The organism is uncultured Pontibacter sp. (genome assembly GCF_947499215.1).
Lineage (GTDB): Bacteria > Bacteroidota > Bacteroidia > Cytophagales > Hymenobacteraceae > Pontibacter.
The window spans coordinates 57,522-288,207 of sequence record NZ_CANMNI010000003.1; the positions used below are offsets into that span (position 1 = coordinate 57,522).

At 49.2% G+C, this 230,686-nt stretch carries 206 protein-coding genes and 3 tRNA genes (2 of these 209 only partly in view); 110 read left to right on the forward strand and 99 right to left on the reverse strand.

The genetic code is table 11. The annotated features are described in order from the left end of the window. Positions 1–896, reverse strand: the beginning of a protein-coding gene (locus tag Q1A04_RS14110) for a DUF2807 domain-containing protein (protein ID WP_299707182.1). It extends 1,624 nt beyond the left edge of the window; the window shows 896 of its 2,520 coding nt (coding positions 1–896); its start codon is at positions 894–896; its stop codon lies off the left edge, out of view. A 2-nt stretch (positions 897–898) separates the two neighbouring features. After that, the gene (locus Q1A04_RS14115; protein ID WP_299707184.1) at positions 899–1,237 is read right to left on the reverse strand and encodes a PadR family transcriptional regulator; all 339 of its coding nucleotides are present in this window, start codon (positions 1,235–1,237) and stop codon (positions 899–901) included. Between the two features lie 285 nt (positions 1,238–1,522). Here Q1A04_RS14115 and Q1A04_RS14120 point away from each other — a divergent pair, with 285 nt between their 5' ends. Together Q1A04_RS14120 and Q1A04_RS14125 are read left to right on the forward strand one after the other, a co-directional pair. Next, a complete protein-coding gene (locus Q1A04_RS14120; protein WP_299707187.1) occupies positions 1,523–2,617 on the forward strand; it encodes a PorV/PorQ family protein in 1,095 nt (364 codons plus the stop codon). A gap of 28 nt (positions 2,618–2,645) precedes the next feature. Beyond that, positions 2,646–7,742 (forward strand): C25 family cysteine peptidase, encoded by a 5,097-nt coding sequence (locus Q1A04_RS14125; RefSeq protein WP_299707190.1) that lies wholly within the window; start codon positions 2,646–2,648, stop codon positions 7,740–7,742. Positions 7,743–7,818: 76 nt separating this feature from the next. On the opposite strand, the gene Q1A04_RS14130 is transcribed toward Q1A04_RS14125, so the two are convergent. From Q1A04_RS14130 to Q1A04_RS14140, 3 genes are read right to left on the reverse strand one after another with little or no spacing between them, the layout of a single operon-like run. Beyond that, on the reverse strand, positions 7,819–8,307 hold the full coding sequence (locus Q1A04_RS14130; RefSeq protein WP_299707192.1) for a dihydrofolate reductase: 489 nt from the start codon (positions 8,305–8,307) through the stop codon (positions 7,819–7,821). Continuing rightward, positions 8,304–9,239 (reverse strand): methionyl-tRNA formyltransferase, encoded by a 936-nt coding sequence (gene fmt / locus Q1A04_RS14135; RefSeq protein ID WP_299707195.1) that lies wholly within the window; start codon positions 9,237–9,239, stop codon positions 8,304–8,306. The genes Q1A04_RS14130 and fmt overlap by 4 nt, the downstream gene beginning before the upstream one ends. A 4-nt stretch (positions 9,240–9,243) precedes the next feature. Beyond that, a complete protein-coding gene (locus tag Q1A04_RS14140; RefSeq protein ID WP_299707197.1) occupies positions 9,244–10,473 on the reverse strand; it encodes a DUF1343 domain-containing protein in 1,230 nt (409 codons plus the stop codon). A gap of 111 nt (positions 10,474–10,584) precedes the next feature. On the opposite strand from Q1A04_RS14140, the gene Q1A04_RS14145 reads away from it, so the two are divergent. Together Q1A04_RS14145 and Q1A04_RS14150 are read left to right on the forward strand one after the other, a co-directional pair. Next, positions 10,585–11,799 carry an FtsX-like permease family protein gene (locus Q1A04_RS14145; protein ID WP_299707199.1) on the forward strand — a complete coding sequence of 405 codons (1,215 nt, stop codon included), beginning with the start codon at positions 10,585–10,587 and terminating at the stop codon, positions 11,797–11,799. Positions 11,800–11,828: 29 nt separating this feature from the next. After that, entirely contained in the window at positions 11,829–12,212 is a 384-nt protein-coding gene (locus Q1A04_RS14150) for a carboxypeptidase-like regulatory domain-containing protein (protein ID WP_299707202.1), read from the forward strand. 538 nt (positions 12,213–12,750) lie between these two features. On the opposite strand, the gene Q1A04_RS14155 is transcribed toward Q1A04_RS14150, so the two are convergent. The 3 genes from Q1A04_RS14155 to Q1A04_RS14165 form a co-directional block, all read right to left on the reverse strand. After that, on the reverse strand, positions 12,751–13,611 hold the full coding sequence (locus tag Q1A04_RS14155; RefSeq protein WP_299707204.1) for a mechanosensitive ion channel domain-containing protein: 861 nt from the start codon (positions 13,609–13,611) through the stop codon (positions 12,751–12,753). Positions 13,612–13,701: 90 nt separating this feature from the next. Continuing rightward, positions 13,702–14,403: a peptidoglycan DD-metalloendopeptidase family protein gene (locus tag Q1A04_RS14160; protein WP_299707207.1), complete on the reverse strand. Its 702-nt coding sequence runs from the start codon at positions 14,401–14,403 to the stop codon at positions 13,702–13,704. A gap of 45 nt (positions 14,404–14,448) precedes the next feature. Then, positions 14,449–15,003 (reverse strand): HNH endonuclease, encoded by a 555-nt coding sequence (locus Q1A04_RS14165; protein WP_299707209.1) that lies wholly within the window; start codon positions 15,001–15,003, stop codon positions 14,449–14,451. A gap of 259 nt (positions 15,004–15,262) precedes the next feature. Between Q1A04_RS14165 and Q1A04_RS14170 the strand changes: the two genes are divergently transcribed. The 3 genes from Q1A04_RS14170 to Q1A04_RS14180 all read left to right on the forward strand — a co-directional run bounded on the left by Q1A04_RS14170 (position 15,263) and on the right by Q1A04_RS14180 (position 19,532). Further along, on the forward strand, positions 15,263–16,351 hold the full coding sequence (locus Q1A04_RS14170; protein ID WP_299707211.1) for a ferredoxin--NADP reductase: 1,089 nt from the start codon (positions 15,263–15,265) through the stop codon (positions 16,349–16,351). A gap of 115 nt (positions 16,352–16,466) precedes the next feature. Further along, on the forward strand, positions 16,467–18,197 hold the full coding sequence (locus tag Q1A04_RS14175) for a M3 family oligoendopeptidase (RefSeq protein ID WP_299707212.1): 1,731 nt from the start codon (positions 16,467–16,469) through the stop codon (positions 18,195–18,197). A gap of 210 nt (positions 18,198–18,407) precedes the next feature. Next, complete coding sequence (locus Q1A04_RS14180) at positions 18,408–19,532, forward strand: copper resistance protein NlpE N-terminal domain-containing protein (RefSeq protein WP_299707215.1); 1,125 nt, start codon at positions 18,408–18,410, stop codon at positions 19,530–19,532. 321 nt (positions 19,533–19,853) lie between these two features. On the opposite strand, the gene paaD is transcribed toward Q1A04_RS14180, so the two are convergent. The 5 genes from paaD to Q1A04_RS14205 all read right to left on the reverse strand — a co-directional run bounded on the left by paaD (position 19,854) and on the right by Q1A04_RS14205 (position 23,432). Further along, a complete protein-coding gene (paaD, locus tag Q1A04_RS14185; protein WP_299707218.1) occupies positions 19,854–20,339 on the reverse strand; it encodes a 1,2-phenylacetyl-CoA epoxidase subunit PaaD in 486 nt (161 codons plus the stop codon). A gap of 7 nt (positions 20,340–20,346) precedes the next feature. Next, positions 20,347–21,102 (reverse strand): 1,2-phenylacetyl-CoA epoxidase subunit PaaC, encoded by a 756-nt coding sequence (gene paaC, locus Q1A04_RS14190; protein ID WP_299707221.1) that lies wholly within the window; start codon positions 21,100–21,102, stop codon positions 20,347–20,349. Continuing rightward, a complete protein-coding gene (locus Q1A04_RS14195) occupies positions 21,102–21,740 on the reverse strand; it encodes a phenylacetic acid degradation b (RefSeq protein WP_299707224.1) in 639 nt (212 codons plus the stop codon). The genes paaC and Q1A04_RS14195 overlap by 1 nt, the downstream gene beginning before the upstream one ends. Before the next feature lie 20 nt (positions 21,741–21,760). Beyond that, a complete protein-coding gene (gene paaA, locus Q1A04_RS14200; protein WP_299707226.1) occupies positions 21,761–22,747 on the reverse strand; it encodes a 1,2-phenylacetyl-CoA epoxidase subunit PaaA in 987 nt (328 codons plus the stop codon). A gap of 112 nt (positions 22,748–22,859) precedes the next feature. Then, positions 22,860–23,432 (reverse strand): TetR/AcrR family transcriptional regulator, encoded by a 573-nt coding sequence (locus Q1A04_RS14205; protein WP_299707228.1) that lies wholly within the window; start codon positions 23,430–23,432, stop codon positions 22,860–22,862. A gap of 387 nt (positions 23,433–23,819) precedes the next feature. On the opposite strand from Q1A04_RS14205, the gene Q1A04_RS14210 reads away from it, so the two are divergent. The 10 genes from Q1A04_RS14210 (at position 23,820) to Q1A04_RS14255 (ending at position 31,991) form a co-directional block, all read left to right on the forward strand. Then, positions 23,820–24,593, forward strand: coding sequence for an enoyl-CoA hydratase-related protein (locus Q1A04_RS14210; RefSeq protein WP_299708825.1), 774 nt, complete (start codon positions 23,820–23,822; stop codon positions 24,591–24,593). 44 nt (positions 24,594–24,637) lie between these two features. Beyond that, positions 24,638–25,147 (forward strand): fatty acid hydroxylase, encoded by a 510-nt coding sequence (locus tag Q1A04_RS14215; RefSeq protein WP_299707231.1) that lies wholly within the window; start codon positions 24,638–24,640, stop codon positions 25,145–25,147. Continuing rightward, positions 25,120–26,007, forward strand: a complete 888-nt coding sequence (locus tag Q1A04_RS14220) for a MerR family transcriptional regulator (RefSeq protein WP_299707233.1) — start codon at positions 25,120–25,122, stop codon at positions 26,005–26,007. Before Q1A04_RS14215 ends, Q1A04_RS14220 begins: the two co-directional genes overlap by 28 nt. A 210-nt stretch (positions 26,008–26,217) precedes the next feature. Then, positions 26,218–26,727, forward strand: coding sequence for a sigma-70 family RNA polymerase sigma factor (locus tag Q1A04_RS14225; RefSeq protein ID WP_299707236.1), 510 nt, complete (start codon positions 26,218–26,220; stop codon positions 26,725–26,727). A 36-nt stretch (positions 26,728–26,763) separates the two neighbouring features. After that, positions 26,764–28,272: an NAD(P)/FAD-dependent oxidoreductase gene (gene crtI / locus Q1A04_RS14230; RefSeq protein ID WP_299707238.1), complete on the forward strand. Its 1,509-nt coding sequence runs from the start codon at positions 26,764–26,766 to the stop codon at positions 28,270–28,272. Positions 28,273–28,285: 13 nt separating this feature from the next. Then, positions 28,286–29,119, forward strand: coding sequence for a phytoene/squalene synthase family protein (locus tag Q1A04_RS14235; RefSeq protein ID WP_299707241.1), 834 nt, complete (start codon positions 28,286–28,288; stop codon positions 29,117–29,119). 4 nt (positions 29,120–29,123) lie between these two features. Continuing rightward, positions 29,124–29,660, forward strand: coding sequence for a hypothetical protein (locus Q1A04_RS14240; RefSeq protein WP_299707243.1), 537 nt, complete (start codon positions 29,124–29,126; stop codon positions 29,658–29,660). A gap of 6 nt (positions 29,661–29,666) precedes the next feature. After that, positions 29,667–30,365 (forward strand): lycopene cyclase domain-containing protein, encoded by a 699-nt coding sequence (locus tag Q1A04_RS14245; RefSeq protein WP_299707245.1) that lies wholly within the window; start codon positions 29,667–29,669, stop codon positions 30,363–30,365. 6 nt (positions 30,366–30,371) lie between these two features. Further along, positions 30,372–31,223 carry a 4-hydroxy-3-methylbut-2-enyl diphosphate reductase gene (locus Q1A04_RS14250; RefSeq protein ID WP_299707248.1) on the forward strand — a complete coding sequence of 284 codons (852 nt, stop codon included), beginning with the start codon at positions 30,372–30,374 and terminating at the stop codon, positions 31,221–31,223. A gap of 78 nt (positions 31,224–31,301) precedes the next feature. Then, positions 31,302–31,991: a fatty acid desaturase gene (locus Q1A04_RS14255; RefSeq protein WP_299707250.1), complete on the forward strand. Its 690-nt coding sequence runs from the start codon at positions 31,302–31,304 to the stop codon at positions 31,989–31,991. A gap of 47 nt (positions 31,992–32,038) precedes the next feature. On the opposite strand, the gene Q1A04_RS14260 is transcribed toward Q1A04_RS14255, so the two are convergent. The 3 genes from Q1A04_RS14260 to Q1A04_RS14270 all read right to left on the reverse strand — a co-directional run bounded on the left by Q1A04_RS14260 (position 32,039) and on the right by Q1A04_RS14270 (position 35,154). Beyond that, positions 32,039–32,389, reverse strand: coding sequence for a heavy-metal-associated domain-containing protein (locus tag Q1A04_RS14260; protein ID WP_299707254.1), 351 nt, complete (start codon positions 32,387–32,389; stop codon positions 32,039–32,041). Between the two features lie 87 nt (positions 32,390–32,476). After that, the gene (locus Q1A04_RS14265; protein WP_299707257.1) at positions 32,477–34,699 is read right to left on the reverse strand and encodes a TonB-dependent receptor; all 2,223 of its coding nucleotides are present in this window, start codon (positions 34,697–34,699) and stop codon (positions 32,477–32,479) included. An 80-nt stretch (positions 34,700–34,779) separates the two neighbouring features. Beyond that, a complete protein-coding gene (locus Q1A04_RS14270; protein ID WP_299707260.1) occupies positions 34,780–35,154 on the reverse strand; it encodes a hypothetical protein in 375 nt (124 codons plus the stop codon). A gap of 424 nt (positions 35,155–35,578) precedes the next feature. On the opposite strand from Q1A04_RS14270, the gene mraZ reads away from it, so the two are divergent. From mraZ to ftsZ, 13 genes are all read left to right on the forward strand, one after another. Continuing rightward, complete coding sequence (mraZ, locus tag Q1A04_RS14275; RefSeq protein WP_299707263.1) at positions 35,579–36,046, forward strand: division/cell wall cluster transcriptional repressor MraZ; 468 nt, start codon at positions 35,579–35,581, stop codon at positions 36,044–36,046. After that, positions 36,046–36,948, forward strand: coding sequence for a 16S rRNA (cytosine(1402)-N(4))-methyltransferase RsmH (rsmH, locus tag Q1A04_RS14280; RefSeq protein ID WP_299707266.1), 903 nt, complete (start codon positions 36,046–36,048; stop codon positions 36,946–36,948). The genes mraZ and rsmH overlap by 1 nt, the downstream gene beginning before the upstream one ends. 63 nt (positions 36,949–37,011) lie before the next feature. Continuing rightward, the gene (locus tag Q1A04_RS14285; protein WP_299707270.1) at positions 37,012–37,434 is read left to right on the forward strand and encodes an FtsL-like putative cell division protein; all 423 of its coding nucleotides are present in this window, start codon (positions 37,012–37,014) and stop codon (positions 37,432–37,434) included. Continuing rightward, positions 37,424–39,523, forward strand: a complete 2,100-nt coding sequence (locus Q1A04_RS14290) for a penicillin-binding protein (protein WP_299707273.1) — start codon at positions 37,424–37,426, stop codon at positions 39,521–39,523. Before Q1A04_RS14285 ends, Q1A04_RS14290 begins: the two co-directional genes overlap by 11 nt. After that, positions 39,523–40,989 carry a UDP-N-acetylmuramoyl-L-alanyl-D-glutamate--2,6-diaminopimelate ligase gene (locus Q1A04_RS14295; protein WP_299707276.1) on the forward strand — a complete coding sequence of 489 codons (1,467 nt, stop codon included), beginning with the start codon at positions 39,523–39,525 and terminating at the stop codon, positions 40,987–40,989. Before Q1A04_RS14290 ends, Q1A04_RS14295 begins: the two co-directional genes overlap by 1 nt. Positions 40,990–41,029: 40 nt before the next feature. Further along, positions 41,030–42,250, forward strand: a complete 1,221-nt coding sequence (gene mraY / locus Q1A04_RS14300; protein WP_299707279.1) for a phospho-N-acetylmuramoyl-pentapeptide-transferase — start codon at positions 41,030–41,032, stop codon at positions 42,248–42,250. Between the two features lie 5 nt (positions 42,251–42,255). After that, positions 42,256–43,599: a UDP-N-acetylmuramoyl-L-alanine--D-glutamate ligase gene (murD, locus tag Q1A04_RS14305; RefSeq protein ID WP_299707282.1), complete on the forward strand. Its 1,344-nt coding sequence runs from the start codon at positions 42,256–42,258 to the stop codon at positions 43,597–43,599. 26 nt (positions 43,600–43,625) lie between these two features. Then, positions 43,626–44,774 (forward strand): FtsW/RodA/SpoVE family cell cycle protein, encoded by a 1,149-nt coding sequence (locus Q1A04_RS14310; RefSeq protein WP_299707285.1) that lies wholly within the window; start codon positions 43,626–43,628, stop codon positions 44,772–44,774. Continuing rightward, complete coding sequence (gene murG, locus Q1A04_RS14315) at positions 44,767–45,879, forward strand: undecaprenyldiphospho-muramoylpentapeptide beta-N-acetylglucosaminyltransferase (RefSeq protein ID WP_299707289.1); 1,113 nt, start codon at positions 44,767–44,769, stop codon at positions 45,877–45,879. The genes Q1A04_RS14310 and murG overlap by 8 nt, the downstream gene beginning before the upstream one ends. After that, on the forward strand, positions 45,876–47,270 hold the full coding sequence (gene murC / locus Q1A04_RS14320) for a UDP-N-acetylmuramate--L-alanine ligase (RefSeq protein ID WP_299707292.1): 1,395 nt from the start codon (positions 45,876–45,878) through the stop codon (positions 47,268–47,270). The genes murG and murC overlap by 4 nt, the downstream gene beginning before the upstream one ends. 115 nt (positions 47,271–47,385) lie before the next feature. Next, positions 47,386–48,033 (forward strand): hypothetical protein, encoded by a 648-nt coding sequence (locus Q1A04_RS14325; protein WP_299707295.1) that lies wholly within the window; start codon positions 47,386–47,388, stop codon positions 48,031–48,033. A gap of 12 nt (positions 48,034–48,045) precedes the next feature. Then, complete coding sequence (gene ftsA, locus Q1A04_RS14330; RefSeq protein WP_299707298.1) at positions 48,046–49,338, forward strand: cell division protein FtsA; 1,293 nt, start codon at positions 48,046–48,048, stop codon at positions 49,336–49,338. 46 nt (positions 49,339–49,384) lie between these two features. Then, complete coding sequence (gene ftsZ, locus Q1A04_RS14335) at positions 49,385–50,974, forward strand: cell division protein FtsZ (RefSeq protein WP_299707301.1); 1,590 nt, start codon at positions 49,385–49,387, stop codon at positions 50,972–50,974. Between the two features lie 369 nt (positions 50,975–51,343). On the opposite strand, the gene Q1A04_RS14340 is transcribed toward ftsZ, so the two are convergent. The 4 genes from Q1A04_RS14340 to Q1A04_RS14355 all read right to left on the reverse strand — a co-directional run bounded on the left by Q1A04_RS14340 (position 51,344) and on the right by Q1A04_RS14355 (position 55,545). Continuing rightward, complete coding sequence (locus Q1A04_RS14340) at positions 51,344–51,868, reverse strand: NAD(P)H-dependent oxidoreductase (protein ID WP_299707304.1); 525 nt, start codon at positions 51,866–51,868, stop codon at positions 51,344–51,346. Positions 51,869–52,014: 146 nt separating this feature from the next. After that, complete coding sequence (locus tag Q1A04_RS14345) at positions 52,015–52,767, reverse strand: succinate dehydrogenase/fumarate reductase iron-sulfur subunit (protein ID WP_299707306.1); 753 nt, start codon at positions 52,765–52,767, stop codon at positions 52,015–52,017. 123 nt (positions 52,768–52,890) lie between these two features. Further along, a complete protein-coding gene (locus Q1A04_RS14350) occupies positions 52,891–54,825 on the reverse strand; it encodes a fumarate reductase/succinate dehydrogenase flavoprotein subunit (protein ID WP_299707309.1) in 1,935 nt (644 codons plus the stop codon). Positions 54,826–54,846: 21 nt separating this feature from the next. Next, positions 54,847–55,545, reverse strand: a complete 699-nt coding sequence (locus Q1A04_RS14355) for a succinate dehydrogenase cytochrome b subunit (protein ID WP_299707312.1) — start codon at positions 55,543–55,545, stop codon at positions 54,847–54,849. A 229-nt stretch (positions 55,546–55,774) separates the two neighbouring features. Between Q1A04_RS14355 and Q1A04_RS14360 the strand changes: the two genes are divergently transcribed. The 3 genes from Q1A04_RS14360 (at position 55,775) to fabD (ending at position 60,105) form a co-directional block, all read left to right on the forward strand. Then, on the forward strand, positions 55,775–58,537 hold the full coding sequence (locus Q1A04_RS14360; RefSeq protein ID WP_299707315.1) for a gliding motility-associated C-terminal domain-containing protein: 2,763 nt from the start codon (positions 55,775–55,777) through the stop codon (positions 58,535–58,537). Continuing rightward, a complete protein-coding gene (locus Q1A04_RS14365) occupies positions 58,537–58,965 on the forward strand; it encodes a thiol-disulfide oxidoreductase DCC family protein (protein WP_299707317.1) in 429 nt (142 codons plus the stop codon). Before Q1A04_RS14360 ends, Q1A04_RS14365 begins: the two co-directional genes overlap by 1 nt. A gap of 258 nt (positions 58,966–59,223) precedes the next feature. Next, complete coding sequence (fabD, locus tag Q1A04_RS14370) at positions 59,224–60,105, forward strand: ACP S-malonyltransferase (RefSeq protein ID WP_299707320.1); 882 nt, start codon at positions 59,224–59,226, stop codon at positions 60,103–60,105. Between the two features lie 86 nt (positions 60,106–60,191). Here the strand turns inward: fabD and Q1A04_RS14375 are convergent, their stop codons facing one another. The 3 genes from Q1A04_RS14375 to Q1A04_RS14385 all read right to left on the reverse strand — a co-directional run bounded on the left by Q1A04_RS14375 (position 60,192) and on the right by Q1A04_RS14385 (position 62,369). Continuing rightward, positions 60,192–60,821: a hypothetical protein gene (locus Q1A04_RS14375; RefSeq protein WP_299707323.1), complete on the reverse strand. Its 630-nt coding sequence runs from the start codon at positions 60,819–60,821 to the stop codon at positions 60,192–60,194. A gap of 209 nt (positions 60,822–61,030) precedes the next feature. Then, positions 61,031–61,519 carry a 2-amino-4-hydroxy-6-hydroxymethyldihydropteridine diphosphokinase gene (gene folK / locus Q1A04_RS14380; RefSeq protein WP_299707326.1) on the reverse strand — a complete coding sequence of 163 codons (489 nt, stop codon included), beginning with the start codon at positions 61,517–61,519 and terminating at the stop codon, positions 61,031–61,033. Continuing rightward, a complete protein-coding gene (locus Q1A04_RS14385; protein WP_299707329.1) occupies positions 61,512–62,369 on the reverse strand; it encodes an alpha/beta fold hydrolase in 858 nt (285 codons plus the stop codon). The genes folK and Q1A04_RS14385 overlap by 8 nt, the downstream gene beginning before the upstream one ends. Before the next feature lie 176 nt (positions 62,370–62,545). Here Q1A04_RS14385 and Q1A04_RS14390 point away from each other — a divergent pair, with 176 nt between their 5' ends. Together Q1A04_RS14390 and Q1A04_RS14395 are read left to right on the forward strand one after the other, a co-directional pair. Next, positions 62,546–63,526 carry a polyprenyl synthetase family protein gene (locus Q1A04_RS14390; protein WP_299707332.1) on the forward strand — a complete coding sequence of 327 codons (981 nt, stop codon included), beginning with the start codon at positions 62,546–62,548 and terminating at the stop codon, positions 63,524–63,526. 331 nt (positions 63,527–63,857) lie between these two features. Continuing rightward, complete coding sequence (locus Q1A04_RS14395) at positions 63,858–64,481, forward strand: methyltransferase domain-containing protein (RefSeq protein WP_299707335.1); 624 nt, start codon at positions 63,858–63,860, stop codon at positions 64,479–64,481. Positions 64,482–64,567: 86 nt separating this feature from the next. On the opposite strand, the gene Q1A04_RS14400 is transcribed toward Q1A04_RS14395, so the two are convergent. Continuing rightward, positions 64,568–65,665, reverse strand: a complete 1,098-nt coding sequence (locus tag Q1A04_RS14400) for a peroxiredoxin (protein ID WP_299707338.1) — start codon at positions 65,663–65,665, stop codon at positions 64,568–64,570. A gap of 337 nt (positions 65,666–66,002) precedes the next feature. Between Q1A04_RS14400 and Q1A04_RS14405 the strand changes: the two genes are divergently transcribed. Beyond that, positions 66,003–68,282, forward strand: coding sequence for an aconitate hydratase (locus Q1A04_RS14405; RefSeq protein ID WP_299707341.1), 2,280 nt, complete (start codon positions 66,003–66,005; stop codon positions 68,280–68,282). A gap of 79 nt (positions 68,283–68,361) precedes the next feature. On the opposite strand, the gene Q1A04_RS14410 is transcribed toward Q1A04_RS14405, so the two are convergent. Then, on the reverse strand, positions 68,362–71,649 hold the full coding sequence (locus tag Q1A04_RS14410; RefSeq protein WP_299707344.1) for a S8 family serine peptidase: 3,288 nt from the start codon (positions 71,647–71,649) through the stop codon (positions 68,362–68,364). 193 nt (positions 71,650–71,842) lie between these two features. Between Q1A04_RS14410 and paaN the strand changes: the two genes are divergently transcribed. Next, on the forward strand, positions 71,843–73,516 hold the full coding sequence (paaN, locus tag Q1A04_RS14415) for a phenylacetic acid degradation protein PaaN (RefSeq protein WP_299707347.1): 1,674 nt from the start codon (positions 71,843–71,845) through the stop codon (positions 73,514–73,516). Between the two features lie 62 nt (positions 73,517–73,578). Here paaN and Q1A04_RS14420 read toward each other — a convergent pair whose 3' ends face one another. Continuing rightward, positions 73,579–73,932 carry a hypothetical protein gene (locus Q1A04_RS14420; protein ID WP_299707350.1) on the reverse strand — a complete coding sequence of 118 codons (354 nt, stop codon included), beginning with the start codon at positions 73,930–73,932 and terminating at the stop codon, positions 73,579–73,581. 161 nt (positions 73,933–74,093) lie between these two features. On the opposite strand from Q1A04_RS14420, the gene Q1A04_RS14425 reads away from it, so the two are divergent. From Q1A04_RS14425 to Q1A04_RS14435, 3 genes are all read left to right on the forward strand, one after another. Continuing rightward, the gene (locus Q1A04_RS14425) at positions 74,094–76,424 is read left to right on the forward strand and encodes a TonB-dependent receptor (protein WP_299707353.1); all 2,331 of its coding nucleotides are present in this window, start codon (positions 74,094–74,096) and stop codon (positions 76,422–76,424) included. A 79-nt stretch (positions 76,425–76,503) separates the two neighbouring features. Next, positions 76,504–77,634 carry a PepSY domain-containing protein gene (locus tag Q1A04_RS14430; protein ID WP_299707356.1) on the forward strand — a complete coding sequence of 377 codons (1,131 nt, stop codon included), beginning with the start codon at positions 76,504–76,506 and terminating at the stop codon, positions 77,632–77,634. A gap of 259 nt (positions 77,635–77,893) precedes the next feature. Continuing rightward, a complete protein-coding gene (locus Q1A04_RS14435; protein ID WP_299707359.1) occupies positions 77,894–78,334 on the forward strand; it encodes a response regulator in 441 nt (146 codons plus the stop codon). A gap of 61 nt (positions 78,335–78,395) precedes the next feature. Here Q1A04_RS14435 and Q1A04_RS14440 read toward each other — a convergent pair whose 3' ends face one another. The 6 genes from Q1A04_RS14440 to Q1A04_RS14465 form a co-directional block, all read right to left on the reverse strand. After that, positions 78,396–79,766, reverse strand: coding sequence for a sensor histidine kinase (locus tag Q1A04_RS14440; RefSeq protein ID WP_299707362.1), 1,371 nt, complete (start codon positions 79,764–79,766; stop codon positions 78,396–78,398). Between the two features lie 4 nt (positions 79,767–79,770). After that, complete coding sequence (locus Q1A04_RS14445; protein WP_299707364.1) at positions 79,771–80,802, reverse strand: stage II sporulation protein E; 1,032 nt, start codon at positions 80,800–80,802, stop codon at positions 79,771–79,773. Then, positions 80,792–81,196, reverse strand: coding sequence for an anti-sigma regulatory factor (locus Q1A04_RS14450; protein ID WP_299707367.1), 405 nt, complete (start codon positions 81,194–81,196; stop codon positions 80,792–80,794). The genes Q1A04_RS14445 and Q1A04_RS14450 overlap by 11 nt, the downstream gene beginning before the upstream one ends. Further along, on the reverse strand, positions 81,189–81,599 hold the full coding sequence (locus Q1A04_RS14455; RefSeq protein ID WP_299707370.1) for an STAS domain-containing protein: 411 nt from the start codon (positions 81,597–81,599) through the stop codon (positions 81,189–81,191). The genes Q1A04_RS14450 and Q1A04_RS14455 overlap by 8 nt, the downstream gene beginning before the upstream one ends. A gap of 4 nt (positions 81,600–81,603) precedes the next feature. Continuing rightward, positions 81,604–82,476 carry an STAS domain-containing protein gene (locus Q1A04_RS14460; protein WP_299707373.1) on the reverse strand — a complete coding sequence of 291 codons (873 nt, stop codon included), beginning with the start codon at positions 82,474–82,476 and terminating at the stop codon, positions 81,604–81,606. Between the two features lie 200 nt (positions 82,477–82,676). Beyond that, positions 82,677–82,750 (reverse strand) — tRNA-Pro (locus tag Q1A04_RS14465). Between the two features lie 154 nt (positions 82,751–82,904). Here Q1A04_RS14465 and dcm point away from each other — a divergent pair. Then, the gene (dcm, locus tag Q1A04_RS14470) at positions 82,905–84,152 is read left to right on the forward strand and encodes a DNA (cytosine-5-)-methyltransferase (RefSeq protein WP_299707376.1); all 1,248 of its coding nucleotides are present in this window, start codon (positions 82,905–82,907) and stop codon (positions 84,150–84,152) included. 4 nt (positions 84,153–84,156) lie between these two features. Here dcm and Q1A04_RS14475 read toward each other — a convergent pair whose 3' ends face one another. Further along, the gene (locus Q1A04_RS14475; RefSeq protein WP_299707379.1) at positions 84,157–85,152 is read right to left on the reverse strand and encodes a hypothetical protein; all 996 of its coding nucleotides are present in this window, start codon (positions 85,150–85,152) and stop codon (positions 84,157–84,159) included. A gap of 135 nt (positions 85,153–85,287) precedes the next feature. Then, positions 85,288–85,566, reverse strand: coding sequence for a helix-turn-helix transcriptional regulator (locus Q1A04_RS14480; protein WP_299707381.1), 279 nt, complete (start codon positions 85,564–85,566; stop codon positions 85,288–85,290). A 100-nt stretch (positions 85,567–85,666) separates the two neighbouring features. On the opposite strand from Q1A04_RS14480, the gene Q1A04_RS14485 reads away from it, so the two are divergent. After that, positions 85,667–85,897, forward strand: coding sequence for a Blp family class II bacteriocin (locus Q1A04_RS14485; protein WP_299707384.1), 231 nt, complete (start codon positions 85,667–85,669; stop codon positions 85,895–85,897). A 67-nt stretch (positions 85,898–85,964) separates the two neighbouring features. Here the strand turns inward: Q1A04_RS14485 and Q1A04_RS19050 are convergent, their stop codons facing one another. Further along, positions 85,965–86,603, reverse strand: a complete 639-nt coding sequence (locus Q1A04_RS19050) for a rhomboid family intramembrane serine protease (protein ID WP_366943899.1) — start codon at positions 86,601–86,603, stop codon at positions 85,965–85,967. 215 nt (positions 86,604–86,818) lie between these two features. Here Q1A04_RS19050 and Q1A04_RS14490 point away from each other — a divergent pair, with 215 nt between their 5' ends. From Q1A04_RS14490 to Q1A04_RS14510, 5 genes are all read left to right on the forward strand, one after another. Beyond that, positions 86,819–87,499, forward strand: a complete 681-nt coding sequence (locus Q1A04_RS14490; protein ID WP_299707387.1) for a hypothetical protein — start codon at positions 86,819–86,821, stop codon at positions 87,497–87,499. Positions 87,500–88,014: 515 nt separating this feature from the next. Further along, the gene (locus Q1A04_RS14495) at positions 88,015–88,764 is read left to right on the forward strand and encodes an ABC transporter ATP-binding protein (RefSeq protein ID WP_299707390.1); all 750 of its coding nucleotides are present in this window, start codon (positions 88,015–88,017) and stop codon (positions 88,762–88,764) included. After that, complete coding sequence (locus tag Q1A04_RS14500) at positions 88,755–90,083, forward strand: hypothetical protein (protein ID WP_299707392.1); 1,329 nt, start codon at positions 88,755–88,757, stop codon at positions 90,081–90,083. Before Q1A04_RS14495 ends, Q1A04_RS14500 begins: the two co-directional genes overlap by 10 nt. A 15-nt stretch (positions 90,084–90,098) precedes the next feature. After that, the gene (locus tag Q1A04_RS14505; protein ID WP_299707394.1) at positions 90,099–90,656 is read left to right on the forward strand and encodes a peroxiredoxin; all 558 of its coding nucleotides are present in this window, start codon (positions 90,099–90,101) and stop codon (positions 90,654–90,656) included. Positions 90,657–90,715: 59 nt separating this feature from the next. Next, complete coding sequence (locus Q1A04_RS14510) at positions 90,716–92,899, forward strand: peptidase domain-containing ABC transporter (protein WP_299707396.1); 2,184 nt, start codon at positions 90,716–90,718, stop codon at positions 92,897–92,899. Positions 92,900–93,145: 246 nt separating this feature from the next. Here Q1A04_RS14510 and Q1A04_RS14515 read toward each other — a convergent pair. After that, positions 93,146–93,219: transfer RNA gene (locus Q1A04_RS14515), tRNA-Arg, on the reverse strand. Between the two features lie 192 nt (positions 93,220–93,411). Between Q1A04_RS14515 and Q1A04_RS14520 the strand changes: the two genes are divergently transcribed. After that, positions 93,412–93,828, forward strand: coding sequence for an organic hydroperoxide resistance protein (locus tag Q1A04_RS14520; RefSeq protein ID WP_299707398.1), 417 nt, complete (start codon positions 93,412–93,414; stop codon positions 93,826–93,828). 55 nt (positions 93,829–93,883) lie between these two features. On the opposite strand, the gene sucC is transcribed toward Q1A04_RS14520, so the two are convergent. Continuing rightward, positions 93,884–95,086 carry an ADP-forming succinate--CoA ligase subunit beta gene (gene sucC / locus Q1A04_RS14525; RefSeq protein ID WP_299707400.1) on the reverse strand — a complete coding sequence of 401 codons (1,203 nt, stop codon included), beginning with the start codon at positions 95,084–95,086 and terminating at the stop codon, positions 93,884–93,886. A 190-nt stretch (positions 95,087–95,276) separates the two neighbouring features. Between sucC and Q1A04_RS14530 the strand changes: the two genes are divergently transcribed. The 8 genes from Q1A04_RS14530 to Q1A04_RS14565 all read left to right on the forward strand — a co-directional run bounded on the left by Q1A04_RS14530 (position 95,277) and on the right by Q1A04_RS14565 (position 105,153). Continuing rightward, on the forward strand, positions 95,277–96,377 hold the full coding sequence (locus tag Q1A04_RS14530; protein WP_299707402.1) for an AI-2E family transporter: 1,101 nt from the start codon (positions 95,277–95,279) through the stop codon (positions 96,375–96,377). A gap of 100 nt (positions 96,378–96,477) precedes the next feature. Then, positions 96,478–97,143 carry an ABC transporter ATP-binding protein gene (locus Q1A04_RS14535; protein ID WP_299707404.1) on the forward strand — a complete coding sequence of 222 codons (666 nt, stop codon included), beginning with the start codon at positions 96,478–96,480 and terminating at the stop codon, positions 97,141–97,143. 323 nt (positions 97,144–97,466) lie between these two features. Further along, on the forward strand, positions 97,467–98,255 hold the full coding sequence (locus Q1A04_RS14540) for a hypothetical protein (RefSeq protein WP_299707406.1): 789 nt from the start codon (positions 97,467–97,469) through the stop codon (positions 98,253–98,255). A gap of 95 nt (positions 98,256–98,350) precedes the next feature. Beyond that, positions 98,351–100,261, forward strand: coding sequence for an ATP-dependent DNA helicase RecQ (locus Q1A04_RS14545; protein WP_299707408.1), 1,911 nt, complete (start codon positions 98,351–98,353; stop codon positions 100,259–100,261). 62 nt (positions 100,262–100,323) lie between these two features. Then, positions 100,324–101,316, forward strand: a complete 993-nt coding sequence (locus Q1A04_RS14550; RefSeq protein ID WP_299707410.1) for a 2-hydroxyacid dehydrogenase — start codon at positions 100,324–100,326, stop codon at positions 101,314–101,316. A gap of 29 nt (positions 101,317–101,345) precedes the next feature. Then, the gene (locus Q1A04_RS14555) at positions 101,346–102,797 is read left to right on the forward strand and encodes an L-lactate permease (RefSeq protein WP_299707412.1); all 1,452 of its coding nucleotides are present in this window, start codon (positions 101,346–101,348) and stop codon (positions 102,795–102,797) included. Positions 102,798–103,079: 282 nt separating this feature from the next. Further along, positions 103,080–103,988: a helix-turn-helix domain-containing protein gene (locus Q1A04_RS14560; RefSeq protein ID WP_299707414.1), complete on the forward strand. Its 909-nt coding sequence runs from the start codon at positions 103,080–103,082 to the stop codon at positions 103,986–103,988. 100 nt (positions 103,989–104,088) lie between these two features. After that, the gene (locus Q1A04_RS14565; RefSeq protein WP_299707415.1) at positions 104,089–105,153 is read left to right on the forward strand and encodes a class I SAM-dependent methyltransferase; all 1,065 of its coding nucleotides are present in this window, start codon (positions 104,089–104,091) and stop codon (positions 105,151–105,153) included. Between the two features lie 64 nt (positions 105,154–105,217). Here Q1A04_RS14565 and Q1A04_RS14570 read toward each other — a convergent pair whose 3' ends face one another. From Q1A04_RS14570 to Q1A04_RS14580, 3 genes are read right to left on the reverse strand one after another with little or no spacing between them, the layout of a single operon-like run. Then, a complete protein-coding gene (locus tag Q1A04_RS14570; protein ID WP_299707418.1) occupies positions 105,218–105,712 on the reverse strand; it encodes a GNAT family N-acetyltransferase in 495 nt (164 codons plus the stop codon). A gap of 9 nt (positions 105,713–105,721) precedes the next feature. Beyond that, positions 105,722–106,351 carry an HAD family hydrolase gene (locus Q1A04_RS14575; protein ID WP_299707419.1) on the reverse strand — a complete coding sequence of 210 codons (630 nt, stop codon included), beginning with the start codon at positions 106,349–106,351 and terminating at the stop codon, positions 105,722–105,724. A gap of 36 nt (positions 106,352–106,387) precedes the next feature. Further along, positions 106,388–106,810 (reverse strand): nuclear transport factor 2 family protein, encoded by a 423-nt coding sequence (locus Q1A04_RS14580; protein ID WP_299707421.1) that lies wholly within the window; start codon positions 106,808–106,810, stop codon positions 106,388–106,390. Positions 106,811–106,874: 64 nt separating this feature from the next. On the opposite strand from Q1A04_RS14580, the gene Q1A04_RS14585 reads away from it, so the two are divergent. Next, positions 106,875–107,507, forward strand: coding sequence for a YdcF family protein (locus Q1A04_RS14585; protein WP_299707423.1), 633 nt, complete (start codon positions 106,875–106,877; stop codon positions 107,505–107,507). A gap of 56 nt (positions 107,508–107,563) precedes the next feature. Here the strand turns inward: Q1A04_RS14585 and Q1A04_RS14590 are convergent, their stop codons facing one another. After that, complete coding sequence (locus tag Q1A04_RS14590) at positions 107,564–108,187, reverse strand: DUF3365 domain-containing protein (protein ID WP_299707425.1); 624 nt, start codon at positions 108,185–108,187, stop codon at positions 107,564–107,566. A gap of 250 nt (positions 108,188–108,437) precedes the next feature. Continuing rightward, entirely contained in the window at positions 108,438–108,731 is a 294-nt protein-coding gene (locus Q1A04_RS14595; RefSeq protein WP_299707427.1) for a DUF1330 domain-containing protein, read from the reverse strand. A 172-nt stretch (positions 108,732–108,903) separates the two neighbouring features. Between Q1A04_RS14595 and Q1A04_RS14600 the strand changes: the two genes are divergently transcribed. Beyond that, on the forward strand, positions 108,904–109,446 hold the full coding sequence (locus Q1A04_RS14600) for a DinB family protein (RefSeq protein WP_299707429.1): 543 nt from the start codon (positions 108,904–108,906) through the stop codon (positions 109,444–109,446). A 28-nt stretch (positions 109,447–109,474) separates the two neighbouring features. On the opposite strand, the gene Q1A04_RS14605 is transcribed toward Q1A04_RS14600, so the two are convergent. From Q1A04_RS14605 to Q1A04_RS14630, 6 genes are all read right to left on the reverse strand, one after another. Next, a complete protein-coding gene (locus Q1A04_RS14605) occupies positions 109,475–110,458 on the reverse strand; it encodes an ABC transporter ATP-binding protein (protein WP_299707431.1) in 984 nt (327 codons plus the stop codon). Positions 110,459–110,497: 39 nt separating this feature from the next. Further along, entirely contained in the window at positions 110,498–110,953 is a 456-nt protein-coding gene (locus Q1A04_RS14610) for a hypothetical protein (protein WP_299707433.1), read from the reverse strand. Positions 110,954–110,982: 29 nt separating this feature from the next. Next, positions 110,983–111,369, reverse strand: a complete 387-nt coding sequence (locus tag Q1A04_RS14615) for an SRPBCC domain-containing protein (protein WP_299707435.1) — start codon at positions 111,367–111,369, stop codon at positions 110,983–110,985. 21 nt (positions 111,370–111,390) lie between these two features. Continuing rightward, complete coding sequence (locus Q1A04_RS14620) at positions 111,391–111,612, reverse strand: VF530 family protein (RefSeq protein WP_299707437.1); 222 nt, start codon at positions 111,610–111,612, stop codon at positions 111,391–111,393. 84 nt (positions 111,613–111,696) lie between these two features. Further along, positions 111,697–112,905 carry a porin gene (locus Q1A04_RS14625; RefSeq protein ID WP_299707439.1) on the reverse strand — a complete coding sequence of 403 codons (1,209 nt, stop codon included), beginning with the start codon at positions 112,903–112,905 and terminating at the stop codon, positions 111,697–111,699. A gap of 317 nt (positions 112,906–113,222) precedes the next feature. After that, positions 113,223–114,422 carry a phosphoglycerate kinase gene (locus Q1A04_RS14630; RefSeq protein ID WP_299707441.1) on the reverse strand — a complete coding sequence of 400 codons (1,200 nt, stop codon included), beginning with the start codon at positions 114,420–114,422 and terminating at the stop codon, positions 113,223–113,225. 760 nt (positions 114,423–115,182) lie between these two features. Between Q1A04_RS14630 and Q1A04_RS14635 the strand changes: the two genes are divergently transcribed. From Q1A04_RS14635 to Q1A04_RS14650, 4 genes are all read left to right on the forward strand, one after another. Beyond that, entirely contained in the window at positions 115,183–117,909 is a 2,727-nt protein-coding gene (locus Q1A04_RS14635; protein ID WP_299707443.1) for a D-alanine--D-alanine ligase, read from the forward strand. A 380-nt stretch (positions 117,910–118,289) separates the two neighbouring features. Continuing rightward, positions 118,290–119,066, forward strand: a complete 777-nt coding sequence (locus Q1A04_RS14640) for a PASTA domain-containing protein (protein WP_299707446.1) — start codon at positions 118,290–118,292, stop codon at positions 119,064–119,066. Positions 119,067–119,118: 52 nt separating this feature from the next. Beyond that, on the forward strand, positions 119,119–120,939 hold the full coding sequence (locus Q1A04_RS14645; RefSeq protein ID WP_299707448.1) for a T9SS type A sorting domain-containing protein: 1,821 nt from the start codon (positions 119,119–119,121) through the stop codon (positions 120,937–120,939). Further along, entirely contained in the window at positions 120,936–121,238 is a 303-nt protein-coding gene (locus tag Q1A04_RS14650; protein ID WP_299707450.1) for a rhodanese-like domain-containing protein, read from the forward strand. The genes Q1A04_RS14645 and Q1A04_RS14650 overlap by 4 nt, the downstream gene beginning before the upstream one ends. A 482-nt stretch (positions 121,239–121,720) precedes the next feature. On the opposite strand, the gene Q1A04_RS14655 is transcribed toward Q1A04_RS14650, so the two are convergent. Then, complete coding sequence (locus Q1A04_RS14655) at positions 121,721–123,004, reverse strand: site-2 protease family protein (RefSeq protein ID WP_299707452.1); 1,284 nt, start codon at positions 123,002–123,004, stop codon at positions 121,721–121,723. After that, the gene (locus Q1A04_RS14660) at positions 122,991–123,644 is read right to left on the reverse strand and encodes an HAD family phosphatase (RefSeq protein WP_299707454.1); all 654 of its coding nucleotides are present in this window, start codon (positions 123,642–123,644) and stop codon (positions 122,991–122,993) included. Before Q1A04_RS14660 ends, Q1A04_RS14655 begins: the two co-directional genes overlap by 14 nt. 70 nt (positions 123,645–123,714) lie before the next feature. Here Q1A04_RS14660 and Q1A04_RS14665 point away from each other — a divergent pair. The 4 genes from Q1A04_RS14665 (at position 123,715) to Q1A04_RS14680 (ending at position 125,210) form a co-directional block, all read left to right on the forward strand. Next, a tRNA-Ile gene (locus tag Q1A04_RS14665) sits at positions 123,715–123,788 on the forward strand. 124 nt (positions 123,789–123,912) lie between these two features. Then, the gene (locus tag Q1A04_RS14670) at positions 123,913–124,104 is read left to right on the forward strand and encodes a hypothetical protein (RefSeq protein WP_299707457.1); all 192 of its coding nucleotides are present in this window, start codon (positions 123,913–123,915) and stop codon (positions 124,102–124,104) included. A 57-nt stretch (positions 124,105–124,161) separates the two neighbouring features. Beyond that, positions 124,162–124,407: a hypothetical protein gene (locus Q1A04_RS14675; RefSeq protein WP_299707459.1), complete on the forward strand. Its 246-nt coding sequence runs from the start codon at positions 124,162–124,164 to the stop codon at positions 124,405–124,407. A 29-nt stretch (positions 124,408–124,436) separates the two neighbouring features. After that, positions 124,437–125,210 carry a sulfite exporter TauE/SafE family protein gene (locus tag Q1A04_RS14680; protein ID WP_299707461.1) on the forward strand — a complete coding sequence of 258 codons (774 nt, stop codon included), beginning with the start codon at positions 124,437–124,439 and terminating at the stop codon, positions 125,208–125,210. A gap of 303 nt (positions 125,211–125,513) precedes the next feature. On the opposite strand, the gene Q1A04_RS14685 is transcribed toward Q1A04_RS14680, so the two are convergent. From Q1A04_RS14685 to Q1A04_RS14720, 8 genes are all read right to left on the reverse strand, one after another. After that, positions 125,514–125,816, reverse strand: coding sequence for a hypothetical protein (locus Q1A04_RS14685; protein ID WP_299707464.1), 303 nt, complete (start codon positions 125,814–125,816; stop codon positions 125,514–125,516). Positions 125,817–125,938: 122 nt separating this feature from the next. After that, on the reverse strand, positions 125,939–127,444 hold the full coding sequence (locus tag Q1A04_RS14690; RefSeq protein ID WP_299707467.1) for a hypothetical protein: 1,506 nt from the start codon (positions 127,442–127,444) through the stop codon (positions 125,939–125,941). Then, positions 127,434–129,557 carry an AAA family ATPase gene (locus Q1A04_RS14695; protein ID WP_299707470.1) on the reverse strand — a complete coding sequence of 708 codons (2,124 nt, stop codon included), beginning with the start codon at positions 129,555–129,557 and terminating at the stop codon, positions 127,434–127,436. Before Q1A04_RS14695 ends, Q1A04_RS14690 begins: the two co-directional genes overlap by 11 nt. Positions 129,558–129,682: 125 nt before the next feature. Beyond that, positions 129,683–130,753 carry a response regulator gene (locus Q1A04_RS14700; RefSeq protein ID WP_299707473.1) on the reverse strand — a complete coding sequence of 357 codons (1,071 nt, stop codon included), beginning with the start codon at positions 130,751–130,753 and terminating at the stop codon, positions 129,683–129,685. Next, positions 130,750–131,478, reverse strand: a complete 729-nt coding sequence (locus Q1A04_RS14705; protein WP_299707475.1) for a hypothetical protein — start codon at positions 131,476–131,478, stop codon at positions 130,750–130,752. The genes Q1A04_RS14700 and Q1A04_RS14705 overlap by 4 nt, the downstream gene beginning before the upstream one ends. Then, complete coding sequence (locus Q1A04_RS14710) at positions 131,471–132,115, reverse strand: hypothetical protein (RefSeq protein WP_299707477.1); 645 nt, start codon at positions 132,113–132,115, stop codon at positions 131,471–131,473. The genes Q1A04_RS14705 and Q1A04_RS14710 overlap by 8 nt, the downstream gene beginning before the upstream one ends. Further along, positions 132,112–133,335 (reverse strand): hypothetical protein, encoded by a 1,224-nt coding sequence (locus tag Q1A04_RS14715; RefSeq protein WP_299707479.1) that lies wholly within the window; start codon positions 133,333–133,335, stop codon positions 132,112–132,114. Before Q1A04_RS14715 ends, Q1A04_RS14710 begins: the two co-directional genes overlap by 4 nt. 45 nt (positions 133,336–133,380) lie before the next feature. After that, complete coding sequence (locus tag Q1A04_RS14720; protein WP_299707482.1) at positions 133,381–134,835, reverse strand: reverse transcriptase domain-containing protein; 1,455 nt, start codon at positions 134,833–134,835, stop codon at positions 133,381–133,383. A gap of 243 nt (positions 134,836–135,078) precedes the next feature. Here Q1A04_RS14720 and Q1A04_RS14725 point away from each other — a divergent pair, with 243 nt between their 5' ends. Next, a complete protein-coding gene (locus Q1A04_RS14725) occupies positions 135,079–136,116 on the forward strand; it encodes a WYL domain-containing protein (RefSeq protein ID WP_299707485.1) in 1,038 nt (345 codons plus the stop codon). Positions 136,117–136,119: 3 nt separating this feature from the next. On the opposite strand, the gene Q1A04_RS14730 is transcribed toward Q1A04_RS14725, so the two are convergent. The 10 genes from Q1A04_RS14730 to Q1A04_RS14775 form a co-directional block, all read right to left on the reverse strand. Further along, positions 136,120–136,806: a SprT family zinc-dependent metalloprotease gene (locus tag Q1A04_RS14730; protein WP_299707488.1), complete on the reverse strand. Its 687-nt coding sequence runs from the start codon at positions 136,804–136,806 to the stop codon at positions 136,120–136,122. Further along, on the reverse strand, positions 136,769–140,044 hold the full coding sequence (locus Q1A04_RS14735) for an HsdR family type I site-specific deoxyribonuclease (protein ID WP_299707491.1): 3,276 nt from the start codon (positions 140,042–140,044) through the stop codon (positions 136,769–136,771). Before Q1A04_RS14735 ends, Q1A04_RS14730 begins: the two co-directional genes overlap by 38 nt. A gap of 40 nt (positions 140,045–140,084) precedes the next feature. Further along, entirely contained in the window at positions 140,085–141,041 is a 957-nt protein-coding gene (locus Q1A04_RS14740; protein WP_299707494.1) for a phage exclusion protein Lit family protein, read from the reverse strand. 56 nt (positions 141,042–141,097) lie between these two features. Further along, positions 141,098–142,363, reverse strand: coding sequence for a restriction endonuclease subunit S (locus Q1A04_RS14745; protein WP_299707497.1), 1,266 nt, complete (start codon positions 142,361–142,363; stop codon positions 141,098–141,100). After that, entirely contained in the window at positions 142,356–144,749 is a 2,394-nt protein-coding gene (locus Q1A04_RS14750; protein WP_299707500.1) for an N-6 DNA methylase, read from the reverse strand. The genes Q1A04_RS14745 and Q1A04_RS14750 overlap by 8 nt, the downstream gene beginning before the upstream one ends. A 133-nt stretch (positions 144,750–144,882) precedes the next feature. Then, a complete protein-coding gene (locus Q1A04_RS14755) occupies positions 144,883–145,692 on the reverse strand; it encodes a hypothetical protein (RefSeq protein ID WP_299707503.1) in 810 nt (269 codons plus the stop codon). Between the two features lie 123 nt (positions 145,693–145,815). Beyond that, positions 145,816–149,496 (reverse strand): ATP-dependent RecD-like DNA helicase, encoded by a 3,681-nt coding sequence (locus Q1A04_RS14760; RefSeq protein WP_299707505.1) that lies wholly within the window; start codon positions 149,494–149,496, stop codon positions 145,816–145,818. A gap of 360 nt (positions 149,497–149,856) precedes the next feature. Continuing rightward, complete coding sequence (locus tag Q1A04_RS14765) at positions 149,857–150,630, reverse strand: M15 family metallopeptidase (protein WP_299707508.1); 774 nt, start codon at positions 150,628–150,630, stop codon at positions 149,857–149,859. A 199-nt stretch (positions 150,631–150,829) separates the two neighbouring features. Further along, positions 150,830–151,021: a CsbD family protein gene (locus Q1A04_RS14770; RefSeq protein WP_299707511.1), complete on the reverse strand. Its 192-nt coding sequence runs from the start codon at positions 151,019–151,021 to the stop codon at positions 150,830–150,832. Between the two features lie 59 nt (positions 151,022–151,080). Further along, the gene (locus Q1A04_RS14775; RefSeq protein WP_299707514.1) at positions 151,081–152,778 is read right to left on the reverse strand and encodes a response regulator; all 1,698 of its coding nucleotides are present in this window, start codon (positions 152,776–152,778) and stop codon (positions 151,081–151,083) included. A 620-nt stretch (positions 152,779–153,398) separates the two neighbouring features. Here Q1A04_RS14775 and Q1A04_RS14780 point away from each other — a divergent pair. Continuing rightward, positions 153,399–153,797: a hypothetical protein gene (locus tag Q1A04_RS14780; RefSeq protein WP_299707517.1), complete on the forward strand. Its 399-nt coding sequence runs from the start codon at positions 153,399–153,401 to the stop codon at positions 153,795–153,797. A gap of 57 nt (positions 153,798–153,854) precedes the next feature. On the opposite strand, the gene Q1A04_RS14785 is transcribed toward Q1A04_RS14780, so the two are convergent. The 3 genes from Q1A04_RS14785 to Q1A04_RS14795 all read right to left on the reverse strand — a co-directional run bounded on the left by Q1A04_RS14785 (position 153,855) and on the right by Q1A04_RS14795 (position 157,974). Beyond that, complete coding sequence (locus tag Q1A04_RS14785; RefSeq protein WP_299707520.1) at positions 153,855–156,407, reverse strand: TonB-dependent receptor; 2,553 nt, start codon at positions 156,405–156,407, stop codon at positions 153,855–153,857. Between the two features lie 363 nt (positions 156,408–156,770). Next, positions 156,771–157,190 carry an OsmC family protein gene (locus tag Q1A04_RS14790; RefSeq protein WP_299708828.1) on the reverse strand — a complete coding sequence of 140 codons (420 nt, stop codon included), beginning with the start codon at positions 157,188–157,190 and terminating at the stop codon, positions 156,771–156,773. A 64-nt stretch (positions 157,191–157,254) separates the two neighbouring features. Then, a complete protein-coding gene (locus tag Q1A04_RS14795; protein ID WP_299707523.1) occupies positions 157,255–157,974 on the reverse strand; it encodes a hypothetical protein in 720 nt (239 codons plus the stop codon). 172 nt (positions 157,975–158,146) lie between these two features. Here Q1A04_RS14795 and raiA point away from each other — a divergent pair, with 172 nt between their 5' ends. The 4 genes from raiA (at position 158,147) to Q1A04_RS14815 (ending at position 160,575) form a co-directional block, all read left to right on the forward strand. Then, the gene (raiA, locus tag Q1A04_RS14800) at positions 158,147–158,452 is read left to right on the forward strand and encodes a ribosome-associated translation inhibitor RaiA (RefSeq protein ID WP_299707525.1); all 306 of its coding nucleotides are present in this window, start codon (positions 158,147–158,149) and stop codon (positions 158,450–158,452) included. A 128-nt stretch (positions 158,453–158,580) separates the two neighbouring features. Then, on the forward strand, positions 158,581–159,357 hold the full coding sequence (locus Q1A04_RS14805; RefSeq protein ID WP_299707527.1) for a glucose 1-dehydrogenase: 777 nt from the start codon (positions 158,581–158,583) through the stop codon (positions 159,355–159,357). Positions 159,358–159,460: 103 nt separating this feature from the next. Then, positions 159,461–160,051, forward strand: coding sequence for a DsbA family protein (locus tag Q1A04_RS14810; RefSeq protein ID WP_299707529.1), 591 nt, complete (start codon positions 159,461–159,463; stop codon positions 160,049–160,051). Positions 160,052–160,215: 164 nt separating this feature from the next. Then, entirely contained in the window at positions 160,216–160,575 is a 360-nt protein-coding gene (locus Q1A04_RS14815; RefSeq protein WP_299707532.1) for a DUF1801 domain-containing protein, read from the forward strand. Here the strand turns inward: Q1A04_RS14815 and Q1A04_RS14820 are convergent. Further along, the gene (locus tag Q1A04_RS14820; RefSeq protein ID WP_299707535.1) at positions 160,572–161,492 is read right to left on the reverse strand and encodes a cation diffusion facilitator family transporter; all 921 of its coding nucleotides are present in this window, start codon (positions 161,490–161,492) and stop codon (positions 160,572–160,574) included. The two genes, Q1A04_RS14815 and Q1A04_RS14820, sit on opposite strands and share 4 nt — an antisense overlap. A 117-nt stretch (positions 161,493–161,609) precedes the next feature. Here Q1A04_RS14820 and Q1A04_RS14825 point away from each other — a divergent pair, with 117 nt between their 5' ends. The 4 genes from Q1A04_RS14825 (at position 161,610) to Q1A04_RS14840 (ending at position 166,085) form a co-directional block, all read left to right on the forward strand. Next, the gene (locus Q1A04_RS14825) at positions 161,610–162,290 is read left to right on the forward strand and encodes a response regulator transcription factor (RefSeq protein WP_299707538.1); all 681 of its coding nucleotides are present in this window, start codon (positions 161,610–161,612) and stop codon (positions 162,288–162,290) included. Further along, positions 162,287–163,684, forward strand: a complete 1,398-nt coding sequence (locus Q1A04_RS14830; RefSeq protein ID WP_299707541.1) for an ATP-binding protein — start codon at positions 162,287–162,289, stop codon at positions 163,682–163,684. The genes Q1A04_RS14825 and Q1A04_RS14830 overlap by 4 nt, the downstream gene beginning before the upstream one ends. 172 nt (positions 163,685–163,856) lie before the next feature. Continuing rightward, positions 163,857–165,428: a SulP family inorganic anion transporter gene (locus Q1A04_RS14835; protein ID WP_299707544.1), complete on the forward strand. Its 1,572-nt coding sequence runs from the start codon at positions 163,857–163,859 to the stop codon at positions 165,426–165,428. 24 nt (positions 165,429–165,452) lie between these two features. Continuing rightward, on the forward strand, positions 165,453–166,085 hold the full coding sequence (locus tag Q1A04_RS14840) for a carbonic anhydrase (RefSeq protein ID WP_299707547.1): 633 nt from the start codon (positions 165,453–165,455) through the stop codon (positions 166,083–166,085). Positions 166,086–166,196: 111 nt separating this feature from the next. Here Q1A04_RS14840 and Q1A04_RS14845 read toward each other — a convergent pair whose 3' ends face one another. After that, positions 166,197–166,817, reverse strand: a complete 621-nt coding sequence (locus tag Q1A04_RS14845) for a porin family protein (protein WP_299707550.1) — start codon at positions 166,815–166,817, stop codon at positions 166,197–166,199. Between the two features lie 192 nt (positions 166,818–167,009). Further along, the gene (locus tag Q1A04_RS14850; protein ID WP_299707553.1) at positions 167,010–167,987 is read right to left on the reverse strand and encodes an SWFGD domain-containing protein; all 978 of its coding nucleotides are present in this window, start codon (positions 167,985–167,987) and stop codon (positions 167,010–167,012) included. 433 nt (positions 167,988–168,420) lie between these two features. Between Q1A04_RS14850 and Q1A04_RS14855 the strand changes: the two genes are divergently transcribed. Next, the gene (locus tag Q1A04_RS14855) at positions 168,421–168,837 is read left to right on the forward strand and encodes a hypothetical protein (RefSeq protein ID WP_299707556.1); all 417 of its coding nucleotides are present in this window, start codon (positions 168,421–168,423) and stop codon (positions 168,835–168,837) included. 20 nt (positions 168,838–168,857) lie between these two features. On the opposite strand, the gene Q1A04_RS14860 is transcribed toward Q1A04_RS14855, so the two are convergent. Then, positions 168,858–171,299, reverse strand: a complete 2,442-nt coding sequence (locus tag Q1A04_RS14860) for a type IA DNA topoisomerase (RefSeq protein WP_299707559.1) — start codon at positions 171,297–171,299, stop codon at positions 168,858–168,860. 132 nt (positions 171,300–171,431) lie between these two features. Here Q1A04_RS14860 and Q1A04_RS14865 point away from each other — a divergent pair, with 132 nt between their 5' ends. The 3 genes from Q1A04_RS14865 to Q1A04_RS14875 all read left to right on the forward strand — a co-directional run bounded on the left by Q1A04_RS14865 (position 171,432) and on the right by Q1A04_RS14875 (position 173,376). Next, a complete protein-coding gene (locus Q1A04_RS14865; protein WP_299707561.1) occupies positions 171,432–172,304 on the forward strand; it encodes a glycosyltransferase family 2 protein in 873 nt (290 codons plus the stop codon). A 17-nt stretch (positions 172,305–172,321) separates the two neighbouring features. Beyond that, on the forward strand, positions 172,322–172,543 hold the full coding sequence (locus tag Q1A04_RS14870; RefSeq protein WP_299707564.1) for a DUF2905 domain-containing protein: 222 nt from the start codon (positions 172,322–172,324) through the stop codon (positions 172,541–172,543). A gap of 68 nt (positions 172,544–172,611) precedes the next feature. Next, positions 172,612–173,376: a YdcF family protein gene (locus Q1A04_RS14875; protein ID WP_299707567.1), complete on the forward strand. Its 765-nt coding sequence runs from the start codon at positions 172,612–172,614 to the stop codon at positions 173,374–173,376. On the opposite strand, the gene Q1A04_RS14880 is transcribed toward Q1A04_RS14875, so the two are convergent. Continuing rightward, on the reverse strand, positions 173,373–174,737 hold the full coding sequence (locus Q1A04_RS14880; protein ID WP_299707569.1) for an NAD-dependent succinate-semialdehyde dehydrogenase: 1,365 nt from the start codon (positions 174,735–174,737) through the stop codon (positions 173,373–173,375). The two genes, Q1A04_RS14875 and Q1A04_RS14880, sit on opposite strands and share 4 nt — an antisense overlap. A gap of 265 nt (positions 174,738–175,002) precedes the next feature. On the opposite strand from Q1A04_RS14880, the gene Q1A04_RS14885 reads away from it, so the two are divergent. The 5 genes from Q1A04_RS14885 (at position 175,003) to Q1A04_RS14905 (ending at position 178,242) form a co-directional block, all read left to right on the forward strand. Then, on the forward strand, positions 175,003–175,653 hold the full coding sequence (locus tag Q1A04_RS14885) for a DUF2064 domain-containing protein (RefSeq protein WP_299707572.1): 651 nt from the start codon (positions 175,003–175,005) through the stop codon (positions 175,651–175,653). Between the two features lie 62 nt (positions 175,654–175,715). Next, positions 175,716–176,051, forward strand: coding sequence for an arsenosugar biosynthesis-associated peroxidase-like protein (locus Q1A04_RS14890; protein ID WP_299707575.1), 336 nt, complete (start codon positions 175,716–175,718; stop codon positions 176,049–176,051). A gap of 3 nt (positions 176,052–176,054) precedes the next feature. After that, positions 176,055–177,119, forward strand: coding sequence for an arsenosugar biosynthesis radical SAM (seleno)protein ArsS (arsS, locus tag Q1A04_RS14895; RefSeq protein ID WP_299707578.1), 1,065 nt, complete (start codon positions 176,055–176,057; stop codon positions 177,117–177,119). Positions 177,120–177,140: 21 nt separating this feature from the next. Then, a complete protein-coding gene (locus Q1A04_RS14900) occupies positions 177,141–177,653 on the forward strand; it encodes a rhodanese-like domain-containing protein (RefSeq protein WP_299707581.1) in 513 nt (170 codons plus the stop codon). Further along, on the forward strand, positions 177,646–178,242 hold the full coding sequence (locus tag Q1A04_RS14905; protein ID WP_299707583.1) for a TIGR04282 family arsenosugar biosynthesis glycosyltransferase: 597 nt from the start codon (positions 177,646–177,648) through the stop codon (positions 178,240–178,242). Before Q1A04_RS14900 ends, Q1A04_RS14905 begins: the two co-directional genes overlap by 8 nt. Position 178,243: 1 nt before the next feature. Here Q1A04_RS14905 and Q1A04_RS14910 read toward each other — a convergent pair whose 3' ends face one another. Continuing rightward, the gene (locus Q1A04_RS14910; RefSeq protein ID WP_299707586.1) at positions 178,244–179,410 is read right to left on the reverse strand and encodes a L,D-transpeptidase family protein; all 1,167 of its coding nucleotides are present in this window, start codon (positions 179,408–179,410) and stop codon (positions 178,244–178,246) included. A 208-nt stretch (positions 179,411–179,618) separates the two neighbouring features. Here Q1A04_RS14910 and Q1A04_RS14915 point away from each other — a divergent pair, with 208 nt between their 5' ends. Beyond that, positions 179,619–180,302: a DUF2461 domain-containing protein gene (locus Q1A04_RS14915; RefSeq protein WP_299707588.1), complete on the forward strand. Its 684-nt coding sequence runs from the start codon at positions 179,619–179,621 to the stop codon at positions 180,300–180,302. A gap of 86 nt (positions 180,303–180,388) precedes the next feature. On the opposite strand, the gene Q1A04_RS14920 is transcribed toward Q1A04_RS14915, so the two are convergent. The 4 genes from Q1A04_RS14920 to Q1A04_RS14935 are packed head-to-tail and all read right to left on the reverse strand — an operon-like array spanning position 180,389 to position 184,780. After that, positions 180,389–181,213, reverse strand: coding sequence for a CPBP family intramembrane glutamic endopeptidase (locus Q1A04_RS14920; protein ID WP_299707591.1), 825 nt, complete (start codon positions 181,211–181,213; stop codon positions 180,389–180,391). Between the two features lie 38 nt (positions 181,214–181,251). Beyond that, positions 181,252–182,601 (reverse strand): hypothetical protein, encoded by a 1,350-nt coding sequence (locus tag Q1A04_RS14925; protein ID WP_299707596.1) that lies wholly within the window; start codon positions 182,599–182,601, stop codon positions 181,252–181,254. Then, positions 182,598–184,076, reverse strand: coding sequence for a cellulose synthase family protein (locus Q1A04_RS14930; RefSeq protein ID WP_299707599.1), 1,479 nt, complete (start codon positions 184,074–184,076; stop codon positions 182,598–182,600). Before Q1A04_RS14930 ends, Q1A04_RS14925 begins: the two co-directional genes overlap by 4 nt. Before the next feature lie 11 nt (positions 184,077–184,087). Then, positions 184,088–184,780 (reverse strand): glycosyltransferase family 2 protein, encoded by a 693-nt coding sequence (locus tag Q1A04_RS14935; RefSeq protein WP_299707601.1) that lies wholly within the window; start codon positions 184,778–184,780, stop codon positions 184,088–184,090. A gap of 133 nt (positions 184,781–184,913) precedes the next feature. On the opposite strand from Q1A04_RS14935, the gene Q1A04_RS14940 reads away from it, so the two are divergent. After that, a complete protein-coding gene (locus Q1A04_RS14940) occupies positions 184,914–185,402 on the forward strand; it encodes a peroxiredoxin (RefSeq protein WP_299707604.1) in 489 nt (162 codons plus the stop codon). A gap of 76 nt (positions 185,403–185,478) precedes the next feature. Here Q1A04_RS14940 and Q1A04_RS14945 read toward each other — a convergent pair whose 3' ends face one another. The 5 genes from Q1A04_RS14945 to Q1A04_RS14965 all read right to left on the reverse strand — a co-directional run bounded on the left by Q1A04_RS14945 (position 185,479) and on the right by Q1A04_RS14965 (position 192,915). Next, complete coding sequence (locus Q1A04_RS14945) at positions 185,479–186,045, reverse strand: hypothetical protein (RefSeq protein WP_299707607.1); 567 nt, start codon at positions 186,043–186,045, stop codon at positions 185,479–185,481. A 134-nt stretch (positions 186,046–186,179) separates the two neighbouring features. Beyond that, positions 186,180–186,761: a hypothetical protein gene (locus Q1A04_RS14950; RefSeq protein ID WP_299707610.1), complete on the reverse strand. Its 582-nt coding sequence runs from the start codon at positions 186,759–186,761 to the stop codon at positions 186,180–186,182. 147 nt (positions 186,762–186,908) lie between these two features. Continuing rightward, positions 186,909–187,151, reverse strand: a complete 243-nt coding sequence (locus Q1A04_RS14955) for a hypothetical protein (RefSeq protein WP_299707613.1) — start codon at positions 187,149–187,151, stop codon at positions 186,909–186,911. 213 nt (positions 187,152–187,364) lie between these two features. Further along, a complete protein-coding gene (locus Q1A04_RS14960) occupies positions 187,365–190,991 on the reverse strand; it encodes a T9SS-dependent M36 family metallopeptidase (RefSeq protein WP_299707616.1) in 3,627 nt (1,208 codons plus the stop codon). Positions 190,992–191,562: 571 nt separating this feature from the next. Further along, entirely contained in the window at positions 191,563–192,915 is a 1,353-nt protein-coding gene (locus tag Q1A04_RS14965; RefSeq protein WP_299707619.1) for a neutral/alkaline non-lysosomal ceramidase N-terminal domain-containing protein, read from the reverse strand. Between the two features lie 236 nt (positions 192,916–193,151). On the opposite strand from Q1A04_RS14965, the gene Q1A04_RS14970 reads away from it, so the two are divergent. The 11 genes from Q1A04_RS14970 (at position 193,152) to Q1A04_RS15020 (ending at position 203,715) form a co-directional block, all read left to right on the forward strand. Beyond that, on the forward strand, positions 193,152–195,404 hold the full coding sequence (locus tag Q1A04_RS14970) for a Tex family protein (RefSeq protein WP_299707622.1): 2,253 nt from the start codon (positions 193,152–193,154) through the stop codon (positions 195,402–195,404). Positions 195,405–195,574: 170 nt separating this feature from the next. Then, complete coding sequence (locus Q1A04_RS14975) at positions 195,575–196,324, forward strand: YgaP-like transmembrane domain (RefSeq protein WP_299707625.1); 750 nt, start codon at positions 195,575–195,577, stop codon at positions 196,322–196,324. 150 nt (positions 196,325–196,474) lie between these two features. Further along, positions 196,475–197,083 carry a hypothetical protein gene (locus Q1A04_RS14980; protein WP_299707628.1) on the forward strand — a complete coding sequence of 203 codons (609 nt, stop codon included), beginning with the start codon at positions 196,475–196,477 and terminating at the stop codon, positions 197,081–197,083. Positions 197,084–197,211: 128 nt separating this feature from the next. Further along, the gene (locus Q1A04_RS14985) at positions 197,212–198,129 is read left to right on the forward strand and encodes a membrane-binding protein (protein WP_299707630.1); all 918 of its coding nucleotides are present in this window, start codon (positions 197,212–197,214) and stop codon (positions 198,127–198,129) included. 103 nt (positions 198,130–198,232) lie between these two features. Next, positions 198,233–198,955 carry a head GIN domain-containing protein gene (locus tag Q1A04_RS14990; RefSeq protein ID WP_299707633.1) on the forward strand — a complete coding sequence of 241 codons (723 nt, stop codon included), beginning with the start codon at positions 198,233–198,235 and terminating at the stop codon, positions 198,953–198,955. Positions 198,956–198,971: 16 nt separating this feature from the next. Further along, a complete protein-coding gene (locus Q1A04_RS14995; RefSeq protein ID WP_299707636.1) occupies positions 198,972–199,562 on the forward strand; it encodes a hypothetical protein in 591 nt (196 codons plus the stop codon). A gap of 213 nt (positions 199,563–199,775) precedes the next feature. After that, complete coding sequence (locus tag Q1A04_RS15000; protein ID WP_299707639.1) at positions 199,776–199,985, forward strand: hypothetical protein; 210 nt, start codon at positions 199,776–199,778, stop codon at positions 199,983–199,985. A gap of 52 nt (positions 199,986–200,037) precedes the next feature. Next, complete coding sequence (locus Q1A04_RS15005; RefSeq protein ID WP_299707642.1) at positions 200,038–200,949, forward strand: M28 family peptidase; 912 nt, start codon at positions 200,038–200,040, stop codon at positions 200,947–200,949. A gap of 217 nt (positions 200,950–201,166) precedes the next feature. Further along, entirely contained in the window at positions 201,167–201,943 is a 777-nt protein-coding gene (locus Q1A04_RS15010; RefSeq protein ID WP_299707645.1) for an outer membrane beta-barrel protein, read from the forward strand. A gap of 173 nt (positions 201,944–202,116) precedes the next feature. Further along, on the forward strand, positions 202,117–203,136 hold the full coding sequence (locus Q1A04_RS15015) for an SDR family oxidoreductase (RefSeq protein WP_299707647.1): 1,020 nt from the start codon (positions 202,117–202,119) through the stop codon (positions 203,134–203,136). Between the two features lie 66 nt (positions 203,137–203,202). Then, on the forward strand, positions 203,203–203,715 hold the full coding sequence (locus Q1A04_RS15020; RefSeq protein WP_299707650.1) for an NUDIX hydrolase: 513 nt from the start codon (positions 203,203–203,205) through the stop codon (positions 203,713–203,715). Positions 203,716–203,788: 73 nt separating this feature from the next. Here Q1A04_RS15020 and msrA read toward each other — a convergent pair whose 3' ends face one another. The 3 genes from msrA to Q1A04_RS15035 all read right to left on the reverse strand — a co-directional run bounded on the left by msrA (position 203,789) and on the right by Q1A04_RS15035 (position 207,094). Continuing rightward, the gene (gene msrA / locus Q1A04_RS15025; protein ID WP_299707653.1) at positions 203,789–204,331 is read right to left on the reverse strand and encodes a peptide-methionine (S)-S-oxide reductase MsrA; all 543 of its coding nucleotides are present in this window, start codon (positions 204,329–204,331) and stop codon (positions 203,789–203,791) included. 119 nt (positions 204,332–204,450) lie between these two features. Continuing rightward, a complete protein-coding gene (locus tag Q1A04_RS15030) occupies positions 204,451–205,134 on the reverse strand; it encodes a hypothetical protein (protein ID WP_299707656.1) in 684 nt (227 codons plus the stop codon). A 94-nt stretch (positions 205,135–205,228) separates the two neighbouring features. Further along, the gene (locus Q1A04_RS15035; protein WP_299707658.1) at positions 205,229–207,094 is read right to left on the reverse strand and encodes a glycoside hydrolase family 3 N-terminal domain-containing protein; all 1,866 of its coding nucleotides are present in this window, start codon (positions 207,092–207,094) and stop codon (positions 205,229–205,231) included. 298 nt (positions 207,095–207,392) lie between these two features. Between Q1A04_RS15035 and Q1A04_RS15040 the strand changes: the two genes are divergently transcribed. From Q1A04_RS15040 to Q1A04_RS15055, 4 genes are all read left to right on the forward strand, one after another. Continuing rightward, positions 207,393–208,205, forward strand: coding sequence for a rhomboid family intramembrane serine protease (locus tag Q1A04_RS15040; RefSeq protein ID WP_299707661.1), 813 nt, complete (start codon positions 207,393–207,395; stop codon positions 208,203–208,205). 9 nt (positions 208,206–208,214) lie between these two features. After that, positions 208,215–208,937, forward strand: a complete 723-nt coding sequence (locus Q1A04_RS15045) for a TVP38/TMEM64 family protein (RefSeq protein WP_299707664.1) — start codon at positions 208,215–208,217, stop codon at positions 208,935–208,937. Between the two features lie 366 nt (positions 208,938–209,303). Continuing rightward, entirely contained in the window at positions 209,304–209,876 is a 573-nt protein-coding gene (locus Q1A04_RS15050; protein WP_299707667.1) for a hypothetical protein, read from the forward strand. Positions 209,877–209,945: 69 nt separating this feature from the next. Then, positions 209,946–210,509 (forward strand): HD domain-containing protein, encoded by a 564-nt coding sequence (locus Q1A04_RS15055; protein WP_299707670.1) that lies wholly within the window; start codon positions 209,946–209,948, stop codon positions 210,507–210,509. Between the two features lie 63 nt (positions 210,510–210,572). Here Q1A04_RS15055 and Q1A04_RS15060 read toward each other — a convergent pair whose 3' ends face one another. After that, entirely contained in the window at positions 210,573–210,764 is a 192-nt protein-coding gene (locus Q1A04_RS15060; RefSeq protein WP_299707673.1) for a hypothetical protein, read from the reverse strand. Positions 210,765–210,958: 194 nt separating this feature from the next. Between Q1A04_RS15060 and Q1A04_RS15065 the strand changes: the two genes are divergently transcribed. Then, a complete protein-coding gene (locus tag Q1A04_RS15065; protein WP_299707675.1) occupies positions 210,959–211,960 on the forward strand; it encodes a sterol desaturase family protein in 1,002 nt (333 codons plus the stop codon). 57 nt (positions 211,961–212,017) lie between these two features. Here the strand turns inward: Q1A04_RS15065 and Q1A04_RS15070 are convergent, their stop codons facing one another. Next, on the reverse strand, positions 212,018–212,452 hold the full coding sequence (locus Q1A04_RS15070) for a hypothetical protein (protein ID WP_299707677.1): 435 nt from the start codon (positions 212,450–212,452) through the stop codon (positions 212,018–212,020). Positions 212,453–212,581: 129 nt separating this feature from the next. Further along, complete coding sequence (locus tag Q1A04_RS15075; RefSeq protein ID WP_299707679.1) at positions 212,582–213,631, reverse strand: nucleoid-associated protein; 1,050 nt, start codon at positions 213,629–213,631, stop codon at positions 212,582–212,584. A gap of 285 nt (positions 213,632–213,916) precedes the next feature. Between Q1A04_RS15075 and Q1A04_RS15080 the strand changes: the two genes are divergently transcribed. After that, a complete protein-coding gene (locus Q1A04_RS15080; RefSeq protein ID WP_299707681.1) occupies positions 213,917–214,597 on the forward strand; it encodes a porin family protein in 681 nt (226 codons plus the stop codon). Positions 214,598–214,790: 193 nt separating this feature from the next. Here Q1A04_RS15080 and Q1A04_RS15085 read toward each other — a convergent pair whose 3' ends face one another. From Q1A04_RS15085 to Q1A04_RS15095, 3 genes are all read right to left on the reverse strand, one after another. After that, complete coding sequence (locus Q1A04_RS15085) at positions 214,791–215,426, reverse strand: hypothetical protein (protein ID WP_299707683.1); 636 nt, start codon at positions 215,424–215,426, stop codon at positions 214,791–214,793. A gap of 216 nt (positions 215,427–215,642) precedes the next feature. After that, positions 215,643–216,359, reverse strand: coding sequence for a response regulator transcription factor (locus tag Q1A04_RS15090; RefSeq protein ID WP_299707685.1), 717 nt, complete (start codon positions 216,357–216,359; stop codon positions 215,643–215,645). A 75-nt stretch (positions 216,360–216,434) separates the two neighbouring features. Beyond that, positions 216,435–218,621, reverse strand: coding sequence for a HAMP domain-containing sensor histidine kinase (locus Q1A04_RS15095; RefSeq protein ID WP_299707687.1), 2,187 nt, complete (start codon positions 218,619–218,621; stop codon positions 216,435–216,437). A gap of 142 nt (positions 218,622–218,763) precedes the next feature. Between Q1A04_RS15095 and Q1A04_RS15100 the strand changes: the two genes are divergently transcribed. Continuing rightward, a complete protein-coding gene (locus Q1A04_RS15100; protein ID WP_299707689.1) occupies positions 218,764–219,867 on the forward strand; it encodes a T9SS type A sorting domain-containing protein in 1,104 nt (367 codons plus the stop codon). Between the two features lie 115 nt (positions 219,868–219,982). After that, positions 219,983–220,984 (forward strand): alpha/beta hydrolase, encoded by a 1,002-nt coding sequence (locus tag Q1A04_RS15105; RefSeq protein WP_299707691.1) that lies wholly within the window; start codon positions 219,983–219,985, stop codon positions 220,982–220,984. A 26-nt stretch (positions 220,985–221,010) separates the two neighbouring features. Here the strand turns inward: Q1A04_RS15105 and Q1A04_RS15110 are convergent, their stop codons facing one another. Beyond that, positions 221,011–221,232, reverse strand: a complete 222-nt coding sequence (locus Q1A04_RS15110; RefSeq protein ID WP_299707693.1) for a hypothetical protein — start codon at positions 221,230–221,232, stop codon at positions 221,011–221,013. 204 nt (positions 221,233–221,436) lie between these two features. Between Q1A04_RS15110 and Q1A04_RS15115 the strand changes: the two genes are divergently transcribed. Next, positions 221,437–221,808 (forward strand): hypothetical protein, encoded by a 372-nt coding sequence (locus Q1A04_RS15115; RefSeq protein ID WP_299707695.1) that lies wholly within the window; start codon positions 221,437–221,439, stop codon positions 221,806–221,808. A gap of 82 nt (positions 221,809–221,890) precedes the next feature. Here Q1A04_RS15115 and Q1A04_RS15120 read toward each other — a convergent pair whose 3' ends face one another. After that, complete coding sequence (locus Q1A04_RS15120; protein WP_299707696.1) at positions 221,891–223,309, reverse strand: DEAD/DEAH box helicase; 1,419 nt, start codon at positions 223,307–223,309, stop codon at positions 221,891–221,893. A gap of 309 nt (positions 223,310–223,618) precedes the next feature. Here Q1A04_RS15120 and Q1A04_RS15125 point away from each other — a divergent pair, with 309 nt between their 5' ends. Both Q1A04_RS15125 and Q1A04_RS15130 read left to right on the forward strand, forming a co-directional pair. Beyond that, a complete protein-coding gene (locus Q1A04_RS15125) occupies positions 223,619–224,197 on the forward strand; it encodes a helix-turn-helix domain-containing protein (protein WP_299707697.1) in 579 nt (192 codons plus the stop codon). 13 nt (positions 224,198–224,210) lie between these two features. Beyond that, on the forward strand, positions 224,211–224,660 hold the full coding sequence (locus tag Q1A04_RS15130) for a DUF305 domain-containing protein (RefSeq protein WP_299707699.1): 450 nt from the start codon (positions 224,211–224,213) through the stop codon (positions 224,658–224,660). 82 nt (positions 224,661–224,742) lie between these two features. Here the strand turns inward: Q1A04_RS15130 and Q1A04_RS15135 are convergent, their stop codons facing one another. Both Q1A04_RS15135 and Q1A04_RS15140 read right to left on the reverse strand, forming a co-directional pair. Continuing rightward, positions 224,743–225,156: a response regulator gene (locus tag Q1A04_RS15135; protein ID WP_299707701.1), complete on the reverse strand. Its 414-nt coding sequence runs from the start codon at positions 225,154–225,156 to the stop codon at positions 224,743–224,745. Positions 225,157–225,158: 2 nt separating this feature from the next. After that, positions 225,159–228,506 carry a PAS domain S-box protein gene (locus Q1A04_RS15140; protein ID WP_299707703.1) on the reverse strand — a complete coding sequence of 1,116 codons (3,348 nt, stop codon included), beginning with the start codon at positions 228,504–228,506 and terminating at the stop codon, positions 225,159–225,161. A gap of 263 nt (positions 228,507–228,769) precedes the next feature. Between Q1A04_RS15140 and Q1A04_RS15145 the strand changes: the two genes are divergently transcribed. Further along, positions 228,770–230,686, forward strand: partial view of a heavy metal translocating P-type ATPase gene (locus Q1A04_RS15145; RefSeq protein ID WP_366943906.1) — the 5' portion only. It continues 366 nt past the right edge of the window; the window shows 1,917 of its 2,283 coding nt (coding positions 1–1,917); the start codon lies at positions 228,770–228,772; its stop codon lies beyond the right edge, outside the window.

Consider the following 230,686-nt stretch of genomic DNA (forward strand, 5'->3'; position numbering starts at 1 on the left):
TTTGCCGCAGTGCTTTCCTCTCCATCATGGTCCTTTATGTTCAGATTCTCTTTCAGCGTGTGTTCAATGCTGGCCAGTGTAACCGGGTTTCCCTGCATCTGCATACGCTCGGTGAGGGTGGCTGCCTCTGGGACAGCTACCCAGAGGATGATATAAGCCAGCAATCCGAATCCGCCCGCGAAGATAAGGGCAAGGAACAGGATGCGGATAACGGCCACATCTACGCCGAAATACTTGGCGATGCCGCTCGCCACGCCTGCCAGCTTCTTGTCTGCCGGGTCGCGGAACAGCTTTTTCACCGTGATTTCAGGCAAGGAGTAGTTCACAGGCAGCGCGATCCAGAGGATGATGTAGAGAATCAGACCAAAAGAACCCGATATGCCGTCGGTGATAGGCGTGCCGATAACCAAGAACACGAAGATCAGACGGATCCAAACAGGGTCTACGTTCAGGTAGTTGGCTATACCTGCCGACACACCGCTTACTACCTTGCGGCTCATGTCGCGGTACAAGCGTCTTGGCCCAGCTGCAGTAGCAGCAGCGGCTGCGCCTCCTGCATCAGCGAACTCTGGCCTAGGAGCGCCGGCGGTGTATGCCTGTCTGGCATGCGGCATTTCTTCTTCCATAGGCTCGAGTATCTCGAAGTCGGTCACGTCACCCATCTGTGCGATCAGGGACTGTACGTCCTCCATCGTGATGACCTGTTTGCCCGGAGAAAGGCGCGTTGAAAAGATCTCCGCGATACGTGCCTCGATATCGGCCACGATCTCCTCGTGCCCTTCATAGCTCGAGAAGTAGTGACGAATAGAGGTAAGATAGCGGCTCAGTTGCTCATACCCATCCTCCTCAATGTGGAAGATGATGCCTTGCAGGTTGATATTTATGTTCTTTTTCATGATTACTGCGCTTTCTTGTTTTGAATGATGAACTCGGTGGAAGCTACCAGTTCGCCCCATGTTTCCCGGAGTTGTTCCAGAAATGTGCGTCCGGTCTCGGTCAGTGTGTAATACTTGCGGGGTGGCCCAGAGGTAGATTCGACCCAACTGTAGTCGAGAAGCCCCGCGTTCTTGAGGCGAGTAAGGAGAGGGTAAAGAGTCCCCTCCACTACTATCATCTTGGCAGCTGTCAGCTCCTCCAACATATCGGACGCATATACCTCACCACGAGAGATAATCTCCAGTATGCAGAACTCCAGAATTCCCTTCCGCATCTGCACTTGTGTGTTTTCTACTTTCATGATGATTCCGTTTAATGTTGAAGCAAAGATATTAAAAGGTACTATGTAAAACAAGGTACTGTTTAAAAATAATTACGAAACTTTTTTCAAAGGGTTTAAGCGGCAGCTATTTGTGGATAAAAATGATTATTTTTGGGTGAGAAAAAATGTCGCTCAAATTCAACTAATTCGTTTATTATAGTGTTAGGAGGCAGATTGCCAGACCTTGAACGGTGTTTCTCACCTCAGAAAATGAGGGAATTATTTTTTTTGGAAGAGCTTTGCTGATACCGTATTCCTGTGCCTATGAACAGATTTACCCTTCTTTTCTTTTTGTGCATCCTGTTTCTATGGGCCGGTAATGCCGACGCGCAGGTATCCACGCCTAAATACAGCAATGAGTTCCTGAACATTGGGGTAGGAGCCCGTGCTCTTGGAATGGGCAACGTGCAGGTTGCTGTTGCAGATGACGCCACGGCTGGGTTCTGGAATCCGGCAGGTTTACTGCAGCTGCGCAATAAGTATAACATCGCCTTAATGCACTCCGAGTTGTTTGCAGGTATAGCTAAGAACGACTTCGGCAGTTTTGCCATGCCTATTGATTCGAATAGTACACTGGCCGTTTCGGTTATCAGACTGGGGGTGGATGATATTGTGGATACCCGCAGGCTGCAGAACGAGTATGGCTACATCCAGTATGATAGCATTCGTTTCTTCTCCGTGGCTGATTATGCCATGTTACTTTCCTATGCCCGCAAAAGCAACCTTATACAAGGCTTAACACTGGGCGTGAACGCTAAGATTATCTACCGTAACGTAGGTGAGTTTGCCAACGCTTGGGGCTTCGGTTTCGATGCAGGTGCCCAATTACGCCGCGGTACGTGGCAATTCGGTGTCATGGCCAAGGATGTAACGACCACCTTCACGGCTTGGACCCACAATGTAGAGGCACTTGAGGCGACTTACCAGCAAACCGGTAACGATTTGCCAGAGAGTACGGCTGAGCTTACCTTACCGCGATTGGTATTGGGAGCCGCCAAAAACTTCACTTTTTCCGACAAAATAACTGGTATACTGGCCACCGACGTAGACTTTACTTTTGACGGCAAGCGCAATGTGCTGCTCAAGTCTGACTTTGCCTCTGTGGATCCGCATGTAGGGATGGAATTAGCCTATGCCCAAACTGTTTTTGTGCGCGGAGGTCTGAACAACTATCAGCAATTCCGGAATTTTGACGGGGGCACGTCTTCCAAGGTACAGCCAAACTTTGGGGTTGGCTTCGAGAACAACGGACTTAATATCGATTTAGCCATGTCGCGCATCAACGGACGTGACGGCAACACGGCCAATGCGGGCGGACTCTATTCGATCATCATTTCGCTGGGATATTCTTTCAATTAAACATATACGGTTCTAAGTTTTACAGCCGATGAAAATAAACAGACTCTTACAACAGTTTTTACTCGTTAGCGTGCTGGCATTCGGTATGCAGGCAACGGCACAAGCCCAGTCGCCGACACCCTATGGCAACGAGTGGATCGACTACAACAAAACCTACTATAAACTCAAAGTTGTAAACACAGGCCTCCACCGCCTTAGCCACGGTTTTCTGGACAGTTTAGGATTGGCCGGCACCAACCCGCAGCACTTTCAGCTTTTCAGAAGAGGCAAGGAAGTCGCCATCCACGTAGCTGGTGAGGCCGACGGTCGATTGGATACGCAAGATTTCATTGAGTTCTACGGCGAGCGTAATGATGGACGACTGGATCAGGATCTTTATAAGAATCCGGCGCATCAGCCGCATCAGTTGTATAGTTTATACACAGATACGGCTGCCTATTTTTTGACTGTTAATCCTACCGGTGGTAAGCGGATGCAACAAGTGAATCCTTCTCCGGCGGGTAAAACGCCAGAGCCGTATGTCTTGCAGAAGGTGACGCAGTTTTTTACTCAAACATACAATAGCGGTAAATTTCATGGAGATGCCTTATTATCATGGATGGATGAGGGGGAGGGTTATATCTCAACACCAAGGAATGTGTCAGCTAATTATGATATAAATTCTATTGTAAATGTAGTGGAGACTGGTCCAAAACCACAGCTGGAATTTACAATAAATAGTGTGAGTAGTGCTTCTCCAATTACGCACAAAGGTGTAATCAATCTTGTAACACCTTCGGGAACATCCAAAACTTTATCTGAATATAGTTTAACAGGGGCTCGATACAAAAAGGAACAGTTCATACTTGAGTTCTCCGAGATATTTTCTCAAGGTAAAATAACACTTCAAGCAGTGCCAGAATCTCGTCCGCCTCATCCAACTACTGGACTAGCTGATGAAAGAAATAGGATTGCATTTTCTTATGCTACGGTAATTTTTCCGCAGAAAGCTATTTATAGTGGTAGTCCAATGTTTTATTACACGGATTCATCTCGAGTTGATAATCCGTACTTTGTATTCTTGAATTCAAATAGCTCGATCGTCTCGTATGATGTTACAAATCCTTATGAAGTAATAAAAGTTGAAGGCCATAGCAATGGACAGTCTAAAGGATTTGTGATAAATACGCAAGGTAGAACTCGTCAAATACTCCTTACTAACTCTTCAACTCCTTTAAAACCGAGAGGGAAAGCTGAGAAGGTTACTTTTAGGCAAATAAGCTCTGATGCACATAATTACATAATACTAACTAATAAGAGGTTAATGAAACCTATATCGGGCTCATCGAAATCAGGGCCTATTGAGTATGCAGCCTACAGAGCATCTGCTCAAGGTGGGGGGTATGACACGTTACTAGTCCACATGGATCAAATCGTGGATCAGTTCCATTATGGAGAGTATTCTTCAAATGCCATACGTAAATTTATGGCTTACATGATGACTTCTAACCGTCAAAAGCATCTTTTTATTATCGGTAAGGGGATGAAATATGCAGCATCAGACTTTAGAAGTGTTGATAATAATAACAGCAGAGTCAGTCTGTATCATGTCGGCTTAAGATATAGTAAAGCTTATGAAGTTGATCTGGTGCCGACAGGTATGTTTCCATCCTCAGATGTATTCTTTACAGCAGACTTTAGAAACAATAGGTATGAACCTCGGGTTCCTACGGGGCGCCTGCCAGTAACCCAACCTGAGGCAATTATTGATTATCTTAATAAAGTTAAAGAATATGAGATGCTTCCTGAAGGACTAGCTTGGCGTAAGAATATTTTACACCTTGGTGGTGGAAGTACTGATACTCAGATAAAAGATATAAAAAGCTGGTTGGATATTTATAAAAATATTGCTGAGGGTCCCTATCTAGGAGCCAATGTGGTGGGTAAATACAGACAAGGGGTTAGTGCCTATCCTGATCTAATAAATGTATCAACAGAAGTGAATGCTGGTTTATCTATGATTACATTTTTTGGACATAGCTCAGCTTCAACTAGTGATCTTGAAATTGGCTTTGTGTCGCAAAATGTATATGGTTATCGAAATAAGGGAAAATATCCCGTTATTTTGATGAATGGTTGTGGGACCGGAGACGCATTTATTTATAATTATAAGTCTTTTGGTGAAGATTGGTTACTGACCCCTGATAGAGGTGCGATTTCATTTATTGCTCATGCTCATACAGGAGGAGACCACCCCTTGAACCATTACTCCCTAAATTACCACCAAGTAGCTTTTAAGGATGAAAAATTTTATGGAAGTACAATTGGTGAAATTCAAAAAGAAGCTGTTAGGCGTTCAGCTGACAAAGCTAATGATCAACAATATGTTGCCACTATGACCCAAATGGTGCTTCAAAGTGATCCAGTCATTAGGCCTTATGCACCCAGTAAGCCCGATTATGCTTTCAATAATTCAAGTTATTCAATAAAGGATAAAAATGGTGATATAGCTATTTCTTTATCAGATCCATTAGTGTTAAGTGTAAATGCTGTAAACCACGGGAAGGCTATCCAAGATTCGATAAATGTATCTGTTAAGCGTATCCTGCCTAATGGTTCAGTGCTAAATCCTTATATTATCAAAGTAAAGCCTATTTATTTTAGTGATCAATTAGAATTGGCCTTACCCAATACTGATACTACAGCATCAGGGATGAATAGGTTTGAAATCAAATTAGATGCTACAGATCAAATTGCAGAGCTTAGTGAAACTAATAATGTGCTTCAATTACAACACTTTCTTCCTAAATCAGGAATCTCAGTATTAGCACCTATAAATTACTCCATCGTGAATAGCAGTAATGTGAATCTAATGGTGCAATCAACTCAAATGGGTTCTGAGCCTAAAGGAGTGTACTTCGAACTTGATACAACAACAACATTTTCCTCTGCTCTTAAGCGCTCTCATACAGCTGTTGCTAGTATTATGCCTTCATGGGAAGTTAATTTACCTATTCAGCAAAATGCGGGAGATAGCACGGTCTTTTATTGGCGGGCTCGATTTGAAAATTACGCTCAAGGTGAAGATACAGTTTGGGTACAAAGCTCATTTAGGTATATACCTAATAACGATGGAGGATGGTCACAAAGTCATAAAGATCAATTCAAGGAGTCTGAAGTTGATGGTGTTAGGATTAGGAATGGGGCAAATAACTGGGAGTTTGATCCATTATATGCTAACATTGAAATTCGGACAATAGGAGGTGATGTAAGGTACGGACAACCTCCTTATGGTATATTCATAAATGGCACAGTAGCTTCACATAATGCATGCGGCAATTTTCAGGCATCGTCAGCCCCACGTATGTATTTTTTTATGCTTGATAAAGAAACATTGGAAAGAAGTGTAGTGCCGGGATTTGCGGGCTGTAAATGGATACCAGATATGTATCAATTTGGAGATCTAAATAATCCTACAGTAAGGGCTAACATGCAGCGGTTTTTAGAAGGTATCCCTGAAGGAAATTATGTGTTAGCAATAAGTATGAATAAAGTACCTTTCGAAATTTTTTCACCTGAATTGAGAGCTGCTTTTAAAAGTATAGGATCAGATCTAATACCTAATGGTATAGTTAGTGGTAAACTGAAAAATGGTTATCCCTATGCTATAATTGGTCAAAAAGGAGCTACTAGTGCCATAGAAGAAAGTACGGCTAACTTAGATGATTCAACTTCGCCTACTAGTCAGGATATTTTGATTAGGACTACATTGCAGTCTAAAGTACAAAAAGGCTCTATCACTTCTACTCTTATAGGTCCTGCCTTGAGTTGGGGTAGCCTACATTATAACATCGAACGGTATAAGACGGGTAATGATAGCTACAAGCTGAGTCTATTTGGCATTGATGCTGAAGGAAATCGCGCGTTGTTGAATGATGAAGTAACATCGAAGACACTTGACTTGAGCCAAGTAAATGCAACTCAGTACCCCCATTTGCAGCTGCAGGCTCAGCTAACTGATACAGAAAACCGAACAGCGCCACAGTTGAAACAATGGATGGTTTATTATCAAGCAGCTCCAGAAGGGGTGATAAGGCCTGACTTGGTAGAAGTGAGTGAGAAAATTTTAACGAGACAAGCTGAGCGGGGTCGGATCGAAATGCCCATGGCTTTCCAGAATGTGACGCCTTATGCGTTCCGCGACTCTATTACGGTAGAAGTGACTTTAACAGGCGAAGGAATGGAACCGCGGGTGTCACGGTTCAAAATTGAGGCCCTCGGAGGTAATAAAACAGCCATGTTCAGGTATACAATGTCTGCGCTCGAACTAGATGGCAACTATAAGCTGACCATGTACGTGAACCCGCAATTGCAGCCAGAACAACAATACCAGAATAACATTTATGAAGTGAATTTTGCTGTGAAATCGAAATTACACCCAATAATGGATGTGGCTTTTGATGGGGTACATATCATGGATGGAGAACTAGTCTCGCCAAGCCCGCTGATTAGCATTACGATTAAAGATGAAAATAAGCATGTATTCTTAGAAAATGCAGATGCAATGCAGGTCACGCTTGATGGACCAAACATGCTCGATTATGACGTAATAAAATCTGCTAAGTCAACTGAACTAAGCATAAGCCCGGCCGATGAAAAGAATGACTTCCGGTTCGAATACAAACCAGAACGCTTAGAAAATGGCATTTATACCCTAGAGGTAAAAGGAAAAGATGTTACAGGAAAAGATTCGGGTGTTTCTCCTTATAAAATCAGCTTCGAAGTAGAAAACGAGTCTAAGATTACTAACTTCTATCCATACCCAAACCCATTCTCTACGAAGACACAATTCATCTTCACCTTAACAGGCGGTGTGATTCCAGACCAATTCAAAATCCAAATTATGACCGTGACAGGTAAAGTCGTGAAGGAAATCATGCGGGAGGAAATAGGGCCGATTCGTATTGGTAACAACAAAACGGAGTATGCCTGGGATGGCACCGATATGTATGGCGACAAACTAGCGAACGGTGTATACCTGTACCGTGTCGTGATGCCGAAAGAAGCTGAGGAAATGAAGCATATCTGGAAGAAAGGTGATAAAGGCTTTGTGAACGGCTACGGCAAGATTTACATTCTGCGTTAAGGAAAATTAGCAGTACTTTCTCAATATAAAAAAGGAGCACTATTAGGTGCTCTTTTTTATTAAAGCTTTACTTGGATTACTTTCTTCGCAGTTCCTTAAAAGTATACCTATACTTATTTTTCTCATCTGGTTCGTGGCCTTCTGCACTTACTTCCTGCCATTCCTCTTCCTGTAACTCCGGAAAAAAAGTATCGCCATCAAAGCTATGATGCACCTTGGTCAGGTATAGCGTGTCCACAAAGGGGAGGGCTTGCTTGTAAATTTCAGCGCCGCCGACAATGCTCACTTGCTCACTATCCAGCTCTTTACCTTTTGCAATCGCTTCTTCCACCGAATTCACTACGATGCAACCTTCCGCCTGATAGTTTTCCTGACGGGTGACAATGATAGTCGTGCGGCCGGGGAGGGGCTTGCCGATGGACTCGAACGTCTTGCGGCCCATAATCATGGGGTGGCCCATGGTCTTTTGCTTGAAATGGCGCAGGTCGGCGGGGAGGTGCCAGATCAGCTGGTTATCCTTTCCGATGACGTTGTTCTCGGCTATGGCGACGACGATGGCGATCATACTTGCTCTGTTTTAAAGGTATACCCCCGCAACAAATCCTGTACCGGCATGCGCTTTTTACCTTCCATCTGGAGGTCCAGAATCGAGAGGGCGCCTGCAGCAGTCTGCACGTGCAGGTAGGACTTGTTGTCAGTTTTAATTTGACCCGGTGCTAGGGTATAAGCAGTATTCTCCAACACTTCCGTTTTGAAAATCTTAAACGTCTTACCATCGAATCGGGTCCATGCTGCCGGGTAGGGGGAGAGGCCGCGGATGAAGTTGCGCACCTGATGGGCAGGCTGGTTCCAGTTTATCTCGCAGGTCTCCTTGAAGATTTTTGGCGCATGCTTTGTTTCGGCAGAAGTTAGCTGGGGCTGTGGTTGCACTTCGCCGCGCTCAATGGCCTGCACCGTGCGTACCGCCAGCTCGGCCCCTTTGTGCGTTAGTTTTTCATACATGCTGCCGAAATCATCCTCTTCCAGAATCGGCACACGGTCTTGGAAAATCAGGTCGCCCGTGTCGATTTCGTGCTTGAGGAAAAAGGAGGTGACGCCTGTTTCTTTCTCGCCGTTGATGATGGCCCAGTTGATAGGCGCGGCGCCGCGGTATTGTGGAAGCAAGGACCCGTGTATGTTGAAAGAACCCAGCTCTGGCATAGCCCACACCACTTCGGGAAGCATGCGAAACGCCACGATAATCTGTAGGTTGGCCTTGTAGCTGCCCAATTCTTCCAGAAAAGTCTCTGACTTCAGGTTGGTCGGTTGCAGTACAGGTATACCTTGCGACACGGCGTACTCCTTCACAGGCGATTGCTGTATCTTCTGGCCACGTCCCGCTGGTTTGTCGGGTGCCGTGATAACAGCTACTACATTATAATTATGTTCAACGAGTGCTTGCAGGGTAGGCACCGCAAAGTCAGGCGTACCCATGAACACGATTCGCAGTTCAGGCATGGTTCTATTCAAAATCAGGGTATAGCAAATAGTTTTTGCGGAGCACTTTGTAGTCCGACAGCTCCGGCTCCCAGCTGGCTCTTATTTCAGTTTCGGTTCTGCCGGCAATCACTTGCTTGCGCAGCTCCGAAGTGCCCGCTAGTTTCTCGAAGAAGTTGTTGAAGAACTTGTCCTTGTTCGATGAGTTGTTATACATCTCCAACAGGTATTTCAGCGTGAACGGCTGTGCATGCGACACGTCCGTCAAATCCATGCCGTAGCATTTCACGCCTTTATGCGGAGGATCAGTGGCTCCCGGTGTACTAACTGGTGTAAACGAGAAGTCTTTCTTCTGGTAAAACGGCGAGCCAATCACCTGAAACGGCGTTGGCGTACCACGGCCAACGCTCACGTTTGTTCCCTCAAAGAAACAGATAGACGGGTATAGCGCGATGGACTGTGGATTTGGCAGGTTCGGAGAAGGACGGACCGGCAGCTCGTAGGCCATCGTGTGGTCGTAGTTCTCCATTTTGATGACGGTCAGGTCGCAGCTTCTTTCGCCCTCCAGCCATTTCTCGCCGTTAATCATATCAGCCAGTTCGCCCACCGTAAGGCCGTGCACAATCGGAATCGGGTGCATGCCCACAAAGGACTTGTGCTCCATCTCCAAAACAGGGCCGTCTACGTAGTGACCGTTCGGGTTCGGGCGGTCGAGCACGAGCATGGACTTACCGTTTTCGGCACAGGCTTCCATGGCATAGTGCATGGTGCTGATGTAAGTATAGAAGCGCGTGCCCACGTCCTGAATGTCGAATACGAGCACGTCGAGGTTCTGCATTTGCGCTTTAGAAGGCTTTTTGTTGCTGCCGTAGAGCGAGATAATCGGCAGGCCCGTTTTGGTATCCTTCGCGTCTTTTATGTGCGCACCTGCGTCGGCCTCACCACGGAAACCGTGCTCTGGCGCAAAAATCGTGGTCACTTCCACGCCACGGCTAATCAGGGTGTCCACAAGGTGAGCGTTGCCAACCATCGAAGTCTGGTTCACGACCATGCCTACCCGCTTGCCCTCCAAGTGCTTCAAATAGCGGTCGAGTTGCTCGGCACCTAAGGCCAATGGTTTCATGGCAGGAACTTGGGTGGTTTCTTCGGTAGCTGGTGCGTTTTGCTCAGCGGCGGTGGCAGGCGCCTGTTTCGGTGCGCAGCCATTAAAGCTGAGCATAAGGGCGCTGCAAAGTATAGCAAGTGGTTGTATCATCGGTGTTGATTTTTCAGGGCCGCGTTTGGAGATTCGCTCACAAAAACGAAACTTTAACAGGCTCTAAGTCAAAATTCATACCTATCTTTAAGGCAGTTTAGACGCAAGCGAGTGAACGTATCCAAATTCATATCTGATAAGATTTCCGAAGTGCAGGCTGGTTCTTTCACCACGTCTGTGACAAAAATAGCAATTATAAGCATAGCTGCAGGCATTGCCATCATGATTGTGTCGTTTGCGATTCTGGAAGGCTTCCGCGACGAGATACGGAACAAGATTTTCAGCTTCGGCGCGCACTTGCAAATCAGCAAGTACGACACCAACAATTCGTTTGAGGGTGCACCTATCAGCACGGCTACAGGTATAAACAGCACCGAAGAAATAGCGGGAATCTACCACATCCAAGGATTCGCCCGCAAAACCGCTATCATTAAAACCGAAGATGAAGTGCTGGGCGTGGTGATGAAAGGCGTGGACAAAGACTACGACCTGAGCGCCATGCAGGCCAATTTAGACGAAGGCGGTGTGGTGAGTTTTACTGATACAGCTTCTTCCAAAGACGTCATGCTTAGTCGGAAAATTGCCAATAAGCTCCGCCTGAAAGTGGGGGACGAGGCGATTTTCTACTTCATTCAGAACCCGCCTCGAGCCAGAAAACTGAAGGTAGCCGGTGTGTTCAACACAGGACTGGAGGAGTTTGACGAGGTGTTTGTCATCGGCGACCTGCAACTGATTCGCGAGCTCAACAACTGGCCCGATACCTTGGTGGGCGGTGTGGAGATTTTGCTGAAGGATTTCGAACAGATTGACATGGTGGCCGACCAAGTGTTTGACCAGATGAACTACGACCTCCAGCTCGAGAAAATCACCGACCGCCATGCCCAGCTTTTCGATTGGCTGCAACTGTTGCGCAAGAACGTGGTCATCTTTTTGGTGCTGATTATTTTCGTGGCAACCTTCAACATGGTGTCCACGGTGTTTATCATGATTATCGAGCGCATCAGCATGATTGGCGTGCTCAAAGCCATCGGCGCCACCGATGCCCAGATACGGCAGATTTTCTATTTCCGCGGCCTGAGCCTGACGCTCAAAGGTATGCTGTGGGGCAACATCATCGGCTTGGGCTTCTGCGTCATCCAGTACTACTTCCAGGTCATCCCGCTCGACCCCGAAAACTACTACATGGACACCGTTCCCATCAGCTGGAACTTCGGTATCATCATCGCTCTGAACGTGATTACCCTCGTGATGACCATGCTCGCCATTCTTATACCCGCCGCCATGGTCGCTCGCATTAAGCCTGTGAGAGCGATTAAGTTTGACTAGAGGGAGGTTATACCCTGATTAGGCGGCATATGAAAATCTTCCTCTTAGTTTCTATTATCGGTTTTATAGCTTTTGGATGTAGTAAAAATATTACTCGTTCAAAGATTGGTAAATCTATTTTAGTAATAAGAAGAGTAGGAGCAATGGATACTTTAACAGTCAATGTATCCGGCAAAGTATTTTCACTTCTTTCGAAGTCAAGTATATCAGAGGCTGACGTAAGATTGACTAATAAAGAATATTCATTTTCTAGAACTTCTAATAAAGATGGTGAATTTGAATTTTCAAATATTCCATCGGGGAGATATCAAATTACAAGTAAATTTATTGGACACTACAGATTGACTGATTCAGTAGAGTTTAAAACAGGAGAAATAGTTGATATAGAAATTAAGCTGTGGGCCGGCTACTAAAGATACTCCGCTCAAAACTCTGTGAACTCTAGCTTCGGCAGTTTGCCTTGCTACAATTGGTGTCTACCTTAAACAACTGTTAGGATGTCTACAAAGCGAGAAGAGATAGATGACTTGTTTAGCGTGCAAATACTTTGAATTCTTAGACACAAGTAAAAACCTGATTCAACGGGAAACTATAGATAAGTTTACTTCAAACCCTAAGGTTATAGAAGCTCTCGGTCTTGACATTCAGAGGTTTGAATTTACTCCTCCAAATAAGTATCTCTTCTATTGCAATGGCTATGACAAAGTCGGAGGTGGTGAACTTGCTATAACAGCGGATAGGTTTCAACTATTTGATAAACATAGTTATGAGATTACTTTGGATAATATGAAAATCTGGAGTGAGGAATGGTGGTCGAAGATATTTGATAAGGAGTAAGATATTAATCACATTAAAAAGAACTTAGAACAAACCTAGATAAAGCATACCCACAAAAAACGGCGGCCCATCCCTGAGCCGCCGTTTCCATTTCCAATAATATATTACTACAAGCTATACCTGCGGCACCGCTTTCGGAGCCTGCCCATTACTTGAGTTTCCACCCACCATCTCTCTTCGTGGCACTGGCATTTGGATACCTTGCTCTTCGAAAGCGGACTTGGAGCGTTCGTTCATGTCCCAGAAGAAGGACCAGAAATTCTCTTTGTTCACCCATGTGCGCACACTCAACGTGAGAGAGTGCTCGGCAAAATCGGTTACGACAATTACTGGTGCCGGATCAGGCAATACTCTTTCATCAGCGTTGATGAGATCCTGCAGGATTTGGCGCACTTTGCCGATGTCGTTGTTCACCGATACGGCAAACTTCAGCTCTACGCGGCGGGTCTTTTCAATGGTAAAGTTCACCACCACACTGTTGGCTAGCGGACCGTTGGGTATAAAAATCGTTTTGTTGTCAGGCGTTTTCAATACTGTGTTGAAGATGTTAATCATGTCCACGGTACCTCCCTGTCCCTGCGCTTCGATGTAGTCGCCTACGCGGAAAGGCTTGATGGTAAGAATCAGTACGCCACCTGCAAAGTTGGAAAGGCTGCCTTGCAAGGCCAGACCAATGGCCAGACCCGCTGAACCAAGTATTGCGATAAACGAAGTCATCTCGACACCTAGCTGCGCAATCACCAGAATAATCAAGAGTACGCGCATCACAACGGCCAGCACACTCTTCAGGAACGGACGCAGCGATACGTCCACGTCTTTCTTCACCATCAGGTTAAACACCATGCGGTTTATCCAATTGATGACCCAAAGGCCGACTAAAAGGGTGATGATAGCGGCTACCAGACGCATGCCGTAGAGCATGACAAAATTGGTGACGGTGGCGCTGTAAGCTTCGAAATTAAAGAGTTCAGACATAAGGGTTGTCGTGGGTAAAACAAAAAACTCTGGCACCTATGCGAGGGTACCAGAGTTCAAATTTGGTCAATTTTTAGGGCAAAGGCAAAACTAAGCCAAGTGCCTACAGTTCAGAATCAGGTTCGGGTTGGGGCAAAGTTCTTCATACATAGCCTGTTCCGACAGGCGGGCTACACCCGGATAATCACCCTGTTTTTCGTCCATGGAGCATATCACCTGAAAGTGCAGGTGCGGAGGCCAGTCACCGTTCTCGGGGTATGGACCTACTTCTGCAATTTTGTCGCCTTTTCGGAATTCCTTGCCAACCGACAGTCCCTCCAGACAAGCCACATTCAGGTGACCGTACAAGGTATAGAACGTCACTCCTTCCAGCTCGTGTTCCAGAATGATGGTGGGACCATAGTCGCCAAAGTTGGCGTTGTCGGCGAAGCTGTGTACTCGGCCATCAAGCGGGGCAAAAACGGCCGTGCCGGCGGGTAGCCACACGTCTATACCCAAGTGCAGGTCGCGACTTTCTTCCGCCACATCAAAGTGCTGACTGCGACGGTAAATTAATCGGTTCTCCATGTAGCCGCCCACGCCGATGGTAGCGTTTTGCTCTTGCAACATCTGGTTCACGGCTTCATTAAAGACGGAGGTGTTACGCAGGTCGGTTTGCTGCAACAACTGGTTGGCTGCCGTAAAATCAAGACGGCACACGTGCTCGCCATTCAGGTCCGCATCGAGTACGGGCCCAAAGGCAACAGTGTGCCGTCTTAGAATATCGCTAAGTTTCTTTTCAGTATTCAGCATGTATAAGATAGGCGGGGATGTGCCGCCATGCAAGTATAAGAAGAATTATGCTACTTCTTCTACATACTTGGAGAGTGTCTTCAGGCTTTTGGTTTTGCCAAAAAGCTCTTCGGACTTCTTGCTGTAAGCCTGCGCAGCTTCCTGCAGTGTGTCGAACGTGCCTAGGTTGATGCGTTGCTTGTTATGGTGAATGATGGCGCGGTACTTCTGTGCTTCTTTGTGCACACCGCGTACGCCCAGCTTGTTCTCCGTTTTAGATGTGTTACGCACGATCTTGCAGAGTGGAGCCCACTCCAGATTCTCGCGGCGGCAGTCCAGCTTGTTGCCATTCTTGAAGTGCACATAAAGCTTGATGTTGCTTTCTGGCTTCTCGATCAGCTGTTCGCCAATCATCTTGTGCAGATAAATGGTTTCGTTGCGGTACTTGCCGTTTTTCAGTGGCCAGTTCTTCTGGAAGAAGGCGTAGCCGTTGGAGTGTATGCGCAGGTGCTTCAGGAATTCGATCTGTTGCAGGTAGGCATTGTTTTGAATATACTCGTAGGTGCGGTCATCCACCACTACGGTTTTTTCACAGTTTTTGAGAGTTAATTTGTAGAGCATTGGTGTTTTCAGTAATTGTATGGTAAAGAACGGAATGCGGGGGTTGGTTATTACCCGACTACAGCACAAGTGCGTACTATGTTACAAATGTGCAGCTTTTTTTTCATTCACCGTTCATTCTGTTAATGATTTGGTTATAATACGTGATTCGCGATTTCGGTTTTAAAAATTCACCGAAATTTTCACTGAACAGCTCAGATTGTCGTAACTTTCAGTGCGAAACGGAGTTTCCTTCTTATTAAAAGATAAAAAAAGCGATATGAGTAGCCCTTATTTCATGCTGAAGGTCGTGGAGATAACCCGCGAAACTTCAGATGCGATTACGATACATTTAGAACATCCCGATAAAAAAACGATTCCATATAAGGCAGGGCAATTCCTGACACTTATCATTCCGATTGAAGGAAAGAAAGTCCGTCGTTCCTATTCGCTTTGCAGTGCCCCAACAGAAGGTGCACGTCTTTCTGTTACAGTTAAACGTGTAGAGGGTGGTCTGGTTTCCAATTATTTGATTGATAATCTGAAAGTTGGACAGGAAATCGAGGTAATGGAGCCGATCGGAAATTTCAATCTGGTGCCAGACGCGAATACGAACCGTCAAGTAGTGCTTTTCGGGGCGGGTAGTGGCATCACGCCGCTCATGTCGATGCTCAAAACGGCGCTGCAGGAAGAACCTAACACCAAGGTTGCTTTGCTTTACGGAAACCGAAATGAGGACTCTGTAATCTTTAAGCAACAGCTGGAAGAACTGGAGGCCGCTCACCCGGACCGTCTGCATGTAGAGTACATCTACAGCCAGCCGCAGCATGACTGTGAGCACCGCGGTCGCATGAACCAGAGCATGATCCTAAAAATACTGCAGCGTCTGCAACTCACCAAGCCAGCCGAAGCACTTTATTACATGTGCGGACCCGATGGCATGATGGACGAGGCGCGCAAAGCCCTGAACCTGCTGCACGTACCAACCGATCGTGTTTTCCGCGAGAGCTTTGTGAGCAACAAGCTGATCGAGCAACAAGAGCAACAGGCCCAGCACGGCGATGTCTCTTCATCGGATGACGACGGCGAGATCAAAACCCAGACGGTGACCATCATTTACGAGGGCGCCGAATACAGTGTGGAGGTACAACCAGACCAAACCATATTAGAGGCTGCCCTTGATCAGGACGTGGACCTACCATACTCCTGCCAAGCTGGTCTGTGTACCGCCTGCCGAGGTAAGTGCCTGAGCGGAAAAGTGCATTTGGACGAACGAGAGGGACTTTCTGATGCAGAACTTGACGAAGGGTACGTGCTCAACTGCGTGGGGCATCCGCTAACTGACAATGTAGTAATTGAAATAGGATAAAAGATACCTGTTGTAACTTCAATTAAGCTGCACTATATTTTACATATATAGTGCAGCTTTTTTTTGCACTTTCAGGAGAAGTGTATATATTACCTTTTCTTATACAGAACTATCTATGAGTAAATCAGAAGCTATGATACAAGTGCCCACTCGAAAGAAACGGGTATACCTGTCGGAAGACTTTAAGATTGATACGTGGGAGACCATTCAGCCATACTTTGAAGAACTAAAAAGCCGTACCATTGAATCAGTGGAGGAGTTGGAAAAGTGGATGAAGGACCGCAGTGAACTCGAAAGCCTACTCTCCGAAGACCTCGGCTGGCGCTACATTCGCATGACCTGCGACACGCAGAACGAGGACATCACGAAGGCTTTCCAGTACTTCGTGTCAGAGATAGAGCCACAGATCGCTCCCTATGACCACGAGCTCAACTTAAAGCTCATGCATTCGCCCTACGTGAACGGGCTCGACAAGGACCAATACCGCATCTACTTGCGCGGCGTGGAGCGTGCGCTGGAAATCTTCCGCGAAGAGAACATCCCGCTCAACACCGAGATCAGCACCAAACAGCAACAGTATGCCGCCATAACAGGGGCTATGACCGTGACGCTGGACGGGGAGGAGATGACGCTGCAACGTGCCGCCGATCGCCTGAAGCGCAACGAGCGCGAAGTGCGCGAAGAAGCATGGCGCGCCATACAGGAACGCCGCACACAGGACCGCCAGAAACTCGACGACCTGTTTGACGAGCTCCTGAAGCTCCGCACGCAAGTGGCCCACAATGCCGACTTCGATAACTTCCGCGACTACATGTTCGCCGCCATGGGCCGCTTCGACTATACCCCGCAGGATTGCTTTGATTTCCACCAGTCCATACAGGAAACCATCGTGCCTTTGCTGACAGGTATAGACCGCGAGCGTAAACAGAAACTGGGTCTGGACGAACTGCGCCCTTGGGACTTGGACGTGGACCCAAGCGGAAGATCCCCGCTGGAGCCTTTCAAGTCCGGAGACGAATTGCTGGAGAAAACCATACAGATTTTCTACAAACTCGACACCTACCTCGGCGACTGTCTGGCCACTATGCGCGAGATGGGCCACTTGGATCTGGAGTCAAGAAAAGGCAAGGCGCCGGGCGGCTATAACTATCCGCTGGACGATATCGGCGTGCCGTTCATTTTTATGAACGCCACCTCGAGTCTGCGCGACGTGATCACTATGCTGCACGAAGGTGGCCACGCCGTACATTCCTTCCTGACCCGTGACCTGACATTGGGCGCTTTCAAACACCCGCCTTCAGAAGTGGCCGAGCTGGCATCTATGTCGATGGAGCTCATCTCGATGGATTACTGGGATACTTTCTTCACTGACGAAGACGAGTTGCGTCGTGCCAAACGCACGCATCTGGAGAGTGTGCTCGAGACCTTCCCGTGGGTAGCTACTGTGGACAAGTTTCAGCATTGGTTGTATGAGCACCCAGAGCACAAACAGGAAGAACGCCATCAGGAGTGGCTCCATACTTTCGAGCGCTTTAACCACTTGGAGGTGAACTGGAGCGGACTAGAGAAGTATAAGCCCTTCATCTGGCAGAAACAGCTGCACATCTACGAAGTGCCGTTCTACTATGTGGAGTATGCCATGGCCCAACTTGGTGCCATTGCCGTTTGGAAGAACTACAAAGAGAATCCTGCCGAAGGACTCGCCGCCTACAAGCGTGCCTTGAGTCTGGGTTATACTGTTTCGATAGGCGAGGTATATGAAGCGGCTGGCATCAAGTTTGACTTCAGCACCGATTACATCAAGAGTCTGGTAGACTTTGTGAAAGGTGAAATGGAGAAAATATAAGGTATAGCCATATCTTTCCGAAAGCCCCGCCGTTACCAAATTAGGTAGCGGCGGGGCTTTGTGTTTTGTAGACCCACATGTTGGGTTTGCCTGTTTTGTATCAAGGTTTTTAAGCCCTGTGCGGATCTTTTATAAGAGACATTTCTGATATTATACTGATGTGACTAAGCGCTTTAGTTATGTGAATTTTCAGATTTAAGCTTTGAGATAATGTACCCATTAAAACTGTTGATTCCCATCGGAATTTTGGTGCTGTGTATGGTCGCAGCCTGTTCTTCTCCGCAAGTGGTGTCCTCGCAGGGAGGAGAAGGCACGTCGAACGCACGGGTGGCACAAGTAGCGGTTGGTACTTGGGTTGGCACCATTCCCTGCGCCGACTGTCCGGGTATAGACTATACTTTGACCCTCAACCCAGATAGCACCTATCGGGAGCGGTTGGTATACCAAGGCCGCAGCGCAATACCTTTTGTGCAGTCGGGCACTTGGGGCGTGCGCGATGGGAGAGTGAATCTGAACAAACAGGGTACGGGTAATAACCAATTCGCTTTTGATGGCGAAGCGCTGGTTATGCTCGATGGAGAAGGCAACCAGATTGAATCGACCCATGCCGAAGCCTACCGCTTGCGCCGGCAGAACCCAGATGAACCGGAGGACAACCCACGGTTGTGGCGTGAGAAGTATGAACGCGGGATAGACTTTGCCGCTATAGGCAACGAACCGTTCTGGTCACTGGAGATTGACTTGGAAAAGATGATCGAATTCAGGGCATTGGACGAAGAAAACGGCAGCGTGCTCACGCCTGTGCCCGTCGCTGAAAAGCCTGAAACTGGGGAGGGTATCGTGTATAAAGTACAGACCGTATCGGGTAATCTGGAAATTAGGCTGATGAAAGAAATGTGTGTCAACACTATGTCTGGTCGCGAGTTTCCTTATACCGTAACGGTGCTGAAAGATGACATGGAATACAAAGGCTGCGGTATGTATCTCCGCGACTCCCGCTTGAATGGTACTTGGAATCTGGTGGAGCTACAAGGGAAAATCATTAACCAAAAAGATTTCGAGCGTAACCAGCCATCTCTGATAATTGATCTGGCTGAGGGCAGGGTGTCGGGAAGTGCGGGGTGCAACAGAATAACAGGTACGCTAGAGCCAATTGGCGATAGGATTAATTTCGGCCCCATCGCCGCAACGAAAATGGCTTGCCCGCAAATGGAGGTGGAGAATCAGTTTTTGAAAGTGTTGAGTGATGGAGAGTTAAGGTATAGGGTGAGTGAAGAGCGGTTGGAGTTGATGTTAGGTGGTAAGGGGGTTGCTGTTTTTGAGAGAGGGGAGTAGATGTTTCGATAGCTATACTTGACCTAAATAGCTATACTTGAGCTAAGTAAAGGGTGGATATTGTAACTGAGAGACATTTAAACAATTGTGCATAAGCGGTCAAAGGTTGCCGAAAAACTCACATCCCGAAAGCGTTCGGGGCGAGGGCAGCTAGTAGTTAATCTCTGTAGGGACAGGTCGCGACCTGTCCGAATCGTGCACGAAAATCCTATCAATCTTTAATTCCTAAAAACCCTTGAGGTAGAGGCCCTATATGGAGATTCAGACAAAAAAATCGCCTGTCGTTTACAACAGGCGATTTCTACTTTATTATTAAAGTCTTTATAGTGGCTTGAATTGCTCAAACATCTGCCGGCAGTCGTTGCAATAGTGCATGGAGCGGCAAAGGGTTGGGCCAAATGGCGTACGCATATCTGTATTTTCGCTATCGCAGTAAGGGCACTTCACGTGTTCCAGTATATCTAAGTCCAGTATCAGGTTATACTTAGGAGGTGGCGCCAGACCAAACTCTTTCAAATGCTGACGACCTTTTTCAGAGATCTTATTACTGTCCCAAGGCTTATCGAAAGACATTATGACGGTATGGTCAGGAATGCCATACTTATCCAAGGTGCGCTCCACATCCTTCTTCATGTAGTCCATGGCAGGGCAACCGGCAAAGGTCGGAGTCATGTTCACCGTCACGTGGCCTTCGTCAGAAATCTCCACGCCTGTGATCACTCCCAAATCAACCAGCGATAACACCGGTATCTCAGGGTCTTTCACCTCCTCCAATAGGGTCAATATGTTCTCTTTCGTCAACTCCATTATATTATTACCACTCCGCTGTCGGGTCTATCTTGAACACTTCGGCCATTTCATCCAGAAGCGGCTGCAGGTGCTCGGTGTGCTCGCCGTAGCGACCTCCCAGTTTTGGTTCGATCGTATTTAGGTCAGGCAATTTTAGGTCTGTCTTTTCGATCACCGCCTGAATACGCTTCAGCCACTCAGCTTTCACAGCTTCTTCGCCAGCATATACGCCTGCCTCAATCAGTTCCTGCTCATACTTCGACGGCTCGAACATACCCAATGCGTAAGGTATAGCTTCGTTCAGGGAAGTCTGCAGACGCAGGATAGCTTCTTCTGTCGATGAACCCAAGTTCTTGATCCACGTGTTGGCGTGTAGCACATGGTACTTCACTTCGCCTTTCAGCTTGGTGGCTACCTTGGCGATTGGCTCGTAACTCGACTGGCTCAGCATCTCAAAGCGGATGATCTCGGCGTTGTCGTACAGGAAATGGCGGATCAAGCTGAAATCGTACTCGCCGTTCGGCAACTCTATTAACTGGCTGTTGTGGAACTGGTTGGCGTTGCGTGTAAAGGCAACTGTGTCGGGCTCGGCTTCGCCAAGTTCTTGCAGCAAGGTATAGAAAGCCAGACTGTGGCCAATCTTGTCCTGCGCCATCGACGAGAAAGCAATGTCTTCTTCGAGGATCGGGCCGAAACCGGTCCACTCGGAGTTGCGGTGGCCCAATATCAATTGGTCATCGGCCAGTTTGTATAACAGGTCTTTTATCGCTAGCTCGTTCATTATAGGGCAGTCGTTTTGTGTTCTTCTTTATACTTCGTGATTTTGTCCATTACTTTGTAAGCGATGGCTTCGCGGTACTTCTTTTCAGGTATAGTAGTCCACATGTCCTTGTCCTCTTCAGCTGACTGCAGCACATGCTTCGACTTTACTACCCACACGTTCACAATCGGGCCTTTCTCGCCAAACTGATTGCGTGCCTCTTGTAAGGCTTCTTGGTAAGAAGTCGCCATTACACGGCCGGCATGGGTATGCGCTTTCCCGCGTTTCTTTAAATGGAAAATCTCGTACGCTTCCGCCTCTTCGCTGCGTTCGGTGGGTTCTTCCACCACACGCATCATCTCGTACACGTTCTCACCATCACCTACATAAGGCGTTACCTGAATGTGTTCGGTGCGCGCGATCCAAAGGCCTACGCAGGCAAAACGGCGGCTATACTGCTCTTTGGCGAACAGGAAAGCCACGTCTTCGTTTGGTGCGTGCACAGGGCCTACATAGGTATGGGCAGCGCCTTCTTTCTTCTGGTGGAAGGCCTCGTATGTTTCAAACTGGTCCAGCTCTGGCTTCGGCTCAATGGCTGGTGTCTCACCTTCCGGCAGGTTCAGTCGGGTTACTCTTGGGTCAAGTGATTTTAAGCTCATCTTTCTTAATTTGTCACAGGCTATGCCAACGGCTTCACATACTTTGCTTTCGGGTTGAGGAGGGCTCTGCGAACCCATGCGCCGCGTTCTTCCGCGGTACGGCGAACGGCAAGGCGCTCGGCATTGCACGGGCCATCGCCGTTGATCACGCGCTTAAACTCATCCCAATCCGGCTCGGTGAATTCCCACTGGCCGGTTTCCATGTTCTTCTTCAGGTTCGGATCCGGCACAGTCAGGCCAAGTTCCCAGATCTTCGGCACGTACATGTCGAGGAACTGCTGACGGCACTCGTCGTTAGAGGCCATCTTCACTTTCCAGCGCATTAGCGTTTCAGTGTGCGTACTCATCTTGTCGGACGGTCCGAAGAAGGTCATGATCGGCGGCCACCAGCGGTTAAGCGCAGCCTGAATCATTTCGCGCTGCTTAGGTGTGCCTGTTGCCATATGCACCACGGCATCATGTCCATACTTAAGGTGGAAAGCCTCCTCAGCGCAGATACGCTCCAGCGCACGGGAGTAAGGGCCGTAAGAGCCTTTAGCGTTGGCCATCTGGTTCACGATAGCACCCGCATCAATGAGCCACGAAATGATGTTGGAATCTGCCCATGTAAAGGCCGGGTAGTTAAACACGTTGGAGTACTTGCTCTTGCCATTAATCAGGTCAGTCAGCATTTGCTCCCGTGTTTTGCCCAGTGTCTCGGCAGCACTATATAATAACTGTGCGTGTCCTACTTCGTCCTGTACCTTGGCCATTTGGGCCATTTTACGTCGGAAGCCCGGGGCACGGGTAATCCATGTACCTTCCGGCAAAGCACCAATAATCTCAGAGTGCGCATGCTGCTCAATCATACGAATCAGCTGCTTGCGGTATAACTGCGGCATCCAGTCGTTTGGCTCTATCTTCTCGCCACGAGCGATGCGCGCTTCAAATTCGGCCAGCTTTGCAGGATCTTCCGTCTGCAGGTCGTCGAATTTGGTAGCTTCAAAAACGTTTCCTCCTCCGTACATAATATCTTTAGTTTTAAGGTTCAGTAATAATTGCCGAACTGTTAAGGTGGGCAGTCCGGCAAAGGTTAGGATTAGTTAGCGTGTACTAGGTAAAGGTTAGGTATAGATCAGTTTAATTAAGGTTCGTCTTTAGTCCGTTCAGCAACATCGCCGACAGGTTCTCCGCAATCTCGGCTGGCTTCATTTTCCCTTCGGGCTTATACCATGTATGAATCCAGTTCAAGCCAGACAGGATGGTTAGCACAGCAAACTTCTCATCCGGCACCTGAAACTCTCCGCTGGCTATACCTTTTCGGATGATCTCGCGGAAGTAATTTTCATACCGGTCGCGCAGTGCCAAAAACTCCGTATGGTACGGCTCGCTCAGGTGGCGCCACTCCTGCAGGAAAACCGCCGATGCCTCCGTGTTGCGGGTGAGCACCTGCACATGGGCCGAAATGGCGCGTTTCAGTTGCTCGGTAGCGCTGGCGTTTTCGTCTTTCACCGCCTCGATCGCCCCAAAAAACTCCTCTGCCATCCGGAAGCATACCCGCTGCAGAATCTCTTCTTTGGAACGGATGTGCGAGTAAATGCTGGCAGCCTCTATGCCCAAGGCATTGGCCAAGTCGCGCATGGACGTAGCCGAAAATCCTCTGGTCTTAAATAAGGCCGTTGCCGTTTGCTCTATCTGTTCTTTTCTGCTCAATGTATACTCCTTATATAGATAACAACAAATGTAAGCAACCTAACGTTCGTTAGCAAATAAATTTTACGTGAATCTTATCTTGCAAGTTGTTGGTTTACTGCATGCTGAAAAGACATGGGTGAGTTGGTATCGCTGCCTATAACAACTTTGTTATGATGTATTTAAATTGGATACAAGCTGCCCTTGCAACCTTGGATCATTTTTTGTGATCTGTTTACTAGAAGAAATCGCATTAAAAACTTTAAAATAGCGGACGTTTCCTTATATTAATGGAGCATTACCGAATTGCTCGCGTATACTTGAAACCGGCTTGCCGGTATGTGCAACCAAAATTTAGAAGACAACACTACCATGACTGACACGACACAACCACCTATCACGCAAACCATGGATTTCGTGCACTACGAAGTGAAGGAGCGTGTTGGGTATATCACCCTAGCCCGATCTGAGAAGCGCAATGCTCTGAACGCCGAGGTGGTAACAGAGCTGAAGCGTGCCTTTGCCGCTGCCGAAGACGACGAGACTTGCAAAGTAATTGTGCTGCGCGCCGAGGGTAAGGTGTTTTGCGCTGGTGCCGACCTAGAGTACCTGCAGCGCCTGCAGCAATACGACTACCACGACAACCTTGCCGACTCCACCCACCTGATGGAGCTTTTCCGGCAAATCTATACCTTAAAGAAAGTGGTGATCGCCCAAGTACATGGCCACGCCATAGCCGGTGGCTGCGGTCTTGCCGCCATCTGCGACTTCGCCTTCACGGTGCCGGATGCCAAGTTCGGGTATACTGAAGTGAAGATTGGCTTTATACCTGCTATCGTAAAGGTGTTCCTGTTGCGCAAAATAGGGGAGGCCCGCGCCAAACAACTCTTGCTTACCGGCGACCTGATCTCCGCTGAGGAGGCACAGGGCTATGGCTTGGTGAACTACGTGGTACCTACCGAAGAACTGGAAGGCAAGGTGTTTGATTTTGCCCAGAAGCTTTGCAAAGAGAACTCACGCCAGAGCATGGAGGTGACCAAAGAAATGATTGCCCGGGTGCAGGAGATGTCTCTGGAAGATGGACTTCAGTATGCGGCTGAGATGAACGCTGTGGCACGCGGTAGCGAAGATTGCCAGCGCGGGATAGACGCCTTTTTAAATAAACAGGCGCTGACTTGGTAGATTTCTGTTAAACTTTCAAAACCATTTGTTAAACTTGTTGTTTGATGAGTATGCTGATGGGCCTTGGAATCATGTTGATTACGTTTGTAGCGATGGAGGGCGTGGCTTGGGCCATGCACAAATACGTGCTGCATGGGTTTCTCTGGTTCCTGCACAAGTCCCATCATACGCATCATAAGCACGCCTTTGAGTGGAATGACCTGTTTTTTGCCTATTATGGAACGCTTGCGATGCTGTTCTTTATTTTTGGCAGCGAGCCTATCGACTATAGGTTCTGGATAGGCGCAGGCATTACACTGTATGGGGTGGCTTATTTCCTGATACACGATGTGTTTATCCACAGGCGCATCAGGCTTTTCGGTAAAACGTCTAACGTTTACCTGAAAGCCTTAAACATGGCGCACAAAGTACACCACAAGCACACGGGCCGCGACGGCTCTGAATCTTATGGTATGCTGTGGGTGGCACCAAGGTACTTCAGGGCGGCATACTCAATTTTACAGAAACGACAACAAGGGGAACAGACGTGGCGCAATACACCATTAAAGAGCTAGAGCACCTTTCCGGTATCAAAGCTCACACCATCCGCATCTGGGAACAGCGCTACAACGTGCTTTGTCCCCAGCGCACCGACACTAACATCCGCTATTACAGCGACGCTGACCTAAAGACCCTGCTTAACATTTCACTTCTCAATGAGCAAGGGTATAAGATCTCTAAAATAGCCAAGATGAGCCCCGACCAGCTAAAACTGACGGTGCAGGAACTGGCTGAACATGATCAGTCTACGCTCTCGCATCATATCAACAGCATGGTCACGGCTATGGTCGACATGGATGAAGAGCGATTCGATAAGTCTTTCTCCACGGTTACGTTGCAGTTGGGATTTCAAGATGCGATGATGCAGGTGGTGTATCCTTTTCTACACAAGATTGGGATACTCTGGCAGACAAATAACATCAGTCCTGCGCACGAGCATTTTGTAAGTAATCTGGTGCGGCAGAAACTGATCGTGGCCATTGACGGGCAGGTCGTGAGGCGCAAGGAGGGTACGCCGTCTTATTTGCTGTACCTACCGGAAGGGGAACTGCATGAGATCGCCTTGCTCTACATGAACTATCTGATCCGGGCGCACCATCAACAGGTTATCTATCTTGGGCAGAACCTGCCTTTTGAGGACCTCAAGCGGACCTACGATTTGCTGAAACCAGAAATTATCTGTACTGTGCTGACCATTGTGCCCGAGCGAGAGCATGTGCAGGAGTATGTCGATAGACTGGCCGGCACTTTTCCGGCGGCTCAGGTTTATCTATATGGTTATCAGGCGCAGTACGACTTTCTGAAATTCCCGAAAAATATACATCGCACCAGTTGCATTGCAGATTTTATAGCAGTGTTAACACAAACTAACTAATAAATTATTCAAAACTATATAGCCGCTATTGTTCAACAAAATGGGCCAAATCCGAAAGGGTTTGGCCCATTTTTATTTTAAAGTTCAATTTAGAGAAGATATAGGGTGGATTATATGTTTAATTATTTAAAAAAAACATTAAACAGAATTTGACCTTTAATTTTAACTGTCGTATAATTGTTTAGTGATTCATTTAAAAGATTAAACATTATGACTGCATTAGAATTCTCCAACCATATTCAGTTAGCTGCAGGTTCGTTGAAGCCAGTGGCCATGAATCTTACCCGTAACGCGGACGATGCCAAAGACCTAGTGCAGGAAACACTATTGAAGGCATTATCAAACCGCGAGAAGTTTAACGCCGGCACCAATCTCAAGGCTTGGCTTTACACCATCATGCGCAACACGTTTATCAATAACTACAACAAGATTACGAAGCGCAGTAGCAATATTGACAGCTCGGAGTATCTGCAGTACCTCAATACAGACGACAGTTTCGTGACGGTGAATAAAGGCACGGCCGCTTTTGTGATGAGTGATATCAAAGCGGCTATTGCAAAACTAAATGAAGAGCACCGCACACCTTTTATGATGTATTACATCGGATTTAAATACTTAGAAATTGCTGAAAAACTGAATATTCCGATCGGAACAGTGAAGAACCGCATTCACATTGCCCGCAAGGAGCTGAAGAAGTTGCTACAAGTTTATGGTGACTAGCTACAACTTAAACCAGAAAAATTAGTAAATTTCTAGATGATGCATAAAAAGGTAATAGTAATCGGTGCAGGTTTCTCGGGGCTATCGGCTGCCACCAGTCTGGCCGACCAAGGGTATGAGGTGACGGTGCTCGAGAAAAATGCCACACCCGGTGGTCGCGCCCGCAGCTTTGAGGCCGATGGCTATACCTTCGACATGGGACCGAGCTGGTACTGGATGCCCGATGTGTTTGAGTCTTACTTTAACAAGTTCAACAAAAGCGTTTCCGATTACTATAACCTTGTTCGCCTTGACCCATCTTATACCGTGGTGTTCGGCGAAGATGACTTTGTGGATTTGCCCGCGTCATTAGATGAACTAAAGGCGCTGTTTGAAAACTGGGAGCCGGGAAGTGCCGCCCGCCTTGACAAGTTTTTGGAACAGGCCGCTTATAAGTATGAAGTAGGTATAAACCAGCTGGTGTACAAGCCCGGCCGCTCCGTGAGTGAGTTCATGAGTTTGCGCTTGCTCTTGGATGTGCTTCGCATGGATGTATTCCAATCGATACACACGCATATCCGCCGCTTCTTTTCCCATGAGAAAATTATCAAGCTGATGGAGTTTCCGGTGCTGTTTCTCGGAGCGCTGCCGCAAAACACCCCGGCACTCTATAGTTTGATGAACTACGCCGATATTAGTCTCGGGACGTGGTACCCGATGGGTGGCATGTACAAGATCATCGAAGGCATGGTGCAGTTGGCCGAGGAGAAAGGCGTGGCTTTTCTGTATAACCAAGATGTGCAGGAAATAGAGGTAGAGCAAGGCATAGCCCGTCGCGTGCGCACCGCTACGGGCACTTTCGAAGCCGATGTGGTGGTGGCTAGCGCCGATTACCATCACGTGGAGAAGAATCTGTTGGCTCCGGCCTATCAAACCTACACCGATAAATATTGGGAAAAACGTGTGATGGCACCTTCCTGCCTGATCTTCTATCTGGGTATAGATAAGAAGCTGGATAACCTGCGCCACCACAACCTGTTCTTCGACGAAGACTTCGGTCCGCATGCGCACGAAATTTATACAGACCCGAAATGGCCAGCCAAGCCGCTGTTCTATGTGTCGGCTCCGTCGGTAACGGACGAGAGTGTAGCCCCAGAAGGTTGCGAGAACCTGTTTGTACTGATGCCAGTGGCTCCGGGACTGGAAGATACGGAAGCACTGCGCGAGCAATACTTCAACATCATCATGGATCGGTTGGAGTACCTGACCAAACAGGATGTGCGCAGCGCCGTGGTGTACAAACGCAGCTATGCCCACCGCGATTTTATAGCCGATTACAATGCCTTTAAAGGCAATGCCTATGGTCTGGCGAACACGCTGTTGCAAACAGCTCTGTTAAAGCCCAGCCTGAAAAGTAAAAAAGTGAAGAACCTGTACTATACCGGTCAGCTGACTGTGCCGGGGCCGGGGGTGCCACCATCCCTTATCTCGGGGCAGGTGGTGGCAAAGGAAGTGGCGAAGGATTATGCGTTGGCTCCGGGTCAGCGATTACCAGTTAGTAATTAACTCCCCTGAATCTATGGAGCTTTTCAAAGACACCTGCCTGAAGTGCAGCAAACTGATCACCGAGGCGTACAGCACCTCTTTTACACTCGGCATCAAGACGCTGAACCGCAAATTCCACGCGCCCATCTATGCCATATATGGCTTTGTGCGTTGCGCCGACGAGATTGTAGACACCTTCCACGATTACGACAAGCGCAAGCTACTCGACGAATTCAGCCGACAGACTTATGAGGCCATTGAGCAAGGTATAAGCCTGAACCCGGTGCTTCATGCTTTCCAGTGCGTGGTGAACGAGTATAACATCGACCGTGAATATATCGAGGCGTTCCTGAAAAGCATGGCCATGGATCTGGACGACCATGTGTACGACCCGGCCTTGTACAAAGAGTACATCTATGGTTCGGCCGAAGTGGTGGGGCTAATGTGCCTGAAAGTGTTCTGTGAGGGTGATGAAGAACAGTTTGAAAGACTCAAAAAACCGGCTTGTAGTCTGGGGGCGGCCTTCCAGAAAGTAAACTTTCTGCGCGACATGAAGAGTGATTTTAAGGACCGTGGCAGGGTTTATTTTCCGGCCGTGGATATCCGCACGTTTAACAATGCCAGCAAAGAGGAAATCGAGGCTGACATCGCCAAAGACTTTGAGGATGCCTACGCCGGTATACTGGCTTTGCCGCGTTCTGCACGCATGGGTGTATACCTTGCCTACGTCTATTACCTCAAGCTTTTCCGGAAAATCAAACACTTGCCGGCAACCCATATATTGAATGAGCGCGTAAGAGTACCTGATAACACAAAGTTTGCCTTACTTTTGGGCTCCTATGTCAGGTACCAACTAAACGCCATTTAATATCGTGAAGAATAGCTTAGCCATACTTTCCGCATTACTCTTTTTTTGTTTTACGGCACTAGCCGATAATTCCAAAGCTTACAAGTTACCCGATCTGCGCGTGCAGTTCCTAGAAGCCAGCAAAGACAGCAAGGCCGGCAAGGAATTTCATGAGCTGATGAGCAATTACGAAGACAGCAATCCTGTGGTAATTGCTTATAAAGCCGTGTCAGAAGCCATTATGGCCAAGCATGTCTGGAATCCATACTTCAAAATGAAGCATTTGCAGGCCTCTTCCGAAATTTTTGAAGAGGCGGTGAAGCTGGATCCGGCCAATCCTGAAATCAGGTTTCTGCGCTTTACAGTGGAGCATTACGTGCCTCGTTATTTGAACATGAGCAAGAATCTGCAGGATGACAAGGCTAAGATCATCTCTGGCTTGCAGCGTCACCCTAATTCGGGGTTGTCGACAGATATGGCCCGCAACATGCGCGATTTCTTACTGACGAAGGACCACTGTACCGAACAGGAAAAACAAAAACTCAAAAGTATACCGATATAAACCCCAATGCCGCTATACCTGTACCTGAACATATTCACCATTCTGTTTCCCCTGTTGCTTTCATTCGACAGGAAAGTGGCTTTCTATAAAAACTGGCCATACCTGTGGCCAGCTATTATCATCAATGCGGTGCTGTTTATCATCTGGGACGAGCTTTTCACGCAAGCAGGTATATGGGGCTTTAATCCGGAGTATCTGGTAGGTATATACATCTTTAACCTGCCGCTCGAGGAAGTGCTCTTCTTTATCACGGTGCCTTACGCATGCGTCTTTATCTATGAGTGCCTGAACGCCTACATCACCAAAGATTTGTTGCAGCCTTATGCCAAGGGAATAACCTTTGTGCTTATACCGGTGCTCTTACTCTTGGCAGTCCTTAATCTCGAAAAGCTCTATACTTCTATCACCTTTACCTTGCTGGCCGCCATGTTGGGCGCGCATTACTACTTTTTCAATACCCAGAAGTTAGGGCGTTTCTATCTGGCTTATATTGTGCACCTTGTGCCGTTTTTGCTGGTAAACGGTGTGCTAACCTATCTGCCGATTGTGTGGTATAACAATAGTCATAACCTGAGTCTGCGCATTGTATCTATACCTGTGGAAGACACAATGTACTCCATGCTCATGCTTTTGTTGACAATTTCGATTTACGAGGGCTTAAAACAGCGCTTCGCCGTTAAACAATATCAACGCTTGGCTGTATAAAGGTATATGCGGAACCTTCAAGTCACCATCGATTCTAACTCAGGCTTTTGCTTCGGCGTGGTCTATGCCATCCAGATGGCAGAAGACATTCTCGATGAGCAAGGGTATCTCTATTGTCTGGGTGATATCGTGCACAATGACGTGGAGGTAGAGCGCCTGCAAAAACGCGGCCTGCGCATTATCGACCATGATCAACTGCGAGAGCTGCGAGACGAGGCCGTGCTGATTCGCGCCCACGGCGAGCCGCCTTCCACCTATCACATTGCCCTGCAGAATAATTTAACGCTCATTGACGCTTCCTGCCCGGTGGTGCTCAAGTTGCAAAACCGGATCAAGACGTCCTATGACAAAGACGAGCGGATTTTCATTTATGGCAAGCACGGGCATGCGGAAGTGATGGGACTTTTAGGGCAGACGAGCAACAAAGGGGTGGTGTTTGAGAACGTGGAAGAGTTGATGCAGCACGATCTGCCGCCAAAAATCACGCTCTACAGCCAGACCACCAAAAGCACCAACAGCTTTTACAATATCAAAAACACGCTCGAACAAAAAGGCTACGAAGTAGACGCCAACGACACCATTTGTCGGCAGGTATCGAACCGCGACAAAGACCTGCGAAAGTTTGCCGCGCAGTTTGACAAGATCATCTTCGTGTCAGGTACGAAGTCGAGCAACGGCAAAGTGCTCTATCAGGTATGCAAAGACACGAACCCGGCTACTTACTTTGTTTCGAAAGTGGAGGAGATACAACCTGAGTGGTTTGCCGATGGCGACAAAGTGGGCATTTGTGGCGCGACCTCTACACCGATGTGGCTGATGGAGGAGGTGAGGAATATTTTGCTGGGGGAAAAGGTATAGTCAGGTTTAGCTCAAGATGGGCAGTAGAATCCGCCATGTACAGTAAGGAAATTTTTTCCGTCCTTTGTCAATAAAACGATGGCAAAAACAATCAAGCGAGATAACAGGGGTATAACCATTGCAGCCATCATCGTGGCATGCTGGTTCGGCTTACTCGTATATTTGTTGCGCTTCCCCATTGATTTCGCTTCGCCGCTGCCATACCTGTTTTTGTTATTGCAGACGCACCTGTATACCGGGCTTTTCATAACCGCTCACGACGCCATGCACGGTGTCGTTGCGCCCGGGAGACCCAAGTTGAACCATTTAATTGGTACTGTCACCGCTTTTCTCTTCGCCTATAACTGGTACCCGCGTCTTCTGCCCAAACATCATCAGCACCACAAGCATGTGGCCACAGAAGAAGACCCTGATTACCATCATGGGTCGTTCTGGCCTTGGTACTACAGTTTTCTGAAGAACTACATCACGTGGTGGCAGATCGTGCTGATGGCCATTACTTACAACGTGCTGCAACTGATCTTTCCGATTGAGAATGTGGTTATGTTCTGGATGGTGCCAGCTATACTGGCTACGTTTCAGTTGTTTTACTTCGGAACCTACCTGCCGCACCGGGGCGAGCATGCGCCGGATAATAGGCACAAGTCGGGTACGCAGTCAAAAAACCACCTGTGGGCCTTTGTGAGCTGCTATTTCTTCGGTTACCACTACGAGCATCACGACAAGCCATACTTGCCGTGGTGGCAGCTGTATAAAGCAAAAGGGTAGCCAATAATGTATCAGCTACCCTTTTCTATTTTAAAGGTTTAAGCGGCTTAGTGCGCGCCAGCTTCCTTGCGGCAGCAATCGTCTAGTTTGTTGTAAGCACGTGGTGTGGCTGGCTTGTCGTCAGCATCGTAACCGGTTTCATTCACCGCCTTGCGGATCTTGTCTTCGTTGGTCTTCTTGCTGTCGTAGGTTACGGTTAGCATTTTGGAATCCACGTCCAGTGTCGAGGCTTTCACACCCTTTTCGTAAGCCATCGATTTTTCAATACTCTTCTTGCACATGCCGCACACAGCCGAGGTTTTAATTTGAACCGTTTTCTCGTTGCCATTCTGGGCTTGAGCGCTAAATGTAGCAAAGAACATAATAAGTGCTAATCCGAGGTTTCTGAAGATTTTCATAATGTGAATTATTATTGATGAATGTTAGATGTATGATAATGATTTGATTTCATTTAGTGCCGAAGGAGCAATACAAATGATGTGCCTTTATTCTATTTTAAAGCGCATGCCTGCATAAATTACCCGGCCGGTAATCGGCCCCCAGACCATACTGGCATCGAAGTTGGCGCCGAAGGGATTGTCTGCTCCTCTGATCGCATCCGGCTGTCGGAAGTTCAACAGGTTCTCTCCGCCAAGGTATAGTTCCCAACGCTTGAAGGCCCGTGATACTTGTCCGTTCAAGGTATAGAAGGCATCGGACTGGCGCACGTTGGCTGCTCCGCCATGGCCTTCCATGTAGGCCAGCGGCATCTGCCCAAAGTACTGCGTGGTCAGGTCAGCGCGCCACTTGTCGAATGGTGTGGCAAAGCCTAGGTTCACGAAGAAGCGGTGCTGTGGTATCATAGGGCGCTGTTGCAACGTGCCGTTATAGGTGGTCTGTACATCGTAGTACTTATATGCCGTCTTCACATCAAAGCCTTTCAGGACTTCATACTGCAGCTCCGCTTGAAAACTGCGGGAGAAGGAGCGCCCCTGCAGGTTGTAAAAGGCTATCTGATTAGCGCTACTGTACATATCGGCAACCACTTGGTTCTGGAACGTGGTATAGTAGTAGTCGGTGATGAAAGCACCCGGACGACCGCCTAACTCAAAATACTGAGTGAAAGACCCGCCCAGATTCCATGCCTTCTCCGGCTCCAGCTCTTCCCGGAAAGTAAAGGCGCGGTTGCTGACCAGAGCCGCCGTGTTCTCCGCAATCGGGTTGGCCACCCGGAAACCCTTGCCTGCCGCCACCCTGAAAATTGTGTTCTTCGTGAGATCGTACTTCACGTTCAGGCGCGGGGTGAACACCGTGCCGTACAGGTTGTGGAAATCAGTGCGGGCACCTGCCACTACGGTCAGGTTCTCGGCATTGTTGAAGATGTACTCGGCGAAAATGCCCGGCACTTGCTCTGTGCGGGCCAGTCTGGTTTGCTCCAGTCGCTCGGTATAGTCATCATAAAGGAAGCTGGCGCCCACCTTGTAGGTATGGCCCGTATGTCCAATGATGGACTGGAAAATAAAGCGTAGGTCGCCAGTGTTCTGTTCTCCGTTGTACTGGCGACGGCCATAGAGGGAGTTGAACTTGTGGTGCACACCAGAGGAGATGAAGCCTATGCTCTGGTATGGTCTGCCCGGAAAGGTATAGGAGGTCTTGTTGTAAAAAGACGAACGGTCCGTCTCCGACTCAGTGCCATAGCGCTGGTCAGGACCAACTGGCTCTCCTTTCGTGTAATCCATTTGCCCGCCCAGTTTGGTCTCTCGAAGCGCGTTGATGCCAAACTCCGACACCCATGTGTCGCCGTGCGTGTACTTCCACTTATTATACACGTTGTGATGTGTGCCCAGCGCCAAGTCCATAAAGCCGTCTTTGTTGCGGTCTACACGGTTGCCCAAGTGGTCGGAGTGCAGCATCAGGAGGGTGCTCCATTTCGGACTCACCTGCGCCGATACATTCAGGTTGGCGTCGAACTTGGCCAGACTGTTACCATACAGGTTTAGATATAGCCGCTCGCTCTTCTCCGGATCTTTCAGCTTCACGTTCACCTGCCCCGAAATCGATTCGTAGCCGTTCAGAACCGAGCCCATTCCCTTAATAATGTCTATCGACTCGATGTAAGTGCCCGAGAGATAGTTGAGGCGATAGGGGGTCGACAAGCCGCGCAGGGCCGGCACGTTGTCGGTGGTGAGCAAGGTATAGGAGCCGTCCAGTCCCAGCATTTGAATTTGCTTAGCACCTGAAACCGCGTCGGTGGTGGTTACTTCTACTGAGGCATTGGTCTCAAAGCTTTCGGCCAGATTGCAGCAAGCTGACTTCTCTAAGTCGCGGGTCGTGATAATCTGTGAATTGGTCGGGGTGAGGGCAGAATAGCGCGTCTGCTGTCCTTCCACAACTACTTCTTTGAGGGATCCGGTGGAGGTCAGCCCGACAGTAATAGAGGTTTGGCCACTCACGTCGATCGTGTCCTGCTTATACCCTAAGTAAGAGACAATAATCTCGGGCGTAATGGCGTCAGCAAGTTGTAGTGAAAAGCCGCCTGTTGCATCGGTGGAAGTGCCTTTATTAGTGCCTTTCCAAACAGCATTGGCACCGATAAGTGGGGAATTGGTGGTTTTATCTACCACTTTACCCGTGAGTTGCTGGGCGGCGGCAGGTATAAGTATGGTAATGAAAAGTGCGAGTGTGCCGATCATTCGGCTAAAATAGCGCACAGGTATGCTATAATTCATGGATGCTTATCTTTTAAAATTTTGAATGCAGAAAAGTGCACAAGCCTATGGCTGGTGCAGAGATGGAGCAAACTAAAATTCTAGACGATGAGAATGTGCAAACGATGCAGTAGATTGATGCCGTACAGCGGGGGAGAACTGTCGGAGTAGGTAAGAATCCGCTGGTCAACAGCGATGGCTGGTGCCCAAGTGGTAAAAAGTGGCGTGAAGGCAACAGCAAAGAACACCGGCACCTCAAGCGACAAGCTCTTAAGTGAAGAGACAGGCTCCAGTTTTTCAAAGGACAGTGCTGTCGTGCAGCAATCATCTGTCTCAGCTTCCTGAGGGTCAGTCTCTTGACAGCAACCATCCATTTCTTCTAGTACGGCCGACGATTTCAAGCCAGTCATCAGACAAAGCTGCTCACTTAAGGCCACGCCAAAGGAGCCCAGCAAAATGCTTAGGGTCAGCAGCAATGTAACCGTATGGCGGATGGTCTGATTCACAGCACAAATATACGAACAAACTCCCCACTTTCACTACAAACTTTATCCACTCCCGGGATATCGCCCCACTTTATACCACATTCTCCACTTTGTCCCACTTTTGCTGAAAACACACCGTAGCCGGTGTTAGGTATACCTGTTTTAAGGGTTAAATAATTGATTTATAGCCATTTAAAATATATGCCCTCTCGTATATTAGTAAACAGGCATATTTTATGCAAATAAACTTATCCGCAAAATGAAGGTCCGAAATGTGGATAATGTGGATAAGTGGGGTGGATAACCGTAATTTATCCACAAAGTGGTAAAAAGTGGGAGATTGTGGTTGCGGTGTTTTGGTGAATCGTTACATTTGTATACTCCGAAAACTATACGGATATAACTGTCACAATCCATGAACTTCCTGTCTGGCGAATACGAATGCAAGATTGATCCGAAGGGAAGGTTGGTTTTACCTGCAAAGATAAAAACCAACTTGCCGGAGGCGTCTGGCAATCATGTCGTTCTGACGAGAGGCTTCGAACCTTGCCTCGTGCTCTACCCGAAATCGGAGTGGAAGACGATCTACGACAAGGTGGCGGGTCTGAACGAGTTTAACGAGGAGTATCGCCAGTTTCAGCGCAACTTCTTTCGTGGCAACACGGAGATCGAGCTGGATGGCACCGGCCGCTTCATTGTGCCCCGCACCATGGCCCGCTTCGCCGATCTGGAGAAGGAGGCGATTGTGGTAGGCTTAGGAAACCGTGTCGAGATCTGGAATCCGGACAAATACGAGGACTTCCTGATCAAGGACCAGCAGAGTTTCTCGCAACTGGCCGAGAAGTTTTTAGGAGATAAACCGGCGGAAGCGCCTTTAATTTAATGGAGTACCACAGACCGGTCATGCTGCAGGAATGCATAGACGCACTGGCGATTAAGCCGGATGGCGTGTATGTGGATGTGACGTTTGGAGGCGGTGGTCACTCTAAGGTAATCGCCAGCAAGTTGACAACCGGTCAGCTTTACTCGTTTGACCAAGACCGCGACGCAGAGGAACAATCGAAGAAGATTGACAACCCGGCTTTCACCTTTGTGCGCGCCAACTTTAGGGATTTGAAAAAGTACCTGCGCCTATATCGTGTGAAAGAAGTGGACGGCATACTTGCTGATTTAGGCGTGTCGTCTCACCAGTTCAATGAAGCTGAACGCGGTTTCTCGACCCGCTTCGACGGACCGCTGGACATGCGCATGGACTCGGATTCGGGTATACCGGCGAGCGAGGTGGTAAACACCTACAGTCAGGAACAGTTGCACAAGATCTTCGGCATTTACGGCGAAGTGAAAAACGCCAAGACGCTGGCCGGCGTGATCGTGTCACAACGGGCACTCAACCCGATCGAAACGATCGGAGAGTTTAAGCAAGCAATCAGCTCCTGCACCCCGCGAGGGAAGGAGAACAAATATCTGGCGCAGGTTTTTCAGGCGCTGCGCATAGAGGTAAACGACGAGCTGAAGGCGCTCGAGGAAATGCTGGAGCAAGCGGCCGAGGTACTCAAGCCCGGCGGACGATTGGTAGTGATGTCTTACCACTCACTTGAAGACCGGCTGGTGAAGAACTTTATCGCCAAGGGCAAGTTTTTCGGGGAAGTGGAAAAGGACCTTTTCGGGAACGAGAAAAAACCGCTCGACGCCGTTAACCGCAAGCCGATCGTGCCCTCCGAACAAGAGTTGCTCGAGAACAGTCGCTCACGCAGCGCCAAACTAAGAATCGCAGAGAAGAGATAGCGAATGCAGAAATAGAATAAACAACAGTGTAGTAACCTAAACTTAACTATGGCTCCTAACCTTATGACTAAGACAGCTGCCGCGCCCAAAGGCAACACGCTGCGCGTGAAGCCAGAGGAAGAGGCAAAGCCGGAGGTAAAGGCTAAAAAGAAAGGGTTCAGCCTGTTCAAGTGGCTGGATAAATACACCAACGTTGATTTTCTGTTTCAGGAAGGGGTGCCAACCCGTTTTCTGCCGCACGTACTTTTCATGACAGGGATTACCCTGTTTTACATCGGCAACACGCACTACGCCGAGAAGACCATTCGCAAAATTGCTAAGATCAAAGTAGAGACAGAAGACCTCCGGGCGGATTATACCACCCTGAAGTCGGATTATATGGGCGCCAGCAAGCAGTCTGAAGTGGCACGCAACGTGGCACCGCTGGGCCTAGTTGAAAGTTCATCTCCACCTTATCAAGTTGAAGTTGCGGAAGATGAATATTAAGAAGGAAATCGTACTGCGTGTGCGGATCGTGTTTTTGCTCGTCTGCCTCTTTGCGTGTGCTATCGTGTACAAGATCGTGCAGATACAGGTGCTGGACGGAACCAAGTGGAAGCAGATCTCGAAAGAGCGCCGCATTCGCTATCAGCCGGTGCCGGCTACCCGTGGCAGTATCTACTCCGACAACGAGAGTATTCTAGCCACGTCACTGCCGTTTTACCGTGTGGCCTTTGACCCGACCATCGCGCAGGCGGAAGCTTTTAACGGAGGTATAGATTCGCTGGCCATGTTGCTGTCTCGCTTTTACAAAGACCAGTCACCGGAGCATTATCGTCGCAAGATCAAGAATGCGCGGCACGCCGGCAGAAGGTATATCCGACTGAACAGCCGCCAGATCAACTATCAGGAGAAGAAGCTGATGGCGAGTTGGCCGATCTTCCGATCTGGTAAGAATAAAGGCGGCGTGATCTTCGAGAAAGTGGAGAAGCGCTTTAAGCCTTTCGGTATGCTGGCTGAGCGTACCATCGGTTTTATCAACGAAGACAAGAACGGTGCTGGTTTGGAGTACAGCTTCAACGGCGATTTGGCGGGCACCGATGGGGAGGCCCTTTTTGAGCGTATAGCGGGCGGTAACAAACCGATTTACGACGGCACGGAAGTGGCCCCGCAGAACGGCTACGACATCAAAACCACCATCGACATCAACCTGCAGGACGTGGCGGAGAACGCGCTCTACAAAGCTTTGGTGGAGAAGAACGCTGACTACGGTTGCGTGATCCTGATGGAGGTGAAGACAGGTGAGATCAAGGCGATGGCCAACTTGGGTAGAACCAAGGGAGGTTACATCGAAGACTATAACTATGCGGTTGGTAACCAAGGACGTACAGAGCCGGGCTCTACTTTCAAACTAGCTTCCATGCTGGCTTTGTTTGAGCATACAGGCCTTGATTTGACCGATTCAATAGATACTGGTAACGGTACCTATCGCATTAAGAATACGACCATGACTGACGTAAAAATCGGCGGTTACGGCAAGATTACCACGCAGGAGGTATTCGAGAAATCGTCTAACATCGGGGTGGCGAAACTGATACAGGAGAACTTTGGTGACAATCAGCAGGCTTTTGTGGACTATCTGCACAAGTTCGGTTTGAGCAGCACGCTAGGATTTCAGATGGATGGCGAAGCAAGGCCTTATATTAAGAACACAAGCGATAAAACTTGGTATGGCACCACACTTACCTCCATGTCGATTGGCTACGAGATGAAGTTGGCCCCGCTGCAGACATTGGCGCTTTACAATGCCGTGGCGAACAATGGCGTGAAGGTGCAGCCGATCATCGTGAAGGAGATCCGTCGCGCCGATCAGGTAATCCAGACCTTCCAAACGCGGGTGCTAAACGAGCGAATCGCTTCGGAAGAAACTATTAAGAAGGTACGTGCCATGCTGGAAGGCGTGGTGCAAAACGGTACCGCCAAGAACATCAAGAGTGCCGACTATAAAGTGGCTGGCAAAACCGGAACAGCCCGCAAGGTAAAGGACGGTAAGTACGTGAAGCTTTACTCGACTTCGTTTGCAGGCTATTTCCCGGCAGACAACCCGAAGTATAGCTGCATTGTCATCATCGACAGCCCGAGAGGGGTGAATGTGTATGGTGGCGATGTGGCCGCGCCGGTGTTTAAGGAAGTAGCTGACAAGGCTTATGCCCGCGACTTGGCGATGCACCAGCCGTTGCGTGCCCGCGTGGTACCGAACAAAGACAGCCTGCCACAGGTGAAAGCTGGCAGCTTCGATGACCTGAGCCTGATTCTGAATAAGATCGGTGTCAGCAATCACTCTACGGCGACCAATGACGACGAGTGGGTGCGCGTGACGCCGCAAATGCGCTCGCTGAAGTTTGAGCCAAACCCGGTAAGAGGCGGTCAGGTACCTGACGTGACCGGTATGACATTGCGCGACGCACTGTTCATTCTGGGCAATCAGCACCTGAAAGTGAGTGTGGAAGGCATGGGCAAGCGTGTACAGAAACAGTCTGTGCAGCCGGGAACTGAAATTAATAAAGAAACTAAAATTACGATTGTACTGAGCTAATGCAGCTATTGCAGGACATATTGAAAGACGTTACCGTGCTGGAAAGCCACGGCCCGCTGGATGTGCAGGTTGAGTCGATTACGTTCGACTCACGTCAGGTACAGCAAGGGGTGCTGTTCGTGGCCATGCGCGGCGTGCAGGTGGACGGACACGACTTCATGGCGAAAGCCGCGGAGGCGAAGGCCGTTGCCATTGTTTGCGAAGAATTACCAGCAGAACTGGCCGAAGGTGTTACTTATATCAAAGTAAAAAACAGCGGTCAGGCCTTGGGCTTGATGGCTTCTGCGTTTTACGGCCATCCGTCCCGCAAACTGAAGTTGGTGGGCGTGACGGGTACCAACGGCAAAACCACTTCGGTGACCTTGCTGCACAAGCTGTTCCGTGAACTGGGCTACCACGTGGGCATGATTTCCACGGTGCAAAATCAGATCGACGAGGAGGTGATCCCGTCGACGCATACCACGCCTGATGCCGTGTCGCTGAATGCGCTGTTGGATAAGATGGTGAAGGCGGGTTGCGCCTATGCTTTTATGGAAGTGAGTTCACATGCCATGGTGCAGCAGCGTGTGGCAGGTATAAACTTTGCAGGCGGCGTGTTCACCAACATCACCCACGACCACCTCGACTACCACGGAACCTTCGACGAGTACATCAAAGCCAAGAAATCTTTCTTCGACATGTTACCGGCTGGTGCCTTCGCTTTGATTAACGCCGATGACAAACGCGGTCCGGTAATGGTGCAGAATACCAAAGCGGACGTGCGCTATTTCTCGCTGCGCAAAGTAACTGACTTTAAGGCCCGCCTGATCGAAAACACGCTGCAGGGTTTGCATCTGGAGATAGACGGTCACGAGATCTGGGCGAAATTGATCGGAGCATTCAACGCTTACAACCTGTTGGGTGCGTATGGGGTGGCGGTGTTGCTGGAAGAAGATCCAATGGAAGCGCTGACAGTGCTTTCGAGTCTGGATACAGCAGCGGGTCGCTTCGACTACATCGTGTCAGAGACCGAGCAAATTACAGGTATAGTGGACTACGCCCACACGCCGGACGCTTTGGAAAATGTATTGAACACGATTCAGCAAATTCGCACGCCGCTGCAGAAGGTGATAACAGTAGTTGGCTGTGGTGGCAACCGCGATGCGACTAAGCGCCCGGTAATGGCCGACATCGCCTGCCGCCTGAGCGACAAGGTGATTTTGACGTCGGACAATCCGCGTTTCGAAGAACCGCAGGCGATACTGGAGGATATGCAGAAAGGCGTAAAGCCGCTCGACTTCAAAAAGACACTGAGTGTGTTGGATAGGAGAGAGGCGATTCGCACGGCCTGTATGCTGGCCGGCAAGGACGATATCATTTTAGTGGCGGGCAAAGGCCATGAAACTTATCAGGAGATAAAGGGAATAAAGTACCCTTTCGACGATAAACAAGTGCTGCAGGAAGCCCTGCAACAGCTTGGTAAATAAGCTATAAAACAAAGAAAAACAGGAACAGACGATAGATTAAATGCTCTACCATCTCTTTACATACCTTGACCGTGAATACGACCTTTTGGGGGCGGGTGTATTCCAGTACATCTCGTTCAGGGCGGGTATGGCAACGCTGACATCCTTGCTGATCGCAATGATGTTTGGCGGACGACTGATTAAAATACTGCAGCGCAAACAAGTAGGCGAAAGCATTCGCGACCTTGGCCTGGAAGGCCAGATGGAGAAGAAAGGCACGCCAACTATGGGCGGTCTGATTATCCTGTTGGCTATACTTGTTCCTACCTTGCTGTTCGCCCGTCTGGACAACATTTACATTCTGTTAATGATCGTTTCGACGGTATGGCTGGGGCTGATTGGTTTTCTGGATGACTACATCAAAGTGTTCAAAAAGAACAAGGAGGGTCTGGCCGGAAAATTTAAGGTACTGGGTCAGATTGGCTTAGGAATTATTGTGGGTTTGACCCTATACTTTAGTGACGATGTTGTCGTAAGACAGTACATTTTCACCGATGGTTCTACTTCTGCCGTGAACGCCACGAGCAAATGGGTGGACATCAAATCCATGATTACAACCATTCCTTTCCGCAAAAATAACGAGCTCGATTACTGCAATCTGTTCTCTTTCGCGGGTCCGCTTTTCGCAGACTGGTCGTGCTACCTGTACATCCCGTTCGTGATTCTGGTGATCACGGCCGTGTCCAACGGCGCCAACATCACCGACGGCATCGACGGTTTGGCGGCAGGTACTTCGGCTATTATCGGCCTGACACTGGCGATCTTTGCGTGGGTATCGGGTAACACCATTTTCGCGGACTATCTCGATATCATGTTTATCCCGAACTCGGGAGAGCTGACCATTTTTGCCTTGGCCTTTGTAGGAGCCTGTGTAGGTTTCCTGTGGTATAACTCTTATCCGGCCCAAGTGTTTATGGGTGATACAGGTAGTTTGGCGATAGGCGGTATTATAGCAGTAATGGCCCTTATTGTGCGCAAAGAATTGCTGATACCTATCCTGTGCGGCATTTTCCTGATCGAGAACCTGTCGGTCATGCTGCAGGTGAGTTACTTCAAGTATACGAGAAAGAAATACGGGGAAGGCCGACGCATCTTCAAGATGTCGCCGCTGCACCACCACTACCAAAAGAACGGCTACCACGAGTCCAAGATCGTTTCGCGCTTCTGGATTGTGGGTATCATGCTGGCGATTTTGACATTGGCAACCCTGAAACTACGATAACGAGCATGAAACTAGCGATACTCGGAGCGGGAGAAAGTGGCGTAGGGGCAGCATTGCTGGCCAAGGCGAAGGGGCTTGATGTGTTCGTGTCCGACATGGGGCAGATCAAGGAGGTATACAAAGCCAAGCTGGCAACAGCGGCTATACCTTACGAAGAGGGCACCCATACCTTTGAGCGCATACTGGAGGCCAACGAGATCATCAAAAGCCCGGGTATACCGGACAAGGCGGCCATCATTCAGGAGGCGATCAAAAAAGGAATACCGGTAATATCGGAGATTGAGTTTGCCGGCAGGTATACCGACGCGAAGTTCATCTGCATCACGGGCACCAACGGCAAGACCACGACGACTTTGCTGACTTACCACTTGCTAAAGAGCGCAGGTATAAACGTGGGGCTGGCGGGTAACATCGGTGAGAGCTTGGCCGAGAAAGTGATTGACAACAAGCACGAGTACTATGTGGTGGAGCTGAGTAGTTTTCAGCTCGACAACATGTACCAGTTCAAAGCACATATTGGAGTACTGTTAAATATTACGCCAGACCACCTAGACCGGTATGGCTATGACATGAACAAGTACGCCGCCTCAAAGTTGCGCATCGCGCAGAACATGAGCGGCGCGGACTATTTTATCTTAAACAACGATGATGATATTATCCGTAATGCGTTCGATTCTGCGTCTTTTGGCGGAACCACAGTCCCATTCTCGCTCCAAGCAACGGAAGGTGCGAAAGTACTATGTGAAGGAACACATGTTAAAATAAACATTAAGTTCTTCGAGGGCGACATCGACGCGTCGCGCTCTGCCCTGATCGGTAAACACAACCAGTACAACACGATGGCCGCAGTGGCGGTCGCCAAGCTGATGGGCGTGGAAGACAGCCAGATTGAAAAGGGGCTGGAGACTTTCGAGAATGCTGAGCACCGTTTGCAGGTGATCACGGTGTCAAGGGAAGTCACCTACATCAACGACTCGAAAGCGACCAACGTGGAAGCGGTGTACTATGCCTTAGAAGGTATAAAGCAGCCGATCATCTGGATTGCGGGCGGCGTGGACAAGGGCAACGACTACAGCGTGCTGACCGAGCTGGCCAAGGAGAAAGTAAAAGTGCTGGTTTGTCTGGGTAAGGACAACGACAAGCTGAAAGAGGCCTTCGGGCGTATTGTGCCGGTAGTGGTGGAAACTACTTCCATGGAGTACGCGGTGCGCATGGGCAAATTGCTTTCCACGCCGGGCGATGTGGTGCTGTTGTCACCGGCCTGCGCGAGTTTCGATTTGTTCAACAATTACGAGCACCGGGGGCAGCGTTTCAGAGAGGCCGTGGAGAAGATAGTTTTAAGAAAGTAAGTTTTTAATTTTTAGCCAAGGGTAATATGATCAAGCAGTGGTTGCAGCGGAACCTGAAAGGGGACGCGGTGCTTTGGGGCATCGTGCTGATGTTCTCGCTTATCAGCATGGCAGTCGTGTATTCGGCTACCGGTACCTTGGCGTACAAGCAAAAGGACGGCAACACGGAGTACTTCCTGTTCAAGCACTCTTCGCTGATTTTCATTGGTCTGGCCTTTATGTGGCTGGCCCACAAGATCGATTACCGTTACTATTCCCGACTGTCGCTGGTGGCGCTAATTCTGTCAGTGCCCCTATTGCTCTATACCTTCTTCTTCGGTTCGAACATCAACGAAGCGTCCCGCTGGATTACCATCCCAGTGATTAACCAGACCTTCCAGCCTTCGGATTTGGCGAAACTGGCGCTGATATCCTACTTGGCCAGTATGCTTTCGAAGAAACAGAACCTCTTCGATGACTGGAAGCGCAACTTGCTACCGATCTTCGCCTGGACAGGTTTCATCTGCGCCTTGATCGCTTTGACGAACACCTCCACAGCGGTGTTGCTTTTCCTGACAAGCCTGTTGCTGATGTTCATCGGACGTGTGCCGATGAAATCGCTGGCCGTTTTTGTGATAGCAGGTGCCATGCTAGGTGGAGTTGGTCTGGGAGCCGGTCAGCGTCTGGGTACGGCGATCAGCAGGGTAGAGGCATTCTTTGACGAATCCGAAACCGCTTTCCAGCTCGAGCAGTCCTACATCGCGATCGCTACTGGCGGCGTGGTGGGTAAAGGTCCGGGCAACAGTGACCAGCGCGATATTCTGCCGCACCCTTACTCAGACTTTATTTATGCGATCATACTGGAGGAATACGGTTTACTGGGCGGCGCCTTGGTGCTGTTCCTATACCTTGCCTTGCTCTACCGTGGACTGGTCACGGTCACAAAGAGCAACGGAGCCTTCGGAGGCTTGCTGGCAGCCGGTCTTAGTTTCAGTTTGGTGCTGCAGGGCATGATTAATATGGGCGTAGCCGTAGGGCTTGGTCCGATTACGGGTCTGCCGTTGCCGCTCTTGAGTATGGGGGGAACCTCCCTGATCTTTACTGGTATTTCCATCGGGATTATTCTGAGTGTGAGCCGTACCGTGAAGGCTGAGGAAACATTGGGTGCAACCGCTAAAGTGACTGCCAATGCCTAAGCCGCAACGTCCATATCGTTTCATCATCAGCGGTGGCGGCACCGGCGGGCACATATATCCGGCCATTGCCATTGCCAACCAGATCAAGATGGTGCACCCTGACGCGGAGATCCTGTTTGTGGGGGCGATCGGGCGCATGGAAATGACACGGGTGCCGGAAGCGGGGTATAAGATCGTTGGTCTCTGGATCAGCGGACTGCAGCGCCGCCTCACACTGGACAACCTCTCTTTCCCTTGGAAAGTGATCTCCAGTATCCGGATGTCGAACAAGATTATACGCGATTTCAAGCCGGATGCCGTGGTGGGTGTGGGCGGCTATGCCAGCGGTCCGCTATTGTATGCTGCGACATCCAAAGGTATACCGGCACTGATACAGGAGCAAAATTCCTATGCCGGCATCACCAACAAGCTGTTGGCAAAGCGGGTGCAGAAGATCTGTGTGGCTTACAACAACATGGACGCCTTCTTTCCGGCCGAAAAGCTGGTGATGACGGGCAACCCGGTTCGCAAGGACATCATGGAGCTTGAGGGCAAACGCCGCGAGGCCTTGCTGCACTTTGGATTGACCTCCGAAAAGAAAACGATACTGGTGATAGGCGGAAGCCTAGGTGCCAGAACCATCAACCAAAGTATAGCCGCTGGACTGCAGCAGATCGCAGACGCTGGCTATCAACTGATCTGGCAGACGGGCAGGGCATATTACCCGCAGGCGCAGGAACTGGAGAAACCGTTTGCCGACGCAGGTATACGCGCCTTCGATTTCATCCGACAGATGGATCTGGCCTACGCCGCCGCCGATGTGGTGGTATCCAGAGCCGGAGCGCTCTCGATTTCGGAGCTGTGTCTGGCCGGTAAGCCAAGCATACTGGTGCCTTCGCCGAACGTGGCCGAAGACCACCAGACCAAAAACGCCATGTCGCTGGTGCAGGAGCAGGCCGCCCTGTTGGTGCGCGATGCTGAAGCGCAGCAACAGCTTATACCTGCCGCCTTGGAGCTGGCCGGTAACGAGGCAGAGCAGCAGCGTCTGACGCAAAACATACTGAAACTGGCGCGGCCAAATGCCGCTGTCGATATTGTAAACGAACTGTTTAAGTTGATCAAGTGAGACTGGAAGACTATAGCTATATCTATTTCCTAGGCATCGGCGGCATCGGCATGAGTGCCATCGCCCGCTGGTTCAATGCCCGGGGGCTTCCGGTATGGGGCTACGACAAAACGCGCACCCCACTCACCGAGGCACTGGAGCAGGAGGGCATCCGGGTGCATTATGAAGATGATGTAAACCAGCTGCCAAAAGAAGTACTAGAAAACAAGACGGCTACTTTGGTGGTGCTCACGCCGGCTATACCTGCTGAGCATACCGAATGGGCCTACCTGAAAGAGCAGGGCTATACTATCAAGAAGCGTTCGGAGGTGTTGGGCATTATCACAGGTTCAGCCTATACCGTGGCTGTGGCCGGTACACACGGCAAGACAACGACTTCCTCCATCGTGACGCATTTGCTGCACGAAGGCGGCGTGGACTGCTCTGCCTTTTTGGGAGGTATAGCGACCAACCTGAACTCGAACCTTTTGATCGGTAGCGGAACGGCTGAGCAGGAGACGATTGTGGTGGAAGCCGACGAGTACGACCGTTCTTTCCTGACGCTCTACCCGGACATCGCCATCGTGACTTCGGCTGATCCCGATCACTTGGATATTTATGGCGACAAAGAGGAACTGATCAGGACCTTTCAGAAGTTCATCAGTCAAGTGAAACCCGGCGGCTATCTGATTTTGCACAGCGCCATTGATCCGCGGTTACTTGAAAAAGTGCAGGACGGTGTTAAGGTGATTCGCTACAGCTTGAACGAAGGTGGCGGTCATGTACAACAGCTTGAAATACAGGGGTACAGCTTCTGTTTTGATGCCGAAACACCCTTCGGTAACATAGGTCGTTTGGTGCTCGCTTTACCCGGATATCACAATGTAGAGAATGCGCTGGCTGCCCTGATAGCGGGTCAGATCATGGGGGTGTCAGAAGATAAACTGCGTGAGGCACTGGCAACTTACAGAGGCGTGAAGCGCCGCTTTGAAATCGTGTATGAGGGGCAGGGCAAGATATACATTGATGACTATGCGCATCACCCGAAAGAGATCGACGCGTTCATGACATCTTTGCGTGCCATTTACCCGGACAAAAAGCTGACTGTGGTGTTTCAGCCTCATTTATTTAGCCGCACGCGTGACTTTGCAACCGAGTTTGCACAGAGTTTGAGCGCTGCGGATGAACTTATACTACTGGACATTTACCCAGCACGGGAAAAGCCAATTGAAGGTGTAACTTCAGAAATGATTTTGGGTTTGGTAGAAGGTCCAAAAAAACAACTTTTGCACAAAGAGGACGTGGCGGCTTATTTAGCTGAAAACGCTGATTTTGAGGTGCTGGCGACTGTAGGAGCCGGAGATATCGATACATTAGTGAAGCCTATAAAAAATATTTTAGAAAATAACTGAAATGGGCTTGAATAGTAAAATAAAATCTTTAATTTTTGCATGTTGTAGCGTGGTTACGATCGCTGCCCTTGCAGGATTTGCCTCTTCTCGCCAAAATGAAAAAAAGTGTGAGAAAGTGTCAATAACAATTGATAATGAGTACAATAATTACTTTATTGGGGATGAAGAAGTCAGAGACCTTCTGACCCGTGAAGGTGAGCGAAAATTGGAAGGCTTGCCCAACCAGCAGATCGATCTGAAAAACCTTGAAAAGCGCATCGAAGCGCATAGCTTTGTAAAAGAGGCGGAGGTGTTCAGAGGGCTCGACGGTAACATCCAAGTAAGCATAAAACAAAACAGGCCTATAGCTAGAATTATACGACCAGATCAGGATGTCTACATAGATGCAGAGGGAAACATGCTGCCCCTCTCCGAAAGATACACCGCTCGTGTTATACCTATTACGAAAACCCAGTCCGGCAGACCGTTCGGCAGGGATTTCTTTCAGGACTCTACAGGCCAAGCCTATCTTTCCTTACTGCGGTTCATTGAAACCGATCAGTTTTGGAAAGCCCAATTAGCCCAGATGCATATCGATGAGAAGGGCAGCGTATCTTTCCTGCCGCAGGTAGGGGAGCACACCATTGAGTTTGGAAAACCGGACGAAGCGGAACAGAAATTTAAAAAGTTGATGGTCTTTTATAAAGAGGTGCTGCCCGTGATGGGCTGGGACAAATATAAGAGAGTCAATGTGGAGTACGAAGATCAGATTATTTGTGAATAACATATACAGCATATGCAGAACGACAAAATAGTAGTAGGCTTGGACATCGGCACAACCAAAGTTTGCGCACTTGTTGGTCGGAAGAATGAGTATGGAAAGCTGGAGATCCTTGGAATGGGGAAGGCTGTTTCGGAAGGGGTGGTACGCGGTATTGTCAGCAACATCGACAAAACCGTAGAGGCGATCAGGAAAGCCGTTCAGCAGGCCGAGGATCAGGCGAGCATCAACATCAAGGTGGTCAACGTGGGCATTGCCGGGCAGCACATCAAGAGCCTGCAGCACAATGGCAGCATCACCCGTCAGGTAACTGACGACGAGATAACCGTTGATGATGTGAACCGTCTGACAAACGACATGTACCGTTTGGTGACGCCTCCGGGAAGTGAAATCATTCATGTGATGCCGCAGGAGTACAAGGTGGACTACGAAGAAGGAATCACCGATCCGGTAGGTATGTCTGGTGTGCGTTTGGAGGGTAACTTCCATATCATCACGGCGCAGTCAAATGCCATCAGTAACATCAACAAATGTATCGCCCGTGCCGGACTGGAGATTGACAATCTGATACTGGAACCACTGGCTTCGAGCATGTCAGTACTGAGCGACGAGGAGAAAGAAGCAGGGGTGGCTCTTGTGGACATTGGCGGCGGTACGACGGACCTTGCCATTTTCAAAGACAATATTATCCGACATACGGCAGTTCTTCCTTTCGGGGGCAATATCATCACGTCCGATATTAAGCAGGGCTGCATGGTAATGCAGAACCAAGCAGAGCAGCTGAAAGTGAAGTTCGGAAAGGCGATTGCCGACGAAGCCTCTGAGAATGAGATCGTTTCGATTCCGGGACTACGCGACCGTACACCGAAAGAGATTTCTCTGAAAAACCTTGCTTATATTATAGAAGCGAGAATGGAGGAGATTGTTGAACTGATCTATGCAGAGATTGTTAGGTCAGGATACAGTAACAGCCTTGCCGCAGGTATAGTAATTACGGGCGGAGGCGCGCAATTGCAGAACTTGGTGCAGCTGGTAGAGTACATCACCGGAATGGATACCCGCATTGGCTATCCGAATGAGCACTTGGGCAAATCGAAGATCGATGCCGTGAAGAGCCCAATGCACGCAACAGGCGTAGGTCTTGTGCTGGCAGGCTATCAGTCACTTGACCAGCGCGAGGAAAAACACGTGGAAGTGCAGCAGCATGAAGAGTACAACAGAGTAGTAACTAAAACCGCAAGCAAAGAAAGCAGCGGCAAAGGTTTTCTCGACAGAATCAAAGGTCTTTTGTCGGACGACATAGACTAAATAGAAGCAAAATTATTAGAAACCCATAATAGCAGGAGATTTTAGCATGACTTCAATGTACAGTTTTGACCTGCCGGCAAACGGTAAGTCCATCATCAAGGTGATTGGCGTCGGGGGCGGGGGCAGCAACGCGGTAAACCACATGTATAGCCAAGGCATCAAGGACGTAGAGTTCGTGATTTGCAATACGGATATGCAGGCCTTGAAAAGCAGTAGCGTACCGAACAAACTTCAAATAGGCTTGAACCTGACCGAAGGTCTGGGTGCTGGAGCCAACCCTGAGAAAGGAAAGCACGCAGCCCTTGAGAGCAAGGAAGAGATACGCGAGTTGCTCAGCAATGATACCAAAATGGTGTTTATCACGGCCGGTATGGGCGGTGGAACTGGTACCGGTGCAGCTCCTGTAATTGCTAAAGTTGCCAAAGAGTTAGGCATCCTGACAGTGGGTATTGTGACTGCGCCTTTTGTGTTTGAAGGCAAGAAAAAGAAGACGGCCGCTGAGAACGGTATCAAGGAGCTGAGCGAAAACTGTGACACGATCCTTGTTATCCTGAATGACAAGCTGCGCGAGATGTTCGGTAACCTGACCATCCGTGAAGCTTTTGCAAAGGCTGACAACGTGTTGACCACAGCTGCTAAATCAATTGCTGAAATTATTACTGTTACAGCCGAAGTCAACGTCGATTTTGAAGACGTTAAAACGGTAATGAAAGATTCTGGAGCTGCAGTGATGGGTTCTGCAACGACAGAAGGCGAAGGCCGCGCCCTTCGTGCCGCAGAAGAGGCGCTTTCTTCTCCATTGTTGAACAACACCGATATCCACGGTGCGCAGAAAATATTGCTTTCCATTATGTCTGGTGAGCAGGCCGAACTGGAAATGGACGAACTGACTGAAATCACGGAGTACATCCAAGACAAAGCCGGTCAGGAAGCAGAAGTAATCTTTGGTCACGGTATCGATTCTTCACTGGGCCAGAGCATTCGTGTGACGGTTATCGCCACTGGTTTTGCCAGTGACGCGGAATCCATCATCGAGCCAAAAAAAACGATCTTCGACCTTAACAGCCAGAAGCCAATAGAGGTGGCTGAGCCGGTAAAGCCTGAGCAGCCTAAAATGGTGAACTTTGTGCCGGAGCCTGTGGTAGCCCCTGTTGTGACTGCGCCACAGCAGCCTGTACAGCAGCAGTTCGAGATGCGTCGCCCGGTAGTAGAGCAGCCACAGCCTGCCCCACAACAGCCGCAAGCTCCGCAGCAACAGCAGACACCTCAGCCGCAACAGCCACAGCGTCGTGTGTTCAACCTAGAGGGTTCAACCACACAAGAGTATGGCAATAACTTCGGTTCTGCCCCACAGCAGGAAGACTATGCCGCCCTCGAAGAAAAACGCCGTACTGAACAGCGTGAGCTGATGGACCGCAAAGCGCAGGAGCGACGTGAAATGCTAAAGAGACTTAGCGCTGACATGACTACCAGTGAGGCTATTAAAGAGAAGCTGGATGTTCCGGCCTACCTGCGTCGCAACGTGGCGCTAGACTCTGTTGCACACTCTTCTGAGCGCAACATCTCTCGTTTCAATCTCAATGACGACAACGAGATCTTGGGAGACAACCGTTTCCTGCATGATAATGTAGACTAATTATTCCTGTTTTCTAATAATGCAAATAGCCCGCACTCACTTGCGGGCTATTTTGTTTTATACCTATACCTGAAACTTCTATTTAGAATAGGGCTGAAAGAAAAATAGCAGGTATAAAAAGTAAAAGCAGTAGTAAGACAGTATCCTTGTAAATTGTAGCCTCTGGCTTGTGCATTTTCTTTAATATGGTCCAAACTGTTAGGTTGATCAGTAATAAGACTGGGTAAACAAGCATAAACAAAATCGGAGCCTTATCATTGCCAGTCCACACCTTATATACCAATAAAGCTACAATCGAAAGGTTAATCAATATAGCGAGTATAGCGTGTTTGCGCATGGGTATCCGCACAGGAGTTGAAGCGCTTGCTTTTAAAAATGGATGAACTGATCTATCTGCTGATTTAAAAGCTCAAGGTATAGCTCATTGGTGATGGCAGTACCGTCAAAGTGCTTCTCGATTTGGGCAAGGCGGGGCTTTAGTGCCAGTACGTGCATGCCTAAGTAATTAAAGATATCGGTCAGATGGCTCATGGCGAGCCCACTGCCTTGCACGCCTGAAGATATACCTACCAAAGCCGCTTTCTTGTTGCGGAAAGTATTTGGATAAGCTAGCCCGTCTATAAAGGCCTTGAGCACACCCGGAAAGGAGCCGTTGTACTCCGGCACCACGAAAACGAATTTATCAGAGCTCCCGATCAAACTGCTTAGCTGGTTAAAGGCCTCATTCGTTCCAATATTGTCGTACAGCGCTGAGCTGGTGAAATCTGCAGGCAGGTCAGCCAAGTCCAGAATCTGGTGAGGCTGTTTGTGCTGCTCTAATAGGCGCGCGTAGAGGTTGGCTACCGCTCTTGAATTAGATGCTGGTCTGTTGGTGCCGGTAATGATGGTAATCATAGAGTGTATCTGGTGTTTCTCTTTAAACAGGGAGTATGCTTCACTGTTTAGGATGGTAAAGGTATTCCTAAGATTTCGCTATCACAAAAAGCAAAAGGCGAGAACAGTTTCCTGCCTCGCCTTCCGAGCTAATAGAATCAGGCTAACTAAACGTTCTCTGAGCTTGCTTTTGCTCCAAGATACTCACGGTTCATCATGGCGATGTTGTCGAGTGAAATGCCCACTGGGCACTCAGCGGCACAAGCACCAATGTTAGAGCAGGCACCGAAGCCTTCCACGTCCATCTGGGCCACCATGTTTTCCACGCGTGTTTTGCGCTCTACCTTACCTTGTGGCAGCATAGCCAGCTGAGACACCTTCGCGCTCACGAAGAGCATAGCAGAGGCATTCTTACAAGCTGCTACGCAGGCACCACATCCGATACAGGTAGCGGCATCAAACGCTTTGTCAGCAATTGTCTTAGGTATAGCAATCTCGTTTGCGTCAGGTACACCACCCGTGTTCACAGATACGTAACCGCCGGCTTGCTGAATACGATCGAAGGCAGAGCGGTCTACGATCAAGTCTTTGTGCACCGGGAAAGCGGCTGCTCTCCAAGGCTCGATCGTGATGGTGTCGCCGTGGTTGAAGTGACGCATGTGCAACTGGCAAGTGGTTGTTCCGCGCTCTGGACCGTGTGCACGGCCGTTGATGAACAAGCTGCACATACCGCAGATACCTTCGCGGCAGTCATGGTCAAAGGCAACAGGCTCTTCGCCTTTCACCAGCAGTTCTTCGTTAAGCACGTCCAGCATTTCCAAGAAAGACATATCCGGAGATATACCGTTCAGTGGATAGGTTACCAGCTGACCTGCCGAGTTTTTATCTTTTTGGCGCCAAATCTTCAATGTGAGGTCCATTGGTTTAGCATTTGGATTACTTCCAGCCATTTCTTTATTAATTACGAATTAAGAATTATGAATTAAGAATTTCTAATTGCCTGCTGCCAAGCCCATTACTCATTCCTAATTATTAATTAATCATTACTTATAGCTACGCTGCGTTAGCTTCACGTTTTCGAACTTCAGTTCCTCTTTGTGCAGGATCGGGTTACCGTCGTTGTTGGTATACTCCCAAGCAGCCACATAGGCAAAGTTCTCGTCGTCACGCAGAGCTTCGTTCTCAGGCGTCTGGTACTCCTCACGGAAGTGGCCGCCACAAGACTCGTTTCTGTGCAGAGCGTCGTCTACCATCAGTTCGCCGAGTTCCAAGAAGTCAGCAACGCGATGTGCCTTCTCCAGAGTCTGGTTCAGCTCTTCGTTTACGCCGGTTACTTTCACGTTCTGCCAGAACTCATCGCGCAACTTGCGGATCTCCTGTTTGGCAAACTGAAGACCTTCGGCGTTACGGGCCATACCGCAGTAATCCCACATGATCAAACCAAGTGCCTTGTGGAAATCATCCACTGTGCGGTTTCCTTTGATAGAAAGGAGACGGTCAGTAGTGGCTTTCACGTTTTGCTCCGCTTCTTTAAAGGCAGGGTGGTCTACGCTTACTTTATCATAAGGAGTTTGCGCTAGGTAGTCACCGATGGTGTAAGGAATCACGAAGTAACCATCAGCCAGACCCTGCATAAGGGCAGAAGCACCGAGGCGGTTAGCACCGTGGTCAGAGAAGTTACACTCTCCAGTCGCGTACAGACCCGGTATGTTGGTCATCAGGTTGTAATCCACCCAAAGGCCACCCATGGTGTAGTGCACGGCAGGGTAGATACGCATTGGTTTTTCGTATGGGTTCTCGTCCGTGATCTTGGCGTACATCTCAAACAGGTTACCATACTTGGCAGCGATAGCCGGCTGGCCTTCACGCTTGATGGCATCCGCAAAATCAAGGTATACGGCTAGACCGGAAGCACCCACGCCACGTCCCTCGTCACACATCAGTTTCGCGTTGCGTGATGCCACGTCGCGCGGTACGAGGTTACCGAAGGCTGGGTATTTGCGCTCCAGATAGTAGTCGCGGTCTTCTTCTTTAATATCGTTAACGGTAATCTCGCCTTTGCGCAGGCGCTGGGCAATCTCAACTGTCTTAGGAACCCAAACACGGCCGTCGTTACGCAGGGACTCTGACATCAGCGTCAGTTTAGACTGGTATTCTCCGGAAACAGGTATACAGGTTGGGTGAATCTGTGTGAAGCAAGGGTTAGCGAACAAAGCGCCTTTCTTGTGAGCTCTCCAAGCCGCTGTGGCGTTTGAGCCCATTGCGTTGGTAGAAAGGAAGAACACGTTGCCGTAGCCACCGGTTGCCAGCACCACCGCATGCGCGCTGTGCGATTCTACTTTACCAGTGATCAGGTTTCGCACCACAATACCGCGGGCTTTGCCGTCCACCATCACAAGGTCAAGCATCTCGGTGCGAGGGAACATCTTCACTTTGCCGTAAGCGATCTGACGGTTCAGGGCAGAGTAAGCGCCTAATAGCAGCTGCTGTCCCGTTTGGCCACGTGCATAGAACGTACGCGATACCTGAGCACCACCGAACGAACGGTTGGCTAGCAAACCTCCGTACTCACGGGCGAAAGGCACACCTTGCGCCACACACTGGTCAATAATGTCAACTGACACCTGCGCCAGACGGTATACGTTAGCCTCACGAGCGCGGTAGTCACCACCTTTGATGGTGTCGTAGAACAGACGGAAGATCGAGTCACCGTCGTTCTGGTAGTTTTTAGCGGCGTTGATACCACCCTGTGCGGCGATAGAGTGCGCACGGCGAGGGGAATCCTGGAAGCAGAACGCTTTCACGTTATAGCCCAGTTCGCCAAGAGTAGCAGCAGCAGAAGCACCGGCAAGACCAGTACCCACTACAATGATGTCGTATTTACGTTTGTTGGCTGGGTTTACCAGCTTCACATTGAATTTATGTTTATCCCATTTCTCTGCTAAAGAGCCTTCCGGGATTTTCGAATCTAATATCATAGCAACTTTTGAAAGTTAATGTTATGCCGCGAAAAAGAAGTATATCGGAATGATGGCAAAGCCAAAGCATACCAAAACAGAAAAAATAACACCGAAAGTCTTAATGAACGGTGTGTATTTCTTGTGCGTCAGGCCAAGCGTCTGGAATGCGCTCTGGAAACCATGGATCAAGTGGTAAGCCAAGGCCACCATGGCGATCACGTAAATCACCACATACCACCAGATCTGGAAAGATTGCACGACCTTCAGGTATAGGTTGTCATAGTCTACATTGTCGATCACAACACCTTCAAGACCCTCAAGACCCGCTACACCGCCAAAGCGGGCAGGTACGAAGAAATTCCAAAGGTGGATGATCAGGAAAACAAGAATAACTGTGCCGAGCAGGCCCATGTTGCGGGAAGACCAGTTAGAGTTCTCCTGTGGGTGGTTTTCCGAATAGCCAACAGGGCGAGCCGTCTTATTGCGACGTGTCAGCACCAGGGCATCATAAATGTGGAAAACGAAGCCTAACACCAGAACAATCTCCATCGTGCGGATGATAGGGTTATTCGCCATGAAGTGTGAATATAAGTTAAATGTCACACCGTCATCACCTTTGAATAGCGTCAAGTTACCTATTAGGTGCACTACCAAGAAAGAACACAGGAAAAGACCTGTGATAGACATGATGATCTTGCGGCCGATTGTACTGGAAAACGTTTTAGTAAACCAATTCATCTGTATTTGTTAGAAGGTTAAGTAATGAATGCTTTTTAATGCCCAAAGGTACATGCAGAGCCCGTATAAAACAATTTAAATAGTATATTTTGAATCAATCTAAATTGCTATGCGTAGGACTGAAAACCATATAGTATAAACCCACTTTTCTTGCTTTTGTTGATAATAAAAAGGTAAAATATCAGTTTTCATTTTACCTTTGTTCAGCGCCAAACCTAATCCTACGCTTATGCCAAATAGTTTACGCTTGAGGTATTGCTTGCCTGGCCGCATTGCGCTGTTGGTGTTGATCTTGTTGTTGGGGTATGCATTCGAGGCACAGGCAACTCACATCAGAGCGGGTGACATCACTGCTCGGGCCGACAGCGGTCCAAATCCGAATCCTCGGAAATTCTTCTTCACCATGGTTATCTTTAATAAGATAAGCTCTCCGGCCGAAGACCCTTTTGTAAACATCTCGATGGGCGACGGTAATACCGTACGGGTAGACCGCATTGGCCCAACTGTTGTAAAGCCCGATGTAAACCGGGCGGTGTATGAATGGGAATATACCTATGCCAACGCAGGTACCTATACGGTAACATGGGTTGGCGAAAACCGAAACGGGGGCATCCTGAACCTCGCTGCCCCTACGGACCAGCTTACGTTCGCTATCTCTACGACTATCTCCATCAATCCTTTGCGAGGTCTGAACAGTACGCCAGTTCTGACCGTGGCGCCTATTGACGAAGCTACAGCAGGGGAGCGTTGGGTACATAACCCTGGCGCCGTTGATGCTGACGGCGACAGCTTGGCTTTTAAACTGGTTCAGCCCCAGTATCGCAATACGGCGGGTGTTATCACCAATGCCCCGGGTTATCGAGACCCAAATCTGGTCGGGAGTTGCCGTAACTCAAACAACACAGGTCCCGCTACTTTCACACTGGACCCTCTAACCGGTCAGCTGACATGGGATGCCCCCTGCCAACTGGGCGAGTATAACGTAGCCTTTGTGGTGGAGGAATGGCGCGTCACCCCCGGGGGAGGCGCCGTTTTGATTAGCCGTGTGGTCCGTGACATGCAGATCTTGGTAGTGGACGCCCGAAACCAGCCTCCTGTGCTGACGCCGCGCGACACCTGTATTGTAGCGGGCACGACCCTAAGCACGACCATCACAGCCACTGACCCTGATGGCCACCGCATCGTATTGACGGCGGCTGGTACTGGCGGTATCATACCACCGGCTACTTTCAACCAGACTGTAAACCAAGACGGACGCGCAGCCGGACGCTTGGTTTGGAGCACCACCTGCGAGGACGTGCGGGCGCAGCCATACCAGCTTGTGTTCCGTGCCGAGGATAATCCGCCGCCCCCTTCGAGGCAGCTGGCTGACCTGCAACCCTACCGTATTACGGTGGTGGGGCCGCCTCCGCAGAACCTAGTGGCAACTGCCCAAGACCGTACCGTCCGATTGACGTGGGATCAGTATACCTGTCAGAATGCTTCTACCATCCGCATCTACAGGCGGGAAGGGCCTTCTGGTTGGCGTCCGGGGCCTTGCGAAACAGGGGTGCCGGCAAGTACGGGCTATGTGTTGATAGGTGAAGTAGGCAAAGAACGCACAGAGTTTCTAGACGATAATGATGGGCAAGGGCTCCAAGCTGGTGCCGAGTACTGCTATGTGATTTACGCTGAGTTCCCTGCACCGGGCGGAGGCAAAAGTATTGCCTCTATAGAGGCCTGCGTGGCGCTCGATCGAGACATACCTTACATCACCAATGTAACGGTGGACCGCACGGATGTCAGCAATGGCCAGATCACGGTGCGTTGGACCCAGCCTGGCGCAGGCGTTGACCGATTGAACGCCCCGTTTGAATACAGACTATACCGCAAAGTAGGGCAGGAGCAGGGCGGCGGCTACCAGCGGGTATTCACCTCACGACGACTTACTGATACCGTGTTTGTAAACAGCGGTCTGAATACCGAGGAAAACGCATACCGTTATAAGCTGGAGTTCTATAGCACACGCACGGCGGGTGGCCCTACACCGGACTTGCTTCGCGACAGCACATCAGCCTCAAGCGTACGGTTGGCCGCAGAGCCAACCAGTACGCAGAATGACTTGGCTATCACCCTCAACTGGACCTACAATGTGCCATGGCGAAACGAGGCGCTGGAGCATCAGGTGTACCGTGTGGTCGGCAACGACCTAGTGGAAATCGGCAGTGTAACCGCTACCGCTACGGGTGGTACATTCACAGATCGCGGTTCCAGCTCGGCGCCACTCGAGCGGGGTCAGACCTATTGCTATGTGGTGCGCACACAGGGGACCTATCAAATTGAAGGCCTGCCGGAACCGCTTCGCAATTTTAGTCAGCAGGTTTGCGTGGAACTGCCGCTTATCATCTGTCCGCCGGAGCTAACCCTCGATATACTCGACTGCGAGGCCTTTTTTGCGAACCCAACCCAGCCACCGTATCAGAATGTGTTGAACTGGGTGCCACAGACAACAGGCGACTGCACCGACGAAATTGACTTTTATACCGTGTACTTCAGAGGGCCGGGTGAAACCGAATACCGCCAACTGGCGACAACCGAGGAGATGACCTATACCCATACCGGACTGGAGTCATTTGCTGGTTGCTACTATGTGACAGCGACGAGCTCGGCAGGTGAAGAGAGCGCTCCGAGTAACGAGGAGTGTAAAGACAATTGCTTCTTCTTCCTGCTGCCAAACATTATTACGCCTAACAGCGATGGTAAAAATGACGTGTTCCGGCCAGATCCGCGGGCGCTCTTTATTCGCTCGACTAATTTCTCGGTGTTCAACCGGTGGGGGGTGAAGGTATACGAAAGCAGTGACGACGCGTATATAAACTGGCCGGGTACCGATAGCGATGGCAATCGACTGAACGACGGTGTTTATTACTATGAAGCTGAAGTAGAATTTATAACCATTGACCCAGCTAGAGCGCGTAGCAAGTACAAAGGCTGGGTAGAGATCGTACGCTAATGACAAAAGAGGAAATGGAACGGCTGCAAGGTTTGCCCATCGTGTTTTACGATGGCACCTGCGGCTTTTGCCAGGCCAGCATCCAGCTTGCACTCCGTTACAACAAGCGTCAGAATCTGCATTTCGCAGCCCTGCAGTCAGGTTTGGTAGAGCAAATTGTGCCTCAAGAGCAAATACCTACTCCGCTGCCTGATTCCATTCTTTTTTATGAAAACGGCCGGCTCTACACCGAGTCCGAAGCCGCCCTCCGCATCGCCCGCCACCTCAATTTTCCGTGGGCAGTACTTTACTATTTCAGGTTTATTCCCTTATCTTTCCGCGATTTTGTGTACCGCTTCATAGCGAAGCACCGCTACCGCATCGCCGGCCGTGACGAAGCCTGCCTGCTGCCAAGCCCCGAAGAACGGGCGAGGTTTGTGGCGTTTTAAATTGAATCGTTTAATTGTTGATGGTTAAATTGTTGCCTAGCTTTTGCTTGGGGCAAGTTTTGGCTGCATTTGTGGGGTTTGTGCCTCAGAGCCAAGTATAAGTGGGATAGGTATGAACGACAGTGAGCATGGGCTATACCTGTATAATCATTCAGGATAGGTATAAACCAGACCCCCAAAGACTACACTCAGCCATTTAACAATTTAACCAATCAACAATCATCAACTGGCAATCAAATATTAACAATAAACATTAGCATGAAAAAGGCATACGTTTTCCCAGGACAGGGGTCACAATTTGTAGGTATGGGCAAGGACCTGTATGAGCAGCACGAAGCCGCTCGCCAGCTGTTCGATCAGGCAAACGAGATACTTGGTTTCAATATCACCGAGATCATGTTCAACGGCACCGATGAGGAGCTGAAACAGACCAAAGTAACGCAGCCGGCTATTTTCCTGCACTCCGTGGCGCAGGCAGCCGTTGCCACAGATTTTCATCCGGATATGGTGGCAGGTCACTCGCTGGGTGAGTTTTCGGCACTGGTGGCCAGCAAGGTGCTGAGCTTTGAAGACGGTCTTCGCTTGGTGTACAAGAGAGCAATGGCTATGCAGGCGGCCTGTGAGGCCAATCCATCTACCATGGCGGCTATACTTGGCTTGGAAGATGCGAAGGTAGAGGAGGTATGCGCCTCCATAGAGGGTGAAGTTGTGGTAGCGGCAAACTATAACTGCCCGGGCCAGTTGGTGATTTCGGGTTCTAACAAAGGTATAGAAGTGGCCTGCGAAAAAATGAAAGAGGCCGGTGCCAAGCGTGCCCTGCCACTACCGGTAGGAGGAGCCTTTCACTCGCCGCTTATGAAACCAGCCGAGGAAGAGCTGGCCAAGGCAATCAATGAGACGACGTTCAGCCAAGGTATCTGCCCCATCTATCAGAACGTAGACGCGATGCCACACACAAACCCAGAGGAAATTAAGCAAAACCTGATCAGCCAGTTGACAGCTCCAGTGCGCTGGACGCAGTCGGTTCAGCAGATGGTGGCCGACGGTGCCACGCACTTTGTGGAATGCGGACCGGGTAAAGTGTTGCAGGGACTGGTGAAAAAAATTGAGCGTACGGCAGAAGTAAGCTCTGTGGAGTAACCGGACGTAATTTATAACAAAAAGTCCCTTTTTGACTGATTTGTCGGAAAGGGACTTTTTCGTTTAGCTGATTGAGTGGTTCAGACTTAATTGATGGATAGGCTGATGTCGTTAACCTCTAAGGGCGTAACGCCTGCACTGGCCAGTTCGCCTGCAAGCCGGTTTATTTCAGTTAGAAGCAGGTCGCTTTGCTGTAGATTCTCCTCCGATAAGGAGAGCACTTTAGAAAGATAGAGCTCCTCGCGCAGATCCAGTTCCTGTATTAGCTTTTGAAGCAAGTCTGTGTCTTGGCCAATATACACCAAAGGGGATATCTCGATTTTAACCAGTTTGCGGCTGGTGTCTGCAATGTTGACCCGAAAGAAGTAGTCGCCGGCTTTGCCGATCAGATAAGTGGACAGTTCCTTGATGATAGAGTTGTATCCCTCTACGGCGCCATTAAAGTGCAGGGCAGTAAAAGCTGGAAGATCATACAGCCGCTTTTTTTGCAAAAGCTTTTCATAGTTGTTGAGCAGCGCTACGATAATCAGGCCCAACGCAAAAATTGCCGCATACAACATCGCATCCGGAAGAGACTGGCTGATGGTCTGAGCCGAGAATCCCTGTCTGGCTATGAAAGGAATAAAAGAAAAAGGAAGCACCAGCATAAACACAACTATAAAGCCACGGAGGAGGCTACTTCGTTCTGTATTAATAATGGTGAGTAGATCTTTCATGTGGATAGCGGCTGTGCCCGGGTGTTAGGTTTCCGACTTGCGGCAGTCTGTAGCTGCCGGTAGCAATTGGAGCAAGGTATAGATTTGCACGGATTAATCCGTTTCTACAAAGCTATAAATATACAGAATTTTTTAACACTTGTGTAGAAGCATGTTACTAAGTGGGTAGACCTGTGGGATTTTAGGCCAATGATGTGAGTCGCTGCTTTTTAAGGCTGCTCCAATAGCCGTACCTCCAAAGGATCCGGGCAGTTTTTAAGCAGATCGTCTATGCTTATACCTAAAACAGGGTGTGTCAGGCTAGGGGCAACTTCTGCGAGGGGCAGCAGCGTGAAGCGGCGCAAATGCAGTTGCGGATGGGGGATGGTGAGGCGCTGGGTCTGCAACACTAAGTTGTCGTAGAAGAGGATGTCGATGTCGATCACGCGTGCGCCCCAGTGCTCTTGGCGCACCCGGCCCAGTTCGTGCTCAATCTGGTTTATTCCCTGCAGCACCTGCTCGGGTGTTAGCGCAGTCTGTAGCTCGAGCACTTGATTCAAAAAAGCGGGTTGGTCTGTTTTTCCCCATGCAGCTGTTTCATACAACCCGGAGCTCTTTGTAATGGGGCCGATTTGGGAGGCAAGCAGCTCTCGTGCTTGGGTAAGATAGCCGATGCGATCACCGAGGTTACCGCCCAGCAGCAGGTATAGCTTAGGCATGCCGCTGGAAAAAAGTGATGCTCAAATCAGCTGCGGCACGGGCCGCTAGGGGGAGTTCCTCCTGCTCATAAGGGTGTTGGCCGCCGAAGGAGTGGTCGGCGCCGGGGAGCAAATGCAGCTCTGCGTCGGGCTTCCAAGCATGCAGGTCATGGGCCATTTGTACGGGCAGGGTCTCATCCTCCTCGCCATGCAGAATAAGCAGTGGCTGCTGCATTTTTTTGATTACTTTCGGTATCTCAAGCCGCTCCACGTTAGCTAGGTAGTCCTCCACAATTTGGTAATAGAGCGGCATTCGTATACCTGTGCGGGCATTGGTCACCCACTGCACGCCCTCCTTTTTCCAAGACTCCTTCTCCAGTTCGTCCCAGCGCTGGTCAAAGTTATTGACAGCCGCCCAAGTTGCCACGGCGCGCACGCGTGTGTCTTCGGCTGCTTTGAGAATGACAGAGCCGCCTCCTCGACTGTGTCCGATCAGGTAGATGCGATCCAAGTCCATTTCTTTCTGTGGCAGCGGACCCTCTTCATCATGCACCAAGTTGATGAGCGACTTCAGGTCTTCCAACTCTATGCTGAAGTTGTTGCGCCCGAAGGCTTCCATGTCGTGCAGGTCAGAAAAGTTGTCGATGGAGGTGCCGTTGTGGGAGAAGTTGAATTTGATAAACACAAAACCACGTTCGCTGAAATACTTGGCGAGCAGGTTAAAATGGCCCCAGTCCTTGAAGCCCTTAAAGCCGTGGGTGTAGATGACCACCGGCTTTTTGTTTCCGTCTTGGGTGTAGGTGGCGTCAGCGGTAAAAGGCCGCTCATGCTCCGGGTATACAACGAAGTCTACTTTGAGTGTATCTGCCATGGTGTTTTTGAGTTATCAGAGGGCAATATAGTTATTTTAGACGTGCGGCAAACCTGCGACTGACTGGCTTGTTTAGTAGGGGTGCGGCACCTGTTCTATATTCATATATTTAAACGCTGAATTAGAGCACTTGTTTGGATACCACACCTGCACATAGTAATATTGCGGAATAACACATGAGCATTAGCCTAAAGGAAATACAAGCGCCCATTGCGCAGGAAATGGAGCTGTTCGAGAGAAAGTTCAGGACTTCGATGAAGTCCAAGGTGCTGCTACTCGACAAGATCATGAGCTACATCGTGAAGCGCAAAGGCAAGCAGATGCGGCCGATGTTCGTGTTCTTTATGGCCAAGCTCTTCCGCGGCGACGCCATCGGCGATGCCACCTACCGCGGGGCGGCCCTGATCGAGCTGCTGCACACGGCTACGCTCGTGCACGACGACGTGGTGGACGACGCCAACTACCGTCGCGGTTTCTTCTCCGTAAACGCCCTCTGGAAAAACAAGATCGCCGTGCTGGTAGGCGATTACCTGCTCTCCAAAGGCCTGCTGCTTTCGCTACAGAACGATGACTACGAACTGCTCAAGATTGTGTCGAATGCCGTGAAGGAAATGAGTGAAGGGGAGCTGCTGCAAATCGAAAAAGCCCGACGTCTGGATATAGACGAGTCGGTGTATTTCGATATCATTCGCCAGAAAACAGCATCTCTCATTGCCTCCTGTTGTGCCGTAGGTGCTGCCTCTGCAGGAGCTTCGGTAGAAGACATAGAGAAAGCCCGTTTGTTCGGCGAAAAGGTAGGCATTGCCTTCCAGATAAAAGATGACTTGTTCGATTACGGTACCGCTGAGATTGGCAAGCCGGTAGGTATAGACATCAAGGAAAAGAAGATGACCCTGCCGTTGATCCATGCCCTCCGCGAAGCTGACTGGATGACCCGCCGCCGTGTGATCTACAACGTGAAGAACAACAACGGCGACAACAAGCGTGTGCAGCAGGTGATCGATTATGTGAAAGCCTCCGGCGGTATACAGTACACCATCGAGGCCATGAACCAGTATCACGCCGAGGCACTCGCCATTCTCCATACTTTCCCCGCCTCCCCGTCCCGCACCTCGCTGGAGCAACTCATCGCTTATACTATTGAGAGGGAGAAGTAAACTGAAGTGTTAAATTGTTGTGTGTTAAATTGTTTTAAGACGGTTTGACCTCAATATTCTTGCCCTCGCTCGCGTCCCGCGAGTGTGAGCTATTCGCAGGACTCTGGCCGCTTTTTCTATACCGCTTTTTTAAAATTCTCACGTGCTGTCTAGATATAGCCAACCACCTGCTGCGCTCCATCTTAAAGAATAGGCGAATTATCAGGCACGCATAGGGCTAGAAGATGCTATGAGGTCAGGATTCAATATTTATAAACTTCCTTTCAAAATCTGTAAGTCTTGTGCAGGAGTACGTAGGTAATTTTAAGCATGCAAAATAACCTATGAAAAAATGAGTCTCAACACCAACACTTGGAACCGGCTGCGCTATACGGTATACCTGCCCATTTACGACCTTGTCGCGGACCGTATCTTCCGCAAGTACCGAAAGCGCTCCATCGAACTGCTGCAGGCCCAACCTGATGACGCTATACTTATTGTTGGTGCTGGCACAGGGCTTGACCTCCCATACCTGCAGGGGTATACCCACATCACCGCTAACGACATCACACCCGGCATGATAGCTAAGCTAAAAGCAAGGGCCGCCAGCTTGGGTATACCTGTCGATGCTCACGTAATGGATGGCCAGCGACTAAGTTATGCCGATAGCAGTTTCGACACCGTGTTTCTGCACCTGATTATTGCGGTTATACCTGATCCAATAGCCTGCATACGAGAAGTGGAGCGGGTGCTGAAGCCGGGCGGCACCATTATGGTATTCGATAAGTTTTTGCCGGACGGCCAGAAGCCATCGCTGCTCCGCCGTCTCTTTAACCAAGTCTCCAGCACGCTCTTTTCAGATGTCAACCGCAGCATAGGGAGTATCGTCAGCCATACCTCGTTGCAGGTGGAGCTGAATGAGCCGGCTGCTTTCGGGGGCACTTTTAGGATTGTACGGTTGCGGAAACCTCTGTAAATCACAAAGGCCGCTACTTCACCAGTAGCGGCCTCTGCTATACCTGCCGATCCAACAATCAGTAATCAACAATCAACAATCGAAATTTAAATCTTCTCCGCGAGCAAATCGTCCATGGTCTTGTTAAAGTCCGCTACCCACTCTTCGTAGTATTGGCCGGTGCCGGGACCCGAGAAGCCGGTGTGGATTTTGCGCACTTTGCCTTGGCGGTCGATGAAGATGGTGGTCGGGAAGGAGAGGACGTGGTTAAGTGCCGGAAGAGCTTTGGCGGCCACTTCTTTGTCAGCTATACCTCCATAAAGCAGATCATACTCAATATTGAAACGAGCCTGCATACGCTTCAGCCTTGGCACGGCCTGCTCATAACCTTTGGTTCGCTCAAATCCCAGACCGATAATCTCCAATCCGCGGTCTTTGTTTTTCGCATAGTATGGGGCCAGAAACTGGGTTTCGTCCATACAGTTCGGGCACCAAGAACCCAGCAACTGCACCAGCACCACCTTGCCTTTGTATTTTTCATCTGATAGCGACACCTGCTTTCCATTTACATCCGGGAAAGTGAATTCCAGCGACTCATAGCCCGGCTTGAGGTAGGTTAGCTCATTGGCATTAGTTAGTTCAGCATTTTCGTTGCGCTTTGCTGTCCACGTTTCATAGTCGTAGAGACCAGCAAAATACTCGCCCTTCAGCGTTTCCTCATTTGTTGGCTGAGCCGTGAAAAGGTAATCATGGTTGCCGTCAAAAGTAGAGAGTTTGAGCTCATTGCCTTCTACCTGTCCTTCGAGGTAACGGTAGTCGCCTGTCTGCGTGATGAATGTGCCGGTTATGTAATTGTCCTTTTGCTCAAATACGCCAATGGCCGGGTAGGTCTTGCCATCTTTTTTCGTGAAAGTCACTTCCCATTTGCCATTGTAGTCGTAAGTTGCGGCTGCCGGATTTTCCTTGAAGCGGTTCGTCTGGCCATGTTCCGCCGTGAAAGGAACAGAATAGCGCTTGGCTAAATCGTTGCGAGTGAAGCGTCCGGCCATTTTATCCCCGTCTACTTTCGCGATCAGGTCCGCATCGAAAATATGGAGTCTGATTTTGAGAGAGTCGCCTTCCTGCTTGATGTCATCAACGAGTATGCGCTCTTCTCCATTTATCAGGTACAGCACCGTGTCACCGTCTTTTTCCGCTGCTTCCATAATAAAAGGAATATCTTGTCCCTGCGCCTGAAGCGCCACACGCCAAGGGCCGGTTCGGAGGGTGTTATCAGTAGATGTGGTAGAGCCACAGGAGCTTAAGAGCTGTGTTAACGATAAAGCAAACAACAAAATCAGCCTCATTGGGGTATTAAAACAAGTACGTTTCATGCGGCAAAATTACAAGAAGGATTTGTGAAAAACGAAACTTGCTGCAAATAGCGTGCGCAGCTGCGGAAATGTTATATTCATGCCCGCTAATGTTGTGCTTAAACACTCATATTTCGTACATTTGTAAACTTCACAACGAAGCATTAAAAATAATAACAATAGCAAAACTATGGCATTTGATTTAGGAATGATCAAGGCAGTTTATGCCGGGATGGCCGAGCGCGTGAATGCTGCCCGTACTAAAGTTGGCAGACCGCTTACCCTGACAGAAAAAATACTGTATGCGCACCTTTATGAAGGTCCGGCTACAGGGGCGCATGAGCGCGGCCAATCTTATGTAGATTTCGCACCTGATAGAGTTGCGATGCAGGATGCAACGGCGCAGATGGCCTTGCTTCAGTTCATGCAGGCTGGCAAGCCGCAGGCGGCTGTGCCTTCCACAGTGCATTGCGACCACTTGATCCAAGCTCGTGTTGGCGCTGACCAAGACTTGCAGGACGCATATGATGAAAACAAAGAGGTATACGATTTCCTAGCCTCTGTATCGAATAAGTATGGCATCGGTTTCTGGAAGCCGGGTGCCGGTATCATTCACCAAGTGGTGCTTGAGAACTACGCCTTCCCGGGCGGTATGATGATCGGTACAGACTCACACACCCCTAATGCCGGTGGTCTGGGTATGATCGCGATCGGTGTTGGTGGTGCTGACGCCGTGGACGTGATGGCCGGTATGCCGTGGGAGCTTAAATTCCCGAAAGTAATAGGCGTGAAGCTGACTGGCAAAATGAGCGGTTGGACTTCTCCAAAAGACGTAATTCTGAAAGTGGCCGGTATCCTGACTGTAAAAGGCGGTACGGGGGCTATTGTAGAGTACTTTGGAGAAGGTGCTGAGTCTATGTCTTGTACTGGTAAAGGTACTATCTGTAACATGGGTGCTGAAATCGGTGCGACTACTTCGGTATTCTCTTACGACAACAGCATGCGCGACTACCTGCGTGCCACGAACCGCGAAGAAGTGGTACAAATGGCGGACGAGGTAGCAGAGCACCTGCGTGCTGATGACGAGGTATACGCTGACCCGGCTGCTTTCTATGATCAACTGATTGAGATCGACCTGAATACACTGGAACCACACGTAAACGGTCCATTTACGCCGGATGCTGCTTGGCCAATCTCTCAGTTCGCTGCTGTTGTAAAAGAGCACAACTGGCCAGCTAAACTGGAAGTAGGTCTGATCGGATCTTGCACCAACTCTTCTTACGAAGACCTTACCCGTTCCGCTTCTATCGCGGAGCAGGCTGTGACCAAAAAACTTGTTGCACAGGCTGAGTTCACCATCACACCTGGTTCTGAACTAGTACGCTTCACGACAGCCCGTGACGGCTTGTTGGATACCTTCGCTCAGATGGGCGGTGTGGTGCTGGCAAACGCCTGCGGTCCTTGCATCGGTCAGTGGGCACGTCACACAGACGATCCTACTCGCAAGAACTCTATCATCACATCATTCAACCGTAACTTCGCTAAGCGTAACGACGGCAACCCGAACACACACGCGTTCGTGGCATCGCCTGAGATCGTAACTGCTTTCGCCATCGCCGGTGACCTGACGTTCAACCCGCTGGTTGACAAACTGATCAACTCGGACGGAGAAGAGGTAATGCTGGACGAGCCAAGAGGCATCGAATTGCCACCGCAGGGCTTCGCCGTGGAAGACGCAGGCTATGTAGCCCCTGCCGAAGACGGTAGCAGCGTAGAAGTAGTGGTTGATCCGAAATCTGACCGTCTGCAGTTGCTGGAAGGCTTTAAGCCATGGGAAGGCACAGACCTGAAAGGTCTGAAGCTGCTCATCAAAGCGCAAGGCAAGTGTACAACCGACCACATCTCCATGGCTGGTCCTTGGTTGAAGTACCGTGGTCACTTGGACAACATCTCCAACAACATGCTGATCGGTGCGATCAACGCATTCAACGGAGAATCCAACAAGGTATACAACGACATGACGCGTGGCTACGATACAGTGCCTGCCACTGCTCGTACTTATAAAGGTGCCGGTATCGGTACGGTTGTAGTAGGTGACGAGAACTACGGTGAAGGCTCATCTCGTGAGCACGCAGCCATGGAGCCGCGCCACTTGGGCGTTCGTGCCGTTATCGTGAAGTCATTCGCGCGTATCCACGAAACCAACCTGAAGAAGCAGGGTATGCTGGGACTGACATTCGCCAACAAAGCCGACTACGACCTGATCGAGGAGACCGACACGATCGATATCCTAGGTTTGGAGAACTTCACGCCGGGAGTACCATTGAAAGTGGTATTGACGCACAAAGACGGCTCTCAAGACGCTTTCATGGTTAACCATACCTACAACGAAGGTCAGATCGAGTGGTTCAAGGCTGGCTCAGCGCTTAACCTGATTCGCTTGCAGCAGAAGCAGTCAGCTAACGCTTAGTAAGTAGTTAGCTACGATAATAGAAAAGGCCCCGCTCATGAGCGGGGCCTTTTTATTTTAATTAATGCAATTTAGCGTCTTAAGGGCGAATAACTACCAAGCGCTTAATAAGGGTGGTATTCTCGCAGGTCAGCTGAACGATGTATAATCCCTCAGCCATACCTGATAAATCGAACATAGCCTCTTGTGGCAGGCGCTTTAGAACCGGCGGTGCGATTCGCCGGCCCATACTGTCCGTCATATAAAGTGTTAGTGCTGCATTAGCCGTAGGTAGCGTGACACGCAACTCATGCGTCGCCGGGTTAGGGTATAACTGGAACTGGCTAGCATTTACATTAGGCGCCTCCTGTGCCTTTATCACTTCGATCTGTTGTATGACCGAATCTTCAGAGCATCCAAAATTGCTGCCGGCAACAAGAAGCACCTCATACTTGCCGGGCTCAGAATATGTATAAGATGGTTCTTTTTCGGTGGAGGTGTCGCCATTCCCGAAGTGCCACATCCAGTTATCACCGTGTTTGGTTTCGTTACGGAAAGCGACGCGTTTGCCAACCTGTATCTCCTCTTCCTGCGCAATGCTAAAGCCCGCCTCCGGAGTATTGGCCACCACCACGCGAATTGGCACCAGCGGACTATCAATCACGGAATCTGCGTTGCACACAAAGAGCTCCACATTTTGGCTTAGGTCAAGCAGCTCCAAGCTCGGACCTGTGGCAATCAGGTTAGTTTTGGCCTCGTCAGCGTAAAACTTGAACCGTTTGCCATTGGAGGGAGCCACATGTAAACTTGTGCCGATGCAGACGGTATCGCTAATAGCCAAAGGAGTTGGCCCGGCTTTAAGACGCAGGAACTGCATTTGGGCCGCTTTGGCGTTATCCCGCAGACGCTCCAAGTCATCGCCGGCCACAATGGCGAATGCTACCAGCTGGGTTTCACCGGGGGACAGTTGCTGGGCGGTTGTGCCCACCACATGCGACACATCATTGCCATTTCCGTTTCCCCATGCCCGCTTGCGGCTTATACCTCCGGAAAGCGTTCTGTACTTTTCTTGGGCGTTAAAGCCATCGGCTATCGCGAACGTGGAAGATCCACCCGAAAGGTTGTCTATGGCATAGTAGGAGGGAGGCGTGTAGGTTAGCAGTTTGATGCCGGCGTAAGTTGCGGCATAACCCTTGTTATACACATAGCCCATTTGCGTCTGCTCATCCCAGTCGGCGATGTTAAGGTATGGGTCGCCGATATTCCAGTCGGCAAATATGCCGGCATGCAGGGTATGAATAGTATCCGGCGTGATGTTCTGGATCAAGTATTCCAATATGATGTAATCCGCATCCGGGTCTTCGCTCCAAGCCATACCTTTGTAACTGACGGCCACTCCCGCTTGACCGGGGGCGGGAAATTTATCCTTCATCAGACCATGCACTTCCTGCTTGTACGGTTGATTGTAGCGCATCCTGATCGGCTGTTGCGGCACAAAGTCGTTGTCGGTCTGCCAACTGGCGTTGCGCACGTTGTCTGAGATACGGTCCGGTGCCGACGCGATGAGTAGCCCGCCTTCGAAAAGCATGGAATTGCTGCCCTTGTATGTAATACCGATACCCTGTCTGAAATTATAGCCGTTGTACCCAATGTTGCCTTTGCTGTTTAGGGTCATGTGCAGGTTGTTGGCCGTGAGCGTGATGTAGTCTGGGTTCACGGGTATTTGGAAATACTGAAAATCTTGGTAGGTCCCGTCGATGAAACCAAGCCTAAAAGTAGCGAGGGCGTTGAGTGGCGCATCTGGCTGGACCACAAACCGGAATGGTGTGCTCTGGTTTTCACGGGAAGACAAGCTTGCCATGGCGCCCACTGTTAGCGCATCGTCCACGATCTTAATAAAAGGAGAAGGTGAAGTCAATTTAACCGCTAAAGCTGTGGTAGGGTCAAGGTAATTCGTCAAATTGATGTGGAGCAGCAGCGTGTCACCAATCTGAGCCACTTTGTCGTCAGCGATCCCAAAAGAGGTGCAGCGAACTGACTTAATACCTGTTTCGAGCAGGGCACGCTTCATGTTCAGGCGGCCTTTACCCAGCTTTTCGAAGTATGGCGCATTTTCAGGCAGGTGGTAGATGTCGTCGGAAGTGGCACGGAGGCGCTCCATCACCTGCATGGCATTGAGGTGGGGCAGATGTGAACGCAAAAGCGCCGCGGCACCCGCTACCTGAGGCGATGCATACGAGGTGCCCGTCCCTCCGCCATAGGAGTTATCGCGGCTTATGGTAGTGGTGTAAACACTGGCGCTAGGGGCTGTCAGGTCAATCTTGTAGTTCCATGTATGATTATTGGTTTTGATGTCTTTATTTATACCGCCCACAGACAACACATTGTCGTATGCGGCCGGAAAGATGTTGACAAAAGCGTTGGTGTTTCCACCCGACGCCACAATCACCACATCGCGGTCAAATACGGCATAGTTAATAATATCCTGCTCGTATTTGGACGAACCTTCGCCTCCCCATGACAGGTTAATGATGCTGCACCCCTTGTCAGCTGCGTATACAATGGCCTCATATCCCCCAAAACTGCCAGTAGACGTGGAGGGGAAAACTTTAAGAGGCATAAACTTCGTGTTGAACCCCGTACCCGCTATGCCTATGCCATTGTCTGCTTCCCCAATCGCTGTGCCGGCCACAGCCACGCCATGGCCACGGTAGGGAGTGTCGTCATGGGTGTTATTGTCTCTGTCTGCGAAATCCCAGCCGACAAAGTTGTCCACAAGGCCATCGCCGTCGTTGTCTATGCCGTCTATGGGATCGTCATGGTTATACTTGATCTTATTGCGGATGTCTTCGTGGGTCAGCCTAAAGCCGGTGTCCAGTATGCCGATAATGATATTGGTGTCGCCCTTCTGCACCGCCCATGCGCCATAGGCCTGAATTAGTTTTAGGTAAGCCTGCGTGGTTTTGGTTGAGTCTGAGGCGGGATCGTTGGGCTGATAGAGCGGGACGCGTTCATAGAGCGGCTCCACATACTCCACTAAACCAGAAGCCATCAGCACTTGTTGGACCTCCTCTAAGCTTTTGCTCGGCTCGTATGTGAGCTCATAAATAAGCGACAGGTCCACATGTGCCTTTCGGGTATAATGCGTGGGGGATTTTTGCGGAAATTTCTGTTGCACAGCCTTGGCACCCACCCGTTGAAGCGCTTCCTGCAGGGTACGGCCGTACGCCGGAGGCTGCTGGGTGACGGCGTGCCCCTTCAGTTTGTAAACGACCGTATGCGGTTTGGTGGCGTTCCCGATTCCCGTACCGGCCGGCAGCTGCTGAGCGGCTAGATGGGTAAACGAAAAACACACACAAAGGAAAGAAAGTATGCAGCGATTTAACACTGCCCAAGGGGTAAACATTATATCATATTAAACTATTAGGTAAAAGATGTCTCCCTTGCTTAGGCCAAGAAGACTGTTTTAGCGCATACAATGGGGCTGAAATTTTGAAAGCATCCCCATGCTTATCAAAAAAATACGTAACTTTCCAACAATTGATTCTAATATATGTGTTTAATTATATAAAATAAATACTATGACATCAGATTTGAAAAATAAACATCTTACTACTATAGAAACCGCCGTGAAAGCCCTGCACGAGCGCCGTTTTTTTGCCCAGTACCCAGAGAATCCGATGCCAGATATCTATGGCGAAAACGCTGACAAAGAGGGTCGTGAAAAGTACAAGCAGTTTCTGAACAACAGGTTTGAGGAATTGGTGCACGATGGTGCTGAAAATTGGGTTGGACAGGAGGAATCTCCTTACGAACAGCAGCAGCTAGGCGTGAAATATCCCTATTTCAGCGTAGAGACGTTGGTGTCGCGTGCTGACGAAGCCTTCCACCAGTGGCGCAAGGTAAAGCCGGTTGACCGTGCTGCGATACTGGTAGAGTCGCTGGAGCGTATGAAGGAGCGTTTCTTTGAGATCGCCTACGCGACCATGCACACGACAGGGCAGGCCTACATGATGTCTTTTCAGGCTTCAGGTCCGCACGCCGCCGATCGCGCGCTAGAGGCCATCGCCTCCGGCTATGAAGAGCAGACCCGCTTTCCGGAGAGCATGGAGTGGGAAAAGCCAATGGGCAAGTATAACCTGAAGCTGAATAAATCGTGGCGCGCTGTGCCAAAGGGTATAGGCCTTGTGATCGGCTGCTCCACTTTCCCGACTTGGAACACCGTGCCCGGTATGTATGCGAGCTTAGTGACAGGTAACCCGGTTATCATTAAACCACACCCGAAGGCTGTGCTCCCAATTGCGATCGTAGTGGCGGAGTTACAGAAAGTGCTCATCGAAAACGGCTTGAGCCCTTACATCTGCCAACTGGGCGTGGATGCCGATGACCGCTTGATCACTAAAGAACTGGCGGAGCACCCGAAAGTTAAGCTGATCGACTATACCGGCGGTACTGAATTTGGTAACTACGTGGAGAGCCTGCCGGGCAAGACAACCTTTACCGAGAAAACAGGTGTGAACTCGATCATACTCGACTCCATGCAGGACTTGGATAAGGTAGCGCAGAACCTCGCGTTTTCGCTTAGCCTGTACTCGGGCCAGATGTGCACCGCCCCGCAGAACTTTTTCGTGCCTGCGTCTGGCGTAAAAGTAGGGGAGGAGACAGTGCCTTACGAAGAGGTAGTGAAGAAACTCGCCGATGCTGTATCAGGTTTGGTGAACAACCCGAAGGCGGGCCCGCACATTTTGGGAGCTATCCAGAACCCGGCTACAAGCGAGCGCGTGAAAGAAGCAGCTAGTGTAAAAGGCAAAGAAGTATTGAGCACTTGCGACTTCAGCAACCCGATGTTCGCCAACGCCCGTACCTGCACACCGGTGATTTATGAAGTGGACGCCACGGATAAAGAAAGCTTTAGCCGCGAGCTGTTCGGCCCGATTGCCTTGGTGATCAAAACCGAGAGCACGGACCAGTCCATTGAGCTAGCGAAAGAAATGGCGATGAACTACGGTGCGATCTCCTGCGGTGCCTATACTACTGACGAGGCTACCAAAGAGAAAATCATGGATGAGATGGGACTGGCGGGAACAGCCGTGAGCTTTAACCTGACCGGTGGCATTTATGTGAACCAGAATGCGGCCTTCTCTGACTTCCACGTAACAGGTGGCAACCCGGCGGGTAACGCTTCCTTCACAAACCCGGAGTTTGTGATCAAGCGCTTTACTTGGGTAGGCTTCAGAGAGCCTGTTGCTGGCTAAGTTGGATCGACCCTAAAACAAAAAGCTCCGGCACTATACCTAGTGCCGGAGCTTTTTGTTTTTTACTTAAACAGATTGTCCATGTCTTTTTTGAGGTTGTCTAGGCCGTCTTTCAGGCCCTGCCATTTGCTTTGGCTGTCCTCCTCATCCCCCAGCTTCCTGGCGATCAACTCACGCTTGGTCTCCAAGGCCGCGATGTGCTCATGGTAAGTATGGTGAGAGTCGGCAGCCGTGGCGTTCACACGCCCCTTAAGGGTTTTGATTTTGCTGTCCAGTTCCTCAAGGCTTTTCTGAATTTCCTCACGAGTCAGATTATTGGGTGCACGCATATGTTCAGGTTTCAAATTGTAAGTGTCCATATCTTTCATGTATAGAATGATCGCTTCTACACCACTGTTATGTGGCGTTTCCTCCATAAATACTTAAAAAGAGCTTAAAAGGATGTAATGCGACGGGTATAGCATACGAATAGATGACTTTGGTCACTTATTTAGAAAATATCTAAATAGTTGTTTTGACTTATTGATTTGGTGTTTACTTTTGCAGCACTTCTTAGAATTAATCTAAATAAGCAAAAATGCACCGTATTCTTACCATCCTGTGCGCGCTCGTGCTTTTGGCACAGCAGGCATATGCACAGACAACAGGCCGCATAGAAGGCCGCATTCAATCAGAACGAGGCGAGGGAATTGCCGGCATCAGCGTTGGACTGGAAGGCACTTCTTATGGATCCACCACCGATGATGAAGGCAAATTCCTGATCAAAAGCATACCAGCCGGCAGCTATACCTTAGTAGCCTCAGGTATAGGCTATACGCTCCAGAAGCAGGAGATGCAGATAGCAGGCGGCAAGGCTGCTTTTGTGAACATCGATCTAGCCTCTTCCTCACACGCCCTTGGTGAAGTGCAGGTAACGGCCCACCGCAGCGGCGAATATCTACAGCGCACGGCCACTACCGCCACTAAAATGGAAGCCCCTATTAAATCGGTGCCGCAGTCGGTACAGGTGGTGTCGCGCAGGGCGCTGGACCAGTTGCAGGTGCTGCGACTAGAAGACGCCATGCGTAACGTAAGTGGTGTGTCCATGGAGACGGGCTTCGGCGGCCGTTCCGATATTTTCCAGATCAGGGGCTTCCGCACCGATATGCAGAGCGTGTTCAAAAACGGTTTCCGTAACACGGTGCGTACCTACCGTGAGAGTGCCAACATCCAGCAGATCGAGGTGATGAAAGGCCCGGCCTCCGTGCTCTACGGTGTGAGCGATCCGGGTGGTATGGTGAATATATCCACCAAAAAACCTACGGCCCATACCTTTCAGGACATACAGTTTACAACTAACAACTTCGGTTTGATCCGACCGGCTATCGATCTGGGCGGCGCTATCAACGAAAGCAAGACCCTCAAGTATAGACTGAACGCCGCTTATGAGCGTGCTGACAGCTACCGCGACTTCGTGAAGACGAACCGCATTTTTGTAGCACCCTCTCTTACTTATGACTTCTCTGACAAAACAAGCCTGACGGTAGAGGCGGAGTACCTAGACCATAGCCAGCCTTCTGACCGTGGCATTTTCTCCATCAATGGCCAGATCGCCCCCGTGTCGAGAAGCCGCGTGCTGATAGAGCCGGACAATACAGGCAAGTTTAAAAACCGATTGGTGCAGTACAACCTGCAGCACAAATTCTCTGAGGCGCTAAGCTTCCGCCATGCCTTCAACTACAACTACGCGACTGAGACCCGTGATGTGATCGAGCAGACAACCGCATTGAAAGACGGCTCCTTCCGCATCAACCGCCAGCATCAGGACCAAGACACCTACGACAGGAACTTGGCTACGCAGAACGAACTGTACGCGTCTTTCAACACTGGTTCTATGATTGAGCACAAAGCCGTGGGCGGTGTGGAGCTTTCCAGTTCGGTATTCGACATCTGGGTGAAGCGCGCGCCATACGATGTGTTCGATATTCAGAACCCACAGTACACGCCAAAGCCGAAAGACTACTCGCTGCTGACCTACTCGCAGGACTACCAAGACAGAGTTAACGTAATGGGCTTCTACCTGCAAGACTTTATCACGGTAAACCAGCGACTGAAAGTACTGGTGGGTGGCCGCTACGATTTCTGGGAGCAGGAGAAAGAGAACAGAATAAAAGAGGAAACCTCTGTGCAGAAAAACCGAGCCTTTAACCCGCGAGTGGGGGTATTGTATGAGGTATACGGTCCGGTATCCGTTTACGCGAACTACTCTAACGGTTTCCAGCCGGGTATAGGCCAGACACTGGAAGGGGAGGCTTTCAAACCAATAACTTCCACACAGTATGAGGCGGGAACTAAAATCGGCTTGTTGAACGATCGCGTAAACCTTACCGTGGCCTACTTTGACATCACACGCCAGAATGTAGTGGTGCCGCACCCAACGCAGAGCGGTGCCAGTGTGCAGCTTGGTGAGGTACAGAGTAAAGGTTTGGAAACGGACATTACCGGAGAATTGCTGCCGGGCCTAAACATGATCGCGACCTATACCTATACAGATGCCCGCGTTACAAAAGACGCGCTGAGCGCCGATGATCCGAAACGCACCGTAGGTAGACGATTCAGAGGAGTAGGGTATAACAACGCCAGCCTCTGGACCACCTACGAACTGCAGGAGGGTATCCTGAAAGGCTTAGGCATTGGAGGTGGTTTCACCTATGTGGAAGACAGACCGGTTGATGACGCCAATAGCTTTATGTTGCCGGGCTATACCCGTTACGATGCCACCCTGTTTTACAACAGCAAGCGCTACCATGCGGCAGTGAATGTGAAAAACCTGACGAACGTGGAATACTACGAAGGCTCTCAGTCTGTGACGGTGATTATGCCGGGTGCACCAACTACGATCCAAGGCACGGTAGGTGTTCGCTTTTAGAGGTAGATAAAATAAAGATTATAAAACTATCGGCGACATGTCCTTCAAAGGCTGTGTCGCCGATTTAAAGTTTAGGTATATGCGCAAACTGATGCTACAATTGCACCTCTGGATCGGTCTGACGGCGGGTGGCGTGCTGGCAGTGGTGGGCCTGACGGGTTCGCTTTACGTTTTTCAGCCAGAGCTGACGGTGGCGCTCTACCCTGAACTCTACAAAGCCTCCAACCCGGACGCAAAGCTGGTGGATGTGCGGGTCGTCGTAAAAAACGCGGAGGCAGAATTCGGTGGGGAGGTAACCAGCATTTTCTTCCCGGTGCGTGAACTCGGGAACTATATCGTGAAGGTGCGGGGAAATAAACAGTTCCTTTTCTTTGATGCCAGCACCGGCGCATACCTTGGCCAAATGGAAAAACGGCGCGGCGTGATGGACGGGATACTGGACCTGCACCGTCACCTGACCATAGGGGAGAATGGCGCGCTTATTACAGGGACCAGTGCACTGCTTTTGGCTTTTGTGCTGCTTTCTTCGGGGCTATACCTGTGGATGCCCCGCAAGAAACGTAACCTGCGGGATGGTCTTCGTCTGAAGGCGAATGCATCATTTAAGCGGCGCAACTACGACTTGCACAATGTATTCGGGTTCTACTTCAGTATCCCGTTGTTTCTGGCTGCCATTACCGGTGCGTATTTTGGTTTTCAAGAGAAAGCGCAGGGCGTGGTCGATACCATTACCATGGCGAAGGAACCTACTCCTTATGTCAAGAAACTGAGGTCAAGCTCTCAGGCAGGCAAACCTTCTCTGAATGTTTACCAAGTACTGGACTACATGGATGGTCTATACCCTGCTTATGTGCCACGAACCCTGACCCTTCCTGCCGACAGCATAGGAACAGTAAATCTAACCTACATGGCCTCTAAAAACTTGGAGGCGGGGCCACAAAACCGCCCGATGGTATACCTTGACCAGTACTCGGGCAGCATCGTGTACGACTACAACCCCAACACGGCCCCGATAGGCCGCAAGATCACCCGCAACTGGTTTGTGCCAATTCATTTTGGGGAGATAGGAGGTGTTATAACCCGTATTCTCTGGTTTTTCCTAGGGCTAATGCCGGCTTTGCTATGGATCACCGGAATTATCATTTGGAGGGGCAGAGGCAAAAAGAAGCGAAAAGGCTATGTAATAACAGGGCGCCATGTTACAGCCTGACTAATAACAGGTATAGAAGTAATCTTAAAATCTAAAACAATAGTGCGTCATAACAATAAATAAACTTTACACTTTCGGTTCAATAGTGTAATTTTGGCGCAATAGCATAAATGTTTGTACGCAGCCGTCATGTGGCATGGGTTACAAATTCAGACAATACTGAACATTAATTGTTTTTAATATGTTAGTGGCTCAACCGGATGCGGAATCGTCCGGGATAACCCGTGCTGTATATCAAAAGATAAAACGAAATCTGACTATGACGGAAGCATCTAATATGCTTGACTTAGTGCTGTTGGTGGATGATGACGATACGACCAACTACTTAAACAGGCGCCTTCTGACCGACATGAAGGTGGCCAAAGAAATAAAAGTGCTCAAGAATGGAAGAGAAGCGATAGACTACTTGAGCAAAGCCTGTACCGCCACACCTGATGCGACTTATAAATGTCCGAATCTGATATTTCTGGACATTAAGATGCCTATGATGGATGGCTTTGAGTTTTTGGAGGAATACCAGCGCTTAGGCTTGGATGCGGGCGATCACGTGATTATCCTGATGCTCACCTCCTCTGCAAGCTTTTATGATCTGGAGCGCATTAAGAGTTTTAAGAAAGTGAAAAAGCATTACTCCAAGGCGCTTACCAACCACGATGTAAAGGAGATCTTGAGAGAGTTCTTTCAGCAGCGCAACAAATAAGAAATCTCTGACCAGATAATAGCGAAGTCTGTTTACCGTAAGGTATACAGACTTTTTCTTTTTACTCGGCGTCCTCTTCTTCCCGCACAATTTCCTTGGCGGGCCAAGTGAATATGAAGCGGGCACCCCGTCCTTCTGATTCCACCCATACCTTGCCCGACTTCTCTTCCAGTATGCGTTTGACGATGGCAAGGCCCAGTCCAGAGCTATCAATCCGGTTAAGGTATTGACCGAGCGTCTCGTATTTGCTGAATATCTGCTCCTGATCTTCGGGATTTATACCGGGACCGTTATCCTGCACTATAAAATGAATCCCATCGGACTCGTAGGTGCAATATACCTGTATTGTAGCCTCTTCCGGTCTGTCATGGTACTTCACGGCATTGCCAATCAGGTTGCTGAAAATCTGGTAGAGGTAGATCTCTTGGGTATACAAAACAGGTAAGTCCTTGGCAATACTTATTTTGAAAGTTGCCGGAATGTACAGCGACTCAAGCACCTTTTTCAATACGGCATCCACAGCCACTATTTCGCGGTTAATGCTGTGATGCCCGGCGAGAGAGTAGGCCAGAATACCGGTGATCATCTTATCCATTTTGTAAGTCTGCTCACGGAGAAGCGGCATCAGGTAGGCCACATCTTCACTGTTGCCGGTATGCACACTGTTTTCAAGCAAATTAATAATGCCGCCCATATTTTGCAGCGGCGCGCGCAGGTCGTGCGACACGGTGTGGGCAAAAGCATCGAGGTCGGCATTCACTTTCTGCAACTCCAGATTGCGGCGCTCACGCTCTTCCGATAAGGTGTTGATCTCAGAATTATAATCCTGTAGTTGTAGGTTAAGGCGCCTGATTTCCTGCAGTTGCTGTTCGGCCTCTAGGTTGCGCAGGCGTAGCTTTTCCAAAAGCTCAAGCTGCTGCATGTTCTGCTTCTTAATCTCTTCGTAAGGCGAGATACCCGCCTCGTCCTGAAATTCCCGTAGCCAAAGCTCCAGCAGACTTTTGGTGATAATAGGGGACTGGGCAGGGATGCGTTTACGCAGCGTCACCTGCGTGCCCTGTTCGCTCTCAGTTTCTATTTCAAAGAAGTCGACCAGCTTTCGGGAGTTGACGATGCCCATTCCCCGACCGGTTGCAGTGTTGCCGTAACTTGCCCGCTCATAAATATAGTCGAGGTTACCAATGCCGCGACCACGGTCCGATATGTAGGCTTCGAGATAGTTATGACCACCTTCTCCCACAATGCTGAACTGTATGGAGCCATTGCCCACATGTTCAACCACATTGCGACAAATCTCAGACACAGCCGTGGCGAACTTGGTCTGGTTAGCCTGCGCCATACCTGTCCTTTCCGACAGCTGCATGGCCCGCTTGTAGGCCAGCACCACGTCCAGTTCATTGGCTATGTTTATCTTGAGAAGACTACGTTGCATAAGGCTATACTTTGGCTTTACATACGAGTACGAGGGTGTCGTCGGTGTGGCGGCTATGATCTTTGTAGAGCACGGCTGCGATGGTGGTAGCCATATGCCGGTGAAGGGTGGGGTAGCGGCTCAGGTCCCATCGCGACTTAAGGCCATCGCTGTGCACAATCAGCACTTTGTTACGGTTCCAGTCCAGCGTCTGGTTATTGAAATTCCCCGGTATGTTGTGCCCGAGTATGCCGTTATACGAGATTACATTTTTGTACGGCATATTACCTAGCGAGCTTTCTGTTGAGAACAGTTTGCCGGCGATATTGCCGATACCGCAGTAGCTAAATTTATTCTGTACTATATCAATACTGGCAGCAAAGCCCACAGCCCCACGAGTTCGCCTGATGCTGTTATGTATGGTGCGTAAAGCCAAAGCCGGGTCTGCTATGGGAGTTTCGCAATAGGTTTTGACGGCGAGTTGAGAGGCCTCCTGAGCGCTCGTGCCGTGGCCAAGTCCATCGAGGGCGAGCAGGTAAACGCCGCGTTCGTGGTGGATGACGGCATAACCATCGCCGCAGTCCACTTCTTTGGGTTTCGGCACCATGATGCTGCCTACTTCGTAGCGTCTTTTGGGAGAGGCGGCACTGCTGCTCTTGTATACTTGTGCGACAATCACGGTGCCCACCTGTGGTTGGGAGTAAAGGTCAAAAACATCGGCCTGCCTTTTGATAGCGCCAAGTCCCTCTCCGGCCGAGCCATAGGTAGAAACCCCGTCTTCCATCATGCGATCCGGGTCGCTCATGCCCGGGCCATTGTCTAGGCTAATGATCTCTATCCCTCTGATGGGTTTGCCGATCGCTTTTACAAGCAGCTCACCGCCATTGGTAGAGTGCTTTTCAAGGTTGGAGAGCATCTCCGACACAATGATATTGACTTTGCCAACGGCGGCCTCAGACAAGGCAAAGCTCTCGGCGAGTCGGGTAATGTCTTTTTTTGTTAAGCTTGCATAGCTTCTGTCAGGTATTAAGAAGCGGTAGTGTTGGTTAACGTCCATGTTTCCAGTGGATAACAGTAACTGTGGTGCCTTGGCCCGGTTCGCTTTTCAGATCAAACTCGTTGACCAGTCTTTTGGCGCCGGGCAGGCCCAGACCAAGGCTTCGGCCGGTCGAGAAGCCATCGCGCATGGCCATGGCTACGTCCGCTATACCGGGGCCTTGGTCTGCGAAGGTTAATCTTACGCCGGTTTTGGCGTTTAGGCTGATAATTTCGAGGATTACTTTGCCGCCGCTGGCGTATTTGAGCATGTTTCGTACAAGCTCACTGGCAGCCGTAATAAGTTTCGTCTGGTTCACCAAACTCATACCGATGCGCGTGCTGAACTCCCGGACGCGGTTCCGAAAAGGGACCACATCCTGTTCTCGCACGATCTCCATCGTGTCTTTAGTCATTACGATCATCCTGATCTTCCTCCTCTTCCTCGTCCTGCTCCCAGTTATTGATCAGTTTAGTGTTGAGCAGTTCCATGCCTTTTTCCACGTTCAGGGCGGTGTGCACGCCCTGCAATGTCAGTCCCAGTTCTACGAGTGTGATAGCCACAGCAGGCTGCATGCCCACCACTACGGTCTCGGCATCCATGATGCGCGACATAGAGGCGATGTTGCCCAAAATGCGGCCCATAAAAGAGTCGACGATGCTTACTGCTGATATATCGATTAGAACGCCCCGCGCCCCAGTCTGGCTTACCATGTTGATCAGGTCGTTCTCCAGCGTCAGGGCCAGCCTGTCGTAGAGGTCAATCTGAATGGTAACCAGCAGGAAAGGGCCCATCTTGAGTATTGGTATCCTTTCCATGGTGTTAGCGCATTATGTTGAAGCCTTTATTTTTGTCGTTTTTACGCACTTCGAGGTTTGTCATGCTGAAGGCAAGCTGCAGCGCGCTGGCCAGACTGGCCTTCGTCTTGATGTTAGACAGGTCAATTCCCAAGTGCACGATTGTCTGGGCTATTTCGGCGCGTATACCACTAATGATACACTCCGCACCCATCAGGCGGGTGGCGCTTACGGTTTTGATCAAGTGCTGCGCTACAAGCGAGTCAACGGCAGGTACACCGGATATATCCAGAATGGCGATGTTGCTACCCGTGTTCACGATTTCCTGCAGCAGGTTCTCCATCACGATCTGGGTGCGGGCGCTGTCGAGGGTACCGATGATAGGCAGTGCTAGGATACCGTCCCAAACACGAATCACAGGTGTTGAAATTTCGCTGATCTCATCGGTCTGGCGCAGGATCACCTCTTCACGGCCTTTGATAAACGTCTCGAACGTAACAATGCTCAGGTTGTCGAGCAGGGTATTGATATCCATGATTTCCTTATACAGGGTAGAAGGGTCATTGGCTCTTTCCTCTATCAGGACTTCACTAAGTGCCTTTTTCAGGCTGAGCACGTATGCGCCGGTCTCGCGCGGGCTAAAACCCTGACGGGCTCTTGTGATGGAAATATCGCGAAGCGTATCGGTTACCTGCTCAAATTCGATTGCGTAAATGTTGTCATAATTCTCTTTTGAAATGGCCCGCAGTAGTGCGTCAAGCATTTCTTTAGACTGACGTTGCAGCTCCTCATTGGACATCAGATCATCACGAAGCGAATCCTCTGATAACTGATTCTGCATCCATTTCTCAAGGATGCGACTTTTGTTTTTCTCTAATACTTGTGCTGTTGTGTTCATGATAGGGCCAAACGTAGCTTTTTGAGTGATAGTTTTAGAGTCGTCTTAAAAAATGGATAGAGGCATTAATCTTAGATGTTAAGCGCTCAAGTGCTAAGTTAGAGAATATTATTGGACAGGCTTCGAATATAGCTGCCTTTTAATAATTTATGGTATAAAAGCAAAGAGGCCTTCCCAGATTAGGAAGGCCTTTTTGTAAGTCGGAGTGGCGGGATTCGAACCCACGACCTCCAGCACCCCATGCTGGCGCGATACCAGGCTACGCTACACCCCGAAAATTTTCTGCAACATAGCAAAAACACTTCATTGCCGCAAGCCCCCTTTCCTGCGGTCTGCGCTTAATTTCAATCTTTAAATCTACTATCTTTGTTTGTGGTGCTGCAGGTATAAACCCAAGCTGCGGAGCAAGCTTAAAGGAACGACGAAGAATGAAATACAGCGACATAAAAGCCCTGTTTAAGATAGATATAAGTAAGAAGGACGACGCAAGGCTGGCGGCATTCACACATTACCTGCAAAACTACAAAGAGCCGGCTGGCGCTAAGTTCAGAGAGGCGGCGGCTAGGTATATAACGGAACGAGCGCAGGAACTGAAGCTGAAAGATGCACTGACGCTGGAATCGTTGCTGCCCATAACATGGGATGTCCCATTTCCTCCGAACCTCCGTCACGACTTTACCTTTATAGATCTGTTTGCAGGAGTAGGCGGCTTTAGGCAGGGCTTTCAGAACCTGAACGGCAAGTGTGTCTTTACCTCGGAGTGGAACAAGTATGCAAAAGTAACCTACGACGCCAATTTCGGCGAAGTGCCTTTTGGCGATATCACCGAAGTAAATGAGCGCGACATACCAGACCACGATGTGCTGATTGCCGGTTTCCCCTGCCAGCCTTTTTCACTTGCCGGCGTTTCGAAGAAGAACAGCCTCGGCCGTAAGCACGGCTTTCTGGACCAAACCCAAGGCACGCTCTTTTTTGATGTCGCCCGAATCCTACAGCATAAAAGACCGAAAGCATTTCTACTGGAGAACGTCAAAAACCTAGTCAGCCACGATAAGCGGAAGACCTTTCAGGTAATCCTCGAAACCCTTACGGAACTGGGCTATAGCGTGCATTTCAAAGTGCTGGACGGCAAACACTATGTGCCGCAGCACAGAGAACGCATTCTGATCGTGGGCTTCGATAAAAACAGATTCGGAGGAGAGGAGGCATTTGCCTTCCCGGAAATGCCAGAGGCAAACCACAGTATAGAAGACATTTTAGAAGCAGAAAGCGAAGAACTGGCCAACTATACCCTGTCAGACAAACTATGGCAGTACCTGCAGGACTATGCGGCCAAGCATCGGGAGAAGGGCAACGGCTTTGGCTTCGGGCTGGTCAACTTGGATGGTATAGCCAGAACGCTAAGCGCCCGCTATCACAAGGATGGCAGCGAGATTCTGATCCCGCAGGAGGGAGGGCTTAATCCCCGCAGACTGACGCCGAGAGAGTGCGCAAGGCTGCAGGGCTTCCCGGACAAATTTGTTATACCTGTTTCCAATACCCAAGCTTACCGGCAGTTCGGCAACTCGGTGGTGGCGCCGCTCATGGAGGCCGTAGCTGCTGAGATAGTGCATGCGCTCAATACACACAGAGAGCAGCAGCAAAAGGCGCAGGTACAGTTGTCACTTCAAATGTAAACCTTTACCGGTTCTTTACTTCAGATATATCGCGGAGTGAGGTGAGCTTCGGACAATTGCCACCCAGAAACGCAAGCAGCGGAAGATCCGGGAGGCTGCCAAATTCCCCTATTTTGCTAAACTCCCGCACCGCTATGTTGTGATAGTTTAAAAGACTATTACCGCCATAACTGGTTTTGGAAGGAGCCGTGTAAGTTTTCTCCGAGTGCATTTCACTACCAAACAAAGCTCCAAGCCAAAGGCATTTTTGTTTCAGCTCTTTGTCAGAGTATAGGTGGATGGCCGGATAACTGTCATCCCAAATAGGTTTAGTTAGGATCACATGGGCCACTTCTACATCCTTTCCGGCGAGATAGCGGAACAGGTTCACCAAACCAGTATTCAGGCCAAAGTTGCCGTTCCGGATGGGATACTTCTGTTTCATCTCAAACCCGATCAGCCTCCCGTTGTGAAACGCAAAGTAGTCGATGTCCCAAGTAGGCGGACTAAGGTGAAAATTGGCAAAAAGGCGCTCCACCGCCGTCTCAAATAAAAGGCCTTTGTGCAGTATGTGCCTAATGGCGTCTTCTTTTCTTAGGTCACCAATAGGGGTGGGAAGAACAGCTTTTTTAGGTGGATGTAGGCTTCTTGTCTTAGGCCATTGCCGCACAAACTCACTCAGTTCCTGACCGATGAAAGCGCTTCCATAAAAATTGCCTTCGGTTCTAGCGAACTCTACCACGTAACAGCGCAGGCCTCTTTCATGCAGATGCATTATAATCTGATGGTCGAGCACTGTAAGTTCGTTAATGCCCTGTACGCAGAGCTTGATTACCCGATAACTGTCGCCAGACGATTGGAACCACCATCCGGCTGAATAAGCCTCGAAAGAAGAGTGGAGTAGGTGCTCCTGAAAGCAAAGTTCCGCGCAGATACCTTCCAGCTTTTGCGTTTTGTCGTGGCGCAAAACATTTCGCTGAGCCTCTTCATCTCTTATCAAAGCGAGGTAACTCTTGTGCATATACATTTGGGTTAGCTTCTAATTGGCTATCAATCAAATAGTAAATATGCTAGCTGCTTACGCAATTGCTATACCTATGGGTTAGGTTAGTAGGAAAGGGGGAATAGCTAATGTTTTATTAAGGTCACTTGCTGCTTACTTTGTGAAAGCAGCAAAAAGCTTGAGACGTATCCTCATTAAGATCCCAGTTAACCCTTTTAAGTTAATACTGCTACTTGCTACAGATTGTGGGAGTAATTCATAAACCGAAACTTCTAACACATCAGCAATTTGGTAAATTCTTCTTACTGTTATTTCTGTTTCTCCACGTTCCAATTTGGAGTAGGCATTCTGAGAAATATTTAATTGGAACGCCATATACTCTTGGCTATAGCCTTTTTGTGACCTGATACACCTTACAGTTGATCCTATCATATTTAACTTAAGAAAATTGCACTGACAAAGTAATGATTATACCCTAAAACCACAAGCTATAAATTAAAACTTATGGTTTTACCATTTGTTATTGTCATACATGAACTTTGTTTCAATTCCTGATAATGGGAAGCAACAAAAGTATAATTGTATGAAAACATTAAACTTAGATGAAATGGTGAAAGTTCAAGGAGGAAGCACAACTGCTACAGATTGTGGAACTGCCTTGCTGGCTGGCGCAGTGGCCGGAGGTATACTAGGAAACGGATTAGGCGCTGTAGTTGGTGTCGTTGTAGTGGGCACCAGTTCTTCTTGCTTAGATTGGTGGTAAACATTATAGTTTGGGAATTGGACGTGGCTATTACTCCGGCCACGTCCAATTTTTTTTGAGTATGGGCCTACCAGTGCCTATTAAAGCCTCCGATTATAACTTGTAAGGTATGCGGGTAATACAAGTAAGTGATTATAATACCAGTCAACCCGCCATAAAAATGACCATAGTGGTCAATACTATCTTTTTGCCTGTTTCTGGCAGCATATAGGCAAGCTCCCAAAATAATTAATAGATAGAGGAGGTTAGGTATTGGACCAAAAATAGGCAGTATTAACATGCTGTCAAGTGGGTACAGCCATGCAAATCCACACAGTGTTGCCAATGCCCCTCCCGAAGCTCCTGTAGCGCTATGCAAGAAGTCGTTCCGATACCGCAGGGTTGCACCAAGGTTACTTAGGATAATACTGAATACATACAGTAGCACTAACTGCAGACGTCCCCACTCGCTTTGTAACGCAAATTCCTTTTCAAGTTTGGATGCAAACACCAATACCACGAGCATATTTACAGCCAAGTGTAGCCAACTATTGTGTATCAAACCGCTGGTAAAAAGTGTGTACCATCTTTGCCGGCGCCAGATACTATAGGGGTGCAACAATAGTACAGACTTTAACTTGCCGGTGGAAAGCGAAGTAACGCTGACCATTACAGTTAGAACGATGATACCAATTGTTGCCGGCTCCTGTAAAATTTCCTGTCCCATTTAATTGGTCTAAGGGTGTCTTTAAAGATATTATGAGGAAGACAATGAGGACCTAATTGTAAGATACATTGTCAGAATCAGGTTGATTACCTAAAACCTATAGCTCTAAAATAGAGCATATGGGTTTAGCGAGTAGGCGTACCAGAAACCATCTTTGTTTTAAATAACAACTATAGCAGACGCAAAATAATTAAAAACAAGAAGTTACAAAAGCAATGGAAAAAGAAGCGATCGATATCGATAGGAGCAATAAGTTGCAAGATATTTTTAATAACAATGCTTGGGTTACTTTCCTGCTTTGCTGCTTAGTAGGATCTATAATCCTTTATGTTCAGCAAAATTTTGTACGAACAGAAGAAGTGTATTTTAACACTTATGGAGATCAGTTGACTCTAGAAAGGATAAGTGAGCTTATTCAGGTGCAAAAAAAATGGCATTACCTTTCTCACTTGCTTATTCCGCTCTCATACCTGTTGCAAATATCTCTTGTGGTAGTATGTGTGAGTATCGGTTTTGCACTGAATGGATTGAAAGTAGAGTTTAAAAAACTGTATGCTATTGTAACAAATGCAACGATTGTTTTTCTGATTGGCAAAGCATTAAACTTGCTAATTCTGCTTGTGATAGGGATTAACAGGTTAGATGACGAGTTAAACTTAGATAAGTTTTCACTGCTAGGTTTGATTGGGAAATCAAATGTAGATGAGCTGTTGTGGTACCCTCTATGGCTGCTGAATATGTTTGAAATTTTATTTATGCTGCTACTTGCGGTTGGATTGTGTTATAACTACAGTATGAATTTTAGGAAATCTATTGGGCTTGTTATATCAACTTATGGTTTAGGCCTTCTGGTTTGGATTATGTTTGTCTTATTCTTCCAGCTTACTTATAGCTAGAATTTTATATAAAGAAATTGATGCGCATCAGTAGAGCGATTGGCTACTGCTCTTTAAAAAGTAGCTTATTTTTAATTTCAATAAAATCCATGAGAAAATTAAACTACAATGAACTGTCCCTTATCGAAGGAGGGGAGCTGACAAAAGAGGAAATAGAAGCATTTCTTGGTGCAGCTGCATGTGTTACAGCATTCACGAGCCCATTTAGTGCGCTTAGTTGTGCTTACTGGGTATCTACCTGGTAATTAAAAAAAAATATTAAAAGATAAAAAAAACAATTAAATGAAAAAGTTAAATACAATTCAACTAGAGAACTTGAATGGCGGCTCAACTGAATCTGCAATTATAGCAGGTATATCTTGTGGCCTTACTGCCCTAACATGGGCCACCGTAATTGGACCACTGATTTTTGGACCAACTTGCGTTGGAACAGTAATTGGTACTGTAGTAGATTAAGTTTTATTTTCAGGCAAGGGCAAGATGCCCTTGCCTGAATTAAAATTCAGAATATACCTATGGAAGTAAAGCTTAATAGTGTTGGTAAATCCTTTAATAGTAAAGTAGTATTACAGGATGTCAGTTTTACGCTTAAGACTGGCAAAGCCTACGCGTTGCTAGGCAAAAACGGGGCAGGGAAATCCACTATTTTGAATTTAATAGTGCAGTTGTTGCAGCCTGAAAAAGGTAGTATTGGGTATGATGGTGTCATCTACAAGGATTTACCTACTGAATTAAAGCGAAAGGTTGGCTTTTTATCAGAACAAGGTAACATAATTGAAGATCTAGATGCCTTAAACTATCTGAAACTAATGGCCCTCCTTTATGGTCTCACACCAGCTGAGTCTGAAGACAGGATTAACGAGCTACTTCAGTATTTCTTTGAAGACGTGCCTTATAAGAAGAGAATGGCATCTTTTTCTACTGGTATGAAGAAAAAGGTCGCACTTTGTGCTGCTTTAGTGCACAAGCCTGATTTCCTGATTTTAGATGAACCCTTTACTGGCCTCGATCCATTCTCTGTCAAGAAAGTTATTGAGCTTATCTTACAGTACCAAAGCCCTTCAAGAACGGTTTTAATTGCTTCCCACGACCTCGCTCATTTGAGTAAGGTTATAACAGATGTGCTTGTTATAAGAGATAACAGTGTCGTGTTTGATGATACCATGGATGCATTTACAGACCATCAAGAAGTTCAATTTGAGGACAGGTACTTCGAATACCTTCAAACTGGAAAAGAACAAAACAGTAGCTTACAATGGCTTTAATAGGATTACTTCTTAAGTTAAAGGCTATAGGGTTTGTTAATAAGCTAAACTTGTTATCATCCTCCGTTTACCTATTAGCTGGATTGGGGATTTTTGTGAATTCTTATATCCTTGCAGTCTCCATAGACAGCCAAGCTTCCCAGACTTCACTGGAACCGATAGTAGACATAGGTATGGTAAGTATTTATATTATCACACTATTGTCGGCCTTCTTTCCTTCTTATACCCCTATGCAGCGATTTGTAACACTGGTTTACCCAGTCTCTCATAGGACAAGGTTTATAGCAAACCTACTGTTGGACTTTATCAGTGCTATAACACTTGTATTGTTTTTACTACTGTTCTTAACCACGCTTTTTTCTGAATATTTAGATTTTTATACAGGTCTTAGATGGCTGCTTGCTTTACTGTCGGCTTACCTATTGAAGAGGGTGTTGCTTATACTCTTTGGGCTTAAAAGGAAAAAAGGAGTATTTACAACGGTAGTTGTATTGATATTATCATTAGCAGCAGGTGTTGCGCTACTACTCTCATCCACAGTCATTATTAATGTAGCTTGTCTTTTTAGTCTTTTCGCAGCGACTTTCATCTTTGAGGAGCATTTATCCAGTGATCAGCCAGTCAAAGCCAGCAGCAGAAAAGTACTTGTTTTAAGCTTTTCAGCAGCTCTTTCTGTTTTAGTGAATAATAGAAAGATAATGCTGCCCCTGTTATTCGGCATTATTTTTAAAATATTTATTCTCTTTATCTATATATCGAAGGGCCATAGGCTGGATGGCCATGAAAAAGCGATCATGATGCCACTGTTCTTTGTAATGGCATCACCAGTACTCATTTTTAACTATGTTTTTAACAACGCGTGGGGGTATTTTAGGGACTTGTGGTATGCAATTGAGATTTCTAATAACTCAAAAGCGACACTAGCATTATTCTACCTAAAGTTACTGGCATTCCCTATACTATTAGATGCCGCCGTTTCTTTAGCTTATTTTAACTTCCTAGAGGGCAAACTGCTACTCCATATTGCTTATTATTTAACAAGCTTCGTTACGTTAATCGCGATAGGGCTGTACAGCTCCCTGCTATTTCCCATCTTCCTGAAAAAAAGTTTTTCAATGGGGGCTAATACAAACATACCCATGAGTTTGCTAGCTATGCTGACTGTGGCCAGTATGTATCCTATTGTTGCTTACTTAAGCGCCATATGGGTTTATTTCTTTATGGCATTGTATATTTTAATTGCTGCATTTGCTTTAATAAGCTATCCATTCTTATACATTTCACAAAAAGAGGCTTTATTTAAGAAACTGTATTACTAGATAATTTTACTATTCATGAGAACACAAAAAATATTGAAAGTTGCTGTATCATGTGTGGTGGTGGCAGCGATTCTTATTTTAAGTACACTAATAATTCAGAAAGCCAGCATTAGAAGTTTGGCCAACGAGACACGGGAAATTCTACCTTCCTTCTTGTTTACTGATGCATTTAGTGGCCAAGCTGTTTCGTCTGATGCACTAGTAAAAGGCCAATTACCTATTGTTATCATATATTTTCATCCTGACTGTGAATACTGCAAACATGAAGCAAAAGCCTTGCAGGATAACAAGAACTTGACTAAAAATATAATATGGGTGCTGGTGAGTGCTGCAGATAAATCTAAAATACAGGAATTTGCGACTGGCTATAACCTGCATAATGAAGCTAATTTTCATTTCTTAATGGATGATAAAGATGGTTTCTATAAGCACTTTGGCGTTTCGGGTGTGCCCAATATTTTTATTTACCAGAAAGATAAAACGCTTGTAAAACATTTCAGGGGAGAAACCAAACTATCAACAATTCTACATTTTGCCAATAGTGTAGGTGAGGATACAGACCCATCCAATTAGTGTAACACTGTACCAGCAAGATCTGGCTCAAGCCCTTATACTGCCCTCACATAACAAATATGATGACACCTTCTTTAAAATACGTCCGCCAAACCTTTAAGCGCCAGCATGATCAGAGCGACTGTGGTGTAGCTTGTCTATTAAGCATTATCAAATACCATGGAGGTAACCAGTCACTGGAGAAACTGAGGGAAGAAAGCGGCACCAGCATTAGTGGTACAACTATGTTGGGCATCTACCAATGCGCTGAAAAGAATGGGTTGAAGGTTGATGGAGTTGAGATGGATTTTGAGCACCTGCGGCAGCAACAGACACCATGCATCTTGCATGTGACCTTAGAGGGTAGGATGCAGCATTATGTGGTGTACTATGGAGAGTGTCAGAATTCTCATCCCGGACAAAGACGTTTTTTGATAGGGGATCCTGGAAAGGGTGTAGTAGAAATGAACGAAGCGGAGCTGAGTCAAATTTGGTGTAGCAAAGCAGCATTGCTACTAGTACCTGGCACTGACTTCATTCTTCAAAAAACTGAAATGAAGAATAAATGGCAGTGGTTTAAGAACCTGATAGAAGAAGATGTAAATATACTTGTTATCACTGTTGTTCTTGGTTTAATGACTACCATAGCTGGTTTATCTCTAGCCATATTTTCACAGAGATTGATAGATGTAATTCTTCCGGCGGGCAATATGAATCGTTTGATAGCAGGTTTAGTCATATTGCTCTTTATCTTGTTGTTAAAAAGTGGTCTCACTTATATCCGGCAGCTTTTTGTTCTGCAACAAAGCAAGGCTTTTAATGAGCGAATTACAGGCGCCTTTCTAAATTCTCTTTTTTTCTTGCCGAAGTCATTCTTTGATCATCGTAAAACTGGTGATATGACAGCTCGTCTGAATGACACGCAGCGCATACAGAAAAACATAGCTTATATTACTGGAACCGTAGTTGTGGACATGTTGGTGATCGCCATTACGGTAACTTTTCTCTTTATTTATTCTGTACCTATTGCTTTTGTGAGCATAGCATTTATTCCTATCATCGTTTTAACTGTTCTTAGGTTTATCAATCCGATTAAAAAACAGCAGCAACAAGTAATGGCCGCTTATGCCCGCACAGAAAGTATTTATGTAGATAATATACAAGGGGTGGCTGCAATTAAGGAAAGCAACCGGGAAGGATTCTTTGCTACCGCTACACAGCAAGTGTTTGAACTGTATCAAGTATCGGGATTCACGCTAGGCAAAATAGCAAATAAATTTATGCTGGTTTCCGAAGTGCTGGGGGTGACTATGACGGTTTCTATTTTATTTCTGGCTTCATACTTAGTGCTTGACGGGGAGCTAATGATAGGTGAAATGGTAGCGATAATATCCATGGTTGGAAGCCTCATACCCTCTGTGCATCGCTTGGCTCAGACAAATCTTCAGATACAGGAAGCGTATGTTGCGTTCGACAGAATGTACGAGTATGTATCCGTGGAACCAGAATATATAAAAGAGCAGGAGCCGGTATACGAGCTTGAAATTTTTGACCTAAACGTACAACAACTCTCTTTTCGCTTTCCGGGTAGGAAAGCTATTTTGAAGGATATTTCATTTGCTGTGAATAAAGGCGAGGTTATTGCCATTTTAGGCGAAAGTGGATGTGGCAAAAGTACCCTTTTACAGTTGTTACAAAAATTCTATCCTGCTGAGAGCGGCCATATTTTAGTCAACAACCAAGATGTCAGACAAATACCAACAACCGTTTGGCGATCTGCTATTGCTTCAGTGCATCAAGACATCAAAATCTTTAATGGCACCCTCTTAGAAAATGTAATGGTAGGTGGTGGCTCAGTACAAGAGTTTCATATGCTCTGTCAGCAGTATGGTTTCGACAAATACTTTTCGGAGTTGCCACAAGGCTACCTGACACTTATAGGTGAGGAGGGAATTAATTTGTCAGGCGGGCAGAAGCAACTGGTGGCTATTGCGCGGGCTTTGTTTAAACGCCCCCAGCTTTTATTGCTCGATGAAGCTACTTCAGCCATGGATCGACATACAGAACACTTTATCCTGAATTTACTACAAGTGCTGAAAGATGAGATGGCGGTAGTTATGGTGACGCATCGTATTCATACCGCTAAAACAGCCGACAGAATCTATCTGATGGAAGAGGGGCGAATAACCGATTCCGGGAGCCATGAGAAATTGGTTGCTAAAGACAATCTTTATAGCCAGTCTTTAATTGATTATACACTGTAAAAGTGCTTTTGCTACTATGGAAGCTACTGAACCGTTCTAGTTTGCCTCACCTGAGCTTATCACTCGCTTAACTTTAAAGCCTAGTAGAATTAATTATAGGAAGAAATTGTAATTCGCAAAACAAGCATTACAATGTCCTGAAAATTGAGGAAGCTTACATTTATTAAAAGGCTTTCTAATTAAGCGGTGTATAAACAAAGAAGCGCTAACCACTTTTAGAGTAGCTAGCGCCTGAAATTGTACTTGTGCACCCGAGAGGATTCGAACCCCTAACCCTCGGAGCCGAAATCCGATATTCTATCCAATTGAACTACGGGTGCTTTCCGTGTTGCAAAAATAGGAACAATGCGCTAAAAAGGAAATTTTAGTATCAATAATTATAATTCACAAAGGGGGCACAGAGCGGTATGAAAATAAGTAATGCTGTTAATTGCTTCATACCTAAAACAATACGAAGCCGTTCTGAGTTTATAAACAATATTTTAAAACACTCAATTGAATCTCAGAAAGCTATGGAGAAAGTATATACGGCAGAGGTAACTGCCACCGGCGGCCGTCGTGGCCATGTAACATCATCTGACGGAGTAATCGATATGCCGCTCTCATTGCCAGAAGGCATAGGAGGGGAGAAGGGAAAGTCTAACCCCGAGCAATTGTTTGCAGCAGGGTATGCAGCCTGCTTCCAGAGCGCGCTACTATTGGTGGCCGGTAAGCAGCACATCCGGTTAAATCCCGAGTCTACTGTGAAAGCCCACGTGGATCTGCTTAAGTCGGAGGACGGTAAATACGGGTTGGGTGTGAAACTGGAGGTGCACCTGCAGGGGCTTGAAAAGGACAAAGCAAAAGAGCTCGTAGACGAAGCGCACGAGGTATGTCCTTACTCTATCGGTACACGTGGCAATATCAAAGTAGAATTAGACATTGTATAAAATAGAAAGGGCTGCCAAATCTGGCAGCCCTTTCTATTTTTTTATGTTGTTGGAATTAAGCTCCTACTTCAGCTAAAACCTGCTTTACTTTATCAGCGGCTTCTTTCAGCGCTACGGCAGAATAAACTTTCAGGCCAGACTCGTCGATGATGCGAGCACCTTCTTCAGCGTTTGTACCCTGTAGACGAACGATGATCGGAACTCGGATGTCACCGATGTTCTTGTAAGCCTCTACCACACCATTGGCAACACGGTCGCAACGAACGATACCGCCGAAGATGTTGATAAGGATAGCCTTCACGTTCGGGTCCTTCAGGATGATGCGGAAACCAGCTTCAACCGTCTGCGCATTTGCCCCACCCCCTACGTCGAGGAAGTTAGCAGGCTCACCGCCAGAAAGCTTGATGATATCCATCGTCGCCATCGCAAGACCGGCACCGTTTACCATACAGCCAACGTTACCGTCCAGCTTCACATAGTTCAGGTTAGACTGGCTCGCTTCAACCTCCAACGGATCTTCCTCTGAAAGGTCGCGCAGGGCAGCTAGGTTCTTGTGACGGAACAGTGCATTGTCGTCTAGGTCAACCTTCGCGTCAACGGCCAAGATTTTGTTATCAGATGTCTTGAGAACAGGGTTGATCTCGAACATGGAAGAGTCTGTTTCGATAAATGCCTTGTAGAGGTTAGAAACAAACTTCACCATTTCCTTGAAAGCTTCGCCTTCCAGACCGAATGCGAAAGCGATCTTACGGGCTTGGAAGCCTTGCAAACCTACCGCAGGGTCGATCCACTCTTTGATGATCTTCTCAGGAGTTTTCTCAGCCACTTCTTCGATGTCCATACCACCTTCAGTAGATGCCATGATCACGTTGCGGCCTTTGGCGCGGTCCAGCAGGATGCTTAGGTAGTACTCCTTCGGATCCGATTCGCCAGGGTAATATACGTCCTGCGCTACCAGTACTTTCTGTACCAGTTTGCCCTCAGGACCAGTTTGGTGCGTTACCAGTGTCATGCCCAGGATGTCGTTGGCGATTTGCTTCACCTGATCTAGGTTCTTCGCCAGCTTCACGCCACCGCCTTTACCACGGCCACCCGCATGAATTTGTGCTTTGATTACATGCCAGCCTGTACCGGTTTCCTCGGTCAGTTTCATAGCCGCTTTTACAGCTTGGTCTGGCGTTTCCGCCACGATGCCTTCCTGTATGCGAACGCCGTAGCTTTTCAGAATCTCTTTAGCCTGATATTCGTGTATGTTCATGCTTTCAGTTTTAATGGACGCACGAAAGTAAGCCTTTATCGGCTTAAATTCAAGTAATCGGTTTTTAAAATATTAGTATCACACCCGCAAGGGAGGGCGTGCAACGAGGCGCTTTGCAACGATGTTTTTGCTTTTAGAGTAATGAGGAAGGTATATAGCTTCGGTCTATTATTTTCCTAAACAGCCCTTCATGCAAGATATCTACACCTATACCCGCCGAATTGCACTGGCAGCATTTATTTTCTTTCTGGTGGCGGCGGCCTTTTACCTGATCATTCAGCTCACGCATTTTCTACTGCTGGTGTTCGCCGGTATACTGCTGGCTGTGCTTTTCACGAGCCTTTCAGAATGGTTGAGTGCTAAGACAGGCTTTGGGAGGGGACTCAGCCTAACCATTGTGACAATATTGCTTTTTGGCATGCTGGTCGGCTTAGGCTTTATCGTGGCGCCAACTGTCGGGAATCAAGTCAATGAAATGAGTGATTCCATACCCCAAGCATGGGAGGATCTGAAAGAAAAGCTGCGGGAGACAACTTGGGGGCGGCAGGTGCTCCTAGAGGTGGAAAATGGGACGGGCAGGATGATACCGGAGTCCAAAGCCATCTTTTCGCGCGTCACGAATATGTTCACCTCCACACTGAGTATTCTTACTGATTTACTTATTGTTCTGATCACAGGCTTGTTTCTGGCTGCGAACCCGCTGCTCTACACCAAGGGTTTTGTGAAACTCTTTCCGGTCATGAGGCGCAATCGGGTATACGAGGTGCTCAGCCTATGCTACGACACCCTGCGGCAGTGGCTCTGGGGTATGTTTCTGGCCATGTGCCTCATTGGGGTGACAGTATGGTTGGGCTTTACAATCATAGGGCTGGAGTTGGCCTTGCTGATGGCGCTACTCGCTTTTTTCTTTGCTTTCATACCTAACATCGGACCTATCATAGCAGGGGTGCCGCCTATTTTGCTAGGCTTGCTGGACAGTCCGCAAATGGCGCTTCAGGTGATCGTGGTATACAGTGTCATCCAAGGTATAGAGGGCTATGTGCTAACACCGCTTATCTTCCAGAAAACGGTGGCGTTGCCTCCGGCGCTGCTGCTTTTCTTTCAAGTGCTGCTGGGCATAGTGCAGGGAGGCCTAGGGCTTTTTTTGGCGGCGCCACTGCTGGCAGTCGTCATGGTGATCGTGCGGGAAGTATACATCAAGGACGTACTCGAAGAGTCGGCATCGCCTGTACCGGATAATGTCGCTGGCGGCTCAGGTCGTGCTCCTGAAGTAGGTTCCGGCAAAGGCTGAAGCTAAATTTTGAAGAGCGGGTACCGTACTTATTCCTTTTGTTTTGTAGCTTTGGCAGACAGACATTGTATTTGAAGCCCACACTTATTATTGCCACATCGTGCTGCAGGTAGTTAACGTTCACAAGAAATACGGTTCACTGGAAGTGCTTAAAGGCATCGACCTGACCATCCATGCCGGAGAAGTTGTTTCTATTGTAGGTGCCTCAGGCGCCGGAAAAAGCACGCTGCTGCACATACTGGGCACGCTCGATTCGGCTGATACAGGCGATGTGCTTTTCGACGATAAGAATATCTCTCGCCTCAACGCTGCCGACCTCGCCCGTTTCCGGAACACGCACATCGGCTTCATTTTTCAGTTTCATAACCTACTGCCTGAGTTCACGGCACTCGAAAACGCCAGCCTGCCGGGCTTCTTGGCCGGACGCCCCGAAGTGGAAGTGACCGAGCGGGCCGCAGAACTGCTGAGTATGCTCAACCTGTCGCATCGCATGCACCACAAACCCTCCGAAATGTCGGGCGGTGAGCAGCAGCGCACGGCTGTGGCTCGCGCCCTCATCAACTCACCGCGCATTATCTTCGCCGATGAGCCCAGCGGTAACCTCGACTCCAAAAACGCCCAAGAGCTGCACGAGATCTTTTTCAAGCTGCGCGATGAGTTCAACCAGACTTTCGTAATCGTGACCCACAACGAGCAGTTGGCTACTATGGCGGATCGTACCCTCGTCATGAAAGACGGCCTGATCGTGCAGGAGGTAAAGGCCTAAGCAAAGGCACTTTTCTTATTTTCCGAAGTTTTCCCGACTACCTGACCGCTCAAGGTGCTCAGGCAATTGCCGCTTGCCCCAATAGTCCTATTGCGCTTTGTTAGCAGCCTTATCCTAATTGTACTTTTTTACGTATTATATATCCCCCCTTTGCTATGATTGCGATAATTTGGCAGAATTCGGGGGAGAACGTATTTAGTTGAAAATAATTTATAACTAATTGATTTACAGTTAGTTATAATGCATATTTTTTTGACTTTTTTGCACCATTTGAGGAGCAGGTATGTTTGATATATATACTAAAACCATGAAAGCTAACGAAAATGAGTCAAGTGAATAAAGAGACAAAAGTGGAGAAGAAGCCGAAGGTCGAAAGCTATGATATAGCGAAGTCCGATGAGACGCTTCACTTAGCTATTGACCTAGCTAAGTTTATAAAAGAGAATAGGTTATACCAAAATATACAAGGTAAAGAATACGTAAACGTTGAAGGCTGGCAGTACGCTGGTTCCCGACTGGGCATATTGCCGGTGGTGGAGCATGTGGTGAACATCAGCACCGACGACGAGATCAAATACCAAGCGAAGGTAAACCTATTGGACCTGCGCAGTCAGCAGGTGGTGGGTGCTGGCTTTGCGATCTGCTCTAACAAGGAGCAGGGCAAGAAGTACTACCAAGAGTTCGCGATTGCGTCTATGGCGCAGACCCGTGCCATTGGTAAGGCATACCGTAACATCTTGGCTTGGATCATCAGGGCGGCTGGCTATGAGCCTACCCCGGTAGAGGAGATGGACTACGCAGGCAATGATTCGTCTGCCAAGCCAGCTGTTCCTACCGAGAAAAAGGCAACCATGAAAGCTGCTCCTGCCACAGCTGCTGCTGAAGCCGCAGCCGCGGATGCTGAGCCGGCGACAGCTGGCGTGCGTTACGCTTCTGCCAAGCAGAAAGAGGAAATCATCCGACTGCTGAACAGCCCGGTAATCACGCGTCAGGAAAAGACCAAGATGCTGCTTAACATCAACCGTTTTGATGAAGAGCGTGCCGCGCAGGCCATCGAGAAGCTGAAGAAGGTGATCGAAGACCGCGAGGATGGTCAGTCCGCCGCCGCTTAAAAGCAAAATATACACCAGTGAAAGCCCGTCTCTTTTGAGGCGGGCTTTTTTTATGCCCGCTATACCTTATCTTCGCCTTTGTAAAACTCACACCCTTGCAAGACATCCACCACATACTTAAAACCTATTGGGGCTATGACCAATTCAGGCCCCTGCAGGAGGATATTATCCGGTCAGTGCTGGACGGTCAGGACACGCTGGCCCTGCTGCCGACGGGTGGGGGCAAGTCGATCTGCTTTCAAGTGCCGGCTATGGCCATGGAGGGTCTCTGTCTGGTGATCACACCGCTCATCGCCCTCATGAAAGACCAAGTGGAGCAGCTCAAAAAAAGGGGTATACCTGCCGTGGCCATCTTCTCGGGTATGAACCGTCGTGAGATCGATATTGCCATGGACAACTGCGTGTACGGCAACATCAAGTTTCTATACCTGTCACCGGAGCGACTGCAGACAGAGTTGTTTCAGGAGCGGGTGAAGCGTATGAAAATCTCTCTGCTTGCCGTGGATGAGGCGCACTGTATCTCGCAATGGGGCTATGACTTCAGGCCACCGTACCTGCAACTGGCGGAGCTGCGCGAAACACTGCCCGATGTGCCCGTTCTCGCTCTGACAGCCACAGCCACCGAACAGGTGCGACAGGATATTCAGGAGAAGCTGGCTTTCAAAAAACAAAACGTATTCGTTAAGAGCTTTGCCCGGTCTAATCTGTCTTACTCCTGCCTTTACACCGAGGACAAAGTCGGCCGCTTGCTCGAGATCCTGCAGCGCATGCCGGGGCAAGCTATCGTGTATGTGCGCAGCCGCCGGCAGACTGTGGAGCTGGCGCACTTTCTGCAAAGCCGCCGCATTGCCGCGGGAGCCTATCATGCCGGACTTAAGTTTGAAGAGCGCAACAAGGCGCAACAGGCTTGGATCGAGGACCGGGTGCGGGTCATCGTCGCGACGAACGCCTTTGGCATGGGCATTGACAAACCGGATGTGCGACTTGTGGTGCACTTGGACCTGCCGGAAAGCCTCGAGGCTTACTACCAAGAGGCAGGTCGTGCCGGACGCGACGAGAAGTATGCCTACGCCACGCTGCTCTACGGCCCCAGCGACACCAAGGACCTGCTGCAGAAAGTAACTGAATCGCACCCATCGATAGAGTTGATTCGCAGGGTATACCAGTGCCTTGCCAATTACTACCAGATCGCGGTGGGAAGTGGCTTCATGGGCAGTTTTGATTTTGATCTGGCAGCTTTCGCCAAAAACTATAAGCTTAAAACACTAGAAACGCACCACGCTATCAAGCGGCTAGAGGGGGAAGGCTATGTGCAGCTCAACGAGGCCTATTACAGTCCGTCGCGGCTATACCTTTTGCTGGATAACATGGCCCTTTATGAGTTTCAGGTGGCCAATGCCGAGCACGACGCGCTTCTGCGCCTGATTCTGCGCTTGTATGGGGGAGAGGCCTTCACCACTTTTGTTAAAGTTTCGGAGCGGAAACTGGCGGAATACCTTAAAAAGCCCGAGCAGGAGGTGCGTCGCAAACTGGAGTACCTGCACAAATTGCAGGTGCTGGTATACGAGCCTCAGCACGATGCCCCACAGCTTGTCTTTACGGCCACGCGACTGGATGCGGCCAACCTTCCCCTCAACCATAAAAAGCTGGACCAGCTGCGCGAGCGGGCCAAGCAACAAGCCAAAGAGATGGCGCACTATGTCGAAACGGGAGACCGCTGCCGCACCTCTTTGCTGCTCGAGTACTTCGGTGAGCTATTCGACAAGAGCTGCCGCATCTGTGACTATTGTCTAGCCCAGCGCAAGAAGGAGCGGGAAGGGCAGGAGCAACAGGCGCTGCGGCAAAAGCTGCTGACGCTGGTGCAGTCTCAGACGCTGCTCCCAAAAGAACTGGTGCAGCAGTTTGAGGCCAAGCACGCCGAAACGGTGACCGAGTTGCTGCGCGAACTCGTTGATACCGGCCTGCTCAGGTATAGCGATAGCGGTAAGCTATACCCAGTGCCGTAAGAGGTATAACCAAGTGCTGGTTCTGCGTATAGGAAACAAACGTCATCCAAAGCCCCACCGCCATGAACGTCCTCTTTTTCAGCTCCAAGGTATACGACAGCACTTTTTTTAACAAGTGTAATGCCGAATTCGATCACAAACTCACCTATCTGGAAGTACCGCTCAATAAAAGTACCGCCGTGCTGGCAAAAGGCCACGAGGCGGTCTGCATATTTGTGAACGATGAGGCCAATGCGGAAGTGTTGCAGGAACTGGCAGATCAAGGCATCCGGTTAATTGCCTTGCGCTGTGCCGGCTTCAACAACGTAGACCTTGAGGCAGCCCAAAAATTTGGGATGAAAGTAGTACGCGTACCAGCCTATTCACCTCACTCCGTTGCCGAGCATACCTTAGCACTTATCCTGACGCTTAACCGCAAAACCCACCGCGCCTATAACCGGGTGAAAGAAGGAAATTTCGCCCTGAACGGACTGATGGGGTTCGACCTAAACGGTAAAACCGTGGGCTTGATCGGCTTGGGCAAAATCGGGCTGGTGACCGCTCAGATTCTGAAAGGCTTTGGCTGTCGCGTGTTGGGGTACGACATTCTCAAGCGGGATGAGTTTGATGAGATAGGCATTGAATTTACGGACTTGAACAGGCTCTATGCCGAATCTGATATTGTATCACTGCACTGCCCCCTCACGCCGCAGACCCATCATATCATCAACAAGGAATCTATCGCTCGAATGAAAAAGGGCGTCATGCTCATCAATACTAGCCGGGGCGCGCTCGTGGATACAAAGTCGGTGATAGGAGCCTTGAAAAGTGGCCACATCAGCTATCTGGGAATTGATGTGTATGAGGAGGAGGCTGACCTTTTCTTCGAGGATCTGTCGGATCGGGTGATACAGGACGATGTGTTCATGCGCTTGCTCTCTTTCAATAATGTGCTCATCACGGGACATCAGGCTTTTCTCACAAGCAATGCGCTCGAAAGTATAGCCGCTGTCACGCTGCAGAACATCTCCGACTTTGAGCACGGACGTCAGCTGGAGAACGAAGTGAAAGCCTAGGAGTCCCGTCCTAAACGAAGCCTGCCGAGATGTCCTACCTCCTTTCGCTGTTGCCGATTCTGCTGCTTATCGTATTGTCCCTAACACGCGGTGTAAAGGTGGCGGTACTGGTAGTGGCGGTGGTTACCGGTGTGCTTTTCTTCTATTGGGGAGCGGGCGTGCCGCATTTCTTTGGGGCCTTGGGTGTTTCGCTGCTTACCACTATCCAAATTCTCATGATCGTGCTGGGCGCCACTTTCCTCTACAACATCATGTCGCGCAATGGGCTCATCACCCAGATCACGCACTCCCTCGATCAGCTGCACCCTTCCAAAGAGATCCGCTTTTTCCTGCTGGCGATCGGTCTGACCGCTTTTTTTGAGGGAGTGGCTGGTTTTGGGACGCCGGGCGCCATCGTGCCGCTCATCCTGATCGCGCTGGGATTTGAGGCGGTGCTCTCCATCGCGGTGGTGCTGCTTTTCGATGGACTCTTCGCCATATTCGGGGCGGTGGGCACGCCTTTGCTTACCGGTCTGCAAATTCCGGTGGGGCTGTCCGACGAGGACACAAGACATGTTGCCCTCTTGGCAGCGGGTATGAGCGTGCTGGCTGGTCTGCTGATGCTGTGGTGGGTATTCCGTATGGTGTCTCGCAGTCATGGCGAATTGCAGCACCGAAGGCAGGTGCTGCTGCTATACCTGTTCATCGCCGTGCCCTTTTTGCTGTTGGCCTGGTTCGCAGCCGAACTGGCCACCGTGCTGGGCGCGCTCACCATGCTGGGGCTGTCGGTGCTATACCTGAAACAGAAGGGAGTAAAAGTCGACCTGAAGCCGTGGCTGCCCTATGCGGCTTTGGCCTTCCTACTGTTGTTGCCCCGCCTATCAGGTGGGCTCCGGGAGTGGATTGGCTGGGAGCTGGCTTTCGAGGATTTGTTCGGCACAGGTATACGGGCGACCATTCGTCCGATGGCTTCACCGCTTTTGCCTTTTGCGGTGGTGGGCTTGGGGGTGGCGCTCCTGCAGAAAAGTAAATCGCTATACCTTGCCGAACCGCTTAAAAAAATGCTGACCGTATTTGTCGTGCTGTTCCCATCCATCGCCATCGCCCAGCTCATGATTTACTCAGGTGTCACGCAGCCCTCCATGGTGCGCTATATCTCCGAAATGCTAAGCGGTTTGGGTGCTGCGTATGTTGTGTTTGCGCCTTTTGTAGGTATCATCGGGGCTTTCATTACGGGCAGCACTACTATCTCGAATGTGGTGTTTGGCGCCTCCCAGTTTGAGACAGCCGTGGCGCTAGGTATAGACCCTGTTATACTGTTGGCCTTGCAACTGAGCGGGGCGGGCTTGGGCAATGCCGTCTGCCTATTTAATATCATAGCCGCCGCCTCCGTGGCCAATATCCAAAACTACAAAGCGATACTTTCTGCTAATATGATCCCCACCGTGCTTGCCGGTCTTCTGGTTGGTCTGCTTGGCTTTTTGCTGGTGGCAATCGCTTAACTAGTCGCTGTATTTTTAGAGCAATAGTTCGGTAATGGCCCTGTTTACTAAGTAGAGGGCAGCTTACATCCCTGTTTGGCAACAGTTCACCCAAAACAAGGTAAATGCCTTACTTTACTTTAAAATTGTGCTACTTTTTTCCGTTTTTTTTTGTTGTTATAAATGGTTGGGGTGTTTCGCAGGCAGTATCATGCAGGTGCTGCCGGTTGCAACATGATCTGCCGAAAATACGGGCTTTTAAAAAACTAGGAGGAAATGTAGAGAAATGTAAACGAGTGAACCGTGCCTAGAAATGAAATATTGACCTTTGATACGATTGCTGCCTTTGAGAAAAAAATAAACCACGATACACGGCCCTATGATCCGGGCCTCATGCTCCTGCCGGGAAGGCTAGAGGAAAGGCATCAGAATGTAGATCCAAAGCTGGGTATTCCAGCTTTAAGGAGAAACTTTAATCTGATTTACCTCCTGTTGGATGGTTTGCATGATATAAAACTCGATGACGAACACCGCTGGCTAATGCCCCATGATTTGATCATCGTACCCGAAAACGTGCTCTACGCCTCAAACAATATTGCCGGTTGTAAAGGGTTTTGCCTAGAGTTCAAGTCTGAGTTTCTAGCATCGGTTCTGCAAGGCACGCTGGCGGAGCAGTTTCCGTTTTTTGATTTGGAGGCTGAGCACGTGATCAGTCTCACGCCCCGAGAAAGCGAACTGGTACAAAAAGCCTTTAATGACATCATAGAAATGGACAACAGCAGTCTGCGGGAGAGAATGCAACTGCTCCGCGACTATGTGCACATCCTGCTGCTCCTGATCCGGGATTGCTACAAAGCACGCTATACAGTTTACATCAAAGAAAAAGCGACCCGCGCCGTACAAATCACAAGCGAATTTAAGCGCCTCTTGGAAAAAAAATTTGAGGAAATGCACGAGGTGCGCCAGTATGCCGCCATGCTTAACATCACGCCCAAACACTTGGCTGATGTAGTGAAAAGCACAACCGGCAAATCCCCGCACGAGTTTATCAATAACCGTTTGCTGCAAGAGGCCAAAGCCCTGCTTAAGGGTACGGATATGTCTGTGGCCGAAATCGCCTATCAGCTCAGCTTCGAGGACCAGTCTCACTTCAGCCACTTCGTAAGGCGCAAAACAGGGCAGACTCCTCTAGAGATTCGCCGAAGTTACTAGTCTGTACAAATCATTCCGAATTCCATACAATACTTTGGCAGGTATAAAGTGTAATTTTAGATTGAAATCAACCAAACTAAGCACTTAAACCACCTGAACTATGGACACCAACACGATTATACCGAAAGAGATCAGTACAAAAAAGATAGCAGATTTTGTACATCACCTGATGGATGACCTCAGCGCAGCCGAGCGGGTTAGAATGACCTATCTGGGCAGTCAGCTTGGCTTGTATAAAGCGATGGCCTATGCCGGCCCCATGAACGTAGGGCAACTTGCAAGACGCACAGGGTCGAGCATTAAACTGGTGAAACACTGGGTAGACAGTCTGGCGACTGAAGGTTACTTAGTGCACGAACCAGAAACCGATACCTTCTGCCTGCCAGCTGAACATGCCATTGCGCTCACCGACCCCAGCAGTCCGTACTACATTGGCAGCCGCTTTGAGAATGGCAGAGGAAGCAATACTACCCAGACAAAACTGGGCCGCAAGGCTGTCGAAAATTCTACTGAGTACATGCTGGCTGAAACTTGGCGCTTCTCGAATGCATCGGCCCGCTTTTTTAGCGAAGAGTATGTCAACAGCCTGTTCAATAGTTGGCTCCCCAGCGTGGAAGGGCTAACGGAGCGGCTGCGAAACGGCATTACGGTGGCCGATTTAGGTTGCGGTCGCCACGGAGCCTCCACTTTGGTCATGGCTGGTGCCTTCCCAAGTTCCAGATTTATAGGGTTCGACAGGTATGAATCCTCCGTAGAGCGCGCCAATTTGCTAGCCAAAGAAAAGCACATCACCAATGCGCACTTTGAGCTTGCTACTGCCGAGCAGGTATACGCCCAACAGTACGACCTGATTACGCTGATCGAGTGCCTCAACAGCATGGGAGACCCGCAGGATCTACTGCTGGAATGCTACGAAGTGTTGAAGCCCGATGGCGTGCTGATAGTGGCCGAGGCGAAAGACAGCAGTCGGGTAGGAGAGGAAATGTATCAGCGTATGCGGGCCTCCAAATTGCGACCCGTAAAAGGCGAAGAAATACACAGGGTAGAACTGGGAGTGGACGGACACGAGCATGAACTGCAGCATATGGCGAGTAAAGCGGGCTTCTCGCATTTCCAACGGGTAGCCGAAACGCACTACGACAAGGTCTATGAGATGCGGCCCTAAGCGAATTTCAGCCTACGCCTTGCCCACAAGGCATTATGCAAGGATATGGCTTTCTTTGAGCATGCTAGGCCGGTCTTTTCGATGTATTTTTGGAATCTGAGAGCGGCCTGACCATGTGCTGCGTGGAGGGAGTGAAGCCCAGTGATTCCCAAAAGCGTACTCCCCGAGGGTTTTGCACAGACACCTGCAACTCCAAGTGGTCCGCACCTTGGTCGCTTAGCCACTTGTGGGCGGCTTCGAACAGCTCTTTGCCGATGCCCCTGCCACGGTACTCCTCCCGCACGATCGTTTCCCCGATGTAGCCCTTGTTGGAGAGTTTAAAACCCGCGGAACCGGGGCGCAGACTGGCTACCAGCATCCCTGCCCAAACTTCTTCCTCTTGATACACGAACACACGCGTGCTTTTGTCCTTCACCCGATGAAGCAGCTCCGTCTTCAGGGTTTGCTCGCTGCCCGGTTTATACCTGAACACAGCATGATGCCCTTGGTGCTGGTCGAGCAGCAGACGCCACAGTTCGTATAGCTCGTCTATGTCTTCAGGCTGGGCTTCGATGATCATAACTGGATTTTAAAATAAGGTGGTCAGGTCGCTGACGCGCTCCAGACGGTGCTCGTATTCGCTCACTTCGCGGTAGCCGTAACCAGCGTGTATAAACGGCACGCCAGCCTTTTGGCTTGCTTCTAGGTCGCCGGGCGTGTCTCCCACATACACGGGAGCTTCCAAGCTGTTACGGTCAACAATGGCCTTCAGGTTCACATCCTTGGGGTCGCCGGTGCGGCCGGAGCACTCGAAGTCACCGAAATAACGGCCCAAGTCATGGCGCTCCAGAAAAGCCTCGATGTAGCCGTCCTGACAATTGCTCACGATAAAGAGTTTGTACTTGCTATGTAGGTAGCGCAGGGAGTCTTCAAGCCCTTCGTATAACTGTCCGCCATGCTTGCGGATGTGCGCCATTTCCTCTTTAGCGCTTACCTCCATCAGTTCCTGCTGCTGTTCAGCGTTCAGGTGCGGGAAGAGCATCGGGAAAATGAGGTTGTGCTGTGTGCCTGCAATGGAGCGAATCTTGTCAGGTGTGATCTCCTGTATTTCAAAATCGACTTGCTTGCGGGCGGCGCTCCAAGCTTTGGCCACGGTTTCGGCGGCGTCCCACAGGGTGCCGTCCAAGTCGAATATGATACTGTCTATTTGGTTATTCATCAAGTAGGTATAGGTAAATGTGCGTCAGGTATAGGCTTACTGATTGTGAGGCGGTATAAAAGTGACCTCCACGATCAGCCCATCCTTTACGCGGTATACGGCAATGGCGTCGGTGCGCGGTTCTCCTTTTTTGCGCTGCACCTTCTCCTGATCGATCACCACATCGCCTGCCACAATGCGGTTCACGATTTCGCAATGCAGGTCGGGTGTGTTGGCGAACATGGCACCATAGCGCTTGTGCAACTCCTCGCGGCCTTGGTAGGTAAGCACGCCCGGCTGTCGGTATACCTTCACGGTGTCGCTGAAGGCACTGGCAAACAGGTCGATGTCGCGGCTGTTGTAGCCCTTCAATTGCAGTTCTACCGGTTTCACAACGGCAGGTGTTTCGGGTTTGCTTTGGCTCATAGCTGTCAGGCTGCTAAACAAGAGTAGGAAAAGGAGTATCAGGTGTTTGATCATGTACAAAATTAGTCAAATTTGCGGGGATATACCTTGCCTGCTGCTATTGCGTATAAGCGGAACTATGCTAGAAGAACTCATCATTCGCGCACTTTGCGACACTATACCTGCCGAGCCGGTGGACGCCCTTTTTCTGTTCGGACAGACGGAGGACAACCAGCAGGCGGCTTTTGAAACAGCCCATCAGTTTTTGCAGAGCGGCCGCACAGATAAGGTGCTCTGCCTCGGCACCGAAGCCATGAGTGGTTATCCGGGATTTGAGGTATGGAAAAAGGAGATGGTAAAGCTAGGTATAGGAACGGAGCAACTTATACCTGTTCCACCTGTGCCAGCCGACACAGATCTACTGCATACCCTCATCGAGGCAACGTCGGCGGTGCGTTTCGCAAAAGAGCAGGGCTATCGATCATTGGCTGTCACGGCGGCCCCATTTCAGCAGCCCCGTGCTTTTATGACAGCCATCACTGCCGCGTTACGTGAGTACCCGCAGCTATACCTCTACAGTCTTCCGGGCAAAGCCATGCCTTGGCAAGAGGAAGTAGTGCATTCGCAAGGCAAGCTAGAAGACACCCGTGCCGGTCTCATCGCCGGTGAGATGGAGCGCATCCGCTGCTACCACGACCGCAACGACCTCATCTCGGTAAAAGAGGCGCTCGACTACCTGAACCGGCGGGACAAAAAGAAGTTAGGGAGTTAGAAGGTTTTATACCTGAACAAAAAATCACTTTCTAACTTCTCAACTTTCTAACTAACTCAATTTCTGAAACGAATGGCCCACATACCGCGCAAGTCACCCGGTTTGAAGCCAGTGGCGCGGTCTTCGGGGTATAGCTTCTGTATTTCGGCCTGCAGTTCTCTGGTCAGTGCTTCGCCCGGCACACCGTGGCAGGCTTGGCATTGCGGCTGTAGCAAAATCGGCTTGGCAAAAAGCACCTGCCCTTCATCGAGCATCACCAGCGTATCGGTCTGACTCAGGTCGCGGCCCTGCTCTTTCCAACTGGCAAAGGTGCTGAGCAATGCCTCTTCCTGTGCGTCGGGTTTGTTCTCCGGATTGCGGTACTGCAGGGAGGTGCGCCGGATGTGGGCATCGAACTGAGCCGAGAGCGAATCGGTAAGCGGGTAAGCCTCCACGTTACAGAACTGTAGCGCGTTCAATGGACCACCTTCTTTCATGGCCCGCATCAGGTTGTGGCTCAGCGTATCGAAGCTGGTTTTGGCTATGGTGCGGCCCTGCTGTCGATACTGCTCTAACTGCTCTTCTGACAGGGCGTTTTCTGTGTCGGCGCTGGCCTCTTGCTGCTCCTGCTGTTGCGGTGAGTTACAGGCTAGTACACCTGAAATCAAAGCAAGCAAGGCAAAGTTGCTTAGGTTTTTCATACGCTTTTTCTTTGCTGAACGTGCGGGAATTTAAGAAGTTGAGTCTCGGGTCCTGCGTTAAAAGTTGATCAAAGCAAAGGCTGTGAGAACTTAGCTCTCATTGTCATTCCACTACGCCCGATACGAGAGCCGAAGGGAGCAAGCGTAACACAGAGAAATCCGGGTATGGGCACGCCATACGTCAGATTTCTCATTGCATTCGAAATGACAGAATAGATATAACTCAGAACTCGAGACTCAGAACTCCCAATTATCCTTCAAAGCCTTCCACCGCGATCATGCGGGTGCTGGAGGCACTCTGGCGCAGGGCTTTGGCAGGGGCATATTCTTCAGACGACCACCAAGCTTTCGCTTGCTCCATGGTCGGGAATTCGAGCATCACGATGCGGGTAGGGTTCCAGTCGCCTTCCAACGGAGAAACGGCACCGCCGCGCACAATGAACTTGCCATCGAAAGGCTTCAGGGAGCCCGGTGTCAGTTTTTTGTAATCTTCATAAGCGGCAGGATTGTTCACCTCCACGTCTACAATAATATAAGCTGGCATAAATCTTAGGTATAAATTAAATAATAGGATGGCTGCATATTAGGGATAATCCGGATATGGTGCAAACCAAAAATCAAGCTGATATACAAAACAATTTTACCTTGAAAAATTAAAGTTTTAAGCTTTTTGTCTGTTGATTTCGTACATCGCACCTATACAAGCCCTTCATTTTATGACACAGACCAAAAACCTCGAAGTATGGCTGCGCGGTCCGCTGCCTGAAGTGCCCGCCCTGCTGCAACCGGTAGCCCATGCACTGCTGCAGGCCCGCGAAGAAGTAGAGAATTTTATGCAGGATTTTCCGGACGAACTGCTCTGGGAGCGGCCTGCCGGTGTGGCCTCGGTAGGCTACCACCTGCAACACCTCACGGGTATACTGGAGCGCCTGTTTGCCTATGCCCGAGGCGAACAGCTTACGGAGCATCAACTGGCCTATCTGTATGCCGAAGGCAAACCGGTGGGGGAGGATAAGCAGTCAGAAACACTGGTGCAGAAGTTTAGCGAGCAGGTAGACAAAGCCATGGAGCAGCTGCGGCAAACCGATGAACGGACCCTGACAGAAAGCCGACAGGTCGGCAGGGCGCAGGTAGATTCCACCGTGATGGGCCTACTTTTTCACGCCGCTGAACACAGCATGCGCCACGTGGGACAGCTGCTGGTGACGGCAAGGGTACTGCGGGAGCGTGAAATGATGAATGGTAATATGGTGGATTAAGGGATAGGGCGCTTAGGTCTTGAAAACGTCAGATCAGGGTGATGTTCTCTGGCTGAACCGAAAGGTATACCAAATCGCCAGCCGCTACATTTCTATCTTGTGTTCTGACTGAGATAATAGTGCCCTGTAGTTGTACCTGCACATCATAATAACCGCCATAAAAAGTCACGCTCTTTACGGTGCCTTTTAAAGTATGCGTACCTTCCGGTACCAGTCGGACATGCTCTGGGCGCACTAGCAGGTCGTGTCTACGAGCGGCTATACCTAGCTTGGCCGCAAACTCCGAAGCTACATCAGCCGGTATCAGGTTGTAGCTGCCAAACAACCCGGCGGTATAAGCATCCACCGGGTGGCGGTATACCTCCTCGGGCGTGCCTTCCTGTATGATTCGGCCACCTTTGAGCACGATGATGCGGTCAGCCCAAGAAAGGGTATCGTGCGGGTCGTGGGAAATGAGGATGCAGGTGATGGCGAGTCGCTCGGTGATGTCGTGTATGACCTCCTGTAGCAGTAGTTTGTGCCCCTTGTCCAGATTAGAATAAGGCTCGTCGAGCAAAAGCAAGTCGGGCCATGTACTGAGCAAGCGGGCCAAGGCGATGCGCTGGCGCTCCCCGCCCGAAAGCTGGTTGGTTTTGCGCTGGGCCAAGTGACTGATGCGGCACACCTCGTACAGGGTTTCGGCCTCATCGCCTTGCAGCATGTTAGCATAGCGAAGCACCTGCTCTACGCGCAAGAACTGTGGCAAATCGTAGTGCTGCGACAGGTAGGCAATCCCTTCGTGGCCCGGCACCAGTTTGTCGTGCGGACCGATCACACGCTTGCCTTCAAAAGTGATCTGCCCGGCGCTGGGCTGCACCAATCCGGCAATGGTCTGTAGCAGCGTGCTCTTGCCAGAACCGGTCTCGCCGGCAATCGCAATCTTCTCGTACTCGCGCTGCCCGAAAGTAATGTTGTGCAGCACAGTATGACCCTCCTCGTGCACACTGATTTCGGCTACCTCAAGAAAGCTCATACTTGAAATTTTATTTAGTAAGAAGAGCAACCGCCCAAACTAGCAGCCGCAGAAGATTTCGATCGAGACGTTTTTATCGGTCTCTTTGATCTCATAAAAACAGCCTACCTCTTCAGGCTCAAAGAGAAGGGGGGCAACCCAGCTGTTGTCAGGCTCTAGGTAAAGCGTCTCGATGAAAGAGCGTAAAGCTGTCAGGCTTACTTTAGGGAAGGTCACCATTTCGCTGATTCCCTTTCCCTCTTCGCAATTACTGATCGCGTAGCTGATTCCGGATTCAAAATTCTGCTGGAAGGCACAGGCTCTCTCCTTGTCCCACTCATTAAATATAACAGAGTTCTTCGGAGAAGCCGGCTTATAGTAGGTTTTTAAGTATAGATAGGTAAGCGACTCAGCATGGCCCACCTGCTCTTGCAGTGCTTTCAATTTGGCGGTATCGGGTTTGGCCAGCACAAAGCTCTGCGCTAAACTGAGGCTAACTGATAATGTATAAGCCATGAAAAAGCAGTAAGCCTTCAGCATAAAACCTAAAACTCGTCCTCGTAAAACTCGATCAGTGCACCGAAGTAGGCTTCGTTCCAGCCCTCCACAATGTCGTCGTAATCTTCATCGGGAATGTTGAGGTGACGCAGCTCGGCAGAGGTGCCGTGTTTGTGCGGGTGCAGCTTAATGGTCACGATGGATTTGGCCTCTTGTTCACCGAAGTACCACTCCTGCACGAGCATCTTGCCTTCCTCAAACTCGAGGTTCTTACCCACGATGTTGCCCTCAAAAAGTGAGAACTCCGAGCCCGGCTCCGTCGACATTTCCGCCGGATCACCGGACCAAAGCTGGATCGTGGTGGGGTTGGTAAGGGCCGTGTATACCTCTTCAGGAGAGGCCGGTACGATAAAGTATTTTTTGTAGTCTTTCATGTCTGCTCAGTTGGGGCGCTGTTATTGGTTTGCAAAGGTTCTGATGTAGAGCTCCTCTACTTTCTGCCTTGCCCAAGGCGTTTTGCGCAAAAACTTCAGACTGGAGTTAATGCTCGGGTTAATGTTGAAACTGTTGATGTTGATCTTGTACCCCAGTTCTTCCCAGCCATAATAGTCTACGAGCTGCACCAAGATGCGCTCGAGTGTTTTGCCATGCAAGGGGTTATTTTTCTGTTCTTCCATACGCAGGTGTTAGGGCTTGCAAGTTCCGCACATTATCGGGAATACGCAATTTAATTAACAGAAGCCGCTATACCAGTGTTCTGGCTAGATACCAAACTCAATCTGGACACCGGCTGTCCAGTGGTAGTCGTTGTTTACGGGCAGAAAGGGGTTAAACGACTGGTAGCCGACATTCGCCTGCAACTTAAGGCGGTGCGCGCGCAAGTACTTGGTCACGCCAGCCAGATAGGCCTCTTCGGTATTCTCCATGGAGCGCATCTCAGAGTTTGGTGTCACACGGGAGTAGCGGCCGGCCAGTTCCACATTGTTCGGAAAGATGTAACTCAGTTGGTAGTTCTGTCCCCGGCCAGTCAAGATATGGCGTTGCTCCCCAGCGGCATTGTAGGTGATAGGATTGTCTGCCTCCCGGGCCATGTACTCCGCATAGAGCGCCATGCCTTTGTACTTGAGCAGGCCGTCAAAAATGTAGGTCTGCATGTCGGTTTGTTCATACAGGTCGCGGCCGATCTGGCCACCGGTGCGGCGGGCGCTTTCGTTGTGGCTCATACCACCTGCCAGCGACAGTTTCGGGGTAGGCTCCCGCTCCAGATCGCCTTCAAAGTAATCGCCGCCATTGGTAAACTTGCCGAAGGGGAGAACTTCCACACGTCCGGTATAGGCCAAGCCTTTGTCGGTGCTGAACACATTGCGGCCCTCACCAGCAGTAAGCGCCCCTTTAAGCATGTAGTGAAGGCTGCCGATGTCGTTGTTGTATACCGCTTGAAAACCGAAGTCACGGTCTACGTTGAAGCCCACGTTCACAATAGAACGGTCGATGAACTGTTGGTCGCCGGAAGAGATTACCCGCTGGCGGTTACCCGGCAGTTTAGTCTGCCCGAAACCAAACTGCCATCGGTCGTTTGGTTTGTAGTACACCACGGCATCACGCACCACATTGGGGCTGGTATTGATGTTGGATTGGTCGCGCATGCTCCAGTCCATATCGCCACGTGAGAAGGAGAGCTGAATGTTGTAGGTTAGCTTTGGGGAATACATAAAACCCTCGAAGCGCAGACGCAGGCGACGCACCCGCATCTCATACTCCGACACCCCAAAATCGTCTTTCGCAATCGAGTTGTAAAGCGCCCTGCTCTGCATGCGGAAGCGCATGTTGATGGAGAAGGCACTATCCGGCGTAACCACACCAACCCCTCGCTTAAAATTAAAGAGCGGCGGGTTGCCTTCCGGAGTTTGGGCTATAGCCGTAACAGGGCAGGCCAGCAGGAATGCCAGCAACAGGGTATAAACTCTCATGTTTAGTCTCTGGCTCTTGTAAGTTTAATCCAGCCTTCAGAGCTTAAAAAGGGCTGGTGTGATTGGGTATAGATTTGAAGCAAGCAATAGTGGGTGAGAGAAGAACTACTGTTTGCTGTTTAACAAAATCCCCCGCTGCTGAAGAGCAGCGGGGGATTTGAATTTGGATAATTAGGTCGGTGCACGATTGTCCTCCCCCTGCCCCCTCCAAAGGGGGACACTCAATATGCGTACATTCTCTTTGTATTACATATTGTGAGAAAGTCCCCCTTTGGAGGGGGCAGGGGGAGGAAGCGCCATACCCTTAGCTTCATCCATTAATAATCATCCCGCTCAATAGCAGCCACACCCGGGAGTGTCTTGCCTTCCATGTACTCGAGGAGAGCACCGCCGCCAGTTGACACGTACGACACACGGTCGGCATAGCCCAACTGGTTCACAGCGGCAGCGGAGTCACCGCCACCGATCAGGGAGTAAGCCCCGCGACGGGTGGCATCTACCACGGCTTCGGCAACGGCTTCGGTACCCACTGAGAAGTTTGACATTTCGAACACACCCATCGGGCCGTTCCACAGGATCGTCTTGGAGTTGCGGATTACGTCAGCGTACTGCTCACGGGCGTTCGGTCCAATATCAAGGCCCATCCACATCGGCTTGATATGATGGCTGAGGGCAGTATCCACGTTGGCATCGTTGCTGAACTCGTCGGCGATAATAGAATCAACCGGGATCATCAGGTTCACGCCTTTTTCTCTGGCCATTGCGATCAGACGGGCGGCCAGTTCTACTTTATCTTCTTCTACCAGCGAAGAGCCGATCTGTCCGCCGTCCGCTTTCACGAAGGTATACGACATGCCGCCGCCGATGAGCAGGTTGTCCACGCGATCCATCAGTTTTTCGATGATGAGAATCTTGTCGGAGATTTTGGCACCACCCATGATGGCGGTATACGGGCGCTCGGCATTGTCCATGACACGGCGAGCGTTGTCGAGTTCGGCGTGCATCACGTAGCCCATCACTTTGTCGTTGGGGAAGTAGCGTGCAACCACGGCAGTAGAAGCGTGCTCGCGGTGCGCGGTGCCGAAGGCGTCGTTCACGTACACATCGCCCAGCGTGGCCAGCTCTTTCGCAAAATCCGGGTCACCTTTCTCCTCGGCTTTGTGGAAGCGCAGGTTTTCGAGCAACAGGATCTCCCCCGGCTGCAGATCGTGTGCCAGCTGAGCGGCTTCAGGGCCTACGCAGTCGTTGGCGAATTTTACGGTCGTGTTGAATTCCTGCGAGAGGCGGTCCACTAGGTGGCGCAGCGAGTATTTCTCTTCCGGCCCGGCTTTCGGGCGACCGAGGTGCGACATCAGAATCACAGCGCCGCCATCATTCAATATTTTTTCGATAGTCGGCACGGCAGCACGGATGCGGGTGTCGTCGGTGATGCGGTAGTCAGCATCGAGTGGCACGTTGAAGTCCACCCGGACCAAAGCTTTCTTGCCGGCAAAGTTATACGCGTCTACAGTTCTCATGTATTTGTCTTTTTCGTTAGTCTTACTCGTTTTTCGTTTTTACGGAGTTTTTGTTTCCGGTATGCGTAAATGGTTGTACAAATATAGAGAAAAGGGTATAAATTACCTCCCCCAGTTCTCCCCTTTGTCGAGGGCCCCTACCCCCAGAACAGGAGGGGGATAGCGGTATACGATTTGGGTAGGTATCGATCTGTCCCTACAACAACTGTCCGAATTAGGATTTTAGGATTGACAGGATTTTTGTGCACGATTAACATCCCCCTGCCCCCTTCGAAGGGGGACTTTCTCTGCCGTTGCCAGTTCTAAGGTAAAAGGCAATGTAGATACTACTACAAACCACTGGCACGCATTGAAAGACTAACTCTCACGGCAGCTATGCAACAGGTAGCTTAAGCCATGTGCACCAAACGGCGCTCCACTGTCTGAGCGGTCAGCGAGTTTGGAGCGTCTTGATTTTTTTGCTTACTTTTTTCTTTATCGAGGGCCCCTACCCCCATCAAGGAAAAAAGTGAGTGCCCGCCGCACAGGCGAAGCAATGAAATAAAGCTAGTTGCCAAGCACAACTGCAGCAACTACGCCAGTTCTAAAGCTGACAGCCCGTCAAACCACCCTCTCTTGGTTGAACATTGAATTTACACTCCACCTCCTCCGTTATACCTATACCGGGCATCATAAATCCCGATTTTGCTATGTATTTCCAATTGCATCCTGTATCTTTTGCCCCTTAAAATACTGCGCGTATTTGTTACCTTTGCATACCATGAGAGTAGGAATAATTTTTGGCGGACCATCCCGTGAGCGTGAGATCTCTTTCGCAGGCGGCCGCACCGTGTACGATAACCTCGATAAAGCCCTTTTTGAAGCCGTTCCGGTGTTTGCCGACAGCCTCGGTAATTTCATTTTGCTGGACTGGCAGTACATTTACAAAGGCACCATTCGCGACTTCTACCCACCGGTGGAGGCCCTGCCGGAGAGTGAGCACGGACTGCAGATCTATCTGGAGTCGCTGGGTGAACTGAGCATCGAAGAGCAGGACCGCATTATTGCGAAAGCGGGCAAGCGCCTGTTGCCGCACGAGTTTAAAAATCACTTCGACTTTGCTTTCTTGGCGCTTCACGGACCGTACGGCGAAGATGGTAGCATACAGGGCTTGCTGGAGTGGTACCACATTCCTTACTCTGGCTCAGGTATACTACCTTCTTCTATAGGTATAGACAAAGCCGCACAGAAGGAGATGCTCAAGCAGCATGGTTTCCCGACGCCGGATTACCGCAAGGTGCAGTATGCGGAGTGGAAAGACGTGAGCAACCGTCAACAGCTGTTCGAGTCGCTGGTAGCGGACTTGGGTCTGCCGCTGGTGCTCAAGGCACCGCATCAGGGTTCTTCTATTGGCGTTTCCATCGTGAAGGAGCACAACTACGAGCTCTTTGAGCAGGGCATGGACCGCAGTTTCTTTACCAAGAACATTTACAAAGCGCAATGGCAGGCGCTGGGTGAGGAGAAACAGTTGGGCAGCATGAAACAACTGGTTGACATTCGCGAGGGCATCGGCATGCCGGTCGTGCTCGAAGATGGCACCATCCTGTACCACCCGGAAGAGCTGTTAAACCACATTAACCATACCTTTACTACTACCGATATTGAAACTATCGTGCTGACTAGCGTGGAGCACGAGCAGCAGGTACTGGTAGAGGCTTTTATCAACGGACGCGAATTCTCTTGCATCGTGGTGCAGGACGAAACCGGTGCGCCAATCGCTTTGCCGCCAACCGAGATCGTGAAGGGCAGCGAGGTATTCGACTACCGCTCGAAATATTTGCCGGGTCTGGCCCGCAAGATCACACCAATCAACCTGCCAAGCGAGCAGATTCAGGAGATTCGCAAGAACTGTAGCAAGTTGTTCATCGACTTGGGCTTCAACGTGTACGCCCGTCTCGACGGCTTCATTACCGAAGAAGGCAATATCTTCCTGAACGACCCCAACACGACTTCGGGCATGCTGCCGTCGTCGTTCTTCTTCCACCAAGCGGCGGAGATCGGCCTGAACCCATCGCAGTTCCTGACTTACATCATCCGTACTTCGGTGGCCGAGCGCCTCAAGTCTGGCAAGGACACTGTGATGCTGACTAAACTATTGAAAAAGCTGGACGAGGCCATCCGCGAAGAGAACGCCCACCGCCACGACAAGGTCCGGGTAGGGGTGATCATGGGTGGTTATTCATCCGAGAGACATATTTCGGTGGAGAGCGGTCGTAACATTTACGAGAAGCTTTCTTCCTCAACCAAATACGAGCCGCTGCCGATCTTTTTGACAGGTAGCAACGAGGCCCATCGTCTGTATAGCATTCCGATCAACATCATGCTGAAGGACAATGCCGACGACATCAAAGAGAAGATTCATCACTTTGAAGAGGGAGGCAAGCCGCATCCGGTGCTACAGGAGATTATCAGCGAGGCCGAAAGCATTACCCGTAAGTATACCGGCAAGAGTTTGGACGAACCGCAGCGTCTTACCTATGCTCAGTTACAGAACATGGTCGATGCGGTGTTTATCGCACTGCACGGTCGTCCTGGTGAGGACGGTGCTTTGCAGCAGGAGCTCGAGAAGCTGGCTATACCTTACAACGGTTCTGGCATCAGCTCCTCGCAGATCACGATCAACAAATACGACACCAACGAGATCCTTGCCAAGCACGGTATACCGGTGGCACACCACCGCATGGCTTGGAAAGAGGACTGGCTGAAAGACAAAGAGGCTTTCTACCAGAGCCTTGAAACCGAGTTCCGCTATCCGTTCATCGCCAAGCCGGCCGACGATGGTTGCAGCTCGGCTGTGAAGAAGATCAAGAACCGCGCGGAACTGGACGCCTTCACCACGCTCATGTTCCGTGAGATGGAAGAGTTGGATCCGGCATGCGCCATGACCCTGTCGCTGGGCTTCAAAGAAGAATTCCCGAACAAACAGGGCTTCTTGGTGGAGACGCTCATCAGCAAAAACGGCGCGAAGCACTTTTTGGAGGTTACCGGCGGTTTGCTGACAAAGTATAATCCGGATGGCACGGTGGAGTACGAGGTGTTCGAAGCCTCAGAAGCCTTGGCTGAAGGCGAGGTACTGTCACTGGAAGAGAAGTTTTTGGCAGGGGAGGGGCAGAACATCACCCCGGCCCGCTATGCACAGGACCCGGAGCGCCGTCAGAAAATCTCTGACCAAGTGAAGGAGGACCTGAAGCGTGTGGCCCAGATCCTGAACATCGAGGGTTACGCCCGTATCGACGCCTTTGTGCGCGTGCTGGAGAACGACGAGGTGGAGACCATCATCATCGAGGTGAATTCCCTGCCGGGTATGACCCCCGCGACCTGTATCTTCCACCAGACCGCCATCAATGGCTACAAGCCCTACGAGTTCATCGACCGCATCCTCACCTTCGGTGTAGAAAGAAATGAGCGAGCCAAAGAACTGGAAGGGTATAAGTCGAGGAATGTGTAGGTAGTTAAGAGTTAAGAATAAAGGGCTTGTAGAAAATCATCCTCTTAGCCCTTGCAGTTAAGTACTAGCGGAAATTGTCCCCTTGAGGGGACCACAGGGGTGTAAAGCCGGTAGTGAAAGTCTTATGCCAAACGCCAACACCCCTCTAAGAGCTACGCTCGCAAGTTTCGAACCCACGTTCTCACTTGTCCTCAAGGGGAGAATCTAGTTTTCGCTATTTTCAACTTTGCTGCCCTGATTTGACGGGATAATTTAGAACTTAACAGCCCTACTCTTTAAAGTCGAAGATCCCGGACTTGATCCGGGAGGGGCAGTGGGATGACAATCAAACAACGAATTAACAAAAGCCCCGCAGGGGCAAACAATCAACAATCAATTAAATGTTAAGAACGAATTCTTTTGTGGGGGTGCTGGTACACTTGGCTCTGATGGGAGTGGTGGTCGCGGCGCTGATCTTTGGCTTCTTTTACTTATATCTGCCGAAGACGACCAATCATGGCGAAACGATCTCAGTGCCAAAAATCACAGGTATGCAGCTGCCTGATGCCGAGGAGTACCTCGAGGAGCAGAACCTGCGCTACTTCGTGAACGACTCCAGTTACCACCCGGAGTACAAACCTTTCGAGATTATGACGCAGGATCCGGCGCCGGGTGCCAAGGTGAAGGAGAACCGCAAGATCTATATCAGCATCAACATGAAAAACCCGCCGATGATCAAGATGCCCAAGCTGATCGACGGTTCGGTGAAAAACGCGGAGCTCATCCTCAAAAGCTATAGCCTGCGCCGTGGCCAGATCACCAATGTGCCCGATCTGCAGCATGGTGCCATCTTAAAGCAGTTCGTGGGAGGCAAAGAAGTGCAGCCGGGCGACCTCGTGCCGAAAGGCGCTGTGGTGGACCTGCATGTGGGCGATGGACTTGGTAACACGGAGTTTGAGATTCCGGATGTAGTAGGCATGCCGCTAGACGAGGCCTCGGTGCTCTTACTGGGCCAGAAGCTCCAGATCGGAAACATCATCTATGTTGCTGGAAGCGGAAAGTCGGATGGCACTATCGTCCGCCAGCGCCCGATCGCCGATGTGAAAGCGAAGATCAGAACAGGTGAACTGGTTGACCTCTGGGTGGCCGGCGAAGAACCTGTGCAAGGTATAGACTAACCATTTGCGCCCGTTACATACAGTAGCGGGCGTATTTTATTTAAAGCAAGGTATGGGTACAACACGGCTCCTGTTTACAATGGTCCTGCTCTGCTGCAGCGCTATGGCGATGGCGCAGGGCGTGCTCGCGCCCCTGCAGCAAGACCAGCAGCGACAAACTGTGCAGGCAGCTATACCTTCTTACCAGCTCCGACTACAGAACGATCCGGTTTCCCTTCCTTTTTTCGATGATTTTTCAGGCGCTTCCAACGCGCCCGATCCCAGCCGTTGGGTTAATGGGGGCGCTTACGTGAACAACCGTTTTGGGCTGCGACCCATTACCCGGAATGTAGCCTCCTTCGACGGGCTCGATGCACAGGGGCTGCCCTATGGATCCAACATCGCAGGCTCCGCCGATACCCTTACCTCACAGCCTATACGCTTGGGCGGGCTTAATCCGGCCGACTCCGTATACCTGAGCTTTTACTGGCAGGCCGGCGGACTGGGCAGCATACCTGTCCGGTCCAACGACAGCCGCTTTTTGCAGCTCGAGTTTAAGGATGCCGACGGTAACTGGCAACAGGTTTGGCAGCAGCCTGCAACTGGTACGCGCACCGAGTTTGCGCAGGCGTTTGTGGTTGTACGCGAGCAACGCTTCTTTCACAACGATTTTCAGTTTCGCTTCCGCAGCGCAGGTGCCCGTAATGGTCTGCTCGACGTCTGGAATCTGGACTATGTAGAAATGGACCGCAACCGGCGCAAAGGGCAGAACACGACCCGCGACATCGGCATCAGCGAGAGTGTTTCGCCGCTGCTGCAATTCTACACCGCCGTTCCCGCCCGACAGTTCCTCGCCGACCCTGCGCTATACCTGCGCGACGAAATCAGCGCCTCACTCAACAACCTAGGCGATCTGCCCGGCGCCATTGGCTGGCGTGCGTTCATACAGCGGGTCGGCACCACGCAAGCCGACACCTTTTTGCGGGAACAGGGGCTGGTACCCGGACAGGTACGACAGTTCCGACTCAACGCAACACCCCGCATCAGCAACCTCAATTTAAATCCGGAAGGCTTTGTGCTGCAGCACGGCTTCCTGCTCGATACCAAAGAACTCAACGCCCGCCAGCGAGCCAACGACACCACCCTGCTACGCACCGTGTTTGCCGACTACTTCGCCCTTGACGATGGCACGGCCGAGGCGGGGTACAGCAGCATGTACTCTTACGGCAACACGCAGGTAGCCCAGCTTTACGAAACGGCGTTACCAGATCAGGTGCGGGCGTTCAGAGTACATTTCCCGCGGGTTGGCGTAGAGCACCGCAATGCGTCCATTGTTTTCCGCATCTGGGCCAATGACAACGGCCGCCCCGGTCGCACGCTGCACGAGCAGTCATTCCCGATACAGTATACTGAGGGGCTCAATGCCTTTTATGAGGTAGAACTGCCGCAGCCCGTTTCGGTAGAGGGGACCTTCTTTGTCGGCTTCAGCCAGCCGGCTACCATGTACCTCAACATCGGCTTCGATCGCAATACCTCTGTCAAAGGCCGACTTTTCTACAGCACCGTCGTAAGCGACTGGCAGCAGGATACCACCAACGTGGGAGCCGTGATGCTGCGCCCCGTTATGACCGGTCAGGCCCTTGGACTCGAGGAGGAGCTGGAGGCCGAGCAGCTGCAGGTATACCCGAATCCAAACAGCGGGATTTTGCATTTCTCAGGGCCGTACCGTTCTTTTTTGCTGTATGATGCAACCGGAAGAGAAATTTTCCGTCATAAGGCATCTATATGGCAGGATCCGGTGCAGCTGCCGCGCCTAGCGCCGGGCCTTTATACCATCCGAATTGAAACCGATCAACATATATTCACCACCAAACGCATCCTAATAAATTTATGATTACAGCAGATATCACGGCCGAAGAGCTCAAGGAACGACTGGCCAAAGGCGAAACTCCCGTCATCATCGATGTACGCGAAGACTGGGAACATCAGGAAAGCAAAATCGAAGGCGCACAGAACATCCCACTAGGCGCATTGCCACAGCGTTTCGAAGAGCTGGAGGACTACAAAGACCAAGAGGTGATCGTGCATTGCCGCTCCGGTATGCGCTCCGCCTCCGCTAAAGCGTTTCTGCAGCAGCAGGGGTTTGGTAATGTTCGCAACTTGTTAGGCGGGATTACGGCGTATCAGGGGTAATCTGTCTGAATCAAGATTTACAAGATTTATGGATTAGCAGGATTCAATTTATTTGGATTCTAACATACCTGCATGAAGTCCCGGGCATACGTGCCCGGGACTTTTTGTTTTATGGATTGACCGGGTCCAACCACCCCTAGCCCCTCCTTGTCTAAGGCGGGGAATTTTACTTACTGCTTCTCCCTATCTTACTCATAGTAACCGGTCTCTACTCAAAAGACTCAGAGGAACACATATTTCAGCATTAACTATAACACATGAAATTAGCTTTAGGAATAGCAGGTTCCCCGCCTTAGACAAGGAGGGGTTAGGGGTGGTTGGATCCGGCATTTGAGAAAACCAGTTACAACAACGCTTATACCTGTAAATCGGCAGTGGCCAAAAGTCCCCCTTCGAAGGGGGCAGGGGGATGTTAATCGTGCACAACTCCCCCTCCTGTTTTGGGGGTAGGGGCCCTCGACAAAGGAGGGGGCTGGGGGAGGTCACCCAATCACAAACGGCGTCGGGCTAAAGCATAGCAGGAAAATAACGAAAGCAATTATACCCAACACTTTACGCCCCGGCGTAAGCGGGGACTCATTCGGGCAGGAGGGGTGGAAAATCCCCATAAGCCTAGAGAGTAGCAGGCCGAAAAGCAGCCAGCCCGTATAGCCATCGGCTTCCGGGAAAAAGAAGGAGATGAGCACTTGGGACCCCAGCACCACTGAGACAAGGTATAGCGTGTAGCGGAAGTTCGGGGTGGCTGGCTGCAGCACGAAGAACAGGTAGAGCACATAGAGGGGCCATACCCAGATGTAGGCCGTCAGCTCCGGGAAGGTTTCGGCCAGACTGTACTGCGCCAGTAACATCCCCAGCGCCGACATCAGGCCCAACCGGTTGTCCTGCAGGATGCCCCGGAAAGCAAAGAACACAAAGGGCGCCAGCACCACCAACAGCTCGTCCGCCCACAGGGGCTCCGCGTGGGGCGAGATCACACCCAGACCGGCATACACAATGAACAGTGAGAAGAAGATCGGGGAGAGCTGGTTGAAACGCTTATACCCGATCAGGCCGTAGAGCACATGGCCGCCGTCCAACTGACCGATGGGCAGCAGGTTGAGAGCCGTGAAGAACAAGGCTAGGTAGCCCGCGAAGAGCAGCGGATAATGGATCACCTCGTAGGCATTTGGCACCAGCGCGGGGTCGGCCACATACCTTTCAAAGAGCACAAACAAGAGGTTCTTGCCAAGCGAGAAATTGCCTTCGCCTTGGTATACATGCTGTGCGTAGTCCAAGCCGAATTGCCGGTACTCGGGGTGGATCGTAAAGATAAACTCCGGCTCCGGCAGGTGCGTGAAGCCGTAGAATAGCAAAGGGATGGCCACCACAAAACCGGCCAGCGGACCGGCAATACCGATGTCATAGAACTGCTGCCTCGAGAAGATGCGGCTCCTGATCCGGATGAAGGCCCCCATGGTGCCGATCGTGGACGTGATGCCGAACCACAGCGGAATGTAGTAGGGGAGCGTGACATCGGTGCGGTAGTGCTTCGCGGTGAAGTAGTGCCCGAACTCATGCACGGTGAGCACCCCCAGAAAAGGGATAGAGAAGTAAAGCCCGGCAGCCAGCTCGGCCCACGTAAACGTACCCGTGCCCGAGAAGCCCTCCGGCCCCCAGAAGAACAGCTTGCCAAAGCGCCACTCCGCTCCCGCAATCGTCGTGGTGACGAGCGTGAGCACAAAGAGCAGCAGGTGCAGGCTATACCTGTGCGGTTTAGGCCACTGCATTCCCGAATACCTCGTTAATGGTAAGCGGCGGCTTCAGGAAGAGCGTTTGCACACCCACCTTGTCGGCGCTTTCGATGTGCTGTATACTGTCGTCGATAAACAGGGTCTCTTCGCGCTTCAGGCCGTTCTGCTCGAGTATTTGCTCAAACACGATGGCGTCTGGCTTGCGCTGCCCGATTAGGTGCGAGTAGTAGGCCTGCTCAAACAGCGAATCGAGGCTCGGCATGGTAAAGCTGTGCTCCACCATCTCATTGAAGCGCTTCATGTGGATGGCGTTGGTATTGCTGAGCAGGAAAATGCGGTATTTTTTGCCCAGTTCGCGGAGCAGCTCAATTCTTTCGGCCGGAATGTCGAGCAGCATGGCGTTCCAAGCATGGTCTATCTGCTCGTCGGTCGCGTTGAGGTGGTAGGCTTCGCGCAGGTGCTGGCGAAACTCCTCGGGGCTGCTGTTACCGGTCTCGAAGAGGTCAAACAGGTGAGACTGTGCGCGTTGGCTGTACTCGATGGTGTGACCTTCGGTGCAGTACTGCTCCAGCTCGCGTATGCTTTTATGGTAATCTAGGTTGATGATGACCCCGCCGAGGTCGAATATGATGTTTTTAACAGTAGTCAGGTCCACGAAAATATTTTGGTCTTGCATTTGAAATTGTCAGCACAAATATGTAGAATTGCACTCCCAAATCAAAGGAAGCACATTCTTTTAAGGGAACGGGCCTATAGCTCATTCGGTTAGAGCAACTGACTCATAATCAGTAGGTGCCTGGTTCGATTCCAGGTGGGCCCACAGAAAATCAAGCACTTATCTCGCAGAGGGGTAAGTGCTTTTTTTTTGTTTATGCCCTGAATATCCTTTATGATAGCACGTATTATGGCTATACCTTACGTAATGCTTTTTAAACAACGAGCAGATGTTAAGAACCATTTTCATGTGTGCCCTGCTTGCCTTCGCTCTCAGCTCGTGCCGGGAAAATGACAGCCGTCCGGAAGTGGCGCAGGGAGATTGGGTGAAAGGATCGGAAGAGGAGCAAATCCGTCTTATTGAGAAACACTTCCGTGGCTTCGATATGGCCATGGTAGAAGTAGGCCATCGCTACCAATAGCTCTATTGGGCTGGGCAGGACCAGAACTGGGACTACGCCAAATACCAAGCTGACAAAATGGAGACGGCCATCCGGAACGGGCTGGAGCGCAGGCCTAAGCGAGCGAAGTCAGCGGAGCCTTTTCTGGCCGACGCACTGCCTGCCATGAAAGAGGCCATAGCGGAGCGGGATGCGGTGGTGTTCGACGAGAAGTTCCGGGCGCTCACCATGAGCTGTAACGCCTGCCATGCGCTGGAAAAGGTGCCTTTTTTCACTGTTAATCCTCCTGCGACAAGAGTTTCACCTATCAGAAGCAGCGACTAAAGCACCGTTTCAACCGGAGGGAAACCACCATGGAAATCGTCATCATCTCTTTTGCCGCCTTCATTGTCGCCATCCTCACGTTCTTCTCCGGCTTTGGCTTGGGCACGATCCTGACGCCGGTGTTCATCCTTTTCTTCCCCGTCGAGCTGGCCATAGCCCTGACCGGGGTTGTGCACTTCTTCAACAATCTTTTCAAGCTGGTACTGGTGGGCAGGCACGCCAACAGGCAGGTCTTGCTGCGCTTCGGTATACCTGCGGTAGTGGCTGCGCTGCTGGGGGCCTGGCTATTGTTGCAGATCACCGATTTGCGGCCGCTCTTTTCCTATACCCTCGGCGATAGGGAGTTTGAGGTGTCTCCCCTCAAGTTCATCGTGTCCGTCCTCCTGTTATTCTTTGCCAGCATGGACCTGATTCCCTATTTCGACAAGCTGAGGTTCGGGCCTGAGAAGCTGCCGCTGGGTGGCGCCCTGAGCGGCTTCTTTGGCGGCCTCACAGGTAACCAAGGGGCGTTGCGAAGCGCTTTCCTGATCAGGGCGGGGCTGTCGAAGGAGGCCTTCATCGCGACGGCTGTAGTGGTGTCAGCCTTTGTTGACTTTACCAGGCTCTCGGTTTATGCCACACGCTTTAGCAAGGCTGGTCTCCAGGAGAATGTGCTGCTGGTGGTCTGCGCCACCCTTGCCGGCATACTCGGCTCCTACCTGGGTAATATTTTCCTCAAGAAGGTGACGCTGAAGTCTATACAGGTCCTGGTGGCCGTTATGCTGATTGCCATCTCATTGGCCTTGGGAGCGGGGTTGATATAGGAGGGAGGAGATTAGTTTTGATGTTTAGGATTTAGAAGACAATTAGGTGTAAGCGGCAAGGCAATATGAAGTAATCACTAGGGATTAAATCATTTCTGAGAATATCAAAGGCCTAAAAAGCTTTTTCACTAATACTAGACAATGCTCAACTTGAAAATGCATAAGCAAAGTGGAATTATTTAGTATCATTGTCGATATAAAAAAGCAGGAGAGTATCTATGCAACAGAGCTGTATAGATACTCAACTATATAAAAAGCTTATTAGAAAGTAGCCTAATTAAGTAGATAAGGTTTATGGTAAAATTATTGCATGTATAAGCCTTTCCCCATGATATCTCTTTCGAAATTAGGGTTAACAATGATAATGTCTGAGGGCACATTTTCAGACGTATAATCCTTCCCCTCTACTCCTGCAAAATCAATTAAGCCTTTACGATATAAAGAGTTGAAGTCATCGATATCCAACCATTCATCAACAGACCCATCTATGTAAGCAACTATGCTTTCTATATCTTCTATTATTAAGCAGTATAAAAAATAAAAGTCTCTTATCGTTATCTTATACTTTATGCAAAGCTCAGTTATTCTTTTAGTGTCAAACTCCATGAATCTCTCATTTGTAATTTTAGAAGAATTTTAAACAATATAATATCAGAATGAAACGAGTATGCCGATTAACCCTTTTGTAAATTAATCTAACATTTTAAATCTTGCTATTATACCGCAATTTACTTTTCGATATTGATCATTTTCCAGCCCCACTGTTCCTTCTTAGGGTCATATGATTTCATTGCATGTCCTTTTATAGTCATTCCGGCAGTGAGCTTATTTTTACTCACTACTGTAGGGTTGAGGAATACATCTCCTACAAAGCCAAACTCCTTGCCTTCTGCTATTCTTACCTCACCCTCCACCACTCTGAAGAACTTCTGTTTTAGTCTTTCATCGGTGCCCTTTAAGGCAGTGAATACTTTATGCAGCCCGCTTTTGCTTCCACTCTGGAAACGTACTCGTAGGATGTCTCCAACATGTACCTTATCTAAGATGCGTTCATACTTAAAAAATCCCTTCTTTTCCTCAGAAACTATGAAGTTCAGCATCTTTTTGTCTGAATTTACAAAAGATACAAGCACACTCTCTTCCTTAATATCGCTGTATAGTAGACTATCCGCAACATCATTATACCTTTTGTAAAAGTCGTAGTTTGACTTCTGTACCGTAGCTCGCTTATACCACTCGCTGTTTTGCCAGCTTGTAATAGTAGTAGGGATAGACCAGCCTTTTGCAGTTCTGGCAGCTACTATTCTCTCTATCTCGGTTCTTGCTTCATCATAAAGCTCCTGAGTGATAAAGATAGTAGCCATTTTCTGACGAAGGCTAACAAGCATTTCCTCAGGACTGTTGCATGACAAGGCACGGCAGTAGCATGCTAAGACCTTCTCTTCATCGTCCTTGAAGGCTTCACTCAATACTTCCCATACCCAAAAGTCGTTCTTTTTCTTCTTAGCGAAGGGTAGGATTGCAGAAAGTATGTTTTCTGCATCTCCTAATGCTAACAACAGTTTAGCCTTGTAGTAAGCAGGGTACACATAGTTGGGGTAGTTCTCCACTATCTGATCCAGTTTGGGCATGAATGCGTCTACCTTCTCTTTGTTAAAGATTACCTCCCCAAACATCGTATGCTTAGGTAGGAGTTGTTTAGAGTAAGCAATATACGCCTGTTCAGCAATTGCCATTATCTCTTTGCCATTAGGCATCTTCTCCTTCTGATAATCTTTATCTAAGAAGTTCTCCAGTCCCCACCAGTCAGCAAAAGCAATGTATTTGTCAGTTTCCTTGTAGCCCTTGTGAAATGCTTGAAATAGGGAAGAGTACCACTTAGACGGTTTTACCAGTGGAAAGGTGCTTGCTTTTGAAAATAGCGCATCTAAGCTACTCAAGTTTATGTTCTGTTGTCCAGTAACATGGCGGACTGCCTTAGCAATCACAATTGAGAGGTTGTCATAAAGCATTTCCTCACTTTCTGGCAGCTCCAGCTTTTCCAGTTCCTCCAGTTTTGAAAGAAACTGATTGAGGTTATTTGCGGCCTTATCCAATTGACTATACAGTACCCAGCTCAAGTTGCGTTTCGCCCATAAGTTATCAGGCTCAGCTTCTAACTCAGCTTTTGCCATAGCATAGGCCTCTTCTAATTCTCCGGCTTGGCGTAACTCTTTTATTTCTTTAGCTGGCATACTGTGAGATTATATTTACTAATTGCTTAAGCTTATCATCCTGCTCCCCATTTACAGACTTAGAGATAGCTTTTGTCAGCTGTGCCTTTCCGTTAAAGTAGAACTGGATGTAAGAGCTTATTCCAGAAGTTCTGAGGTAATAGGTAACATAATACTTTGCTGGGAGCTCTATAATATTTGTTATAGCCACCTCAGCTATGTCACACCCCGCTTGTACTATAGAATAAAGTTTCTCCAAGTTGGGGTGCGATGGGGTATAATCAACCCTGAACTGCCTTTCATAAGGTTGGTTGATAATAAACAATAAGCTTTTCGCTTCTTCTGATTCTGCTCCAACTAAAACGAAGTCACTAAATATCCCTGCTCCATCGTGAAATGCTTGGGCACGAAGCTCCTTACCATCCAAATTGAAGTAGTAGATCTCTAAATGAGGTCTTGTTTCAACCCGATCAAGCGAAAAAGAGGTGTCAGCAATCTTGTCTGCAATCTCATGATACTTTAAACTCTTACAGGCATGAGAGCCTACCGCGTGGAAGGGTGACAAGGGAATGTTGTTAAACTGAATCGCCTCAATGGGAACTTTACCAATAGGACCAATAGGGGCAAAAGCGAGTTTGCTGAATGCTGTAAAACAAGGTGGGTTGATATTGTAGCATTTGTCTTTGGCTCTGGTAACAGCTGTGTATGACCAGCGCAGCTGAGCGTCCCTCAATCCCGTTCGACCATAGTAGTCCACAAACACCGTGTCCCATTCACCGCCTTGCGACTTATGACACGTGATGGCATAGCCATACTTGATGCGAAGAGCATTATAATAGGGGTCTGCCTTTAGCTGGTTTCGAAACTCCTCCGATCCTTCTCTGAATGTAGGTAATCCTTGTTCTTTCCTTCTTCTCTGCTCCTCATTGAACCGCATGATAAAATTGATGTACAGTGCTTTAAGCTCTGTTATCGATAGATCAGCGGCGGTATTGTTTAAGAGGTTGTCGAAAACTTTGCACTTGATATCCTCCGGATGGTTCGGAAGCTTAATAACAATGTCCCGAAAAGTTAATGTGACAGTTTTCTTTACCTTTTCGCGACCTTCAGTTACATAAACAGGAGCTGACTGCGTCTCAAGTCTCTCAGATACGGCTATAACTTTAGCCATATCGCCATTATAAAGCTCCGTTCCGTAAGTATGGTAGTTGTTATTATTGATCAGAATAACATCGCCAGCCACTATATCCTTACAGTTCGGGAATATCTTTTCACGGATAGCTTTATTGTATGACAGGCATTGGGCATTGCTAAAGGAAATTACTACACCGTTACCCACCTCAGGGAGTGGAAAGTGATTGGTATAACTTTCGGCTATCTCCTCAGCATTCGCTTTGATAAAATACTTGTTATCGAAATCTAATTCAAGCTCAGTCCTGACAGCATGTGCCATCAAATCTCTGAACTTTGAGGCATTGTGAAGTATAGGATTCTCAGCAGCCTGGCGCATCACGGTCTTCATCTCAGCCTCGGCTACAGAAATCTGGTGTTCTTCGAAATAGCTTTTCTCAAAGGCTAAGGATGTAGGATCCGTTACCGGCGGTAGCTGTGCAGGATCACCAACAAAAATGATTTTATTCTGCGAGGTCTTGATCTTAGAATAGGTGAGCAGATCGGATAGCAACTTTCCTGTGCCGAAAGTAAAAAGCTCATGCTGAACCTTTTTTTCGGCAATCATTGAGGCTTCATCCACAATGATTACTCTTCTTTCTTCAATTTCGTCCTTAATTGGGAAGTAATAATGAAAAGACTTTTCTGCTACATCCTCTGATTCAACTTCTTTTAACTGTAACTTCTCAAAGTTATAAATACCACGATGGATGGTCATCCCACGTCCAGTCCTATCACGTAATACCTTAGCCGCTCTTCCTGTTGGAGCCAACATAGCAAAGTCTTTCCCTGTAGCTTTTAGGTGTGTTACTAATCCTTTCAGAATAGTAGTCTTACCGCTTCCAGCATACCCCTTCAGTATGAATACCTGACTGTCACTGTTTAGGAAAGACTCAATCTTCTCTAAAGCGGTGCTTTGGTCATCATTAAGGGTTAGGTGCTGGAAATGGTAGAATATGCTCATGTTTTATCGATTACAAAACAAAGGTATAGAGCAAGTGTGCAGTGGTTCTGCATAGTTTTCTTATAGAATTATTTTATAAGGTGTCAATGATTGAGTGTACTAAGGTATAAATGTTATGAAATTCTTTAAGCAGATGGCAGATGAAGAATATCAATAATAAAGCTTAATATACTAGTGCATTTTTGGTAAGCTTCTATACTGCCTTGGTTATCAATTAGCTTTTGCTTTAAAATAACTTCGGTATTACTATGTATAAAGTCTACTTTGTTCCTATATCTATTTAATTTGTCTATAAATTCCGAGCGAACTCTGTGGTGAGTCCAGTTTTGTTGATACCTTAGAATACCACAGATTTGGTTAGATAGATTGATTTGGTATGCAGTTGTAGTAAGAGCTTTAGAATCTACTTTAACAAATTCATCTTTAATAGTAGAAAATTTCGTCTTAATAGTTCCATCGCTATCTACGGACTGTAAAACTTCACCATTAGAGGCTAAAATCCATTCTAAGTCTTTCTCATTTTCTCTCTTATAGTAGGAGTGCGAGATTTCTTCCAGAATTGACCAAAAAACAATAAAGGCTACAACTTCCTTATTAAACAATAAAGTTTGTTTTTCAATCTCAGTAATTCTTCGGAAAAGAATTCCATATCCTATTTTAAGCTTTTCTTCAATTCTATGTCTGATGTTTTGATTTTCGATACTTTGTTGACTGAGTTCATGAATCTGAATAATGCTTCTCCAAATCTCCTTTCTCTTGATGCTTTCAATTTTAAGGGTAGCGACTGAGTCTAACAGCTGACTATAATTCTGTCGAGAGAATGCTATATCATTAGCAAAATCTGGATGTTCCTTAACATAGAAGCTATCAGCTCCATTTTCCAACATTGAAAATATATTCCAAACTTTATTAGTGGCTGTAATTACAATTATGGGTGTAGAGAAATTAACATTGTAGAAATTTGATTTTATAGTTTTTAATATTTTATAACCGCCATAATCCTTTATGTTTCTGGAATTATGATCTTGTTCTCCAAATCTTAAATCCAATAATATGAGTTCGTATTCTACTTTCTCTACCTCTTCTAAAGCGCTGTCTAAATCAGAAATTGAGAATATCTCTAAAGTTAGAACTTGTTCTAATACCTCTTGCCAACCTCTTTCAGCTTCATCGTCTATTAATAGTACTTTCATCATCGCTTTCTTTTATTAGCAGGCAACTCGATTTTTCCTAGGATCTTTAGACCTGGTAAGCGTTCAGCATATTTTTGTTCTGCATTTATTACTTCTTGAGATCTTATATCTTCTATCCTATTAACAGCTAATAGCCATTTAAAGTAAATATGACTTAATTTTTCTTGTTGATCTTTCAATGTTTTGATTGAATCTGCTTTGATACCACTAACCTCACATAATCTATAGAGTCCCCACACATTTGATATACTATGCGAATCATAATAATTTTCAGGAACGTCAATTAGGATTTTTTTCAACTCTCTTAAAAGTTGACTGTGGTTTAATAGCTTCTTTTGATTTCTAAGGTGTTTAGAAATCGTCTCAATACTAAAATCAATTAAAGAAACTCCTTCCGTTAGCAAAATCTGATATAGGCTACAGAAAGACGTAATTTCTTCTAATGTTTCTGGGCCATATAGATATATGTTAGAATCTTGATTCAAGCCTTTTGTGGTTCTTATGTGCAACGCTAATCTAAGCCCAAGGTAATCGCTCACATTATCTCCAAAAGAAGTTGGAATAAAGATATTCGTATAGCAAACTGATAACTCAGTTTTTATGAGAGCGTCCATCCAGATGTCTATATTGGTCTTGTGATCTAGAAAGAGAATTTTTTCTTCTATGTCAACTCCAAAATCGCCTGATCTTAGAATAGATTTGTCTTCCCTAAATATTAAATTAATCATTTATGTAAAGTGTTATCAGCTTATTTATTCTATATCTGAAGAAACCTACCTCAACACTTTCTTGTGTTAACTTTTCAAGTTCTTTCTCTTTTCCTATTATTTTTAAAAAGTTATTGACAAGGAACTCGAACCGTTCATTTGTAGGAATCGTATCCGAATTTTTCTTTTTATAAAGCATTTTCCACAATTCATTTCTTTGCTGAGCAATGATTTCGAACTCATAGTTCTTCCCATATGCTAAATGCTCAAGCTTTTCATTTTGCTGTCTGTACTGTTCAGTAAAAAACTCGAGATTCTTGTATATCCATTCGACAGGCAGAGAAGCATAATTTTCATTTTTAATAATCCTATTATATGTTCCTCCGCTAAACAAGACTACCTTCATTTTTTCACTTAGTTGGATGATGTCTTGCCTAATTCGATCAACATTTTTTTCATGTTTATTGTACATGGTATCAAAGAAAGAATCATGGAACAGCACAATGTTGGCTTGGTCTGAGAAAATAGACGCTTTGGCGTTATCAAGTTCATCTTTTGTATAAATAGGCTTGATGAATTCTTTATATTCATCAAACTTCTCTGTTGTCCAAGAGTAGTTCTCCTGTCTTAGCCTTTTCTCATCTATAAGGTAAATCATGATAATCTATAAAATGTAAAATCAAATTGAACACCAGAGAAGTGCTTAAGTGGAGTGGCATTTTCTAACTTAGGCCATAGAGAAACTTTTGAGAACTCGTTATTCGGAAATTCTGCACTTAGCGTTAAATCAGACAGTCCATTTACTTGATTTTTAATGAGTCCTGTTGTTGTGCTACCATATCTATCTAGCCCCTTTGCTGTTTTGCCATAAACTGAGTTAATATGGTTTATGCTAAAAACTATTTTTATTTCTGTTCCATCGCTTATTTCTTTAAGTGATAAATTAAACAGTGGTTTTTTTTCTTCAAGGCTATGATTGTCTTGCCAGTGTTCAATACACATTTGAATTACTTTCTTATAAGCTTGGGAAACTTTTTCTACATCTGAATAAAACCTTATTCCTTCGTTGACATTATTAATATTGAAATCAAAGTCGGAGAAAACGGTTCTATTAATTCTTTTAATTATCTTTTTAAGATCTGTAGTATCTCTGAACTCTATTTGGCCTTTGAAATGTGAGATGACTTCATTAAAAGTGCTGAGGGGAGTACCATCTTGGAGTTCAAGAACCTCTTTTAAGGAACAGGTAGCATAGTTCAAGTCGAAGTCAGGGTTTGGACACTTCCCAGGATTTTGTTTACACCATTCTTCTATTTCCTGAGCCCCCCAACTAATCTTTAAGGACTCTTGTGACCACCCTAGGTTCTTTTTTAGAAACAAGAATTCATTGATTTTTCCTACTAAGGCAGAGTTGACAGTATATTTCTTAGTAAGAGCCTCGAACTCATCCTGAATTTTTTGCATGTGGACTTTATAGTCGTACTGATTAGTATTCAATTCATGCAGAAGACTCTCGAGGAGGTTTTTGTCAATCTTATGAGTAGTAGATTTAAGGACAATATTCTGGTTAAATTCATTTAAAAATCTTGCTGTGTTTCTTGGGTCAGTGTAAGAGTCTGGAAGCATCGCTTTTACATTGTTGTGCTTACGCTTAGTAACAGGAGTAGGAAGTTTTTCTTTATAAGGGTTGTCGGTAAAACCATTTTCTGATAAGATTTTTTTTTCTAACCTATCAAGCCTCTTTAAGATAATCTCATCGTTGTTTTCAAGCTTTTTTAACTCTACATGAGTAAGAGAAAATAACTTCTCTTTATGTTGATTAGTTAACCTCTTATCATTGAATAAATCGATGATAAAGTCAATTTTAGTTTTGTCCATTTCTCTAAGCCATTTACTAAACTAGTTGTAGGTATAGACTAAAAATTAATCAAGGAGAAGATCGTCTTCTGAAAAAGAAGAAATCTTAGTGCCTTTTGTCGGCTCATTATAAAATAGAGCCATCGCCTGTTCGATTCCTTCCTTTTCCCACACTTCAAGAATATGGGAGAAGAGTGCCGCTTTATCATATTGTAACTGATTTGTCACCCTATTATATCGCTCCACCAGTTTTAGATAAGCAGTATTATCCGCACCTTTTACCATCTTAAGATAGTCAAGTTTTCCCTTAATGACGTTGGCCATGTCAGGCTTACCCTTTTTGACATAACCTTTATCTGCTTTGTACTGCTGTACAAAGAAAGAATAAGCTCTATCATAGCCATACTGCTCCCAATAATAAAGCCACATGCGTAGCTGTTTAATATATCGCTTGGGCACATTCACATCATCATTAACCACAATACCAGTAACTTCCTGCCGGTATCCCTGTTTCTGTAGACGAGTCTTACTTGGCTTGATATGAAAGTTTTGGGCAGCGATAATGCGATGAAGTTCTTTTAGGAATTCGCTACCCTCCTGGTACACGTTGTGTTGCGAACTAAACGTAATATCATCGGCATAGCGGCTATACTTTAGGCTAAAGCGTTTGGCAACAGCACTAAGGTAAAAGTCTAGCTGCTGGCAGATAATATTGGTAAGAGTAGGAGATGTAGGCGCACCTTGTGGTAGAACATTTCTTACGACTTTCTGCCACGAAGCATCTGGCTGAATACGTTCTACTTCCATCTCATGGCAGCACAAGGATGCTATTAGATTTGCAAGCTTAAGCTTGTTGCTCTTCTCGTTGAGATTGAAAGGAGGAAACTTTAGCCTGCCCCATACACGTGCCTGATCAATGCTGGGGAAGAAGTCTTTTAAGTCAAGATTGTAGACGTAGAGGCTGTTGGTGTGTAACTTCGCATTATCTACAATAGACTTGCCTGGAACAAAACCAGTAGCAGCTTTATGCTGGTGTTGGGCATAGACGGTTTGCAGGATCAAGTTTAGGCACTTCTGAATAACCTTCAATCCTTTAGAAGGGGCATGTATTGTTCTTTCAGCGCCGGATTTCTTTTTAATAAAGAATACTGTGTAGCGGTTCTTGCTAGCCTTCGAGTTGCTGTGATAGTTGATGTGTTTTAGAGCAAAAGGAACAGCTTTCTCTCCATAGATGATAACTTTAGCATAATTGAGAAGACTAAGTAAGTCTTCTTTGCTCTTCATGCTGCTGAAGTTGGAAAGGATGTACTGGCTTTGTTCTTCTGTGATATTCATCTTGCTAGCTAAAATGCTCCTGAATGCCTGCTCGTGTTTTCTTTGTTTATAAAAACTAGAAAAAGAAAAAGAAATTAAGAGAAAAGACACTGCAACTTGTAATGCATATAGAAAGCATATAGATATAACAAATTGAGCCTTTTCAACAACTAAGAGAGCGTCGACAATGACACCTCTAACCTTCATCCCATATTGCTATGGGACACCAGCCGATTCTCACACAGGATTATTCCTGCGCGACAGCTGGCAAAAATCAAAATCTTAGAGCAGGCATTCAAAGAACATGTTGCAAAGTAAATATAAAACTGTGCAGTACAACTGCACAAATGTAATGTCTTATTTTTATTTTGCAGTTGGTTTGTAAAACATTTACATCACAAAGAGAATAGGTACCTGTGCAGTAGAGCTGCACTCTTCCAGCAAAAAGCTATGGCGAGAAACAAACATGCAGTAATTCGATATAAAGTGCTTGATAGGTGTTTTAGCAATCCAGGAAAGCGTTACTTTATTCAAGATCTTATTGATGAGTGCAATAAAGTTTTACTCGATATAGATCCTGATTCGAAAGGTATAAGCCGTAGGCAGATTTTTGAGGATATAGCTTTTATGGAGAGCAGTGAAGGCTATAGTATAGAATTAGAAAAGCACAGAGATAACAAGAAGGTATACTATAGGTATGCTGACAATTCTTTCTCAATTGATAACTCACCTTTAAATGAAGTCGAAAAAAATCAGCTCCGTAATGCTATGGCTATCTTGGCTCAGTTTAAGGGGATGCCACAGTTTGAATATGTGCATGAGATACTGGCTAAACTAAATCAAGGTATTGCTGGAGAACAGGAAGAAGAAGTAATAATTGACTTTGACAATAACCAATATTTAAAAGGCATTGAGTATTTAGGAGAACTGCACAATGCGATTTTCTATAAAAAGGTACTGCGTGTGAGTTACCAACCGTTTGAGAGCAATGTTCCTTATGATGTTGTTATTCATCCTTACTACCTGAAGCAATTTAATAACAGGTGGTTCCTATTTGGCTATAATCCTGACAAAGGACTTTATAACTGGAATCTGCCGCTTGATAGAATTGTGAGCATCAACGAGACCAATGGGAAATATACACTTAATACTGAAATAGACTGGTTTGAGTATTTTGATGAAATGATTGGCGTTACGAAGCCTGTCGGAGCTACCACCGAGCTAGTAGTATTGCATTTGAAAGGTACATCGGGGAAGTATGTTGTTAACAAACCTATCCACGGCTCTCAGCATGATAAGTGGCTTAAGCCGAATCTTTTAGAGGTAAAGCTAGATTTAGTAATCAACTTTGAGTTTAAGCGTCTTATACTGTCCTATGGCAAAGATGTGGAAGTGATAAGTCCAGAGTGGTTGAAAATGGAAATAGCAGATAACCTTAAAGTTGCTTTAAATCAGTATCAATCGGTTGCAAACTCTGATGGAGTGTAGAGATTACAAATCCATCCCAGCCCCATTCACCCGTAGCCAGTTCTTCCGCTCCCGGTAATCCGGCATCACTTTGTCTACCTCATTCCAGAAGGCTTCGGAGTGGTTGGCGTAGATCAGATGGGCGAGTTCATGTACGATGATGTAGTCCAGCACTTTGAGTGGGGCCATCATGCATTTCCAGTGGAAGTTAAGGTCGCCTTTGGTGTTGCAGCTGGCCCAGCGGTTCTGCAGCTCCATAATGCGGATTTCGCAGGTGGTAAGGCCCATCAGTTTTTCGTAGTAGCGCACCCGTTCGGGAATGCGTTTGGTGCCTTTCTCTTTGTAATACTGCTTGAAAATCTGATCAGCTTTAGGGGCATGCTTCTTTTGGAGTAGAAAATAACCATCCTTAAGCTTTAGAGGTGCTTCCTGCTGCTCCACCAGCTCCAATCTGTAGTTACGGCCTAAGTACAGGTAGCTTTCACCATTTACTGGTTCACGAGTTTTCTTTACCAGGTTCAATTCTTCCAACTGGGCCTGGTGCTTAAAAATGGAAGCTGCCTTACTATCCACCAGTTCGTCTATAGCAGTATCGGAAAGCTCTTTGGGAGCCATAACCATTACCTCGCCGTCACGCTCCACGTAAATGCTGACGGTTTTGCGTTGACTTCGCTTAAGATTGTACTGGATTAGGTGCTTGCTGCTCTTCATGTATCAACTCGTTGTGTCTTCGCCTGGCAAGATCCAGTAGGTCATTTATAATTTTCTCGCTGTTGGTAATGAGCGGCATCAAATCGGAATAGAGCAGAATGTCTGAAAGCTCTCCGTTCAATGATTTAATTTCACTGCCCTTTTCCCAGAAGCTGGCAAATTTAATGGTCTCCCGCATTTTCTTTACCGCTTCCTTCAGCGCAGCCTTTGCTTTCACTTCATCTTCTGCTGTTGGGGTTTTGCCTTTGAATGCGGTCTGCATCATCAAGTCATAAAACGGCGCCTCAGTAGCTGATAAACCTGCAATACCTTCTTTTCGGCCGCTTGAGGCTTCATTGCGAAGGTCTTCCAAAGCTTTCACCATCGCTGCCCAGTCATCCAGGTGCTGTTTCAGAAGCTTCTCCAAGCGTTCGCTCAGCTTGGTGTAGAAGGCTGGGTCATCGTCCAGATTTACCTTGATGTGCTTGCGGCTAGCATGCTCCATTTCAGAGGCCACGGCTTTGGGGTTGCTATTCTTTTTGGCTTCTTTCATGAAGTCCTTGGAAAGCAGTTCCACCGGCGGAATCTTCGGGTTGATACCCAGGCTGATAAGGTGCTCGTTTATGAGCTGGCGGATTTTCTCACCGGCACCTTCTATGTTGATAGTGTCGTCTTTGTAGCGGTTGCGGATAAGTATCTGCAAGTGGCCCAGTTGCTTGGCCGGTATGCGGTAAGGAGAAGCTGCAGGACGGGGAAGAACGATGTCCATACTCTCCATGAACTGCTTTAGGTATACGTCGAAGCTGGAGCGGAACTTGATGTCTTCGGCCAGCTCTATGCATTGCTCCTGTATCTTGAGCAGAGTAGGGATGTCCTTTATCTGTTGGGTGAGGTATTGTTCTATGTTCTTTACACCTTTGCCTTCAAAGAGCTGAATCAGCCTGCGGTAGCGTGACTCCAATATGGGTATCTCTGTTTCCACACCTTTGAGGTTATCAATAATCTCCTGAACCTCATCTTTGTTATAAATGCTAAGGGCTTCCTGCAGGTTTTGGGTGTTGGTGGCGTAGTCTATTACATAGCCACGGGTTTTGCCTTTGTAGGTACGGTTTACGCGGGCAATGGCCTGCAGCAGGTTATGCTCCTTCAGCTTCTTGTCCAAGTACATCACCTGTTCAACCGGAGCATCAAAGCCAGTCAGTAGCATATCGCAGACTACCAGGAAAGCGACGCCTGTTTCCGGTTTCTCATGGTTAAAGGCTTTCTTGAAATTATCTACAGCGTTAGCTGTAGCGGCTTCTTTGCGGGCCAGCGTAATGATGGTTTCTTCGTTGGTGCCCTGTCCGGATACTACCGCGTATACCTGCAGGAACTCGAGCTTTTTAATGAGTTCATCATCTGGCTTAGCTGCTGCTTTCTCAGTAGCTATCTTGGCCTGTATAGCATTGAGTAGAGCAGTTTTATAGCGCACGGCTGCCAGCACTGAGCTTGTTACTACCTGGGCTTTGAAACCGTTGGGCAGGATATTCTCGGTGTAGTGGTTGACAATATCCTTGGCTACGGCTGCAATGTGCTCTTCTGCTTCCCTTAAATCGCTGCCGATGGCGTACCTGCGCTTAATCAGCTCTTTCTCTTTCTGCTCTTTGCTGCCGAAGGCTTCTTCAAACTTTTGGTCCAGGCCGATTTTATCATTGATAGCATTGTCAGGTTGACGCCCTTCGTAAAGGATTGGGATGGTGGCCCCGTCGTTTACGGCATCACGGAGACGGTACTTGTCTATATAGCCGCCGAAGCGGTCGTGTGTTTTTCTTTTGTGGCGCTCTGTTATGAGCGGGGTACCGGTAAAGGCTATTATGCTGGTATTGGGGAAAGCTTCGAACAGGTTGTTGCCAAGGTCGCTGCTTTGTGTGCGGTGTGCTTCGTCAATCAGAATCAGGATTTTATCTGATGGGTTAACCTCTCCGAACACGTTGTAGTGTTTTAGTGGCTCTGCTGCGTGGCTTAGTATCTCGCCGGCTATACCTGTCAGCTTATACTCCTTTGTTTGAAACTTGTGCATCATCACCATCACCGCATTACTGGTAGGGGTGGAGAGCTTTGGTTTTACGTCTTTAATACTTTCGATATAATCTATCTTCTCGCCGGTGAGCATGGCGGTGTCGCCCAGCTGATCTTCCAGGTCAGTGCGGTCGTTTACGAGCAGCACTTTAAAGTCTTTAAGTTGTGGTTCAGTGCGCAGCTTTTTAATGAGCATGACCATGGTTAAGCTCTTGCCTGAGCCTTGCGTGTGCCACACCACACCTGAGCGCTCCAACGGCGTCTGGCCTGTTTTCAGGCGCTCTACTATCTTGCCCACGGCGCGGTACTGCTGATAGCGACATACAATTTTGGCTTCTTTGCCGCCACCTACAGGCATGAACAAGGTAAAGCTGCGGACAATATCCAGCAAGGTGGAAGGAGGGAGAATGCCCTGCACCAGCCGCTCCTGGCTGCGCTCCAAGTCAAGCGGCTTGATGTAGTTTTGGTAAGCTTCGGGGTAAATGTACTTCCACTCAGAAAAGAATTGCTCGTCCAGACTGGTGATAGTGCCGTAGCAGGCTTTGTCTCCGTAGGTGGCTACGCAGATCTGGTTGTACCAGAACAGGCTTTCTTCACCTTCCTTTAGGCCGGCAGCATGCGTAGAAGGGCGCTGGTTGCTGTAGCGCTGCAACTGCTTCAGGGCCTCGTGCAGCGGGTTGGTGGTAAAGGCGTTGGTGTTCTTACACTCTACTACTACAAGCGGCAGGCCGTTCACGAACAGCACCACATCGGGTATGATACAGGCCTTTGCCAGCCCCGGCGTATCTACCTTAAACTGGTTGATGGCAATAAAGCTGTTGCGCTCGGGGTGGTCGAAATCTATGAGTTTGACAGGACGTGGATCGGCTGGGTCGTCGTGGTAATCGGCGCGGAGGCTGTTATTGAGTAGCGTGTGCGTGAAGCTTTTGTTAGCCTCCAGCAAATGCATGCGCCCGAAGTCGCTGATCTCGTTGTAGAGCTCGTCTACCTGCTTATCGCTGAGCCAAGGCTGCCCATCCTCATCCAGGTTTATACTTTGTAGAGCTTTCTTCAGCACGCTCGGTAACAGCACTTCTTTAAAGTTGGTGCGCAGCGAGAGTGTTGCATCTGTAGGTATACTAGACTGCTGCTCGTATACCTGCCAGCCGAGGTTCTCCAGCTGCTTCAAGAAGGGTTGCTCTACTAAAGTATGTTCTGTCATAGCTAGTATGGCTTTGATTATAAGGTTTAGAAAGTATTCCTTACTGTTTTAGTGCTTCTATTCTGGTCAATGTCAAATAAAACAAATCCCTATAAGTATCAACCTTTACTGGCCAACCTAAATCAATTTTATGTTTAATCGACCACAATTTAAATGCTAGACATGCCATACCCCACAAGTTATCTTCTTCCTCTAAATCTAGAGACTCCAACGCTATTTTTAAGCGCTCGTCAGGGTCTGGATGATCTCCGCCACCCATCTCTGCGCTAAAAAAGATGAATGAGCAAATTCCTGCAATGATCCCCACACTAACAGTATGTTTATTAGTTAGATAGTCCGAGCCTTGCATGATTCTTTCAAATGCATATTTATCCGCATGATATTCATCTTGCTTTATTTCTGACTCTGGTGTTTTTATTCCTTTTTCTGAATTAAGGATGTCATTGTCTATATGTCCTAAATCTACATGAGCAAGTTCATGTAGAAGCACATAGTTTACTGCATTTAAATAAACACCATTAGCTTTTTCAATGTATTCATTGGCAGCTGGGTCAAATTCCTCAGGATTAGGCAGATTCTTATCCCAATAGTTAAAATTATACATTAATGAAAAACCATAATCAAACAACTTTAAGGCTTCATTGATTAGATGTTGTGCCTTACTATCAAGTGTATAATTCTCTATTGTTTGAGGCTTGTGTATATTTTCGTCAAAAAGAACTACAAGAGAATAAGAAAGTGACCACAAATAAGATAGAAATGATTCTTCAATTGATATTACCTTGTAGCTTCCTACAAAAGCCGGATCACCTATTTTTTCTTCTCTTTCTATAAGTCTTATTTCTTCATAAAGCCCTTTTTCCTTTATTGCTTTTTCAAGTATATCTTCTTTAAATTGAGGATAAGTGTTTTCAAACCATTCGGTAACATTTAATGATAATACTCTTACTGGCTGGTTACCCTTATGCCCAGAAGGATTATATGTTGTTTGTTTCATAATTGCGTTTTCGCTGATTACCAAATTATAGGTTTTGATGACACATTTAGTGATACTTAATTGAAGATAACTTCCTCATCTACCTGCACGCGTATTTTGCCTGAAAGCAGATCAGACATTAGACCTCTTTTAATTTGTATTAACTTTTTCAGGTTGTTTTCCTCGTTTCTTATTGTTGAAACAATGAGAAGAATTCTTTCCGTAATTTTTTCTTGCTCCAGCTTATTGTGAGGTAGTAGAATATCGAACTCTCTAATTTCTTCTAAATGAAGGTTGGTAACAGTCCCTTGCTTAGATCGGCGTCTGATTTGTTCAAACACAACAAAGCTGCTTATTTGATTGCTCAAGAAGTTGCTCAAAATCAGCCTGTGTTTGGGCTTTATCAAACAAAGGCTTACAAATACTGAGAATTCCCAATCCCAGTCCACTACCTTAGTTATGCCTATTGTGCCGTTTTTAGACAGGAGTATATCATCTATCTCCGGTTTACACCTTTTTGTCAGAAGTTGGTGCTCTTCTTCAGAGATGAATTTTATCCTTTTCTTGTCGACTTCATCTTGTTGAATGTCTGTAACTCTTAAAAAAGGCACGCCCCTCTCTGTATATTTAGGAGTGAAATGAGTGCCATCGATAATAAGGTTCGTCAATTCATTTAACTTTTGCACATCCCACTCCTTCGGAATCATACCCAGCGGAGAAGGTTTGTATAGTTCAGGAGCGTCTTGGTAGGGGGGACGGAGTTTGCCTGTGGCCACGTCTATACCTCGGGTGAAGAGGTCCTGCATAAGCCCTTGCTTGATAACTTTATACTTAGCAATGATAGCCTCCGTCTTCTCAATCTGCCCATCAACCGTCCGCAGGATTTTGGCTATTTTCTGCTGTACCCTAAGCTTAGGAATATTTACCTTTATTGTTGTTAGAAATTCAGGTTTAAATCTTACGTGGCTGTTTGTAGAACCAATAGCGTTAGACTCAAGCTGTTTGTAAAGGTTGTCCTGTTGTAAATAGTAATAGAAGTAAGTTGGATCAGCAGTTTCTTTAGGTCTTAAGACAACAAATTCTGTTGAGGAGACTCTTCTTTTTTTATCTACGTGATCAGCTAACCAAACCCTTTTGATTCGTGGATTTAGCTTTGAAATCAATATTGAACCAGCCTCTACTAAGAATTTGTTGCTCTCGATTTCTTTACCTAATGCTATACTTGGCTTTCCATTTAAATCGAAGTCTGGTAAGCTATAATAACAAAAAGCTTCGTTGGGAAAGAAGTTCGGCTGTATTCCTTTCTTATCTATTTCTAAATAATCTTTTACACGCTTATTCATAACCCAACTCCACTAAAAATTCATGTAAAATAACCTGTTCTTCTTCCCTGCTGCTTAAAAGCTCTTTCAGGTTCACCTGATACTTCTCAAACAATTTTTCCAGTTGTGCCAGCACCTCCATCTGGTTTTGCTTCAGGTGCATTTGCAGGCCTGCCCATAAAACATTCTGCCAACGCTGCAGTATCAGCTCTTCAGCATCGGCAGGTGTTATTTTTTGGCGGGCTGCTTCTACCAGCTCGTCTTTCTTCTTCTCTATCATGCTGATGTCTGCCTTTAGCGTCTTCAGCTCTTTGGTCAGGTTCTCATGCTTTGCCACCAGCGCTTTTATACTTTTATCTGTCTTGGCTTTTGCCTTCAGGTCTTTCAGTTGGTTCTTAGGCAGAGCACCGCTTTCGCTGTTTTCCCAGTCGTAATCTTCCACTTCGGCTTCTTCCAAGGTGCCCTCTATCTCAGTTATGCGAGCTTTGTACTGCTCTATCTTCTCAAGCTGCTCCGGAAACTGCGAGGCCAGTATGTCGGCATCAGGTATAAGCTCTGGTCCCCAGCCGCTGGCCGCCACCGATTTCAGGTCGCTGTTCAGGTCGCTCCAGAAACCGGCAAAAGCACCACGCAACTGCGAGCCGCTTAGCATTGGCAAAGGCTGAAAGAACTCCACCAGCGTATTGTAACCCTGCTGCTTCACTTCGTGTAATTTTTTGCCAGTTGGCAGCTGCTGTAGCTCCTGCTGGTAATCAGCCCACCACAACCCAAACATGGAATCATACTGCTGCAGCACTTCTGCCACACCCGTGTGCGACTCCACAAGTGGCTTTATGTTTTCCTTCTCGCTGATGTGCGGGTGGAACTGCAGGTAGCCCGGCTTCAGGTCGCAGAACAAGTCTTCTTTCAGACCATTGTAGTGAGCCATGCCGTTCTGTTGCAGTGCCTCCACCTCGCTGGCAGGTATACCGCCGTTCAGGTGCGCATGCACGTTGTGCGGCTCCGGGGCAGGGGAGTTGTCCACGTAGCGGCGGATGTTCAGGTTAAAGTCTTCTTGTGCAAGCTCCAGGTGAGAAACCAGTCTCGCGTACTTCTCCACCTGCTGGCGGTTATGATACACGTAGTTTATCTTCTCTATATCTTCGGGGCGCAGCTTGTTTTGGGCCTTGCCTTCTTTGTATTCTTTGTCTGCGTTAATGAACAGCACCTCTTTGCGGTCGGCAGCGTTCTGCTTGTTTACCACCAGCACACAGGCAGGTATACCGGTACCGTAGAACAGCCCCGGCGGCAAGCCAATAACAGCTTCCAGTAATCCTCTTTGCACAAGCCAAGTACGGCAGGCTTTCTCCTCACCGCCCCGGAACAGTACCCCGTGTGGCATTACCACCGCCATACGGCCTGTGGTTTTAAGGGTGCTTACCATGTGCTGCACAAACATAAAGTCGCCCTTCTTGCCGCTTTCCGGCATCCAAAATTTAAAGCGGTCTTTGTGCTGCATCTCCTTTGCGCTATAGTTCTGGCTGAAGGGCGGGTTCGCAATTACGCGGTCGTAGCGGCGCAGCTCTCCATTCTCGGTCAGGTGCATCGGGTTCTTGAGCGTATCTTCGTTGCGGATGTCAGCAGACCGGAAGCCATGCAACAACATGTTCATCCGGCAAAGTGCCCAAGTTGTTCCGTTGAGCTCCTGGCCATATAGGGACAGGTCACGGGTGTTTCCGCCCATTTCCTCTACATAGTTCTTGCTCTGGATCAACATACCGCCCGAACCCACAGTTGGGTCGTAGATATGCATGCCCTGTGTCGGCTCCAGTATAGTTACCAGTAAGCGTACCACCTCAGCAGGGGTATAGAACTCGCCACCTTTCTTGCCAGCACTGTCGGCAAAGTACTTAATCAGGTATTCGTAAGCAGCACCCAGCAAATCCGGGAATTCGAAGTTCGAATCCTTAAGCGGAATGTGCTCGAAGTGCTGGATAAACTCCACCAGCTTGGCATCATCCAAGGCCTTCTGCCCAATTTTTTTGTTGTAGTTAATACCCTTCAGCACATCTTGCAGCGTTTCCGGGTTCGCATCTTCAATGGCGGCCAAGGCTTTGTTTAGTGCCGTGCCTACGTCCTTTTTCAGGTGACGGATGTTGTGCCAAAGCGACTGCTCCGGAATATAAAAGTGGTATTTGCTTGGGTTGTTTAGCTGTACCTGTATCAGTTCTTCTTTCAGGTTCTGTGCTTCATAACCTTTTCGCAAGGCTGCTCTGTCTTCCTCAAACTTGTCAGACAAACGCTTCAGGAACAGCATTCCGAAGATATGCTCCTTAAACTCAGATGCATCCATGTTGCCACGCAAGATATCGCAGGCTTTGAGTAGGAGGGATTCTAATTTGGGTAAGGTAAGTTTATGTGTAGTCATTTTACTTTCACGCTTTATAGCGTGAAAGTAATGTAAATAAAGAAAACTAAATAATAGTTATTCTTATAGTTTTTTGTATTATGAAGAGTTTGAGGTTAAACACTTTTGGGCTGTATAATCAAAAGGTGGCAATTTATACTTGTTGGTGCTTTAGCCTGAAGAGTAGATCATCAACCCGCTCTAGCCGTGATTGTAGCTTATCAATAGGTTGTTCCTTGCTAATCAAACTTCTGGTTGGGTGGGCTACACTGTTTCTTAGCTCATTTGTAGAATCTACACTTTCCCATTCGGTCCTGCTATATCCTAGCGGTTTGTAGAGCTTAAACTTTTTAATAATTTTAAAAAAGTCTTTAAGAAAAAAGTACTCTGTAATATCTGCATCCAAGTCTGCATCTCTGAGCTCTATGTATTTTGTAAGATTCTTCTGTAGATATTCGTCATTAACCGCTTTAGCCTGTAAGTAGTCAAAAATCAGCTCTTCAGATAAGTGCTTTTTGATGAATTCGCTCAAGGACCTTTCTAATTCGCAAATCAGGCCGAAAATAAATATTTGAACATGCCGGTTATTCAAGTCGCTTATTGTTACCATGCCCGATATCTTACCATTGAGGGTCAAGAAGTAGAAAGCTCTTTCATTCATGGCAAAACTCCAGATGAGCTCCTTTATACTGACATCCAGTGGTAAGGTATCTTTGTAAGTTATGCGGTGCCTGTTAGCCTTGCTATAATCGTGTGGGGTAACTGTTTTAAAATACTCGTATGCCTGCCTATCGACAGCAATGATAGGCAGCACGTTAAATCTGTTTTGCTGCATGATCTGCAGGTATAGATCATCATTAGTATCAGCATGGTCTATAGAGGTCCAGTTATTTTTGCTAATGCCGATTGTGGCTGCAGTAACTTTAGCATTTCCATATTGCTGATAGTAGAGTTCTTCAATCATAGTTAATTTATCTTAGTTTTAAATCTGCTGGTATAGTTAGATAAAAAAATAGGAAAGAACTGCCCATGCTGCTCTTTCCTATTTTCAATAAAAGCTTACTATAGTTCTTCTCGTTTATTGAGACTAGTATAACTCATAATGATGTTTAGAAAACTTATTTTCAGGTGTGTTCTTCAATGAAAGTTCTTTAATATGCTCAATCAATTCGGCTATTTTTTCCTGCCTTACTCCATTCAGATCATCTGTTGTAATAAGGTAATCTTCTAGCCCATGATCGTTATAGCTTTTACGCCTTTCTTGCCAGTCGTTGTAGTACTTTCTAGTATCAAGCATTCCTAAATGTTCCCAGAATAACTTCTTGCCATTTCTGAGAATTATAGTGAAATCGGGATGAATCTTATAGCTCAGTTTCTCTAACTCTAAAGGCTCTTCGTATTTAAACTTCAACCCACTTTTCTGCAAAGCATTATAGATTATAAATTCAATTTTAGAAGATACAACTACTCCATGCTCGGGGCTGAATTTTCCTTTTTTATTGATAGGAGTTTTGAAAATAGAGGTATTGCGGTGTATTAAGTGTGAATTATTCTTTGCCTTCAACAATAAATTATCTTCACCATCTTGTACAAAGATAAATAAGCGATATTTTGATCTGGTTAATGCAGTATAAATTAACTCTTTAGCTAATAACGATTGCTTTTTGGGTATTACTAGGAACACATTCTTAAAATCGCTCCCTTGTGATTTATGAACTGTAATTGCATAAGCTAAATCAAAATTCTCTTCATCATCAACATAAGGCATAGGGTAGTCGGAATCTTTAAAATAATATTTTCTCTCTTCGTAGTTAATGGTGTCACCATCATCATTTTTAAAAGTCTTTTGTTTTGCGTTAACTACCCCTATTGATCCATTTGATAGATTTAATCTTCTGCTTTCACCCTTTCCTTTATACCAGTTATATAATCTAATAATCTTGTCACCATTGAGAAAGTAGTTATTGTCTTTTTCAAAGCCATTCTTTAATCTAAATTGTTTTTGAATTAGCTTATTAATTCCCAATGTGCCAAAATAGCCTGTGCGGTAAGGTGATAAAATTTGGAGATTCTCTAATTTTAAGGTTTCCTGAAAATTGTAACCCTGGTTATTTACATTGCCATTGTCATACAAACCAAATAGTAAGTTTAGCTTATTAAAGTTAGACAGAGCATCAGAGTCTTTTAACTCTAAGTCAAACACTTTATCTAAAGCTTCTGTAACACGCTCATTAAGGGTCTTCTGATTTTTCCATTTGTATATGAACAACCCATCACTTACTTTCCCCTCATTACTTTCAATGATATCAAAGGCCTCTTCATAGCAGCGAGTCTTATCAGTAAAGGCCTCCGCTAGTTTCAATATCTTATCATCATTCTCCTGACGACAATTAGATGCGAGGTTGATATAGTGATTACTAGCCAAAGCATCATTGTCTTGAACATACTCTATAATATCGTGGAATGGTTTGCCAAACCCTATTGGGGGAAGTTGATTTTCATCTCCAACTAGAATGATGCGCTTAGGATACTTGTCTGAGAATTTAATGATTGAAAGTAATAGTGTCAGCTTATTTAAGTCTAGCATAGATGATTCATCAATCACTAAATTATCTACACTTAATTTGTCTTCTTCAGGGATATGCAAAGCTCCCTCCCAGTCATCATAAATCCAAGCGAATTTGTTTTCGAAGATATACTTGTCGATTGTCTTGGCAGATATACTATTGAGGTTAGTATATCTCTTGATGTTTTCTGAGACACGTAAGGCAGCCTTTCCGGTGGGAGCCAAAATAAGTACCTCCTCACCTGCATTGTAGAGGTGTTCTATAACTTTACTAGTTTCATAAGTCTTTCCAGCACCTGGTTTCCCAGTCAATAAGAAAAATGATTTTTCGAAAATATTCTTGTATAGAAGCCGCCTTTCACTTGTAAATAGTTCTTTCTCCTCATTAGTTTTTACAACTTTAGCAAGTTTACTTAAGCTATCATTTATATGCGTCTCTACATCTATATTCTTTTGTTCGTGAGGATTTCTGCTTATAAGTGAATATACTAGTTCCTTTAAAAAGTCCTCTGATTGCTTTACAACCTTCAGATAAAAGTATTTTGCCTCTTTTGTTTCTACTATATGAAGCTTTTCAATAAAGTGAGATTTGTAATCATCATCCAAGTTTAACAGAGCTTCATCATCTAGATCAATGTTATTCTTATAAATGAGTGGGTGTTCATATAAATCTTTAAGTACTTCCTGAGCCGAATCATAACAGTGACCATTTTCTCCCATACGCTTCAAGTAATTTATAATCACTGATCTAACACGCTGTGGACTGTCCTCTCTTAGACCTTGAAGCTTTCTGTGACGATCAATGTACTTCTTATCAGGTATCATGCCCATATCGACTTTGAACACATCTATGGGCTCATCCTGCATATCGGGCTTATCTAAATCGTCTTCATCTGCTTTATATTCTTCATAAAGAGCGTATGGGTTAGATTCTATTGCTTTCAGCAAATCTTTATCCTGAATAATCTTCTCGACTTGATGTTTGGTCAAAACAACGAGAGATAGTTTCGCAAATGATTTGTAGTACTTTTTAAAAATTCTGTCATCAGCTAGGTCCAACAAATCATTTTCCCATGCCTCTAGCTCATCAGGTATATCCTCATTGATGATGTCCGCAAAAAAGCTTTGCAGATCATATTTCCGAGAAAGCAAAGGGTAGATTGAATTGCTAAGTTTTCTGGATTTTATGTTGTCTTCCAAGAAATGATTTAAGACATTAGCGAGGGATGGATAGATACCTCTTTTATCCCATACCTTTGCGATCATGTCATCAATACGACTTTCCTCTTCCTCTAATCCACTTTTTACAACCTGCTGATTGTGGTCTTGAATCTTCTTTATGGATTTTCGAATTTTGTATAATAAATATAGACACTTATCATCATCTATATCCATACTGACATACTTGAAGCCCCTTATTAGAGACTCTTCCTCAATAATTACTTTCACATCTGAGAGGAGTTCTTCAGTATCTGGATTTGCTTCAGTGTAAGCTACATATTCACGGTAGGGGAGCAGTACAGCTTTGTCTGGGTCATGAGTGAATTGTAACATCCAATTCATTGTAGGGAAGTTAGACATAGTAAGGTCTGTATATTTCTTCCCTGTTTTTTTATCCCTCTTTTGTTTGGGCGTGCGAATTTTCTTTAATACGGCTTCTTCAAAATTGAAATGCTTTGGTTCAGGTAACTCGCTGATTACAGAGCACCCTAGCAAAAGATACTTCATGTCATCAGCAGAAACAGGATTGTCGTAGTTGGCATAAAAAAAGATAATAGATTCGCTTGGCTTGAATTTGTTTATGTAATTATCAATCCGTTGATCCAAATCGGGCCAATAGTTACCATGTGCCTTCTTTTTGATGTCACTGTGTACGAATGAGAGCTTAAATGGCCATGTGATTACAGAGTTCTTCTTAACTACTTCTGGAATGGTCTCCTCTACCCAATTAAAAGCGTGATGGTGCTCTACCGAGAACTCCTGATCGCTGAATGCATTTATACTCCAGTAGCAGGGGGGAACACTTGTAGGAAGAAAGTTGCTGGCAACATATTCTCCTCTTACTCCATCTTGGCTTTCGTACTCAGTGTTTTTATTCTTTTCAATACGACCTGATAATAAGGAATGTGCGCCTGTACAATAAGTATTTCCTTCAGGATTGCAGCATACTTTACCGTTCCAGTTATTGTCGTGCCATGCCATTCGTACTGTTAAATGCATATATGTCTTGTTAGATGGTTGGAATGATTTATTGAGGACTCAAGAGGAATATCTATATCTAGTGTGTCAGGGATAAACCAAAGTAATTGTTAGGGTATTAGATATAATTAATAAAATAGGCTGTATGAATATAGTGCTTTACAGGTTTAAAAGCCAAAATTTTCAAATAAAAATTAAAATGATTTAAATTTTAATTAATGTCCTGAGCTTTTATAACTAAAGCTAAATCATCCTCAATTCACCTAAGCTACCTCAACATACATGTAATCCAAGTAGATAAAGGGGTGGTGGTTTCTGTCCATTTACAATCAATTTGCAATTCGCGAATCGCGAATTATACCCTCACCCCACCCAAGCCACTTCAAAATGCATCCCATCCTGCCGGGTAAAATGCCCGCCCCAGTAGAACCCATTCTGGTGGGCGATCTGTACGAGCTGGCGAACTGATCCCTTTTGCCCAACCAAAGCCGGTTGCGTGCCCAACCTGTTCCAAGCGTAGTTGATATCGAAGGCCGTGCCGAAAGCGTGGTTGCTGAGCACCGAGCGGCTGCCCCGGATGAAGCGCGGCACAAAGGCCCCTTCCCAAGTATGGACGTGGTGCAGCAGGTTTGCCTGTTCCCAATCGCGCCAAAGCTGCACGAGCTGGTCGGCGGCAAAGCGGTGGAAGTAGACCGTCGCGCTGCCTTTAACAGGTATAAGCTGCGGCACATGCACAGGTATGATGTGGCGGCGGTCCCAGCCGTCGGTGATCCGGATGTTCTCAGGGTTGCCGGGTATAGGGTGGGGGAGGAAGTTGAAGTGCCCGAATACCCGCGCCCGATCGGCACGGCTCAGCAGCGGCCGGAATTGCGGGCGCGGAGGCCAGTGGGCACTAAGTATGCCTGTGTGCTCGTCGGCCAGCACGCCGAAGCCCAAGGTCATAGCCATACCTGCGGTCTTGTTGCCCACAATGCCATCGGGCTGCAGGCTGTGCGCTAACTGAAAAGCGATGGTCGCGGCTTTGGTCCGCTCCCCAAATTGGCCGTCGGCTATACCTGTGTCGAAGCCCTGCCCAATCAAAAAGAACTGCCATTTCCGGACGTCATCGCCCCGGTCGCCGATTCTGAGTACCTGCATGTGTTGCGTATGTTGGTTTCAGCTAGCTGTATACGGGATGATGCGGGGAAATGCTCGGGGGAATGACGACGTTACGGTGTAACGTCGGTACGTTTTTTTTTATCTGTGCTTTCTCGCGCTCATCCCCCCAAACAAAAACCTCCCCGCACCAAGCCGTAGCCAATATGCGGGGAGGTTTCAATGATGGAATCTTTCCGGCTTACAGCGAATCAATCCATCGCTTCAGATCGCCTTTCGCTTTGCCGGTTTTCTGCTGGAGTTTGCCCAGCCACTCGTCCTGTCGGCCTTCCTCGTAAGTCAGGTCGTCGTCGGTGAGGTCGCCGTAGCTTTGCTTGATTTTGCCTTTCATCTCGTTCCAGTTTCCTCTGGTTCTATATTCTGTCTCGTTCATAGTTTTAGTCTTTAAGTTTATACTAGTATACCTAGGTTTACGGGTAAAACGAGTGGGCGTTATGGGCGGGGTGGAAGCCACTTTTTAAGCAGCCCGATCAGATCACTTTGGTCGAAGGGTTTGCAGAGGTAGTCGTTCATGCCGGCGGCCAGACTGTTGGCTATGTCGGTGCTGTAGGCGCTCGCCGAAAAGGCCACAATGGGTTTTGCGAACTGGTTCGCCCGGAGCACCTTGGCCGCCTCCAGTCCGCTCATGCCGGGCATCTGCACATCCAGAAACACCAGATCGAAAGGTTGGGAGCGGACCAGATCGATGGCTTCCTGTCCGCTGTGGGCGGTGGTGACTTGGGCGCCGTAGTTTTCGAGTACGGTTTCCAAAAGCATGACATTGATCTCGTTGTCGTCGACCACCAGTATGCGCGTATTCTCCGGAAGCCTGAACTCGCCTGCGGATGCTGCTTTTTCGGCGGCCGGGGCTCTCGGCTCCAGTTGCCGCAGCCGGATCGTGAACCAGAACATGGAGCCTTTCTGCTGACCCGGCAGGGGACTGACCACCTGCAGATCGCCCTGCAGCAGCCGCGCTAACTTTTTGCTGATGGCTAGGCCCAGTCCCGAGCCGCCGTACTTGCGCGACGTGGACTGGTCTGACTGCGTGAAAGACTCAAATACCATGGCCTGCTTGTCGGGCGGTATACCTATACCTGTGTCGATGACGGAGCACTGGAGCAGGAGCTCGTTCTTTGGAAGCAGTTCGGCCCGGAACTGCACCTCAATGCGGCCTTTATCCGTGAACTTGATGGCGTTGCTCACCAAGTTGGTGACCACTTGGTTGATGCGGGTAGGGTCGCCGATGGCCCAGTCCGGTACCGACGCGTCAAAATGCACCGTGAAGGCCAGCGCTTTTGTGGTAGCCAAGTGCTGGTAGGGCTGCAGGTTGGTGCTGAGGCTCTCGCGCAGGTGAAAGGGGATGCTCTCGAGGTGTATCTTATTCTGCTCCACCCGGTGCAGATCCAGTATGTCGTTGAGCAGTTTGGTGAGCGTGGAGCCGGAGGTCTTGATCAGGTCGATGTACTGCCGCTGGGTATCGCTGAGTTCTGTTTGCAGCAGCAGGTCCGTAAAGCCCATGATGCCGTTGAGCGGCGTCCGGATCTCGTGGCTCATGCTCGACAGGAAGTTGCTTTTGGCCTCGTTGGCCTCCTCCGCTTTTCGCTTGGCCTTGCGGAGTGCCTTCTCCGTTCTCTTGATCTCGGTGATGTCTTTGGCGATGATGAGCACGCCTTCGGTCTCTTTTTGATTGTTGCGGATATGCGAGAACGAGGCCGAAACCGGAATGTCCTGCTGCTGCTTGGTTCTGAAGAGCAGCTCCTTGTTCAGGCATTTTTCCTGGCTCTTGCATAGCTCTATGAGCGTGATCAGTTCAGGGAGGTACTCTTTGTGCAGTATAACCGAGAGCGGATTGCCCTGCAGCTCGCTTTCTTTGTAGCCAAGCGCCTCCTCCAGCGACGCGTTCACATTCCGGATCGTGAAGTCTTTGTTCAGCACAAGGAGCATGTCGGCCACGCCCCGGTAAATGCTCTGCATAAAATCCCGGGAAACGGTGGAGCTCTTTAGCTCTTGGCTAAGCATGTTGATACCGGCAATAACGGCGTCCAGCTCGTCCCCTGAGTCAGAAGGCGTTAGCTTGTAATCGAAATTACCGTTTGCCACTTCGGCAATGAGGGTAATGATCTCCTCTATTCTCTCTTTCAGTACTTTCACTTCAGTATATCTGATTGCTTGTAAGCTGTGCTTTTGTAAGGGCAGGGTTGTTAGGTTCACTTGAAGACTGTTCCTTTGTAGTCAGGGTCGTTTCATTCTCTGAGACTATCCCCTTGAGGGGATTATAGGGGTGTAAATTCGGAGTTAAATTGTCAATAATTGGCAAATTGTAAATTCACCCACAATTGTAAACACCCCTCTGCGCTCCCCTCAAGGGGAGAATTCCCAAGAGCGTAAAGGCCCCTAACCTTTAGGGGATCATAGGGGTGTTACTATTAGACGGAAAACATCTAATACTTCTGCTAGCTGTAGTTCTTCACAGATGTAGACACCCCTATAATCCCCTCAAGGGGATAGTTTTTAGCTTGAGATACCCTTAGTGTCCCAAGCTCGCAAGTCTCAAACTCCCGTTCTCACTTGTCCTCAAGGGGCTATTTTCTTAGCATAAACCGACACTACCCCTTCATGCTATCCTCTACTCAAGAAGCTTTTATCTTTATATAACGTTTAAGGGGGAATTAAAGTGATAACCTGTAGGTTGTCTATATCCATGCCTTATTTTTGCCTGAGGAAACAAATGGGCTGGAAGGCACCCGAACACAGGACGAACAAAAGAAAAAATGGCGGCATTTGATAAAGTGGAAAAGGCGGTTTCTGTGAAAACAGAGCGACTGGATCTCTCAATAGAAGATGGGATTCTGTATTGTGTGTATCAAGAAGTTGAGTTGCTGGACATACACCTCGCTAGCCTGTGCGTGCAGGATCGACTGAACTTTGCCGGAGGACAATCCTACCCAAGCCTTTTTGACATCACCCATGTGAAGCACTCCACCAAAGAGGCCCGCGACTACTTGGCCAACGAAGGCAACGAAGGGGTGGTCGCCAGCGCGATCATTGTCAGCTCGCCGATGCTGAAAATGGCCGCCAATTTCTACATAAAGGTTAACAGACCCAAGAACCCCACCCGCATGTTCACGGGCGAAGACGAAGCCATCCAGTGGCTCAGCCAGTATAAATAAAGAAAGCCCCTCCACATCGGAGGGGCTTTCTGTTTGTAAAGGGTCAGGGTAATTCTTTTAGTTCATGCCGTTGCCACCTTCGCCCTGCTTGGCGTCGTCGTTTCGGATCGAGCGCTTGCGTTTCGGCGGACGCTGCTGCTCCATTTTGCCGAAGTTGTAGTTGAAGCTCAGACGCACGCCACGGTTGAAGTTGTTCATGCGCACACGCTGCTCGTAGGCAACCGGGTTGGTCTCGGTGATAGGTGCGGACACATCGTTCTTCATGCGCATGTTCTCCCGGAATGGGTTGTCAAGGCCGAGCGTAATGCCACCACGTTTGTCGAACAGCTCCTTCTTAACAGACAGGCCATGGTACGAGAAGGCGGCGAAACGGCCCAGCAGCTGTATGCGCTGTGAGTTGAAGCCGCCGTAGAACTGGGCGCTTATCCCTTTGCCAAAGCTGTAAGACGAGTTCGCGTTGATGTTATACATCCAGCCGCTGTTTTTCAGGCCACTGCCACCGTTCAGGTCTACATAGTAAAAGTTGGAGCTGCCGCCGATGGTCCAGTCATTGGTCGGTTTGGTGTTGCCGAAAAGGCTCATGCCGTAGGTCTTGTTCTTGGCGATGTTCTGGAAGGTCAGCAAAGTCGCCTGTCGCTCGGAGCCGTCCGCTTCCTCCACCGTGATCAGGCTGGCAATCGGCTCGATGGCATTGTCAGTCTGACGCATGTAGCCGGTCACGCTCAGCGATGTGGTTTTGAAGAAGGTGCTATACCCCAGTTCGTACAGGTCGGTCAGTTCGGCATCGAGCTTGGCGTTACCCTGCACAAAAGTGTTCGAGGTCTGCTCTTGGCGGTAAGGGTTGAGGTAGAACATAGACGGACGCTGGATGCGCTGCGTGAAGTTCGCCTTGAAGGTATGCTTCTGCTTGTAGTTGTAAGACAGGGCCACGCTCGGGATAAAGTTGTCGTAGTAAGTGGCATAGTCCAGTTTGTCGCCTTTCAGGTCGGCGTCGATGTCGGTGTACTCATAGCGCCCGCCTAGCTTCACGTTCAGCTTCTTTTTAACAGCGAAGCCGTAAGTCATATAAGCGGCATACACATCCTGCTGATAGAAGAAGTCGTCGGTTCTGATGGAATCCGGTCTGCTCAGGAAACTGTCACGGTACAGCGCGTCGCTCAGCACATCCCGGAAGATCGTTTTACCGCCGAGCTCTAGCATGGTCTTGTTCTGGAACGGGTGGGTATAGTCCGCCTGGAAGGTAAGTTCCTTGTTGGCCCCGTCGTTGAAGTTGCGCTTCTGCTGGTAGGCTGGCTCTCCTTCGTTAAAGAAATCCTGCGCAATGTTATTCTCGGTATTGGTCACAGAGTAAAGTGAGAGCAAAGCCAGCTCCTGCCCCGGATTCTTGAAGGAGCGCACAAAGTCAAGGTTATAGTCCGTGCCGATACGCTCGTTGCGCATCAGGATGTTGTTACTGAAGCTTTCAATACCACGGAAGCTTTCAGAGTATACCTGTTGATTGTTCGTCAGTTTAAAACCGCCGCCATTGGTACGGAAGCCACCCGAAAGACTTGTCTTAGGATTGAAGTCATACTCGAAGCCCAACAGGCCGTTCATGAAAGCGCCACGCGGACGCGTTTCGCCCTGCTGGAAGTTGTAGGAGCTTTCATCCCATGGAATATTAGGATTTGCTGGGTCATACACCGTCTCCGGGTTGTCGAAACCGATGAAGGTGTTGGTCATGCTGCCGCGGTTGTAGAACGTGTTGGCCCCGAAGGTACCGTTGATGCCCAGTTTGCCACGGCGAATGTTCAGGCTGGCGTTGCCATTGCTGGCGCGCGTACCGCCTGTCACGGACACAGAGCCGGTCACACCCTGCAGACCACCGTCTTTTTTGGTGATGATGTTGATGATACCGGCCGTGCCCTCCGCATCGTATTTGGCAGAGGGGCTGGTAATTACTTCCACGGATTTGATCTGGTCAGCGGGGATCTGCTTAAGGGCGTCGGCCACGTTGCCAGCCATGATGGCGGACGGTTTGTTGTTGATGAGCACGCGCACGTTGGAGCTGCCGCGCAGCTGTACGTTCCCGTCATTGTCCAGTGAGAGGGAAGGCACCTTCTGCAGTACATCGGCGGCATTTCCACCCGAGTTCGTGATATCCTTTTCGGCGTTATAAACGGTGCGGTCAATCTTCTCTTCCACCAGCGGCTTCTCGCCCGTGATCACGACCTCGCTCAGCTTTTTGGAGTCGGAGGCGATGGCAACAGTACCCACATTCACGTTGGCATTATCAGAGGTAACCGCCACGTCTTCCACAAGCTTCTGCTGGTAGCCCAAGAAGCTCACCTGCAGACGGTATTTACCAGTAGCTATTTTGCTGATGGTGAAGCGGCCCTTGTCGTCGGCCATGGCTCCGTCGATCGGCTTGCCCGTGGCTAGGTTGATGAGCGCCACCGTGGCGAACTCCACCGGCTGTTTGGTGTCGGCATCCTGCACGATACCCGTGATGGTGGCATTACCGCGCGGCGCTGCCATACCTTGTGCAGCCTGCGGAGCGGGCTGCGGTGCCTGTGCCAAAGCTGGCACGGTGCTTAAGCCCAGCAGCATCAGCAGCAGGCTCTTTTTCATAGTTTTTTCGAATTGGCGTATACGTTCTGTTCCCATATCTCCGGTCTTCTGATTTTCTGTCTGACACAAAGGAAAACCGGGTTTTCGAGCTATGAAAATGGAATATACCAAGCCCCCGCATTTCTATATGAATAGGCATATATAACCTATCAGGCTTTCGTCGGGAGATAGGGGAGGTTGGTGGGGAGAATGGGGGAGGGGTAGGAGATTTTTGTTTATAGAGAAACTGTCCCCTTGAGGGGACCACAGGGGTGTAAAGCACCAAGCATAGGTTTTCGCTACTTGCCCAACACCCCTATAATCCCCTCAAGGGGATAGTCTTCGAGAGTGAAACGACCTTATTCTTGAGAGGAGCAAGGTATACTAACCACGCACAATCTCAAACGAATGCGTAATCGTCGCAGTCTTATAAAGTATAGCCGCTACGGAGCAGTACTTCTCCAGCGACAGCTCAATGGCGCGCTGCACTTTGGCCTCGTCCAGATCGCCACCTAATTTAAAATGCACGTGGATGGTGCTGAACAGGTTGAACTCCTCTACTTTCTGGCGCTCGGCTTTTACGTTTATGTCGAAACTGTCGATCTGCTGGCGCTGCTTTTTGAGGATGCTGATGATGTCAATAGCGCTGCAGCCACCTAGTCCCATGAGCATGAGCTCCATCGGGCGAGCGCCCTCGTTGTGCCCGCCGATCTCGGGATTGGCGTCTATGTTGATGGCCACGTTAGCGGCGCCTTTGGCCTCGAAATGATAGTCTTGGTTTACGCGGGTGAGGTTGATCTCCATGATGGTCTGTGTCATTTAATTGCTGCTCGAAGTTAGGAAATAATAGCCTCCCCACAAATTCTGCCTAGGCTGCCAGTGTTGAAACGTACTTCACCAAGGAGCGCTTGGCAATAGGCAGCAGCGCGCTGTCGAGTGGGCAGGGCACCTTGGCCACCACTACAAAAGTAGCGGGGTTGGGCAGCTCCTGATTCTCTTTCACGAGCTGTACCTTCAGGTTCTCGTGCGTCTGGGCCAGTCCGCGCCGGACGGTGCGCAGCAGTTGTGTGTTGATGCCCCGGTACTTCTCGTAGGTGTTCTCAAAAACGGTGATGCGGTAGACGTATACCTGCGTCTCTTTGCCCTGGAACGCGTCGAGGAACAGGTAGCCCTCGTTGAAGTACATCGGCGTGATGCCCACCGGGTTGATCTCGAGGTGGCGCTCAATGAAGTCGTACAGCTCCCTGCCCTCGTTCACGGCCTCTGAGAAGAGGGGCGCGGCGAACTGAATCACCTCTTCGATCTGGCGCATGGCCTCGTCGTCCTCTACGATCTTTTCATACACCAGTTCCAGCCTCTCGAAATCGGCGCGTGTTATTTTCTGAGGAAAGGACTCGTACACCAGCTTTTTGTGTTCCCGCACCTGCTGCAGGTTGCGGTAGTGCATAATCAGGTCAGAGAAAACAGGGTATAGCCGCTGCTGTCCGAATTCGGAGCGTGCGGTCTGCAGATAGGCCAGCAACCGGTATTTCTTGTATTCGAAGTCCAGTAGACCTTCGGTCAGCCAATTGTATGGTAATTGCAGCATATCGATTAGAATTGGGTGAACATCCTAAAAAACGCACCTTGCCGCCCTGATGTTGCCTTCAATCTGTGGTATGGTGGGGCAAACCTTAACGCGAAGCCTCCGTTTAAAATCAGCATCTGAGAAGCTGTGCCGGAAGGCCTTTCTCATTCAAGTTTAACCCAATAGAAAGAAGATGAATTATACAGAAAACTTTGAAGGCATTAAGATCGATGTGCAGGCCGTGGACATCAACATTTCGGACGATATTCAGCAGAACATCCGCACGGCCATTACCAAACTGAAGCGCCATGCCAAGAAAATAGACTCCGTGGACGTGTACTTTAAAGAAGAGGCCAACCATGCCACCGACTCCAAAAAAATTAGCATGCGCGTGGGTATACCCGGAAACGACGCCTTTGCAGAGGATAGCGGCGATAACTGGTACGAGCTACTGAAGAACGTGGAAGACAAGCTGAAGCGCCAACTGGAGAAAAGGTAATTTATTTCGCATATATTAGGCGGACCCGCTGCGTGGCACAGGTAGAACACCGGCCCGGCAGCGGGTCCGCTGTTGCTATACCTTGGCATAGCGAAGGGACAGAACGCTAATAGGGAAATAGAAAAAACATGAGTTACTATAAAGGCAAGGTGGTACTTGTAACGGGCGGGGCTCAAGGTATAGGGCTGGGCATGGCGCATGCCTTTGCGGAGGCGGGCGCCACCGTGATACTGACCGATGCCGACGCGGAAGCCGGCGAGGAAGCCCTTAAGGGTCTGAAAAGTGCAAAGCGCAAGGCCAGTTTTATACGCTGCGATGTGGGTGCCGAGCACGAAGTAGCCGCCTTGATGCAGGAGGTGAAAGACAAGCACGGCCAACTGGATGCGCTGGTGAACAATGCAGGTATAGCTGATCCTTTCATAGGAGATTTGGAGGAGATGCTGCTGTCGGAGTTTGACCGTGTGCTAGCTGTGAACCTGCGCGGCCCTGTGCTCTGCGCCAAATACGGGCTGACCTTGCTGCGACAGGCGGAGCACCCCGCCATTCTGAACATTACCAGCACCCGGGCCTTTATGTCGGAGCCCAACACCTTCGCCTATTCCGCCTCCAAAGGTGGCTTGGAGGCGCTCACGCATTCGCTGGCCGTCAGCCTTGCACCGGACCGCATCCGGGTGAACGCCATTGCCCCGGGTTGGATCGAGACGGGTCCTTGGCAGAAGGAGAGCCAGCGCTATGAACCCAAGCACACCCGTGAAGACAAAGAACAGCACCCGGTAGGGCGGGTAGGGGAGCCGCGGGACATTGCCGAAGCCGCCCTCTTCCTGTGCTCTGACAGGGCGGGCTTCATTACGGGGCAGCATCTGGTGGTGGATGGCGGCATGACCGTGAAGATGATCTATACCTAAAGCCTGAACCATTCGGGCCCTAATGCGGTAAACTAATGCAACAATGTATGAGCCTATGGTAAACAGTCCTTATAACCCCGTTCTACTTTATGTTACCGATCCCATGTGCGCGTGGTGCTATGGCTTTACGCAGGTGATTCGCCGTTTGCGGGCCCTCTGGCACGGACGGCTATCCGTGGAGGTCATTGCCGGGGGGCTGCATCCTTACAACCGCGAGCCTTTGTCGCACGAACAGCGGGAGCGTATGGCTGTAAGCTGGCACCGGGTGCAGGAGCGCACCAGTCTGCCTTTTAACTACGGTTTTTTTGTGCAGAAGGACTTTGTGTACGATACGGAGCCCGCCTCCCGCGCCCTGCACGTGGTGCGACGGCTGCGGCCGGCCCTTACCTTGGAGGTCCTCCGGGCCCTGCACTCCGCTTTTTACGCCGATGGCCTTAACCTTACCGATCCGCAGGTGCTGGCTCAAGTGGTGCGGCCCTTTGGCATCAACGAGAATCTGTTCTATACCTTGTTTGAGGCCGAGGAAATAATTGAAGCGACGGAAAAGGAGTTTGAGTTTGTGCAGATGATGGGCGTGACCGATCTGCCGAGCGTATACTTGGAGGGGGGCATGGGCCCCGAGCTGCTGGCGCGCGGCTTTTGCCAGCTCGACGAATTGGAAGAGCGCCTGCTGCAGCACTTGGAGATGGTGTAAATTAGTTAGCAGCGTATAACATGCTGAAAATGCCGCTTATAGACTGCCTGTTGAAGGCAAACAAACCACAGGGGAAAAATAGAATATTTGCTCCAATATTAAAAGATATGTATATTTAGCTGTAAATTAACGGCTCCGGCCAAAGAGGCCAATACATACCCTGTATGAGAAGCAAGATATCCACCAACCAAGTCGACGAGTACATCGATAAGCTTTCACCTGAAAGACAGCTACTGGCGCAGGCAGTGCGACGCATCATTAACCAGACCGCCGCTCATTTAGAGGAGTGCGTACGCTGGGAAAACCCATGCTATTTCTTTTACGGACCGGTTTGCTACTTCGCCTCTTCGCGCAGTGGTCTGCATTTCGGCTTCTTCCGAGGCAAAGAGCTTTCGGACACGGGCAAACGCCTCGTGAGTCGCAACGGGCAGCTGCCCCACATCAAACTGCGCACCTTAGACGACATAGACGAGGAGTATTTCAGCGAACTGGTGCGCCAAGCGGTGCAGCTCAATCAGAACTAAGTGGTGTCTTCCGGCGTGCAATGCTCCTGACTGCATTCCTGCCCCGGTAGTTCAAACTCCACGGTCACATGGTCAATGTGCGCGGCCTGCATCGCATCGCGTATGCGGTTCTTCAGTTCATGGGCCTCCACTAGATTCACGTTTTCGTTTACCACCGCGTGCAGGGTAAGCACATGGCTGATGCCGTCCAAGGTCCAGAGGTGCAGGTCGTGTACTGAGCGTATCTCATGCATGAGCTCGAGCTTCTGCCGGACATCACTTAGGCTGATGTTGGCGGGTGTACCCTGCAGGAGTATCTGCAGGCCTTTGCGGAGGTTGCGTACGACGTTGTAAAGTATGAAGGCAGTGATGAGGATTGAAAGAAGGGGGTCGATGATGGGCCAGTCGAAGAAGTAAAGCAAAACGCCGCCCACCAGCACCGCCGCCCAACCCAGCACATCCTCCAACAGGTGCAGCATGGCCACCCGCTCATTCAGCGACTCTCCCTTTTTGAGGCGCAGGGCCGCAGCACCGTTCACCAAGACGCCCAGCACCGCAAAACCGATCATACCCGGCGCATGCACCGGTTCGGGGTTTAACAGCCTCGGCACTGATACCCAGAGCACGATACCCGAGCCAAGCAGTAGCACCATCGAATTGATAACCGCACCGAGCAGCGAGAATCGTTTATACCCGTAGGAGAAATGCTGGTCGCTCCCTTTGTGTGAGAGCTTGTTAAAATACCAAGCCATACCAAGAGAGAGCGAATCGCCAAAGTCGTGCAAGGCATCGGACAGAATCGCCATGCTGTTGATCCAGAGCCCCCCAAACACCTCGATGAAGGTAAAACCAAGGTTCAGAAAAAACGCCACCTTGATATTGTCGCCGGCGTGGTGATGATGGCCGTGGCCTCCGTGCTGGTGGTGATCGTGTGCCATAAACTGTTTGTCTTTATCTAAAGTAAACAGATAATGGCGCAAAGCAAAGCGGTGACGTGCACTATTCCCCATTAATCGTATCTTGCCCTCATAAAACCAACACAGGTGACAGGAAACATGAAAATACTGCTGGTAGAAGATGAACCCAAAGTAGCCTCCTTTATCAAAAAAGGGTTGGAGGAACAGGCCTATGAAGTGGAGCAAGCCTATGATGGCAGTTTTGGCCTGAAGCTGGCCCTCCAGAATGAATATGACCTGATCATACTGGATATTATCCTCCCTAACATGAATGGCTTGGAGGTTTGCCGCGCCATCCGTAAGAAGAAACCGCTGGTCTCTATCTTGATGCTGACAGCCCTCGGCGCTACCGATGACAAGATTACCGGGCTTGACGCGGGAGCCGATGACTACCTGACCAAGCCCTTTGAGTTTAAGGAGCTGCTGGCCCGCATCCGGGCGCTTACCCGCAGGGTGGGTGAGAGCGGCGCCAGTGAGAAGCTGACCATAGCCGACTTGGAGATGGATTTGGGCAGCAAAACGGTGACTCGTGCCGGCAAACCCGTTAACCTGACGGCGCGGGAGTTTTCGCTGCTGCACTACCTGCTCCGCAACCGCGGCAGGGTGGTTTCTCGGGTCGACATCACGGAAAGCGTATGGGAGACCTCCTTCGATACAGGCAGTAACGTGATCGATGTATACATTAACTTTTTGCGCAAGAAAATTGATAAAGGCCATTCGGGTAAACTGATCCATACCTTGGTGGGTATGGGCTACGTGCTCAAGGAGGATGACGCATGACCATTCGGAATAAGCTGACCCTGCAGTTCGCCGGCATCTTTGCCCTTATTCTCGTTCTGTTCTCACTGGTGATCTACTACTTCACCTCTCTCTACCGGCTTGATGATTTTTACAAGCGCATTGAGGGGCGTGCCTATGACACGGCGGCGCACGTGCTGGATGCGGATGAGGTAAGTGAGCGGGCCCGCCGCAACAACCAGATCCGCTACTTTCGGGTGCTGCCCTTTGAGATGGTGAGCATTTACCGGGAAGACGGCACATTGTTGTTTTCGGATGGCGAGGGCCAATTGGAGGTGAAGCCAGATATTTTGGAGCGGGTGAAGGGCGAGAGAATGGTGCAGTACACACAGGACGAGCGCCAAGTGGTGGGCATTCTGTATGAAGACAACGAGGGGAACTTTGTGGTGCTTTCCTCTTCCGTGGACGCCTACAGCCTGCGCAAACTGCAGCACCTCAAGATCATCCTGATTGTGGGTTTTCTGGGCTCGATGGTGGTGGTCCTGCTGGCGGGCTGGGCTTTTGCCCGGGAGGCCCTGCGCCCAATCACCAAAGTCGTGAGCGAGGTGGAGAAGATCAGCGCCTCCGACCTGCACCTGCGCCTGAGCAATGCCGATGGCAAAGACGAGCTCTCGCACTTAACCCAAACCTTCAACAAAATGCTGGACCGTCTCGAATTGGCTTTCGAGATGCAGAGCACTTTTGTATCAAACGCCTCTCATGAGCTGCGCACGCCACTCACGGCTATGATAGGGGAGTTGGAAGTGGCGCTGATGAAACCGCGTGAAGCTGAAGAATACGAGCGGGTGCTCGCCTCGATTCTGGAAGACGCCCGTTTGCTGGCAGAGCTGTCGAATGGTCTGCTGCAGATAGCTCAAGCCAGCGTGGACACCTCCAAAATCAAATTGGAGCAGCTGCGTTTCGATGAACTCCTATGGATGGCCCACGAACAGGCAGTGAAACGGCACCCGAGTGCGCTGTTCGACATCGATTTTGCAAACCTGCCCGACGATGAGGATCGCCTGATCGTGAAAGGAAATGACGCGCTGCTGCTTATCGCTATTGTGAATGTACTGGAGAACGCCGCCAAATTTTCGCCGAAAGGGGAGTCTACTGCCGTGCGCTTGTCAGCCGACAGCAGAGAGGTAGTGCTGCAGGTGGCGGATAAGGGCTTGGGGATCGAGCCACACGACCTGAAACATGTGTTTGTGCCATTTTTCAGAGCCAACAGTGTGCGCAACATCACCGGTCACGGCATCGGGCTGCCGCTTACGGAGAGTATCATCAAACTGCACAAAGGCTCTATTTCCATTGATTCGAAAGTGAACGAAGGTACGGTTGTAACACTCAGATTGCCGCAGGCAATTGGTGTGATTTCAGCTAAAAACGCATTTTAATTTAATTTTAATGTCGTTTTAATATTGGCTTAATACCCCTCCCGTACATTTGTAAACATAAGGTGAGTATTCTGACTTGTGTTCCTGCAGTCGGCCTTAACAGGCTGGCGCGGGGATATGAGTTGGAAAACCTTTTTTAATTGCTCACCTGATTTTACTTGCTCACCTTTTTATGAAGAACACTGCTTTTAAGCCAAATTACATAGCCAGCCTTGGGAAAGATATTCCGGCTGGCTTAGTTGTATTCCTAGTTGCCCTTCCGCTTTGCCTTGGTATATCCTTAGCGTCCGGCGCACCGCTGTTCGCCGGTATTGTGACGGGTATTGTCGGTGGTTTGGTCGTGTCGTGGCTAAGCGGTTCGCATTTAAGTGTGAGTGGTCCTGCCGCGGGCCTGACCGTGATTGTACTCAATGGTATAGAGACGCTGCAGTCTTATGAGGCTTTCCTGCTGGCCGTCGTGTTGGCGGGTGTTCTGCAGGTGGCGCTCGGTTTTCTCAAAGCCGGTGTTATTGGTCTCTACTTTCCCTCCTCCGTTATTAAAGGGATGCTGGCCGCCATCGGTCTGATCCTCATTCTAAAGCAGATTCCGCACTTCATGGGTGCCGACGATGACTTTTTCGGCGAAATGAACTTCCTCCAAGCGGATGGTCGCAACACGTTTACCGAGATTTTTCACGCCTTCAGTGTTATTCAGGTAGGAGCCCTTATTATTGGTATTCTGTCGCTAGCGGTGCTGATTCTGTGGGAGCAGCCCTTCATGAAACGCATCAAACTGTTCAAGCTCGTGCCGGGCGCCCTGATCGTGGTGATCGGTTCTGTGGGTATCAACTATCTGTTTATTAACTATTTTCCTGAGCTAGCCATTGCAGGCACGCACTTGGTAAACCTGCCGGAAATTACCAGTGCAGAGGCGTTGGGGAACGAACTTCGCTTTCCGGCTTTTGAGCAACTGACCAATCCGTCGCTATACGTGGTGGCCTTCACCATCGCGATCATTGCCAGTCTGGAGTCTTTGCTGAGTGTGGAGGCCGTTGATAAGCTGGACCCGCATAAACGCCGCACGCCTAACAACCGCGAATTGAAGGCGCAGGGCGTGGGTAACATCATTGCCGGTATGCTGGGCGGTATCCCAATGACTGCGGTGATTGTGCGAAGCTCCGCTAATATTGCCGCCGGTGGTAAAACGAAAATGTCTGCCTTTATACACGGTGTGTTCCTGCTGCTTGCCGTGCTTTTCCTAGCTGGTTTCCTGAACCAAGTGCCGCTTTCAGCTTTGGCCGCCGTGCTGCTCATGGTAGGTTTTAAACTGACGAAGCCAACCTTGTTCAAAGGGCAGTTCAAACTAGGTCACGAACAGTTTGTCCCTTTTGTGGTGACGGTGGTGGCCATCCTGTTCACCGACCTGCTGGTTGGTATCCTGATCGGTCTGGCGGTAGGCGTGTTCTATATCCTGAAGGCCAACTACAAGTCGCCCTACTTCTATCACAAAGAAGAGCAGCGTGATAAGGATATTATCCGCATTAAGCTAAGCGAACACGTATCGTTCCTAAACAAGGCGAGTATCGTGCTCACACTGGAGCAATTGCCAGACAACACCCATGTGATCATTGACGGTGAAAATTCGGAGTACATTGATTATGATGTGCTGGAAGCTATACAGGCATTCAAGGAAACAGCCCATGAACGTGGTATATTTGTGGAAGTGCTCAATGTAAAGGAAGTTTCTGTACTGGATATGCACTAGCAGACAAAGCGTTTAAAAGAGACTATGAAGAAAATATTTGAGAATAATAAGAAGTGGGTTGAGCAAAAGCTCAATGAGGACAAGGACTATTTTAACAAGCTGGCTTTAGGTCAGGAGCCACGTTACCTTTTTATCGGCTGCTCAGACAGTCGCGTGCCGGCCAATGAAATTACGGGTACAGGACCGGGCGAAATGTTCGTGCACCGCAACATCGCCAATATGGTCGTGCACACAGACATGAACCTGCTATCGGTGCTGCAGTACGCTGTGGAAGTGCTCAAGGTGAAAGTGGTTATCGTGTGCGGCCACTATGGCTGCGGCGGTGTGGCTGCGGCGGCTGGTAATAAACAGTACGGTCTGATTGATAACTGGCTGCGCAACATCAAAGACGTGATTCGCCTGCATGAGAAGGAGTTCTTGGCAATTGATGATGAAGAAGCGCGTTTGCGCCGTTTGGTGGAGCTGAACGTGATCGAGCAGGTGCATAACCTCTCGAAGACTTCGATCATTCAGAACGCCATGCAGACCGATGAACCGCCAAAGCTGTACGGTTTGGTTTACGACATCAAAGAGGGTTACCTCAAAGACTTGAATGCGCTGGAAAATGACGGTTCAATTAAACGATATGAGCATATCTATAGCCTACTCCAGAGCTAGCAGATAGAAAAAAGACATACTACTACCTACAATTTCCCTAATACATACCTAGTTTAAACAAAACCCCCGCAAATGCGGGGGTTTTGTTTTTATAAAAGAAGTTTGAAGAGACTAGTGGCCCAGCAGGTAGCTCAGCATAAGGCTGAAGCCAGCATTGCGACGCTCTTTATCTGCAAAAAATCCTTCGTCATCAATGTTCTTTAAGCCGCCGGTGTAGCGTACCTCCAGACCCAAGCCGTTGCCGGCACGGTAGCCTAGTGAGCCTACGTAGGCGAAGTCGATGGTATAGGGGTTATCTGAGATGTCAGTCTTAGTCGTGACTACTTTGTCGCCTGCGTTGGAGTGCAGCTCATGAACGTGGCTTGCGCTGTAGATAAAGGAAACCTGTGGACCTAGGTCGAAGAACAGACCGCTGGCCGACACATGGAAAAGCACCGGCACATCAATGTAGTTCAGCTTAAACACTTCGGCAGACTGCAGGTTGTCCCCGATGTAAATCTCGCGGCGTGCGCCCTTGGAGGTATAGAGCGCCTCTAGTTGCAGGCCCATCATGTTGTTGATGTGCTTCTGCAGGAAAATACCGCCCGTATACCCAACTCTGTACTTGTAGTTGTCGGCATCAGGACCATTAAAGGTTGTGTAAGTGGCGCCACCCTTAAAGCCCATTTGCTGAGCGAAACCAGCGCCTGACAGCAACATGAGTGAGCATAAAACCAGTAAGGTTCTTTTCATAGGAAAACAATTTATTTTGGTTGGATTGAAAGGGGTGAAGTTAGCGAGAAGGTAATAACCGGTCAATGGAGGAAATATATAAATTGTGCTATTTTTTTAATGCAAAAAAGCCCGGCCTTTAGGGACCGGGCTTTTTAGGTATAGTATCAGGTTAATATCAGGTTAGCGGCTTATAAGCCGTGTGCCTGCTATCTACCATTCGTAATCTCTGCGAGATGATGAACCATAGGAGTACGGAGGTCCACTGTAGGTGTTACCGTAGCTGGTATGGGTTCTGTAGCGGCTGTTGTAGTCGCTGTCGTGCTCTCTATCGCGCATTTCGTCTCTTCTTCTTCTGCGCTCTGCTTCCTCGTCACCGAACCAAGACTTTACCTCGTCGCCGGCACGGTCGAAGAAACCTCTTTCATGATCTTCTCTGTCCCTATCCCAATCGCTGGAAGAGCGTCGGCTGCCATAGTTAGACGAGCCATAGTTGCTGCCACTGCCATAGCCACTGCCGTAGCTACTTGAGCCATAGCCAGATGAGCCGTAGCCAGTTGAGCCAGAACCGTAGTTCGATGAGCCGGTACCGTAGTTGGATGATCCAGAGCCATAGTTGCCAGAACCGTAGTTTGATGACGATCCTGAGCCATAGCCTGAACCATAGTTAGATGATCCGGAGCCGTAGTTGGAGCCACCATAGTTAGAGGAGCCGGAGCCACTGTAGCCACGGTTTGAGCGGTAGCTGTCACTGCTGCGATCGCGCATGTCGTCTCTTCTTCTTCTGCGCTCGGCGTCGTCATCGCCAAACCAAGATTTTACCTCATCAGAACCACGGTCCCATGCATCGCGGTCACCGCTGCGGTTAGAAGAATCCCAATCGCTGCCGCTGCTGTAACGGCGGTTGGAACCCGAGCCGTAGTTTGAACCTGAACCGTAGTTAGAACTGCCAGCTGAACGGCCGTAAGATGAAGTGCCGCCATAGCCAGATGAGGCGTGTGTGTCGCGTCCGCTGCCGAAGCCGCCCATGCGGGAGGAATCGCTTCTGCCGGAAGACTCACTTCCGTAAGAGCTTCTTATGCGGCTAGTCGGATCGTACTCACCAGAATAATAGTTTCTGCCAGATCCTCTGCTTTCGGACCTGTAGTTGTCATTGTATGGGTTTGAACCCAGATTTTCATAGCTTCTCATAGCTTTTTTTGTTTTAGGTTTTATTAAAAGAACAATTCAATGTGCCCCCTGAAATTAGGGTGCAACGGTATTTTTTACGGCTCTAATGCCTATAAGTTATGAATGAACTTAATGAGCGAAGAAGAGGCTGCGGATAGAAAATAAATTGTGCTATTGAGAGAATATCAGTGAAATTATTTGTGGTATGAATATATTGAAAAAGCAACTGTAGATATATAGTAAAAATGTAATTTTGTAAAGACGGTTTAAATGCGACTTGTTAAGTGTAGGTTGGGTAATTGCTTGAAAGTATGTGATTGATGAGTTTTGGAAAGCAGGGTTTAACAGATGTTAGTAGTATTGAATTTGTATATTATTGGTGTTATTGTTTTTATAAATTGGTGTGAATTAGTAACTTGCCGCTCGTTTTTGATTTATTACTAATACCTATTTAATGAAATTTAAAACTTTGCTGGCCTCGTTGGTAGCTGTTGCTTCGTTAACAGCGTGTGAGGATGTGTTTGAGGATGGGAGCCTGCAGCCAGATGGTTCAAAACCGTATTTAGTTATCCGGAATCCTACTCAGAACCAAGCACTCTCTAAGTCTGATGGATTGCGTGTGAAGCTCACCGCCACCGATAAAGACAAGTTGAAGGAACTGCGTGTAAGCGTGCGTGACAATGGGACAGGGGTTGACTACATCAACTTCAGCGCGTTCCCTGAGAAGAAAATTCTCGAGATCGATACGGTGCTGAATGTGTCCGAACTAAAACAAGGCGATTATACGCTTAAAATAAACGCTATAGATTTCCGCACAAATGAAGCTTCTACAGAGATTCTTTTCTCAGTAAAAGAGCAGGGTAAGAAATAGCGCAGAAAAGTTTAGCTAAATTAATTAAGAAGGTATACCACCTGCCAATTGTCATTGATGGTCAGGGCCGCGTCGAAACTGTTGCCGGTCTTGGCCGAAGTGAACCCTTTTATCTTGCCGGTTTTGCCTTTGGTCAGCAATGTGCCGATCTGTTTTTCAGAGAGCTGCTTTCCGCCCATCTCGAAAGGCACTACAAACTGACAGCCTTCCCGGAAGCGGCTGCAGCCATAGGCGGTCTTGCCTTTGAGCATGCTGCCCTGCTGGCACCGTGGGCATGTCGCGAAGGGATCCACCTCCGGTGCTTTCTCCGCTTTCTCGAGCACTACCTGCTTATTGCCGTCCAGTTTTAGTGTGGCGTCAAAACTGTTGCCCTGCTCGTCTTTAAAACCTTTTATAACCGGGGTCTTGCCTTTGCTAAGTAAGGCGGTGATCTGTTTGTCGGTGAGGGATTTGCCCTGCTGTTCAAAAGGGATCAGGAAGCGGCAGCCTTCTTTGAATCGGATGCAGCCATAGGCTTTGGAACCTTTGAGGATATGCCCTTCGCCACAGGCAGGGCAGGCGCCGAGGCCTTTACTAGGTATAGCCTCTGCTGCAGCCTTTGGTTTTTTAGCTACGGCTTTTTCTTTTCCGCCTTTGGCAGGAGCGGGCTCTGGCTGCGCCTCCATGGTCACGGTGGCTTTGTCGTACTTCACTTCCTGCACTAGGCTCACCACAAATTCCTGCAACTCCTGCAGAAAAGCCTCGGCCTTAAAGGAGCCCCCTTCTATCTGGCGCAGCTTGCGCTCCCACTGCCCGGTCATCTCCGCCGACTTCAGCGTCTGGTTGCGGATCACACCAATAAGGTCGATTCCCATTTGGGTAGGTATGATCTTCTTTTTGTCTTTGCGGATGTACTGGCGCTTGAACAGCGTTTCGATGATGGCCGCTCTGGTAGAAGGACGCCCAATACCGTTTTCTTTCAGCGCTTCTTTTAGTTCCTCATCGTCCATCTGGCGGCCGGCTGTTTCCATGGCGCGCAACAGGGTCGCCTCGGTGTATTCTTTCGGCGGATTGGTCCATTTCTTATCGAGTAATGGCGCATGCGGGCCGTGCTCTCCTTTCTCGAAGTTGGGCAGTATGCCGGCTGTTTCCTCTTCCTCTTTGCCGTCCTTACCGGTGTTGCTATCTGATTTTACATCCTCCGCGCCATAGAGCACCCGCCAGCCCGGCTCCAGAATCTGCTTGCCGCGCACCCGGAAGGTATAGCCCGCCGACTCCGCCATCACGGTGGTGTTGCTCACGATACAGTCCGGGTAGAAAGCGGCCAAAAAGCGGCGCGTAATGATGTCGTAAACATCGGCCTCACGACCATACAAACTGGCTTGTGCCCCTGTAGGTATAATGGCGTGGTGATCGGTTACTTTGTTGTTGTTGAACACCTTTTTGCTCTTCCGAATTTTGCTCTGCAGCAAAGGGGCCACTTCACTCTGATAGTTAGTGAGGCCCTGCAGGATGCCCGGTATTTTCGGGTAAATGTCATCCGGCAGAAATACGGTGTCCACACGCGGGTAGGAGACCACTTTTTTCTCGTAGAGGCTCTGGATGGTTTTGAGCGTTTCGTCGGCTGACATGCTCAGCTTGTTGTTACACTCGATCTGCAGTGAGGTCAGGTCGAACAGCTTGGGCGGACTCTCGGTACCTTTCTTAATCTCAATGTCGGTGATGGTGAGCTCATCCTGCTGGATGGCTTCGAGTATCTTCTGACCTTCTTCCTCTTTATGGAAGCGGCCGTTGGTGCTCGAAAAAGTGGTGTCACGGTACACCGTCTTGAGCTCCCAGTAAGCCTGCGGTACAAAGTTGGCAATCTCGTGGTGGCGGTTCACGATCATCGCGAGGGTAGGGGTCTGCACCCGTCCGATGGAGAGTGTCTGCCGGCCCTGCGCATACTTGAGCGTGAAAAGCCGGGTGGCGTTGAGGCCCAACAACCAGTCGCCGATAGCACGGCTCTTGCCGGCTTGGTAAAGCGAGTCAAACTCAGAGCCTTCGCGCAGTCGGGCAAAACCCTGCCGGATGGCGTCCTCGGTAAGTGAGGAGATCCAGAGGCGCTTGAAAGGTTTGCGGTAGTTTGCCTCGGTGAGCACCCAGCGCTGGATCACTTCCCCCTCTTGCCCGGCGTCACCGCAGTTGATCACCTCTTCGGCATTGTCAAGCAGCTTTTTAATAATGTTAAACTGCTGCACCACGCCTTTGTCCTGCATCAGCTTGATGCCATACCTTTCAGGCAGCATGGGCAAGTCGTAGAGGCTCCAGCGTTTCCACTCGGGACGGTAGTCGTCGGGTTCGCGCAGCGTGCAGAAGTGGCCGAAAGTCCACGTTACCTGATAGCCATTGCCCTCATAGTAGCCGTCCTTTCTGGTTTTGGCACCAATCACGTTGGCAATCTCACGGGCGACACTCGGTTTCTCAGCAATGCAGACTTTCAAGGTATAGGCTTATTTTAAGGTAACTCTAACATTCAAATTTACGCCATTTGGCACTTAAATCCGAATGCAGATGTCTACAAGTTTAGTAACTTTGACACCTTATTTTTCCCTTAGCACCAGATTCAACCCATTATGAAAGTCAGTGGTTTTACCTTCGTCCGAAACGCTATTAAGTATGATTACCCCATCATAGAAGCCATTCGCTCTATTCTTCCGATTTGTGATGAAGTGGTCGTGGCGGTAGGTAATTCAGAAGACGATACCCTGCAATTGATTAAAAGCATTGATTCCTCTAAGATCAAAATAATTGAAACCGTATGGGATGACTCCCTGCGTGAGGGAGGACGCGTGCTGGCCGTCGAAACAGACAAAGCCTTTGCGGCAGTGGCCGAGGATTCGGATTGGGCCTTTTACATACAGGGCGATGAGGTAATGCATGAAAAGTATTTGGATACTGTCCGGAATGCGATGCTGCTGCACAAAGACAATCCAAAGGTGGATGGCTTGCTCTTTAAGTACAAGCATTTTTATGGCTCTTACGATTATGTGGGGGAGTCGCTTGGGTGGTATAGACGTGAGATTCGGGTCGTGCGCAACCGCAAGGATATCTACTCTTACCGCGATGCGCAGGGTTTCAGAAAAGGAAAGAACCAGAAGCTAAACGTGGCGCTAATTGATGCGCACATCTACCATTATGGCTGGGTGAAAGAACCAAAAGCGATGCAAGGGAAGTTAGAGTCGTTCAACAAGCTCTGGCATTCTGATGATTGGGTGGAAAAGAACATAGCCAAAGCAGATGCCTTCGATTATACAGGTATAGATGCGCTCAGCCTGTTTAAAGAGAGCCATCCTGCAGTAATGTCCGAACGGGTTGCTGTTCGAAACTGGAAATTCAGCCATGATCTGAGCAGAAACCGTTTTAAGTTTAAAGATAAATTCAAACGCGCCATCGAAAGTGTGACAGGGCATAGAATAGGCGAGTATCGGAATTACAAAATAGTATAGGACAGCTACTAGACAATATGCAGCCACTCGGAAAATACATTGTGCTCATAGGTATCGTGATTGTTGTGATCGGCTTGGTTTTCTGGCTGGCCGGCGACAAGCTGGGCTGGTTTGGCAACCTGCCGGGCGACATACGGGTGGAGCGCAAGAATTTCCGCTTTTATATGCCGATCATGAGTATGATCTTGGTGAGCATCCTGCTCTCGCTACTGCTCTGGGTGTTCAGGCGCTTCTTTTAAGGTATAGCCTTTCAGGGATGCAGCGGCTTTTATACCTTTGCGGCATCTCCCATACCTGACAAACCGCTATGTTTTTTGTCCTTTCAAAGCTGCTGCAGTATTTCCTGATGCCCATCATCTGGATTGCAGTACTGCTCTTGCTGGCAATTTTCCTGAAATCGGCTAAGTGGCGACGCATCATCCTAGTGGCGGCTACGGTGCTGCTGCTGGTGTTTTCCAATCCTTTCTTGGCGAATGTCAGCATGCGGGCATGGGAAAAGGAAAGCGTGCCATTGAAGGAAGTTGGACACTACGACGTAGCCATCATCCTGACCGGCGTGACGGAAACGCGGGAATTCGCGCAGGACCGAGTGCATACAAGGCAGGGAGCCGACCGCTTTCTGCACCCGCTCAAACTCTACCGCATGGGCAAAGTGGACAAGTTTCTGATAACGGGCGGAACCGGCACTGTGGCCATGGACCGCAGGCCCGAGGCGGAGATGCTGAAAGAGATACTGCTGCTGGCCGGTGTGCCGGGAGAGGACATCCTCACGGAGACTCGCAGTGACAACACCTACCAGAATGCCATTTATACAGGCGACCTGCTACAGAAACATCCCGAGCTGAAGCGCCGTTTGCTCGTTACCTCGGCCTTCCACATGCGCCGCTCCAAAGCCTGCTTTGACAAGGCTGGCGTAGAGACGGACATTTTTCCAGCCGATTTCTATACCTCAGAAATCCGCTTTACCCCCGACGAATTGCTTATACCCAACCCCGACGCCTTCCGGCTCTGGCACCGCCTCATCCATGAAGTGACGGGCTTTGTGGTCTATAAGATGGTGGGGTATATTTAGCTAATCCAAATACTCTTCTGATTGGTGAACTCGCGTATGCCGATGTAGGAGAGTTCGCGGCCATAGCCTGATTTTTTGATGCCTCCGAAAGGCATTTCAGGTGTAGAGGCCACCATCGCGTTGACAAACATGGCACCTGTCTCTACCTGCCGGGCAACACGCAGGCCGCGCTCTTTGTCGCCGGTAAACACGGTGCCTGCCAAACCATATCGGTGGTCATTGGCTATTCGGATGGCCTCCTCTTCGTCTTTTACCACAAACACAATGGCCACCGGGCCAAATAATTCATCCTCGTAGGCCGGAGAGCCCGGCTTGGGATTTTGGATGATCATCGGTTTAAAGTAAGCAGAGTCTTTGCCTTCACGGCCGCCCTCCAGTACTACTTTGGCCCCTTTCTCAACAGATTCCCGTACTTGCTGCTCCAACTCCTCGGCCAAGTCTTTGCGGGCCAGCGGACCGTAGTCGCAGGTATCGGTAAGCGGATCACCGGTTCGTAGGGACTCCATCTTCTCCTTCATCTTCCCCAAAAAAGCATCGGCTATACTTTCCAGCACGATGAAGCGCTTGGCGGCTATGCAACTCTGGCCGGTGTTCACCATGCGGGATTTCACGGCTACAGAAGCAGCCTCTTCCAAGTCAGCGTCATCGAGAATAATAAAGGGGTCACTGCCTCCCAGCTCGAGCACGGTCTTCTTGATCTCGCTCCCAGCTTTTTCGGCCACTTTGGAGCCGGCTCCCTCGCTGCCGGTCAGGGTAACGGCCTTTACGATGGAGTTCTCGATGATCGCGTCAACGGCTTTTGACTCCACCAACAGGGTATGGAACACATCCTTCGGGAAGCCGGCCCTGTGAATGATTTCCTCAATGGCCAGTGCGCACTGCGGCACGTTGGAGGCATGTTTGAGTACGCCCACGTTACCGGCCATGAGGGCAGGGGCAAGAAAACGGAAAACCTGCCAGAACGGAAAATTCCACGGCATCACGGCCAGTACCACGCCCAGCGGCTCGTAGGCGATCAGGCTGCGGCTCGCTCCTGATACAACCTCCTCGTCTTTCAGGAAGTCGGCGGCGTTATCTGCATAGTAGCGGCACACCTTGGCGCATTTCTGAACTTCGGCAGTGGCGTCCTTCAGTGGTTTGCCCATTTCCAGTGTGATGATGCGGCCATACTTCTCGGCGTCTTGCTCCAGTATTTCGGCGCAGCGCAGCATGTGCTTGGCCCGCTCCTCAAAGCTTGTTCTCTTCCAGTTATCGAAAGCCTTGTCTGCCGCTTTCAATTTTTCTTCTACTTGAGCAGCAGAGTGCGCTTGAAAAGTTTTGATGACTTCGTCGGTAGCCGGGTTTATTGTTTGTATCGCCATGTGCTGTAGGTCTGTTTAGGTATGCTGTAAATATACGGAAGCTCTGAAAAGTGCGTCTACGAACTAATTGGTAAAATCAATTAATTGCCAAATCATGTGTTTAAATAGTACTATTTGCGGTTTTTTGCGTTTATGGTTACTTCTTTTGCAAATATTCCCTTTTATATAGTCTAATAATAGTTAAATTGCCCCAGAAGTGTTCTAGAAAATGTGATAGGCCGCACCTATCCGCATTAAGATAATACTTTAAATAACTTAAAATACCTTGGATACGCTGCTTCACGATACCGCTGTTTTGCTGTTCGCCTATACGGCCGAGGAGGAGGTAGGGTATAAGAACTTTTCTGAGTCTTATCAGGTGGAGGTGAATAGCCAAATCGCTGAAGCACTGCTACAGAATACGTTGTGTGTAGCCAAGAGCTCCGGGCTCCCGGTGATGCCTATTTTATCAGAACGGCAGATCGGGGCGAACTTCGGCGAAAGGCTGGCCAACGCTTTTCAGGAGGTTTTTGCGGCTGGCTACCAGCGTGTCATCTGCATTGGATCGGACTGCCTAACGCTCAGCCCAACGGATCTGATGCTGGCGCAAGAGGCGCTGAGCAAAAGCCCTGTGGTAGTAGGACCCGCTACGGACGGAGGCGCCTATCTGATCGGGCTACACATTGATTGTTTCGATCTGGGGGCCTTTTCCATGCTGAACTGGCAAACAGCAGAACTCCTCAATGAACTTGTGCTTTATTCTTACCGAATGCAAGCCAGCATGGGCCGCCTGACACTCCTCGAAGAGAAGGCGGATGTGGACTCCAGTGCCGATCTCAGGCAGCAACTGGAGGCGCTGCCCGTATACCATACCCTCAGCAGGCAGCTGACTACCATCCTTTGCAATCAGGAATCCCCCGTATACACACTTAGTTAAAAACAAGCAACACCTGCATTGTTTACTTGTTACCTTTACTGTAAATAAGACTTTATCTTTTTATGGAAAATACCTATTACAATCCTGCGGACCTCAAGAAGTTCGGGAACATCTCTGAACTTCAGCCAGAGATGGGCCGCAAGTTTTTCGACTACTATGGCGAGGTGTTTAAAGAGGGCGCCCTGACGGAGCGGGAAAAAGCGCTGATCGCACTGGCCGTGTCGCATGCCGTGCAATGCCCTTATTGCATCGATGCCTATACCTCTGACTGTTTGGAGAAAGGCGCTGACGAAAACCAGATGATGGAGGCTGTGCATGTAGCCGCCGCCATTAAAGGTGGTGCCGCGCTGGTACACGGTGTGCAGATGATGAATAAGATTAAGGAACTGACGATGTAAGGTATGGCTATACCTGTCAAGTCGCTTAAGGCGCAAAAGCACCAGTTTGCCAACCCTGCCTTCCAGCTTGATGTGCTGCAGCACGCGAGCACGGAGGAGGGGGAGTTTCCCTTTTTCGGGACGCGGCTGGATGAGCACGGGCTCTTTCCGCTTCGGCCAACAGGTGCCACGATCCTGCAGGTGAACGTGGGCAAGATGTGCAACCAGACCTGCCGCCACTGCCACGTGGACGCTGGCCCGGACCGCAAGGAGATCATGACCCGCGAGACCATGCAGCTCTGCCTCGATGCGCTGGCGCAATACCCCCAACTAACTACAGTGGACCTAACCGGCGGCGCTCCAGAGATGAACCCTGACTTCCGGTGGTTTGTGGAGCGGCTTTCGGCTTTGGGGCGACAGATAATCGTGCGCTGCAACCTCACCATCATTCTCGCTAACAAAAAATACCACGACCTGCCGCTGTTTTTTAAAGAACATCAGGTACAAGTAGTCTCCTCACTTCCTTATTTCTCCGCCTCACGCACCGACGCGCAGCGCGGCGACGGTGTGTTCGAGAAGTCGATCAAGGCCTTGCAACTGCTCAACGAGGTGGGCTATGGGCAGGAGGGGAGCGGTCTGCAGCTCGATTTAGTGTATAATCCGTCGGGAGCCTTTTTGCCAGCTGGCCAGAAGTCGCTGGAGGCGGAATTTAAGCGCCGGTTGCAGACAGGCTATGGCGTGGTGTTCAACAACCTGTTCTGTATTACCAACCTGCCCGTAAGTCGTTACCTTGACTACTTGATAGAAAGCGGAAACTACAGCAGGTATATGGAGAAACTGGTGAACGCCTTTAACCCTGTTGCGGCGGCTAACGTGATGTGCCGCAATACCATTTCGGTGGGCTGGGACGGTTTCCTCTACGACTGCGACTTCAACCAGATGCTCGAACTGAAAGTTCAGACCGGTGCTCCGCAGCACATCCGCGACTTCCATCTCGGTCGACTGGACCAACGCGCGATCATGCTGAACCAGCATTGCTATGGCTGCACGGCCGGAGCCGGATCAAGCTGCGGTGGCGAAACCACCTAATAGTCAAGCTATACTTTGTCTATGTCTCGTTCCCTATACCTGTCTGTGTTTTTCTGCCTGTTACTTCTTTTGCAGTCCTGCGGAAATTTGCACGACCAAGCTTATGCGCTTTTTCTCAAGGGATTATACAGCGGCTCTGTGCCGCTCATTAGTCCAGAGGAACTTCAGAAGAAGAAGACCCAAACGACCCAACTTGTGTTGCTCGATACCCGTTCAGAAAAAGAATACCGCGTCAGCCATCTTAAAGGAGCGAGGTTCGTGGATTATGCCCAGTTTGATGTGCGGCAGTTGCAGGACATACACAAGCACACACCGATTGTGGTGTATTGCTCTGTTGGTTACCGCAGTGAACAAGTGGGCGAAAATCTGCAGGCGGCTGGGTATACTGATGTTCAAAATCTGTATGGAGGCCTGTTTGAGTGGGTGAATCAAGGCAAGCCGGTATATGCTGCGCATGGCAAAACAAACAAGGTACATGGCCATTCCCGCTCTTGGGGAATTTGGCTGCGCAAAGGAGAGAAAGTATATGAGTGAGAAAAATCTGCTGATGCTGTTTGTCCGCAACCCGGAACTGGGAAAGGTTAAGACGCGCCTCGCCGCCAGCGTGGGCCCCGAAACCGCCCTCGATATCTACCTGCACCTGCTGCGCCATACCCGCGATATTACGCAATCGTTGCCTATGGACAAAGTGGTGTATTACGCCGGGAAAGTAGAGGAAGAGGACCTTTGGCCACGGCAATACTATAAGAAGAAACTACAGCCGGACGGTGACTTGGGAGAGCGGATGAAGATGGCCTTTGAGGTGGCTTTTGCCGAAGGCTATACCTCCGTGGTGATCATCGGGAGCGACTGCCCCCAACTGACCTCCGACATTATCAACCAAGCCTTTGAGGAATTGAAAACGCACGAAGTCGTGATTGGCCCAGCGCTGGACGGAGGCTACTACCTGCTCGGTATGAAACACCTGCATCCGGAGTTTTTCCGGAACAAGCGCTGGAGCACGGAGCATGTTTTCCCCGACACCCTTTACGACATAGAGCGACTGCATCTGAGCCATACCCTACTTCCCTACCTCTCGGATATAGACAAACTGGAAGACCTACAGGACAACTGGCCTGCTTAACTCACCGCCCCAGCGACACGTTCTCGAGTTTATCCTTGCCATAAATATCCTCCCTGAACTGCACGCCTAAGTCGTCGTCTACCCATGCCGTCATGTAGACGATGAGCAACGGGATGGGTTCTTTGAGGCGGATGTAATACTCGGGCTTGTCAGATTCTAAGATGCGTTCAATGCGATGGTCAGACAGCCCGGTGCGCTCCCGTAGCAGGTATAGCGCCAGATCCTCCGGGTTTTGCAGCCGGATACAGCCATGGCTGAAAGCCCGCCTATCGAGCGAGAACAGATGTCTGTCTTTGGTGTCGTGCAAGTACTGACTCACGCGGGTGTTGAAAAGGAATTTCATATAACCCAACTCGTTGTGCTCCCCGGTAACCTGCACGATCCTGAAGTCAAAGTTAGAGGCGTTCACCTCGCTCCAGTCAATTTTCCAAGGGTTTATTTTATGCCAGCCGCCCAAAGCGGAAGGGCGGAACAGCTCCATGTCGCGACTTTCCAAATAAGCCGGATTGCGCTTAATAATAGGCAGAATCTCTTTGGAGGCAATGGAGTGTGGGATGTACCAAGAGGGGTTGAAAACAATGGTATGCAGTTCGGTCTGGTTAACGAGCGTAGGCAGATTTGGCTTGCCCACAATGATGCGCATTTGCAGGAGTACCATGTTGTAATCGATCAGGCGCAGGGAGTAATCCGGTATGTTAATGACGATGTAAGGCTGACTAATGCCGCTGCTAAAAGCTTCCCAGCGGTCGAGGCTGTTCTGTAGCTGGCGGATACGCTGCGCCGGAGAAACGTTGAGGGCCGCCACTGTACGGGGCCCCACGATGCTATCAGCCTTCAGCGCATGCCTTGTCTGGAACCGCACCACCGCGGCAGCCAGCGCGCGGGTATAGCGTAGCGAATCGACCGGCGCGTCTGCTTGGAGTAGATCGGCTGTGAGCAAGAGGTTGGCCCGCAGGTATGGCACATGCTCGCTGGAGTCGCCGGGCCGGAGTAGCAACTTAGTAGGGAGGGAGTGCCATGTGCTGGAGTTGATCACCTCATACTGTTCAATGGCCTGCCTAATCTGCTGCTTCTGGTCTGAAGCCATCAGCCACACCTCCGTAGAATCCCCTCCCAGAACCCCGAATGGGGATAGGTAGATCAACAGCAAAAAGAGTAGGCGTGACATGACCGTGGGGTGTTTTTTACACTACTTTGTATACGTAATCAGGTGGTCCAGCAGCTAATCAAAAGACCTTAAGGCCCTGTATATTTGTAGTTTGTGTGAGTCAGGACAGCGGGTATAGAGGGAATGCCCACAAATTCACAAACAAAGCGGTTATCTTGGCAGTATAAAAGGCGATCATCAGAGTTTTAGTATAACAACCCAGCAGCCCATGGCGACAATCATAGAAAAGAGCACCATTCAATTTCTGGAGGACCTTACCAAAAACAACAACCGCGAATGGTTTCAGGAAAACAAACCGCGCTACGATGCGGCCCGAAAAGATTACCTGACTTTTCTGGATGAACTGATGGAAGAGATGGCCCTTTTTGAGCCGGTGGCGATCGGGCAGAAAGGGAAGGACTTGGTGTTTCGCATTTACCGAGATGTGCGTTTCTCGAACGACAAGCGCCCTTACAAAGACCACTTTGGGGCCTACATAGCCGAAGGTGGGCGCAAGTCCATCCTGCCGGGTTACTACCTGCACTTGGCTGCCAACAACAATTCCTTTGTGGCCGGTGGTCTGTGGATGCCGCCCGCTGACTACCTCAAAGCAGTGCGTCAGGAGATTGACTATAACATGGACGAGCTGGAGCGCATTATTCAGGCTCCTGACTTCAAAAAACGCTTCGGTAGCATACAGGGGGAAAAGCTCAAGACAACTCCCAAAGGGTACGACAAGGACAATCCGGCCATCGAGTACCTGCGCTTCAAAAGCTGGAACGCTGTGATGCCATTGCCGGACAAGGTGGTTCTCAGCAAAGACTTCATGAACGTGGTGCTGGAAGCTTTCAAAGCGGTGAAGCCCTTCAATGATTTCCTGACGGAACCCTTGAAAGATCTGGGTGAGGAGTAGGGGCGTGGTATAGATGGCAGCGGATGATACCATTTACACCATGTTGGGCTACTACGTAATAATAGATTACCCCACACTATGAATATCTAGCTGTGTCTCAAGGGTAACTTGCTCCAGAAAACCGTGACAGCAAAGGCGGCGATCATATAGTATAGCTTAAAGTCGGACTCCGTGCCCATCACAGGCAGACCATAATTCATAAAAGCATGAAACAAGGTCAGGAAAAGAAGATTTCTGGTTCTCAGGTATACCAAAGCCAGTATCACACCGCTCATAAACAGTTGCGCCTGTGTGCTGATGATGGTGGTGATGGCAACGTTATATCGGAAAAGATCTCTAGGGAGGTGAACTATGGCGAATAGCAGCTGAGTGAAAAGTACGGCGAGTAGTAGAGCTACCAACCTAGAACTTATTTTTTGCCGAAGTAGCAGGTAGGTTTGCGGTATCAGATATACCCTGAACAGCAGCTCTTCTACAAAAGCGTTGAGCATAATGTTGAACGTGAAAACCCCTAATGTTCTGGCAGTCGCCTCAACAGCTGCAAATTTAGCGTGCACCGCTAAGCCTTCTAGTCCTATCAGAACACCGATCGCCAGTGCGACCGTCACGGCAATGTATAAGATGGCTCCCACAGACAGCCCTCTGGTGACATCCGTGCCACGCAAACTCAGGTGCTCAAGTTGTATCGGGTCCCGCTTTTGCAGGAAGTACAGAAACACAAGCCAGCACAGGTATACTAGGAACACCATACTTATAAAGTAAAGCTGGTTGTCGAGCAAGGTGCGAAGCTTGTCAGAAATGAAAAGTAAGTTGAGCAGCGAAGTGATGCAGAGTATTCCTGCCAATACCAGTACAATGGTTTCCGCCCTGCTGCGGGGTATGTTTTCGAAGTACTGGTAAAGCTTTTCCATGAGTGGAATTATTTTGTCAGGTATGCAAATCGCTTCGGTTATGCGGCACTTTGCCGGGGCAGGTTCGCATGCTTTTTCTGCTGGCGGTACAGGTATAGCTCGGCTAACAGCCAGAGTCCCACCAAGCTATACTCTAACAGTACCAGCCAAAGGTTCTCAGTATAGGCGCTACTGCGGTAGGCGGAGTAGCTGAAGATGGAAAAGCAGCTCCAGACGATGGCGAAACGGAATTGGCTCATCGCTGTAAGCGCAACCAAGGTACTGATGTACCAAGGGTGCACCGTGGTAGACAGAAACAAGTATACGGTTAGGGCCGCCGCCATGTAACCGGCCAATCGGCGCACCGATCCCAGTTTTTTCACGGCCGCCATGGATAAGACGATGCCGACCGTGACTACGGAGAGAAGTGGCCCGATCACGGCGATCTGGTTATAGCCTGTCAGCCGGAAACCTAGCCAGCGCAGCAAATAGTAGACACTGGCATTAAACTCGAAGCGCTGAAAATAGAGGTCGATGCTCTGCCAGATGTTGTGCAGCACCTCCAATGAAAGGAGTGGGTAAAACAGCAGGACCAGCGTAACCAACAACACCCCGCTAAAGGCCGCAAAACGTTTGAATCCCAATTTGCGCCACACGAAGGGCAGGAACATGAGCGGCAGCAGCTTGGCTCCCACCGCAAACGCGAATGGCACTGCCGCGATCAGGTGGCGCTGGAAATGCAGCTGGTACAAAAACAACAGCAAAAAGAAAATGAGCAGCGCCTCCATGTGCAGGTTGCCCGTCAGCTCCAGTATGACAAGTGGATTAAGCGCATACAAGTGCACATACCTGTCGGGCAGCGCCATGCGGCGCAGTAGGCGCAGCAATAGCAGGATGGAGCCAGCCTCTGCAACCAGAATCACCACGCGCATCATCATAATACTGCCCATCAGACTGTCGGGCGAGAGCGCGGCAGAAAGCCAGAACACAGCCTGCAGCACCGGCGGGTATACCGAATAGTAGTCCGGTGAGTTGAGTTGTCGGAACAGTTCTGGCGTGATGCCGGCAGGGGACTGGGTGGCTCCACTTAGGAAGTGGGAGGGAAGGTATAGGTATGGGTTTTCGCCGGCCAAAAGCAAGCGGCCGTCCCACACAAAACGGAAGTAGTCGTCTGACAGCGCAGGTATGGCAAACAACAGGATAAGGCGGAAGAGCAGGCCGGCCCCAATGCCATGCCATACGTTCAGTTTCTGGTTTGTAACGTAGGCGTAGGCTCCAAACGCCAACATAGTGAGCAGGAGGAGCTGGGTGAAATTCTCACGCGGTGTCGCGTAACCCAATGCTAGGTATAGCAGGGCGGACAAGCCAAGCGCTGTGTAGGATGCTATGTGCTTTCGTTCCAGTATCATGCACGCCAGCTGTGGAACAGGGAATATAAGAACACGGATCCGAAGCCCAGCACCAGCATAACATGGAAAGGCAGCAGCCCGAAGTCTTGCAGCTGAAACGCTATCACAATGCCATACCCGAAGTATAGCGCCAGCAGCCCCTCCAACAGCGTTACTGGGTTAATACTGCGCACGGCATAGGCTTGTTGCCGCCATGTGCCACCACGCTGCACTAGATTATGCTTGGGTGTGCGGATAAACGGCGTCTTGCGTCCCATGTAGCCTTCCATCACGGCCAGACTGTTGTGCAGCGACAGCCCCATCGACATGGAAAGAAACAGAAAGAAAGACGGGACAAAATGCTTGGTCGTTTGCCATACCGAGCGGTACTGCTGGTACAGCGCAGTCCAGTAAAATGCGATGAGAGCCAGTAAGCTAACCAGCAGCAAAGCCCCGAGTTGAAAAAGCAGCTCCAATCCCGGACTCCGATGCTTGAGGAAGAGCATAGGGATGCTGAGCAAGGCCGTGAGGAGCACACAGATGAAGATGCCGCTATTGAGCAGGTGAAAAAGGGCGTGCAGACGGGTTGATAGTGGCATGCGGGCGCGAAGTACCTGCCCTAAGTGTTTGCGTGCCGTTTCGGCGGCGCCTTTGGTCCAGCGGAACTGCTGTGATTTGAGCGCTCCCATGGCAGCCGGCAGTTCAGCAGGGGCTTCCACATCCTCGAGGTAGCGAAAAACCCAACCGCCCAGTTGGGCGCGGTAGCTCAGGTCCAAGTCTTCGGTTAAGGTATCGGCCTGCCAGCCGCCTGCATCCACAATACAGCTTTTGCGCCACACCCCGGCCGTGCCGTTGAAATTGATAAAATGCCCGCCAATGTTCCGCCCGCTCTGCTCCACAGTGAAGTGGGCATTCAAACCAAAGGCCTGCAGTCTGGTTAGTAGGGAGTATTCTTGGTTCAAGTGCCCCCAGCGAGTCTGCACCACGCCTACCCGCTCATGTGAAAAGGCGGGTAGGGTACGTTTCAGAAAATCAGGTGCTGGCACGAAGTCCGCGTCGAAAATAGCTATGAAGTCTCCGCTGGCCCGTTCCAGCCCATATTGCAGCGCACCGGCCTTGTAGCCTGTTCTATCGGGTCGCCGGATGTGCTCCAACCTAACGCCAGCCTTGACATACTGCTGCATCTTTTGGCTGATCAGTTCGCTTGTCTCGTCAGTGGAGTCATCTAGCAACTGTATCTGGAGCAGATGGCGCGGGTAATCCAGTGCAGCCATGGCGTCGATCAGCCTTTCCACCACGTAGCGCTCATTGTACAACGGCAGTTGTACAGTCACAGCGGGCCAGTCTTTTTCTTCAGGTATAGGAATAGGTGTAGTAGGTAACTTTTTTCGGCTCCAGTACAGATAGGTGAGGTGGAGCTGCATTAGGCTATAGCAGAAAATGAAGGCCAGACACAGACCATACACGGCAACAAGAAGAAGCTGGGGGATTGTCATGCTGAGTTCGGCTACAGGTGCCTAAATATAGTCAGAATAATCTTATAGCCTGCCAGTACCGAGCCCTTTAGCGTGCCCGATACTTTGGACACTCCGATGCGTTTGCGGTAACTCACCGGCACCTCGGTATACCTCACTTTTTGTTTGGCGGCCTTTGCCTGCATTTCTACGGTCCAACCATAGTTGCGGTCGCGCATACCCAGTTGCTGTAGCGTTTCAAACCGGATGGCGCGGAAAGGGCCGAGGTCGGTATAACTGACGCCATAGAGCCAGCGAAGCAGGGTAGTGGCCAGCCAGTTTCCGAATATCTGTTGCGGCATCATAGAACCGCCTTCCCGTTCGCCTAGCGCCCGCGAGCCGATCACCATATCCGCCCTTCCCTGCACGATGGGCTCCAGCAACAAAGGCATTTCCTCGGGGTAGTCAGAGTAGTCGCCGTCCAAGAACACGATAATGTCCGGTTGCAGGGCGGCAGACTGTGCCGCAGCATAGGCTATACCCTTGAGACAGGCATTGCCATAGCCCGGTTTGGGCTCGTCGAGCACGGTAGCACCGGCGGAACGCGCCACATGGGCGGTGTTGTCTGACGAGTTGTTGTTTACAACGATTACTTCCTGCACCAACTTTGCAGGTATGGCGCTGATTACGTGTGAGATAGATTTTTCTTCGTTGTAAGCGGGTATAATGACGGAGATTCGGGGCATGTTGCAAGTTGCCTAAAATTTTTCTTGTAAACTATTGGGTGTCAGGTATGGCTTTTGTAGTAAGAAGTGTATTAACTTTGCAAATTGAACCTATCACTAGCTGAGAGGTTTTAGAATTAGCTTATTTTATATTATGAGTAGAGAAGTTGTTAAGATTGGAGACAAAGCCCCTGATTTTGAATTGCAGCGGTTGGATGGTGGCTTTTTCCGGCTTTACGAGTTGTTGAAAAAGAAAAACGTCGTACTGTACTTTTATCCGAAGGATAGCTCATCGGATTGCACCAAGCAAGCCTGCGAGTTCCGCGACCACTATGACACCTTCCGTGAGTTGGAAACAGAGGTGGTTTGCATCAGCTACGACAAGGCCGACGCACACAAACGATTTGAGCGCATGTACCGCCTACCGTTTACCCTGCTGAGTGACTGCGATGCGCAGATTCGCAACCTGTACGGGGTACCGCGCAAGTTCGGTATCATGCCGGGGCGCTCGATTTATGTGATTGACAAAGCCGGTGAGGTGCAGTATGTGTTTAACGCGCTCTCCAAACCAGCCGAGCACGTGCAGCAAGTGTTGGATGTGCTCTATGACCTGAACCACGAAGGTGTAGAGCAGTATGTTTAATTGAAAACTTTAAAAAAACAATAAAGAGGCCCGGTGCATAAACACCGGGCCTCTTCTGTTTTAACAGAGTAAAGCTTTATTTCAGCAACTCCAGTTTTTTCCCATTGAAAAGCTCCACGCCCAGAAAACCATGCTCTTTGTTGAAAAGCAATCGCTTGAGATTCTCAGTTTTGGAGCTGTCTGTTTTCACCACCTCAAACACATTGTTATAAGTGGTTTCGTTAATTTCATAAGTGGCGTGGGTAGCCTGCAAGGTATCTATTTTGTACTCACCTGCTAGCTCAACGTGCAGTGCCACATCAAAGCTGTTTTCTTTTTTAAGGAAGTAGGTCATCAAACCCGGATAGTCCTTTTCTGGGTCCTGTATAACGCTGTAGGCCTGTACATCAAAATGTTCGATGCAGTCGTCACCGGTGTTAAATCCTTCCCCCGGTACTTGCTCAGCCCTGAGAATGGTGTTCGTGTATACTACCGTATCACCTGCCTCATTTTTAAATTTTACTTTCTCGCCACGGTCGTAAACCAGCCATTTAACGTCGTTCTCGTCCATCTGCGTGGTGGTCGTAGGGTCGCATTTGTCGCAAGAACTGAAAAGCAGGGCTGCCAGTACAAAGGCGCCTGCAAGCTTAAGTGAGTGTGTCATGAGGGTAAAATGATAAAAAAATGGTAAGTATAAATAATATTGGACGCAGTTATAGTAGCTCCGCCAATAGCAAGATTCAATTAAGCGGCTGATGGTTGCAGCCGGGTGCAAAAACTATAAAAAAGAACTTGGTTTTAAAGCTGAGGGGGGATGCGGGTAAGGGTACGGCCGTCGGAGAACTCCACATGCAGAAAGCCGAATTCTCGGTTAAACTGAATCAGTTTTACACCATCGGGACCGCTGTCCTCATTGGTAATTTCGAACACGTTTTGGTAAGTCACTTCCTCCAACGTAAGTTGGGCATATTGAGGCGTGTTGATATCTGGAATAGCTAAGTCGGCACGTTGGGCGACTACAAGATTTATCCGGATGGTTTCCGGCGTTTTTAGAGCCACTACCGTCAGGGCGGGGAACAGGCGAGGGGAGGCGGCATGCTGCATTACACTGGTTCTGCGGGTGTAGTACTGCTCAATGCAGGCGTCAGCCGGACCAAAGCCATCGCCCGGCACCGGATCAGAGTTGATGCGTGTGTTTACGAAGACGCGCACGATGTCCGTATCATCTACCATGAGCAGCGTATCACGGGCCTCGTAGACGGTCCAGTCGCCATCTCCGTTCTCAAACTGGGCCACTGAGGTGGTGCAATCGTTGCAAGAGCTCAACCAAAGCAGGCTGCAGCACATAATCAGAGTTAGAAATGAATAAAAAGCCTTCATGCGAGTATCATGCTATACTGCAAAGTAACGAAGTAAATCCGGTTGATGGTTTAAAAAATTAGCGAATAGTCGCGTAGGTGTTAAGCCACACAAAAACAGCCGGCCATTCATGGCCGGCTGTTTTATAAATTATGCAAAAAACAAAAATCAATTGTTTCTAACTCTTACCGGCACGGGTTCCAGTTTAAGCGATGGTCTAAACACGAGCCAAAGCACCGTGCCCAGTATCGTACCGGTCAGGAAAGCCGGCACCAGAATCACCCAGCCCATAACACCACGGCTCTCGGCATCGTGATACAGCCACACAAGCATGAAAAGGACCAAGAACGAATAAACGGCGAACGTTAGAAAGAAAAGTATACTGGCTATATTCGGCAATGCAGTTTCCATTAGTAAAGTTTTAAGTAACACATAGTTAGGGTAAAGTGAAACGCCCTACTATGTTAAACCCGAATCGGTGTAAATTGTTTATAACTATTTTTAGATAGGTATAGGATAATGAGTTAGATGAAAGTGCTATATTGTATTTAATTGTTAAGGTGGGTGTTAAAGAGAAAAGCCACCCTTATAGAAGAGTGGCTTTTGCTCGGGGTTTATTTTGACTTATTTCTTAATTATCACTTTGTGCGTGGTGGTTTGCTTGCCTGTGCTAATGGTGAAGTAGTATAGCCCATTCTGCAATTCTTCCAGCGAAAGCATAGCGCCACTGTTCGCCTCATCAGCTGAAATTTCCTGCTGACTCACCTGCTGGCCATGGGCATTCGCCACCGTAATCTGCACATTTCCTTCTGCCTTATCTGCCAGTTTCAATGTGATTCTGTTCTGAGCAGGATTAGGGTATAGGATCTCACGCGTGTCAGCCGCCATGGCCGTGGCAATGCTGGTCTGTGACAGGGTGCCTGCTTTCAACACCAGTGTTTCTGCACTGGCACTGGCGTCACCTCCGAAGCGGGAAGTCACATGGGCCGTGCTGTTAACCACAGTCGGGTTCGACACAACATCCACATTGTCCACATACCAGCCAGTGGCACCGGTCAGCACATCGGAACCCATTCGGAAACGGATAAGTACATTCTGTCCCTTGAAACTGCTCAAATCAGCGATGGTCTGTATGTAGCCGTTGCTGCCGCCCGTGAAGGCAGGACCATTTATAGTAGAGGCGTTAGCCAGCGGAATGTTGCCGTTATACCCGTTTTGGATCATTTTACCGCCCAAATCAGACCAGGTCAGTCCTCTGTTCGTGCTGATTTCAACTACGCCGCCGTCAAATCCTTCTTCCGTAGCGAAGCTGTGCCAGAAGCGGAGCAGCGCATTTTCGCCAACTGTAATAGGCTGCGCTGTGATCAGGTACTGGTCGCTGAAGGCATCCGGGTCCACGGCAAACCAAGAGGTCGTGCCGCTGTACGGGTTTTTAGTACTTAGCTGCCAGTCGCTCAAACCTACGCCTCGTGCTGTTTTCCACTTGCTGCCTCCGCTCTCCATATCGTCGTGGAAGAACACTGTGGTGCCGTCACCTTTGTTCACACGCACTTTGAAGGTACGCTCCAAGGTCTCTCCCTGAGCCATCTTAACTGATTTGAAGGTTACTACACCTTTGGTCAGTTTTGGCGCATCTGTGGTGGATTCCTGTACAAACACAGTGCCCTCAGGCAGCGGATTGGTGATCGAGACGTTGTTCACCGAGCCAGCCGTTTCGTTCGTTACTGTGATCTTATAAGTGAGCTCTTCACCGTCAGTAACCGGGGATGGGGTGGCCTGTAGTTGAATGTCAAACTGTGGCTCGCAAGATGGCGGCATGTCGAATGCCTCAGTGCCATCTGTCAGGTCGTTGTTGCTGCCCTGCGTGGCGCTGTAGCCGAGACCGCGCTTGGCAAATGCTCTCCAGATGTGACACTGGTTGGCGCCGCCGTTGTTGATGCGGTCAGCTGCCAAGATCGCATCGCGGGCGTCGATAAAGCCGGGACTGCAAGGCTGCAGCTTTAAGCCGTCGATTACCAGTTGCAGGGCGATATTATTACCGCCTTTGCCACTGTGCAGATCAGGGTCATAGCCATACTCTTCAATCAGGTTCCAAGTCATGTCCCATAGCATAGTGGCCCAGATGAAACCGACCCCGTGCGGTACTGAGATCTCTGGATTGGCAATCATGCGGTAGGTATAAGGGTTGATGCCCATATCGGTGCTGTAAGGCGCAGGACGTATGCCACCGCCGTCCGTATCTTCTGACATCACATAGGTGCCGATGCCGCGTCGCTTCGGACCGGTGTCGCCATCACGCATAGTCATGATCAGGCCGAAGAAGTCGCTCCAGCCCTCACCGCCCTGCTCAGCGCCCGAAAGGCACTGGGTACTTGGGCCACCTGTAAGACGTGTTGAGATGCCGTGCCCGTATTCGTGGGCGATAATGCCGTTGTCAAGGTCACCGTCACGCATGGGCGGTACGCCGCCTTCTAATCTAAGTGATCCTGTCAGGCCTTGAGCCAGTGCCGTCTTCAGTTTGTCGCCATCGGCTTTGCTAATCATAATGGCAGGTATAAGCACAGCGGTACCGGTCTCATCACCCCCCATCGACATGGCAGGACCGTCTATGTTGTTGACCACAATAACACCTGTAGCGCCGGAAGCCTGCGCATTCAGTGCTTTGGATATAAAGGAGCAGTCACCGCGGTCTACTAGCGCAATGTTGCCTGATATTTCAGCTTGGTTGTTAAATGGCAGCGGAACAGATCCGGCAGGAAGTTCAGGTGCACCATTACAACCATTGGACGGATCAGCCATCACAATCTTACCGGATACGCCGGTTTCATCCACGGCTGGTCCGAAGGCCGCCTGCACGCCGGTATAGGAGCCTGCCACTGCAGATGGTGTTGTTATGTGGAGTAGTTTGGCTGGTACGGAGGAGGTCCAGAGGTACATCTGCATGCGGCCCGGAACACCGTCCTGCAGCGTGAGGAAGTTGGCGTTGTTAGTGCCACCACCGTCTTGGGCTTCCGCCATTACCCCATCCAGTCCCTGTCCTTCGCCAGAAAAGTTAGTCTGCTGGAAGTTACCGCTTGCTTCGTCGAAGCCATAAAGGTAGAAGAGGTCGTGGATGATGTTGTTCCAGTAGAAAAGATTCGTAGTGGCAGCCTTTACATAAGTGCCGGGCTCCTTGGTTAGATCTAGCGGGAAGTCGAACACCAAGTTAGCACCGCCATCGGGACTAGTACCGGCATTGGCGCCGAGGCGGTCTTCGTAGGCGTGCACGTTGTTACCCTTTGTGATGGTATAAGACACAAGGCCGTCGTTGTGCCAACCCAATGGAGAAGCGGCGGCATTCTCTTTAGCTGTCACCAAAGTGCGGTCGCCATGGCTTGGCGTCTCAAACGGCGCATCGTATATGTTGTAGGTTCCACTGGCAGCCACTGCGGCGGCGGCCACACTGCGCGGCGCGAAAGCCTGTGTGTAGAAGTCCTGCTGTGCTTTCAGGCGCTCCACTTTTGATACCACACGGCTTTGGTTGTGCTGTCTGGCCAGCGCCTTTTCCTGATTAGGTTCATCTGTTACGACAGGCAGTCCCCAGTTGTCGTGAATCACCAAGTCTTCTTTCTTTAGTACTTGGCCGGTGGCTGCATCCACGCGCATGTTCCAGTAGTGCTGGGCATCGAGGTTGTAAATATCCACTTCCCAAGCAAGCAACACGCTGCCGTTCGGCATCGGCTGGTACACCAGTTTGGCAGGTATGGGCGAAAGCGATACGCCACCATCTGTCAATACCACCGCCTTAGAAGCGGCTGGTAACTTAGGACTCGGGGCTTTTCGCTCTTTTACCTTGATGGGTTGCTTTACGGTAAGTTTCAGGTCTGAGGCCGCGGCGTTGGCAGCCTGCTCAGGGGAGAGAGAAGCAGCACTGCTCTTGATGGCACCCCTCAGGTTGGGGATGAACCGGTTGCCCATGTTGATCACATTGCCTTCGCGGTCGATGTTGATGTTGATGTTGGCATCAACCACTTCTATGCCCTGAAAGCGCTGGCGCAAGTAGATGTGGGTTACACCGTTTTTCTTACTCACATACTGGTCAGTTACGACATAATCAGAGAGGTCGGCGGCGTTGAGTTTGTAAACGGCTTTTGTCTGGTCGATGTGCCGCAGGGCGATGTCGAGCGCGGACTGAGCGTTTGCAATTCCGGGAGCCAACGAGAGAAGAAGGCCCAGAAGGAACACCAAATTTTGCTTTGTTTTTGAATTCATACAAGGTGAGTTAAAATTTAAAAATGCTACATATGGTACTGTTTTTTGGGTGTTCTAAAATGTGTTGTTGTGTCGCGGTTGTACTTTAATAAGTATTGAGCCCGCGATTTAATCTATAACCTTATGTGTTTATACTGCATTATAACAAGGTGTAAACACAAGGCTTTTCTTTTGATAATGATGCATTTACGAAGGGGTTTAGCGCTGGGATTTGTGTGTCATAACACGGAAAAGAGGAGAAGAGGAAGTGAATTTGCACGTTAGGGAGAGTGTGGGCCTTTGGGATTATATTAAATCCACTTGAAGCAAATGAAAATAAAGTACAAACCCTAAATTCAGTGAATTAGCAGGAAACGCAGGAATTTCCCAAAAAATTGGTAAATTTATATTTTATAAATTTGTTTTATTAGGACTTTACCTATTTTTAAAAGATTGCAATTCTGACTTTGAATGGAAGTGGATTTAGTAAAAATGAAGTGATAGAGCTGGGGAGCTGTTAAGGGTTTATTGTATTTAAATGAGAGGTGTATTTTTTAAAACTTTTTGCTGATGTTCTTGTTATGCAGGCTTATCAGCGGTATAGCCGAAGAAGCCGGAGCAAAATATCGGTAAAGTAGCCCCCGCTTTGCGGACCATAAAAGTTCATATCCCGGGTTTCATACTTCTTTAGCGGATAGTGCTTGTCCGGTGTTATGTAGCCAACATAGCCGCCGTTAAAGCTAGTCACGATAACTTGTTGCCCCTGCTGCGATGCCTGTTTTTCTAATACTGGCAATAACTCACCTGAATAATCTGCCGGTACGCCCAGCAGGATCGTTTCGCCCAACTGCAAGCTGCTGATGTAAGCCGGATAACTACCGAACAAGCCATTAAACAAGAAAGGGGCAAAGCTATACGTGGTACTCAGCCGCCACTCCGGATCAGGAAGTTCGAGCGGGACTCTGGTGAAGCCGATCGTGGCGGTGTCACTTAATTGTACAGCGGCCAGCTCAGCCTCAATGGCATCGGCCAATCGCCTGCCGACGGCTTGGGTGCTCTCAAAAGTGTTGCCGTATGGCGCCTCCACGGCCTGACTGCCAACCGCACCGGCCGCAAAGGCGGCGAAATCGACAGTCTCCTCCAATTGGTCCACCAACTCGCCCGGATAGTCGCGTGATAGCACCGGGTCCATGGATGGCAGGATGGTCGGGTGTGCCGCAAAGGTGGCGAGCACGGCAGTACTGCCAGCGGTCTGTTCTATTTTAAGGAAGCGAAGGGTGGTATCACGGCCGCTCATGGCGCCAGTCAGGCGGTTGCGGACCAGCTCGGGGGCATATGCTATCCCATACCCCACACGAGCTGGCTGCTTGTTTTGCTGAGCTTTTCTTATACTCTCCACAATCCGAGCGGTAGTTTTCCGTACCAGCTCTTCGTCTTGGTTTCCCGCCATCAGCCAACCTACCAGCTTCTGTCCCCAGCCTCCAAAACTTGTGTGGGTATGGGTAGCTGTCAGGTATACCTGCTCCGGCTTCAAGCCGAGTGCGGCATATTCCTGTTCCAGCGCAGCCGTTATAGACATAGGTGCAAGCAGCATATCCAGCGTAACGACAACCGCTTGGGTCTGGCCATTGTCAAAAGCAAAGGACCGTACCCACACGGAGTCGTGCACTTCCTCGTAACGGAGGCCTTTCCGCTTGCCGTAACCGGCCATTGGCGTACCAACTGGTGGCGTGATATTCACTTTTGACCAGCCGACCTGCAGTTCGCCGCCTTCCTCTATCAAGGGAGGGGAGTTTTCAAGTTCCTGCAAGGTATGCTGATAGTAGTCGCTTTGCTGGAAGGGCGTATGGTCGATAGGCTGTACCATACAGGCCTGTATGAGCCACAAAATAAGCAGGCAGCAAAGGGCCAGCAGGAATAATTTGGAGGAAATGAGCTTTTTCAACGCTACAAAGATATGAAATATTAGGGCAACAGGCCTGTGAGTTTTTTTCAAAAATTGATTTACACAGCCCACTTCCTTTCGGTTTCAGGCAATATCGCTTAAATTTGACGTTCCTTGAGTGATGCAGGTATAGCAGAACACTTAAGATAAATTGTGCGGGAGAATCATGCAGGGCTATACTTATACCTTCCTTTGCCATTTTTCCCATCTGAACAGCTGATTATCCTTAAAAATACATGGAATTAAACCTTGACCATTTGCTCAAGATTGCCACTGAGCTCTCCATTACCATTAAACAGGTGGAAGCCACGGCAACCTTGCTTGACGAAGGCGCTACCGTGCCCTTCATCTCCCGTTACCGAAAAGAAGCCACCGGTTCGCTCGACGAAGTACAGGTAGCCGCCATCCGCGACCGCTTGGAGCAGTTGCGCGAGCTCGACAAACGCCGCGAAAGCATCCTCAAGTCCATTCGTGACCAAGAGAAACTCACACCGGAACTGGAGGCGCGCATTATGGCAGCCGAAACCATGGCCGTGCTGGAAGACATTTACCTGCCTTACAAACCGAAGCGCCGCACCCGTGCGACCATCGCCCGCGAGAAAGGGCTGGAGCCACTGGCACAGCGCATTTTTGAGCAGGGGAACATTGATGTTGCCACTGAAGCCGCCAATTTTATCTCTGAAGAGAAAGAAGTAAAAGACGCCGAGGAGGCCTTGGCCGGCGCACGCGACATCATGGCCGAGTGGATGAACGAGAACGCCGAGGCCCGTGCCACTATGCGCCAACTTTTCGAGAAAAAAGGCACGTTCAAGAGCCGTGTGATGATGGGCAAGGAAGCGGAAGGTCAGAAGTTCAAGGATTACTTTGAATGGGAAGAGCCGATCGAAAAAGCTCCCTCGCACCGCATACTGGCCATGCGCCGCGGTGAGACTGAGATGGTGCTGTTGCTGAGTGCTCAGCCGGACGAAGAAGAAGCTTTGGATAGACTGGAGCGTATGTTCGTGAAAGGCAACAACGCCGCTTCGGAGCAAGTGAAACTCGCCGCCAAGGATTGCTATAAGCGTATGCTTAAGCTGAGCATGGAAACGGAAGTGCGTCTGTCGTCGAAGAAGCGCGCTGACGAAGAGGCGATCCGCGTGTTTGCTGACAACCTGCGCCAATTACTGTTGTCGTCTCCGCTCGGACAGAAGACGGTGCTGGCCCTCGACCCGGGTTTTAGAACCGGTGTGAAGTCAGTGGTGCTCGACAAGCAGGGCAAACTCTTGCACAACGAAACGATCTACCCGCATACCGGTCAGCACAAGGAAAGCGAGGCAGCGCAGGCAGTTAGGTATATGGTGACCCGCTTTGAAGTGGAGGCCATAGCGATTGGCAACGGTACCGCCAGCCGCGAGACAGAGGCTTTCGTGAAGAGCTTGAAACTGCCGGCTTCGGTGCAGGTGGTGATGGTGAACGAAAGCGGTGCCTCTATTTATTCCGCCTCCGATGTTGCCCGTGAGGAGTTCCCGGATCAGGACGTGACCGTGCGTGGTGCCGTTTCCATTGGTCGTCGCCTCATGGACCCATTGGCCGAACTCGTGAAGATCGACCCGAAGTCTATCGGCGTAGGCCAGTACCAGCACGACGTGGACCAGTCAGCCTTGAAGCACTCGTTGGATGATGTGGTGATGAGCTGCGTGAACGCCGTGGGGGTGGAAGTAAACACAGCCAGCAAGCAGCTCCTGACCTACGTGTCCGGTTTAGGGCCATCGCTGGCACAGAATATAGTGGAGTACCGCAACCAGAACGGACCGTTCAGCAGCCGTGCCGAACTTAAAAAGGTGCCACGCTTAGGTGACAAGGCTTTTGAGCAGGCGGCAGGCTTCCTGCGCATCCGCAGCGCCAAAAATCCGCTCGATGCCTCGGCTGTGCACCCGGAAAGCTACCCGATTGTGGAGCAGATGGCGAAGGACTTGGGCGTGACCGTGCAAGATCTTGTGAAGAAAGAAGAGCTGCGCAAGCAGATCAACCTGAAAAACTACGTAACAGACACGGTGGGCCTACCAACGCTGCAGGACATCATGAGCGAACTGGCCAAACCGGGCCGCGACCCGCGTCAGACCTTTGAGGCTTTTAGCTTTACAGAAGGTATAAATGAGATGAAAGACCTGCGTGAAGGCATGAAACTGCCGGGCCTTGTCACCAACATCACGGCCTTCGGTGCTTTCGTGGACATTGGGGTACATCAAGATGGTCTCGTGCACGTCAGCCATCTGTCAGACCGCTTTGTGAGCAATCCGCATGATGTGGTGAAGGTAGGGCAGAAGGTAGACGTAACGGTATTGGAAGTGGACGTGCCGCGAAAGCGTATTTCCCTAAGCATGAAAGGCGACCCGAATGCAGCCCGACCGGCAGGTGGTGGCGCTAAAAAAGGCAACGCCAAAAAAGAGGAAGCCCCCATGGACGACTTCCAAGCGAAGCTGGCGATGTTAAAAGGCAGGTTTAAATAAGAGTCATGCCTTAACGAACAGGAGAGAGCCCCGGCGCAAATCGGGGCTCTTTTGTTTTGTCGCTATGTTCCTCAAAAACGCAATTCACATCATTAAAGTCCACTCACAGCAACTATAATAGACCCAACCCACGTATCCATTAAAACTGAATAGAACAAAACCAATAAGCTATGGATACATACAAACCCAATTACTCTAAAATGCTTCACACGGAGCATATTTTTCCACCGGCCACTGGATCAAGCCACATCAACGTAAGTCGTCCGGAACGTGTGCTTTCTGCAGTGGGAGGTGCTGCGCTGGCTTTGGTCGGACTGCGGCAACCCGGCACAGCCGGTGTCCTTTCTGCCTTAGCAGGTGGAGTGCTTCTTTTCAGGGGCTTTACCGGTTACTGCCCCATGAACCAAATGCTCGGGCGCGATACGGCAGAGAACGAAGATATTTCGGTGGATATCATCAAGACCATTACGGTGGAGCGACCACGCACGGAGGTATACCAGTTCTGGCGCATGCTCGAAAATCTACCTAAGTTTATGGAGCACCTCGAAAGCGTGCGCTCCAACGGTCCGCAGCGCTCGCACTGGGTGGCCAAAGTTCCGGGAGGGATGGGCACCATTGCCTGGGACGCGGATATCATCCAAGAAAAAGAAAACGAACTTATTGCTTGGCGCTCACTGCCTAACTCCGACATAGACAATGCGGGAGAGGTGCGTTTCTCTGATTCTCCAGATGGCAGGGGTACCATTGTGCAGGCCGTCATTTCATACAGCCCGCCAGCCGGGTCCGTAGGAGGACTGGCCGCCAAAATGCTCAACCCGATGCTCAAAAGTATGGTGGAAAAGGACTTGAAATACTTCAAGCGATTTATGGAGACAGGGCAGGACATCCACGAACCGCATCAGCCGCTAGGAGCGAATTAAGGTATAACGGCGCAGAAAAATCAACAAGAGATAAGAGACAGGTATGGCTTCCAGTTATACCTGTTTTTTTGTGGGTTGCCGGCTAGCTGTTTCCCCCTATCTGGTGCGTTATTTGCTATAACACGGAGGATGTATAAAAGAAGAATTGACATGAAAGGGATATACAAAGTGACTTTGCTTGTTATGTTGGCGCTGGCCGGTTTTTCTTGTAAGCAGGCACAGGACATACAGGCCTTTACGGAGGCGAAATATAGCCTGCAGAGCGTGTCTGACATAAAGCTGAACGGCATTGACGTGGAAGAACGCATACAGGAGCGCCGGGGCTTTTCACACGAAGAACGGGACAGTTTGTTGGCTGCCGTGACCAGTAACTCACTGCAAGTAAGCTCTACCTTGGCGCTGCACGTGGCCTTGCAGGATCAGACAGAGGAAGAACGCAACCTGACCATCACCAAGTTGAAGTGGCTACTGGAAGTAGACGGCGAAGAAGCCTTGACGGGCACGGTAGAGGAAACCATGGTGCTGCAGGAGGGTTTGAACTTACTCCCGATCCAAACGCCGGTGGGGCTCGTAGCTGAAGGAGAGATGCCGAGCTATACCGGACTGTCTCGTCTGATCACTTTGCTCGGCCAGCGAACGGATATACGGGAGCGGGTCACGCTCAAAATCAAACCTACCATCAAAACGCCTGTCGGTAACGTTGAATCACCGGCTTTTATCACAGTAAGCAAACCAACAGGGGCTGTAGCTATGCTTTAATGCGCTATTTTCTGAAAGCGCTAAAGGGCGCTTTTCTGGCAAAGAACTTGCTATAACAGGTATACCAGCTTCCGCCTGTTTTTCGTTTTGGGTATGCTGTGTTCATCCATCAACAGAAAGAGAAAAAAATGAATCATCTGAAGAAGATTAGCCTTTTGCTGGGTCTGGTGCTGGTCCCACTCTTTGGGGTACAAGCGAAAACACCGACAGTACCTGAGGCTGCCTACAGCGCTGCAAAGGTTGCTCCCCGAGATATTATTGGCGAGATCATCGACGTGGTAGGCTTGAAGCCGCGCTTTGAAGTGCGCACCGCCAACATAGAAAATGCGGCTGCTGTTATTTACAACGGCAAGCGCTATATCCTGTACAACGAACGCTTTCTTGCCGCCATCAACAATGCCGTGCACACTGACTGGGCAGGCGTGAGCATATTGGCTCACGAGATTGGCCACCACCTGAACGGGCATACCTTGTCGCGCCAAGGCAGCAACCATGCCGATGAGCTGGAGGCTGATGAGTTTTCGGGTTTCGTGCTCCGCAAGATGGGCGCGAGTCTGGAGGAGGCACAGGCCGCCATGAAGGTGCTCTCTGATGAACGCAGTTCCACCACGCATCCGGGGCGCAGCTACCGCCTAGCCGCCATCAGCAGGGGCTGGGGCAATGCCGATGCACAGATAATGGCCAGCAACAACGGGCAGGTATACGAGCCAAACCCAATGGCAAACGATACACGCCCGGCGCAGCGCGTACCGGAAACCGTAAGGCCGGAGCCAAGGACCACAACCGCCAAATCTGGGCTCGATAGCCGGCTGGTGCTGCGCAGGATAATTTTCAACAATGCACCTAATGAGCAGTTCTTTCTGACCACCCGTCTACAACTGGTGCACATGACCGATGGTGGAGCCCGGGTGATCGGCAAACTGGCCCGCACCAACAACCGCGACTATCCTTTCTATTTTGAGAGCGAGTATCTACAGGGTCTCTTCGTGACAGACCAAGGTGTGTTAGTGAACCAGCGGGGACAGCAGGTAGGGCATTTTGGATAAAATTTAGTGATGGTAGTAAAATATTGAGCGGATGGAATAGATGGTTTTATGCGACTGAAGCAAGAATATTTAACTTGCATAATCAATAAAGCTACATAAAACTATGAAATCTATTAATTTTAAACGTTGGATGCTTCTGCTTATCCTGCCTACTTTGTTGCTCGCCTCTTGCGGTGATGAGGTTGATTGTATAAGGGGAAGAGGCGACGTAGAGAGCCGTGAGTTTAACTTGGATGCGGTCAGCGGGCTGCGAGTGAACGGGGATACCCGCGTCTTTGTTAGACGGGGAGCCACGCAGCGTATTGAGGTGAGAGCCCAGCCTAATGTATTGGACGCGATCAATACCGATGTGTCGAATGGCGTGTGGGATCTGAGCTTTGATAAGTGCCTTCGCAGCCACAAGACGGTAGAAGTGCATATGACCGTGCCGGAGCTGAGCAGTGCCGAAATGATCGGGTCAGGGCGGATAGAGTTGCGGGATGCGTTTGAGACGAATGACTTCCGGGCGGTGCTGGATGGCTCAGGCTATCTTCGAATAAGCGTGTCAGCGGCCAAGGTGACCAGCAGGCTTACCGGTTCGGGCACGATTGACATGCTGGGAAATGCAGACGTTGAAGAGCTCAACCTCTCTGGCTCTGGCAGCATAAAATCCTTCGACCTGAGCAGCGAAAGTGCGGGTGTGGTACTAAGTGGCTCAGGCAATGTGGAGGTAAATGCGGCCACTGACTTGGCCGTTACGATCAGTGGAAGTGGAAACGTATATTATCAGGGAAATCCGACTATTAATTCAAATATTTCAGGCTCAGGCAAAGTAATAAAGCGCTGAGCATTTTTTATAGCATATGATCAAAAAGACAAATCTCTTAAGTATAGCCCTGTTGCTAGGTATAGCCTTGTTCGCATTCTCATGCGGCACCAAGAGCGATGTGGATGCTTTTAAAGAAGCGAAGTATAGCCTGTCCGGTATAAATGAGGTGAAACTCAACGGTGTGAACGTACTGAACAAAAAACGTCCGGAAGATTTCTCCTTCGGGGAGGCCGCCCTGCTTTTCACGGCATTCTCAGACAATAACCTGTCCGCCTACTCGAGCCTTGGACTGAATGTGGAATTGGACGAAGACAGCCGCGAACGTAGCATGACCGTGACCAAACTCAAGTGGCAGCTCATGCTCGATGGTAAGCAGACGCTCAGTGGACTGGTGGATGAACCAGTTGAGCTGCGCCACGGCTTGAATACGATCAACGTGCGCACGCCGATCCGCATTAGTGAGGAAAACGGTAAGCCCGGTTATAATAACCTGTTGCGCTTAGTAACCCTGCTGTCTAAAACCGACGGTACCAGCAGGCCCAATGTTGAGCTTCAAATCAAACCTACTATCCAAACATCGGTAGGTCCGGTGGAAGTACCCTCTTTTATAAGTGTAAAAAACTAAAATACAAATAGTTATGGTGTGAATAGGCTGGCAGAAATGTCAGCCTATTCTGTTTTGTAGGTATTAATAACGCTAAATCAGGCCATTTTAGAAGGTCTGCAATTTATTTCGAAAAAATTGTAACTCTAGCTCTTTGTGAACGTATGTGGCACGCTCCTTGTTTAAATACCATCTAAGAAACCATTTGTAAGACCAAAAAAAACAGGAAAGAACATGGAATTCGATGTAATTGAGGCGAGAGACTTGCAGACCCTAGTAAATACTGTTCAGGACTATGTGAAAACAGGCTGGGTACTAAAAGGAGAATTATTTGAGAAAGACGGCAGCTATACCCAGCAGGTAGAGCGTCAAGTAGCCAATCAGAATAAAAAAGCAGTTGTGCGCCAGAAAAGCTGGGTAGCATGGCCAGCTGTAAGTGCTTAAATATTTGCGGGCGAAATTGGTATTTATGCTAATTTCGCCCAAAATCATTTCTATGAAACGCCATCTCCTCTTAGCATTCTTATTTGCCTTTGTATGCCAGTTGTCGGCCACTGCCCAGAAAAAGGTGCTCGACACGCAACAGCTGTTAAAGGATATTAAGATTCTCTCCGCCGACTCCATGGCGGGGCGACTGAGTGGCACAGAGGGCAGCAGAATGGCGCAGGACTATATTATTAGCCGTTTCGAGCAGATTGGGCTGCAGTCCTATAACAACAGCTACCGCCATACCTTCCGCCTTGAGAGCAAGAGACTAGTAGTGGAGGAGGCTGTCAACCTGATTGGCTACATTCCCGGTAAAACAGATAAGGCCATTGTCATCACGGCGCATTATGACCATGTGGGCGTGCGCGACGGGGAGATCTACAACGGCGCCGACGACAATGCCTCCGGTGTGGGTGGATTGTTGGCCACCGCTTCTTATTTCAAGAAGCACAAACCCTACTATACCTTGATCTTCGCCGCCCTTGACGGTGAGGAGTTAGGGCTGCAGGGGGCTAATGCCTTTTTGGAGAACCCGCCACTGGCGCTAGATCTCATTCAACTCAACGTGAACATGGACATGCTCAGCATCAACCAGCAGGGCGAACTCTATGCCAGTGGCATGTACCATTACCCGGCCCTAACACCTTACCTACAACAGGTAGCCGCCCGTCCGCAGGCAAGATTGCTGTTGGGTCACGACCGCCCGGAGCAGGGACAGAACGACTGGACCAAACAGTCAGACCATTTTCAATTCCACAAGCGCCAGATTCCCTTCATATACTTTGGCGTAGAAGACCATCCGCACTACCACAAGCCTTCGGATGTGTACGCCAACATCAATCCCGTCTTTTATCCTGATGCCGCAGCGCTCGTTATCGACTTTATCCAAATTTTGAATAAGAAACGCCCGGATTTACGTTAGTCTCTTCAAAGGGAGAAGATTAATAGCTTTCTAACCTAATCCTATCGCCTTGTGTTATAAGGATTTGTATCTATACAATTCCTATATTGTGATGTATTTATACATTTTCGATCATCCTTTCTTTTGCCCTTGCGTAGATAGGGGAAAGAATAACTACACTGGTTGAAAACCACGTGGCTTCCCACACAAGAACAAGATGAAAAAACCTGTCTGGAGCATGAGCAGGAGCCTACAAGCCTTTTTACTACTGTTTGCCATCACCCTATCCATCAGCACTTCTGCACAAGCGCAGGATAGTGCGATTCGCCGTATGGGCGTAAGCAAAATACCAGAGCGTGGCCTTTCGGTGCAGGCAGGGGTGGGCTTGGCTGCCATCAAAAGCGATATTTGTGGTAGCTATGGCTGTAACGACATTGGGCCGGCGATGGGCATTGGCGCTTTGTTCAAGCTCAACTCCTATTGGGCCCTAAGCGGGGAGGTGAAGTACGCAAAACTAGGTGCTACTGAAAAGACACCCACCGATAACATCACGTTTGAGTCGGAGGTGATCGAAGTGTCGACCATGCTCGTGCTCAACCTGATGGACAGTTACGCCGGTTCAAACAATTACCGCTCATTACGCAAACGTTTTATCGTGCCTTATGTGAAAGGTGGCGGCGGTTTCGTTTACTATACCCCGAGTTCTTACCCTACTAACAGAGCCGAAAACTCGGACGTGACATACGACCGCATGCGTTCCTATCCGGCTATTGCCGGAGTTGTCTCAGGGGGCGCCGGGCTTCGTTTCCGGTTTTCTGATCAATGGAGCGTGGCACCCGAGTTAGTGTATAGTATAACCACTACTGATTATCTGGACAATATCGGCCCGCCTATAGGGTTTGAGCACACCAAGGACCATTACGGTACGGCTTCTGTCAAGGTCATCTATACCCCTATGCTTAAGAATGAGGTCTTCACCCGCAAAAATCAGGGGATGAGGTTTAAGAAAAAATAAGGTCCACCTACCTTTGTCGTTTCATCATCTCAACAAGCTTCTATAACGAGAACTCAGCCTTGATAGAAGGGCTTGTCGAACCCCCATGCCCCGTGCTCCCGTACATCCAAAAGCCGCTGTAGTGCCATAAGCGCTATACCGGCTTAAATGGCTATACCTTATCCCTTCAGACTATGGAAACAAATAACAAAAAGAACCTCTGGTGGCTGGCAGCCGGTGCGGGCGCCTTGCTGGCGGCACGGGCCATCAACCGAAAACTCAACGCATACGATTTTCGAAACAAAGTGGTGCTGATAACAGGCGGTGCACGCGGCCTCGGCTTCGTGATGGCGCGTCAGTTGGCCAAGGAGGGAGCCCGGTTGGTGCTCTGTTCACGCGATGAAATGCAGCTGGAGGATGCCCGCATGGAGTTGGCCGGTAACGGAGCCGATGTGATGGTGCTGCCCTGCGACGTAACACAGGAGGCGCAGGTGCAGGAGATGGTGGACAAGGTGCAGCGTGAGTTCGGCAACATCGATGTACTCATCAACAATGCCGGTATCATCACGGCAGGACCAGTGGAGGAGATGACCGTGCAGGATTTTGAGGAGGCCATGCAGACACACTTCTGGGGACCGCTCTATACAACATTGGCCGTGCTTCCCTCTATGAAAGCCCGAGGTGGCGGCCGCATTCTTAACATTGCCTCGATTGGCGGGAAGTTGGGCGTGCCGCATCTGGTGCCCTACAGCGCTAGTAAATTTGCCTTGGTGGGTCTGTCGGAGGGCCTGCGTGCCGAGCTGAAACAGTATAACATCACTGTTACCTGCGCTTCGCCGGGGCTGATGCAGACGGGTAGCCCGCGGCATGCCAACATCAAGGGGCAGCACGAAGAGGAATATACCCTGTTTAAGATAGCCGACTCGAGCCCGCTTACCTCTATCAGCGCCGAACGGTCTGCTAAGTCCATACTAGATGCCTGCCGCTACGGCGATGCCGAAGTGGTGACCTCTATACCTGCCAAGATCGGGGCCTTTGTGCATGGCCTGTCGCCGGAAACGACCACCGACATTTTTGCCGTGCTCAATCGCATGCTGCCGGGGCCTACAGGAGAACAGCAAGCCAAGAAAGGCTACGAAAGTGAAACACCGCTCTCTATGTCTGGTCTGACGGAGCGCACCCAAAAGGCGGCATTCCGAAACAACGAACTATAATACATAAACAACCTATACCTATAAAATGAGTCAAGCTTTAAGCTAGCATTGACTATCTTCGCCCTTATGGAAATCAAGAACAGGGAAACGGCCTACGACGGCTATTTCAAGATTTATAAACTGACGGTAGAACAGCACGGCCATACCTTTACTCGGGAACAATTCGACAGAGGCACAGCCGTAGCTGCCATGGTATATGATACCGAGAAGCAACAGTACATCCTCACGCGGCAGTACCGTGTGGGTCCAGAATCGGAATTGGTAGAGGTGGTCGCCGGTATGGTGGATGACGGGGAAAACCCGGAAACCAGCATCGCGCGCGAAATAGAGGAGGAGATCGGCTACAGCGTGGATAGCCTAAAGCACCTGCATACCTTCTATTCTTCGCCAGGTGGTACTACTGAAAAAGTACTCTTGTACTATGCAGAGGTATCTCACCAGCATGCCGACGGCGGAGGCAAGGACGACGAGCACGAGCACATCGAACTGGTAAGCTATACCCGTGAGGAGCTACTGAAAGAGACTTTTGCCGATGCCAAAACCATCATCGCCCAACAATGGGTGCAGCTGCAGGGCTAGTCATCAATTCAGGTATATAATAAAAAGCGTCAGCTCCTTTCGCAAGAGCTGACGCTTTTTATTTTGTCTGTTTTTATCTGCTGGCCTCAGGCTTGAGCTTGTCGGCAAACACTTTACGGAACTTGTCTACTTTCGGGCGGATAACGAAACTGCAGTAGGGTTCGTGGCCGTGCGTCTTGAAGTAGTTCTGGTGATAGTCCTCGGCCGGATAAAACTCCTGCAGGGGCTCAATGGTGGTCACAATCGGGTCAGGGAAGGCGCCAGATGTGTCTAGCTCTTGCATATACTTCTCTGCCAGCTCTCGCTGTTCGTAGTTGTGGTAGAGCACCGTAGAGCGGTACTGCGGCCCTATGTCGTTGCCCTGTCGGTTGAGGGTTGTCGGGTCGTGGGTTTTCCAGAATACCTCCAGCAACTCGTCGTAGCTGATCTTGTCGGGGTCGTAGGTGATCTGCAGCACCTCGGCATGGCCGGTGGTGCCGGAGGTTACTTGCTTGTAAGTGGGGTTCTCCAAATGACCGCCCGCATAGCCCGACTCTACTTTCTGTACGCCTGCCAGATCCTGAAAAACTGCCTCTGTACACCAGAAGCACCCTCCTCCAAATGTTGCTTTTTCCATTGTTCTATACTTGTTACGCATCCTTTCAGCCCTGTTGCTGTATCACGAGCAAGGGCTACACCTATGCAAAGGTATACGGCATAAACTGATGTGTCGCGGAAATGTTGTATAAAACACGCTTAGTTTCGCATGTTCCGCATCATACTTTGGGTATCGGCGGCACCTTCCAAGGTCAGGTACTCGGCCTGCAGGGCGCGCACTTTTAACCTGTCGCTGTTCGACATTTGTCCCTCGACCTGACGGCGGCGCTGGTTCAGGCGGCCGTATACGTTGTCCACGTAATCCCAGTCGCTCTGGGTCCAGTTCTTGCGTTTGGCGCGCACCACACCCATAAATGTAAGATATGCTTCCCGCATGCTCTGTGGTTCAATCGTTTCGATGTCGTCAAACTCGCGCAGAAGCTGTTCCTGCCACTGGCCCAGCTCGGCTGCGTCGAGCGGTGTGTTCTGGCGGCGCTCCTGCCGGTTCTCCCACCGCTCGTAGCGTTGCTTCATGCGGTTATACTCGACTTTGGAGTCGGCTGACAGACTGTCGAGGTTCTTTTCGATCTCAGCTGAGCGCTGCCGGAAGTCTTCTTTTATCTGTGGCATTTCGCGCTGTATGGCTGTGTCGCCGCGCTCCACTTTTTCGTTCATCCAGCCGCGCAGTGACTCTAGGCGCTCGTCTACGGTGCGGCCGGTACGCTCCACGCGGGCGGTGTCAGCTGGCACATCCACGGTGATCTCCTCAGTGTTTTCGGCGGTGCGGTTGCCCTCGCAGCCCCACAGGAACAGGCCCACGATCAGGGCGGCTGCAAATTTCATCGTTTTATAGAACATCTTTTTTCACAGTTATAGGGTTGGTGTTACAGGTTATACCCGTCTTTTGCCATAATACGCAAAGCATGGATGCAGGATACTAAGGACTTACGGCCAGAAAAGGCTTGTCTTTGCTGATGCCATGCCCATAGGCATAGTGACCGTTCACGGTAACGGGCAATTTGCCCCTTGCCGGAATCTTGCCGAAAAGCAGTTTGGCGGCCGCAATCTGCGCGTGGGCGTGCCCTTGGTAGGCCAGCACCAGCACCCGGCTTTTGTGTATGTCCGGAAACTGATTCAAGGTATAGGGGTTGTCGAACAACGTCATGATGGACTTGTTGGAACGGGCCAACTCTGTGACAAAAGCAGTTGCCTCTTTGGAGTAGCCCAAGCGGTTGCTTGGCGTTACGCTAGGTCCATAAAGCCCTACAATTACCAGATCATAGCCCCTCAGCTTCTGTTTCATCTTCTTTATTTCTTTTGCGCTCGCCTTGCGGGAGATCACAAAATCGGTTGTGCTGCGGGCGTATCGGCCTACCTCGCGTTGAAAGAGGCTCGGGCGCACCATTCCAAACGACAGCGTGGCCACTTTCTGACGCTTTTTCTGGCGTATGGGCAGAAAGTTCTTGCGGTTGTTGAGCAGGGTCATGGCCGCCTCTGCCAAGGCATGGTTAGTGCTGTCGGCCATCTGCGGGTTCAGGTCCTCGTATAGGTTCTCCAACTCGATCGGCTTATACCTGTCGAGCCCAACCCACTGCTTAGCGGCAAGCATTTTTTTGCAGCGTCGGTCAATCTCCTCCTGCGATATATCGCCTCTTTTAATGGCCTCCCGGATAGCCGTAATCGCCTTGGGCACACTGTTTAGTCGCTCCAGCACGTCGTTACCGGCCATGATGGCGCGCGCCTCCGCCTCACCCGGCGGGAAGTATTTGGTCACGCCTTTCATCACCATCGCATCCGTGAACACGAGCCCTTTAAACTCCAATTGGTTTTTGAGGAGGTTCGTCACGATTGGCTTCGATAGAGTGGAGGGCAGGTTTTGTGTGGTGTCGAGTTGCTGCATGTGCATGTGTGCCACCATGATGCCGCCGATGCCGTGCTTGATCAGTTCCCGGAATGGGTATAGCTCCAGTGAGTCGAGTCGGGCGCGATCGTGCGGAATCACAGGCAGATCATAATGCGAGTCCACATCCGTGTCACCGTGGCCCGGAAAGTGCTTGGCCACCGCTATGATGCCATTGTCCTGCATGCCGCGCATGTAAGCGAGGCTTTTGGCGGTCACGTCCAGCTTGTCTTCCCCAAACGCACGGTAGCTAATGATGGGATTGGACGAGTTGTTGTTGATGTCAGCCACAGGTGCGAAGTTGACGTGCATCCCCAGTCGCCTGAACTCGTGTGCCACCTCTGCCCCCATGCGGTAAATCAGGCCATTGTCCTCTATGGCACCCATCATCATCTGGAAAGGATACTGCACCGTGCTGTCGAGGCGCATCCCCACCCCGGTTTCGGCATCCATGGAGATAAGCAAAGGCACCTTGGAGGCTGCCTGCAAGCGGTTGTTTAAAACGGCTTGTCGTATCGGGCCACCCTGAAAATAAATGATGCCGCCCACCTTATACCTTGTGATCAGGTTCATGACATCGGCTTCATATTTTTCGCTCTTATCGGAAAAGGCCTCAATAATAATCAACTGTGCAATGCGCTCATCAGGGGTAAGGGTATTAAAGACGGAGTCTACCCAAGGAGATGGCTTTTCGATAGCCTCCAACAAAGAAGAGGGTCGAACATAAGGAGGCTCTGCTACTTCTTCCGGGAAAAACTCGTGGGGGTTCTCATCTTTGGCATAAACCCCTCTGCGGGTATCCGTGCTCTCGCAACTGCACACTAGCCAGAGTAAACTGGCAAGCAAAGCATAGCGTGCTATACCTGACAAAATAGTGTGAGGGCGATGAATGGGTGGGTACATGGTGCTTTTGGTGGTATACCACCTGTTAATACTTTTCAAATGTTATTTAAGTTTTGGCTGTACCTGTTTCCGCGTTAGGCAATAACAGGTATAGATAAAGCCGAAATGGAAGTGATACGTCAATTAGTTTTAAAAGTCTCGCATCTAGCCTTGATTTTCCGCTATACTCGTATCTTGCGCATGCATAGGAGAGCGGCTAAAAAGCTTATATCCGGCAATACGGATGTGCGTATAGCTTTAAAACTCTTTTATAATACGAGAACGACGCGCTGCGCAGTATATTCTGTTAGAACCTTCTATGACTCCCGCACCACCCGACATGGCACTGAAAGATTTGCAAGCTGAGAACGAACGCTTTGCCTACAGTTTCCTGCCGGGTACGCTGTTTGTGAGTCTTATTTGGCTGATTGCGCTCCTGTCCTACCTTGCCGATGCCAATCTGGCTTGGCTGGGAATCCGACCGCGCGATTTCCTCGGGCTCATCGGTGTTGCGGCCGGCCCCCTGATCCACTCCGGGCTCATCCACCTGCTTTCCAATTCCTTCCCGTTGGTTTTATTATCAGGTTTCATCCTGTTTCTGCACCGGGCAGTCGCCCTGCGGGTGTTTGTATTGGTATACGTGCTAAGCGGACTCTTTACATGGTTTATCGGGCGAAATGCCTTTCATGTGGGGGCTAGTGGCGTGGTGTATGGTATGGCGGGCTTCCTGTTGTTCAACGGTATTATTAGGCGCGACAGGGCAGGCTTGGCCGTCTCTTTGGCGATTCTGTTTCTGTACAGTGGCCTGTTCTATGGATTGTTTCCGTCTGAGGAGCGCATCTCATGGGAAGGGCACTTAGGCGGACTAGTGGCAGGTATGTTGGCCGCCTTGCTGTATGGCGAGCATGTGGATAAGAAAACAACAATTCCCGAACCTCCAAGTGAATCTACTAAGGTATTAATGCTAGAGCATCAGACATCTACGCTGCCACCCAATTCCTATACATGGCGCTATACCATCGGGTCTACGCCACCCGCCCAAACTTTTGAGCGTGCCTGTCGGATGAATCCTAAGTCAGGTATGCTGGAGCCTTTAAACCCCGATGGGCATCGCACGTCTAATAGAATCTAAATCAACTGTATGCAGCATACCTCTCAAGATAAAAACAAGGAGATAAAGCAAAGCAAACTGCCGCTCCTGATCACTGGTGCTATACTGGCTGCGTTGGTAGCCATCTATTTCATTTCTTCCAGTTTTCAAGCCAACGTAAACGAAGGTTGGGAGGTGCTGACGAGTGGCGACGAAGAACTGATCTCAAGCTGGGTAGGACAGTTTGGCTTCTGGGGACCGTTCTTTATTATACTAGCCATGGTGGCGCAGATGTTCTTGCTGGTCATCAATGTGGTGGCGCTCATGCTGGTGGCCATTATTGCCTATGGCCCTGTTTGGGGCTCCCTAATAGCGATTGTTGCCGTGCTGACTGCCTCCACCATTGGCTATCTGATCGGAAGAGGGCTAGGGGAGGCCGGTGTCCGGAAGATCATTGGCCATAAAGCCGAAGAGAAGGTGTGCGGTTTCGTCACGGATTATGGTGTCTGGGCCGTGATCATTGCGCGTATCTCGCCTTTCTTATCGAACGACGCCGTAAGCTTTGTAGCCGGACTTACTAAAATGGGCTATTTTCGCTTTATCGGGGCTACGCTGGCAGGCATCACGCCCCTTACTATTCTGTTGGCTTGGCTGGGGGAGGACGACGACCGCCTCATAAATGGGCTTGTATGGGTGGGGGCTGTTAGCCTTGTCTTGTTTATTGGCTATGTGGTATACGACAAGTACTTTAAAAAGAAAAACAGTTCAGCTTGATCCACTACTAGTCTATCATTATCTAGCCCTTTGTTAAAGACTTAGATTTAGCTTATTGGTTTGTTGTAAAATTTATATTTTTAACTCAAATAGTCTTTATAGCATACCAGATTTCAAGCAAAATTTATGTAACAAATATTATTTTATATTATAATAATTGGTGATAAATTGATTTTTTTTCTTGGGCTGAACAAATAGCATAAACTTGCTCAATTGCATGATCTGGCGCTAATTCAAGAACATAAACTGAAAAGAGGAAACCTAAAAACACAGGTATTTTAATCCATTAAGCAAAACATAATTTTAAGACAGGCCGTTTAAGCGGTTTATTGAATTTAAAATGATGTTTCACGAAATGGATGCCATATGTTTAGGGTCAAAATACTCGCAGTAGTGATTTCCATTTTTGTAACTTTTGTCGACGAAATGGCTTTCCTGAAGCCTGAAATTCCAAGCCCTCCGAACGAAGGGAAAGAACTGGAAATGATAACTCCCGCGAAGATAGAAAAAGTACAAGAATACCCTGATTACCCCGAATACCCAGAAACTTTTACCGTTACGGCCACAGTCTACTACCCAGAGAAAGGTCAGACTGACGGAAACCCCCTCATCACAGCCGACGGCTCCCGCATCAACCCCAGAAACCCCAAAAAGCACCGCTGGATTGCCCTCTCACGCGACATGTTAGCGCGCTGGGGAGGTGAAATTCATTACGGCGATACTGTGTGGGTGCGCGGTATATCAGACGAAATGGACGGGCAGTACATTGTCCGGGATACCATGAACCGACGCTTCCGAAACCACATCGATATACTGGTGGGCCGCAAAGACAACATCTATGGAAAGTGGGACAATGTGGAGATTGCGAAAGCAGAATTCCCCGAAGACGTTGAAATTGACTTCCAGCCGAGCTACTATGGCTTAGCCATTAACAAGTAAGGATAAAGCTTGTCTGATGCGCAGGTATAAGCTGAATTTATTAAATTCGGCTTTAAAAGACGTATTCCAATGACAAGACAAGAAGCCCGCACCATACTGGAGCAAATGACCACCAGCGAGAGCCTGTTGCGCCACGCGCGCACTGTGGAACTAGTAATGGAGGCCTACGCCAACAAACTAGGGGAAAACACCGACGAGTGGTCCATTGCCGGCCTTTTGCACGATGCCGATTACCAAGCTTACCCGGATAAGCACCCCAACGTGATCGTGGACTTGCTGCGTGAGAAAGGGGAGGAGCGCATCGCCCACGCCATCTCGGCGCATTATACCCACTGGGGCGTGCCCTACGAAACCACCCTCGACAAAGCGCTGATCGCCTGCGACGAAATAACCGGCTTTATCGTAGCCTGTGCGCAGGTACGGCCGCAACGACTGGAAGGGTTAGGTGCAAAGTCGGTGATAAAGAAGCTGAAGACTAGCGGGTTTGCCGCCTCCGTAGACCGCGAAGAAGTACGGATGGGTGCTGAGCTATTCGGTGTGGACCTGAAAGAGCACATCGACTTTATCATCGGGGTGCTGCAACAGCATCAATCTGAGCTACAACTCGAGCCAACCGAACAGAACGAGGTTTGATTATCTACCAGAATCATAAAAGCCGCGCCTGTGAAATTGCTTCACCGGCGCGGCTTTTCTTTTTTAAGCCAGATAGTATTGCAATGATTCCAAGCCCTTGGCATTGTCCTCGGCCTCTACTACCTCATCTATTACAAACTGGATTTCCTGTTCGCTCCAGTTCTCCTTCTCAGCGGCTCTCACAAATAGGTCGATGGCGGCGTAGCGGTTGGCGCCGGAAGGTATGTTTAATCTTACTTTCTTACGGATGTTCATGTCGTGTGCTTGATATCAGCAAGAATACACAGCCTTTCTTACAAAATCAATTTTTTTATGGCGTTACACGGAGCTGCAGGGTCAAGGCTGATCAATGTTATACCCGTGTTTGCATAAAAAGGCGGGTTGAAGGGACTAACCCTTTCCGGTAGTGGTCGTTACAATAAGCTATACCCCTGCACCAAGACGAGCCTATGGAAAAGGAAATTTGGAGAATGGACCATATCGCGGAGCTGGATAACCTGACTATCATGCATTATGCCGCGCCAATTATTGTGGCATCTGTGTTAATAGAATGGTTAGTTGGCTTGTATAAGAAGCGCAATTACTATGAGAAGAAAGACTTTATGGCCGCGCTTTGGATTGGAGCCGGCAATGCCATCGTGGGGGCGAGTCTGAAAATTGTGCTGTTTACTGTCTCCATGATGATATACAACGCTGTGCCGTGGGCTATACCCAGGTCATGGTGGGGTTTTGTAGGAGGGTTTATAGCGGTTGACTTTTTCAGGTACTGGGCGCACCGTATATCGCATGAGCAGCGGCTTTGGTGGGCGACCCACGTGACGCACCACTCCTCCGAAAAGATGAATTTTGCGATTTCCCTACGCACCAGTTGGACTTCCCCCATCAAGTTTCTGTTTTTCCTGCCAGTGCCTTTTATGGGCTTTGACCCTTTCACATTCTTTGTATGCCATCAGTTAGCGGTACTATACCAGTTTTGGGTGCATACAGAACTGATCCATAAGTTGCCTAGACCGTTTGAGTACATTTTCGTGACGCCCTCGCACCACCGGGTGCACCATGGCTCTAACCCCAAGTATATCGACAGGAATTACGGCTCTACCTTCATTATTTGGGACAGGATGTTTGGCTCCTTTCAGAAAGAGGAGGAAAGACCAAAGTACGGTCTCACAACGCCAGTTACCTCCTATAATCCCTTCTATCTGGTATTTCACGAATGGGTGGATCTTTGGAAAGACCTGTTGCATGCCAAATCTTTTAAAGAAGCGTGGGATATCCTGTTCAAACCCCCAGGAACTGTTGTGACGGCCCACCAACGGGAGCGGGAGGCATTGACGGTGCAAGAAACGGTTTCGCCCGAGGTGGCACCAGTCTTGAAAGTGGCCTCGGCTATACCTAATGACATGGAGATAGCGCAACCCGTAAGGCAACCGGAGAAACAGCAGGTGAGTTAAAATAAAAAAAGCATGGCGGCTGCCATGCTTTTCTGTTAATGTGCTATATCGTTCGGATTAGTAGTTGTTATCGTACTGTTGACCCGGGCCTTGGCTAGGGTTGCTTCTGGCCTCTCGCGGCACACCCATTTTCTCCTCCCGGCGTGACTGGTATTGGTCAAATTGCTGTTCTGTGAGCAGGTCTTTGATCTGCGAAAGCCTTGTCTGACTGATGATGTCCATCTGCTCGGCCAGTTTGCGCGGGTTATTTCGGTGTTTCTTACGTGCCTCTTCCGCGAACTTCATGCTATTGCGGTTTACATCCTTTAGCTCAGCGGCCTGTTTCGGGCTAAGGCGGAGGTTCTTCACCATACCAGCAGTAATATCATCGGCACGCTGTTCTACCGTTTTGGGCGCATTCTGAGTAGTGGCAGCCTTTTGAGCAGGAGCCTGTGCATACACAGCGGTTGCGGCAAAGGCAAATAACAAGGCGGCAAAAACTGACTTTTTCATATCTCTTTTAAAACTTATCATAGGTGCTTTCTACTCTATCAAATACTGTTCCGGTATTTTGGTGCAGGTCTCTCTGCAACACGACCTGCGCAGGTATAGTTTCTGAGCTGGCCCTGTGGGCAGATAACGCTAAGACTCGGAGTGGAAGTATACCTTGTAGAAATGCATGCCGCGCTCTTGATCAAAGCCACGCTCCACATACTGTTCACTTTGCTCCGGATTATACCCGCTGAACTTGATTTCGATCTGGGTGTCGAGCTTAATAAAGTTGCGAAACTTGCGCTTCATGTTCTTCACTGTGTTCTTGTTGATGGCAAAATCGGTGAAGCCCTCAATGTCACGCTCCTCGGCAAAGGCCTGCGTGTAGTTCTTGAATCGCTCGGCCGTCTCGGGCTCGTCGATTACACTGCTCGTGAACTCCTCCAGATCAAAGGTCTCACTTTTAGAAAAGTAGTCCACGGAGCGGCTGATAAAGTCCACCTGTGCTTTTTTGCTGTCCGTCTGGGCGAATACCTCCTCTGAGAAGTCTTTGCAAAGGTTTAGCGCCGTTTTGGTGTTGAAGTTGGTGTCCTTGAGCTCTGTTACGTGCAGGAAGTCTTCTTTCCAGAACACGGCGTCGGTGCTGTTGGCGTCCACGATCTTCACCCGAAATCCGTCTTCGGCCTCGGTGTTGAAGATCAGGCAGCCTTTGTCCACGCTCTTGATGTTCACCCCGAAGTGGTAGTTCATGTTCAGGTCATCTTCTTCTTCCTGAAAAGTCAGGAAGGTGTCTTTGTTCTCCGACTTGAAAATGCCGATCGCGTCCACGATGTCATCTTCCATTACGCAGCCCGACAAATGCACCACGTACAGCTCACCGCTCTTCACTTTAGGGTGGTCTGACTGTTCGTAGAGGTGGTTGAGCACATGCACCGAGTACTCCAGAAATTTGGCCGGCTCCGTGAACATCAGGGCCGAGTAGGCGAACATCTCGTTCAGGGCCAAATCAGAGGTATGGTGGAAGCGGAAAAACTCCTCTTGCTTAAAAGGCGCCAGAAAGTAATTGGTCAGCAAATCGCTCAGCTGTTCGTCCCGCAGGTCAACCAATTCTTTCGAAGCGATCACGCCCTCTTCCTTCGCTTTGTTGCCTACCCTGTGCACGGCCAGCCTGTTTAGCCGTACCTGTCTTTTGTCTGTCATCTGCCTATACCTTATACCTAGCCTTACTGTGGGCTATAGGGCTGCAAAGGTAAGGTGCAACCGGGGGTATAGCCAAACAAGTAGCGCGATTTAGCTGGCTTAGTTTTAGGGTGTTTTTTGTGTTTTAAAAAATAATTTAACGCTTAATTATCTGATTTTAAATTATTTAAGCCTAAATGTGAACTTTTTTCAAAACACCAGATCATTATTTGGCACGATTCTTACATCAGGAGAATTAAGCTGCGCAGCTTATTTCTTGTTTTTCAATATTTAAGGATAGGTGTGATGAAAAAGATATTTCTACTACTGGCCGTCGTTCTGGGAATGGCGGTAACTCAGGCAAATGCGCAGCAAAAGCAGCCCGTGCGCATCGGTATAAAAGCGGGTGTTAACATGGCCGAATGGCAGGGTCAAACCGTCAACAGTGCCCAAGACCTCATGGATATGACCAATGGCTCCCTTAGACGCGAAATGCGCGAGGGCTTTCATGTGGGCGGTGTGGTTTCTATTCCTATAGCACCGGGTTTTGAGATTGAGCCGGGCCTCCTGTACTCTCAGAAGGGTATGCGCATGGTTGGTAGAGTTCCGATGGAGCAGTTTGATTTCCTGAATGCAGGGGTAACGGTTACTAACAAAGCTGAATACATTGATATGCCGATTCTGGCAAAGATATTCATTGGCGATGGCTTCCACATTTTTGCAGGTCCTCAGTTTTCTTACCTAATATCAAATAAGGTGCAGGTACGAGCCGGAGCCTTGGGCTTTAATGCCTTAAACCAAGAGTGGGACATGAACAGCGGCTTCCGTGAACTGGATGTGGCGGCTACAGGAGGTATAGGCTACCGCTTTGCCAGTGGCTTTAACGTAAGCGCCGGCTATGACTACGGCCTGACCACCGTGGACGCCAACCGCAACTTCGACACCTTCAACCGGGTGATCAAAGCCTCTGTCGGATTTACTTTCTAAATAGATATTATTAGTAAAAGTTTACTGTTTGTTAAAGTGTTTTGGTGAGATATGCAGGCCGTTCCCTTTGGGAGCGGCCTGCATTGTTTAGTTATAGTCCATAAAAAAACCCGCAGGTATAGGCTGCGGGGTTTTTGTATTTATAGCGAAACTGAGTCGTTTAGATAGCTTCCAGTTATTGGCTATGTACGAATTAAGACTTTTTGTAAGGGAATTTCTTGGAAGAGTTTTTCATGAGAGCGTTTGACAGTGACTTTCTGCTGCTGCCGATGCTACCAGAGGCAGTGTAATCGTATTTCCAAAGCAGATCGCCTTTCTCGCCTTCGTGGATGGTGATGGAAGTATTCACGCTGTTAGTTGGGCCCCAAGCACCAACCAGTAAACCCACTGCAATGGCTGCTCCGTCAGACATAGGCTTCGACATGGTGGCCTTTCCAGAAATGATGGCATCAACACCCAGTATTTCGCAGATCTCATCTCTTGATACCGTGTTCATGTTCTCATACGTGATGCCAGCCTCTGACAGCAAGGCATTGGTCTTGCTTACATCCTGAAAATTAACGGTGTACTTGTCTTTGGACATTTGTTTCAGAAAATAGCCATACACGTCGCCCTGCAGGCCATAGCCATAGTCCTTTTGCTGTTGCTGTACCATTTCCGCTGTTACTCCTTTAGGAAGTCTTCTGGATTCGATGAGCACGTCGAAAGGCACAATGGCCAAGGTTTCGTGTTTCGCTTTAACCTCTTTGAAAGAGGCAGCGGTATAAATTTCGGGACCGCAAGCGGTAAAAGTTACCGCAAGCAAAACAAAAAGTAGAATTTTTTTCATGGGTGAAAATTGGATGTTGGTTAAGTTTGTTAAAAAAGTGGATCAAATATAATAGTCTTACTATATATATCTAGTGTTATGGCAAAATAAATTTTAGGTATAGCTATTTGGAGAATAGGCAAGAGGCAGAACTGCTCGCTTGACCTGCAGCCAAAGAAGGGAAGTTGAAGAAAGTTTGCTGTTGAGGGAGCTTACAGTTTTACTAGGCGTAGAGGGTTACAGCAACACGCCATTCTGGGCGCACAAGCGATATCCTTGGCCGTGTATGTTGATGATCTCAACCGTGGGGTCCTGCTTGAGGTATTTGCGGAGTTTGGCGATGTAGACGTCCATGCTGCGGGCCGTGAAATAGCTGTCTTCGTGCCAGATGCGCAGAAGGGCTTCTTCGCGGGGCACTACATCATTTAAGTGCTGACAGAGCAAATGCAACAGGTCGGTTTCTTTGGGAGATAGTTTCTGGATGTCGCCATTGTGGTGCAAAAGCCGCAACTTGTGCTGAAACCTATACTGCCCAATGCTATACTCGCTGACTTCAGGCTTTTCTGCGGCTGCATTACCACCTTTGCGGTGCATGATGGCTTTGATCTTGTAAAGCAGTACCTCCGAATCGAAGGGCTTGGTGATGTAGTCGTCTGCCCCGATCTTAAAGCCCTCGAGCATATCTTCCTTCATGGATTTGGCTGTCAGAAAAATCAGAGGCATATCCGGGTTAAGTTTCTTGATCTCACGGGCGAGTGTAAAGCCGTCTTTGCCGGGCATCATTACATCCAGTATGCACAAATCGAAGCTGCCCTGCCTGAAAGCCGTGATAGCTTGGCAACCGTCGGGGCTCAGTTTAACCACATAGTCGTGCAGCTCCAAGTAGTCTTTCAGGACGATGCCAAAGTTGGGATCATCCTCTGCGAGCAATATGCGTAAGCCGTGTTCTGCCATGATCTACTGGGTTTTTATATGCTGTTTCTCTATAGATACCGGTTTGACCCGAAAGGCTGCATCGGTACAGGTATACTAGGTGACAAAAGGTAGAAAAATTTCAAATCGACTGCCTTTGCCCGGTTCGCTCTGCAGTTTGATGCTGCCGTTGTGTGCCTTCACAATAGCTTTGACATAGCTCAGGCCCAGCCCGAAGCCTTTGACGTTGTGCAGATTGCCGGTGGGTACCCGATAGAACTTGTCGAATACCCGCAGCTGCGTGTCGCGCGTCATGCCCAAGCCGTTGTCTTCCACAGCCAGTAACATACCGCCCGCCACATTTTGTGTTTCCAGTAAAATATCGGGACTGGAAGGAGAGTATTTGTTGGCATTGTCAAGCAGATTGCAAATCACATTGTAGAAATGGACCTCATCCAGTTGCAGTTCCGTCTCCGGCGCTTGGAGTCGGGTCGTTAGCTTACCGCTTCGCTCTTCTATCTGCAGTCGGATGCTCTCTACAGCCTTACAAATGAGATGATGCAGATCCACCGTTTGCAGGTTCATGCGGTAGTCATTTTTCTCTAGTTGAGCGATCTGCAGCACGTTTTCCACCTGCACGTTCATGCGCTTGTTCTCCTGCCGGATGATATCGGTATAGTACTTTATCTTCTCAGGGTTACTGTAGATCTTAGGGTTGGTGATGGAGTCAGTAGCTAGTGAGATGGTGGCGATCGGGGTTTTGAACTCGTGCGTCATGTTGTTGATGAAGTCATTCTTCATGTCTGAGAGCTTCTTCTGCCGGAAAATGATGTGGATGGTCGTGCCGAAAGTGGCCACCATGATCAGGGTGAAGAGCGCCGAGGAGGCCAGCATCATCCAGAGCGATCTGATGGCGTAGGCCCGGCTGTCCGGGAAGTACACGGCCAAGTAATCGGACTTGTCAAAGATGTCGTTGGGGAACAGGCTGGCTTTGTAGGTGGCAAAGTTGCGTGTGCTGTTGTTTGGCAGGTGGGCCACTGTAATGGTGTCCTGCTGATTTGAAAGCACCCAGTAACCAAAGTCTAGGCAAATGCCTTTGTCCTGCAGTTCGCTTTGTAGCATCGGCTTCAGCTCCCCTAAGTTCAGGCGTTGCTCTAGCGGCACGTCCTTGGCCACATACTCCACCACCATCTTCTCTACCACATTGTTCAGCTTTTCTTTTTTCGCCTCTACTTTGGCCGGATCTGGGGAGGTAGCCAGTGTGCTCGTAGTCTTCACTGGCTTGTTTGTTTTCTGTGGCGCGTCAGCAGGTATAGAATGTGTCTGTTTTGTAGAGGGGCGCACGATAATCCGGGTAGCGGCATCCTGTGTAGACCTGTTATCTTCCGGTCTGTGAATATTGCTGAAGGTAATCTTGCCACCTGATGAGTTGATAATTTCCCGTGAGGTTTCTTGAAAGCGTGATGCCGCTCCCTTCTTTAAGATCAACACACTGTCTTTGCGTACATTGATAGAAGCTATTTCGGAGGCAGCCAGTGCTTGGTTTAGCAAGTGCTGGTGGCGCAAACTGTCCATATGCAAGGCGATATACTGCAGGGTGTCCACTGAAATGCGGAAGTTTCGGCCATTAATCTGGCGGGTATAACTTACGGCACTGTCTGCAAGGCGACGAATGCGCCGCATGTTGTTGGCATCCAACTGATGTCTGTGAGATCTCAGCGAATCGAGCGGGAGTCCCTGCCAAGCTGCCATGTGCCGCAGTTGTTCAGCTGGTATTATAGGAAAGCCCTGCCCGTGAAGAGCGGGCGGGAGCAAATGCTGCACCATCGAATCGAGGGCTTTATACTCAATCCGGAAACTCTGGCTGCCGGCTCCAGTGCCGGTTTGCCCATAATAAGTGACTGCACTAGTAGTATTGGCTGATTTAGCTTTTGACTTCGGGTTCGATTTTGCTTTCGCTTGGTGCTCGTCTCTAGGTATAGCCTGTCGAACTGGAGGGGCTGGTGTTGCCTTGTTAGGTGTATCCGAGGTGTTTTCTGTGGCGGAGTTGGCAACTGGCAGCATCTTGTACGTAGTCTGATCGGGCACATGCTGCAGCGAGGCCATGCCGCTTGCCACTGCCGATACCGCCTCCTGTGTTTCCAGCTTTTCGACCACGCGGGCCAGCGCTTCGTGCACGCTGCGGTCAAATTGCTCCTGCTTCACCTGTATGGCATCCGATATCCAATACAGCTGTAGCCCGATCATACCGAATAACGATATGGTCATCAACACGATAACCCCTATGATACTTGCTTTGCTCACATAACAAATTTACGTTTTTCGGCGGGCTTGTGTATTTATTTAACTTTTCCTTAACAGACTTTAACTTGGCTTTAACGCTAAGGGGCGCAACGGCAGCGTACATTTGTAGAAACGAATCGCTAACTCCTTATACCTCATTACTATGAATCTCTTCGTCAACTTCCAAACCTTGCTAAAGCTAGCCCTTGTTTTACTGATGGGGCTCTTGCCTTTCCATCAACTTGTGGCGCAGGAAAACCCCAAGCAGAAACACCAGATGCACATCAAAATAATAAAGGAGGAAAACGGTAAGTCTGTTCTGATCGACACCACCTTTACGGCAATTTCAGAGGAGGAACTGGCGAAGGCGATAAAAGGGGCACGCTTGGATACGGCGCACTTGCGGCTGTTGGATGGGAAAATGCGGGCCTATACCTTAGGCAAAGAGGGGAATGCAGCGTTCAGGGCAAGGGTACAAGGTATAGAAGGGGATAGCGCCATGCGGCGTGCCCTGAAAGAGGTGCGCTTGCTTTCCTTGTCAGCCGATAGCCTAAGCAAAGAGATGGTGAAGCGCATTGAGGTGATGCGAGGCGAAATGAAGAATATGACCATTGAGGGTAACCCGCAAATCTATTTTCGCTCACTTAATGACTCCACTGGTGCTTTTAGTTTTAAAGAAGGAGATCGCATGATGAGGATAGACCCAAAGGAAATAGAGCGCATCGTGGTAGAAAGTATACCTAGGGGCTTGCAAATTGACTCTTTACTGATGAAAGAAGGCAAGTCCTATATCAAAATCATCACAGACGGGGAAGACAACAAGATATACCGCATCGACCGGGACGGAAATAAAGAAGAAGTGTCGGGCGAGGAAATAGGGCTCCATATAACCAGACCCGGCCGTGCCATTTTTATGGTGCGCAAAACCCAAGTAGAGGACGTGACGGATGCTGAGAAAGAACAGCTAAAAGCCACCGGTGCGCCCGTGGAGATGAAGTCGCGGGAAGAGCTGAAAGTAGAGGAAATCAGCTATTATCCAAACCCGAACAATGGTCGCTTCAACCTCAAGTTTACGCTCAAGAAAAAAGGAACCACTGTGGTGCGCGTTTTAGATGAAAAAGGGAGAGAGGTTTTTGTGGACACGGTCGAGAAACTGAGCGGTGAATACGAACGCGAGATCGACCTGACGCCTTTTGGCAGGGGCATGTACTTCCTGCAAGTAGCTCAAGGAGGGCGCTACCATACCAAAAAGCTTGTGGTGCAGTAGATAGAATTTTGAGTAGTTCAGTAGAGAAGCCCGGTGCCTGCAGTGCCGGGTTTTTTGCTTGCTAAACTCTTGAGGCCTGCAAAGAGTAAAAAGAGCTAGTCTATACCTGAACTGAATGAAGAACTTAGCATACTCCCTTTTTTTACTGGCTTTTACCCTTTTTAGGTTCCCGCTTCTGGCGCAAACGCAGCCGGCTTACGATGCCAACCTGAGTGACTATGCCTATCGCTATCCGGTAAACTATCTGGAAGTGGAACAGGAGGGACAGAAGTACAGAATGGCTTATATGGATGTGTCGCCGCCCAGAAGTTTCAACAACCCGCAAACTGTGGTGCTGTTGCACGGCAAAAACTTTATGGGCGCCTATTGGCAGCAAACGGTGAACTTTCTGGCAGGGCAGGGCTTTCGGGTAGTGGTGCCTGATCAGTTGGGTTTCGGGAAATCAGATAAAGCGGAGGTACACTACAGCTTTCACCAATTGGCGCAACACACGCGGCGCTTGCTGGATCATCTGAATATAAATGAGGCAGTGGTTGTAGGGCACTCGATGGGCGGCATGCTGGCCACGCGCTTTGCCCTCATGTATCCGGAGGCAACGGCTAAACTGGTACTCGAGAACCCGATCGGACTGGAGGATTACCGACGCATGGTGCCCTTTAAAAGCTTGGAAGAGCTTTATCAGGAAGAGCTGAAACGCACCGAAGAGAGTATCCGCAGTTACCACAAAACCTATTACACATCTTGGAAACAGGCCTATGAGGAGTGGGTGCGTATACCTGCCGCTCAGTTGCGCGGTCCTGACCAGCCGCTAGTGGCGCGTGTTGCAGCCCATACCTATGCCATGATCTATGAACAGCCTGTGGTGTATGAGTTGAGTGACTTGCAGATGCCTGTGCTCTTGGCCATTGGGCTCGAGGACCGCACCGTGGTAGGAAAGGCCTATATTGAAAGCGAGGAGGAGCGAAAGCTGTACGGGCAGTACCCGCAACTGGGGCAGCAAACTGCAGGGGCTATACCGAATGCCAGACTGTTGGAATTAAAAGGAGTAGGCCACATTCCGCACATCGAGGCGCCAGATCAGTTTCATAAAGGGCTACTGGATTTTCTAAAGCAATAAGCATTGCCTCGAATAGTAGCTAATTGTTAATGGTGGTGGTGATGGTCATTGGGCTTGCTGTTGAGGTTTGCCACTGTTCCCAACGCAAAGAAAACGAGCCAACATAGGTATAGCGCCTCAAAGTTATCTACCATCTTGCCAATGACAAGCAGAATGATATTGGCCACGATCGTCATGATCAGGCCGGTCATGGCGACAAACTGATAGGAGTTCATCTCACGAGGATCGTATATTTTCGATAGTTTCATGTACCGTTTTGGTCTTGGTTATAGTCTGTAACGCAACTGGTGCGGCAGACGTGCCATTCAGGCAAAATAATTGGCGCAAAGATAGGAGAAAGAAATGGCTATAGTGGCAAAAGTTTCCGGTTGCTTATTTATGTTAAATAGGGATGGCTTGCCTAACTGAAGTGTCCCGTGAGCGTATACACATGTAAACTAATTACTAGCGACATGTCAAAAAGCGACGAAGATATACAGAACACGCCCAACAAACCTAAGAATGTGAACGATGAACACAGACAGGGCCAAACTAATGACAACAAACCCGACCCAAGCGCCAAGCGCAATGTCGGGTATGGGGGAGCAATGGAACGTGCCGATCAGAAAGACAGTCTGGAGAACCTGCACATTCAGGGCAACGAAACAACCGGCTACGGCGCCAATAACCCCAATAGCACAGAAGAGTTCGCACAAGGCCCCGGCTTTGAGTACGAAGGCAGTGACACGGCCATGGACGATGATGTAAATGGTATCCGAAGCCGTCCGCAGCCGCTCGGAGACGACGACACGGAGCCATCTGATAGCGATCAGAGTAGAATCTAAGGTATAGCTTATACCTGTTTGAAAGGCAAAAAGCCCCGTCATACAAATATGACGGGGCTTTTTATATACTGAATGGCTGGTGTTATGCTTCTCTGGAAGAAGTTCTGCCTAGGCCACTGCCTCTTGTGTTTTTACCGCGCCAAGAGCTACCACGGCTATTACCGCCTGAGCGACTGTCTCCGCTATTGCTTCCGCTTGTGCGACCATTAGAGCTAGAGTTCCCACCTGAACGGTTACCGCCATTGCTGTTTCCAGTTGGTCTGTTACCACCTGCACGGTTGCCGTTGTTAGAAGCTGCTCTGTTACGAGGTTCTCTGCCGGCCGGGCCTTTCGGCTTCTTTGCATGTTCCAGATTAACCGACAAGTGCTCAGGCAATCCAAACGGATGGTTTGCATCTACCTTGATCTGCTTGTTGATCAGCTTTTGGATGTCACGCAGGTAGGCACGCTCTTCTGAGTCGCAGAAGGAGAGGGCAACGCCAGCGTTACCGGCACGGCCCGTACGGCCAATGCGGTGCACATAGGTTTCCGGCTCATTCGGCAACTCAAAGTTGATTACGTGCGACAGCTCCTCTACATCTATACCGCGGGCGGCAATGTCGGTGGCCACAAGCACGCGGGTGCTGCCGGCCTTGAAGTTGCTCAAAGCACGTTGGCGGGCATTCTGTGACTTGTTGCCATGTATGGCCTCCGCCTGAATGTTTGCCTTGTTTAAGTCTTTAGCCACGCGGTCAGCACCATGCTTCGTTCTGGTGAACACGAGCACACGGTCGATCTCAGAATCGGTGAGCAGGTGACGCAACAGGTCGCGTTTGTCATTTTTCTCCACAAAGTACACGGCCTGTCCTACCTTCTCGGCAGTAGACGAAACCGGGGTTACTTCCACTTTCACCGGATTTATCAAAATGGTATCTGCCAGCGCCTGAATAACAGGCGGCATAGTGGCAGAGAAGAAGAGCGACTGACGCTGCTTTGGCAGCATTGGAATGATGCGCTTGATATCATTGATAAAGCCCATGTCCAGCATGCGGTCTGCCTCATCTAGCACGAAGAATTCTACATGCTTGAGTGAGATAAAGCCTTGTCCGATGAGGTCGAGCAAACGGCCCGGTGTTGCGATGAGCACGTCCACGCCACGTTTTATGGTCTGTACCTGCGCATGCTGCGATACGCCACCGAAAATAACGGTATGGCGCACGCCGGTGTTTTTGCCGTAAGCGGCAAAGCTTTCGTTGATCTGTATGGCCAGCTCCCGTGTAGGAGTCAGGATAAGCGTTTTAATGGTGTTGGATGCTCTGTTCTTCTGGTTGTGCAGCATCTGCAGCACAGGTATGGCGAAAGCAGCTGTCTTGCCAGTGCCCGTCTGAGCGCAGCCAAGCACGTCGTTGCCAGCCAAAAGGTGTGGAATAGCCTGTTCCTGTATGGGCGTAGGCTGCGTATAGCCCTCCGCCTGAAGCGCCTTCAGGATAGGATCTATTAAATTTAATTCGCTAAATGTCATGTATGATTGATTATTGCAAGCTGCAAAGGTAAGTCTATTTATCCGGCTTGCCCGATTTATTTATGAAACCCTATATTGCCGAGTGGCAGGTAAGACTGGGTTGATTAAGGGTACAACAGGAAGTGTAAGGTAATAATTCAAATGGGATATAATTAGAATCTTACCAACACATGCCTTTTGGGGCGCAGGCAAAATGTTTTGCTAGATTTGCGTAGGTATACCTAAGGCAGTGCCGGTAAGGAAGCCGTTCCCGTTCAGCCTATTTGCAGCCGTAAGGCTTTCAGGCACTAGCCCATAAAAAGCACTAACATGACACAGTCCCATACCTTGCACATCCGAAACATGGTTTGCCCCCGCTGCCTCAAGGCGGTAACCGAAGAGCTCGACAAGCTGGATCTGCACCCAGTGGCCATCCAGCTGGGCGAAGTAAAACTCGAGCAAGAACCCACGGCTAAACAACTACAGCGCCTCCGCGAAGCCCTATTAGAAAATGGCTTTGAGTTGATAGAGGATAAAAAGGCTGAGTTAGTGGAGAAAATAAAAATCGCCATTATCGAGTTGATCCGTTCGGGTAAAGTAGAGCACTTGAGCACCAACATGTCTGATTATTTGGCTGACACCCTAGGGCGCGATTACCATTACCTAAGCACGCTGTTTTCGGCAGAGGAGGGGCTCACGATTGCCCGTTACGTGGTGCTGCAGAAAGTAGAGCGGGTAAAGGAGTTGTTGACTTACAATGAGTTGACTTTAAGTCAGATCAGCTTTCAGTTGGGTTATAGCAGCGTTGCCCACCTGTCGGCACAGTTTAAGCAAGTAACCGGTATGTCCCCATCAGAGTATAAGAAAGCCGCAGCCCCTTCACGGAAGTCGCTTGATCAAATTACCTGAAATTAAAATTGCTATGGGAAAAGAAAATTACGGAAAGTTTATGCTCACGCTCAGCCTTTCCTTTTTGGTGATGTACGCGGTCATGTTCAGCAATGTGGCCGACTTGAGTCACATTCATCTCAATCTTAACCGCCTTTACATGACCATCTTGATGGTGGCTCCCATGGCATTGATCATGCTCGGCGTGATGCGCGCGATGTACAAGGACAAGAAACTGAACGCTATCATTGTGGTTATGAGTGTTGTGGCGACGGTAGGGGCTTTTATTATGCTGCGTAACCAAGCTTTTGTCGGCGATGATGAGTTTATCAACTCTATGATTCCGCACCACTCATCGGCTATACTGGTAAGTGAAGAAGCCAGAATAAGTGATCCGGAACTAAAGAAACTGGCAGAAGAGATTATCAAAGCCCAAAAAGAGGAGATAGCCGAGATGGAGCGAATGCTCAAGCGACTAGAGTAAGTATGGACAGGTATAAAACCGAAGAGCGCATGCTCGTTTTTTATTGACGTGGCATGCGCTCTTTCTATGATGTCAGGTTGTGTTATACCCGCATCAAAAATTCTTCTTTAATGAATTCGAGTATCTCGGGCGAAAGCGGTTTCGAGAAAAATTCCTTCACTTCTTTGTGGCTGCGGGCACACATGATATCCTTGCGGTCCACAGCTGAAGACAGCATAAACAGATTGCACTTCTGCGTGGCATACTCGGGCAGCTTGCGATACTCCTCTATAAAGTTCCAGCCGTCCATGCCGGGCATGTTGATGTCCAGAAAGATCAGGTCGGGAAAATTATCACTGGTGGTGCCTACAGATGATTTCAGAAACTCGAGCGCCTCTTCGGCCCCCTGAAAGCTCACGACATCGTCTGCAAAGTTCTCATTTCGGATGATGCTCTCGCAAACAAAGTTGTTCACCTCATCATCATCAATCAAAACTACTCTTTTCAATATATTCATTACTACTCGGTGTGTCTAAAGTATATGTTAAAAGTAGTGCCTACATTTACCTGACTGTCTACTTCTACTTTGCCACCCAGCAACTCGGCTTGGGTTTTGACAAGATGCAGTCCCAGACCACGGCCTTCGGCATGCGAATGGAATCGTTTGTACAGACCAAAGACTTTTCCCTTCTCCTTCCTTAAATCGATCCCAAGTCCATTGTCTGAAACGCTGAGACAAATATAGTTAGGAATAGTGAAAGTTTTAAGTCGTAGCTCTAAATTTCTGTCAGGTGATTGGTATTTCAACGCGTTGGTAACCAGATTGTGCATAATGCTGTGCACATAGCTCCGGACGGCAACAACATGGGGTGCCTTGTCAAAGTCAGGGAGGATGTGCATGTCTTTCCCCATCATCTCATCTGGCAGGCTATCAAGTACTTCTTCAAACACGTCGCTGAACCATACGTCCTCCCTGACTTTGCTAAGCTCACTCCGGATGGTGAGAATATCGTTTAGGTCCCGAATGGTGCTATCAAGCAGTTTGGCAGATTTAAACAGATTGTCGATCACCCGCGGGTTCATAGGCGAATCTGGTTTGTGCTTGTCATAGATAGTGGTGAGCCCCAGTATATTGGCGATCGGTGCCCGCAGGTTGTGTGACACAATGTAGGCGAACTGCTGCAGGTTCTGGTTTTGCTTCAGGAGCTGGTCAGTGAGCTCATCACGCTTGGCCTCCGCTTCCTTATACCATGTCATGTCCGAGGCAGAGCCATCGAGGCGGTATACCAGCCCGTCTTTGTCAAGCCTTGGCGATATACGTAGCATGAGCCATTTGATTTGCCTGTCTTTAGTGGTAATACGCACCTCGCAGTGCTGACGAAGCCCAGCCAGCAGTTCAGGTATAATGTTGTCCTCCACGGCCCTTCTGTCTTCATCGTGTATGGTGCTGCACCATAGGTTGGGATCATTTAGAAAATCCTCCTCGGTATAGCCTGTCAGTTCAAGGCACTGTGGGCTTACGTATAGCATGTTCAGTTCGCTATCAGCCGAAAAGATCATTTCAGGTATGTTCTCGAGCGTGGACTGTAAGAGGTTTTTGGCTTTGAGGGCTTCCTGCTCAGTCTGTTTGCGTTCTGTTATATCCTGCACGGAGCCGTGGAAGCGAATCAGTTTGCCTTGGGCGTCATACTCCGGCTCCCCAATCTCATAGACCATACGAACGCTTCCATCCGGCCGCACGATGCTGTGCTCCACCGACATGATTGTGCGGCTCTTTATTGCGTTAGCGAACGCCTGCTTGAGCGAGTCGCGCTCAGCATCTGGCACAAATAGCATAATGTTACTGAGCGTTGGTAAGAAGGCCTTTTTACTGACGCCATAGATGTCGTACACACTGTCAGACCAAGTAACGTGGTCATGCTCAAAGAACAGCTCCCAGTTGCCGAGTTGAGCGAGTTGCTGAGCCCGGGCCAACTGCTCCTCGTTTCGCCTGATAAGCTCCATGGCCAGTTTTCGCTCCGAAATATCGAGCACACTCAAGGCCACCGCCAGCACCCTGTCGTCAGGGCCGAGCACCGGGCGCAGTGACACCTCATGCCAGAAGTCACCGCGGCCCGTCTCATAGATCACGGTTTCGCCACGCAGTACTTTGGCATGTTGCAGCTTAAGGTCTTCTGCCATATCCTGGGGCAAGAACTCCAGAAAATGGTGCCCTATTTCCAGTTCGCGGAGCAGTGATCGGTAAACCTCTTCTTTGGCTACGCTATTGTACATCATGATGCGGAAAGAGCTGTCAAGTAGGTAGATGGCTTGGGGCGAACTATTCAGCAGCGCGCGCAGGTTAGCCTCACTCGTGACAAGTTGCTCCTGCGCGTTTTTCTGATCCGTAATATCGATCATAGTGCCGTTCCAGATCACATGGCCGGCGTCTTTTAACGTGGGCAGTCCGTGGGCCTGTATCCATTTTCGGGTGCTTGCGTTTGGCGGACTGATGCGGAACACCACCACCAGCGGGCTAAGCTTACGGTAGGAGCCCAGCAGAGCCTTCCGCACTGTGGCGGCATCCTCTGGGGCGATGTAACGATACAGAGCATCCGGGTTGGCATAGGCCTCCTGTGGATTTATCTGGAGCAGTTCTTTTATACCTTCGCTTATGAAAGTGAATGTGTACCGCAGATCGCTCTTCATCTGAAGTTGAAAAACGGCGCCGGGTATGCTTGAACTGACTTCGCGGAGCTGCGTCTCGCTTTTCTGGAGTTGATCGATCATCTGCTGACGCTCCTCCACATTGATGGCGACCACTAGCCGGGGCATGGAGTCCTCCCAGTCAGGCAGGGCGTGTGAAACTACCTCTACCTCGAAAATGCTCCCGTCTTTACGCTTATGACGTGTTTTACTGTACTGTGACTCTTTTTTATCTTGTTGCTCGAGTTTGTACTTGAGCAGGGGCACGTCCGTTTCAGGGCGAATGTCGAAAATGTTGAGTTGCAGAAACTCCTCCCGTGTATAGCCATACCCACGAAGGGTCGCCTCATTCACATCCAAGAAATGCCTGTTTCGCTGGTCGTATACCCACATCGGGATTGGGTTGGAGTCGAACAGGAGCTTATACTGCTTCTGGCTTTCCAACAGAGCTTTTTGAAGTTGAAGCCGCTCTTTTACTTCAGTATTTAATATCCGGTTATCAAGTCTCAGACGTTGGAATACGTTGCGTATCAACAGCACCGCAATCAGGCCCACGAGTAGGGTCAGGCCTAGCAGCAGTTTGTGGTTGTCCACAAACGAGGCGATAGACACTGCCGCCTGCTTGCCGCTTTGGTGTGCAGCGCCGCGAATGCTATCACTCAGTTGCTTTAAGTAGCCTTGGTGCTGCTGATACTCTGGGGTGATGACTTGTCGGTTAAAAGCTAGCGCCTCTTTGGGGTCACCACTTCGACTCAAGTCCAGCAAGTGAGCTATGAGTGTGTCATGGGCGGCATTCTCCTCCTCAAACTTGTCCAGCATATGTAGCCGGCTTTTGTTTTTCACAAGTCGTTTGAGCTCTTTGATCATGACGGAGCTTTGCTGCTGCGTCCCTCGAATCTCGCGTTCGTACTCTCTCTTTTCCTTTAAACTATTGGATGTCAGGTGCAGCAGCACCGCTTTATGCACGGCATCGTCGTTGCTCTGCAGGTCATCAATAAGCTCCAGTTCCTGCAGCAGCACCTCCAAGTAGGCACTCTGATCGAGCTGTACCTGACGGGCCTGAAAGAAGGTATAGGAAATGATGACAAGCAGGATGAGCAGCAGGCCGGCAAATGTGAGCAGCACCAACTGAATCGTGCGCGATGCTTTTGGCAAAGGCGACAGGTCGTTTGTTTTCAACATGAGGGTGCGGGGTCAGGTGCTATTAACTTTACGTTTGTCGAAAATCAAAATAGCTGAATTTGCACTAAAATTGCGCAGATTGTTTCACAACATAAAAAAATGAAGCATCAATAACAAAAAAAATATCAATTTCTGGCCCAAGGGAATTCTTTTAGCCGGGCTATCCAGAAATCCTTACAGGACTAATTCATCTCCGTGTTTTTCCGGAGCTTCATAAATCTGTAAACCTTTCAAAAGATAATGTAACACAGCTGGGGTATGGTATGCGTACCTTTGTATTGTTGGAAGGCATAATCAATTCGCATAGAATGGAGACGATCGAGAAAAAAACATATAAAAAGGAGACGTTCCCGGTGGAGGGAATGACCTGCGCCTCCTGTGCATCGAGCATCGAGAGTATGCTGCGCACCGTGGACGGGGTACAGGAAGCCAATGTTAACTTTGCGGGCAAAACCGTGCAGGTGGCCTACACCCCCACGCAGGTGCAGCCAAACCAGCTGCGTGACACACTGCAGGAGATAGGCTTTGAATTGCTCATAGAAGAGCATACGGAAGTAGAGCTGGAAGAGCGGCAGGCGGCGGCCCTTGCATCTCTTAAAACCAGAACCATTGCCGCGGCTGTGTTGGCGTTCCCGGTTTTTGTACTGGGAATGTTTTTTCACAATGCCTTTAGCTGGGGGAACTGGGCCATGCTGGCCTTCACGACGCCGGTGCTGCTCTGGGCGGGCCGCCACTTTTTTGTGAACGCATGGGGGCAGGCCAAGTACTTGCGCGCCAACATGGACACACTCGTGGCCCTGAGCACCGGCATCGCGTTCGCTTTCAGTTTGTTCAACACGGTATACCCGGAGTTTTTCTTGAGCAGGGGATTGGAGCCGCACGTTTATTATGAAGCGGTGGCCGTGATCATTGCCTTTATTCTGTTGGGCAAATACCTCGAAGAAGGAGCCAAAAGCAGAAGTTCTCAGGCTATTAAAAAGCTGATGGGGCTTCAGCCCAAGACAGTACGCGTGCTGCGCGATGGTATAGAAGCCCAAATCCGGATAGAGGAGGTGCGCATCGGGGATCATGTGCTGCTGCTGCCCGGCGATCGGGTTCCGGTCGATGGTGAAGTGCTATCCGGTACGACCTATGTTGATGAGAGCATGCTGAGCGGCGAGCCCCTGCCTGTGCAGAAGCAGGCGGGCGATATGCTCTTTGCCGGCACCATCAACCAGAAGGGAAGTCTGCAGCTAATTGCCCGCAAAACGGGAGGCGAGACCATGCTGGCGCACATCATCAAAATGGTGCAGGAGGCGCAGGGTAGCAAGGCGCCGGTGCAGAAGCTGGTGGATAAGATCGCAGGAATTTTCGTGCCAATCGTGCTGCTTATCGCGCTGCTTACCTTTGGGGCTTGGATAACGCTGGGAGGGGAGGCCTATCTGTCACAGGGCTTGGTGTCCATGATCTCCGTGTTGGTGATCGCCTGCCCTTGCGCGCTGGGACTGGCCACGCCGACCGCCATTATGGTGGGTGTGGGCAAGGGCGCTGAAAACGGCATCCTGATAAAGGACGCGCAGAGTCTGGAGCACGCCTATAAAGCCAATGCTATTCTACTGGACAAGACGGGCACCATTACACTAGGTAAGCCCTCTGTTACGGATGTGGTTTGGGCCGACCATGTAACGGAGCAGGAAAGGCTCTCACAGCTATTCTATTCCATAGAAGCCAAATCGGAGCATCCCATTGCACAGGCTATCTATACCTATTATAAAGAGCAAGGGATGCAGCCTGTGGAGCCGACCTACTTTAACAGTGTGACTGGTATGGGGGTGGAGGCTGCATTTGAAGGGCGGAAATATTTTGCCGGTAACGAGAAGCTGCTGAAACAGGAAGGGATAGGTATAGGCGCCCAGCTGCTCGAGGCAGCCAAACTACTGCAGGAAAATGCGAAAACTGCCGTCTACTTTGCGGATGCGAGTCAGGCACTCGGCGTGTTTGCCGTGAGCGACCCCGTTAAACCGGCTGCCGCCGAAGGTATAAAACGCATGAAGGAAGCCGGATTGGAGGTATACATGCTCACCGGTGACAATGCCCAGACTGCTGCTGCAGTTTCCAGACAAGTGGGTATTACCCATTTTGAGGCTGAATTGCTGCCGGATGACAAAGCCTCTTTTGTGAAGAAACTGCAGGCGGAAGGC

Excerpts from the sequence above, each read along its gene's own strand:
- Q1A04_RS15065 (WP_299707675.1), top strand. The coding sequence starts at position 210,959 with ATGGAAAAGGAAATTTGGAGAATGGACCATATCGCGGAGCTGGATAAC.
- Q1A04_RS15030 (WP_299707656.1), bottom strand. The coding sequence starts at position 205,134 with ATGAAATTTGCAGCCGCCCTGATCGTGGGCCTGTTCCTGTGGGGCTGC.
- mraY (WP_299707279.1), top strand. The coding sequence starts at position 41,030 with ATGCTCTACCATCTCTTTACATACCTTGACCGTGAATACGACCTTTTG.
- ftsZ (WP_299707301.1), top strand. The coding sequence starts at position 49,385 with ATGACTTCAATGTACAGTTTTGACCTGCCGGCAAACGGTAAGTCCATC.
- Q1A04_RS14970 (WP_299707622.1), top strand. The coding sequence starts at position 193,152 with ATGGAATTAAACCTTGACCATTTGCTCAAGATTGCCACTGAGCTCTCC.
- Q1A04_RS14605 (WP_299707431.1), bottom strand. The coding sequence starts at position 110,458 with ATGAGCTTTCTTGAGGTAGCCGAAATCAGTGTGCACGAGGAGGGTCAT.
- Q1A04_RS14440 (WP_299707362.1), bottom strand. The coding sequence starts at position 79,766 with ATGCAACGTAGTCTTCTCAAGATAAACATAGCCAATGAACTGGACGTG.
- Q1A04_RS14600 (WP_299707429.1), top strand. The coding sequence starts at position 108,904 with ATGACACAGACCAAAAACCTCGAAGTATGGCTGCGCGGTCCGCTGCCT.
- Q1A04_RS14670 (WP_299707457.1), top strand. The coding sequence starts at position 123,913 with ATGTTAAGAACCATTTTCATGTGTGCCCTGCTTGCCTTCGCTCTCAGC.
- Q1A04_RS14250 (WP_299707248.1), top strand. The coding sequence starts at position 30,372 with ATGCGGAACCTTCAAGTCACCATCGATTCTAACTCAGGCTTTTGCTTC.
- Q1A04_RS14575 (WP_299707419.1), bottom strand. The coding sequence starts at position 106,351 with ATGAATAACCAAATAGACAGTATCATATTCGACTTGGACGGCACCCTG.
- Q1A04_RS14350 (WP_299707309.1), bottom strand. The coding sequence starts at position 54,825 with ATGATATTAGATTCGAAAATCCCGGAAGGCTCTTTAGCAGAGAAATGG.
- Q1A04_RS14155 (WP_299707204.1), bottom strand. The coding sequence starts at position 13,611 with ATGTCTGAACTCTTTAATTTCGAAGCTTACAGCGCCACCGTCACCAAT.
- Q1A04_RS14170 (WP_299707211.1), top strand. The coding sequence starts at position 15,263 with ATGAGTAGCCCTTATTTCATGCTGAAGGTCGTGGAGATAACCCGCGAA.
- crtI (WP_299707238.1), top strand. The coding sequence starts at position 26,764 with ATGATGCATAAAAAGGTAATAGTAATCGGTGCAGGTTTCTCGGGGCTA.
- Q1A04_RS14420 (WP_299707350.1), bottom strand. The coding sequence starts at position 73,932 with ATGGAGGAAACGCCACATAACAGTGGTGTAGAAGCGATCATTCTATAC.
- Q1A04_RS15045 (WP_299707664.1), top strand. The coding sequence starts at position 208,215 with ATGCAGCATACCTCTCAAGATAAAAACAAGGAGATAAAGCAAAGCAAA.
- paaN (WP_299707347.1), top strand. The coding sequence starts at position 71,843 with ATGACATCAGATTTGAAAAATAAACATCTTACTACTATAGAAACCGCC.
- Q1A04_RS15040 (WP_299707661.1), top strand. The coding sequence starts at position 207,393 with ATGACTCCCGCACCACCCGACATGGCACTGAAAGATTTGCAAGCTGAG.
- Q1A04_RS15080 (WP_299707681.1), top strand. The coding sequence starts at position 213,917 with ATGAAAAAGATATTTCTACTACTGGCCGTCGTTCTGGGAATGGCGGTA.
- murD (WP_299707282.1), top strand. The coding sequence starts at position 42,256 with ATGAAACTAGCGATACTCGGAGCGGGAGAAAGTGGCGTAGGGGCAGCA.
- Q1A04_RS14550 (WP_299707410.1), top strand. The coding sequence starts at position 100,324 with ATGAACGTCCTCTTTTTCAGCTCCAAGGTATACGACAGCACTTTTTTT.
- fabD (WP_299707320.1), top strand. The coding sequence starts at position 59,224 with ATGAAAAAGGCATACGTTTTCCCAGGACAGGGGTCACAATTTGTAGGT.
- Q1A04_RS14770 (WP_299707511.1), bottom strand. The coding sequence starts at position 151,021 with ATGAACGAGACAGAATATAGAACCAGAGGAAACTGGAACGAGATGAAA.
- Q1A04_RS14610 (WP_299707433.1), bottom strand. The coding sequence starts at position 110,953 with ATGGCTTATACATTATCAGTTAGCCTCAGTTTAGCGCAGAGCTTTGTG.
- raiA (WP_299707525.1), top strand. The coding sequence starts at position 158,147 with ATGAATTATACAGAAAACTTTGAAGGCATTAAGATCGATGTGCAGGCC.
- Q1A04_RS14530 (WP_299707402.1), top strand. The coding sequence starts at position 95,277 with ATGCAAGATATCTACACCTATACCCGCCGAATTGCACTGGCAGCATTT.
- Q1A04_RS14815 (WP_299707532.1), top strand. The coding sequence starts at position 160,216 with ATGAGAAGCAAGATATCCACCAACCAAGTCGACGAGTACATCGATAAG.
- Q1A04_RS14500 (WP_299707392.1), top strand. The coding sequence starts at position 88,755 with ATGGCTTTAATAGGATTACTTCTTAAGTTAAAGGCTATAGGGTTTGTT.
- Q1A04_RS14265 (WP_299707257.1), bottom strand. The coding sequence starts at position 34,699 with ATGAATTATAGCATACCTGTGCGCTATTTTAGCCGAATGATCGGCACA.
- Q1A04_RS14340 (WP_299707304.1), bottom strand. The coding sequence starts at position 51,868 with ATGATTACCATCATTACCGGCACCAACAGACCAGCATCTAATTCAAGA.
- Q1A04_RS14745 (WP_299707497.1), bottom strand. The coding sequence starts at position 142,363 with ATGAATAAGCGTGTAAAAGATTATTTAGAAATAGATAAGAAAGGAATA.
- Q1A04_RS14835 (WP_299707544.1), top strand. The coding sequence starts at position 163,857 with ATGAAGAACACTGCTTTTAAGCCAAATTACATAGCCAGCCTTGGGAAA.
- Q1A04_RS14845 (WP_299707550.1), bottom strand. The coding sequence starts at position 166,817 with ATGAAAAGAACCTTACTGGTTTTATGCTCACTCATGTTGCTGTCAGGC.
- Q1A04_RS14840 (WP_299707547.1), top strand. The coding sequence starts at position 165,453 with ATGAAGAAAATATTTGAGAATAATAAGAAGTGGGTTGAGCAAAAGCTC.
- Q1A04_RS14950 (WP_299707610.1), bottom strand. The coding sequence starts at position 186,761 with ATGAAGGCTTTTTATTCATTTCTAACTCTGATTATGTGCTGCAGCCTG.
- murG (WP_299707289.1), top strand. The coding sequence starts at position 44,767 with ATGCCTAAGCCGCAACGTCCATATCGTTTCATCATCAGCGGTGGCGGC.
- Q1A04_RS14735 (WP_299707491.1), bottom strand. The coding sequence starts at position 140,044 with ATGACAGAACATACTTTAGTAGAGCAACCCTTCTTGAAGCAGCTGGAG.
- Q1A04_RS14980 (WP_299707628.1), top strand. The coding sequence starts at position 196,475 with ATGAAAGGGATATACAAAGTGACTTTGCTTGTTATGTTGGCGCTGGCC.
- Q1A04_RS14580 (WP_299707421.1), bottom strand. The coding sequence starts at position 106,810 with ATGATCAAACACCTGATACTCCTTTTCCTACTCTTGTTTAGCAGCCTG.
- Q1A04_RS14700 (WP_299707473.1), bottom strand. The coding sequence starts at position 130,753 with ATGATGAAAGTACTATTAATAGACGATGAAGCTGAAAGAGGTTGGCAA.
- Q1A04_RS14870 (WP_299707564.1), top strand. The coding sequence starts at position 172,322 with ATGCAGCCACTCGGAAAATACATTGTGCTCATAGGTATCGTGATTGTT.
- Q1A04_RS14460 (WP_299707373.1), bottom strand. The coding sequence starts at position 82,476 with ATGAACACAACAGCACAAGTATTAGAGAAAAACAAAAGTCGCATCCTT.
- Q1A04_RS14830 (WP_299707541.1), top strand. The coding sequence starts at position 162,287 with ATGACCATTCGGAATAAGCTGACCCTGCAGTTCGCCGGCATCTTTGCC.
- Q1A04_RS14175 (WP_299707212.1), top strand. The coding sequence starts at position 16,467 with ATGAGTAAATCAGAAGCTATGATACAAGTGCCCACTCGAAAGAAACGG.
- Q1A04_RS14555 (WP_299707412.1), top strand. The coding sequence starts at position 101,346 with ATGTCCTACCTCCTTTCGCTGTTGCCGATTCTGCTGCTTATCGTATTG.
- Q1A04_RS14425 (WP_299707353.1), top strand. The coding sequence starts at position 74,094 with ATGCACCGTATTCTTACCATCCTGTGCGCGCTCGTGCTTTTGGCACAG.
- Q1A04_RS15085 (WP_299707683.1), bottom strand. The coding sequence starts at position 215,426 with ATGAAAAAAATTCTACTTTTTGTTTTGCTTGCGGTAACTTTTACCGCT.
- Q1A04_RS14795 (WP_299707523.1), bottom strand. The coding sequence starts at position 157,974 with ATGCTGCAATTACCATACAATTGGCTGACCGAAGGTCTACTGGACTTC.
- Q1A04_RS14295 (WP_299707276.1), top strand. The coding sequence starts at position 39,523 with ATGCAGCTATTGCAGGACATATTGAAAGACGTTACCGTGCTGGAAAGC.
- Q1A04_RS14765 (WP_299707508.1), bottom strand. The coding sequence starts at position 150,630 with ATGCAGGTACTCAGAATCGGCGACCGGGGCGATGACGTCCGGAAATGG.
- Q1A04_RS14290 (WP_299707273.1), top strand. The coding sequence starts at position 37,424 with ATGAATATTAAGAAGGAAATCGTACTGCGTGTGCGGATCGTGTTTTTG.
- Q1A04_RS15135 (WP_299707701.1), bottom strand. The coding sequence starts at position 225,156 with ATGAATATATTGAAAAGAGTAGTTTTGATTGATGATGATGAGGTGAAC.
- rsmH (WP_299707266.1), top strand. The coding sequence starts at position 36,046 with ATGGAGTACCACAGACCGGTCATGCTGCAGGAATGCATAGACGCACTG.
- dcm (WP_299707376.1), top strand. The coding sequence starts at position 82,905 with ATGAAATACAGCGACATAAAAGCCCTGTTTAAGATAGATATAAGTAAG.
- Q1A04_RS14480 (WP_299707381.1), bottom strand. The coding sequence starts at position 85,566 with ATGATAGGATCAACTGTAAGGTGTATCAGGTCACAAAAAGGCTATAGC.
- Q1A04_RS14740 (WP_299707494.1), bottom strand. The coding sequence starts at position 141,041 with ATGAAACAAACAACATATAATCCTTCTGGGCATAAGGGTAACCAGCCA.
- Q1A04_RS14945 (WP_299707607.1), bottom strand. The coding sequence starts at position 186,045 with ATGACACACTCACTTAAGCTTGCAGGCGCCTTTGTACTGGCAGCCCTG.
- Q1A04_RS14125 (WP_299707190.1), top strand. The coding sequence starts at position 2,646 with ATGAAAATAAACAGACTCTTACAACAGTTTTTACTCGTTAGCGTGCTG.
- Q1A04_RS14130 (WP_299707192.1), bottom strand. The coding sequence starts at position 8,307 with ATGATCGCCATCGTCGTCGCCATAGCCGAGAACAACGTCATCGGAAAG.
- Q1A04_RS14650 (WP_299707450.1), top strand. The coding sequence starts at position 120,936 with ATGATTACAGCAGATATCACGGCCGAAGAGCTCAAGGAACGACTGGCC.
- Q1A04_RS15005 (WP_299707642.1), top strand. The coding sequence starts at position 200,038 with ATGAAACGCCATCTCCTCTTAGCATTCTTATTTGCCTTTGTATGCCAG.
- Q1A04_RS14760 (WP_299707505.1), bottom strand. The coding sequence starts at position 149,496 with ATGGCATGGCACGACAATAACTGGAACGGTAAAGTATGCTGCAATCCT.
- Q1A04_RS14150 (WP_299707202.1), top strand. The coding sequence starts at position 11,829 with ATGAAAATCTTCCTCTTAGTTTCTATTATCGGTTTTATAGCTTTTGGA.
- Q1A04_RS14900 (WP_299707581.1), top strand. The coding sequence starts at position 177,141 with ATGTCTCGTTCCCTATACCTGTCTGTGTTTTTCTGCCTGTTACTTCTT.
- Q1A04_RS14790 (WP_299708828.1), bottom strand. The coding sequence starts at position 157,190 with ATGGAGATCAACCTCACCCGCGTAAACCAAGACTATCATTTCGAGGCC.
- Q1A04_RS14855 (WP_299707556.1), top strand. The coding sequence starts at position 168,421 with ATGAAATTTAAAACTTTGCTGGCCTCGTTGGTAGCTGTTGCTTCGTTA.
- Q1A04_RS15130 (WP_299707699.1), top strand. The coding sequence starts at position 224,211 with ATGGGAAAAGAAAATTACGGAAAGTTTATGCTCACGCTCAGCCTTTCC.
- Q1A04_RS14910 (WP_299707586.1), bottom strand. The coding sequence starts at position 179,410 with ATGTCACGCCTACTCTTTTTGCTGTTGATCTACCTATCCCCATTCGGG.
- Q1A04_RS14890 (WP_299707575.1), top strand. The coding sequence starts at position 175,716 with ATGGAAAATACCTATTACAATCCTGCGGACCTCAAGAAGTTCGGGAAC.
- Q1A04_RS14310 (WP_299707285.1), top strand. The coding sequence starts at position 43,626 with ATGATCAAGCAGTGGTTGCAGCGGAACCTGAAAGGGGACGCGGTGCTT.
- Q1A04_RS14675 (WP_299707459.1), top strand. The coding sequence starts at position 124,162 with ATGGAGACGGCCATCCGGAACGGGCTGGAGCGCAGGCCTAAGCGAGCG.
- Q1A04_RS14780 (WP_299707517.1), top strand. The coding sequence starts at position 153,399 with ATGGCGGCATTTGATAAAGTGGAAAAGGCGGTTTCTGTGAAAACAGAG.
- Q1A04_RS14940 (WP_299707604.1), top strand. The coding sequence starts at position 184,914 with ATGAGTAGAGAAGTTGTTAAGATTGGAGACAAAGCCCCTGATTTTGAA.
- Q1A04_RS14570 (WP_299707418.1), bottom strand. The coding sequence starts at position 105,712 with ATGATCATCGAAGCCCAGCCTGAAGACATAGACGAGCTATACGAACTG.
- paaA (WP_299707226.1), bottom strand. The coding sequence starts at position 22,747 with ATGTACGGAGGAGGAAACGTTTTTGAAGCTACCAAATTCGACGACCTG.
- Q1A04_RS14810 (WP_299707529.1), top strand. The coding sequence starts at position 159,461 with ATGTGCGCGTGGTGCTATGGCTTTACGCAGGTGATTCGCCGTTTGCGG.
- Q1A04_RS14400 (WP_299707338.1), bottom strand. The coding sequence starts at position 65,665 with ATGGAAGCAGCGGAAAAAGACGGTGACACGGTGCTGTACCTGATAAAT.
- Q1A04_RS14805 (WP_299707527.1), top strand. The coding sequence starts at position 158,581 with ATGAGTTACTATAAAGGCAAGGTGGTACTTGTAACGGGCGGGGCTCAA.
- Q1A04_RS14925 (WP_299707596.1), bottom strand. The coding sequence starts at position 182,601 with ATGATACTGGAACGAAAGCACATAGCATCCTACACAGCGCTTGGCTTG.
- msrA (WP_299707653.1), bottom strand. The coding sequence starts at position 204,331 with ATGGAAAAAGCAACATTTGGAGGAGGGTGCTTCTGGTGTACAGAGGCA.
- Q1A04_RS15070 (WP_299707677.1), bottom strand. The coding sequence starts at position 212,452 with ATGAAAAAGTCAGTTTTTGCCGCCTTGTTATTTGCCTTTGCCGCAACC.
- Q1A04_RS14490 (WP_299707387.1), top strand. The coding sequence starts at position 86,819 with ATGGAAAAAGAAGCGATCGATATCGATAGGAGCAATAAGTTGCAAGAT.
- Q1A04_RS14905 (WP_299707583.1), top strand. The coding sequence starts at position 177,646 with ATGAGTGAGAAAAATCTGCTGATGCTGTTTGTCCGCAACCCGGAACTG.
- Q1A04_RS14710 (WP_299707477.1), bottom strand. The coding sequence starts at position 132,115 with ATGATTTACCTTATAGATGAGAAAAGGCTAAGACAGGAGAACTACTCT.
- Q1A04_RS14865 (WP_299707561.1), top strand. The coding sequence starts at position 171,432 with ATGAAAGTCAGTGGTTTTACCTTCGTCCGAAACGCTATTAAGTATGAT.
- Q1A04_RS14360 (WP_299707315.1), top strand. The coding sequence starts at position 55,775 with ATGCCAAATAGTTTACGCTTGAGGTATTGCTTGCCTGGCCGCATTGCG.
- Q1A04_RS14445 (WP_299707364.1), bottom strand. The coding sequence starts at position 80,802 with ATGGACGTTAACCAACACTACCGCTTCTTAATACCTGACAGAAGCTAT.
- Q1A04_RS15125 (WP_299707697.1), top strand. The coding sequence starts at position 223,619 with ATGACACAGTCCCATACCTTGCACATCCGAAACATGGTTTGCCCCCGC.
- Q1A04_RS14755 (WP_299707503.1), bottom strand. The coding sequence starts at position 145,692 with ATGATTGAAGAACTCTACTATCAGCAATATGGAAATGCTAAAGTTACT.
- Q1A04_RS14390 (WP_299707332.1), top strand. The coding sequence starts at position 62,546 with ATGAGCATTAGCCTAAAGGAAATACAAGCGCCCATTGCGCAGGAAATG.
- Q1A04_RS14915 (WP_299707588.1), top strand. The coding sequence starts at position 179,619 with ATGGCGACAATCATAGAAAAGAGCACCATTCAATTTCTGGAGGACCTT.
- mraZ (WP_299707263.1), top strand. The coding sequence starts at position 35,579 with ATGAACTTCCTGTCTGGCGAATACGAATGCAAGATTGATCCGAAGGGA.
- Q1A04_RS14825 (WP_299707538.1), top strand. The coding sequence starts at position 161,610 with ATGAAAATACTGCTGGTAGAAGATGAACCCAAAGTAGCCTCCTTTATC.
- Q1A04_RS14640 (WP_299707446.1), top strand. The coding sequence starts at position 118,290 with ATGTTAAGAACGAATTCTTTTGTGGGGGTGCTGGTACACTTGGCTCTG.
- Q1A04_RS14215 (WP_299707231.1), top strand. The coding sequence starts at position 24,638 with ATGAGTATGCTGATGGGCCTTGGAATCATGTTGATTACGTTTGTAGCG.
- Q1A04_RS14655 (WP_299707452.1), bottom strand. The coding sequence starts at position 123,004 with ATGCAGTGGCCTAAACCGCACAGGTATAGCCTGCACCTGCTGCTCTTT.
- Q1A04_RS14880 (WP_299707569.1), bottom strand. The coding sequence starts at position 174,737 with ATGGCGATACAAACAATAAACCCGGCTACCGACGAAGTCATCAAAACT.
- folK (WP_299707326.1), bottom strand. The coding sequence starts at position 61,519 with ATGCCTAAGCTATACCTGCTGCTGGGCGGTAACCTCGGTGATCGCATC.
- Q1A04_RS15000 (WP_299707639.1), top strand. The coding sequence starts at position 199,776 with ATGGAATTCGATGTAATTGAGGCGAGAGACTTGCAGACCCTAGTAAAT.
- Q1A04_RS15120 (WP_299707696.1), bottom strand. The coding sequence starts at position 223,309 with ATGACATTTAGCGAATTAAATTTAATAGATCCTATCCTGAAGGCGCTT.
- paaC (WP_299707221.1), bottom strand. The coding sequence starts at position 21,102 with ATGAACGAGCTAGCGATAAAAGACCTGTTATACAAACTGGCCGATGAC.
- Q1A04_RS14485 (WP_299707384.1), top strand. The coding sequence starts at position 85,667 with ATGAACTTTGTTTCAATTCCTGATAATGGGAAGCAACAAAAGTATAAT.
- Q1A04_RS14375 (WP_299707323.1), bottom strand. The coding sequence starts at position 60,821 with ATGAAAGATCTACTCACCATTATTAATACAGAACGAAGTAGCCTCCTC.
- Q1A04_RS14920 (WP_299707591.1), bottom strand. The coding sequence starts at position 181,213 with ATGGAAAAGCTTTACCAGTACTTCGAAAACATACCCCGCAGCAGGGCG.
- Q1A04_RS14505 (WP_299707394.1), top strand. The coding sequence starts at position 90,099 with ATGAGAACACAAAAAATATTGAAAGTTGCTGTATCATGTGTGGTGGTG.
- Q1A04_RS14345 (WP_299707306.1), bottom strand. The coding sequence starts at position 52,767 with ATGGACCTCACATTGAAGATTTGGCGCCAAAAAGATAAAAACTCGGCA.
- Q1A04_RS14685 (WP_299707464.1), bottom strand. The coding sequence starts at position 125,816 with ATGGAGTTTGACACTAAAAGAATAACTGAGCTTTGCATAAAGTATAAG.
- Q1A04_RS14875 (WP_299707567.1), top strand. The coding sequence starts at position 172,612 with ATGTTTTTTGTCCTTTCAAAGCTGCTGCAGTATTTCCTGATGCCCATC.
- Q1A04_RS14365 (WP_299707317.1), top strand. The coding sequence starts at position 58,537 with ATGACAAAAGAGGAAATGGAACGGCTGCAAGGTTTGCCCATCGTGTTT.
- Q1A04_RS14450 (WP_299707367.1), bottom strand. The coding sequence starts at position 81,196 with ATGACTAAAGACACGATGGAGATCGTGCGAGAACAGGATGTGGTCCCT.
- Q1A04_RS15060 (WP_299707673.1), bottom strand. The coding sequence starts at position 210,764 with ATGAACATCCGTAAGAAAGTAAGATTAAACATACCTTCCGGCGCCAAC.
- fmt (WP_299707195.1), bottom strand. The coding sequence starts at position 9,239 with ATGCCTGAACTGCGAATCGTGTTCATGGGTACGCCTGACTTTGCGGTG.
- Q1A04_RS14625 (WP_299707439.1), bottom strand. The coding sequence starts at position 112,905 with ATGAGAGTTTATACCCTGTTGCTGGCATTCCTGCTGGCCTGCCCTGTT.
- Q1A04_RS14495 (WP_299707390.1), top strand. The coding sequence starts at position 88,015 with ATGGAAGTAAAGCTTAATAGTGTTGGTAAATCCTTTAATAGTAAAGTA.
- arsS (WP_299707578.1), top strand. The coding sequence starts at position 176,055 with ATGGCTATACCTGTCAAGTCGCTTAAGGCGCAAAAGCACCAGTTTGCC.
- Q1A04_RS14585 (WP_299707423.1), top strand. The coding sequence starts at position 106,875 with ATGCTAGAAGAACTCATCATTCGCGCACTTTGCGACACTATACCTGCC.
- Q1A04_RS14395 (WP_299707335.1), top strand. The coding sequence starts at position 63,858 with ATGAGTCTCAACACCAACACTTGGAACCGGCTGCGCTATACGGTATAC.
- Q1A04_RS14255 (WP_299707250.1), top strand. The coding sequence starts at position 31,302 with ATGGCAAAAACAATCAAGCGAGATAACAGGGGTATAACCATTGCAGCC.
- Q1A04_RS14720 (WP_299707482.1), bottom strand. The coding sequence starts at position 134,835 with ATGAAGGTTAGAGGTGTCATTGTCGACGCTCTCTTAGTTGTTGAAAAG.
- Q1A04_RS14595 (WP_299707427.1), bottom strand. The coding sequence starts at position 108,731 with ATGCCAGCTTATATTATTGTAGACGTGGAGGTGAACAATCCTGCCGCT.
- Q1A04_RS14750 (WP_299707500.1), bottom strand. The coding sequence starts at position 144,749 with ATGACTACACATAAACTTACCTTACCCAAATTAGAATCCCTCCTACTC.
- Q1A04_RS14690 (WP_299707467.1), bottom strand. The coding sequence starts at position 127,444 with ATGCCAGCTAAAGAAATAAAAGAGTTACGCCAAGCCGGAGAATTAGAA.
- Q1A04_RS15140 (WP_299707703.1), bottom strand. The coding sequence starts at position 228,506 with ATGTTGAAAACAAACGACCTGTCGCCTTTGCCAAAAGCATCGCGCACG.
- Q1A04_RS15090 (WP_299707685.1), bottom strand. The coding sequence starts at position 216,359 with ATGGCAGAACACGGCTTACGCATATTGCTCGCAGAGGATGATCCCAAC.
- Q1A04_RS14850 (WP_299707553.1), bottom strand. The coding sequence starts at position 167,987 with ATGAGAAGCTATGAAAATCTGGGTTCAAACCCATACAATGACAACTAC.
- Q1A04_RS14565 (WP_299707415.1), top strand. The coding sequence starts at position 104,089 with ATGGACACCAACACGATTATACCGAAAGAGATCAGTACAAAAAAGATA.
- Q1A04_RS14385 (WP_299707329.1), bottom strand. The coding sequence starts at position 62,369 with ATGGCAGATACACTCAAAGTAGACTTCGTTGTATACCCGGAGCATGAG.
- Q1A04_RS14455 (WP_299707370.1), bottom strand. The coding sequence starts at position 81,599 with ATGGAAAGGATACCAATACTCAAGATGGGCCCTTTCCTGCTGGTTACC.
- Q1A04_RS14160 (WP_299707207.1), bottom strand. The coding sequence starts at position 14,403 with ATGCTGAATACTGAAAAGAAACTTAGCGATATTCTAAGACGGCACACT.
- Q1A04_RS14680 (WP_299707461.1), top strand. The coding sequence starts at position 124,437 with ATGGAAATCGTCATCATCTCTTTTGCCGCCTTCATTGTCGCCATCCTC.
- Q1A04_RS14725 (WP_299707485.1), top strand. The coding sequence starts at position 135,079 with ATGGCGAGAAACAAACATGCAGTAATTCGATATAAAGTGCTTGATAGG.
- Q1A04_RS14435 (WP_299707359.1), top strand. The coding sequence starts at position 77,894 with ATGACGGAAGCATCTAATATGCTTGACTTAGTGCTGTTGGTGGATGAT.
- Q1A04_RS14995 (WP_299707636.1), top strand. The coding sequence starts at position 198,972 with ATGATCAAAAAGACAAATCTCTTAAGTATAGCCCTGTTGCTAGGTATA.
- Q1A04_RS14960 (WP_299707616.1), bottom strand. The coding sequence starts at position 190,991 with ATGAATTCAAAAACAAAGCAAAATTTGGTGTTCCTTCTGGGCCTTCTT.
- Q1A04_RS14285 (WP_299707270.1), top strand. The coding sequence starts at position 37,012 with ATGACTAAGACAGCTGCCGCGCCCAAAGGCAACACGCTGCGCGTGAAG.
- Q1A04_RS14730 (WP_299707488.1), bottom strand. The coding sequence starts at position 136,806 with ATGAAGAGCAGCAAGCACCTAATCCAGTACAATCTTAAGCGAAGTCAA.
- Q1A04_RS14475 (WP_299707379.1), bottom strand. The coding sequence starts at position 85,152 with ATGCACAAGAGTTACCTCGCTTTGATAAGAGATGAAGAGGCTCAGCGA.
- Q1A04_RS15010 (WP_299707645.1), top strand. The coding sequence starts at position 201,167 with ATGAGCAGGAGCCTACAAGCCTTTTTACTACTGTTTGCCATCACCCTA.
- Q1A04_RS14820 (WP_299707535.1), bottom strand. The coding sequence starts at position 161,492 with ATGGCACACGATCACCACCAGCACGGAGGCCACGGCCATCATCACCAC.
- Q1A04_RS14930 (WP_299707599.1), bottom strand. The coding sequence starts at position 184,076 with ATGACAATCCCCCAGCTTCTTCTTGTTGCCGTGTATGGTCTGTGTCTG.
- Q1A04_RS14115 (WP_299707184.1), bottom strand. The coding sequence starts at position 1,237 with ATGAAAGTAGAAAACACACAAGTGCAGATGCGGAAGGGAATTCTGGAG.
- Q1A04_RS15115 (WP_299707695.1), top strand. The coding sequence starts at position 221,437 with ATGTCAAAAAGCGACGAAGATATACAGAACACGCCCAACAAACCTAAG.
- Q1A04_RS14195 (WP_299707224.1), bottom strand. The coding sequence starts at position 21,740 with ATGAGCTTAAAATCACTTGACCCAAGAGTAACCCGACTGAACCTGCCG.
- Q1A04_RS14635 (WP_299707443.1), top strand. The coding sequence starts at position 115,183 with ATGAGAGTAGGAATAATTTTTGGCGGACCATCCCGTGAGCGTGAGATC.
- Q1A04_RS14715 (WP_299707479.1), bottom strand. The coding sequence starts at position 133,335 with ATGGACAAAACTAAAATTGACTTTATCATCGATTTATTCAATGATAAG.
- Q1A04_RS14590 (WP_299707425.1), bottom strand. The coding sequence starts at position 108,187 with ATGAAAAACCTAAGCAACTTTGCCTTGCTTGCTTTGATTTCAGGTGTA.
- Q1A04_RS15035 (WP_299707658.1), bottom strand. The coding sequence starts at position 207,094 with ATGTACCCACCCATTCATCGCCCTCACACTATTTTGTCAGGTATAGCA.
- Q1A04_RS14165 (WP_299707209.1), bottom strand. The coding sequence starts at position 15,003 with ATGCTCTACAAATTAACTCTCAAAAACTGTGAAAAAACCGTAGTGGTG.
- Q1A04_RS14620 (WP_299707437.1), bottom strand. The coding sequence starts at position 111,612 with ATGGAAGAACAGAAAAATAACCCCTTGCATGGCAAAACACTCGAGCGC.
- Q1A04_RS14615 (WP_299707435.1), bottom strand. The coding sequence starts at position 111,369 with ATGAAAGACTACAAAAAATACTTTATCGTACCGGCCTCTCCTGAAGAG.
- Q1A04_RS14785 (WP_299707520.1), bottom strand. The coding sequence starts at position 156,407 with ATGAAAAAGAGCCTGCTGCTGATGCTGCTGGGCTTAAGCACCGTGCCA.
- Q1A04_RS14695 (WP_299707470.1), bottom strand. The coding sequence starts at position 129,557 with ATGAGCATATTCTACCATTTCCAGCACCTAACCCTTAATGATGACCAA.
- Q1A04_RS14510 (WP_299707396.1), top strand. The coding sequence starts at position 90,716 with ATGATGACACCTTCTTTAAAATACGTCCGCCAAACCTTTAAGCGCCAG.
- Q1A04_RS15020 (WP_299707650.1), top strand. The coding sequence starts at position 203,203 with ATGGAAATCAAGAACAGGGAAACGGCCTACGACGGCTATTTCAAGATT.
- Q1A04_RS14245 (WP_299707245.1), top strand. The coding sequence starts at position 29,667 with ATGCCGCTATACCTGTACCTGAACATATTCACCATTCTGTTTCCCCTG.
- Q1A04_RS15050 (WP_299707667.1), top strand. The coding sequence starts at position 209,304 with ATGTTTAGGGTCAAAATACTCGCAGTAGTGATTTCCATTTTTGTAACT.
- sucC (WP_299707400.1), bottom strand. The coding sequence starts at position 95,086 with ATGAACATACACGAATATCAGGCTAAAGAGATTCTGAAAAGCTACGGC.
- Q1A04_RS14520 (WP_299707398.1), top strand. The coding sequence starts at position 93,412 with ATGGAGAAAGTATATACGGCAGAGGTAACTGCCACCGGCGGCCGTCGT.
- paaD (WP_299707218.1), bottom strand. The coding sequence starts at position 20,339 with ATGGAGTTGACGAAAGAGAACATATTGACCCTATTGGAGGAGGTGAAA.
- Q1A04_RS14540 (WP_299707406.1), top strand. The coding sequence starts at position 97,467 with ATGAGTCAAGTGAATAAAGAGACAAAAGTGGAGAAGAAGCCGAAGGTC.
- Q1A04_RS14260 (WP_299707254.1), bottom strand. The coding sequence starts at position 32,389 with ATGAAAATCTTCAGAAACCTCGGATTAGCACTTATTATGTTCTTTGCT.
- Q1A04_RS14355 (WP_299707312.1), bottom strand. The coding sequence starts at position 55,545 with ATGAATTGGTTTACTAAAACGTTTTCCAGTACAATCGGCCGCAAGATC.
- Q1A04_RS14225 (WP_299707236.1), top strand. The coding sequence starts at position 26,218 with ATGACTGCATTAGAATTCTCCAACCATATTCAGTTAGCTGCAGGTTCG.
- Q1A04_RS14705 (WP_299707475.1), bottom strand. The coding sequence starts at position 131,478 with ATGATTAATTTAATATTTAGGGAAGACAAATCTATTCTAAGATCAGGC.
- Q1A04_RS14140 (WP_299707197.1), bottom strand. The coding sequence starts at position 10,473 with ATGATACAACCACTTGCTATACTTTGCAGCGCCCTTATGCTCAGCTTT.
- Q1A04_RS14235 (WP_299707241.1), top strand. The coding sequence starts at position 28,286 with ATGGAGCTTTTCAAAGACACCTGCCTGAAGTGCAGCAAACTGATCACC.
- Q1A04_RS14975 (WP_299707625.1), top strand. The coding sequence starts at position 195,575 with ATGGATACATACAAACCCAATTACTCTAAAATGCTTCACACGGAGCAT.
- Q1A04_RS15055 (WP_299707670.1), top strand. The coding sequence starts at position 209,946 with ATGACAAGACAAGAAGCCCGCACCATACTGGAGCAAATGACCACCAGC.
- Q1A04_RS15110 (WP_299707693.1), bottom strand. The coding sequence starts at position 221,232 with ATGAAACTATCGAAAATATACGATCCTCGTGAGATGAACTCCTATCAG.
- Q1A04_RS14990 (WP_299707633.1), top strand. The coding sequence starts at position 198,233 with ATGAAATCTATTAATTTTAAACGTTGGATGCTTCTGCTTATCCTGCCT.
- Q1A04_RS14985 (WP_299707630.1), top strand. The coding sequence starts at position 197,212 with ATGAATCATCTGAAGAAGATTAGCCTTTTGCTGGGTCTGGTGCTGGTC.
- ftsA (WP_299707298.1), top strand. The coding sequence starts at position 48,046 with ATGCAGAACGACAAAATAGTAGTAGGCTTGGACATCGGCACAACCAAA.
- Q1A04_RS14645 (WP_299707448.1), top strand. The coding sequence starts at position 119,119 with ATGGGTACAACACGGCTCCTGTTTACAATGGTCCTGCTCTGCTGCAGC.
- Q1A04_RS14120 (WP_299707187.1), top strand. The coding sequence starts at position 1,523 with ATGAACAGATTTACCCTTCTTTTCTTTTTGTGCATCCTGTTTCTATGG.
- Q1A04_RS15100 (WP_299707689.1), top strand. The coding sequence starts at position 218,764 with ATGAATCTCTTCGTCAACTTCCAAACCTTGCTAAAGCTAGCCCTTGTT.
- Q1A04_RS14405 (WP_299707341.1), top strand. The coding sequence starts at position 66,003 with ATGGCATTTGATTTAGGAATGATCAAGGCAGTTTATGCCGGGATGGCC.
- Q1A04_RS14660 (WP_299707454.1), bottom strand. The coding sequence starts at position 123,644 with ATGCAAGACCAAAATATTTTCGTGGACCTGACTACTGTTAAAAACATC.
- Q1A04_RS14630 (WP_299707441.1), bottom strand. The coding sequence starts at position 114,422 with ATGAGAACTGTAGACGCGTATAACTTTGCCGGCAAGAAAGCTTTGGTC.
- Q1A04_RS14935 (WP_299707601.1), bottom strand. The coding sequence starts at position 184,780 with ATGCCCCGAATCTCCGTCATTATACCCGCTTACAACGAAGAAAAATCT.
- Q1A04_RS15105 (WP_299707691.1), top strand. The coding sequence starts at position 219,983 with ATGAAGAACTTAGCATACTCCCTTTTTTTACTGGCTTTTACCCTTTTT.
- Q1A04_RS15015 (WP_299707647.1), top strand. The coding sequence starts at position 202,117 with ATGGAAACAAATAACAAAAAGAACCTCTGGTGGCTGGCAGCCGGTGCG.
- Q1A04_RS14955 (WP_299707613.1), bottom strand. The coding sequence starts at position 187,151 with ATGGAAACTGCATTGCCGAATATAGCCAGTATACTTTTCTTTCTAACG.
- Q1A04_RS14210 (WP_299708825.1), top strand. The coding sequence starts at position 23,820 with ATGGATTTCGTGCACTACGAAGTGAAGGAGCGTGTTGGGTATATCACC.
- Q1A04_RS19050 (WP_366943899.1), bottom strand. The coding sequence starts at position 86,603 with ATGGGACAGGAAATTTTACAGGAGCCGGCAACAATTGGTATCATCGTT.
- Q1A04_RS15075 (WP_299707679.1), bottom strand. The coding sequence starts at position 213,631 with ATGACAGACAAAAGACAGGTACGGCTAAACAGGCTGGCCGTGCACAGG.
- Q1A04_RS14430 (WP_299707356.1), top strand. The coding sequence starts at position 76,504 with ATGCGCAAACTGATGCTACAATTGCACCTCTGGATCGGTCTGACGGCG.
- Q1A04_RS14180 (WP_299707215.1), top strand. The coding sequence starts at position 18,408 with ATGTACCCATTAAAACTGTTGATTCCCATCGGAATTTTGGTGCTGTGT.